The sequence below is a fragment of the Rhizobacter sp. SG703 genome, assembly GCF_012275445.1.
GTDB lineage: Bacteria > Pseudomonadota > Gammaproteobacteria > Burkholderiales > Burkholderiaceae_C > Rhizobacter.
This window is the reverse complement of the sequence record NZ_JAAZQK010000012.1, coordinates 57,358-230,068: the sequence shown is the minus strand read 5'-3', so window position 1 is coordinate 230,068 and position 172,711 is coordinate 57,358. Positions and strand designations below refer to the sequence as shown.

The 172,711-nt window shown below is 69.6% G+C and carries 163 protein-coding genes, 1 pseudogene and 1 riboswitch (1 of these 165 cut by a window edge); of the genes and pseudogenes, 80 read left to right on the top strand and 84 right to left on the bottom strand.

Annotation, left to right across the window (positions count from 1 at the left end):
- Positions 1 to 207: 207 nt before the first annotated feature.
- The 3 genes from FHT26_RS24345 to FHT26_RS24335 form a co-directional block, all read right to left on the bottom strand.
- On the bottom strand, positions 208 to 1,179 hold the full coding sequence (locus tag FHT26_RS24345) for a thymidylate synthase (protein WP_168562677.1): 972 nt from the start codon (positions 1,177 to 1,179) through the stop codon (positions 208 to 210).
- 118 nt (positions 1,180 to 1,297) lie between these two features.
- The gene (locus FHT26_RS24340; protein ID WP_168562676.1) at positions 1,298 to 1,957 is read right to left on the bottom strand and encodes a YiaD family glycine zipper/OmpA-like lipoprotein; all 660 of its coding nucleotides are present in this window, start codon (positions 1,955 to 1,957) and stop codon (positions 1,298 to 1,300) included.
- 117 nt (positions 1,958 to 2,074) lie between these two features.
- Positions 2,075 to 3,856, bottom strand: coding sequence for an ABC transporter transmembrane domain-containing protein (locus FHT26_RS24335; protein WP_168562675.1), 1,782 nt, complete (start codon positions 3,854 to 3,856; stop codon positions 2,075 to 2,077).
- A gap of 158 nt (positions 3,857 to 4,014) precedes the next feature.
- On the opposite strand from FHT26_RS24335, the gene FHT26_RS24330 reads away from it, so the two are divergent.
- The 4 genes from FHT26_RS24330 (at position 4,015) to FHT26_RS24315 (ending at position 9,193) form a co-directional block, all read left to right on the top strand.
- On the top strand, positions 4,015 to 4,503 hold the full coding sequence (locus FHT26_RS24330) for a MarR family winged helix-turn-helix transcriptional regulator (RefSeq protein ID WP_168562674.1): 489 nt from the start codon (positions 4,015 to 4,017) through the stop codon (positions 4,501 to 4,503).
- Between the two features lie 117 nt (positions 4,504 to 4,620).
- Positions 4,621 to 6,138, top strand: coding sequence for an efflux transporter outer membrane subunit (locus tag FHT26_RS24325; RefSeq protein WP_168562673.1), 1,518 nt, complete (start codon positions 4,621 to 4,623; stop codon positions 6,136 to 6,138).
- A gap of 49 nt (positions 6,139 to 6,187) precedes the next feature.
- Positions 6,188 to 7,537: an HlyD/EmrA/EmrK family protein gene (locus tag FHT26_RS24320; protein ID WP_168562672.1), complete on the top strand. Its 1,350-nt coding sequence runs from the start codon at positions 6,188 to 6,190 to the stop codon at positions 7,535 to 7,537.
- A gap of 42 nt (positions 7,538 to 7,579) precedes the next feature.
- Positions 7,580 to 9,193 (top strand): DHA2 family efflux MFS transporter permease subunit, encoded by a 1,614-nt coding sequence (locus tag FHT26_RS24315; RefSeq protein ID WP_168562671.1) that lies wholly within the window; start codon positions 7,580 to 7,582, stop codon positions 9,191 to 9,193.
- On the opposite strand, the gene FHT26_RS24310 is transcribed toward FHT26_RS24315, so the two are convergent.
- Positions 9,187 to 9,336, bottom strand: coding sequence for a hypothetical protein (locus FHT26_RS24310; protein ID WP_168562670.1), 150 nt, complete (start codon positions 9,334 to 9,336; stop codon positions 9,187 to 9,189). The genes FHT26_RS24315 and FHT26_RS24310 overlap by 7 nt on opposite strands.
- Positions 9,337 to 9,584: 248 nt before the next feature.
- Between FHT26_RS24310 and FHT26_RS24305 the strand changes: the two genes are divergently transcribed.
- The 3 genes from FHT26_RS24305 (at position 9,585) to alkB (ending at position 11,929) form a co-directional block, all read left to right on the top strand.
- The gene (locus tag FHT26_RS24305; protein ID WP_168562669.1) at positions 9,585 to 10,016 is read left to right on the top strand and encodes a hypothetical protein; all 432 of its coding nucleotides are present in this window, start codon (positions 9,585 to 9,587) and stop codon (positions 10,014 to 10,016) included.
- A 100-nt stretch (positions 10,017 to 10,116) separates the two neighbouring features.
- Positions 10,117 to 11,262, top strand: a complete 1,146-nt coding sequence (locus FHT26_RS24300) for a hypothetical protein (RefSeq protein ID WP_168562668.1) — start codon at positions 10,117 to 10,119, stop codon at positions 11,260 to 11,262.
- Positions 11,263 to 11,272: 10 nt separating this feature from the next.
- A complete protein-coding gene (gene alkB, locus FHT26_RS24295; RefSeq protein WP_168562667.1) occupies positions 11,273 to 11,929 on the top strand; it encodes a DNA oxidative demethylase AlkB in 657 nt (218 codons plus the stop codon).
- Here alkB and FHT26_RS30565 read toward each other — a convergent pair.
- The 4 genes from FHT26_RS30565 to FHT26_RS24275 all read right to left on the bottom strand — a co-directional run bounded on the left by FHT26_RS30565 (position 11,910) and on the right by FHT26_RS24275 (position 15,986).
- The gene (locus tag FHT26_RS30565) at positions 11,910 to 12,647 is read right to left on the bottom strand and encodes a 4'-phosphopantetheinyl transferase superfamily protein (RefSeq protein WP_168562666.1); all 738 of its coding nucleotides are present in this window, start codon (positions 12,645 to 12,647) and stop codon (positions 11,910 to 11,912) included. The genes alkB and FHT26_RS30565 overlap by 20 nt on opposite strands.
- Positions 12,614 to 13,975: a pseudouridine synthase gene (locus FHT26_RS24285; RefSeq protein ID WP_168562665.1), complete on the bottom strand. Its 1,362-nt coding sequence runs from the start codon at positions 13,973 to 13,975 to the stop codon at positions 12,614 to 12,616. The genes FHT26_RS30565 and FHT26_RS24285 overlap by 34 nt, the downstream gene beginning before the upstream one ends.
- 53 nt (positions 13,976 to 14,028) lie before the next feature.
- Positions 14,029 to 14,895: an alpha/beta hydrolase gene (locus tag FHT26_RS24280; RefSeq protein ID WP_168562664.1), complete on the bottom strand. Its 867-nt coding sequence runs from the start codon at positions 14,893 to 14,895 to the stop codon at positions 14,029 to 14,031.
- Between the two features lie 98 nt (positions 14,896 to 14,993).
- Positions 14,994 to 15,986, bottom strand: coding sequence for a LysR family transcriptional regulator (locus FHT26_RS24275; RefSeq protein WP_168562663.1), 993 nt, complete (start codon positions 15,984 to 15,986; stop codon positions 14,994 to 14,996).
- A gap of 144 nt (positions 15,987 to 16,130) precedes the next feature.
- Here FHT26_RS24275 and FHT26_RS24270 point away from each other — a divergent pair, with 144 nt between their 5' ends.
- The 8 genes from FHT26_RS24270 to FHT26_RS24235 all read left to right on the top strand — a co-directional run bounded on the left by FHT26_RS24270 (position 16,131) and on the right by FHT26_RS24235 (position 25,788).
- Positions 16,131 to 17,309 (top strand): efflux RND transporter periplasmic adaptor subunit, encoded by a 1,179-nt coding sequence (locus FHT26_RS24270; protein WP_168562662.1) that lies wholly within the window; start codon positions 16,131 to 16,133, stop codon positions 17,307 to 17,309.
- Between the two features lie 32 nt (positions 17,310 to 17,341).
- Positions 17,342 to 20,530: an efflux RND transporter permease subunit gene (locus FHT26_RS24265; RefSeq protein WP_168562661.1), complete on the top strand. Its 3,189-nt coding sequence runs from the start codon at positions 17,342 to 17,344 to the stop codon at positions 20,528 to 20,530.
- 14 nt (positions 20,531 to 20,544) lie between these two features.
- A complete protein-coding gene (locus tag FHT26_RS24260; RefSeq protein ID WP_168562660.1) occupies positions 20,545 to 21,984 on the top strand; it encodes an efflux transporter outer membrane subunit in 1,440 nt (479 codons plus the stop codon).
- 137 nt (positions 21,985 to 22,121) lie between these two features.
- Positions 22,122 to 22,391 (top strand): BufA1 family periplasmic bufferin-type metallophore, encoded by a 270-nt coding sequence (locus tag FHT26_RS24255; protein WP_168562659.1) that lies wholly within the window; start codon positions 22,122 to 22,124, stop codon positions 22,389 to 22,391.
- Positions 22,392 to 22,398: 7 nt separating this feature from the next.
- A complete protein-coding gene (locus tag FHT26_RS24250; RefSeq protein WP_168562658.1) occupies positions 22,399 to 23,316 on the top strand; it encodes an MbnB/TglH/ChrH family RiPP precursor modification enzyme in 918 nt (305 codons plus the stop codon).
- Positions 23,313 to 24,092, top strand: a complete 780-nt coding sequence (locus FHT26_RS24245; RefSeq protein WP_168562657.1) for an HvfC/BufC N-terminal domain-containing protein — start codon at positions 23,313 to 23,315, stop codon at positions 24,090 to 24,092. Before FHT26_RS24250 ends, FHT26_RS24245 begins: the two co-directional genes overlap by 4 nt.
- A 60-nt stretch (positions 24,093 to 24,152) precedes the next feature.
- Positions 24,153 to 24,620: a DoxX family protein gene (locus tag FHT26_RS24240; RefSeq protein ID WP_168562656.1), complete on the top strand. Its 468-nt coding sequence runs from the start codon at positions 24,153 to 24,155 to the stop codon at positions 24,618 to 24,620.
- Positions 24,621 to 24,684: 64 nt separating this feature from the next.
- Positions 24,685 to 25,788: an NAD(P)/FAD-dependent oxidoreductase gene (locus tag FHT26_RS24235; protein WP_168562655.1), complete on the top strand. Its 1,104-nt coding sequence runs from the start codon at positions 24,685 to 24,687 to the stop codon at positions 25,786 to 25,788.
- Here the strand turns inward: FHT26_RS24235 and tolA are convergent.
- The 19 genes from tolA to FHT26_RS24140 all read right to left on the bottom strand — a co-directional run bounded on the left by tolA (position 25,750) and on the right by FHT26_RS24140 (position 42,345).
- Positions 25,750 to 26,604 (bottom strand): cell envelope integrity protein TolA, encoded by an 855-nt coding sequence (tolA, locus tag FHT26_RS24230; RefSeq protein WP_168562654.1) that lies wholly within the window; start codon positions 26,602 to 26,604, stop codon positions 25,750 to 25,752. The two genes, FHT26_RS24235 and tolA, sit on opposite strands and share 39 nt — an antisense overlap.
- A gap of 7 nt (positions 26,605 to 26,611) precedes the next feature.
- Positions 26,612 to 27,037, bottom strand: coding sequence for a protein TolR (tolR, locus tag FHT26_RS24225; RefSeq protein ID WP_168562653.1), 426 nt, complete (start codon positions 27,035 to 27,037; stop codon positions 26,612 to 26,614).
- A 1-nt stretch (position 27,038) separates the two neighbouring features.
- The gene (gene tolQ / locus FHT26_RS24220) at positions 27,039 to 27,758 is read right to left on the bottom strand and encodes a protein TolQ (protein ID WP_168562652.1); all 720 of its coding nucleotides are present in this window, start codon (positions 27,756 to 27,758) and stop codon (positions 27,039 to 27,041) included.
- Entirely contained in the window at positions 27,755 to 28,165 is a 411-nt protein-coding gene (gene ybgC / locus FHT26_RS24215; RefSeq protein ID WP_168562651.1) for a tol-pal system-associated acyl-CoA thioesterase, read from the bottom strand. The genes tolQ and ybgC overlap by 4 nt, the downstream gene beginning before the upstream one ends.
- A 61-nt stretch (positions 28,166 to 28,226) precedes the next feature.
- Positions 28,227 to 28,625, bottom strand: coding sequence for a TssQ family T6SS-associated lipoprotein (locus FHT26_RS24210; protein WP_168562650.1), 399 nt, complete (start codon positions 28,623 to 28,625; stop codon positions 28,227 to 28,229).
- Entirely contained in the window at positions 28,622 to 30,310 is a 1,689-nt protein-coding gene (locus FHT26_RS24205) for a serine/threonine-protein kinase (RefSeq protein WP_246868082.1), read from the bottom strand. Before FHT26_RS24205 ends, FHT26_RS24210 begins: the two co-directional genes overlap by 4 nt.
- Before the next feature lie 141 nt (positions 30,311 to 30,451).
- On the bottom strand, positions 30,452 to 31,678 hold the full coding sequence (locus FHT26_RS24200) for a pyridoxal phosphate-dependent aminotransferase (RefSeq protein ID WP_168562649.1): 1,227 nt from the start codon (positions 31,676 to 31,678) through the stop codon (positions 30,452 to 30,454).
- A gap of 26 nt (positions 31,679 to 31,704) precedes the next feature.
- Positions 31,705 to 32,235, bottom strand: coding sequence for a transcription antitermination factor NusB (gene nusB / locus FHT26_RS24195; RefSeq protein ID WP_490362808.1), 531 nt, complete (start codon positions 32,233 to 32,235; stop codon positions 31,705 to 31,707).
- Entirely contained in the window at positions 32,232 to 32,696 is a 465-nt protein-coding gene (gene ribH / locus FHT26_RS24190; protein WP_168562648.1) for a 6,7-dimethyl-8-ribityllumazine synthase, read from the bottom strand. Before ribH ends, nusB begins: the two co-directional genes overlap by 4 nt.
- Positions 32,697 to 32,716: 20 nt before the next feature.
- Entirely contained in the window at positions 32,717 to 33,814 is a 1,098-nt protein-coding gene (ribBA, locus tag FHT26_RS24185; RefSeq protein ID WP_168562647.1) for a bifunctional 3,4-dihydroxy-2-butanone-4-phosphate synthase/GTP cyclohydrolase II, read from the bottom strand.
- 106 nt (positions 33,815 to 33,920) lie between these two features.
- The gene (locus tag FHT26_RS24180; protein WP_168562646.1) at positions 33,921 to 34,535 is read right to left on the bottom strand and encodes a riboflavin synthase; all 615 of its coding nucleotides are present in this window, start codon (positions 34,533 to 34,535) and stop codon (positions 33,921 to 33,923) included.
- Between the two features lie 17 nt (positions 34,536 to 34,552).
- Positions 34,553 to 35,638 (bottom strand): bifunctional diaminohydroxyphosphoribosylaminopyrimidine deaminase/5-amino-6-(5-phosphoribosylamino)uracil reductase RibD, encoded by a 1,086-nt coding sequence (gene ribD, locus FHT26_RS24175; protein WP_168562686.1) that lies wholly within the window; start codon positions 35,636 to 35,638, stop codon positions 34,553 to 34,555.
- 83 nt (positions 35,639 to 35,721) lie between these two features.
- A complete protein-coding gene (locus FHT26_RS24170; protein ID WP_168562645.1) occupies positions 35,722 to 36,795 on the bottom strand; it encodes a hypothetical protein in 1,074 nt (357 codons plus the stop codon).
- Entirely contained in the window at positions 36,795 to 38,072 is a 1,278-nt protein-coding gene (locus tag FHT26_RS24165; RefSeq protein WP_168562644.1) for a hypothetical protein, read from the bottom strand. Before FHT26_RS24165 ends, FHT26_RS24170 begins: the two co-directional genes overlap by 1 nt.
- The gene (locus FHT26_RS24160; protein ID WP_168562643.1) at positions 38,069 to 38,746 is read right to left on the bottom strand and encodes a PulJ/GspJ family protein; all 678 of its coding nucleotides are present in this window, start codon (positions 38,744 to 38,746) and stop codon (positions 38,069 to 38,071) included. Before FHT26_RS24160 ends, FHT26_RS24165 begins: the two co-directional genes overlap by 4 nt.
- Positions 38,747 to 38,755: 9 nt before the next feature.
- Positions 38,756 to 39,313, bottom strand: a complete 558-nt coding sequence (locus FHT26_RS24155; RefSeq protein ID WP_168562685.1) for a GspH/FimT family pseudopilin — start codon at positions 39,311 to 39,313, stop codon at positions 38,756 to 38,758.
- Between the two features lie 158 nt (positions 39,314 to 39,471).
- Positions 39,472 to 39,915: a transcriptional regulator NrdR gene (gene nrdR, locus FHT26_RS24150; protein WP_047590070.1), complete on the bottom strand. Its 444-nt coding sequence runs from the start codon at positions 39,913 to 39,915 to the stop codon at positions 39,472 to 39,474.
- A gap of 20 nt (positions 39,916 to 39,935) precedes the next feature.
- Complete coding sequence (glyA, locus tag FHT26_RS24145; RefSeq protein WP_168562642.1) at positions 39,936 to 41,186, bottom strand: serine hydroxymethyltransferase; 1,251 nt, start codon at positions 41,184 to 41,186, stop codon at positions 39,936 to 39,938.
- A 64-nt stretch (positions 41,187 to 41,250) separates the two neighbouring features.
- Positions 41,251 to 41,402, bottom strand: a riboswitch (ZMP/ZTP riboswitch).
- 25 nt (positions 41,403 to 41,427) lie between these two features.
- A complete protein-coding gene (locus tag FHT26_RS24140) occupies positions 41,428 to 42,345 on the bottom strand; it encodes a lytic transglycosylase domain-containing protein (RefSeq protein WP_168562641.1) in 918 nt (305 codons plus the stop codon).
- 268 nt (positions 42,346 to 42,613) lie between these two features.
- Between FHT26_RS24140 and FHT26_RS24135 the strand changes: the two genes are divergently transcribed.
- Positions 42,614 to 44,170, top strand: coding sequence for a UbiD family decarboxylase (locus FHT26_RS24135; protein WP_168562640.1), 1,557 nt, complete (start codon positions 42,614 to 42,616; stop codon positions 44,168 to 44,170).
- Positions 44,171 to 44,409: 239 nt separating this feature from the next.
- Here FHT26_RS24135 and FHT26_RS24130 read toward each other — a convergent pair whose 3' ends face one another.
- Positions 44,410 to 45,219, bottom strand: a complete 810-nt coding sequence (locus FHT26_RS24130; protein WP_168562639.1) for a YdcF family protein — start codon at positions 45,217 to 45,219, stop codon at positions 44,410 to 44,412.
- 215 nt (positions 45,220 to 45,434) lie between these two features.
- Between FHT26_RS24130 and msrA the strand changes: the two genes are divergently transcribed.
- Positions 45,435 to 45,983, top strand: coding sequence for a peptide-methionine (S)-S-oxide reductase MsrA (gene msrA / locus FHT26_RS24125; RefSeq protein ID WP_168562638.1), 549 nt, complete (start codon positions 45,435 to 45,437; stop codon positions 45,981 to 45,983).
- Positions 45,984 to 46,033: 50 nt separating this feature from the next.
- Complete coding sequence (locus FHT26_RS24120; RefSeq protein WP_168562637.1) at positions 46,034 to 49,060, top strand: PAS domain-containing hybrid sensor histidine kinase/response regulator; 3,027 nt, start codon at positions 46,034 to 46,036, stop codon at positions 49,058 to 49,060.
- 13 nt (positions 49,061 to 49,073) lie between these two features.
- Here FHT26_RS24120 and pdxH read toward each other — a convergent pair whose 3' ends face one another.
- The gene (gene pdxH / locus FHT26_RS24115; RefSeq protein ID WP_168562636.1) at positions 49,074 to 49,709 is read right to left on the bottom strand and encodes a pyridoxamine 5'-phosphate oxidase; all 636 of its coding nucleotides are present in this window, start codon (positions 49,707 to 49,709) and stop codon (positions 49,074 to 49,076) included.
- 176 nt (positions 49,710 to 49,885) lie between these two features.
- Between pdxH and FHT26_RS24110 the strand changes: the two genes are divergently transcribed.
- On the top strand, positions 49,886 to 50,518 hold the full coding sequence (locus FHT26_RS24110; protein ID WP_168562635.1) for a nucleotidyltransferase family protein: 633 nt from the start codon (positions 49,886 to 49,888) through the stop codon (positions 50,516 to 50,518).
- Positions 50,519 to 50,602: 84 nt separating this feature from the next.
- Here the strand turns inward: FHT26_RS24110 and FHT26_RS24105 are convergent, their stop codons facing one another.
- Complete coding sequence (locus FHT26_RS24105) at positions 50,603 to 51,235, bottom strand: gamma-glutamylcyclotransferase (protein WP_168562634.1); 633 nt, start codon at positions 51,233 to 51,235, stop codon at positions 50,603 to 50,605.
- Between the two features lie 43 nt (positions 51,236 to 51,278).
- Between FHT26_RS24105 and FHT26_RS24100 the strand changes: the two genes are divergently transcribed.
- From FHT26_RS24100 to eda, 5 genes are all read left to right on the top strand, one after another.
- Complete coding sequence (locus FHT26_RS24100) at positions 51,279 to 51,767, top strand: OmpA family protein (RefSeq protein WP_168562633.1); 489 nt, start codon at positions 51,279 to 51,281, stop codon at positions 51,765 to 51,767.
- 143 nt (positions 51,768 to 51,910) lie between these two features.
- Positions 51,911 to 52,447, top strand: a complete 537-nt coding sequence (locus FHT26_RS24095) for a pyridoxamine 5'-phosphate oxidase family protein (protein WP_168562632.1) — start codon at positions 51,911 to 51,913, stop codon at positions 52,445 to 52,447.
- A 2-nt stretch (positions 52,448 to 52,449) separates the two neighbouring features.
- Entirely contained in the window at positions 52,450 to 54,525 is a 2,076-nt protein-coding gene (locus FHT26_RS30560) for an AsmA family protein (RefSeq protein ID WP_168562631.1), read from the top strand.
- A gap of 87 nt (positions 54,526 to 54,612) precedes the next feature.
- Complete coding sequence (edd, locus tag FHT26_RS24085) at positions 54,613 to 56,430, top strand: phosphogluconate dehydratase (RefSeq protein ID WP_168562630.1); 1,818 nt, start codon at positions 54,613 to 54,615, stop codon at positions 56,428 to 56,430.
- Between the two features lie 42 nt (positions 56,431 to 56,472).
- Positions 56,473 to 57,096, top strand: a complete 624-nt coding sequence (eda, locus tag FHT26_RS24080; RefSeq protein WP_168562629.1) for a bifunctional 4-hydroxy-2-oxoglutarate aldolase/2-dehydro-3-deoxy-phosphogluconate aldolase — start codon at positions 56,473 to 56,475, stop codon at positions 57,094 to 57,096.
- Here the strand turns inward: eda and FHT26_RS24075 are convergent, their stop codons facing one another.
- The 4 genes from FHT26_RS24075 to FHT26_RS24060 form a co-directional block, all read right to left on the bottom strand.
- Complete coding sequence (locus FHT26_RS24075; RefSeq protein ID WP_168562628.1) at positions 57,097 to 58,797, bottom strand: alkaline phosphatase D family protein; 1,701 nt, start codon at positions 58,795 to 58,797, stop codon at positions 57,097 to 57,099.
- A 67-nt stretch (positions 58,798 to 58,864) separates the two neighbouring features.
- Positions 58,865 to 60,160 carry an MFS transporter gene (locus tag FHT26_RS24070; RefSeq protein ID WP_490362809.1) on the bottom strand — a complete coding sequence of 432 codons (1,296 nt, stop codon included), beginning with the start codon at positions 60,158 to 60,160 and terminating at the stop codon, positions 58,865 to 58,867.
- A gap of 26 nt (positions 60,161 to 60,186) precedes the next feature.
- Entirely contained in the window at positions 60,187 to 60,576 is a 390-nt protein-coding gene (gene gloA, locus FHT26_RS24065; RefSeq protein ID WP_168562626.1) for a lactoylglutathione lyase, read from the bottom strand.
- A gap of 20 nt (positions 60,577 to 60,596) precedes the next feature.
- The gene (locus FHT26_RS24060; protein ID WP_168562625.1) at positions 60,597 to 61,148 is read right to left on the bottom strand and encodes a PaaI family thioesterase; all 552 of its coding nucleotides are present in this window, start codon (positions 61,146 to 61,148) and stop codon (positions 60,597 to 60,599) included.
- Positions 61,149 to 61,217: 69 nt separating this feature from the next.
- Between FHT26_RS24060 and FHT26_RS24055 the strand changes: the two genes are divergently transcribed.
- Positions 61,218 to 61,673: a MarR family winged helix-turn-helix transcriptional regulator gene (locus FHT26_RS24055; protein ID WP_168562624.1), complete on the top strand. Its 456-nt coding sequence runs from the start codon at positions 61,218 to 61,220 to the stop codon at positions 61,671 to 61,673.
- A 32-nt stretch (positions 61,674 to 61,705) separates the two neighbouring features.
- Here FHT26_RS24055 and FHT26_RS24050 read toward each other — a convergent pair whose 3' ends face one another.
- From FHT26_RS24050 to FHT26_RS24025, 6 genes are all read right to left on the bottom strand, one after another.
- A complete protein-coding gene (locus FHT26_RS24050) occupies positions 61,706 to 62,197 on the bottom strand; it encodes a GFA family protein (protein WP_168562623.1) in 492 nt (163 codons plus the stop codon).
- On the bottom strand, positions 62,194 to 62,979 hold the full coding sequence (locus FHT26_RS24045) for an SDR family NAD(P)-dependent oxidoreductase (protein ID WP_168562622.1): 786 nt from the start codon (positions 62,977 to 62,979) through the stop codon (positions 62,194 to 62,196). The genes FHT26_RS24050 and FHT26_RS24045 overlap by 4 nt, the downstream gene beginning before the upstream one ends.
- A 34-nt stretch (positions 62,980 to 63,013) precedes the next feature.
- Positions 63,014 to 63,949: an MBL fold metallo-hydrolase gene (locus FHT26_RS24040; protein WP_168562621.1), complete on the bottom strand. Its 936-nt coding sequence runs from the start codon at positions 63,947 to 63,949 to the stop codon at positions 63,014 to 63,016.
- A 63-nt stretch (positions 63,950 to 64,012) separates the two neighbouring features.
- Positions 64,013 to 66,229: a xanthine dehydrogenase family protein molybdopterin-binding subunit gene (locus FHT26_RS24035; protein ID WP_168562620.1), complete on the bottom strand. Its 2,217-nt coding sequence runs from the start codon at positions 66,227 to 66,229 to the stop codon at positions 64,013 to 64,015.
- A gap of 29 nt (positions 66,230 to 66,258) precedes the next feature.
- On the bottom strand, positions 66,259 to 67,248 hold the full coding sequence (locus tag FHT26_RS24030) for an FAD binding domain-containing protein (RefSeq protein WP_168562619.1): 990 nt from the start codon (positions 67,246 to 67,248) through the stop codon (positions 66,259 to 66,261).
- 11 nt (positions 67,249 to 67,259) lie between these two features.
- On the bottom strand, positions 67,260 to 67,976 hold the full coding sequence (locus tag FHT26_RS24025) for a 2Fe-2S iron-sulfur cluster-binding protein (RefSeq protein WP_168562618.1): 717 nt from the start codon (positions 67,974 to 67,976) through the stop codon (positions 67,260 to 67,262).
- A 151-nt stretch (positions 67,977 to 68,127) separates the two neighbouring features.
- Here FHT26_RS24025 and FHT26_RS24020 point away from each other — a divergent pair, with 151 nt between their 5' ends.
- Positions 68,128 to 68,637 carry a DUF4142 domain-containing protein gene (locus FHT26_RS24020; RefSeq protein ID WP_168562617.1) on the top strand — a complete coding sequence of 170 codons (510 nt, stop codon included), beginning with the start codon at positions 68,128 to 68,130 and terminating at the stop codon, positions 68,635 to 68,637.
- A gap of 16 nt (positions 68,638 to 68,653) precedes the next feature.
- Here the strand turns inward: FHT26_RS24020 and FHT26_RS24015 are convergent, their stop codons facing one another.
- Together FHT26_RS24015 and FHT26_RS24010 are read right to left on the bottom strand one after the other, a co-directional pair.
- Positions 68,654 to 69,226 carry a YceI family protein gene (locus FHT26_RS24015; RefSeq protein WP_168562616.1) on the bottom strand — a complete coding sequence of 191 codons (573 nt, stop codon included), beginning with the start codon at positions 69,224 to 69,226 and terminating at the stop codon, positions 68,654 to 68,656.
- A gap of 112 nt (positions 69,227 to 69,338) precedes the next feature.
- Positions 69,339 to 70,241: a LysR family transcriptional regulator gene (locus FHT26_RS24010; protein ID WP_168562615.1), complete on the bottom strand. Its 903-nt coding sequence runs from the start codon at positions 70,239 to 70,241 to the stop codon at positions 69,339 to 69,341.
- A 126-nt stretch (positions 70,242 to 70,367) separates the two neighbouring features.
- Here FHT26_RS24010 and FHT26_RS24005 point away from each other — a divergent pair, with 126 nt between their 5' ends.
- The 4 genes from FHT26_RS24005 (at position 70,368) to FHT26_RS23990 (ending at position 73,476) form a co-directional block, all read left to right on the top strand.
- Complete coding sequence (locus tag FHT26_RS24005; RefSeq protein ID WP_168562614.1) at positions 70,368 to 71,348, top strand: Bug family tripartite tricarboxylate transporter substrate binding protein; 981 nt, start codon at positions 70,368 to 70,370, stop codon at positions 71,346 to 71,348.
- A gap of 20 nt (positions 71,349 to 71,368) precedes the next feature.
- Positions 71,369 to 72,067: an RraA family protein gene (locus FHT26_RS24000; RefSeq protein ID WP_168562613.1), complete on the top strand. Its 699-nt coding sequence runs from the start codon at positions 71,369 to 71,371 to the stop codon at positions 72,065 to 72,067.
- On the top strand, positions 72,064 to 72,987 hold the full coding sequence (locus FHT26_RS23995) for an NAD(P)-dependent oxidoreductase (protein ID WP_168562612.1): 924 nt from the start codon (positions 72,064 to 72,066) through the stop codon (positions 72,985 to 72,987). The genes FHT26_RS24000 and FHT26_RS23995 overlap by 4 nt, the downstream gene beginning before the upstream one ends.
- A 240-nt stretch (positions 72,988 to 73,227) precedes the next feature.
- Entirely contained in the window at positions 73,228 to 73,476 is a 249-nt protein-coding gene (locus FHT26_RS23990) for a GlsB/YeaQ/YmgE family stress response membrane protein (protein ID WP_168562611.1), read from the top strand.
- A gap of 93 nt (positions 73,477 to 73,569) precedes the next feature.
- Here the strand turns inward: FHT26_RS23990 and FHT26_RS23985 are convergent, their stop codons facing one another.
- Complete coding sequence (locus FHT26_RS23985) at positions 73,570 to 73,794, bottom strand: hypothetical protein (RefSeq protein WP_168562610.1); 225 nt, start codon at positions 73,792 to 73,794, stop codon at positions 73,570 to 73,572.
- A 184-nt stretch (positions 73,795 to 73,978) separates the two neighbouring features.
- Between FHT26_RS23985 and FHT26_RS23980 the strand changes: the two genes are divergently transcribed.
- On the top strand, positions 73,979 to 74,452 hold the full coding sequence (locus tag FHT26_RS23980; protein WP_168562609.1) for an MGMT family protein: 474 nt from the start codon (positions 73,979 to 73,981) through the stop codon (positions 74,450 to 74,452).
- 41 nt (positions 74,453 to 74,493) lie between these two features.
- A complete protein-coding gene (locus tag FHT26_RS23975; protein ID WP_168562608.1) occupies positions 74,494 to 75,063 on the top strand; it encodes a dihydrofolate reductase family protein in 570 nt (189 codons plus the stop codon).
- 86 nt (positions 75,064 to 75,149) lie between these two features.
- On the opposite strand, the pseudogene FHT26_RS23970 reads toward FHT26_RS23975, so the two are convergent.
- The 3 genes and pseudogenes from FHT26_RS23970 to FHT26_RS23960 all read right to left on the bottom strand — a co-directional run bounded on the left by FHT26_RS23970 (position 75,150) and on the right by FHT26_RS23960 (position 79,053).
- Positions 75,150 to 75,711: pseudogene (locus FHT26_RS23970) on the bottom strand (LysR family transcriptional regulator).
- Positions 75,708 to 78,332 carry a PAS-domain containing protein gene (locus tag FHT26_RS23965; protein ID WP_349238214.1) on the bottom strand — a complete coding sequence of 875 codons (2,625 nt, stop codon included), beginning with the start codon at positions 78,330 to 78,332 and terminating at the stop codon, positions 75,708 to 75,710. Before FHT26_RS23965 ends, FHT26_RS23970 begins: the two are co-directional and overlap by 4 nt.
- Complete coding sequence (locus tag FHT26_RS23960) at positions 78,325 to 79,053, bottom strand: response regulator (RefSeq protein ID WP_168562607.1); 729 nt, start codon at positions 79,051 to 79,053, stop codon at positions 78,325 to 78,327. Before FHT26_RS23960 ends, FHT26_RS23965 begins: the two co-directional genes overlap by 8 nt.
- A gap of 122 nt (positions 79,054 to 79,175) precedes the next feature.
- Between FHT26_RS23960 and FHT26_RS23955 the strand changes: the two genes are divergently transcribed.
- Complete coding sequence (locus tag FHT26_RS23955) at positions 79,176 to 79,406, top strand: addiction module protein (RefSeq protein ID WP_168562606.1); 231 nt, start codon at positions 79,176 to 79,178, stop codon at positions 79,404 to 79,406.
- 36 nt (positions 79,407 to 79,442) lie between these two features.
- Here FHT26_RS23955 and FHT26_RS23950 read toward each other — a convergent pair whose 3' ends face one another.
- From FHT26_RS23950 to FHT26_RS23935, 4 genes are read right to left on the bottom strand one after another with little or no spacing between them, the layout of a single operon-like run.
- Positions 79,443 to 81,083, bottom strand: a complete 1,641-nt coding sequence (locus FHT26_RS23950) for an alpha-glucosidase (RefSeq protein ID WP_168562605.1) — start codon at positions 81,081 to 81,083, stop codon at positions 79,443 to 79,445.
- Between the two features lie 8 nt (positions 81,084 to 81,091).
- Positions 81,092 to 81,931 carry a carbohydrate ABC transporter permease gene (locus FHT26_RS23945; RefSeq protein ID WP_168562604.1) on the bottom strand — a complete coding sequence of 280 codons (840 nt, stop codon included), beginning with the start codon at positions 81,929 to 81,931 and terminating at the stop codon, positions 81,092 to 81,094.
- Positions 81,931 to 82,851: a carbohydrate ABC transporter permease gene (locus FHT26_RS23940; RefSeq protein WP_168562603.1), complete on the bottom strand. Its 921-nt coding sequence runs from the start codon at positions 82,849 to 82,851 to the stop codon at positions 81,931 to 81,933. The genes FHT26_RS23945 and FHT26_RS23940 overlap by 1 nt, the downstream gene beginning before the upstream one ends.
- A gap of 1 nt (position 82,852) precedes the next feature.
- Positions 82,853 to 84,133 (bottom strand): ABC transporter substrate-binding protein, encoded by a 1,281-nt coding sequence (locus tag FHT26_RS23935; protein ID WP_168562602.1) that lies wholly within the window; start codon positions 84,131 to 84,133, stop codon positions 82,853 to 82,855.
- A 133-nt stretch (positions 84,134 to 84,266) separates the two neighbouring features.
- Between FHT26_RS23935 and FHT26_RS23930 the strand changes: the two genes are divergently transcribed.
- Together FHT26_RS23930 and FHT26_RS23925 are read left to right on the top strand one after the other, a co-directional pair.
- Complete coding sequence (locus FHT26_RS23930) at positions 84,267 to 85,082, top strand: AraC family transcriptional regulator (RefSeq protein WP_168562601.1); 816 nt, start codon at positions 84,267 to 84,269, stop codon at positions 85,080 to 85,082.
- Between the two features lie 66 nt (positions 85,083 to 85,148).
- Positions 85,149 to 85,970 (top strand): methyltransferase domain-containing protein, encoded by an 822-nt coding sequence (locus FHT26_RS23925; RefSeq protein ID WP_168562600.1) that lies wholly within the window; start codon positions 85,149 to 85,151, stop codon positions 85,968 to 85,970.
- Here FHT26_RS23925 and FHT26_RS23920 read toward each other — a convergent pair.
- Both FHT26_RS23920 and denD read right to left on the bottom strand, forming a co-directional pair.
- Entirely contained in the window at positions 85,945 to 86,697 is a 753-nt protein-coding gene (locus FHT26_RS23920; RefSeq protein ID WP_168562599.1) for an SDR family NAD(P)-dependent oxidoreductase, read from the bottom strand. The genes FHT26_RS23925 and FHT26_RS23920 overlap by 26 nt on opposite strands.
- Entirely contained in the window at positions 86,694 to 87,713 is a 1,020-nt protein-coding gene (denD, locus tag FHT26_RS23915) for a D-erythronate dehydrogenase (RefSeq protein WP_168562598.1), read from the bottom strand. Before denD ends, FHT26_RS23920 begins: the two co-directional genes overlap by 4 nt.
- A gap of 192 nt (positions 87,714 to 87,905) precedes the next feature.
- Here denD and FHT26_RS23910 point away from each other — a divergent pair, with 192 nt between their 5' ends.
- The 4 genes from FHT26_RS23910 to FHT26_RS23895 are packed head-to-tail and all read left to right on the top strand — an operon-like array spanning position 87,906 to position 92,130.
- Complete coding sequence (locus FHT26_RS23910) at positions 87,906 to 88,979, top strand: ABC transporter ATP-binding protein (RefSeq protein WP_168562597.1); 1,074 nt, start codon at positions 87,906 to 87,908, stop codon at positions 88,977 to 88,979.
- Positions 88,980 to 89,029: 50 nt separating this feature from the next.
- Positions 89,030 to 90,346, top strand: coding sequence for an ABC transporter substrate-binding protein (locus FHT26_RS23905; protein ID WP_168562596.1), 1,317 nt, complete (start codon positions 89,030 to 89,032; stop codon positions 90,344 to 90,346).
- Positions 90,347 to 90,403: 57 nt separating this feature from the next.
- The gene (locus FHT26_RS23900; RefSeq protein WP_168562683.1) at positions 90,404 to 91,255 is read left to right on the top strand and encodes a carbohydrate ABC transporter permease; all 852 of its coding nucleotides are present in this window, start codon (positions 90,404 to 90,406) and stop codon (positions 91,253 to 91,255) included.
- Entirely contained in the window at positions 91,252 to 92,130 is an 879-nt protein-coding gene (locus tag FHT26_RS23895) for a carbohydrate ABC transporter permease (protein WP_168562595.1), read from the top strand. The genes FHT26_RS23900 and FHT26_RS23895 overlap by 4 nt, the downstream gene beginning before the upstream one ends.
- A 49-nt stretch (positions 92,131 to 92,179) precedes the next feature.
- On the opposite strand, the gene FHT26_RS23890 is transcribed toward FHT26_RS23895, so the two are convergent.
- The gene (locus FHT26_RS23890; protein WP_168562594.1) at positions 92,180 to 93,457 is read right to left on the bottom strand and encodes a leucine-rich repeat domain-containing protein; all 1,278 of its coding nucleotides are present in this window, start codon (positions 93,455 to 93,457) and stop codon (positions 92,180 to 92,182) included.
- Positions 93,458 to 93,801: 344 nt separating this feature from the next.
- Between FHT26_RS23890 and FHT26_RS23885 the strand changes: the two genes are divergently transcribed.
- Both FHT26_RS23885 and FHT26_RS23880 read left to right on the top strand, forming a co-directional pair.
- Positions 93,802 to 94,155 carry a type II toxin-antitoxin system RelE/ParE family toxin gene (locus FHT26_RS23885; protein ID WP_168562593.1) on the top strand — a complete coding sequence of 118 codons (354 nt, stop codon included), beginning with the start codon at positions 93,802 to 93,804 and terminating at the stop codon, positions 94,153 to 94,155.
- Entirely contained in the window at positions 94,152 to 94,430 is a 279-nt protein-coding gene (locus FHT26_RS23880) for a helix-turn-helix domain-containing protein (RefSeq protein ID WP_168562592.1), read from the top strand. The genes FHT26_RS23885 and FHT26_RS23880 overlap by 4 nt, the downstream gene beginning before the upstream one ends.
- 67 nt (positions 94,431 to 94,497) lie before the next feature.
- On the opposite strand, the gene FHT26_RS23875 is transcribed toward FHT26_RS23880, so the two are convergent.
- Both FHT26_RS23875 and FHT26_RS23870 read right to left on the bottom strand, forming a co-directional pair.
- Complete coding sequence (locus FHT26_RS23875; protein WP_168562591.1) at positions 94,498 to 95,901, bottom strand: leucine-rich repeat domain-containing protein; 1,404 nt, start codon at positions 95,899 to 95,901, stop codon at positions 94,498 to 94,500.
- 123 nt (positions 95,902 to 96,024) lie between these two features.
- Positions 96,025 to 97,383 carry a TAXI family TRAP transporter solute-binding subunit gene (locus FHT26_RS23870; protein ID WP_168562590.1) on the bottom strand — a complete coding sequence of 453 codons (1,359 nt, stop codon included), beginning with the start codon at positions 97,381 to 97,383 and terminating at the stop codon, positions 96,025 to 96,027.
- Positions 97,384 to 97,492: 109 nt separating this feature from the next.
- Here FHT26_RS23870 and FHT26_RS23865 point away from each other — a divergent pair, with 109 nt between their 5' ends.
- From FHT26_RS23865 to FHT26_RS23845, 5 genes are all read left to right on the top strand, one after another.
- Positions 97,493 to 98,218 (top strand): response regulator, encoded by a 726-nt coding sequence (locus tag FHT26_RS23865; protein ID WP_168562589.1) that lies wholly within the window; start codon positions 97,493 to 97,495, stop codon positions 98,216 to 98,218.
- On the top strand, positions 98,215 to 99,549 hold the full coding sequence (locus FHT26_RS23860) for an ATP-binding protein (RefSeq protein WP_168562588.1): 1,335 nt from the start codon (positions 98,215 to 98,217) through the stop codon (positions 99,547 to 99,549). Before FHT26_RS23865 ends, FHT26_RS23860 begins: the two co-directional genes overlap by 4 nt.
- A gap of 486 nt (positions 99,550 to 100,035) precedes the next feature.
- Positions 100,036 to 100,533, top strand: coding sequence for a DUF4241 domain-containing protein (locus tag FHT26_RS23855; protein WP_168562587.1), 498 nt, complete (start codon positions 100,036 to 100,038; stop codon positions 100,531 to 100,533).
- A gap of 94 nt (positions 100,534 to 100,627) precedes the next feature.
- Entirely contained in the window at positions 100,628 to 101,605 is a 978-nt protein-coding gene (locus FHT26_RS23850; protein ID WP_168562586.1) for an IS5 family transposase, read from the top strand.
- Positions 101,586 to 101,963, top strand: a complete 378-nt coding sequence (locus FHT26_RS23845; protein ID WP_168562585.1) for a DUF2283 domain-containing protein — start codon at positions 101,586 to 101,588, stop codon at positions 101,961 to 101,963. Before FHT26_RS23850 ends, FHT26_RS23845 begins: the two co-directional genes overlap by 20 nt.
- A gap of 843 nt (positions 101,964 to 102,806) precedes the next feature.
- On the opposite strand, the gene FHT26_RS23840 is transcribed toward FHT26_RS23845, so the two are convergent.
- The 4 genes from FHT26_RS23840 to FHT26_RS23825 are packed head-to-tail and all read right to left on the bottom strand — an operon-like array spanning position 102,807 to position 106,913.
- A complete protein-coding gene (locus tag FHT26_RS23840) occupies positions 102,807 to 103,835 on the bottom strand; it encodes a VWA domain-containing protein (RefSeq protein ID WP_168562584.1) in 1,029 nt (342 codons plus the stop codon).
- The gene (locus FHT26_RS23835; RefSeq protein WP_168562583.1) at positions 103,832 to 104,809 is read right to left on the bottom strand and encodes a DUF58 domain-containing protein; all 978 of its coding nucleotides are present in this window, start codon (positions 104,807 to 104,809) and stop codon (positions 103,832 to 103,834) included. The genes FHT26_RS23840 and FHT26_RS23835 overlap by 4 nt, the downstream gene beginning before the upstream one ends.
- Positions 104,809 to 105,816 carry an AAA family ATPase gene (locus FHT26_RS23830; protein WP_168562582.1) on the bottom strand — a complete coding sequence of 336 codons (1,008 nt, stop codon included), beginning with the start codon at positions 105,814 to 105,816 and terminating at the stop codon, positions 104,809 to 104,811. Before FHT26_RS23830 ends, FHT26_RS23835 begins: the two co-directional genes overlap by 1 nt.
- 32 nt (positions 105,817 to 105,848) lie before the next feature.
- The gene (locus FHT26_RS23825; RefSeq protein ID WP_168562581.1) at positions 105,849 to 106,913 is read right to left on the bottom strand and encodes a S1C family serine protease; all 1,065 of its coding nucleotides are present in this window, start codon (positions 106,911 to 106,913) and stop codon (positions 105,849 to 105,851) included.
- A gap of 142 nt (positions 106,914 to 107,055) precedes the next feature.
- On the opposite strand from FHT26_RS23825, the gene FHT26_RS23820 reads away from it, so the two are divergent.
- The 8 genes from FHT26_RS23820 to FHT26_RS23785 all read left to right on the top strand — a co-directional run bounded on the left by FHT26_RS23820 (position 107,056) and on the right by FHT26_RS23785 (position 115,723).
- Positions 107,056 to 107,883: a TatD family hydrolase gene (locus tag FHT26_RS23820; protein ID WP_168562580.1), complete on the top strand. Its 828-nt coding sequence runs from the start codon at positions 107,056 to 107,058 to the stop codon at positions 107,881 to 107,883.
- Positions 107,880 to 108,422 (top strand): DNA-deoxyinosine glycosylase, encoded by a 543-nt coding sequence (locus FHT26_RS23815; RefSeq protein WP_168562579.1) that lies wholly within the window; start codon positions 107,880 to 107,882, stop codon positions 108,420 to 108,422. Before FHT26_RS23820 ends, FHT26_RS23815 begins: the two co-directional genes overlap by 4 nt.
- 13 nt (positions 108,423 to 108,435) lie before the next feature.
- The gene (locus tag FHT26_RS23810; RefSeq protein ID WP_210427563.1) at positions 108,436 to 109,206 is read left to right on the top strand and encodes a spermine/spermidine synthase domain-containing protein; all 771 of its coding nucleotides are present in this window, start codon (positions 108,436 to 108,438) and stop codon (positions 109,204 to 109,206) included.
- Complete coding sequence (locus tag FHT26_RS23805; protein WP_168562578.1) at positions 109,203 to 111,011, top strand: GspE/PulE family protein; 1,809 nt, start codon at positions 109,203 to 109,205, stop codon at positions 111,009 to 111,011. Before FHT26_RS23810 ends, FHT26_RS23805 begins: the two co-directional genes overlap by 4 nt.
- Before the next feature lie 138 nt (positions 111,012 to 111,149).
- Positions 111,150 to 111,611: a tripartite tricarboxylate transporter TctB family protein gene (locus tag FHT26_RS23800; protein ID WP_168562577.1), complete on the top strand. Its 462-nt coding sequence runs from the start codon at positions 111,150 to 111,152 to the stop codon at positions 111,609 to 111,611.
- A 13-nt stretch (positions 111,612 to 111,624) separates the two neighbouring features.
- Complete coding sequence (locus FHT26_RS23795) at positions 111,625 to 113,130, top strand: tripartite tricarboxylate transporter permease (RefSeq protein ID WP_168562576.1); 1,506 nt, start codon at positions 111,625 to 111,627, stop codon at positions 113,128 to 113,130.
- 94 nt (positions 113,131 to 113,224) lie between these two features.
- Entirely contained in the window at positions 113,225 to 114,850 is a 1,626-nt protein-coding gene (locus tag FHT26_RS23790) for a gamma-glutamyltransferase family protein (protein WP_168562575.1), read from the top strand.
- Positions 114,851 to 115,111: 261 nt separating this feature from the next.
- Complete coding sequence (locus tag FHT26_RS23785; protein ID WP_168562574.1) at positions 115,112 to 115,723, top strand: transglutaminase-like cysteine peptidase; 612 nt, start codon at positions 115,112 to 115,114, stop codon at positions 115,721 to 115,723.
- Here the strand turns inward: FHT26_RS23785 and FHT26_RS23780 are convergent.
- On the bottom strand, positions 115,681 to 116,361 hold the full coding sequence (locus tag FHT26_RS23780) for a GNAT family N-acetyltransferase (protein WP_168562573.1): 681 nt from the start codon (positions 116,359 to 116,361) through the stop codon (positions 115,681 to 115,683). The genes FHT26_RS23785 and FHT26_RS23780 overlap by 43 nt on opposite strands.
- Before the next feature lie 159 nt (positions 116,362 to 116,520).
- Here FHT26_RS23780 and FHT26_RS23775 point away from each other — a divergent pair, with 159 nt between their 5' ends.
- Positions 116,521 to 118,302 carry a DUF885 domain-containing protein gene (locus FHT26_RS23775; protein WP_168562572.1) on the top strand — a complete coding sequence of 594 codons (1,782 nt, stop codon included), beginning with the start codon at positions 116,521 to 116,523 and terminating at the stop codon, positions 118,300 to 118,302.
- A 27-nt stretch (positions 118,303 to 118,329) separates the two neighbouring features.
- On the opposite strand, the gene FHT26_RS23770 is transcribed toward FHT26_RS23775, so the two are convergent.
- Together FHT26_RS23770 and FHT26_RS23765 are read right to left on the bottom strand one after the other, a co-directional pair.
- Complete coding sequence (locus tag FHT26_RS23770; RefSeq protein ID WP_168562571.1) at positions 118,330 to 119,139, bottom strand: transglutaminase family protein; 810 nt, start codon at positions 119,137 to 119,139, stop codon at positions 118,330 to 118,332.
- A gap of 140 nt (positions 119,140 to 119,279) precedes the next feature.
- Positions 119,280 to 121,694, bottom strand: a complete 2,415-nt coding sequence (locus FHT26_RS23765) for a DUF3857 domain-containing protein (RefSeq protein WP_168562570.1) — start codon at positions 121,692 to 121,694, stop codon at positions 119,280 to 119,282.
- Positions 121,695 to 121,984: 290 nt separating this feature from the next.
- Between FHT26_RS23765 and FHT26_RS23760 the strand changes: the two genes are divergently transcribed.
- Together FHT26_RS23760 and FHT26_RS23755 are read left to right on the top strand one after the other, a co-directional pair.
- Complete coding sequence (locus FHT26_RS23760) at positions 121,985 to 123,532, top strand: methyl-accepting chemotaxis protein (protein WP_168562569.1); 1,548 nt, start codon at positions 121,985 to 121,987, stop codon at positions 123,530 to 123,532.
- Between the two features lie 36 nt (positions 123,533 to 123,568).
- The gene (locus FHT26_RS23755) at positions 123,569 to 124,489 is read left to right on the top strand and encodes a DMT family transporter (RefSeq protein ID WP_168562568.1); all 921 of its coding nucleotides are present in this window, start codon (positions 123,569 to 123,571) and stop codon (positions 124,487 to 124,489) included.
- Positions 124,490 to 124,576: 87 nt separating this feature from the next.
- Here FHT26_RS23755 and FHT26_RS23750 read toward each other — a convergent pair whose 3' ends face one another.
- Positions 124,577 to 124,801 (bottom strand): hypothetical protein, encoded by a 225-nt coding sequence (locus FHT26_RS23750; RefSeq protein WP_047504444.1) that lies wholly within the window; start codon positions 124,799 to 124,801, stop codon positions 124,577 to 124,579.
- Positions 124,802 to 125,005: 204 nt separating this feature from the next.
- Here FHT26_RS23750 and FHT26_RS23745 point away from each other — a divergent pair, with 204 nt between their 5' ends.
- The gene (locus tag FHT26_RS23745; protein ID WP_168562567.1) at positions 125,006 to 125,698 is read left to right on the top strand and encodes a DUF6781 family protein; all 693 of its coding nucleotides are present in this window, start codon (positions 125,006 to 125,008) and stop codon (positions 125,696 to 125,698) included.
- 3 nt (positions 125,699 to 125,701) lie between these two features.
- Here the strand turns inward: FHT26_RS23745 and FHT26_RS23740 are convergent, their stop codons facing one another.
- Positions 125,702 to 127,288, bottom strand: a complete 1,587-nt coding sequence (locus FHT26_RS23740) for a discoidin domain-containing protein (RefSeq protein WP_168562566.1) — start codon at positions 127,286 to 127,288, stop codon at positions 125,702 to 125,704.
- A gap of 192 nt (positions 127,289 to 127,480) precedes the next feature.
- Between FHT26_RS23740 and FHT26_RS23735 the strand changes: the two genes are divergently transcribed.
- From FHT26_RS23735 to FHT26_RS23705, 7 genes are all read left to right on the top strand, one after another.
- A complete protein-coding gene (locus FHT26_RS23735; protein WP_168562565.1) occupies positions 127,481 to 128,188 on the top strand; it encodes a FadR/GntR family transcriptional regulator in 708 nt (235 codons plus the stop codon).
- Positions 128,188 to 128,823, top strand: coding sequence for a TRAP transporter small permease (locus FHT26_RS23730; protein ID WP_168562564.1), 636 nt, complete (start codon positions 128,188 to 128,190; stop codon positions 128,821 to 128,823). The genes FHT26_RS23735 and FHT26_RS23730 overlap by 1 nt, the downstream gene beginning before the upstream one ends.
- A 5-nt stretch (positions 128,824 to 128,828) precedes the next feature.
- Positions 128,829 to 130,220: a TRAP transporter large permease subunit gene (locus tag FHT26_RS23725; protein ID WP_168562681.1), complete on the top strand. Its 1,392-nt coding sequence runs from the start codon at positions 128,829 to 128,831 to the stop codon at positions 130,218 to 130,220.
- A 55-nt stretch (positions 130,221 to 130,275) separates the two neighbouring features.
- Positions 130,276 to 131,262 carry a tripartite tricarboxylate transporter substrate binding protein gene (locus FHT26_RS23720; RefSeq protein ID WP_168562563.1) on the top strand — a complete coding sequence of 329 codons (987 nt, stop codon included), beginning with the start codon at positions 130,276 to 130,278 and terminating at the stop codon, positions 131,260 to 131,262.
- 7 nt (positions 131,263 to 131,269) lie between these two features.
- The gene (locus FHT26_RS23715; protein ID WP_168562562.1) at positions 131,270 to 132,262 is read left to right on the top strand and encodes a sialic acid TRAP transporter substrate-binding protein SiaP; all 993 of its coding nucleotides are present in this window, start codon (positions 131,270 to 131,272) and stop codon (positions 132,260 to 132,262) included.
- Positions 132,263 to 132,323: 61 nt separating this feature from the next.
- Positions 132,324 to 133,106, top strand: coding sequence for an SDR family oxidoreductase (locus FHT26_RS23710; RefSeq protein ID WP_168562561.1), 783 nt, complete (start codon positions 132,324 to 132,326; stop codon positions 133,104 to 133,106).
- 130 nt (positions 133,107 to 133,236) lie between these two features.
- Positions 133,237 to 134,157, top strand: a complete 921-nt coding sequence (locus FHT26_RS23705) for a hypothetical protein (RefSeq protein ID WP_168562560.1) — start codon at positions 133,237 to 133,239, stop codon at positions 134,155 to 134,157.
- 16 nt (positions 134,158 to 134,173) lie between these two features.
- Here FHT26_RS23705 and FHT26_RS23700 read toward each other — a convergent pair whose 3' ends face one another.
- Complete coding sequence (locus tag FHT26_RS23700) at positions 134,174 to 134,377, bottom strand: hypothetical protein (protein ID WP_168562559.1); 204 nt, start codon at positions 134,375 to 134,377, stop codon at positions 134,174 to 134,176.
- A 153-nt stretch (positions 134,378 to 134,530) separates the two neighbouring features.
- Here FHT26_RS23700 and FHT26_RS23695 point away from each other — a divergent pair, with 153 nt between their 5' ends.
- Together FHT26_RS23695 and FHT26_RS23690 are read left to right on the top strand one after the other, a co-directional pair.
- Positions 134,531 to 135,073, top strand: coding sequence for a pyridoxamine 5'-phosphate oxidase family protein (locus FHT26_RS23695; protein ID WP_168562558.1), 543 nt, complete (start codon positions 134,531 to 134,533; stop codon positions 135,071 to 135,073).
- Positions 135,074 to 135,191: 118 nt separating this feature from the next.
- The gene (locus FHT26_RS23690) at positions 135,192 to 137,003 is read left to right on the top strand and encodes a glycosyl hydrolase (protein WP_168562557.1); all 1,812 of its coding nucleotides are present in this window, start codon (positions 135,192 to 135,194) and stop codon (positions 137,001 to 137,003) included.
- 1 nt (position 137,004) lies between these two features.
- Here the strand turns inward: FHT26_RS23690 and FHT26_RS23685 are convergent, their stop codons facing one another.
- Positions 137,005 to 137,928, bottom strand: coding sequence for an AraC family transcriptional regulator (locus FHT26_RS23685; RefSeq protein ID WP_168562556.1), 924 nt, complete (start codon positions 137,926 to 137,928; stop codon positions 137,005 to 137,007).
- A gap of 142 nt (positions 137,929 to 138,070) precedes the next feature.
- On the opposite strand from FHT26_RS23685, the gene FHT26_RS23680 reads away from it, so the two are divergent.
- Positions 138,071 to 138,367, top strand: a complete 297-nt coding sequence (locus FHT26_RS23680) for a hypothetical protein (protein ID WP_168562555.1) — start codon at positions 138,071 to 138,073, stop codon at positions 138,365 to 138,367.
- A 21-nt stretch (positions 138,368 to 138,388) separates the two neighbouring features.
- On the opposite strand, the gene FHT26_RS23675 is transcribed toward FHT26_RS23680, so the two are convergent.
- From FHT26_RS23675 to FHT26_RS23665, 3 genes are all read right to left on the bottom strand, one after another.
- Positions 138,389 to 140,737 (bottom strand): hybrid sensor histidine kinase/response regulator, encoded by a 2,349-nt coding sequence (locus tag FHT26_RS23675; RefSeq protein WP_168562554.1) that lies wholly within the window; start codon positions 140,735 to 140,737, stop codon positions 138,389 to 138,391.
- Positions 140,734 to 141,660, bottom strand: coding sequence for a DMT family transporter (locus FHT26_RS23670; RefSeq protein WP_168562553.1), 927 nt, complete (start codon positions 141,658 to 141,660; stop codon positions 140,734 to 140,736). The genes FHT26_RS23675 and FHT26_RS23670 overlap by 4 nt, the downstream gene beginning before the upstream one ends.
- Positions 141,661 to 141,733: 73 nt before the next feature.
- On the bottom strand, positions 141,734 to 142,042 hold the full coding sequence (locus tag FHT26_RS23665; protein WP_168562552.1) for a putative signal transducing protein: 309 nt from the start codon (positions 142,040 to 142,042) through the stop codon (positions 141,734 to 141,736).
- A gap of 61 nt (positions 142,043 to 142,103) precedes the next feature.
- On the opposite strand from FHT26_RS23665, the gene FHT26_RS23660 reads away from it, so the two are divergent.
- On the top strand, positions 142,104 to 143,114 hold the full coding sequence (locus tag FHT26_RS23660) for a quinone oxidoreductase family protein (RefSeq protein WP_168562551.1): 1,011 nt from the start codon (positions 142,104 to 142,106) through the stop codon (positions 143,112 to 143,114).
- A gap of 37 nt (positions 143,115 to 143,151) precedes the next feature.
- Here the strand turns inward: FHT26_RS23660 and FHT26_RS23655 are convergent, their stop codons facing one another.
- Positions 143,152 to 143,826, bottom strand: a complete 675-nt coding sequence (locus tag FHT26_RS23655; protein ID WP_168562550.1) for a hypothetical protein — start codon at positions 143,824 to 143,826, stop codon at positions 143,152 to 143,154.
- Positions 143,827 to 144,212: 386 nt separating this feature from the next.
- Here FHT26_RS23655 and modA point away from each other — a divergent pair, with 386 nt between their 5' ends.
- From modA to FHT26_RS23635, 4 genes are read left to right on the top strand one after another with little or no spacing between them, the layout of a single operon-like run.
- Positions 144,213 to 144,962, top strand: a complete 750-nt coding sequence (gene modA, locus FHT26_RS23650) for a molybdate ABC transporter substrate-binding protein (protein WP_168562549.1) — start codon at positions 144,213 to 144,215, stop codon at positions 144,960 to 144,962.
- On the top strand, positions 144,959 to 145,636 hold the full coding sequence (gene modB, locus FHT26_RS23645; RefSeq protein WP_168562548.1) for a molybdate ABC transporter permease subunit: 678 nt from the start codon (positions 144,959 to 144,961) through the stop codon (positions 145,634 to 145,636). The genes modA and modB overlap by 4 nt, the downstream gene beginning before the upstream one ends.
- Entirely contained in the window at positions 145,633 to 146,298 is a 666-nt protein-coding gene (locus tag FHT26_RS23640; protein WP_168562547.1) for an ATP-binding cassette domain-containing protein, read from the top strand. The genes modB and FHT26_RS23640 overlap by 4 nt, the downstream gene beginning before the upstream one ends.
- Complete coding sequence (locus tag FHT26_RS23635) at positions 146,291 to 147,106, top strand: TOBE domain-containing protein (protein WP_349238213.1); 816 nt, start codon at positions 146,291 to 146,293, stop codon at positions 147,104 to 147,106. Before FHT26_RS23640 ends, FHT26_RS23635 begins: the two co-directional genes overlap by 8 nt.
- Positions 147,107 to 147,131: 25 nt before the next feature.
- On the opposite strand, the gene FHT26_RS23630 is transcribed toward FHT26_RS23635, so the two are convergent.
- The gene (locus FHT26_RS23630) at positions 147,132 to 147,902 is read right to left on the bottom strand and encodes an SDR family oxidoreductase (protein ID WP_168562545.1); all 771 of its coding nucleotides are present in this window, start codon (positions 147,900 to 147,902) and stop codon (positions 147,132 to 147,134) included.
- Between the two features lie 136 nt (positions 147,903 to 148,038).
- Between FHT26_RS23630 and FHT26_RS23625 the strand changes: the two genes are divergently transcribed.
- Positions 148,039 to 148,674 carry a CGNR zinc finger domain-containing protein gene (locus FHT26_RS23625; RefSeq protein ID WP_168562544.1) on the top strand — a complete coding sequence of 212 codons (636 nt, stop codon included), beginning with the start codon at positions 148,039 to 148,041 and terminating at the stop codon, positions 148,672 to 148,674.
- A gap of 83 nt (positions 148,675 to 148,757) precedes the next feature.
- Positions 148,758 to 149,618 (top strand): alpha/beta fold hydrolase, encoded by an 861-nt coding sequence (locus tag FHT26_RS23620; protein WP_168562543.1) that lies wholly within the window; start codon positions 148,758 to 148,760, stop codon positions 149,616 to 149,618.
- A 44-nt stretch (positions 149,619 to 149,662) separates the two neighbouring features.
- On the opposite strand, the gene lspA is transcribed toward FHT26_RS23620, so the two are convergent.
- From lspA to FHT26_RS23605, 3 genes are all read right to left on the bottom strand, one after another.
- On the bottom strand, positions 149,663 to 150,154 hold the full coding sequence (gene lspA / locus FHT26_RS23615) for a signal peptidase II (protein ID WP_168562542.1): 492 nt from the start codon (positions 150,152 to 150,154) through the stop codon (positions 149,663 to 149,665).
- Between the two features lie 40 nt (positions 150,155 to 150,194).
- Positions 150,195 to 153,062 (bottom strand): isoleucine--tRNA ligase, encoded by a 2,868-nt coding sequence (ileS, locus tag FHT26_RS23610; protein WP_168562541.1) that lies wholly within the window; start codon positions 153,060 to 153,062, stop codon positions 150,195 to 150,197.
- A 100-nt stretch (positions 153,063 to 153,162) separates the two neighbouring features.
- Positions 153,163 to 154,158, bottom strand: a complete 996-nt coding sequence (locus FHT26_RS23605) for a bifunctional riboflavin kinase/FAD synthetase (protein WP_056816348.1) — start codon at positions 154,156 to 154,158, stop codon at positions 153,163 to 153,165.
- Positions 154,159 to 154,352: 194 nt separating this feature from the next.
- Here FHT26_RS23605 and FHT26_RS23600 point away from each other — a divergent pair, with 194 nt between their 5' ends.
- Positions 154,353 to 155,453 (top strand): hypothetical protein, encoded by a 1,101-nt coding sequence (locus FHT26_RS23600; RefSeq protein ID WP_168562540.1) that lies wholly within the window; start codon positions 154,353 to 154,355, stop codon positions 155,451 to 155,453.
- Positions 155,454 to 155,457: 4 nt separating this feature from the next.
- Here the strand turns inward: FHT26_RS23600 and FHT26_RS23595 are convergent, their stop codons facing one another.
- The 3 genes from FHT26_RS23595 to FHT26_RS23585 are packed head-to-tail and all read right to left on the bottom strand — an operon-like array spanning position 155,458 to position 158,480.
- Positions 155,458 to 156,162, bottom strand: coding sequence for a pseudouridine synthase (locus FHT26_RS23595; RefSeq protein ID WP_168562539.1), 705 nt, complete (start codon positions 156,160 to 156,162; stop codon positions 155,458 to 155,460).
- Positions 156,163 to 156,177: 15 nt separating this feature from the next.
- The gene (locus FHT26_RS23590) at positions 156,178 to 157,503 is read right to left on the bottom strand and encodes a twin-arginine translocation pathway signal (protein ID WP_168562538.1); all 1,326 of its coding nucleotides are present in this window, start codon (positions 157,501 to 157,503) and stop codon (positions 156,178 to 156,180) included.
- On the bottom strand, positions 157,500 to 158,480 hold the full coding sequence (locus tag FHT26_RS23585) for a P1 family peptidase (RefSeq protein WP_168562537.1): 981 nt from the start codon (positions 158,478 to 158,480) through the stop codon (positions 157,500 to 157,502). Before FHT26_RS23585 ends, FHT26_RS23590 begins: the two co-directional genes overlap by 4 nt.
- A gap of 559 nt (positions 158,481 to 159,039) precedes the next feature.
- On the opposite strand from FHT26_RS23585, the gene FHT26_RS23580 reads away from it, so the two are divergent.
- Positions 159,040 to 160,962, top strand: a complete 1,923-nt coding sequence (locus FHT26_RS23580) for a hypothetical protein (RefSeq protein ID WP_168562482.1) — start codon at positions 159,040 to 159,042, stop codon at positions 160,960 to 160,962.
- A 3-nt stretch (positions 160,963 to 160,965) separates the two neighbouring features.
- Entirely contained in the window at positions 160,966 to 162,951 is a 1,986-nt protein-coding gene (locus tag FHT26_RS23575) for a right-handed parallel beta-helix repeat-containing protein (protein ID WP_168562481.1), read from the top strand.
- Between the two features lie 16 nt (positions 162,952 to 162,967).
- Here the strand turns inward: FHT26_RS23575 and FHT26_RS23570 are convergent, their stop codons facing one another.
- On the bottom strand, positions 162,968 to 164,122 hold the full coding sequence (locus FHT26_RS23570) for an acyl-CoA dehydrogenase family protein (RefSeq protein ID WP_168562536.1): 1,155 nt from the start codon (positions 164,120 to 164,122) through the stop codon (positions 162,968 to 162,970).
- An 88-nt stretch (positions 164,123 to 164,210) separates the two neighbouring features.
- The gene (locus FHT26_RS23565) at positions 164,211 to 165,389 is read right to left on the bottom strand and encodes an acyl-CoA dehydrogenase family protein (protein WP_168562535.1); all 1,179 of its coding nucleotides are present in this window, start codon (positions 165,387 to 165,389) and stop codon (positions 164,211 to 164,213) included.
- A gap of 89 nt (positions 165,390 to 165,478) precedes the next feature.
- On the opposite strand from FHT26_RS23565, the gene FHT26_RS23560 reads away from it, so the two are divergent.
- Positions 165,479 to 166,651 carry an MFS transporter gene (locus FHT26_RS23560; RefSeq protein ID WP_168562534.1) on the top strand — a complete coding sequence of 391 codons (1,173 nt, stop codon included), beginning with the start codon at positions 165,479 to 165,481 and terminating at the stop codon, positions 166,649 to 166,651.
- Between the two features lie 3 nt (positions 166,652 to 166,654).
- Here FHT26_RS23560 and FHT26_RS23555 read toward each other — a convergent pair whose 3' ends face one another.
- Together FHT26_RS23555 and FHT26_RS23550 are read right to left on the bottom strand one after the other, a co-directional pair.
- Positions 166,655 to 167,305, bottom strand: a complete 651-nt coding sequence (locus FHT26_RS23555) for a retropepsin-like aspartic protease family protein (RefSeq protein ID WP_210427559.1) — start codon at positions 167,303 to 167,305, stop codon at positions 166,655 to 166,657.
- Entirely contained in the window at positions 167,305 to 167,793 is a 489-nt protein-coding gene (locus FHT26_RS23550; protein WP_168562533.1) for a YajQ family cyclic di-GMP-binding protein, read from the bottom strand. The genes FHT26_RS23555 and FHT26_RS23550 overlap by 1 nt, the downstream gene beginning before the upstream one ends.
- Positions 167,794 to 167,832: 39 nt before the next feature.
- Between FHT26_RS23550 and murB the strand changes: the two genes are divergently transcribed.
- A complete protein-coding gene (gene murB / locus FHT26_RS23545) occupies positions 167,833 to 168,849 on the top strand; it encodes a UDP-N-acetylmuramate dehydrogenase (protein WP_168562532.1) in 1,017 nt (338 codons plus the stop codon).
- Positions 168,850 to 168,865: 16 nt separating this feature from the next.
- On the opposite strand, the gene FHT26_RS23540 is transcribed toward murB, so the two are convergent.
- From FHT26_RS23540 to FHT26_RS23530, 3 genes are all read right to left on the bottom strand, one after another.
- Positions 168,866 to 169,573 (bottom strand): hypothetical protein, encoded by a 708-nt coding sequence (locus tag FHT26_RS23540; RefSeq protein ID WP_168562531.1) that lies wholly within the window; start codon positions 169,571 to 169,573, stop codon positions 168,866 to 168,868.
- A gap of 72 nt (positions 169,574 to 169,645) precedes the next feature.
- A complete protein-coding gene (locus FHT26_RS23535) occupies positions 169,646 to 172,369 on the bottom strand; it encodes a winged helix-turn-helix domain-containing protein (RefSeq protein ID WP_168562530.1) in 2,724 nt (907 codons plus the stop codon).
- Between the two features lie 33 nt (positions 172,370 to 172,402).
- Positions 172,403 to 172,711: the 3' portion of a fumarate hydratase gene (locus FHT26_RS23530; protein ID WP_168562529.1), read on the bottom strand. 1,215 nt of this gene lie beyond the right edge of the window; only the last 309 of its 1,524 coding nucleotides appear in the window; the start codon falls outside the window, past its right edge — the gene reads right to left on this strand; its stop codon occupies positions 172,403 to 172,405.

Below are 172,711 nucleotides of genomic sequence, written 5' to 3'. Positions count from 1 at the left end.
TCGGCCACGCCGTACAGCGTCACGTTGGTGGTGGATTGTTGTGCGTCTTGCGCGTTGGCAGCGGCCGATGCGGCCAATGCAACCGCGGTCACGGCCAAGGTGGTGAACTTCATTCGAGTTTTCTCCGAGGGGGTAAAAGGCCCGCATCGTAGAAACCCACGCCGGACAGGAACCTGTCAGGCAGATGACGTGTTTGTCAGTTTCGGATCAGACCGCCATCGGCGCCGTCAACGGCGCATGGTGCTCATACCCCACCAGCGCGAAGTCCGACGGCTCGACCTTCTCGAGCCACTCCGGCTCGTAGCGCCCGGTCTTCGCGAAATCCGGAATGCGGTCCGACAACTGCAAGCGTGGCGATGCGAACGGCGTGCGCGTCAGCTGCTCGCGCAGCATGTCGACGTGCGTCTCGTAGATGTGCGCATCGCCGATGAAGTAGGTGAACCAGCGCGGCGTGTAGCCAGTGAGCCGCCCGACCAGGTGCAACAGCGCCGCGCCCTCGGTCAGGTTGAACGGCGTGCCCAGGCCGACGTCGTTGCTGCGGATGTACAGGCACAGCGAGATCTCGCGCTTTTCCTGGCTGACCAGGAACTGGTACAGCAGGTGGCAGGGCGGCAGCGCCATCTCGTCGAGCTGCGCCCAGTTCCAGCCGTGGAACAGGATGCGCCGGCTGCCGGGGTCCTTGATGATGGTGTCGAGGCACTGGCGCAGCTGGTCGATCGCCTTGTACAGCAGCACGCGCTCGGCCTCGCCGTCGTCGAACACTGCGGTGAACTGGTAGCCGCGCGCGATCGCGTCGTCGATCTGCGCGGTCTGCGTCGCGTCGATCACCTTGTAGGCCGGCCAGTTGCGCCATTGGACGCCGTACACCGGGCCGAGGTCGTCGGCGCCCAGGCGGTAGGGGTTGGCCAGCCACTGCGCGTTGTCGTTCGCATTCTGGTCCCAGACCTTGCAGCCCAGGTCGCGGAACTCCGCCGCATTGCGGCTGCCGCGCAGGAAGCCCACCAGTTCGCCGACCGCCGACTTGAACGCGAGCTTCTTCGTCGTCACCGCCGGAAAGCCCTGCTGCAGGTCGAAGCGCAGCGTCGCGCCGGGGATGCTCAGCGTGCGCACGCCGGTGCGGTTGTCCTGCCAGCTGCCGTGGTCGAAGATGCTCTGGACGAGGTCGAGGTACTGTTTCATGGAAAGTATTGTGCCCCCCAGTCGCTACGCTCCTGCCCCCGAGGGGCGCCTCCCAGCGGCCCGGCAAAGCCGGTTCCGCGGGAGTTGCTTGGTGGGCGCGTCGCTGCGCTTGCGCTGGTCAGCCCTGCCCAGGCTCGCGCAGGAAGAGCTCGACGCGGCGGTTCTTCGCGCGGCCGGCCTCGGTGCTGTTGTCGGCCACCGGCTCACGCTCGCCGTGGCCGGCGGTCTCGATGCGGCTCGCGGCCACACCGCGCGTGCTCAGGTAGTCGCGCACGCTGTGGGCGCGCTCCAGCGACAGCGGGTTGTTGATCGCGTCGGAGCCGGTGTTGTCGGTGTGGCCGACGATGCTCAGGCGCACGTTCGGGTCGTTCTTCAGGCTCTCGGCGAACGGGTCGAGCACGGCGCGCAGCTCGGGCTTGATCGTGGCGCTGCCGGTCGAGAACGACACATCGTTCGGCACGTTCAGCTTCAGCTGGTTGTCGGCGGTGCGGGTCACCTCGACGCCGGTGCCCTTGGTCGCCTGCTCCATCTGGGCGCGGCGTTCTTCCTGGCGCTTCGACCAGATGTTGCCGGCCACGGCGCCGAGCGCGCCGCCGATCACCGCACCGGTGCCGGCCTTGCCGCCGGTCACCTTGCCGAGCACGGCGCCGGCTGCGGCGCCTGCACCGGCGCCGATGGCCGTGCCCTTCTGGGTCTCGCTCATGTTCTGGCAGCCGGCCAGCAGCACGGCCGTGGCGCTGAGCACCAGCGCAGCCGATCGGAAGTTGAGGATGTTCATGGTCTTCTCCTGAAAAAATCTCGCGCGCGAGCGGATCGCGAGTATCGGTCGCGCATGTTGCAGGTGTCTGTCGGCCGTCGGTAACAGTTGATGTCGGCGTGCGCTGACAGGCGTGGGTCAGAGATCGAACTGCAGCGCAGCCAGCCGTGCATAGAGCCCGCCGGCCGCCGCCAGTTCCGCATGCGTGCCGGTTTCGACGATGCGCCCGTGCTCCATCACGACGATGCGGTCGGCGCGCTGCACCGTGGCCAGCCGGTGCGCGATGACGAGCGTCGTGCGGTCCTTCATCGCCGATTCGAGCGCGGCCTGCACCATGCGCTCGCTTTCGGCGTCGAGCGCGCTGGTGGCCTCGTCGAGCAGCAGCAGCGGCGGGTTCTTCAGCATCGCCCGCGCGATGCTGATGCGCTGCCGCTGGCCGCCCGACAGCCGCACGCCGCGCTCGCCGAGGAAGGTCTGGTAGCCCTCGGGCAGCGCGCTGATGAAGTCGTGCGCGAAAGCGGCGCGCGCGGCGGCGATGACTTCGTCGTCGCTGGCGTCGGGCCGGCCGTAGCGGATGTTCTCGAGCGCATTGGCCGAGAAGATCACGCTGTCCTGCGGCACGATGCCGATGCGCTGGCGCAGCGCCTGCAGCGCGGTGTCGCGCACGCTGACGCCATCGACCGCGATCCGGCCCTCGGCCACGTCGTAGAAGCGCAGCAGCAGCTGGAACACCGTGCTCTTGCCGGCACCGCTCGGCCCGACCAGCGCGACCGTCTCGCCCGGCCGCACCTGCAGCGTGAAATCGGCCAGCGCCGCATGCAGCGGCCGCGACGGGTAACGGAAGCTGACGCCGTCGAGCGCCACCGCCGAGCCGCCGCGCGTCGCCGGCAGCGCCAGCGGCTGCGCCGGCGAGCCGATCGGCGAGCGCGTGGCCAGCAACTCCATCAGCCGCTCGGTGGCGCCGGCGGCGCGCAGCAGGTCGCCGTACACCTCGGCCAGCACCGCGACCGAGCTGACGAGGATGATCACGTAGACCACCGTCTGCCCCAGGTGGCCGGCACTGATCTGCCCGGCGATCACCGCCTGCGTGCCCTGGTACAGGCCCCACAGCAGCGCGCCGAAGGTGGCGGTGATGATGAAGGCGACCAGGCCCGAGCGCACGCGCGTGCGGCGCACCGCGGTCGCGAAGGCGTTCTCGGTCGAATCGCTGAAGCGCCGCGCCTCGCGGGCTTCCTGCGTGTAGCTTTGCACCACCGGCACCGCGTTCAGCACCTCGGCGGCGATCGCGCTCGAATCGGCGACGCGGTCCTGGCTGGCGCGCGACAGCTTGCGCACGCGCCGCCCGAAGTACAGCGACGGCAGCACCACGATCACCAGGATGCCGAGCACCTGCGTCATCACCAGCGGGTTCGTGATGATCAGCATCAGCATCGCGCCCAGGCCCATCACCGTGTTGCGCAGGCCCATGCTGAGGCTGGAGCCGACGACGGTCTGCACCAGCGTGGTGTCGGTGGTGAGGCGCGACAGCACCTCGCCGGTCTGCGTGGTCTCGAAGAACTCCGGGCTCTGCTCGATCACGTGGGCGTAGACGGCGCTGCGCAGGTCGGCCGTGACCCGCTCGCCGAGCCAGGTCACCATGTAGAAGCGCGCCGCCGAGAACACGCCGAGCGCCGCGCCGACGCCGAACAGCGCGAAGAAGTGGCCGCGCAGCGCCAGCAGCCGCTGGCCGGGGTCGGCGGCCACCAGCCCCTGGTCGATCAGCGATTTCAGCGCGGCGGGGAACACCAGCGTAGCCACCGCGGCCATCACCAGGAAAACGACCGCCAGCCCGATGCGTCCCCAGTACGGCCGCAGGAAAGGCATCAACCCGCTGAGGGATCGGACGTCGCGGCCGGGCGCCGGGGTGGGGGAGGTGGGCATGGGAGGGGGGCCGGAGAGGCAGGTGTGGCAAAAAACCGCCACGCACTGTAGCCCAACACCGGCCGACCGTGGCCAGGGCAAAGGCGGCCTTGACAATGACTGCCTAAGCAAATAAAGTCCAGGCATCGAGATAGCCAACGGACTCCCATCCGACCGCCATGAGCCGCAGCCCCGTCCCCGCCGATTTCTACAACCGCGACGCGTACTGCGCCGAGGAGAGCGTGGGCTACCTGATGAAGCGGATCATGCTGTCGATCAGCAGCCAGGTCGACCTGAAGCTCGGCGCGCACGGGCTGACCAGTGCGCAGTGGGGCCCGCTGTTCAAGGTGTTCCATTCGGGCCAGGGCAAGGCGACGGTCGCCGAGCTGGCGCGCTGGCTGCAGTCCGATGCCGGCGCGACCACGCGCCTGCTGGACCGGCTGGAACGCAAGGGCCTGTGCAAGCGGGTGCGCAGCACCGAAGACCGCCGCGTCGTCCAGATCGAACTGACGCCGGAAGGCGAGGCCTCGATCGCCGAGGTGCCTGCCGTGCTGGCCGAGGTGCTCAACGCCCATCTGGCGGGTTTCTCGAAGACCGAATGGCAGGCGCTGAAGATTTACCTGCAGCGCATGCTGGCCAACGGAGAGGCATTGCGCGACGAGACCTGAGGTCCGCCGCGCCAGCCCCCAAGACAAACGAAAAGTTGAACGAGGTGGACCATGTCGTCCCAATGCTTGCCTGAGCAAATACAGCCGAAACAATCATCTGACAGAAAGTCTGGTCTCATGTCCGCGATTCCTTCCCTGCAGACCCTGCGCAACCACCGCGAGCTGCCGGCGCTGACCGCGCTGGTGGTGGCGCTGGCCTCCACGCTGGTGCTGACCTTGGCTGGTTGCGCCAGCACCAACGGCATTGCGCCGAGTGCGAAGCTGGTCGAGCCGGCCGCGGTCGGCCTGGCCGATGCCGCTGGCGCCTCCGGATCGAGCGAGGCCGCGGTCAACGCCAGCTGGTGGCAATCGTTCGGCGACAGCTCGCTGAACGGCCTCGTCGACAAGGCGCTGACCGGCAGCCCGAACCTGCGGGTGGCGCAGGCCCGCATCACGCGGGCCCAGGCGGCGATCGACAACGTCGCCGCGGCCGATGGGCTGCAGGTCACCGGCCAGTTCGACGCGACGCGCCAGCGCTTCACCGAGACCGGCCTGGTGCCGCCTCCGATCGGCGGCACGATGCAGACCACGGCCACGTTGCAGGCCGCGGCATCGTGGGAGTTCGATTTCTTCGGCCGCAACCGCGCTGCACTGGCCGCCGCTGTCGGCAGCCAGCGGGCGCAAGAGGCCGAACTGCAGGCCGCGCGCGTGCTGCTGGCCGCCAACGTGTCGCGCAACTACGTGCAGCTGGCGCGCCTGCTCGAGCAGCGCGACGTCGCCACCCGTTCGCTGCAGCAGCGCGACGACATCCTGTCGCTGATCCGCCAGCGCGTGCAGGCCGGGCTCGACACCACCGTCGAGTTGCGCCAGGGCGAGGGCGCGTTGCCCGAGACCCGCCAGCAGGTCGAAGCACTGGACGAGCAGATCGCGCTGACCCGCCATGCGCTGGCGGCGCTGACGGCGCAGGCACCGAACGCGCTCGACACGCTGAGCCCGCGCCTGCAGCCGGTGCAGGCGGTGCCGCTGCCGGCCAACGTGCCGGCCGACCTGCTGGGCCGACGTGCCGACATCAGCGCCGCGCGCTGGCGTGTCGAAGCCGCGACCAGCGACGTCAAGTCGGCGCGCGCGCAGTTCTACCCCAACGTCAGCCTGACCGGCTTCGCCGGCTTCTCCAGCATCGGCCTCGACAACCTGCTGAAGTCCGACAGCCAGCAGTACGGCATCGGCCCGGCGATCCGCCTGCCGATCTTCGACGGCGGCCGGCTGCGCGCCAACCTGCGCGGCAAGTCGGCCGACCTCGATGCCGCGATCGAAAGCTACAACGCCGCGGTGCTCGATGCGGTGCGCGACGTGGCCGACCAGATCAGCTCGCTGCAGTCGATCGAGCGCCAGCAGAAGGAACAGGCCAGTGCGCAGGTGTCGGCCGAAGCGGCCTACGACATCGCGACGCAGCGCTACAAGGCCGGTCTCGGCACCTACCTGGTGGTGCTGAACGCCGAATCGACGGTGCTGGCGCAGCGCCGCCTGGGCACCGACCTGAAGGCGCGCGCGCTGGACACGCAGGTGTCGCTGATCCGCTCGCTGGGCGGCGGGTATGTCGCCACCAGCGCAGCCACCGCGGCCGCGCCGGTGCGCAGCACGCAAGCCGCGCTCTGATCCCGACACGCTTCCATACGAACACAGCAAGACCTCCGGAGAACCTTTCATGACCTCCCCGCAAGACAACACCGCTCCCGCCACCCCCGCCGGCAACCCGACCCGCAAGAAGGCGCTGACCGCCGTCGCCGCCGCCGTCGCGCTGGTCGGCGTGGCCTACGGCGCCTACTACGCGCTGGTGCTGAACCACTACGAGTCGACCGACAACGCCTACGTGCAGGGCAACGTCGTGCAGCTGACGCCGCAGGTCGGCGGCACCGTGCTCGCGATCAACGCCGACGACACCGACTTCGTGAAGGCCGGTCAGCCGCTGGTGAAGCTCGACCAGGCCGATGCGCAGGTCGCGCTCGACCAGGCCGAAGCCCAGCTCGCGCAGACGGTGCGCGAGGTGCGCACGCTGTTCGCGAACAACTCGACGCTGAAGGCGCAGATCGCGCTGCGCGAGGCCGACCTGGCCCGTGCGCAGGCCGACCTGGTCCGCGCGCAGGATGACGTGAACCGCCGTGCACCGCTGGTTGCCAGCGGCGCCGTCGGCAAGGAAGAGTTCAACCACGCGAATGCGCAGCTCGCCGCGTCGAAGAGCGCGGTTGCCGCTGCGCAGTCGGCCTCGCTGGCCGCGCGCGAGCAGCTGACGTCGAACCAGGCGCTGACCGACAACACTTCGGTCGAAGAGCACCCGAACGTGCAGCGCGCCGCGGCCCGCGTGCGCGAGTCGTACCTGGCGCTGCGCCGCGCCGACCTGCTGGCCCCGGTCGACGGCTACGTCGCCAAGCGCAGCGTGCAGGTCGGCCAGCGCGTGCAGGCCGGTGCGCCGCTGATGTCGGTTATCGCGCTGAACCAGCTGTGGGTCGATGCCAACTTCAAGGAAAGCCAGCTGAAGAACCTGCGCATCGGCCAGCCGGTCACGCTGCAGGCCGACGTGTACGGCAAGAAGGTCGAATACCGCGGCAAGATCGAAGGCCTGGGGGCCGGCACCGGCTCGGCGTTCTCGCTGCTGCCGGCGCAGAACGCCACCGGCAACTGGATCAAGGTGGTGCAGCGCGTGCCGGTGCGGGTCGCGCTCGACCCGAAGGAACTCGCCGAGCACCCGCTGCGCGTGGGCCTGTCGATGGACGCGAAGGTCGACGTCAGCAACACCGACGGCAAGATGCTGGCTGATGCACAGCGCAGCTCGGCCGTCGCGCAGACGGCGGTCTTCGACCTCGTCAACCAGGCGGCCGATGGCGAAGTGCGCAAGATCATCGCCAGCAACCTCGGCCATGCGCTGAAGGCCGACACCAAGGTGGCGCGCCGCAGCGAGGTGGCGGCGCCGGCCGCAGCCGCGGCCAGCGGCGGCGAGACGGTCGCGTCGTCGGCCGTCGCTGCTGCCGCGGTGAAGCTGACGCCGGTCAAGCAGTAAGCCTCGGACGCCAGCAGCAGACAGACCCGCGGAGCCTTTTCCATGTCATCCACCACCGTCGATGCGGTGTCCGGCGCCGACGCGCCGGCACCTGCGCCCGCCCCGGTCGCGCCGCCGCGTCCGGTGGCCCATCCGCCGCTGACCGGCAGCCAGCTGATCCTCGGCACGATCGCGCTGTCGCTCGCCACGTTCATGAACGTGCTCGACAGCTCGATCGCCAACGTGTCCATCCCGGCCATCGCCGGCGACATGGGCGTCAGCCCGAACCAGGGCACCTGGGTCATCACGTCGTTCGGCGTCGCCAATGCGATCTCGGTACCGCTGACCGGCTGGTTCACCCGCCGCTTCGGTCCGGTGCGGCTGTTCATGGCCAGCATCCTGCTGTTCGTGTTCTCGTCGTGGCTGTGCGGCCTGGCGCCGAACATCGAGACGCTGATCGCGTTCCGCGTGCTGCAGGGCCTGGTGGCCGGCCCGATGATCCCGCTGTCGCAGACGCTGCTGCTCGCGAGCTACCCGGCCGCGAAGGCCGGCACCGCGATGGCCATGTGGGCAATGACGGTGCTGGTCGCGCCGGTGGTCGGCCCGCTGCTGGGCGGCTGGATCACCGACAACATCTCGTGGCCGTGGATCTTCTACATCAACATCCCGGTCGGCATCCTCGCGGCGATGTTCACCTGGTCGATCTACCGCACCCGCGACGCGCTGCCGCAGAAGGTGCCGCTCGACTACGTCGGCCTGGGCCTGCTGGTACTGTGGGTCGGCGCGCTGCAGGTGATGGTCGACAAGGGCAAGGAACTCGACTGGTTCCAGTCCGGCCAGATCATCACGCTGGGCGTCGTCGCGGTCGTCGGCTTCCTGTTCTTCCTCGCGTGGGAGCTGACCGAGAAGAACCCGATCGTCGACCTGCGACTGTTCGCCCGCCGCAACTTCTGGCTGGCCACGGTGGCGCTGTCGGTGGGCTACGGGGTGTTCTTCGGCAACGTGGTGCTGATGCCGCTGTGGCTGCAGCAGTACATGGGCTACACCGCCACCTGGGCCGGCATCGCACTGGCGCCGGTGGGCATCCTCGCGATCCTGCTGTCGCCATGGGTCGGCAAGAACATCGGCAAGATCGATCCGCGGCGCCTGGGCACGGTGGCCTTCCTCGGCTTCGCGCTGGTGCTGTGGATGCGCTCGCACTTCAACACCCAGGCCGACTTCAACACCATCCTGGTGCCGACGATCCTGCAGGGCGCGGCGATGGCGTTCTTCTTCATCCCGCTGCAGGCGATCATCTTCTCGGGCCTGCAGCCGCAGCAGATGGCGGCCGCGGCCGGACTGAGCAACTTCGTGCGGATCACCGCCGGCGCGGTCGGTACGTCGATCTTCACGACGGCCTGGGAGAACCGCGCAGTGCTGCACCATGCGCAGATCGCCGAGAGCGTGAACGGCAACAGCAGCACCGCGGTGCAGACGCTGTCGAACCTCGGCGCGGCCGGCTACAGCCCCGACCAGGCGCTGGCCACCGTGAACCGGCTGGTCGACCAGCAGGCCTACACGATGGCGGCGACCGACCTGTTCTACCTGTCGTCAGCGCTGTTCATCCTGCTGATCGGGCTGGTGTGGCTGACCCGGCCGAAGAAGGGTGGGGCCGGCGGCGGGGGCGGGGCTCACTGAGGTGGCTCGGACGGCGGCTCGCCGCCGTTCGCGATGCCGATCGTCGGGCAGAAATGCTCCAGGAAGCGTTGGGCCGACGCCCTTTGCGGGGTGATGCTGTAGCCGGCGAAGTACCCGTTGACGGTGGTGGGTTCGGAAGGCATCGCCGCGCCGGGGTGCGATGTGCGGATGGAGTTCGATACAGGAGACATGGTTTTTCCGGTCAGGTGGCCATGGAGTCGAAGCCCTGGTCGGGCCGCTTGCTGAGTAACGCCTCCGCGTCATCGGTTCACCCGCCGATGGCAGACATGTGACCCCCACCCCGGCTGCTCGTTTGCATCAGCGCATGGAACTGAACGCCCGCCGCAGTTACTGACGCAAGCCTTCACAGCGCGAGTGGTACGTGAGCGCCTTGCAGATCCTCCTGGACGAATTCGCCCGCCGCATCGGCAGCTCCCCTTTCGATGTGGTGGCCGACCAGGCGCGCTTCGTCTGCAACGACCGGTTCACGGTCGACCTGTTCCTCGACGCGCGCTGCGAATGCATCCGCATCGGCACGCAGGTCGGCCAGTCGCTGGTCGCCGCACCGGCGCACGACGGCTACTGGCATTGCGTGTCCCGCGCCCAGCGCGAAGATCCGCGTTTTGAAGTCGGCTGGAACGCCTACACCGGCGAGATGCTCAGCATGTCGGCCATGCCGGTGACGGGCCTCGACATCGAGGTCTTCATGGTCTGGGTCGAGCGCTTCCTCGACCGCTCGACCGAAGTGGCCGATGCGTGGCTGGCCGCAGAGAACCCGCCTTCCGGCGGCCTGCCGATGGCCGAGTGCCGCAGCTTCGCCTGAGTCCGCGCTGCCCTCCCCGACGGACAGAAAAGCAGGCCGCAGGCGCGCCTGTCCGGCTCGTCCGAGGCTACGATGCCGCGTTCACAGCCCTGGAGATCCGATGAACCTGCCCCACAGCGCTGCGCGCCTCGTTCCGGTCGCCGCCGCGCTGGCGCTCGCGGCCTGCGCCAACGTGCCGAACCCGTTCGGTGGCGGCGCGGCCCCGGCGCCCGCGGGATCGGAAGCGCCGGCCGCCGCACCCGCCGTGCCGGCGACGCTGCCCGAGGTGCCCACCGCCGCGCCGGCCGCGCGCACCGCGGTGCTGAACAGCACGTATGCGATCGACGGCGCGATCATGCCGGTCATGCGCGGCCAGCAGCTGACCGAGACCCGCGCCGACATGCGCCGCAATGACAGCGTGCTGAGCTTCGACAACCGGTTGTTGCGCAGCTTCGCCGGCGAGACGCGCTCGTCCGACATCACCAGGCTCGACCGCAAGCTGGTGTGGACGCAGAACGTGTCGAAGAAGACCTACACCGAATGCCCGCTGACCGGCTGCCCGCGACCGGCACAGCCGCAGCCCGACCGGCCGAAGCAACCCGAGCAGCCCGACAAGCCGTCCGAGCCCTCGTGCCCGCTGGTGCTGAAGAAGAACGAGCTGAAGGTGCTGGCCACCGGCGAGCGCAAGGCGATCGGCGCGTTCAACAGCGAGCGCTTCCAGCTCAACTGGGTGATGGAGCTGGAGGATCCGCAGGGCCGGCGCAACAGCAACCGGGTGCAGCTCGACCTGTGGACCACGCCCGAGGTCGGCGCGGTGAAGGAAGTGCAGGCGATCACGCAGGCCTTCCAGGCGCGCCATGCGGCCGCGGTTTCGGCCAGTGGCGAGCACCCGCTCGGCAAGTACCTGCCGAAGGAGGTGATGGGTTCGATGGGCGCGCTGCTGCGCCAGATGGGCGGTGCCAACGCGAAGACGACCGCCGCCTGGGGCAACGAGTTGAAGAAGGTGCGTGGCTACCCGATGGCGATGACGCTCGCGTGGACGGCCGACGGCACGGCCTGCGGCGACGATGCGTCGGCCGCGCGCGGCAACACCTCGGCGCCGAGTGTCGGCAGCCTGCTGGGCGGGCTGCTCGGCGACGGCAAGGCGGCTGGCGGCAGTGCCGGCGGCCCGCTGCTGCGCTACACCTCCGAGGTGAAGACGCTGGACGTGAAGGCGGTCAGCGACGGCTGGTTCATGCCGGACGCCGGCTTCCAGCGGACACCGTGACCGGCTTGCAGTGACGGGAGACCTGTTCGATCCGATCGACGACGGCCCGCCGTCGCAGGAGCCGATCGCCGACGGCGCGGTGCTGCTGCGCCGGCTCGCGCTGCCGCGGGCTTCCCAGCTGCTGGCCGACCTGCAGCCGGTGCTGGCGGCCGCGCCATGGAGGCACCTGGTGACGCCGGGTGGCAAGCGCATGTCGGTCGCGATGACCAACACCGGGCCGCTCGGCTGGGTGTCCGACCGGCGCGGCTACCGTTACCAGGCGAGCGATCCGCTGAGCGGCGCGCCGTGGCCGGCGATGCCGCGCAGCTTCCGCGAGCTGGCGGTGCATGCGGCCGCGTGCGCCGGCTACGACGGCTTCGAGCCGGACGCCAACCTGATCAACCTGTACGTGCCGGGCACGCGCTTGTCGCTGCACCAGGACCGCGACGAAGCGGACTACGGCGCGCCGATCGTCTCGGTGTCGCTCGGCCTGCCGGCGGTCTTCCTGTTCGGAGGCACGCAGCGGCAGCAGCCGGTGAAGCGGCTGCGGCTTGCGCATGGCGACGTGGTCGTGTGGGGCGGCGCCGCGCGGCTGGCCTTCCATGGGGTGATGCCGCTGGCCGACGGCGAGCACCCGGCCACTGGGTGCTCGCGGATCAACCTGACGTTCAGGCGGGCGGGGCGCTGAGCGGGCCGCCGTTGCCGACGGCAATGGCCAGTGCGGTGTCGGCGTGCTCGGGCAGCGAATGCAGCTGCAGCCGGTGATGCGCGCCGCCGTGCGCGACGTGCACCTCTGCCTGTTCCGGCAAGAGCCCTGCATCCACCGCATCCGGCGGGATCGACAGCCCGCTGCCGATCGCCTTCAGGCAGGCCTCCTTGCGCGTCCAGCCGCGCATGAAGGCCAGGTCGCGCAGCTCCGGCGGCGTGGCCAGCAACTCGCGCTGCTCGGCCGCGGTGAAATTGCGCCCGGCCAGCGCGATTGCGTCGCGCATCGGGCGCAGCACTTCCACGTCGACGCCGATCTCGGTGCCCGCCGGCGCGTCCGGCGCCACCGCGATCACCGCGACGTCGTCGCTGTGGCTCATGTTGAAGACGCACACCGCCGGCGCCTGCAAAAAGGGCTTGCCGAACGGTCCGGCGCCGAACACCAGCGCCGCGGCCGGCAGCCCGGTCTGCTGCGCCAGGATCGCCCGCAGCGCGACATGCGACGCCAGGTGCCGGCGCCGAAGGCCTTCGAACGCGAAGCGCTTGCCGCGCGCGATCTCGTCGGCCGACAGCGTGGCGAGCGCTGCGGCATCGGGCATCTCGTCCAGCCGCAGCCACCACAGCCGCAGCCCGGGCGGCGCCGCCAGCTCGGTGTACGGCAGCGGGTTCAGAACGCCTCGTCCGGCCGCAGGTAGCGCCACTGCCCGGTCGGCAGGTCGCCGAGCATCACGCGGCCGATGCGCACGCGCTTCAGCCCCAGCACCTCCAATCCGACCGCCTCGCACATGCGGCGGATCTGGCGCTTCTTTCCCTCGCGCAGCACGAAGCGCAGCTGGTCCTCGTTGACCCACTCGACCTGGGCCTCGCGCAGCGGCTCGCCGTCGAGCTCGAGGCCGTGTCTCAGCAGCGCGAGCTCGCTGTCGGGCAGCGGCGTGCCGTCGGCCCGCTGCACGCGCACCAGGTATTCCTTCTCGATCTCGCTGTTCTCGCCGATCAGCTGCTTCGCGACGCGGCCGTCCTGCGTCAGCACCAGCAGGCCGACCGAGTCGATGTCGAGCCGCCCGGCCGGCGCGAGGCCGCGCAGATGGGTGTGCAGGAAGCGCACGCCGGAGTTGTCGTCGTGCCATTGGTTCTCGGGCTTCACCAGCACGTAGGCGGGTTCGTAGCCGTCTTCGGCCTGGCCGCTCACGTAGCCGACCGGCTTGTTGATCAGCACCGTGACGCGCTGCGCCTGCTGGTGGCGAGCCTGGGCATCGACGGTGATGCGCTGGCCGGGCATCACGCGAGACCCGAGCTCCTTGACGACCTCGCCGTCGACGCGCACCCAGCCCTTCGGGATCCATTCGTCGGCCTCGCGGCGCGATGCGATGCCGAGTTCGCTCATGCGCTTGGACAGGCGCAGGCTGCCGGGCTGCTCGGCGTGGTAGACCGGCTCGTCGTCGTCGCGCTCGAAGCGCTCGGCGCGGCGCTGCGGGGCAGGGCGGCTGTTGCCGAAGGCGGTGTTGCGCGGGGGAGCGTCGCGGTGCCCCGCGTCGCGCGGACCGGCATTGCGGGGGGGCGGGTTGCGAGGGTTCGGGTTGCGCGAGGAGGTGTCGCGCGGCCCGAACGGCCCGGCGGGCTGCGACGGGCGGCCGAACGCGGTGTTGGGGCCGCCCCGCTGCGCGCCGGGTTCAGCGCGGCGCGCCGGCGGCAGCGGGTCGCGGCGCGGGCGCTGCATCTGGGCTTCGTCGCGTCGCGTCGCGACCGGGCCGGTGGGGCGCGGCTTGTTGTCGCCGGTCGGGCGACCGGGCGGCTTGCCACGCGACATCGGCGGCGGTTCGCCGCGGCGCGTGAACTCGGCCGGTGGCTGGTCGCCGAAACGCTGTCGCAGCTGCTCCTGGTAGCGCGCCTCGCGCTCGGCGCGATCGGCCTGGGCCTGCGCCAGCGTCGGCCGCTTCTTCACGCCGGACCCGGCACCGCGCAGCGGCGCACGCGCCGGCTTGTCGGGGGCGGCTTTGCCCGCGGCTTTCTTCAGTTTCAGCGTGGCCATGGTGGTTCCAGATCGGGAATCCCCGATTGGAACATGCGGGGCCGGCCCCGAGTTCAGGCCGGCAGCCCGAACAGCTCGCTCAAGGCCTGCCGCAAGGGCGCCTCGCCGACCGCATGCGTGTCGTGGTGCGAGCCGCCCGGCACCAGCACGAAGCGCTTGGCCGACACCGCCGCGTCGTACAGCGCACGGCCGAGCGCATGCGGGATCAGCCGGTCGTCGTCGCCATGCACCACCAGCACCGGGGCACGCACCGCGCCGATCTTCTGGGCCGCGTCGAAGCGCTGCGTGATGAAGCGGCGCACCGCCGACCAGCCGCGGCTGAAGCTCGCGACCACGTCGAGGAGCGACGTGAAACTGCTCTCGATGATCAACCCGGCCGCATCGTCGACCTCGGACGCCAGGTGGATCGCGATCGCACCGCCCAGCGAGTGGCCGAAGATGTAGCGCGCAGCGCCCGGCTGCCGGGCGGCGAGCCATCGCCACGCGGCGTGGGCGTCTTCGTAGGCACTGGCTTCCGACGGCAGCTCGCCGCCGCTCTTGCCGAAGCCGCGGTAGTCGACCGCCAGCACCGAGAAGCCCATGCGCTGCAGCCTGCGCAGGCGTTCGGCGCTGCAGCTCACCTCGTGCTGCGCACCGTGCAGGTACAGCATCAGCGGCGCCTGCGCATCGGCATGCGGATGCCACAGCCCGTGCAGCCGCACCGCCTGGCCGGTGAGCGCGGAGTCGAAACCGATCCACACCTCGTGCATGTCGGTCAGCCGGCGCAACGCCCGAGCCTGCGACCAGCGGTTGCGCTTCTGCGGCCGGAAAATCCACTTGCGCTGCTGCGTGTCGATCAGCCGGTCGCCGGCGACCGCGGCGAACGCGGTCAGCGCGGCGGCAGGCCAGCCGGCACGGGTGAGGGCATACGGAAGCTGCATGGCCGGATCTTCGGCCGCGGCGCCCTTCGCTTGAATCCCCGGATCACGCTCCCGCGTTCAGGTGGGGCGCAGTTCTCGAAGCGCCCGGTGCGCGATGTTCAGTGCGCGTGCGCTTCGATCAGCTGCATCGTCTTGTTGGGCAGCTTGATGGCGCTCTTCTCGCGCTCGGCACGCGCCTCGTGGCACATCTTCATGCCGGTGTGGTGCTCCAGGATCTCGGCCACCCAGTCGACGAACACCCGCACCTTCGACGACAGGTGGCGGTTCGACGGGTACACCACGTGGAACGGGATCTCGTCCGACAGCCAGTCGCACATCAGCAGCTCCAGCACGCCGCAGCTCGGGTACTGGCGGAACATGTAGGTCGGCAGCCGGCCGATGCCCAGGCCCGCCAGGCAGGCGTCGACGTAGGCGTTGGAATCGTTCAGTGTCAGCGGGCTGTCCACCGGCAGCAGCAGCCGCTCGCCGTTGCGCACGAACTCCCAGTCGAACACCTGGCCGGTGCGCAGCGAGAAATAGTTCAGGCAGGTGTGCTTCTTCAGGTCGAGCGGGTGCTGCGGGCGGCCGTGGCGCGCCAGGTAACCGGGGGTCGCGCAGGTCACCAGGTTCATCGTGCCGACGCGGCGCACCACCACCGACGGGTCCGACACCTCGCCGACCCGCAGCGCGCAGTCGATGCCTTCGCTCAGCATGTTCAGCGGCCGGTCGCTGCAGCCCAGCTCCAGCTCGATGTCGGGGTAGCGCTCGAAGAACGACGGCAGCAGCGGGATCAGCAGCCGGCTCGCCACCGCGGTGCTCACGTCCACCCGCAGCTTGCCGCGCGGCGAGGCCTGGCTGGACGAGAACGACTCCTCGGCGTCGCGAAGGTCTTCGAGGATGCGCACGCAGCGCTCGTAATAGGCGGCACCGTCCGCGGTGACCGACACCTTGCGCGTCGTCCGGTGCAGCAGGCGCACCTTCAGGTGGCCCTCCAGTTCGGCGACGCTGGCCGACAGCGTGGCTTTCGGCATGTTCAGCAGCTCCGCCGCACTGGTGAAGCCACCGGTGTTGACGACGCCGACGAAGGCTTGCATGGCTTTGATGGTGTCCATTGTCTTGAATCCTGAACAGTCAATCCGCGAAACGCTACTTTATAACTGATTCACAGACTAATACATTCCATGGTGCAACGCAGCATCGGGTTATTCCGGTGACTGTCGACTATTCGTCTCTGCTTTTTCCAGGATGACCCCCCAATGAACCTCCGACCCACCCCCCTGATGTTGTCGACCATGGCGCTGACGCTCGTGTCGGCTGCCCTGCTGTCCCTGGCCGGCTGCTCGCGCGGCGGTGAAGCGATGGCCGCCACGGCCGGCGGCCCGCCGCCGGCCCCGCCGGTGAGCGTCGCCGTCGTCGTGTCGCGCAACGTCGTCGAGCAGCAGGATTTCTCCGGCCGCATCGAGGCCATCGAATCGGCGCAGATCCGCGCTCGCGTGCCCGGCACGATCGACGCGGTGCAGTTCAAGCCCGGCGCGCTGGTCAAGAAGGGCGACGTGCTGTTCCAGATCGATCCACGCACGTACCAGGCTGAAGTGGCCCGCCTCGAAGCGGCGGTCGCCAGTTCGAAGGCCAAGGCCGACCTCGGCCGCACCGAGCTCGAGCGCTCGAAGAAGCTGATGGCCGACAACGCGATCGCGCAGCGCGATTTCGACGAACGCGCCGCCAGCGCCCGCCAGCTCGAAGCCGGTGCGCAGGCCGACCAGGCCGCGCTCGCGGTGGCCCGGCTGAACCTCGAATACGCGGTGGTCCGTGCACCGTTCGCCGGCCGCATCGGCAAGGCCGAGGTCACGGTCGGCAACCTGGTCGACAGCAGCGTCGTGCTGACCTCGCTGGTCTCGATCAACCCGGTCTACGTGAGCTTCGACGGCGATGAATCCACCTTCCTGAGCATCGGCGGCGCCGCCCGCGAAGGTGGCAAGGGCGTCAAGGTGCGCACCGGGCTGACCAACGAAAGCGGCTTCCCGCACGAAGGCCGGCTCGACTTCATCGACAACCGTGTCGATCCCGCCTCCGGCACGGTGCGCATGCGCGCGGTGCTCGAGAACAAGGACGGCGCGCTGATCCCGGGGCTGTTCGCCCGCGTGCAGGTCGGTGCCGACATCGGCGCCCCGGCCGCGCTGCTGATCAACGACACCGCGATCGGCACCGACCAGAACCGCAAGTACGTCTACGTCGTCAACGCCGAGAACAAGGCCGAGTACCGCGTCGTGCAACTCGGTCCGCTGGTCGACGGGCTGCGCGTCGCGCGTGCCGGGCTGAAGCCGGGCGAGCGCATCGTCGTCAACGGCCTGCAGCGCGTGCGCCCTGGTGCGCCGGTCGCGCCTGAAGTCGTCGCGATGTCGGCCGATGCGGCCAGCGCACCGGCTCGCCAATAAGCGGCCTGCCAGAAAGAACATCGAAAGACCCCATGCGATTTTCAAAATTCTTCGTGGACAGGCCGATCTTCGCGGCCGTGTTGTCCATCCTGTTGTTCCTGGCCGGGTTGATCGCGATCTTCCGGCTGCCGATCTCGGAATACCCCGAGGTCGTGCCGCCGTCGGTCGTCGTCAGCACGCGCTTCCCGGGTGCCAACCCGACCGTGATCGCGCAGACCGTCGCCGCGCCTCTTGAAGAGGCCATCAACGGCACCGAGAACATGCTGTACATGGCCTCGCAGGCCACCGGCGACGGCGGCATGAACCTGACCGTCACCTTCAAGGTCGGCACCAACGTCGAGCAGGCCGAGACGCAGGTGCAGAACCGCGTGCAGCGTGCCCTGGCGCGGCTGCCCGAGGAAGTGCGGCAGATCGGCGTGACCACGGTCAAGAGCTCGCCCAACATCACGATGGTGGTGCACTTGCTCTCGCCGAACTCGCGCTACGACGAGGTCTACCTGCGCAACTACGCGGTGCTCAACATCAAGGACCGGCTGGCCCGTGTGGCCGGCATGGGCCAGGTGCAGGTGTTCGGTGCCGGCGACTATTCGATGCGCGTCTGGCTCGACCCGCAGAAGATCGCCGCGCGCGGCCTGACCGCGCCCGACGTGGTGGCCGCGATCCGCGAGCAGAACGTGCAGGTGGCCGCCGGCGTGGTCGGCGCTTCGCCCGCGAAAGACGCGCCGTTCCAGCTGTCGGTCAACACGCAGGGCCGCCTGAGCACCGAAGAGGAATTCGGCGACATCATCATCAAGACCGGCAGCCTCACCGCCAGCGGCGGCGTGATCCGCCTGCGCGACGTGGCCCGCCTCGAGCTGGGTGCGTCCACCTACTCGCTGCGCTCGCTGCTGAACAACAAGCCGGCGGTCGCGCTCGGCCTGTTCGAGGCGCCGCAGTCGAACGCGCTGCAGATCTCGACCGACGTGCGCGCGCTGATGGAAGACCTGAAGAAGGACTTCCCGCAGGACCTCGAATACGCCATCGTCTACGACCCGACGCAGTTCGTGCGCGACTCGATCGAGGCGGTGATCCACACGCTGCTCGAGGCGATCGCGCTGGTGGTGCTGGTGGTGATCGTGTTCCTGCAGACCTGGCGCGCGTCGCTGATCCCGCTGCTGGCCGTGCCGGTGTCGGTGATCGGCACGATGGCGGTGCTGCTGGGCTTCGGCTTCTCGATCAACACGCTGTCGCTGTTCGGGCTGGTGCTGGCCATCGGCATCGTGGTCGACGATGCGATCGTGGTGGTCGAGAACGTCGAGCGCAACATCGCCAACGGCTTGAATCCGCGCGAAGCGACCATCCAGGCGATGAAGGAGGTCTCCGGGCCCATCATCGCGATCGCGCTGGTGCTGTGCGCGGTGTTCGTGCCGATCGCGTTCGTCTCCGGGCTGACCGGCCAGTTCTACCGCCAGTTCGCGCTGACCATCGCGATCTCGACCGTGATCTCGGCCTTCAACTCGCTGACGCTGTCGCCGGCGCTGGCCGCCGTGCTGCTGAAGCCGCACGGTGCCCCGAAAGACCGGCTGGCGCGTGCGATGGACTGGGCTTTCGGCGGCTTCTTCCGCGTGTTCAACCGATTCTTCGACCGCTCGTCGCACGGCTACACCGGCGGCGTCAAGCGCGTGCTGGCGCACAAGGGCGCGACGCTGGTCGTCTACGTGCTGCTGATCGTCGGCGCGGTGTTCATGTTCCGCATCGTGCCGTCGGGGTTCGTTCCGGCGCAGGACAAGCAGTACCTGGTCGGCTTCGCCCAGCTGCCTGATGCGGCCTCGCTCGACCGCACCGAAAGCGTGATCCGCCGCATGTCGGAGATCGCCCAGTCGGTGCCGGGCGTCAAGAGCTCGGTGGCCTTCCCGGGCCTGTCGATCCACGGCTTCATGAACGCGCCGAACTCCGGCATCGTGTTCTACACGCTCGACGATTTCGACAAGCGCAAGACCGCCAACCTGTCCAGCGGCGCGATCGCGGCCGAAGTGAACAAGCGCCTGGGCGCGATCCAGGACGCCTTCATCATGGTGTTCCCGCCGCCGCCGGTGAACGGCCTCGGCACCATCGGCGGCTTCAAGCTGTACGTCGAAGACCGCGCCAACCTCGGCCCCGATGCGCTGTACCAGGCGGTGCAGGCGCTGCAGATGAAGGCATGGCAGACGCCACAGCTGGCGGGCGTGTTCTCGGGCTACCAGATCAACGTGCCGCAGCTGAAGGCCGACGTCGACCGCACCAAGGCCAAGCAGTTGGGCGTGCCGCTGTCGGACATCTTCGACACGATGCAGATCAACCTCGGTTCGCTCTACATCAACGACTTCAACAAGTTCGGCCGCACGTACCAGGTGATCGCGCAGGCCGACGCACCGTTCCGCTCCGACGCCGCGGCGATCGGGCAGTTCAAGGTGCGCAATGCAGCGAACGAGATGGTGCCGCTGGGCAGCCTGGTCAACGTCAGCAACACCTACGGGCCGGACCGCGTCGAGCGCTACAACTCGTACATGGCGGCCGACTTCAACGGCGGTGCAGCGCCGGGCGTGTCGTCGGGGCAGGCGCAGGACATCATGGCCAAGCTGGCGGCCGAGACGCTGCCGCGCGGCATCAACTTCGAATGGACCGACCTGACGTATCAGGAGATCCTGGCCGGCAACACGCTGGTGATCGTGTTCCCGCTGTGCGTGCTGCTGGTGTTCCTGGTGCTGGCCGCGCAGTACGAAAGCTGGACGCTGCCGCTGGCGGTGATCCTGATCGTGCCGGCGTCGATCCTGTGCGCGCTGCTGGGCGTCTACCTGACCAAGGGCGACAACAACATCTTCACGCAGATCGCGTTGTTCGTGCTGGTGGGGCTGGCGTCGAAGAACGCGATCCTGATCGTCGAGTTCGCCCGTGACCTGGAGCACCAGGGCAAGGGCATCGTCGAAGCGGCGCTCGAAGCCTGCCACCTGCGCCTGCGCCCGATCCTGATGACGTCGATCGCGTTCATCATGGGCGTGCTGCCGCTGGTGTTCTCGTCGGGCGCCGGTTCCGAGATGCGCCATGCGATGGGCGTCGCGGTGTTCGCCGGCATGCTGGGCGTGACGCTGTTCGGCCTGTTCCTGACCCCGTTGTTCTACGTGCTGCTGCGCAAGCTCGCGGTGGCGATCGAAAGGCGCTCCGGCGCTGCCGCTGCGCCGCTGGCACACGACGCGACGCACTGAGCGACGACAAGACCATGACACACACTTTGTTCAAGACTTCCGCGCTGTTCACGGCGCTGGTGCTGGCGGGTTGCTCGCTGGCCCCGACGGTGCCGCAGCCCGATGTGGGCGTGCCGTCGGCCTACAAGGAAATGACGGCCGTCGAAGGCAGCTGGAAGGCGGCGGCGCCGTCCGAGGCTCAGCAGCGCGGCGCCTGGTGGGCGACCTTCGGCGATGCGAAGCTGGATGCGCTCGAGGAGCAGGCCGCGAAGGCGAACCCGACGCTCGCGTCGGCCGCTGCCCGCGTCAAGGCGGCCCGTGCCGCGCTCGGCAGCGCCGAGGCCGACCGCTGGCCGCAGCTCGGCCTGAACGCCGGCGCGACGCGCAGCCGTTCGGCGCCGGCGCAGGCCGGCGTGCCGGCCGGCACGCCGGTGTCGCCGGCCACCGTCTACACCGCCGGGCTGGGCGCGAGCTACGAGGTCGACCTGTTCCAGCGGGTCGGCAACGGCGTCAACGCCGCGAAGGCCGATGCCGAGCAGGTCGAGGCCAGCTACCGCTCGGTGCTGCTCGCGTTGCAGGCCGACGTGGCGCAGACGTATTTCGCGCTGCGGGCACTCGATGCCGAAGCGGCCCAGCTCGATGCGACGCTCGCGCTGCGCACCGAGAACGTGCGCCTGATCGGCAAGCGATTCCAGGCCGGCGACGTGGCCGAGCTCGACGTGGCGCGCTCGCGCACCGAACTGTCGACGCTGCAGGCCGAAGTGGTCGCGCTGCGCGGCAGCCGGGCGCGGATCGAGCATTCGCTCGCGCTGCTGCTCGGCCAGGCGCCGGCCGGCTTCAGCTTCGAGAACCAGCCGCTCGCGATGGACGCCAGCGTGCCGGTGGTGCCGCCCGGCCTGCCGTCGGCATTGCTGGAGCGCCGGCCCGACGTGACGGCCGCGCAGCGCAGCATGGCGGCGGCGACGGCGCGGGTCGGCGTCGCGAAGTCGGCGCTGTTCCCGGCGCTCGCGCTGACGGCCAACGGCGGCTATGCATCGACCGAGCTCAGCGAGCTGTTCAAGACCAACGCCCAGTCTTGGCTGACCAGCCTGGTGTTCTCGCTGCCGATCATCGACGGCGGGCGCAACAAGGCCGCGGTCAGGCGAGCCGAAGCGCAGCTCGAAGGCGCGGTGGCCGACTACCGCCAGTCGGTGCTGCTGGCCTTTGCCGACGTCGAGGACAACCTGTCCGGCCTGCGCGCGGTGCGCGAGCAGGTGAGCTTCACCGACGAGGCGGTGGCCTCGGCACGCCGCGCGGCCGAACTCGCCGACAAGCGCTACCGTGCCGGCGAGGACAGCTACCTGCAGCTGCTCGAAGCGCAACGCGACCTGCTGACCATCGAGCGCCAGGCGGTGAAGCTGCGTGGCACCTGGGCCACGACGACGGTCGGGCTGATCCGCTCGCTGGGCGGCGGCTGGGAAACCACCACCCGGTAACTCCGTGACGAAATGCCCTCCGACGCGGGCATGATGTCGGTGGATGTAAGGGGACCCGCCCGAGTTCGACTCAGGCGGGTCGTTTCATCTTTTCATCGATGGCGACCCCATCCCTGAACCACCGCAAGGAGAACCCCATGAACAACCGCCTGATCGCTTCTTCCGCCCTCGCTTCCCTGCTGGCCCTGGGCCTGATGGGCCAGGCCAACGCCGCCGACGAGAAGGCGAAGGAAAAGTGCTTCGGCATCGCGAAGGCCGGCCAGAACGACTGCGCCAACCTGTCGGGTTCGCATTCGTGCGCCGGCCAGTCGAAGGTCGACGCGGGCGCCGACGAATGGAAGTACGTCGCCAAGGGCACCTGCAAGAGCATGGGCGGCAAGACCGCCGACGAAGCCAAGAAGAAGTGAGCGCGCGTTGAGCGTCGCCGCGAGGCCGCTCGCCGACCCGTGGGTCGGCATCGGCCTGCGCCAGCCTCACTACGCCGAGCTGCTCGAGCGCCCGCAGGCGGCGCCGGCGCTCGGCTTCGTCGAGGTGCATTCCGAGAATTTCTTCGCCGATGGCGGCGCCGCGGTCGCGGTGCTGCACGAGGCGCGCTCGCACTGGGACGTGAGCCTGCATGGCGTCGGGCTGTCGCTCGGCTCGGCCTGCGGGCTCGACCCGTGGCACCTGGACCGGCTGGCCCGGCTGGTCGAGCGCATCGACCCGGTGAGGGTGTCCGACCACGCGAGCTTCGCGCGTGCTCCCGCCGCGGCGAACGGTCCCGCCGTGCTGCACGCCAACGACCTGCTGCCGCTCGCGTTCACGCACGAGGCGCTCGACGTGATGGTGCGCAACGTGACGCAGGTGCAGGAGCGTCTGCGCCGGCCGATCCTGGTCGAGAACCTGTCGGCCTACCTGGCGTGGCGCGACCGCGAGATGGGCGAAACCGAGTTCTTCAGCCAGTTGACGCGCCGCACCGGCTGCGGCCTGCTGCTGGACGTCAACAACCTGGTGGTGAACGGCCTGAACCGGGCGCGCGACGGCCGCGGTGACGGTGATGGGGACGGCGACCGCGACGCGGTGCGCGAGGCCTGCGACTGGATCGATGCGATCGACGCGGCGAGCGTCGGCGAGATCCACCTGGCCGGTTACCTCGCACTGCCCGACATCGTGATCGACGACCACGGCAGCCGCGTGCACGCGCCGGTGTGGCAGGTGTTCGCGCATGCCATCCGCAGGCTGGGACCACGACCGACGCTGGTCGAATGGGACACCGACGTGCCGCCGCTGGCCGTGCTGCTCGACGAAGCGGCGCAGGCCGGCCGCGTGATCGCCGAGGCGAGCGTCCGATGAACGAACTGGACCGCCAGCAGGCCTTGTTGCGCAGCCTGTGGGCGCGCGACGATGGCGCGTCGCTGGCCGGCGCGGTCGGCGAGCAGGGCGCCCGGCTGCTGCGCGGCTGGCAGGCGTACCAGGCGAACGGCGGCGCGTCGGCGGAGCGCGCGCTGGCGCAGCGTTGTCCGACCGTGCAGGCCTTGCTGGGCGAGGCGTCGTTCGCCGCGTTGTCGCGGGCCTTCTGGCATGCGCAGCCGCCGCAACGTGGCGACCTGGCCGAGTTCGGCGACAAGCTGCCGGCGTTCATCGAAGCGAGCGAGCAGCTCGCCGATGTGCCGTACCTGGCCGATTGCGCGCGGCTCGATGGCCTGGTGGCGCGCTGCGAACAGGCGGCCGATGGGGTTTGCGACACCGCGAGCCTGGCCTTGCTGGCCGAGGTCGATCCGGCCGCGTTGTCGCTGGTGCTCGTCCCGGCGGTGGCCTTGCTCTCCAGCGCCTGGCCGGTGGCGAGCCTGTGGCTGGCGCATCGCCCTGGCGACGACGCGGCCGCTCGCCTCGATGCGGCCCGTGCAGCGCTGGCCGAAGGGCGCGGCGAGCACGCGCTGGTGTGGCGCGATGGCTGGCGCGCGCGCGTGCAGGCGGTCGGCGAGGCCGATGCGCGCTGGACGCAGGCGCTGCTCGACGGGCGGCCGCTGTCGGAGGCATCGGACCGCGCCGGGGGAGGGTTTGCGTTCGAACCATGGCTGCTGCAGGCCGTGCAGCACGGATGGCTGGCCGCCGCCCGTCGCCGTTGAATCGGCGAAAGAAACGCCGCATTCCGCCGACCAATGCGCATCGAACCGAAAGAGACCCCCATGAACCTGACCCTCGTGCCGACCCTGTGGCGCCGCTTCGTCGCGGTGCTCGAAGCGCTGCAGCCGGTCGCGCAGCTGGCGGCGCGCCTGTACGTCGCACACGCCTTCTTCCTGTCCGGCCTGACGAAGATCCGCGACTGGGACACCACGCTGGCCCTCTTCAGCGACGAATACCACGTGCCCTTGCTGCCGCCCGGGCTGGCCGCGGTGATGGGCACCGGCGGCGAGCTGGTGCTGCCGGTGCTGCTGGCGCTCGGGCTGGCCGGGCGCTTCGCGGCGCTCGGGCTGTCGGTGATGAACGTCGTCGCGGTGCTGAGCCTGGCCGAGATTGCACCGGCCGCGCTGCAGCAGCACCAGTTCTGGGGCAGCCTGCTGATCGGGCTCGCGCTGTGGGGGCCAGGGCTGCTGTCGCTCGACCGGTTGATCAGTGCGCGCTGGGGCGGTCGGCAGGGGTTGGCGGCGCACTGACGGCCGCGGACAGCGGGCGGGGCACAATGCGGGATTGCACCCCGCATCGCTTGCCCTCCCTTCGATGAAGCATCTCGTTCTGCTGGGCGCCGGGCCCGCCCACCTCCAGGTGTTGCGCGAGTTCGCGGCGCAGGCGTTGCCCGCGACGCAGGTCACGCTGGTGGCGCCGTCGCTGCGCCCGATGTCGCAGGCGGCGCTGCCCGGCTGGATCGCCGGCCGCCGCAGCCTCGATGACAGCGTGACGCCGCTGGCGCCGCTCGCGCAGCAGGCGCGGGCGACGCTGGTGGAAGGCGAGGTGGCATCGCTCGACGCCGCCGGCCGCCGCATCGTGCTGGTCGGCGGGCAGGTCATCGAGTACGACGCGCTGAGCCTGGACACCGCACCGGCGATGGACCGCGACGCGATCTCCGGCGCGGGCGAACATGCCCTTTTCATGCAGCCCACCGAGCAGTTCGTGCGCCTGTGGGAGGCGCTGCTCGCGCTCGCGCAGCAGCGCACGCTGAGCGTGGTGGTGATCGGCTCGGGCATTGCCGGCGTCGAACTGTCGCTCGCGGTTCAGCGCCGCCTCGGCAAGCGAGCCCGCGTCGCGCTGGTCACGCATGGCGGCCCGCCGCTGCCCGACTTCCCGTCGTCGGCCCAGGGCCGCATGCACCGCATCCTGAAGCGCCGCAACGTCACCTTGTTCGAAGAGCAGGGCGTGGCCATCGGTGCGCGCCAGGTGATGGTCGGCGACGGCATGCGGCTGGTCTGCGACGCCCCGCTGCTGGCCTTGCCGGGCCGCGCGCCGGCATGGGTCGACGCCAGCGGGCTGCAGCTCGACCCCGAAGGCGGCGCGGTGGCGGTCGGCCCGACGCTGCAGAGCGCATCGCACCCCGAGGTGTTCCGCGGCGACGACGATCCCGCGACGCTCGCGACCAACCTGCGCCGCTTCGTCGCCGGTGGCGCGCTGGTCACCGCGAAGACCGGCGGGCCGGCGCTGCGCTGGGTCGACTGCGGCGACGGCGATGCGCTGGTCAGCTGGGGCGCGTGGTCGTTCGAGGGCCGCTTCGTCGCATGGCTGCTGCGCCGGCACGACCGCCGCCGGGCAGGCGCGCCGCAGCAGCTGCCGGCGGCGTCGCTGGTGGCGGCCTCAGAAGTCGAGCGGCCGGAAAACGAGGGTCATCGGTGACGGCACGCGGCCGTTCTCGTCGGGCGGCAACCGGTTGGTCCTGTCGATCGCGCGCAGCACCGTCTCGTCCCATTCCTTGCTGGCGCTGGGCTTCGTGACGCGCTTGCTGAGGATGGTGCCGTCGGGTCCGGTGCGCACCTCGACCTCGACCTGCGGATTGCCGTCGATGGTCGTGATCAGCAGGATGTTCGGCCGGATCGCGCTGACGATCTTGCCGCGGTAGCTCGCGGTCGGCGCCGCATCGTGCGCGGCAGTGCCGGTGCTGGTCGCCGCACCGGTGGCGCCGGCCTGGCCGAGGATGCGCTCCAGCTGCTTCTTGCGCTGGTCTTCGGTCTGCGCAGTCTGCCGTTCCAGTTCCTTCTTCTTGCGGTCGGCCTCGGCCTTGTCGGCCAGGCGCTTCGCGTCCTGGGCCTTCTTCTCCTCGACCTTCTTCTCCTCCGCTTCCTTGTCCTGCTGGGCCTTCAGCTCCTTCTTCTTCGCTTTTTCCTTCTCGATCGCGATCTGCGGATCGGGCGCGGGGGCAGGGGGCGGCGGCGGGGTTTCGACCTTCGGCTCGGGCGCGGGTTTCGGCGCCGGCGGCGGCGGCGCGGGGGGCGGCTCGACCGCGCGCGGCGCAGCCACCTGCGGCACCGCCGACCACAGCTCGGCCGAGGCCGCCACCGGTTCGCTCGACTGCCAGTTGACGCCGAAGGCCAGCGCGGTGATCAGCAGCACGTGCGCGCCGGCCGCGAATGCGAAGCCGGCACCGACGCTGTCTTCGGTGTCGGGCCGCAGCGGGTCGCGCTCGCGGAAATGCAGCAGGGTGCCGGTGCTCATCGGTGCGTCAGGTCCCGGTGTTCTTCACCGACAGCCCGACGCGCAGCACGCCGGCGCGCTGCAGCGTGTCCATCACGCGCACCACCGCTTCGTACTTGACCTGGCGGTCGGCCGAGATCACGACCGGCGACTGCGCGTTGCCGCCCTGCGCCTCCTTGACGGTGGCAGCCAGCGCGGAGAGCTTCAACGGCGACGGCTCCTTGCCGTCGACGCGCAGCTTCAGGCTCTCGTCCTTGCCGACCACGACCTCGATCACGTGCTCGGGCTGCTGCTTGCTCTTGCCGACGGTCGGCAGGTCGACCACGCCGGTGGTGATCAACGGTGCGCTGACCATGAAGATGATCAGCAGCACCAGCATCACGTCGATGAACGGCACCATGTTCATCTCGGAGATCGTGCGGCGGCGCGTGCCGCGGCCGGCGACGGCGGGCATCTCAGCGCACCCCGGCCGGACCGGCGGCCCCGGTGGGACCCGCGGGCATCGGCTGCGTCGCGTTGCGCTGCAGGATGTTGGAGAACTCCTCGATGAAGGTCTCCAGCTGGATCGCGATGCGGTCGATGTCGCGCGCGAAGCGGTTGTAGGCGATGACCGCCGGGATCGCCGCGAACAGGCCGATCGCGGTGGCGACCAGCGCTTCGGCGATGCCGGGCGCGACGGTCGCGAGCGTCACCTGCTGCAGGTTCGACAGCCCGACGAAGGCGTGCATGATCCCCCACACCGTGCCGAACAGCCCGACGTACGGCGAGACCGAGCCGACCGATGCGAGGAAGGACAGGTTGGACTCGACCGCGTCGAGCTCGCGCTGGAAGCTCGCCCGCATCGCGCGGCGCGACCCGTCGAGCAGCGCACCGCCGTCGACCACGCGGCGCTCGCGCAGCTTCATGAACTCGCGCATGCCCGACGCGAAGATGCGCTCCAGCGGCGCGCTGTGCGCCTTCTGCGATGCGGCGTTGAACAGGTCGTTCAGGTTCTTGCCGGCCCAGAACTCGCGCTCGAAGTCGTCGTTCATCGTGCGCACCCGGCGCAGGCCGAACAGCTTGCCGAAGATCACCGTCCAGCTGCCGAGCGACACGAGCAGCAGCCCGGCCATCACGAGCTGGACCACGAAGCTGGCATGCAGGACGAGGCTGATGATGGAAAAGTCTTGGTTCATGCGATGGCGTCGAGGATGTCGTTGGGAATGCGGCGCGGCTTGAAGGTTCCGGTGTCCACGCAACCGATGCGGATCTCGCCCTCGGCCAGGGTCTGTCCGCCGCGGCGGGCTTCCTGCACGAGCCGGAGGCTGGCACGCCCCGATTCGACCACACGCACGCTGACCTCGATCTGGTCGTCGAGCCGGGCCGGGCTCAGGTAGCGCACACGGGTGTCGGCGACGACGAACATCGCGCCGCCTTCGGCACGCATGCGCTCCTGCTGGAAGCCGAGCGAACGCAGCCATTCGGTGCGGGCACGCTCGAAGAACTTCAGGTAGTTGGCGTAGAACACCACGCCGCCGGCGTCGGTGTCTTCCCAGTAGATGCGCAGCAGGTGGATGAAGGCGGGGGCGTCGGTGAACGTCATGGGCGCGAACGGCAAGCCACAAGGGGCTGCCCGCGAGCAAACGCGCGCGGTGCGGCGCCGATTATGGCTGCACGCGCTTGTAGACCGGCCCCCAGACGGGGTGGCCTTGTTCCGACTTGTTCAGCGCGAAGGCCGGGTCCGCCTGGCGCGCGGCGCGGAAGGCCGCTTCGCAGTCGCTGGTGCGGTTGCTGGTGCAGTAGATGAACGCCAGCTGCTTGTGGGCGGCGGCGCGGTCGCGCGGCGACACCAGGCCGGTGGTCAACGCAAGGTTCAGCTGCTTCTCGGCCTCGGGGTACTGGCCGTCTTCATAGGCGCGGATGCCGCCCTGCAACGCGCGCTCGGCGGGCCGCGAGGTCACGTCGAGCAGGCCGACCGGCGGCGGCGCCATCTGCGCGCAGCCGGCCGCCAACAGCACGCCGGCGAGGGCGGGAACCAGCGTGGCAACAGGAAGCAGTCTCATGATCCGAATCGGTATTTGAGGTTGACCGGCTGGCCCGGCACGACATTGACCGTCGAACTGTAAGGCGGAAAGTCGTCGTTGCGAATGGTCACCACATGGCGGCCTTCGGCCAGCGTCAGTTCGTTCAGCGGCGGTGCGGTGCCGACCGACTTGCCGTCGACCTCGACCTGACCCCACGGGCTGATCGCCAGGCGCACGACGCCGGTGGCGACGACGACCGGCGCGGCCGCGGCAGCCCGTTCACGGGCCTCCCGGGCGCGACGTTCCTTCAGCGTTTCCTTCGGCGGCAGCGGCTTGCGGCTGGTGTCGGCACCGGAGGCGGCGGCCAGCACCGGTTCGGGCGTCGTGGCGGCGGCCACCGGCAGCGCGGCTGCGGCGACGACCAGCGGAGCCGAGGCGCCGGCCGACGGCGTGGCCGGGACGCCGGAGGCCGGGGACTCGGGCGTGCTGGCGCCGGGCGCCGGCTGCGAGGCGGCCGTGGCCACCGGTTCGGACGCTGCGGCCGACGCCGGCACCAGCGCCGGCGCCACGGCGACGACCACCGCCGAAGCGGCCGGCGGTGCCGAGGCCGTCAGTTCGCCCGAGCGCGGCGACATCAGCGTCCACCACGCGGCGGCGGCGATGCCGATGCCGGCCGCCACGACCAGGCCCCAGGCCAGGCGGTGGCGCCCGGCAGGCTGCGAGCCGGCGTCGTCGGCGCCGTCGCCGTCCTGCGGATGTTCTTCGAGCCAGTGGCGCAGTTCGCGCGACAGCGCGCGGGCCGAGCGGTAGCGGTCGTCGGGGTTCTTCTCCATCGCCCGCGCGGCGATCTCGGACAAGGCCTTCGGCACGTTGGCGTCGACCTGGTGCGCGGTCGGCGGGTTGTACTCGGCGACGGCGCGGGTGATCTCGGCCAGCGAGCTGCCGCGGAACGGCCGCACGTCGGCCAGCAGTTCGTAGAGCACGACGCCGAGCGAGAACACGTCGCAGCGCCGGTCGACCGGCTCCTGGCGCACCTGCTCGGGCGACATGTAGTACGGCGAGCCGCCGACGATGTCTTCGCCGTTCGAATCGTGCTGGTGCGCGATGCGGGCGATGCCGAAGTCGAGCACGCGCGGCTGCGTGCGCCCGACCATGAAGATGTTGGCCGGCTTGATGTCGCGGTGCACGACGCCCTTCGAATGGGCGTAGGCGAGGGCGTCGGCGACGCGGCGCACGATCAGCGCGGCCTGGTGCGGCGTCGGCCGCCAGCCTTCGAGGCGCAGCTGACGCAGGTCGCGGCCCTTCAGCAGTTCCATCGCGATGTAGGCGCCCTGCTCGCTGGCGCCGGCATCGAACACCGTGACGATGTGCGGGTGGCTCAGGCCGCCGGCGGCGCGCGCTTCGTTCAGGAACAGCGCATTGAACGAATCGCGCTGCTCGGCCGAGATCTCGAGGTTCAGGGTCTTGATCGCGATCAGGCGCGACAGCAGCGGGTCGTGCGCCGCATACACCACGCCGAGGCCGCCTTCGCCGATGCGGTACTTGAGCGCGTAGCGGCCGATGTGGCCGATGGTCGGCATCTGGTCGGCACCACCCATCGGCGGGTTGGTCGCGAACGTGGCCGACGGTTGCGCCGGCAGCCCGAGGTCGGTGTCGCCCCACTTCGGCGCACCGGGCGTCGAGCTGGCAAGGTCGGGGGAAGGATCAGGAACAGGGCCGGGCATGAGGCGGGTTGGGTTCATGGCACGTGGGTCCACCACCACCGCAGCTTAGTGCAAGCGCATCGGACCCTGGCAGTAAAAAACCCCGCGTTCCGTGCATTCGTAACATGCGCTTGCGAAAGTCGACAGGATGGTGCAGGGGGTTCAACGCTGAATCGACACCGCAAGCGACAGCGATTTCGGCTGGGGCGCCGACAGCAGTTTTTGCAGCCGTTGCACCGCGTCGTGCAGGTGCTCCATCGAACTCGCATACGACAGCCGGATGTAGCGAGCGGCTGCATGGGGCCCGAAATCGCGGCCCGGCGTGATCGCCACCTGCGCCTCGCGCATCAGCCGGAAGCAGAAGTCCCAGCTGCTGTCGGCATGCGCCGAGCAATCGGCCCAGGCATAGAACGCACCATCGGGCAGCACCGGCACGCGCAGGCCCATCGCCTCGAGCGCCGGCACCAGGAAGTCGCGGCGCGCGCGGAACTCGCCGCGGCGGCGTTCGAATTCGGCGATCGACGCCGGCTCGAAGCAGGCCAGCGCGGCCTGCTGCGCAATCGACGACGGGCAGATGTAGAGGTTCTGCGCCAGCCGCTCGACCGGCGCGACGAGTTCCGGCGGCAGCACCAGCCAGCCGAGCCGCCAGCCGGTCATGCTGAAGTATTTCGAAAAGCTGTTGACCGAGATCACGTCGTCGCCATGCGCCAGCGCGGTGCGGCCGAACGCATCGTCGAAGCTCAGCCCGAGGTAGATCTCGTCGACCATCGTGAAGCCGCCGCGCTCGCGCACCGCCTGCACGATGCGGCCCATCTCGTCGAATGCGATCGAGGTGCCGGTCGGGTTCGACGGCGATGCGAGCAGCACGCCTCGGGTGGCGCTCGTCCAGGCCGCTTGCACGGTGGCCGCGTCGGGCTGGAAGCGGTGCTCGGGCGAGGCCGGCAGCAGGCGGGCGACACCGTCGGCGGCCGCGACGAAATGGCGGTTGCACGGGTAGCTGGGGTCGGGCATCAGCACCTCGTCGCCGCGCTCGACCAGCGCCAGGCAGGCGAGTTGCAGCGCGGCCGACGCGCCGGCGGTGATCACGATGCGCTCGGGCGCGATGTCGACCAGGAAGCGCTCGGCATACCAGCGGCTCAGCCGCTCGCGCAGCGCCGGCAGCCCGGTGGCCTGCGTGTACTGCGTGCTGCCGCGTTCGAGGCAGTCGCGCGCGGCCTGCTGCACCAGCGGCGGCGCGGTGAAATCGGGCTCACCGATGTTCAGGAAGATCATCGGCCGGCCACCCTGAGCCGGGTCGCAGGCCGCGGTGCGCGACAGCTCGACCGCCGCCTTCGCACACTCCATCACGTAGAACGGTTCGATGTGGTCGAGGCGGGTGGCGAGCTTCATCGCGCGATCGTCGCTTCGGCGCCGCGTCAGCGGCGCTGGGCCCGGAAGGCTGCGACCTCGACCGGCCGCAGGTCGAGCGCCGCCTTGTCGAGCACGCCGTTCACGTACTTGTGGCCGTCGGTGCCGCCGAAGCTCTTGGCCAGCTCGACCGCTTCGTTGATCGCGACCTTGTACGGGATGTCGATGCAGTGCTTCAGCTCGTAGGCGCCGATCATCAGCACGCCGTGCTCGATCGGCGACAGGTCGGTGGTCTTGCGGTCGACGTGGCGGGCCAGCACCGCATCGATGTCGGCGGCCTCGGCGATGCAGCCGTGCAGCAGTGCGTCGAAGTGCGCCGCATCGGCCTTGTCGAAGCCCTCCTGCTCGCGCATGTGGGCATCGACCACGCCGACGTCGGCGCCGGACAGCAGCCACTCGTACAGGCCTTGCAGCGCGGCTTCGCGCGAACGGCGGCGCGACGACTTGGGCTGCGGCTTGCCGCCCTTGGCGCCACCTTTGCCGGCGGGCTTGCCGGGCACCGGTGCGGCCGCGGGGGTCTTCGGATCGTTCTCGCTCACGACAGGTCTTCCAGCAGGTTGGCCATCTCGACGGCGACGCGCGCGGCGTCGCGGCCTTTCTCTTCGACGCGGGCCCAGGCCTGGGCTTCGTCCTCGACGGTCAGGATGGCATTGGCGATCGGGATCTCGTGGTCGAGCGCAATGCGCGTGACGCCGGCGCCGCTCTCGTTGGACACGAGCTCGAAGTGGTAGGTCTCGCCGCGGATGATGCAGCCGAGCGCGACCAGCGCGTCGTAGCGGTCGCTCGCGCCCATCGCGTTGAGTGCCAGCGGCACCTCGAGCGCCCCCGGCACCGTCACGTGCTTGATGTGCTTGGCGGCGACGCCCAGCACGCCAAGCTCGGCGATGCAGGCGTCGGCCAGCGCCTGCGTCAGCTTGTCGTTGAAGCGGGCCTGCACGATGCCGATGCGCAGGTCGGTGCCGTCCAGGTCGGCCGCCTGGCCCTTGTCTGCTGCTTGCATGTCAATCCAGTCGGTGTCGTTCAGTGTTCGGGGGCAACGAAGCCGGTGACCTCGAGGCCGTAGCCGGTCATGCTCGGCATGCGGCGCGGGCTGCCCAGCAGCTTCATCTTCGTGACGCCCAGCTCGCGCAGGATCTGGGCGCCGATGCCGTAGGTGCGCAGGTCCATCTGGGCGCGCGCGCGCGCCGGGGCCGCGGGTGTTTCCTGCCAGTGCGACAGCATCGATTGCACGTCGTCGCCGCAGTTCAGCAGCACCGCGACGCCGCGCTCGGCGGCCTGCAGCGTCGCGAGCGCCTTGTGCAGCGGCCACGAATGGCTGCAGGCGCCGGTGTCGAGCAGGTCCATCACCGACAGCGGTTCGTGCACGCGCACCAGCACTTCGTCGGCGGTGCCGATGCTGCCGTGGCTCAGCGCCAGGTGCAGTCCGCCGGTGCGGTCGCGGAATGCGGTGCAGTCGAACTCGCCCTGCGCAGTGGTCAGAGCGCGGCGGCCGATGCGCTCGATCAGGCTTTCGTTGCGGCTGCGGTAGCCGATCAGGTCGGCGATGGTGCCGATCTTCAGGCCGTGTTCCTTCGCGAAGACCTCCAGGTCGGGCAGCCGCGCCATCGTGCCGTCGTCCTTCATGATCTCGCAGATCACCGACGTCGGGCTCAGGCCGGCCATCGCCGCCAGGTCGCAGCCGGCTTCGGTGTGGCCGGCGCGCATCAGCACGCCGCCGTCCTGCGCCTGCAGCGGGAAGATGTGGCCGGGCTGCACCAGGTCGGCCGCTTGGGCGTCGCGGGCGACGGCGGCCTGCACGGTGCGGGCGCGGTCGGCCGCCGAGATGCCGGTCGAGACGCCGGTGGCGGCTTCGATCGACACGGTGAACGCTGTGCCGTGCCGGGTGCCGTTGCGCGTGGCCATCGGCGGCAGCTGCAGCCGTTCGCAGCGCTCGCGCGGCAGGGTCAGGCAGATCAGGCCGCGGCCGAAGCGCGCCATGAAGTTGATCGCCTCGGGCGTCACATGGTCGGCCGCGAGCACCAGGTCGCCTTCGTTTTCGCGGTCTTCCTCGTCGACGAGGATGACCATGCGGCCGGCGGCGAGCTCGGCGATCAGTTCAGGAACAGGGGAGATCGGCATCCACGGATTGTAGGCGGGTGAAGTCAAGCAACTCCCCAGGATCCGGCTTTGCCGGGCCGAGGGGAGGCGCCCTCTCGATGGGCAGGAGCGGAGCGACGTGGGGGCTCTATTTCCCCAGCATGCGCTCGACGTAGCGGGCGATCAGGTCGATCTCGAGGTTGACCGCCGAGCCGGCCGCCAGCGTGCCCAATGTCGTGTTCTCGATCGTGTGCGGGATCAGGTTGATGCTGAACTCGCAACCGTCGGCCCGGTCGTCGACGCGGTTCACCGTCAGGCTGACGCCGTTGACCGCGACCGAGCCCTTGTAGGCGAGGAAGCGGCCGATGTGGGCCGAGGCCAGCACCCGCAGCTCCCACGATTCGCCGACCGGCGCGAAATGCGTCACGCGGCCGATGCCGTCGACATGCCCGCTGACCAGGTGGCCGCCCAGCCGGTCGTGCGCCCGCAGCGCCTTTTCGAGGTTGACCGGGCCGGGTTGCGACAGGCCGGCGGTCTTGTCCAGGCTTTCGGCCGAGATGTCGATCGTGAAGCGGCTCGCGGCAGCGTCGAAGGTGGTGACCGTCATGCAGGCGCCATTCAGCGAGATGCTGTCGCCGAGCTGCACGTCGTCGAGGTAGTGGTCGGGAGCCTGCAGCGTCAGTTGCAGGCCGTGGGAGGCGTCGGCGCCCAGCGGGCGGACGGAGTCGATGCGGCCGAGGCCGGAGATGATGCCGGTGAACATGGATCGGATTCTCGCAGTCAGAAGCTTTCCCGCGCCGGCGGGCGGGCGATCACCCGCAGGTCGTCGCCGATGCGGTCGACCGCATGGAAGCGCAGCGCGGCGGCGTCGTCAAGCCGCTCCAGCGGGCCGAAGGCGGCCAGCGCGCGGCCGGCGCCGAGCAGCTTCGGCGCGAGGTACACCAGGTATTCGTCGACCAGGCCCTCGCGCACGAACGAGCCGTTCAGCTTGTGGCCGGCCTCCACATGCAGCTCGTTGATGCCGCGCTGCGCCAGGTCGACCAGCACGGCGGGCAGGTCGACCTTGCCCGCCGGACCGGGCCGCAGGATCACCTCGGCCCCGGCGGCCGCCAGCGCGTCGATGCGGGCCGCCTCGGGCGCCGCGGCATACACCAGCACCTGGCCGGGCGCGTCGAGGATGCGGGCGGTGGGCGGCATGTCGAGCCGCGAATCGATCACCACGCGCAACGGTTGCTTCGCGGTCTCGACCAGCCGCACGTCGAGCCGCGGGTTGTCGTCGATCACGGTGCCGACGCCAGTCAGCACCGCGCCGGCCCGCTTGCGCCAGGCGTGGCCATCGGTGCGCGCGGCTTCGCCGGTGATCCATTGGCTGACGCCGTTGTCCAGCGCGGTGCGGCCGTCGAGCGAGGTCGCGGCCTTCAGGCGCACCCACGGCCGCCCACGCACCATGCGCGAGAAGAAGCCGATGTTCAGCTCGCGTGCCGCATCGCCGAGCAGGCCGGCTTCCACCTGAACGCCCTGCGCCCGCAGCCGCGCCAGGCCCTGGCCGGCCACCAGCGGGTTGGGGTCGGTGACGGCGGAGACGACGCGGCCGATGCCGGCCGCCAGCAGCGCGTCGCAGCAGGGCGGCGTGCGGCCGTGGTGCGAGCACGGCTCCAGCGTGACGTACGCGGTCGCGCCCCGGGTTGCGTGGCCGCGGGCGGCCGCATCGCGCAGCGCCATCACCTCGGCATGCGGCCCGCCGGCCTGCTGCGTGTGGCCGCGGCCGATGACCTGGCCGTGGGTGTCGACGATCACGCAGCCGACGCGCGGGTTCGGCTCGGTCAGCCCGACGGCCTGCGCGGCCAGTGCGAGCGCCTCGCGCATCGCGGCGTGGTCGGCGGGCGTGAATGCCGAAGCATTCGATGGGAACGGCGAGGCGGTGGGCTCGGAGGCGGACATCGGGCGGGTCAGGGCTGGTGTTGCACGGTGCGCTGCAATGCGTCATTGTGCGTCCCCGCGGCGCCGCTCTCCGGGCAGGGCTGGTCGCCGCGGACCAGCAGGTAGTTCTGCTGGGACAGCGCGCCCTGCACCGCGGTGTAGCGTGCGGGGTGCTCGTCGTTGCGGTCGACCGCGCCGCTGCCGTCGAGGTCGGCGCTGTAGCGGCACACGCGCCGTTGGTCGGTGCGCGTGCCCACCGTCCAGCCGACGGGTTCGATCTCGACGCGGCCGGACCAGCCGGCCGCCGGCGGGTCGGTGACCGCGCAGCCGTAGCGCACGAAGCGCGCGTCGGCGTCGACGACGGCCTGGGTCGCGCAGCCGACGGTGCGCGGGGGCGTGCCGTCCAGCGTCAGCACGATGCGCAGCGGCAGCAACGCGTCGCCTGGCGTCGACGGGTCCGGCGGCGCGCTCGCCGAGAAGCGCAGGTGGCCGCTCAGCACGCTGCCGGCGGCGGCGTCGCAGGCGCCTGCGGTGTTGGTGCAGCGCGAGACGAGGCGGCCATCGCCGTCGTCGAACACCCAGGCCGTCGCGCCCGGCTCGCCGGGCTGCCAGCGGCTGCGGCCCGGAGCGATCGAAACGGCTTCGAACGGGATGCCGACGGCGCGGGCGTGCGGCCGGGCGATCGCGATGTCCTGCGGGGCCAGGCCGAGCACCGCGTCGTACACCGGCGACGGGCCCGGCATGCGCGTGCCAAGCTGCAGGCGGCGTGCATCGCCCGCGCTGCCGCGCCAGTCGACGGCGACGTTGACGTCGCGCAGCGCCAACGCGTCGCCCGCCTCCGTGGCGACGAGCGTGAACGGCGGTGGCGCCGTTCCGGCCGGCGACGACGCGGCCGGATCGCGCAGGCGATCGAAGGCCCGCCGGGCCAGCTGCAGGGCATCGAGCCGCTGTCGTGCCGCGGTGCGCGCCTGGCGCAGTGCCTGCAGCTCGGTGAGCAGCGATGCCGACAGCAGCGACACGATCAGCATCGCGACCAGCGCTTCGAGCAGCGCGGCGCCGGTGTCCGCCCGACGGGCGGGTCGCGTGATGCGGGGGGCACGCATCAGAAGTCCCGCCAGCTGCCGGGCATGCGGGCAAAGGTGCCGCAGCACAGGCGCAGGCGCTCGACGACGTTGGCGTCGTGCTCTATCCGGCTCGGGCCGGTGAGCAGCAGGTCGTTCTCGGCCAACAGCGCGCCATGGATCTCGGCACCGCCGTCGTCGCGCCACTCGGCCGAGCGCAGGTACAGCACGCCGTGGATCCGCACCGGGGCGCGCAGGTGCACTGCGCCGTCGACGACCAGCAGCACCGGTCGCTCGGCGGAGCCGAGTTCGGTGGCACTGTCGAGGTGCAGGCCGCCGTCGAGCCAGACGAGCGATGGGGCGCCCGGGGCCGACAGCTGCTGCGCGAGCGCCTGGTCGCACGGCGACGCACAGGAGAGGGGCCGTGCCGCCGGCTGGGCCCGCCACGCGGCTCGGTTCATCCGGAACGTGCTCGCGAAGAACTGCTCGGCATCGAGCGAGGCCAGCGCGGCATCGTCGCCGACGATGGTCGACCGCGCAGGCGCCCCGGGCGGGCCGATCAGCGTGGCGTCGCCGGGGTCGACGTCGGTGCCGCTGTGCAACGTGAGCCCGCCGCTCGCGATGCCGTGGTGGACCGCGGTCGCTCCGTCGCGCAGCCGCAGCGTGCCGCGCACCGTGATGGCCGCGACCGGCTGCACGTCGATCGCGGGGAGGCGGGCCACGTCGACCCAGGCCCGCGCGACGTGCATTCCGCCTGGAACGCCCGCTTCTCGTGGCCGCAGGCAGGCCGCGATCGCGCCGCTGCAGCCGGTCGACTCGATCATGGCGACGCCCGACGCGGCGCCACCCAGGCGCAGCGCGAAAGCTTGGCGGACCGGTGCGGGCTCCGAGGTCGAGACGGAGGCGCCGGGCAGCGGACACCGGCAGGTCCAGGCGCCGTCGCCGAGGGCACAGCTCGGCATCGCGGCCGCACCCTGGTAGCGCTCGCGGAAGGTCGACCCGCTGGGCGCCGGTTTGCAGGCGTCGTCGACCGGGCGGTCGTCGTTGAGCCGCGCCAGGGCCCAGGCGAGGCCGGATTCCGCCGCTTCGGCAGACTGCGCCGCACGCACGCGGTTGCCAGACGCTTGCAGCTCGAGCCAGGCCACCCGTGAGGCATAGGCCGCGGTGAGGGCCAGCGCCGTCGCGACCGCCAGCACCACGGCGAGCGTCGTGATGCCGCGCTGGTGCGATGGTCTGGTCGGCGGGCAAAGCGCGTTCACTGGCGTACCTTCGTGCTGCGCACGCCGGCATTCGCCCTTGGCGCGGCGCGGCGCGCTCATGCCGGGCACCCGCCGACCAACGCGTCGTTGCGCACGCGCGCGTCGATGTCGGCCTCGCGCAGCACGCCGCCGTCGGCGGTGCTGCCGGGGACCGCCTGCGCCTCCAGCCGGATCCGCACGCGGCGCTGCAACTGGTAGGGGCAGGTCGCGGCACCGGTGGTGGCCGCGGCATCGCAGCGGCGGCTGCAGAAGTCCTGCAGTGCGAGCGACCGGCGGTCGGGAATGAACTCCAGCCGTGTCACGCGCATCGACGACGCATCGCTGAGCGCCTGCCAGCTGCCGTCGCCAAACGCCATCTCGACCACGCCCTGGCGCAACCGGTAGCCGAAGCGGCTGGCCACTGCGCCCGGCTCGGCGGTGAGTGCGTAGTCCACGCTCAGGCTGCTGTCATCCGGCGACAGCGCGATGGCCGGGTCGGGCGCACTGGCCGCCGGCGCTGCGCCGGCCGGCAGGCCGTGGCCGGCACGGGCGAGGTCGCGCGAGATCAGCTCGGCGATCGCCTGGAGATCGTGCGTCAGTCGAAGGTCGGCCAGTTGCCGGCGGGTGTCGTGCAGCTGGAAACCCAGCAGCCCGAGCGCCAGCACGACGACCGCCAAGCCGACCGCGATGCCCGTCATCAACTCGACGAGCGTGAAGCCGCACTCGTGCCGCGGCAGGTGGTGAACCGAGCTCATCGCCGGACCTCAGCAGGCGCGGTAGCCGGACATGGTGCCGAGCGGCGAGCAGCTGCGCACGCGGCCCAGCACGTTCACCACATGCTGGATCGCGAGCCCCGAGGCACCGGCCAGCCGCAGCGTCGCGGCCGGCGTGCTGGTGCCGTGCTGCGCATCGAAGCTGATCGTCGCGACATTCGCCTGCAGGCTGAGGCGGTCCTGCGGCTGCAGTGCGACGCTGCGGAGGGCTTGCCCGTCGCCATCGCAGTCTGCCGGCCCTTGCGGTGTGCAGCGGCACGCATCGATCGCTCCGACATAGACGACGTAACAGTTCGACGGTGTCGTTGATGCCGGGGTGGCGCCACGAAAGCCGATCCGCACACTCTGGTTGCGGTTGATGGCTTCACTGCGGGCGAGCCGCAGATCGGCCGCGAGTTCGTGGGCCGCGCCGTCGAGCCGCCGCGCTTCCATCCAGCGCCGCAAGCTGGGGACTGCGGCCAGCGCGAGCACGGCGCACACCGCGACGCAGGCCATCAACTCGATGAGCGTGAAACCCCCGGCCGTCTGCGGCCTCGCATGCTGGAACATGACCGATCCCCCTGATGAATGGACGCGGACTTTAGGAAGTGCCGCGCCATCAGCCACTCCCCCGATGGGGGGAGAGGCGGCTCAAATCACCCTCGGACGTACCGGTACGTGAGGGGGTTTTGGAGGGTTTCGCGAGATTTCAGTTGCTGTGTACCGGTTCAGATATCCCTGATCAGCTGCCTGAACTCGTCGACGTCTTCGAAGCTGCGGTAGACCGATGCGAAGCGCACATAGGCGACCTTGTCGATGCGCTTGAGCTCGCGCATCACCAGTTCGCCGAGCCGCGTCGACGGCACTTCCTTGGCGCCGCTGTTGAGCAGCTTGTCCTGGATGCGCTCCATCGCCGCGTCGATCTGCTCGACGCTGACCGGCCGCTTGCGCAGCGCCAGCGTCATCGACGCGCGGATCTTCGACGCGTCGAAATCGGCGCGCGTGCCGTCCTTCTTGACGACCGACGGCAGCGCGATCTCGGCGCGTTCGTAGGTCGTGAAGCGCTTGTCGCAACTCTGGCAACGGCGGCGCCTGCGCACCACGTCGCCTTCATCGGACTCGCGCGTCTCGACGACCTGCGTTTCCTCGTGACTGCAGAAAGGACAGCGCACGGCTCAGCAGCAGGAGGTCATCAACGGTACACCGGGAAGTCGCGCGTCAGCGCGGCGACCTTGGCCTTCACCGCCTCGATGACCGATTCGTCGTGCGGCTTGTCGAGCACATCGGCGATCAGGTGGGCGGTGGCGCGCGCCTGGTCTTCCTTGAAGCCGCGGGTCGTGAAGGCCGGGCTGCCCAGGCGGATGCCGCTGGTCACCATCGGCTTCTGCGGATCGTTCGGGATGCCGTTCTTGTTGCAGGTCATGTGGGCCCGGCCCAGCAGCGCCTCGGCTTCCTTGCCGGTCAGGTTCTTCGGGCGCAGGTCGACCAGCATCACGTGGCTTTCGGTGCGGCCGCTGACGATGCGCAGCCCGCGCTCGATCAAGGTCTCGGCCAGCACGACGGCGTTCTTCGCGACTTGCTGCTGGTAGGTCTTGAACTCGGGAGCCAGCGCTTCCTTGAAGGCCACCGCCTTGCCGGCAATCACGTGCATCAGCGGGCCGCCCTGGATGCCGGGGAAGATCGCGCTGTTGATCTTCTTCGCGATGGCCTCGTCGTTCATCAGGATGATGCCGCCGCGCGGGCCGCGCAGGCTCTTGTGCGTGGTCGAGGTGACGACGTCGGCATGCGGCACCGGGTTCGGGTAGACGCCGGCAGCGATCAGCCCGGCGTAGTGCGCCATGTCGACCATGAAGATCGCGCCGACCGCTTTCGCGACCTTCGCGAAGCGCTCGAAGTCGATGCGCAGGCTGTAGGCCGATGCGCCTGCGATGATCAGCTTCGGCTTGTGCTCGTGCGCCAGCCGCTCCATCGCGTCGTAGTCGATCTCTTCCTTCGCGTTCAGGCCGTAGCTGACGACCTTGAACCACTTGCCGCTCATGTTCAGCGACATGCCGTGCGTCAGGTGGCCGCCTTCGGCCAGGCTCATGCCCATGATGGTGTCGCCGGGCTGCAGCAGGCCGAAGAACACCGCCTGGTTGGCCTGCGAGCCGGAGTTGGCCTGCACGTTGGCGTGCGCGGCGCCGAACAGCTGCTTCACGCGGTCGATCGCGAGCTGCTCGACGATGTCGACGTACTCGCAGCCGCCGTAGTAGCGCTTGCCGGGATAGCCCTCGGCGTACTTGTTGGTCAGCTGGCTGCCCTGCGCCGCCATCACGGCCGGCGAGGCGTAGTTTTCCGAGGCGATCAACTCGATGTGATCTTCCTGGCGCTGGTTCTCGCTCTGGATCGCGGCGAACAGCTCGGGGTCCACCTGGGCGACGGTGGATTGGGTGCGGTCGAACATGGCTGGCAGTCCTCTTCAACAGAAGACCCCGGGGCGGATCATGCGAGGCGGACTCACATGGCCACAGGGCTGCCCAGGCGAACGGCTGAACCGGTGCCGGAAACCCGGAACCGGCTGCGCTTCCCGGTGGTTCACCACCTCAGGCCCGCGGACTTCACGTTGACCTTCAGGTCGAGCGTGACGCCCGGTGCCCCATCGCCAGTTGCGCAGCCCGCGGAGTGTACCGCGGCAACCTGCGGCCTCAGCGCAGCGAGGCCACCTGACGCGCGCCGCCTTGAGGGGCCAGCGAGACCGGCGTCGGCTCGATGACGGCCGGCTCGGCCTGCAGCGGCGCGCCGGGCAGCGCGACCGGCGTCGGCACGACCAGCGGCGCGAACACCGGCACCGACTTGCCGTCGGCCACCATGCGCAGGTGCTCGCGCTCGGCCAGCACCTTGCCGGCGTAGCCGCCATCGTCGTTCAGGTTGGCGGCGCCGACGTAGAAACGCAATCCGGCTTCGACACCGCCGGCGCGCGCGATGCATTCCTTCAGCACCTGCGCGCCGACCCGCAGGTTCGTCACCGGGTCGAAGGCCGCATGGTTGCCGCCGAAGGCTTCGTACTTGTCGTCGTGCACACGGGTCATCACCTGCATCAGCCCCTGGGCGCCGACCGAACTCTGCGCGAACGGGTTGAAGCTGGATTCGATGGCCATGATCGCGAGGATCAGCGTGGGGTCGAGCCCGGACTTGCCGCCGACGGTCCAGGCTTCTTTCACCAGCCGGCTGACCGGCTCGGGCGCGACGCGGTAGCGCCGCGAGATCCACAGCGCGACGGCTGCCTGCTGCTTGGTCAGGTCGCGCGGATCGGCCGCGGTTGCGCGGCTGACGGCATCGGGCTCGCCCAGGTCGGCCAGCGCCAGCGCGGTGCCTTCGACGCGGGCATCGTGGCGCGCCCGCAGCCAGTCGAGCGCGCGGCTCTCGGCGGCATGGCGCAGGTCGGCGCGGCCACCGACGAACAGCACGATCGCGACGATCACCAGCCCCAGCAGGGCCAGGCCGTTGTGGCTCACTTCCAGCAGGCCGTGGCCCACGTCACGCAGAAAGACCGCGCTCGACCGAGCGGCGGCGTCGCGGGCGTCCTGAAATCCCGCGATCCATTGTTGAAGCGCTGTCGTCATGTCACTCCTTTTCAGTCCGTCTGACGCCTCCACCCACCGCGGCACGGAGGTCCGAGGGTGCGAGAGGTGACGGTGATAATCGACCGCAGATCGACTCCGGGAGACGCCGGAACCGCTCCGTCGGTTTGCTCGTCGGCAGCGTGATCCCCGCAGCCACCTCCTGTGGAATGCGGGTTTACCCTGGTCGGTTCTCAGGGTGTCGCGAATTCTAGGAACTTGATTCATAACCAGTCAAGGATAAGGATGTCAGTCTTCATAACTAAAACACATGAAATACCGTGACCTGAGGGACTTCATCGCGGGGCTGGAACGGGCGGGCGAGCTCAAACGCATCGCCGAACCAGTCTCCGCGCGGCTCGAAATGACAGCGATCAGCGACTCCGTGCTGCGTGCCGGCGGTCCGGCGCTGTGGTTCGAACGCCCCGCCGGTTACAAAATTTCGGCCTTGACGAATCTGTTCGGAACGCCTCGGCGCGTGGCCCAGGGCATGGGCGCCACCGAGGTGAGCGAGCTGCGCGACGTGGGTCGCGTGCTGGCGAGCCTGAAGGAACCGGAGCCGCCGAAGGGATTGAAAGACGCCGGCCGCTTGTTACAGATGGTGAAGGCGCTGTGGGACATGAAGCCGTCCGCCGTGCGCTCGGCGCCGTGCCAGCAAGAGGTCCTGCGAGGCAGCGAGGTCGATCTCGGCGAGCTGCCGGTGCAGACCTGCTGGCCCCTGGATGCGGGCCCCCTGATCACGTGGGGGCTGGTGATCACGCGCGGCCCGCAAGCGTCGCCGACCGCCCGCCGTCGCCAGAACCTCGGCATCTACCGCCAGCAGGTGATCGGCCGCAACGAGGTCATCATGCGTTGGCTCGCCCACCGCGGCGGGGCGCTCGACTTCCGCGACTTCGCGCTCGCCAACCCGGGCCGGCCGTTCCCGATCGCGGTGGCGCTCGGGGCCGATCCGGCGACCATCCTCGGTGCCGTCACGCCGGTGCCCGACAGCCTGTCCGAGTACCAGTTCGCCGGCCTGTTGCGCGGCAGCCGCACCGAAGTGGTCGACACCGCGGTCGGCGAGTCCGGCTGGATGCTGCAGGCGCCGGCCAGTGCCGAGATCGTGCTCGAAGGCCACATCCCGGTGGTGCCGACCGGGTTCACCGGCACCAGCGAGCATGGCGTGCCGCTGAAGGAAGTCGGCGGCTACCTGCATGCGCTGGAGGGGCCGTTCGGCGACCACACCGGCTATTACAACGAACAGGACTGGTTCCCGGTGTTCCGCATCGACCGCCTGACGCGCCGGCGCGACCCGATCTACCACTCCACCTACACCGGCAAGCCGCCGGACGAGCCGGCGGTGCTGGGCGTCGCGTTGAACGAGGTGTTCGTCCCGATCCTCCAGAAGCAGTTTCCGGAGATCGTCGACTTCTACCTGCCGCCCGAAGGCTGCAGCTACCGGATGGCGATCGTCAGTATCCGCAAGAGCTATCCCGGTCATGCGAAGCGGCTGATGTTCGGCATCTGGAGCTTCCTGCGCCAGTTCATGTACACGAAGTTCATCGTCGTGACCGACGACGACGTCGACATCCGCAACTGGCAGGAGGTGATCTGGGCGATCACGACCCGCATGGACCCGGTGCGCGACACGACGCTGGTCGAGAACACGCCGATCGACTACCTCGATTTCGCGTCGCCGGTCAGCGGGCTGGGCGGCAAGATGGGGCTGGACGCCACCAACAAGTGGCCCGGCGAGACCGCGCGCGAATGGGGGCGCAGCATCCGCATGGACGCCGAGGTCGAGCAGAAGGTGGCGCAGATCGTCGCCGGCGTGATGGCGGCGCGCTGACGCCGACCTCGATGCCGGCGGTTACCAATTCGGCGCAGATTTCTCGAACGCGTCCTTGAATCGGGTCCGACCGTCGTCTAAGTTTGATGGGCCTGCATGCAGGCATCCTCACCGGCGCAGTCCCTGCGCACCAGGAGCCCTGGACCCACTTCCTCCGGAGCCCCGAAATGGCAACGTCAGTTGCCCGCCCCTCCCACCGCAAGGTCGGGAGGGGTTTCGATTTCCGGACGGCTGTTTCTTCAAGCGCGGATCAGCGACCCCAGCAACTCGTGCAGCGCGTTGCGCACGTTCGTGAAGCCGCGCGCCGTCGGCACCCATTCGAGCGATTTCGTGTCGACGCGGGTGGCCAGGCCCATCGGCGCCGGCTGGATCTTCATGGTGCCGCGTGCCGCGTCTTCGAACATCGCCACCGAGCGCGGCATGTGCCAGCCGTGCGTCACCAGCACGATCTGGGTGATGCCGGCCGGCTTCAGCAGTGCGACGCTGCGGGCGGCGTTCTCGCGGGTGTCCTTCGATTGGTCCTCGACCCACTTCAGCGGGTGAGCGAAATCCTGCGCCGCGATGCGCGCCGCGGTCTGCGCCTCCGGCTGGCCGTCGGGCTGGGCCCAGCCCAGGCCGCCGCTGAAGGCGACCGGCAGGCCGGTCTCGCGGCCGAGCCACACGCCGTAGCGCAGCCGTTCCAGCGAGAACGAATTGAGGTTGGCCACGCCATATTCCGGCGCCAGCGCCTCCTGCCCGCCGCCGAGCACGACGATCGCGATCGGCTGCCGGGCCTGCGCCGCAGCCTTCAGCTCGGCGACCTGCTCGCGGGTCAGCGCCGGCGGCACCTTCAGCGCCACCTGGTTCAGGAACTGCGCGGTGCCGCTGCAGGCGCTGAACCACAAGCCCAGCGTGGCCAGCAGGATCACCAGCCAGCCGAGGCCGCGGCGCGGCAGGATCAAGCGCGCGCCGATCAGCACCAGCAGCAGCAGCGGCACCGGCGGCAGCACGAGCGCGCTCAGGATGGGCTTCCAGGATTCGATGCCGAGCAGGGTCAGCAGGCTGTTCATGCGCTGGTTCCGGGTGCAAAAAAGGACAAGGGACCGGCGCAGGCGCCAGCGTGGCGGCTGGATTGTGCCGACGAGTCAGCGCTCACAGGCGTGAATCGTTCACGCTTGCCCGGTCACGCTGGCATCGTTGTCAGGTTGGGGGCGGCCACGCGACAGAGCGCTCCTGCCTTGCAAACTGCGCGGGCGCAGTCATCTGGGCTGTCCAAGGAGATGTCATGAACACCACTTCCATCCAAACCATCACGCTGGGCGGCGGCTGCTTCTGGTGCGTCGAGGCGGTCTACGAGCGGGTGCTGGGCGTCACCGGCGTCGAGTCCGGCTACAGCAACGGCCGGGTGCGCAATCCGAGCTACGAGCAGGTGTGCAGCGGCGACACCGGCGCGGTGGAGGTGGTGCGCGTCAGCTTCGACCCGGCGCAGATCACGCTGCGCGAGGTGCTGGAGATCTTCTTCGTCGTGCACGACCCGACGACGCTGAACCGCCAGGGCAACGACGTCGGCACGCAGTACCGTTCAGGGATCTACTTCGAATCGCCGGAGCAGGAGCGCGTCGCCCGCGAGGTGATCGCCGAGATGACCGCGAGCGGCACCTACCGCAGCCCGGTGGTCACCGAGGTGCTGCCGCTGGCCGACTACTCGCGCGCCGAGGACTACCACCAGCACTACTTCGCGCAACACCCGGGGCAAGGCTACTGCGCGTTCGTCGTCGCACCGAAGGTCGAGAAGTTCCGCAAGACCTTCGCGTCGAAAGTGCGGCCGGGGTAGCCCGCACGCGGGTCCGCGGGTGAGGGGCTGTCAGTACACTCGCCCCCACCATGGACACCTTGTGGCTTTCCTCGCCGGCCCCGGCGCTGCGGCTCTGGGCCGATGGCCGCTGGAAGGTGAACCCCGCCGCGGCGCAGTGGGCGTCCGACCACGGCATCGTCGACGCCGGCTGGCAGGCGCTCGCACGTGAGCTGGTGGCGATGCTGCGCCACCCGATGCCCAGCGGGCGCGGCCGGGTGGCGTTCCCCGGCTCGGCGCTCGAGCTCGACTGGACCTCGGTCTGGCTCGACAGCGGCTGGCTCGCCTGGCTGGTGCTGCCGTCCGTCGAGGCGGCCCGGCTCGAACTGATCGAGCAGTTCGGCCGCACCGGCGCCTGGGAGCGCGACCTGCGCACCGGCGAGGGCCGCTGGGACCTCCACATGTTCCGCCTGTGCGGCTTCGACCCGGCCGGCGGCGTGCCGACCTTCGAGCAGGCCAGCGAGCGCGTGCACCCCGACGACCGCGACCGCTTCCGCCGCGAGCATGCGCGGTTCGGCGAAGCGCCGGGCCGCTACGAGACCTGGTTCCGGCTGGTGCTGCCCGACGGCCAGGTCAAGGAGTTCCACTCGCTGTGCGAGGTGCACCCCGGGCCGCAGGGCCGGCCGGTGCGCATGACCGGCATCCTGCTCGACGACACCGAGGGCACGACGCGCCTGCGCGAGGTCGAGGCGATCACGACCAAGTTGAACCGCGCGGTCACGCTGGCGTCGGTGTCGGTGTGGCGCGTCGACCTGGCGACCCAGCGCATCTACTTCAACGACTGGGGCTACCAGGTGATGGGCATCGCGCGCCCGCCCGACGGCCTGACGCTCGAGTACATGCGCTCGACCATCCATCCCGACGACCGCGGCGCGGTGCTGCGCGCCGCCGACGAGGCCATCGCGACGCACCGCGTCGTCGACGTCGAGGCGCGCTACCTGAACCACGACGGCAGCTACCGGCACCTGCTGACGCGTCGCGTCGCCGAACGCGACGACAAGGGGCGGGCGATCGCGCTGTCCGGCGTTTCGCTCGACCGCAGCGCGCAGATCGCCGAGCGCGAACAGGCGCAGGCCTTCGCGCGCCGCATCGACATGGTCACCAACGCCGCGGGCGTCGGCATCTGGACGGTCGACATCGAGGCGCGGCAGGGCGAGTGGAACGAGCAGATGTTCCGCATCTACGGATTGCCCCCGCAGGACGGCGTGCCGAGCGAGGAACGCTGGATGCAGGAACTGGTGCACCCGGACGATCGTGCGGCGATGCAGACGCACGGCGAGATCGCCGAGCGCGGCATGCCGCAGGGGCTGCAGTCGGAGTTCCGCATCCGCCGCGCCGACGATGGCGAGGTGCGCTGGGTCTCCGCCTGGTCGCGGCGCGAGCGCGTCAACGGCCGGCTGATGGCCTTCGGCGTGAACATCGACATCACCGAGCTGCACAGCGCCCGCGCGCAGCTGCGGCGCGTGCAGGAGCGCACGATGATCGCCGCCGAATCGGCCGGCATCGGCACCTGGGAGCGCGACCTGCGCACGCAGGTGTCGCAATGGGACGCGCAGATGTTCCGGCTGCGCGGCCACCGCCCCGACGGGCCGCTCGGCGCCAACGAGCTGCGCGACGGCTCGCGCCACCCCGACGACGTGGCGGAGCTGCAGCGCAAGATGGACGAGGCGGCGCGCGACGGCAGCGTGCTCGAGCACGAGTTCCGCGTGGTGTGGCCCGATGGTTCGGTGCGCTGGCTGGCCACGCGCGGCCATGTGCAGCACGACGCGCAGGGTCGTCCGGAACGGCTGCTGGGCGTCAACTGGGACGTCACCGAACGCAAGCGGGCCGAGCAGGCGCTGCAGGACAAGGCGGCGGCCGAGCAGGCCAGCCGCGCGAAGAGCGAGTTCCTGGCGCGCATGAGCCACGAGCTGCGCACGCCGCTCAATGCGGTGCTCGGCTTCGCGCAGCTGTTGTCCGCCGATGCCGGCGATCCGCTGAGCGCGGCCCAGGGCGAGCGCGTCGAGCGCATCCGCTCGGCTGGGCAGCACTTGCTGGCGCTGATCGACGACGTGCTCGACCTCGCGTCGATCGAGTCGAGCAGCATGCCGCTCGCCCACGAGGCCGTGCCGCTGCAGGCTGCGCTGCAGGACGTGCTGCAGTGGACCCGGCTGCAGGCCGACGACGCGGGTGTCGGCGTGCAGGCCGAGCCCACCGCCGCCCGGGTGCTGGGTGATCCGCGGCGCGTGCGGCAGGTGCTCGCCAACCTGATGAGCAACGCCATCAAGTACAACCGCGCCGGCGGCAGCGTGTGGCTGGGCGTGGAACCCACGGCCTGGCAGGGTGCGCCGGCGTGGGCGATCACGGTGCGCGACAACGGCCGCGGGATGTCGGCGGCGCAGCGGCGCCACCTGTTCGAGCCGTTCAACCGGCTCGGCGCGGAGCGCGAGGCGATCCAGGGCACCGGCATCGGTCTGGCCATCGTGCGCCACCTGGTCAAGCTGATGCACGGCGACATCGGCGTCGACAGCGAGCCGGGCCGCGGCAGCGAGTTCCGGGTCGTGCTGCCGGCCGCCGAGGGGTCTGCGCCGGTGTCGGCCTTGTCGGCATCGGCAGCGCAGACCGTGCCGGCGGCGCTGCACGACGCGCCGGCGCAGACGACGCCGGCCGCGCCGCTGCGGCTGCTCTACATCGAGGACAACCCGGTCAACGTGCTGCTCGTGCAGGAACTGCTCGCGCGCCACGGCCGCGTCGAACTGGCCGTGGCGGTCGACGGCGTGTCGGGCGTCCGCCTCGCGCAGCGCTCGCGGCCCGACCTGGTGCTGGTCGACATGCAACTGCCCGACATCGACGGCGCCGAGGTGCTTCGCCGCCTGCGTGCCGACCCCGATCTGGCCCGCACGACGATCGTCGCGTTGTCGGCCAACGCAATGCCCGAAGACGTGTCGCGTGCCCGCAAGGCCGGCTTCGACGACTACTGGACCAAGCCGATCGACTTCAAGGCTTTCCTGTCCGCGCTGGACCGCCTGGCGCAGCAGCGCGGCGGCGAGAACAGCGGCCTCGCGCCGGCCGTGCGCTGATCAGGGCCGCCGATCAGGGCGCCAGGCGTTCGCGCCGCCAGCCGCCGTCGGCCTGCCGGTAGCGCAGCCGATCGTGCAGGCGCGACTTGCGGCCCTGCCAGAATTCCCAGGTGTCGGGCACGAGCCGGAAACCGCCCCAGTGCGGTGGGCGCGGCGGGCTCAGCGCGAAACGCGCGGCGGCCTTTGCGGCATTGGCCACCAGCACCGCGCGCGAACCGATCACCTCGCTCTGCGGCGACGCCCACGCGCCGAGCCGCGAATCGAGCGGGCGCGACTGGAAGTACGCATCCGACTCCGCGTCGCTGGTGCGCTCGACGCGGCCCTCGATGCGCACGACGCGCTCCAGCTCGACCCAGTGGAACTGCAGCGCGGCCCACGGGTGGCCGGCCAGTTCGCGGCCCTTGCGGCTGTCGTAGTTCGTGTACCAGACCAGGCCGCGCGCATCGAAGCCCTTGACCAGCACGATGCGCGTCGACGGCCGCTGGTCGGGACCGACCGTCGCGAGCGTCATCGCGTTCGGCTCGGGCACCTGCGCATCGAGCGCCTGCTGGAACCACAGCCCGAACTGTTCGAGCGGGTCGCTGCGCGAGGCGGTCTCGTCGAGTTCGGCGCGTTCGTAACTTTTACGGAGGTCGGCAATGTCGGGCATGCTGGCAGTATGTCGCAGAGAAAAAGATATCGCAGGGAACAGAGCACCCTGCGGGGAATGCCTTAAGTGAACGCCCCACTAGTCGGCGAAAGCAAACGATTCCATTCTTGCTGCCATGGGCTTGCGTGCAGTGATGCGCCGGCTGCCATGACCAACAAGAATGAAGGGATGGCCACATGAAGGCGCGGCCGGCGATCGTCGTGCTCGCCGCGGGACTGGGTTCCCGCTTCGGCGGCACGCAGCACAAGCTCACGCAGAGCCTCGGTGCGTCCAGCGTCCTCGGGACGACGCTGCGGCATGCGCTTGCGACGCACCTGCCGGTGATCGTCGTCGCCACCGAGCTGCTGGCCGAGGAGGCCGCCTCGCACGTCGCGACGCGCGACATCGTGCTGCTGCCCGCCGTCGGATCGGGCGCACCGGTCAATGCGCAGCGCCTGGGCATGGGGTTCTCGATCGCGTCCGGCGTCGCGGCCTGCTCCGATGCGTCGGGCTGGCTGGTGCTGCCGGGCGACATGCCGATGGTGATGCCGTCGACGCTGGTCGCGGTCGCGCAGCAGCTGGAGCACCATCCGGTCAGCTATGCGCAGTACAAGGGCCGCCGCGGCCACCCGGTGGGCTTTGCGGCCGAGCTGTACACCGAGCTGGTGATGCTGACCGGCGATGAAGGTGCGCGCCGGCTAGTGGCGCGCTATCCGGCGCAGGCGGTCGATGTCGACGATTCGGGCGTGCTGATGGATGTCGACAACGAGGGCGACCTCGATCGCGTGCGGGCAGCGTACACCCCCGCATTGTTCGGCGACTCCCGCTGATGACGGCCCCTCGGTCGGCGAGTACACCGACCGATCCCCCGAGGGGATGCAGGCCGGCTTGGGGCGGCCCGGCGCTCGGCCTGCCTAGCCTGTCACCAGCGCGTGGTGCTCCACCAGCGCGACGAGGCGCTCGATGCCATGATCGCGGATGCCGCACTGCCGCAGCGAGCGGGCGGTCTCCATCAGGTAGTCGAGCGTCGTGCCGTAGCGCCCGCAGGCGCTGCGCAGCACGCCCAGCAGGTGCTCGTCGCTCAGCGCGCCGGTGTAGTTCGGGCTGCTGCGGCTGAGCGTGAAGCCGAGTGCGGTCACCGCGCCCAGCGGCGTGCGGCACGGCAGCCAGCGGGCATCGTAGACGCCGGTCGGCATCTCGCGCGCCCACAGCCTCGGCAACTCGTCGTCGACGCGCTCGCGTTCGATGCGGTAGACCATGCCGCGGCACGAGCCGCCGGCCACCAGCGCGAACACCAACCCCGGGCATTCGGGCGTGCCCCGGTTGATGCGCGAACGCATCTCGAGCGCGCGGTGCCAGCCGTGGACCTGCGCCGGCCGCTGCTCGGCGGCCTCGAACTCGGGGCGCCAGATCAGCGACGCATAGCCGAAGATCCACAGGTCGTCGCGACCGCCCCAGCCGGCATGCACCTCGGCCAGCAGTTTCGCGGGGTCGCGCACCGGCAGCAGCGCGGTGTCGATGACGGCGTCGGAAGCGATGTCGGGCATGACCGCCACTCTAGAATGAATTTTCTTCAGACGGGAGCCGGCGATGAGCGACCAGGACGATGACGTGCAGAAATATGCGCTGTGGGCGGTGGCCTTGGTGGTGCTGCTGGTGCTGGCGGGCGTGATCGGCCTGGCCGCCTCGCGCGTGCTGCACGTGCCGCGGGCAGTGGGCTCGGCCGCGACGGCCGGCGCCACGGCCACGCCCGCCGCAGCCGCCGCGACACCGGCGGTCGAGCGCATCTACTTCGAGGTCGGCCAGGACAGCCTGCCGGCCGATGCCACCGACGTGCTGAACCGCGTCGCCGAGGCGATCCGCTCGACGGGCGGCAGCGTGCTGATCTCCGGCTTCCACGATGCGAGCGGCGATGCGGCCGCCAACGCCGAGCTCGCGAAGCGGCGTGCACAGCGCGTGCAGCATGCGCTGGAGGCGAACGGCGTCACTGCCGAGCACCTGCAGCTCAGCAAGCCGGCGTTGACCACCGGCGACGGCGACCCGCAAGCGGCGCGCCGCGTCGAGCTGCGCCTGCAGTAGCGCGACCCGACCCGCGGCGCGGCGGCGGGTAGGACATCGCGCACATCCCGTGGCGGCCCTCGCCGATAGGGCCTGCGCGCGCGGCGACCTAATCTCGTGCGAATCCGTTCAGCCGAACGAATCCGTCCAGCAGGAGCCGCGTCATGAAGGTCCAACCGCAACGCCATGAGAACCTGAAGAAGATCGTCGACCTGGTCGAGGGCATCGACATCGCGATGCTGACGACGCAGGCGCCCGATGGCCGGCTGCTCGGCCGCCCGATGGCCGCGCTCGAGGTCGATGCCGATGGCAGCTTCTGGTTCTTCACCAGCGAGCGCTCGGCCAAGGTGCACCAGCTCGACCGGGTCAACCTCGCGTTCACCGACGAAGACGATGCAACCTATGTGTCGATCAGTGGACAGGCTGCCATCGTCAACGACCGCGCCCGCATCGACGCGCTGTGGACCGCTGCCGCGAAGCCGTGGTTCCCGCAAGGCAAGGACGACCCCGACCTGGTGCTGCTGCGGGTCGACACCGACATCGCCGAATACTGGGACGCGAACAGCAGCAAGATGATCCGTCTGCTGGCGATGGCCGCGTCGGTCCTTGGCGGCAAGCCGGTCGGCCTCGGCGACCACGAGGTCGTCAACAACCCGGCGCGACCGCCGCTGGCACACCAGCGCTCGTTGATCGGCGAGTGACCGTGGCGCGGCGTTCGGCGTGGGTGTGGGGCCCGCTCGGCGCGGCGGGCGCCGTGCTCGTCGGCGCCATCGTCTGCGAAGCGCTGGGGTGGCCTTTCCTCGTCGGCCCGGCGCAGCGGATGCTGGCCGACACGCTGAAGCGCGAGGTTCGCCTGAGCGACGCGCCCGACAAGGGGCGCATCCACCTGCTGGGCGGTTTGCGCATCGACGTGCCGGTGCTCGAGATCGGCAGTACAGGGTGGAGCCGCGATCCGTTTTTCCTGCGGGCCGAGAATGCCCAGCTGCGGGTCGCCTACGCAGCGCTGTGGCGTGCCCACCGGGGCGATGCGCTGGACATCAAGCGACTGCATGCGGACCGCCTCGTCGTGCATGCCGAGCGCCGCGACGATGGGCTCGCATCGTGGCAGTTCGGCGATCCGAAGGCGCAGCGGCAGAAGGGCACTCGATTGCCGCGCGTGCGTTCGCTGTCGGTGAACGACGGCGAGCTGACCGTCGTCGATGCGCCGTTGAAGGCCGACATCCGCGCGCAGGTGCGGCTGGCTGAAAACGCCGCGGCGTCCGACGCCCTGCCGGACGCCGCCCAGGACGGTGCGCCGGAGGCATCGGCCGCCTCGGCCCCTGTGCCGGACCGCGCCGCATCGACACCGCTGCGAGGCCTCGTCGTTCGGGCAAAAGGCACCTATGGAGGCTTCCCGGTCGAAGGCCGCCTGCGTTCGATCGGCATCACGCCGCTGCTGGTCAGCGACGACGACGCGCCGCCGGTGCCGGTCGCGCTGCGGATCGACGCCGGTCGCGCCAGCCTGCGCTTTCGCGGCACCGTGACCGACGTGCTGAAGCTCGAAGGCATGACCGGCCGCGTGCGCGTTGCCGGCCCGTCGCTGTCGGCGGTCGGCGATCCGCTCGGCGTCACGCTGCCGACCACCGGCCCGTTCGCGATCGATGGCCGCGTCGCGAAGCGCGGCGACGTGTGGAACGTGCTGGTCGACGATGCGACCGTCGGCAACAGCAAGCTCAACGCGGCGCTGACCTACGACCTGCGCCCGAAGGTGCCGCTGCTGTCGGGTCGCGTCGCGGGGCCGCGGCTGCTGCTGGCCGACCTGCTGCCCAGCATCGGCGTCGGGCCGGCCCCGGTGCCCGCGGTGGCCCCCGAGCAGAAGCCGCCGAAGCGCCCCGGCGACCGCGTGCTGCCGAACCGGGCCTTCGACCTGCCGTCGCTGAGCGCGATGGACGCGAACGTCACGATGGCCTTCGACCGCGCCGAACTCGGCCGCATCTTCGCGTTGCCGCTGCAGCCGTTGCGCGCGCACCTGACCTTGAACGACGGCAAGCTCGCGATCAACGACCTGGTGGCGCGCACCGCCGACGGCAACCTGGCCGGTGCGGTGTCGCTGGACGGCAAGCCGAAGCTCGCGCTGTGGGACAGCGACCTGCGCTGGAGCGGCGTGCGGCTGGAGCGATGGCTGAACCAGGGCCGGCCCGCCGACAAGCCGCCGTACGTCACCGGCCGGCTGATCGGCCAGGCCAGGCTGAAGGGCGAAGGCCGCTCGACCGCCGAAATTCTCGGCAGCCTGGAGGGCACCGTCGTCACCCGCATCGTCGAAGGCAAGGTGTCGCACCTGGCGATGGAGGGCGCGGGGCTCGACCTGGCACAGGCGCTCGGCGTGATGGCCAAGGGCGACGAACTGCTGACGATCGACTGCGCGCTGGTCGACCTGCAGGCGAAGAAGGGCGTGCTGCGGCCGCGCGCGATGGTGGTCGACACCAAGGATTCGACGGTCTGGGCCGATGGCACGCTGTCGCTCGCCGACGAGCAGATGGACCTGCGCGCGGTCGTCACGCCGAAGGACTTCAGCCCGCTCGCGCTGCGCACGCCGCTGCGCGTGCAAGGCACGTTCAGCGACCCGAAGATCTCGCTCGAGAAGGCGCCGCTCGCGCGCAAGGTCGGCGCCAGCGTGCTGCTCGGCCTGCTGAACCCGCTGGCGGCGCTGATCCCGCTGGTCGACCCCGGCGAACGCCAGCCGAGCGGCGAGGGCTGCAACGCCTTGCTGGAACGGGCGAAGCAGCATGCCCAACCGTGAGGCCGCCGGTCGCCTTGATTTGACGCTGTAACTTGGTTACGCGATACTCCAAGGCCTGGTTACGACGCCGGCCGCGAGGTGCCGCCCATGAAACAAGCCCTGCAGGAAGTCACCCACCGCATCCGCGAGCGCAGCGCGCCGACGCGCACCGCCTACCTGGCCCGCATCGACAAGCTCGCGATGCGCCAGCGCGGTTCCGACCGCATGGGCTGCGCCAACGTCGCGCACGCCTTCGCCGCGCTGCCGGCGAACGACAAGTTCAAGGTGGTGGCGCAGCGCTCGCCGCACCTGGGCATCGTCACCTCGTACAACGACATGCTGTCGGCGCACCAGCCCTACGAGCGCTTCCCCGACATCATCCGCGACGAAGCGCATCGCCACGGCGCGACGGTGCAGGTGGCCGGCGGCGTGCCGGCGATGTGCGACGGCGTCACGCAGGGCCTGCCCGGCATGGAGCTCAGCCTGTTCTCGCGCGACACCATCGCGATGGGCGCCGCGGTCGCGCTGACGCATGACGTGTTCGATGCCGCGCTGCTGCTCGGCGTGTGCGACAAGATCGTGCCGGGCCTGCTGATCGGCGCGCTGCATTTCGGGCACCTGCCGTGCGTGTTCGTGCCGGCCGGGCCGATGGGCACCGGGCTGTCGAACACCGAGAAATCGAAGGTGCGCGAGAAGTACGCGCAGGGACTGGTCGGCCGCGACCAGCTGCTCGAAGCCGAATCGGCCGCGTACCACGGCGCCGGCACCTGTACCTTCTACGGCACCGCCAACAGCAACCAGATGCTGCTCGAGGCGATGGGGCTGCACGTGCCCGGCGCGGCCTTCGTGCACCCGCATGCGCAACTGCGCGAGGCGCTGACGCGCGAGGCGGTGCGCGCGGCACTCGCGATCACGCAGGGCAACGGGCGCTTCACGCCGATCGGCCGGATGGTCGACGAGCGGGTGATCGTCAACGCGATGGTCGCACTGCTGGCCACCGGCGGCTCGACCAACCACCTGATCCACTGGGTCGCGGTGGCGCGCGCCGCCGGCATCCTGATCGACTGGACCGATTTCTCCGAGCTGTCGCAGGCCACGCCGCTGCTGGCGCGCGTCTACCCGAACGGCAGTGCCGACGTGAACCAGTTCCAGGCGGCAGGCGGCCCGGGCTTCGTGATCCGCGAGCTGCTCGATGCGGGCTACATGCATGCCGACGTCGCCGCGGTGGCCGAAGGCGGCATCGCGGCCTACGGCAAGCTGCCTCAAGGCGACGGAGAACGGCTGAGCTGGTCGGCGCTGCCGGCGCAGAGCAACGACGACAGCGTGGTGCGCACCGCCGCTGCGCCGTTCAGCCCGTCGGGCGGCCTGAAGCTGCTGACCGGCAACCTCGGCCGCGCGGTGATCAAGATCTCGGCCGTGCCTGAAGACCGGCACATCGTCGAGGCGCCGGCGCTGGTCTTCAATGCGCAGGAAGAGCTGCTGGCGGCGTTCAAGGCCGGCGAGCTGGAGCGCGATTTCGTCGCGGTCGTGCGCTTCCAGGGGCCGCGCGCCAACGGCATGCCCGAGCTGCACAAGCTGACCCCGCCGCTCGCGGTGGCGCAGGGCAAGGGCTTCATGGTGGCGCTGGTCACCGACGGCCGCATGAGCGGTGCGTCGGGCAAGGTGCCGGCGGCGATCCACGTCAGCCCCGAGGTGCTGGGCGGCGGGCCGCTCGGCAAGGTGCGCAACGGCGACATCATCCGGCTCGATGCGGTCGCCGGCACGCTGCAGGCGCTGGTGCCCGACGCAGAATGGGCGGCCCGCGACGTCGCGCAGATCGATGCGCATCAGCAGGAGGCCAATGCCCACGACCTGGGCCGAGAGCTGTTCGGCGGCATGCGCCGCAACGTGCTGAGCGCCGAGCAGGGCGCGGTCACCTGGCTCTGAACCGGCCCTGGACCTTTCACACATCCGAAAAGAGAACCCCGCATGAACACGCTCGAACTGGCCGGCCACGGCCCGGTGATCCCGGTGATCGTCATCAACCAGCTGGCCGACGCGGTGCCGATGGCGCGCGCGCTGGTGGAAGGCGGCGTCAAGGTGCTCGAAGTGACGCTGCGCACGCCGGTGGCGCTACAGTGCATGGAAGCGATCGCGAAGGAGGTGCCCGAAGCCATCCTCGGCGCCGGCACGGTGCGCAGCGTGGCGGACGCGAAGGCCGCGCTGAACGCCGGCTGCCAATTCGCGGTGAGCCCCGGCTACACCAGCGAGATCGGGCGCGCCTGCCGCGAGATGGGGCTGCCGCTGCTGCCCGGCACGGCCACCGGCAGCGAGGTGATGCAGGCCAACGCCGACGGCTACTTCTTCCTGAAGTTCTTCCCGGCGATGCAGGCCGGCGGCATCCCGATGCTGAAGGCGCTGGCCGGGCCGTTCACCGACGTGGTGTTCTGCCCGACTGGCGGCATCACGCTGGAAACCGCGCCGCAGTTCCTCGCGCTGCCGAACGTCAAGGTGTGCGGCGGCTCGTGGCTGACGCCGGCGGATGCGGTGAAGGCGAAGGACTGGGGGCGCATCACCGCGCTGGCGAAGGAAGCCAGCGCGCTGCGCGCCTGATCAGACCTCGACCAGCTTGCGGTTCGCCGCCCCCGGCAGCGTGCGCAGGCTGCGCCCGGTGCTTGCGGTGTACTCGCGCTTCAGGATCGTGTCGACGAACACCCAGTCGGCACGCGCTTCGCTCGCCGTCAGGTTCAGCACCATGTAGCCGCGCAGGCTGGTCTGCGCGTACTGCAGCGGGTCGATCAGCTGCGTCAGCGCGGCGGCGAACGCGGTCGGCTCCTCGGCCGTGAAGATGGTCTCGAAGCCCGGCGAGGTCACCGACGAGGTCGCGAACTCCACGCCGATCCGGTTGCCCGACAGGTCCTTCAGGTCGCTGGCCCAGGCGTTGTGCGTGTCGCCGGCCAGCGAGATCAGGTTCTTGTCGAGCGTGCGCGCCGTCGCGAGCACCGTCTCGCGTGCGGCCGCATAGCCGTCCCACGCATCCAGGTTGTACGGGATCGCCGGCTGCGCCAGGATCGCCTGCTCGGTCGGCGTCAAGGTGGCCGGCGCGGTGGCCGCCTTGGTCGCGATGGCGCCATACGCGGCCACGCTGATCTGCTGCGTGACGATCGGCGCCGGCACGTTCATGCGCGCCATCAGCACCTGCTGGCCCAGCACCTGCCAGGTCGCGGTCGAGGCCTGCAGCTTCGATTGCAGCCAGGCCGTCTGCGTCGTTCCCATCAGCTGGCGCGCCGGGTTGCCGACCGCGTCGGTGAAACCCTTCGCATCGAAACCCGACGCGGTGATGTAGTTCGCATAGCTCAGCTGCTGGTCGCGGCCGACCTGGCGCGTGTCGAGCATGTGCAGCGACAGCAGCGTGCCGAAATCGAACGAGCGGTAGATCTGGTCCGGCTTGCTCGCATCGGGCTGGCGCAGCGGGATCCACTCCAGGTACGCCTGGATGGCCGCCGCGCGGCGTGCGGCGAAGCTGCCTTCGGTGGCAGGGTCGTGGTTCTCGGCGCCGCCGGTCCAGGTGTCGTTGGCCACCTCGTGGTCGTCCCACACCGCGATCATCGGCATCGCGGCGTGCAGCGCCTGCAGGTCGGCATCGGTGCGGTATTGCGCGTAGCGGCGCCGGTAGTCGGCGAGCGTCAGCGTCTCGTTCGCCGGATCGGGAACGCGCTGCAGCGCGGCGGCATCGCCGGTCGCATAGCCTGTGCTGTCGTATTCGTAGATGTAGTCGCCCAGGTGCAGCGCGGCGTCGACATCGTTCCGCTTGGCAGCCTCCGCATAGACGTTGAAGTAGCCGGCCGGGTAGTTCGAGCACGAGAACACCGCGAGCCGCACCTGCGACACGGCGCCCACCGGCAGCGTCTTCGTGCGGCCGGTGGCCGAGCGCTTGCTGCCGATGCTGAAGCGGTAGTGGTAGACGGTGTTCGCGGCGAGCCCGGTGACATCGACCTGGGCGGTGTAGTCCCGCGCCGCGCTGGTGCTGACGCTGCCCGATTTGACGATGTTCGCGAACTGGGGATCGCTGGCCAGCTCCCAGCTCAGCTGCAGCGTGGCATCGGCCGATGGCGTCGCGCGAGTCCACAGGATCACGCGGTCGCTCAGCGGGTCGCCACTGGCGACGCCGTGCTTGAACTCGATGCCGGCGCCAGCCTCGGCGGGACCCTCATCGCCGCCGCCGCAGCCCGCGAGGCCCAGGCCGCCACCGACGGCAACGGTGCCGAGGGCGACATCGCGGATGAACTGGCGGCGTGAGGTGTCGATGGTCATGAACAGCTTCCGCAAGGGTGGCGAGGCCGCCACTCTAGAAGCCGTTGATGATCGGATCGTGACGCTTCTATGCGGCTTTCAGCACGCTGTTCGACGTCGCCTGGCGCCGGATCAGCAGCACCGACACCGCCGCCACCAGGCAGGCCGCGCCGGCCGCGAACAGCGCCGGGTTGTAGGTGAGCAGCAGCGTGCGGGTCAGCCCCGCGCCATAGGCTGCCACCGCGGCGCCCAGCTGGTGCGATGCGAACACCCAGCCGAAGACCATGCCGGCGCGCTCCTTGCCGAACTCCTGCGCGGCCAGCTTCACGGTGGGCGGCACGGTCGCGATCCAGTCCAGCCCGTAGAACATCGCGAAGGTCGCGAGGCCGTACAGCGTGAACGTGGAGTACGGCAGCCAGAACAGCGACAGCCCGCGCAGCCCGTAGTACCAGAACAGCAGCTTGCGGTTGTCGTAGCGGTCGGACAGGTAGCCCGACAGCGTGGTGCCGACCAGGTCGAACGCGCCCATCATCGACAGCACCGACGCTGCCGGCACCGCCGACAGCCCGTTGTCGCTGCACAGCGAGATGAAGTGCGTCTGCAGCAGGCCGTTGGTGCTGAGCCCGCAGATGAAGAAGCTCAGCGCGAGGATCCAGAACGTGCGGTTGCGCGACGCCTCGCGCAGCACCTTGAACGGGCCGAGGAAGTTCAGCGGCGTGGCGGCCGGCACCGGCGGCAGCGCGGTGCCTTCGGGCTCGCCGAGCGACAGCAGCCCGAGCTCGCTCGGGTGGTTGCGCATGAACAAGCTGACCAGCGTCACGACGACCACGCAGGCGATGAAGATCGGGATCACCGCATAGCGCCAGCCGTGGTGCTCGATGATCCAGGCCGCCAGCGGCAGGAAGATCAGCTGCCCGGTCGCGGTGCTCGCGGCGAACAGGCCGACCACCAGCCCGCGGTGCGCGGTGAACCAGCGGCTCGCGACCATCGCGCCCAGCACCAGCGCGGTCAGCCCGGTGCCGCAGCCGAGCACCAGCCCCCACAGCAGGAACAGCTGCCACAGCTGCGTGACGCCGGTGGCCAGCACCATCGCCGCGGCGATGAAGCTGGCGGCCGCCACCATGATGCGCGGCAGGCCGAAGCGCGCGATGAAGATCGCGGCGAACGGCCCGAGCAGGCCGAACAGCGCGAAGCGCACCGCGAACACCGACGACAGCTGGTCGGTCGTCCAGCCGAACTCCTTGGCCAGCGGCTGCAGCATCGCGCCGGGCAGGCCGAGCGCGGCCGAGGTGGTCAGCATCGCGAAGAAGGTGACCGCGGCGATCACCCACGCATAGTGGATGCCGCGGCGGCCAAGGGAGGCGGAGATCTGTCGGGACAGCAGCATGGGGTTGGGTCCTGGGCGTGGGCTCAGTCGAAGCGGCGTTCGATCAGTTCGACCTTGTAGCTGTCCGGATCGGTGATGAAGGCGATCACGGTCGTGCCGCCCTTGACCGGGCCCGCTTCGCGCGTGACGTTGCCGCCGCCGGCACGGATGCGTTCGCAGGCGGCGGCCGCGTCGGGCACCGCGATCGCGATGTGGCCGTAGGCGGTGCCGAGCTCGTACGAGCTGACGCCGTGGTTGTAGGTCAGCTCCAGCTCGGCATGCTCCGGGTTCGGGCCGTAGCCGAGGAAGGCGAGCGAGTAGTGCTGCGACGGGTTCTCGGACTGGCGCAGCAGCGTCATGCCCATGATGTTCGTGTAGAAGTCGATCGAGCGCTGCAGGTCGCCGACGCGCAGCATGGTGTGGAGGAGTCGCATGGTGGAGGTCCGATGAGGTGTCAGGAAGCGTCGAAGGACGCGTCAAAGAGAAAGCAGGTCGTGGACGCGTGCGCGTACAGCTTGCCGTCGGGCCCGACCAGGCGGCCCTCGGCGGTGGCCATGCGGCCGCCGACGTGGATCACGCTGCCGATGGCGCGCAGCACCGGCACGCGCTGCGTGACGGCACGCACGTAGTTGATCTTGAGTTCGGCCGTCGTGTAGGCCCTGCCGGCGGCGAGCGTGGTGTGCACCGCGCAGCCGACGCACGAATCGAGCAGCGTCGCGATCCAGCCGCCGTGCACCGTGCCGAGCGGGTTGTAGTGGCGCAGCAGCGGCGTGCCCTGGAACACCGCGCGGCCGTGCGTCATCTCGATCGGAAGGAAGTCCATCGTCTCGCCGATCGGCGGCGGCGGCAGGCGGCCGTCGAAGATGGCCTCGAAGAACTCGAGCCCGCTCAGCCCGGCGGCTTGAGCCGGACTGGCGACCCCGGGCGGCAGCAGGCGTGCACGGCGGGCTGCCGCCTCGGTTTCCCACCGGGACTGCACGGCAGCGGCATCGACAGGTGTGTCCATGGTCGGTCGCGCCGCGGGGCAGTCGCGAAGAGTTGTATCTGCAATGATTGTAGCTACAATCATCAAGTCATGCCAAGCCGCCTGAAATCCGAAGCGAAACCGTCGACGCCCAGCGGCTGCAGCAGCCTGAAGCTGCGGCAGCTGTCACGCCGCGTCAGCCAGCACTTCGACCGCATCGTCACCGACGCCGGGCTGAAGACCACGCAGTACTCGCTGCTGTCGCAGGTGGTCGGCCTCGGGCCGCTGAAGCCGGGCGCGCTCGCTGCCCACATGGAAATGGATGCGTCGACGCTGACGCGCAACCTGCAGCCGCTGGTCGCCCAGGGCTGGGTCACGGTCGGACCGGGCGAAGACGGCCGCAGCCGCGTCGTCGAAGCCACCGCGGCCGGCCGCGTCAAGCGCGACGAGGCGCGGCGCGAATGGAGGCGGGCGCAGCTGGCGTTCAACGAGCGGCTGGGCGACGATCGGGTGATGCGGCTGCACGCGCTGATCGACGAATGCCTGGAGGCGATGAACGAGGCTTGATCCCGTTCATCAGCTCATCCATCCAGCCAGCGTCAGGGCGCCTGCCGCGTCGCCTCGGCGCCCGGAACCACGTCGTCGCCATACGCCGCCTTCCAGCGCTCGATCAGTTTCACATGCTCGTCGAGCCGCGTGCCCGGCAGCCCGTCGTCGACCTCCCAGTTCGCCACCTTGCTTTCGACCGCGAAATGCGACACCGGCGTGATCGCCGACGGATCGTCGAGGCTGCCGACCGAGAGGTCCATGTTCTGCGACCCTTCGTACGCGAAGCTCAGCGGCGTGCCGCAGTGGCCGCAGAAGCCGCGCAGCGCGAACTTCGACGACGCGTAGGTGGTCGGCTGCTCTGTCAGCCATTCGACCTGGTCGCGCTTCAGGTTCAGGAACGGCACGCGCGTGTTGCCGAAGGCCAGCTGGCACATGCGGCAGTGGCAGTAGTAGCCCTCGCGCTTGTCGGGTGAGGCCCGGTAGCGGATGCGGCCGCACAGGCAGCCGCCTTCCAGGCCGGTGGACGCTGGCGCGGTGCTCATGTCGCCACCGTGTAGTTCAGCGTCAGCCGCCCGCCGTCGACGTAGACGATCTCGCCGGTCATGTAGCTCGCCGCGCTGCTCAGCAGGAAGGCCGCCACGTCGGCGATCTCGCCGGGCTCGCCGAGCCGCTTCATCGGCGTGCGGCTCATGATGCGCGCGCGTGCCTCCTCGCTGCCCAGCACAGCGTTCTTCGCGAGCTCGGTCGCGATGGTGCCCGGCGCCACCGCGTTGACGCGGATGCCGTGGTCGGCCAGCGACAGCGCCATCACCCGCGTCAGCTGGTTGATGCCGCCCTTGCTCGCGTTGTAGCTGGCGATGCTCGGGATCGCCATCACGCTGTTGACCGAGCTCATGTTGACGATCGCGCCGCCGCCGGTCTTCACCATCGCGCGCGCGACCGCCTGGCCGACCAGGAACGAGCCCTTCAGGTTGATGTCGATCACCGCGTCCCAGTCGGCTTCGGTGATCTCGAGGAAATCGGCGGCCTTGAAGATGCCGGCGTTGTTGACCAGCCCGTCGACGCGGCCGAACGCGGCGAGCGTGCCGGCCAGCGCGGCGTCGACCTCGGCCTTCTTCGAGACGTCGCAGTGCAGGTAGGTGGCGCGCTGGCCTTCGGCGGCGAGCGTCGCCGCGAGCGCCGCGCCGCGCGTGTCGTCGACGTCCCACAGCGCCACCGCGGCGCCGTCGCGCGCGAGCCGCTGCGCGCAGGCCGCGCCGATGCCTTGCGACGCGCCGGTGATCACGATGACCTGCCCCTGCAGGTTGAACTGGACCGGTTTCATGGAGGCTCCCGAAAGCGAACGAGTTTAGGACCCTTCAGCGGTCGAGCCAAATCCCGATGCCCTGCGCGTTCAGCTCCAGGTCCATCGCGAGCAGCGCCATCGCGTCGTCGCGCGGCACGGTGCTGCCGAGCTGCTGCAGCCGGGCCCAGTACAGGTCCGCCAACCCGGTCATCAGCGCCGCATGGCGGGCCGGTGCCGGCAGCGGGCGCAGCCGCTCGCCGAGCGCGACGATCTCGTCGACCTGCGCCAGCATCATCTCGCCGAGCCGCGGCACGTTCTCGACGCAGCCGTAGTGCGTCAAGTACAGGCGCTCGGGGTGGAAGCCGAGCATGCGCCGCACCGACTGCTTCAGCGCGTCGGGCTCGAACTGCACCGGCGTCGTGGTCGGCAGCAGCCACGGGCCTTGCGCGGTGTCGAACTCGCGGTAGCTCAGCCCGAAGGTGTCGCCGGTGAAGAAGCCGCGGCTGCGCTCGTCCCACAGGCAATGGTGGTGGCGGGCGTGGCCCGGCGTGTCGATCAGCAGCAGCGGCCGGCCAGCCAGCTCGACGATCATGCCGTCGTGGCTGTTGACGACCCGCTCGGCGGGCACCGGCACCACCTCGCCGTAGGCTCGCGTCACCTCCTGCGCGCCGTACACCGCGCGCGCGCCGTTCAGCAGCGCGAGCGGCTCGATCATGTGGCGCGCGCCGCGCGGGTGGGCCAGCAGCTTCGCCGAGGGCAGTTCGCGCATCAGCGCGCCGGCACCACCGGCGTGGTCCAGGTGCACGTGCGTGACGATGACCCAGTCGACGTCGGCTCGCTGCAGGCCCGCCGCGTCGACCGCCGCCAGCAGCCGCGGCAGCGAATGCGTGGTGCCGGTGTCGACGAAGGCGCCGCGGCCGTTCTCGACCACCAGGTAGCAGGCATCGAAGGCCGGTCGGTGGAAGCCGGTGTCGATGACGTGGATGCCGAAGGGCGCGGTGGTGGCCATTCGCCGATCGTAGCCGGGATGCCCGTCCGGCTTGTGCCGGACGAACCCGGATGAGCACCCGGGCTACAGCAGCTTGTCGAGCGTGATCGGCAACTCGCGCACCCGCTTTCCCGTGGCATGGAACACCGCATTCGCGATCGCGGCGCCGACGCCGGTGATGCCGATCTCGCCGATGCCTTTCGCGCCCAGCGGGTTCACATGCGGGTCGTCCTCCGGCACCACCAGCGTCTCGATGCTGCCGATGTCGGCATTCACCGGCACGTGGTAATCGGCCAGGTTGGCGTTGACGAAGCGGCCGTTGCGCGGATCGCGCCAGGTCTCTTCCATCAGCGCCAGGCCGACGCCCCAGACGATGCCGCCCATCAGCTGGCTGTGGCCGGTCTTCTCGTTCAGCAGCCGGCCGATGCCGTAGGCGCCGACGATGCGTGGCACGCGGATCACGCGCAGCTCGGTGTCGACGCGCACCTCGGCGAACACCGTGCCGAACGCATGCATCGAGAACTGCTCGCGCTCCGCGCCGGGCTTCGATTCGCTGCGCGCCTCCAGCGGCTGCCCGCCGTGGCGTGCCAGCACCGCGGCCACCGGCTCGCCGCGCGACGCATCGCCCTGCGGCCGCAACCAGCCGTCGCTGACGACCACCGCCTGCGGGCCATGCCCGTGCAGCGGCGACGCGGCATCGGCCACCGCCAGCGCGACCAGTCGTGCGCGCACCGCCTCGCAGGCCTGCTTCACTGCCGGCGCGACGCTGGCGGCGGTCTGCGAGCCGCCCGACACCGGCGCCTTCGGCATCGCCGAATCGCCGAGCTCGAAATGCACGCGGTTCGCCGGCAGCCCCAGCGCATCGGCTGCCACCTGGGTCATGATCGTGTAGGTGCCGGTGCCCAGGTCCTGCGAGCCCGATTGCACCAGCGCCGAGCCGTCGGGCATCAACCGGGCCACCGCCTCGGCGGCGCTGCGATTGGTCGGATACGTGGCGGTGCCGACACCCCAGCCGACCTGCCAGCGGCCGTCGCGCATCGACTGCGGCCGCGGGTCGCGGCGCGCCCAGCCGAAGCGCTCGGCGCCGAGGCGGCAGCATTCGCGCAGCGATTTGCTGGAGAACGGCAGCTTCTTGTGCAGGTCGGTGTCGGCATGGTTGCGCAGGCGCATCTCCAGCGGATCGATGCCGACCCGGTACGACAGCTCGTCGATCGCGCTGTCGAGCGCGAAGGTGCCGGTCGCCTCGCCGGGCGCTCGGGTGAAGGTGGGCGTGGCGACGTTCAGCTTCACCAGCCGCTGCGTCGTCGCGACGTTCGCGCAGGCGTACAGCATGCGGGTGCACAGCGTCGACGGCTCGACCCAGTCCTCGAGCATCGAGGTTTCGCTGACCACTTCGTGGCGCAGCGCCGTCAGCGCGCCGGCCGCATCGGCCGCGGCCGACAGTGCCTGCTCGGTGCGCGGCCGGTTGCCGATCGAGCCGAACATCTGCGGCCGCTCCAGCACCAGCCGCACCGGCCGGCCGACCTGGCGCGCGGCCATCGCGGCCAGCACCACGTGCGTCCAGGTCGAGCCCTTGCAGCCGAAGCCGCCGCCGACGTAAGGGCAGATCACCTGCACCTGCTCGGGCGAGATGCCCAGCGTCTTGGCGACGGTGTCGCGGTCGCCGCTGACGTATTGCGTCGCGTCGTACAGCACCAGCTTCTCGCCGCTCCACGCGGCGAGCGTCGCATGCGGCTCCATCGGGTTGTGGTGCTCGACCGGCGTGGTGTACAGCGCCGACACCACCTGGCTGGCCGCCTGCAGGCCGGCCGCCAGGTCGCCGCGCGAGGTGTCGGGCTTCTGCTGCTGCACCTCCTTCGGCGCATACGCCTGGGCCCGCGCCGAGGCGAGGTCGAGCACCGCATCGGGCTGCGGCGCGTAGGTGATGACGAGCTGGCGCGCGGCCTCGCGGCATTGCTCCAGCGTCTCGGCCACCACCAGCGCGACCGGCTGGCCGTTGTAGTGCACCTGGTCGTCCTGCAGCAGCGTCAGCACGCGGCCGGCCGGCGGTTTCACCGCGGCCTTGCCGCCTTTCGGCAGCCGCATCGCGTTCTCGTGCGTCATCACCATCAGCACGCCGGGCACGCCGAGCGCGGCCCGGCTGTCGATGCGCTGCACGCGCGCGCTCGGCACGGTGCTCAGCACCATCTGCGCATGCACCATGCGCGGCAGCGTGAACTCGGCGGCGTAGCGGGCCTGCCCGCTCACCTTCAGCGGACCGTCGGTGCGGTCCAGCGGTTGTCCGGTCAACAGGCGGTCCATGGGATCCTTTCGTGTTCTGTCGATGCCGATCAGGCGGTGCCGGCGTGCGCCTGCGCCAGCGCGCGCGCCACCGCGCGGCGGGCCAGCTCGATCTTGAAGTCGTTGTGACCGAAGCCGCGCGCGCCGTCGAGCAGCAGGCGCGTCGCGTCGGCGACCGATGCGTCCGACAGCGGCCGGCCGACCAGCGCCTGCTCGGCCGCCAGCACGCGCCACGGCTTGTGCGCGACGCCGCCGAGCGCCAGCGCCGCATCGGCGACCGCGCCGTCGCGCTCGTCGAGCGCCGCCGCCACCGACACCAGCGCGAACGCATAGCTCGCGCGGTCGCGCAGCTTCAGGTAGGCATGGCGCTGCGCGAAGCGCGAGGCCGGCAGGTCGACCGACAGGATCAGTTCGCCCGGCTGCAGCACGGTGTCGAGCTCGGGCCGGGCCGCCGGCAGCCGGTGGAATTCCGTCATCGGGATCGTGCGCTCGCCCTGCGCGCCGCGCACCCGCACGCTGGCGCGCAACGCGGCCAGCGCGACGCACATGTCCGACGGGTGCGTCGCGATGCAGGCCTCGCTGGTACCGAGGATCGCGTGCATGCGGTTGAAGCCGCCGATCGCCGCGCAGCCGCTGCCGGGCTCGCGCTTGTTGCAGGCGCCGAAGCCGGTGTCGGTGAAGTACGAGCAGCGCGTGCGCTGCATCAGGTTGCCGCCGACGGTCGCCATGTTGCGCAGTTGCGCCGACGCGCCCGACAGCAGCGCCCGCGCGAGCAGCGGGTAGCGTTCGCGAACCAGCCGGTGGTTCGCGGCATCGCTGTTCGGCACGCCGGCACCGAGGCGCAGGCCGCCGTCCGGCAGCTGCGCGATCTCGCGGCCGGGCAGCCGCGTCACGTCGAGCAGCCGCATCGGCCGCGCGACGCCGCCCTTCATCAGGTCGAGCAGGTTGGTGCCGCCGCCGATGAAGGCGGTGCCCGGTTGCTGCGCGAGGCGGATCGCTTCGTCGACCGACGCCGGCCGCTGGTAGTCGATGTTGTCCATCGCGGGGCTCCTCAGGCGATCGGGCGGATCGCGGCGACGACGCGCACCGCCTTCACGATGTTCGGGTACGCACCGCAGCGGCACAGATTGCCGCTCATGCGCTCGCGGATCTCGTCGTCATCCAGCGCGGCCGGCTGGCGCAGGTCGGCGGTGATCGCACTGGCCTGGCCGTCGCGCGCCTCCTGCACCAGCGCGACGGCCGAGCAGATCTGCCCGGGGGTGCAGTAGCCGCACTGGAAGGCGTCGTGCTCGATGAACGCCGCCTGCATCGCATGCAGAGCGCCCGGCCGGCCGAGGCCTTCGATGGTGGTGATCGCACGGTCTTCCTGCATCACCGCGAGCGTCAGGCAGCTGTTGATGCGGCGGCCGTCGACCAGCACGGTGCAGGCGCCGCACTGGCCGCGGTCGCAGCCCTTCTTGGTGCCGTACAGCGCAAGGTGCTCGCGCAGCGCGTCGAGCAGCGTGACGCGCGCCTCGACCAGCAGCTCATGGCGGGCGCCGTTGACGGTCAGCGTGATGCGCCGCGGTGGTGGCGCGGGGCGCGGTGGGGGTGGCAGCGGTGGTGCTGCGGTGGTCGGTGCCGCGGCGGCCGGCGTGCCGGGCAGTGCGGTGGCCAGCGCACCGGTCGCGGCGCCGGCCGACTTCAGGAAACCGCGACGGGTCGGAGCCGGCAGCGCGGGGTGAGGGTGGCGGGCGGCGCGGTCGGCGTCGTCGAGAGGATCTGACATGCGGCGGGCTCCTGCGGCTGGCGATGCCGACGCACGGCAAACGACGTGCCGTGCACTGCAGTCCGCGTCCTACGCCCAACTCGGAGCCGGCCGACAGTCGCGGCCTGCCGCGATCGCCAGACTGAAGTTTTTCCGCACTGAAAGGCCCACGATGAAACTCAACGCACGACTCTCGACCCTGTTGATCCTCGGCGCGCTCGGCAGCGTCGCGGCCACTGCCGCGCATGCACGCTCGGACGCCGCGTTCATGAAGGAAGCCGCCCAGGCCGGCAACGCCGAGGTGGAGGCCAGCAAGCGAGCGCAGACGAAGGCGCAACGCGCCGACGTCAAGGACTTCGCGCAGAAGATGATCGACGACCACACGAAGGTCGGCGACGAACTGAAGGCGCTGGCCGCCAGCAAGAAGGTCGACCTGCCGGACGGCCCGTCGATCACGCAGAAGGGCGAGCTGACGATGATCGACGTCGGCGACGACAAGAAATTCGACGAGCGCTACGTGAAGGCCTTCGGCGTGAAGGCCCACGAAGATACCGTGAAGCTGTTCCAGCAGGCGGCCAGCGAGGCGAAGGACGCCGACGTGAAGGCCTTCGCGCAGAAGACGCTGCCGGGGCTGCAGCACCACCTGGAGATGGCGCGCTCGCTGCAGAACGCGAAGCCCTGACGGGACGGTCGCCGGGTCACTGCCCGGCGATCGCCTCGACCTGGATGCGCAGCGTGACGTCCATGTTGAACTTGTAGTCCTTGCCGACATCCATGCCGAATTCGTCGCGCCGGATCGTCGTGACGGCGTCGGCACCGCACATCTCGCGCTTCAGCATCGGGTGCGGCATGCAGCGCAGCCAGTTCAGCTTCAGCGTGACCGGCTTCGTCACGCCGTGCATCGTCAGCTCGCCGGTCACTTCGGTGGGCACGCCGTCGACCGGCTTGTCGAAGCGGCCGCGGTAGACCACCGTCGGGTGCTTCCTGACGTCGAACAGGTCCTTGCCCTGGGCCCACTTGTTCAACGCGTCCTGGCCGTAGTCGATGCTGGCCGGCAGCACGGTGACGTCGAGGTCGCCGGTGCCGGTCGCCTTGTCGTAGTGCACCGTGCCGCTGCTCTTGTTGAACTTGCCGCGCCACACCGAGATGCCCAGGTGGTCGGCCTCGAAGCTCGGGTAGGTGTGGTCGGGGTCGATCTTGTAGGTGACCGGGGCGGCGTGCGCTGCGGTGGCGGTCAGCAGGCCGGCGATGGCGAACAGGGCGAGGCGCATGGAGGTTCTCCTGAGAGGGGTTGAGGTGAACGGCACCGCGATTCTCGGTGCCTTCATTCCCACGACGAACCAACCGCGCGCGAATCGACATGCGGGGCCGTCGACACGCCGCTCATTCGGCGACCACGGGGGGCGCGGCGGACTGCTCGAACAACTGCAGCAGCCTGCGCGCCGCCGGTGACAGGAAGCTGTTGGCCCGGTAGGTGACGACGAGCCGCCGCCGCATCGCGGCGCCCTTGACCGGCACTTCCTTCAAGCCCGGGATGCGTGCCCTGCCTTCGAGGTGGTGGCGCGAGATGAAGCTCAGCAGGCCGGTCTGCACGATGAGCGTCGGCAGCATCAGCAGCATCGTGGTCTCCACCTGCACGCGCGGACGCGGCAGCCCCTGGCGGTCGAACGCATGGTCGAGCCAGTCGCGCGTCGGGGCCCCGGGGGGCTGGAGCGCCCACGAATGGTCGGCCAGGTTCCTGAGCGTCATGGCGGAGCGGAAGACCGGATGCCTCGCACTCGCCGCCACGACGATCATGTCTTCGGCCAGCGCGTTGGAGACCCAGCCGTCCTCGGCGGCACTCTCGGTGCCCACCATCAGGTCCAGCTCGCCGGCCCGCAACTGCGGCTTCAGGCTGTCGATCAGCCCGACCACCGTGCGCAGCGTCACGTCGGGCGCCTCCCGCAGCAGCTGCCGGGCCACCGCGGGCAGCAGGAACTGGGCCGCGGTCGGCACGATGCCGATCCGCACATGGCCGCTCAGGCCGGCGCCGATCGACTGCAGCTCGCGTTTCGCGTCCTCCACGTCGAAGCGCATGCGCTGCGCCCACTTCAGCAGCACCTTGCCGGCCTCGGTCAGCCGGATGCCTCGCCCCGACCGTTCGAACAGCGCCGCCCCGCAGTCGGCCTCCAGCCGCCGGACGCTGCTCGTCAGCGCGGGCTGCGTGCGGTGCAGCCGCGCCGAAGCGCGCCCCAGGTGCTGCAGTTCGGCGATGGTCTCGAAGTAGCGCAGGTCCCGCAGGTCCATTGCAAAAGCTCCATCTATGGGTCTGAAGAAAGTATTGATTGGACTGTACGCCGCGCCGTGCCAATACTTGCCGCCAGACCCGACGCCCGTCATCGACGAAGCGCACGAGGCACCCACGGAGACAACATGCACCTGACCCGACGCGTCACCCTCGCGCTCGTTGCGGCCACCCTCGGCGGCGGCGCGTTTTCCCCGGCCTGGTCCCAGGCCTGGCCGGCCAAGCCGATCCGGATCGTCGTGCCGTTCCCGCCCGGCGGCGGCACGGACATCATCGCCCGCGAGACGAGCCAGCGGGTCGCGAAGGCCACCGGCTGGACCTTCGTGATCGACAACAAGCCGGGCGCCGGCGGCAACCTCGGCGTCGATTCGGTGGCCAAGTCGCCGGCGGACGGCTACACGATCGTGCTCGGCCAGTCGAGCAACCTGGCGATCAACCCGACGCTGTACGCCCGGCTTCCCTACGACCCGCAGAAGGACCTGGCGCCGATCGTGCTGCTGGCCAACGCGCCGCTGGTGATGGTCACCGGCCTGCCGATGCCGTACAAGACGCTGGCCGATGCGGTGAGCGCCGCCAAGGCCAGGCCGGGGCTGTTGAACTTCGCGTCGCCCGGCAACGGCACCGTCGCGCACCTGACGAGCGAGATGTTCCAGAAGGCCGCGGGCGTGAAGACGCAGCACGTGCCGTACAAGGGCGCGTCGCAGGCGATGACCGACGTCATCGGCGGCAACGTGGACTTCTACATGGCCTCCGTTCCGACGCTGCTGCCCCACATCCGGCAGGGCAAGGTGCGCGCGCTGGCCGTCACGTCGGTCCGGCGCGTCGACGACCTGCCGGAAGTCCCGACGATCAACGAGTCCGGCTACAAGGGCTTCGACGCAGTGACCTGGTTCGGCCTGCTGGCACCTGCCGGCACGCCCCGCGACGTGATCGCGAAGCTGAATGCCGAGTTCAACAAGGCGCTGAAGCAGCCCGAACTCGCGAAGCGGCTGGGCGACGAAGGCGCCGACCCGGCGGGCGGCACGCCGGAGCAGTTCGCTGCGCTGATCAGGGACGAGATCCCGCGCTGGGGCCGGGTCGTCAAGGACTCCGGCGCCAAGGTCGATTGACTGTTTTCAAGGAGATTCGCATGAGTCCAGCTGCTGCAGGGCCCGACGTGATCCGGGACTTCGAACGCGTGAACGCCGACGTCGTCGCGCAGGCCGCCCGGTTCCCGTCGTCCATCCTGGCCGATGTGGCGGGGCGCCGCGGCGCCCTGCACGGGCGCATCGCGCCGCTCGCCCCGTCGATGCGCTTCGCCGGCCCGGCGCTCACGGTCGAGGTGCGTCCTGGCGACAACCTGATGATCCACGCCGCACTGGCGGTGGCGAAGCCGGGCGACGTGATCGTCGTCGACGGCAAGGGTGACCTGGGCAGCGCGTTGATGGGCGAGATCATGAGCCAGCAGGCGGCCGCGCTCGGCGTGGCCGCCGTCGTGATCGACGGCGCGGTGCGCGACAGCGAGGCCATCCGCGAACTCGGCTTTCCGATGTTCGCGGCCGGACTCAACCCGAACGGCCCGACCAAGGGTGTCGCGGGCCGGCTGAATCATCCGATCTCGGTCGGCGGCGTGACGGTGAAGCCCGGCGACCTGGTGGTCGGCGATGCCGACGGCGTGACGGTGGTCGAGCGCGAGAAGGCCGCGGCGATGCTGCCGCTGGCGGCCGAGAAGGTCGCGGCCGAAACGAAGCGCATCGCCGACATCCGCAGCCGCAAGGCGCTGCGCCCCGGCTGGCTCGACGCTGCACTGCGCGCGGCCGGCGTGATCGGCGAAGGGGAATCGTTGTGAGCGCCAGCAAGCCTGTCGTCCTCGTCACCGGCGCCGACCTTGCCGCTGCGGCGCTGGCGCTGCTGGGCGACCACGAGGTGATCTATGCCGGCAAGGCGCCGACCGACGACGACATCGTCGCGCTGTGCCGGCACCACGACCCGGTCGCGATCATCGTGCGCTACGGCAAGGTGAGCGCCGCCGCGATGGCCGCGGCGCCGAGCCTGAAGGTGATCTCCAAGCACGGCAGCGGCACCGACACGATCGACAAGGCGGCCGCGGCAGCGCGCGGCATCGAGGTCGTCGCCGCGGCGGGCGCGAATGCGGCGGCGGTGGCCGAGCATGCGATGGCGCTGCTGCTGGCCTGTGCGAAGTCGGTGGTGACGCTCGATGCGCGCATGCACGCGGGCCATTGGGACAAGGCGACGCACAAGAGCGTCGAACTCGAAGGACGCACGCTGGGCCTCGTCGGCCTCGGGGCGATCGGCTTGCGCGTCGCGCGCATCGCCGATGCGATGGGCATGCGCGTGCTCGGCTTCGATCCGTATGCGAAGGACCTGCCGGCCCATGTCGAGCGCGTGGACCTCGAGGCGATCTGGCGCGGGTCCGACGCGATCTCGCTGCACTGCCCGCTGACGGCCGACAACGCGAAGCTGATCGATGCGCGGACGCTGGCCGCGTGCAGGCAGGGCGTGATCGTCGTCAACACCGCCCGCGGTGGCCTGATCGACGAGCCAGCCTTGCTCGACGCGGTGCGCAGCGGGCAGGTCGCGAGCGCCGGCCTCGACAGTTTCGCCGTCGAGCCGATGACGGCACCGCATCCCTTCCACGGCGAACCCCGCATCACGCTCAGCCCGCACATCGGCGGCGTGACGGCGGAGGCCTACGTGAAGATGGGCGAGGGCGCGGTGAAGAACGCGCTGGCCGTGCTCAATCGCTGAAAAACAACGCAGGCCGTCGCGCCTGTCGATGCCCTGGGCCATGCCCGCACCGCCGTCCACACGACGGTGTCGCTGCTGCCCTCCGGCAGGCCGGACCCGCGCAAGGATCCGACCGGTGCTTTCTCATTGGCCACCTACCCGTCGCCGGAGGACCTCCAGCACAGGCCTGTGCGTTCGCGGGCTTGTGGCATGCTCGGTCTGGCAGGATCTTCAACATCGTCACACGAGAGAGCCAACACCATGGGCATCATCGGCACCATCCTCGTCGGGTTGATCGTCGGCGCGGTCGCGCGCTTCCTGCTGCCAGGCGAGCAGAAGATGGGCTGGATCCTGACCTGCCTGCTGGGCATCGCCGGCTCGATGATCGCCGGCTTCGTCGGTCAGGCCATAGGTTGGTATTCGGTGGGGCAGCCGGCCGGATGGATCGCCTCGGTCATCGGCGCCATCGTTCTGCTGTTCGTCGTCGGCAAGCTCAAGGGCAGCAGCTGACCGCGTTCGCGGTTCGGCCAGCGATCAACCTGCCGTCGGCGGCTTCCCGTCGGGTGTCGATCGAGCGATGGGCCGGGCATCGCTGCGGTGAGCTTACCAATGCGCCGGCTCTTGCTCCGCGTCGGCGCGCTCATCGCCCAGGGCCGCACCCACTGCGATGCCGATGCCAGCGCCGACGGCGAGGCCGATGCCAATACCCAGGGCCAGGTGGCCAAGCGCAACGCCAAAGCCGGCGCCAGTGGCCAAGCCAATGGCCGTGCCCCACGCGACGCCAAGGCCAAGGTAGCGTTCACGGATCTCGCTCTGCTTTTCGTCCACAGTGCTTCTCCTCGATGCCAAACATTGAAACCGAGCTGCGAACCGATGCCTGCCGGGAGGCGTCGGCTCGACCGACATAGCCTACCCGAATGTGGCCATCAGCCGATGTTCACGAAGGATCGGTTTCGGTTAGGCTGAACACCGTTGGAGGCGCATAGCCTCTTGTGAGCAGCAAGGAGCCCGCATGCACATGCTCCAAGACGAAATCGTCGCCATACCACCCGATCGACAGAAGGCCTTCGGCGGGGCGCGAACGATGCTTCTTCCCAGCCCGCGCACCGTGGCGCTGCAGCTGCTGAAGGTCCCGCGCGGCAAGCTCGTGACCATGGAGGTGCTGCGTCGGGAATTGGCCCGCCTCCATGGTGTAGAGACCGTCTGCCCGTTTCAGACAAAACAGGCCCTGCGCGCGATCGCAGGCAACCCGGAAGGCGTCGCCTTCTGGCGCCTCGTTGCATCAAATGGCGAGCTGTTGAAATACCTGCCTGGCGGCATCGAAAGACAGGCCGCGCAACTGGCAGAAGAGCATGTTCCGTTGGAGCCCGGCGGAAGCGGGCAGAGGGTCCGGAATCTCAAAGCATCTCTGCACACATTCACATCGAATGACCAGGTCGCTGCGGAGGGCAACAACGGAGTCCAAGCGGCGACATCGGTCAAGTGATGTCGCTTCAGGTCGACCATTCTTCGGTGCGGGAAACTCGAATGTCTGTATCGGTGCTGTTCATGTCCATGTCGCTCGACGGATACATCGCAGGTCCGAACGACGAACCAGGCAACCCCGGCGGCGATGGCTTCATGCGGCTGCACGAGTGGTTCGGGGATTTCTCCCGGCCGGCCGGGGCGCTCGGAGACTTGTGGGACGAGTGGAACCCGCCGGGTGCGATCGTCGTTGGCCGGCGCACCGTGGAGCAAGTCGATCACTGGGGCGGGGACAATCAAGGGGTCCCGATCTTCGTGCCCAGTCACCGGCCACCAGATCCTTCGGTAGCGAACTATCCGCTGGTGACGTACGTGCTCGACGGGATTGAGAGCGCGATGGCGCAGGCCAAGGCCGTCGCCGGCGACGGCATCGTGCTGGTGCACGGCGCATATACGGCTCAGCGGGCGCTCGAAGCGGGGGTGCTGGACGAGTTGCAGATCCACCAGATCCCGGTGTTGTTCGGCGGTGGCCGGCGAATGTTCGAGGTTTTGCCGTCGCGAGTCGAACTGGAGATCGTCCGGGTGATCGACACGCCCGAGGCAACGCACATCCGCTATCGCGTTCGCCGCTGAGCGGTGGCGACGCCTGATCCCCTGGATGAGCCACAACGTTGAGCGGTGTCACGAACCCCGGACTGGCTTCCGGGCTACATGCTCGATCAGCACCGCACGTGTCTGGGCACCGCACCCGCATCGCGCACGCCGAGCAGCAGCCTGCGCCGCGCCCAGTCGTCATCCAGCGCGACCTGACGCAGGTCCATCGTGCGCAGGTGCGGCAGGATCGCATCGCGCGGCAGCACGCCGACGCCGAGGCGGCGGCCACCATGCGGCACATCGCGTCGAAGCTGCGCACGCGGATGCGCAGCCGCAGCTGGCGGCCCAGCGCCTGCGCCTCGGTGTGCAGCCGGCGCGCCAGCGAGGTGCCTTCGGAGAGGCTCACGAAATCGCAATCGAGCAGGTCCTCGAAACGCAGGCTGCGCCGCCGCGCCAGCGCATGGCCGCGCGGCACCACCAGCACCAGCCGGTCCTCGCGGCAGTTCATCGTGTGCAGCCCGTGCGTCGGCGTGCGGTCGGCGAAGAGGCCGCTTCCAGGTCGGTGATGCGCTTGCTGGCCGCGCCGACCGCCAGGTGCGCCAGCGCCGCGCCCTGGCTGATGCTGCCGCTGCGCGCGACCAGGCTGAACAGCTGCAGCGAGACCAGGTCGAGCCGGTGCAAGTTCATGCGAGCAGCGCCTCCAGGCTCTTGCGCGTGAACGGCTTCGGCAGGAAGGCGGCCGCGGCCGGCCAGTCGCTGCGCTGCGCATGCACCTCGGGCGGCAGGCCCGAGCTCAGCACGACGCGCTGCTGCGGCCAGTCGCGCGCGATGCGGTGCCACAGCGCGACGCCGTCGCCGCCGGCGCCCAGCATCACGTCGGACACCAGCAGGTCGAACGGCCCGTGCGCCGCCATGCAGGCCAGCGCATCCTGCTCGGACGCCACCGCCGAGACCGTTGCGCCCAGGTCGTCGAACAGCGCGGCGGCGGTGGCCCGCACGCTGTCGTCGTCCTCGACCAGCAGCACGCGCGCCGTCGCGCTGCCCACGCGCGCCGGCAGCCGCGGCGCCGGGGCCGGTGCGCCGGCCGGCGAGGCCGGCAGCCACAGCTCGGCCGTGGTGCCGCGGCCTTCGCTGCTGCGCAGCACCAGGCGGCCACCGCACTGCCGCATGAAGCCGTCGACGATCGCCAGCCCGAGGCCGCTGCCCTGGCCGGGCGCCTTGGTGGTGAAGAAGGGTTCGGCGACGCGCGCCTGCACCTCGGCCGGCATGCCGTGGCCGGTGTCGTGCACGCGGACCACGACGGCCTTGCCGGGCGGCGCGGTGGCGTCATCGTGTTCGACCTGCGCGACCGACAGCGCCAGCGTGCCGCCGCCCGGCATCGCGGCGGCGCTGTTCAGCGCGAGGTTCAGCAGCGCGTTCTCCAGCTGGCCGCGGTCGGCCTGCACCGACAGCGCCTCGGCGTCGCCCTCGTCGATCCGCACCTCGATCGCCGGCCCGACGCTGTACTCGATCAGGTCCAGCATCTCGGCCAGCATGTCGGCCACGACCACCGATTCGACCTCCAGCGGCTGGCGCCGCGCGAACACCAGCAGCCGGCGCGACAGCCCGGCCGCCGATTCGGCCGCCTTGTGCGCGCGGGCGGCCAGCGCGGCGAGCGCCGCCAGCCGCTCGTCGCCGAGCAGCCGATGGCGCAGCAGCTCCAGGTTGCCGAGGATCGCGCTCAGGAAGTTGTTGAAGTCGTGCGCGACGCCGCCGGTCAGCTGGCCCAGCACCTCCATGCGCTGCGCCTGCCGCAGCTGCGCCTCCATCGCGCGGCGCGCGCTCAGGTCGCGGCACACGGCGACCCAGCCGCCGTCGGGCATCGGGTGGCTCAGGATCTCCAGCACGCCGCCGGCCGGCAGGTGCAGTTCGGCCGACGCGGCGATGCGGTGGCGGCCGAGTCGCGCCGCGGTGTCGGCCGCGACGGCGCGCCAGGTGGCGCCGGCCGGCAGCGCCGCGTTCAGCTCGCCGATCGGCACGCCGCGGCGCAGCACGCCGGGCGCGAACGGCAGCAGGCGCTCGAACTTCTGGTTCCAGACGACCAGCGCACCGCTCGCGTCGTAGACCGACAGCCCGTCGTTCATGCCGTGGAACACGCTCTCCAGCAGGCGGCCCTGCACATGCAGGCCCTGCGACAGCCGCTGCTTCTCGAGCAGGTGGTCGCGGAACACCTGGAAGGCGCGCGCCAGCTCGCCGATCTCGTCCGGGCGCGCGATGGCGGCGCTCGGCTGCGCGACGTCGTCGCCGCCGGCCAGCCGCGTCATCGTGCGCGTCATCGACTGCAGGTCGCGCAGCACGCGCTGCACGTACAACGCGCCGGCCAGTGCCGTCAGCACCGAGGCCGCGCTGACCAGCACCAGCGCCGATGCGCCCGAGCTGACCGTGCCGCGCACCGTGTCGCGCCGCTCGGTCGACACCTTGCGCAACTCGGCCACGTAGGCGCTGGCGCGGGCGCCGAGCTGCGTCGAATGGCTGCGCATCAGCTGCACCACAGTGCCCAGCTGGCGCTCGGTGCGCAGCTGGCGGCGGCGCAGCTGGAACGCGCCGTCGTCGCCGAAGCCCAGCGCCTGCAGCGCGGCAGCCAGCGCCGGCAGCCGCCGGTCCTCGCCGGCCTGCTGCGCGAACACCCACAGCGCCTCGACGTCGGCCTCGCTGCGGCCCAGCATCGTGTCCTCGTCGGCCAGCTCGGCGGCCACCAGCGTGCTCCAGATCGACTGCAGGCTGGGCCCGTCGCGCTGCACCCGCACGCGGTTGCGGAACAGCTGGTCGCCGAGCGCATCGAGCGTGTCGCGCTGGCTGCGCAGCTGGGCCTGCTGACGGCGGCGCTCGCTCGACAGCGCGAGCAGGCTGGTCAGGTCGCGGTCGATGCCGTCGAGCATCGCGCTCGCCTCGAGCCGGCTGTCGGCCTGCGCCGGCAGCGTGCCCGACAGCCGCCGGATCTCGCCGAGCAGCACCCGCACCAGCTGGCTGTCATTGCGGCTGGGCGATTGCAGGTCGCTGTCGGCGATGCTCGGCGCGACGGCGGCCAGCTGCGACACCTTCTCGGCCAGCTCCAGCACGCGCGCGATCTCGGGCATCACGCCGGCCTCGAAGTCGTCGAGCGCGCGCTGGTTGTGGCGCATGCCGGCGATGCCGGTGACCGCCAGCACGATGGTCAGCAGCAGCAGCGCGAGGAAGGTGGCGAGCAGCCGGGTGCGGATCGCGAAACGGGCCGGGACCTCGGCCGCGCCGAAGGCCGCGGGCACGGCCGCCTGGGCCACATCAGCCACGCGTCACCGGCACGCCGAACACATAGCCCTGGCCGCGCTCGGTGCGGATGTAGGCCGGCTGGCGCGGATTGGGCTCGATCTTTCGGCGCAACCGCAGGATCAGCACGTCGACGCTGCGGTCGTAGGCGTCGGCCCCGGTGCCGCGGAACTGCGACAGCAGCTCGTCGCGCGCCCACACGCGGCCGGCTTGCGTGACCATCGCGGCGAGCAACGCGAACTCGCCGCGCGTCACCTCGCAGGGCTCGCCGCTGGCGCGTGCCAGCGTGCGGGCGGTGCGGTCGAGCACCCAGTCGCCGAAGCGGTAGCGTTCGTGCACCGGGTCGTCGGGACGGGCCGCGGGCTGCGACAGCTCGGTCGAGCGGCGCAGGCTGGCGCGCACGCGCGCCAGCAGCTCGCGCCCGGAGATCGGCTTGACGAGGAAGTCGTCGGCGGCAAGTTCGAGGCCGAGCACGCGGTCGGCCTCGTCGCCCTTGCCGCTCATCATGATGATCGGTACGGTGGAGCTGCGCCGCAGCTCGCGCGCGATCGCGAGGCCGTCTTCGCCGCGCAGCTTCAGGTCGAGCATCACCAGCGAATGCGGCTGCTCGCGCAGCGCGCGCTGCATCGCGGCGCCGGTCTGCACCGCGGTGGCCTGCAGGCCGCCGTCGGTGAGCACCGCGCCGATCCAGTCGAGCACGTCGGGCTCGTCGTCGAGGACCAGGATGCGGTGGGGGGCGGGCATCGTGGGACTATACGAAAGCAGGGTGGCGCGGGCCCTCGGGACTGTCCCTCGAAGCAAGGACCGTGGACAAGGCCTGGACCGATGGCTCGGCTCAGTATCATGACAGCCACAGGCGGTGCCTTATGTCGGACCTGGTTGAAGAGCTTGCCCAGCGCGGTCTGGCACTGTCACCGGAAGACCGCGCTCGCCTGGCCGAAAGGCTGCTCGATTCCCTCCAGGATCCGGCACTGGCGAAGATTGAAGCAGCCTGGGACGAAGAGATCGAGCGTCGAGTGGCGGTCTACGAACGAGGCGAGGTCGAGACCTTCGAAGCCACCGACGTGTTTGCCGAGGCGAGACGCATCGCGCCGTGACCGAAGTCCGGTTCACCGGCCGGGGGCGGTTGCAGCTCATTTCGTCTTCTGCACGACCCGCGCGAATGCCGCGCTGCATGGCGCCAACCGGGCCTGCCCGCCTTCCACCCGCGCATCCATCGAACGCTCGGTGACCGCCACCGCGGCCCGATCGATCCGGTAGTCCGCCGCTTCGCCCGACAGGTTGAACAGGCACAAGAGCGTTTCGTCCGGCGTCACGCGCTCGAAGGCCAGCACCTGGTCGGTCGGCGCGAGCAACTGCAGCGACCCGTGTCGCAGCGCGGGTTCGTGGCGGTGCCAACCGAGCCAGTCCACGTAGAACGCATGCAGCGAATGCGGGTCGCCGACCTGTTCGCGCACCGCCAGCGGCAGGTGCTCGTCGGCGATCGGCAGCCAGGGGGTGCCGGTCGTGAAGCCGGCGCCGGGCGCGCGCGTCCACGGCATCGGCGTGCGGCAGCCGTCGCGGCCCATCTTCTGCGGCCACATCGTGATGCCGAACGGGTCGCGCAGCTGCTCGAATGGCACGTCGACCTCGGTCAAGCCGAGCTCCTCGCCCTGGTACACGCACTTGCCGCCGGGCAGCGACAGCAGCAGCGCTGCGGCCAGCTCGGCACGCTGGCGCGCGGTGCCGCCCCAGGCCGACCAGCGCGATGCCACCCGCTCCACATCGTGGTTGCCGACCGACCAGCACACCCGCGAGCGGCTCGCGTCGCGCAGGTACTCCTCGAGCACGCCGGCCAGGTGGCGCGCCGAGCAGTCGCGCTCCAGCAGCCGGAACACATAGGCCATCTGCAGCCGCCGGTCGCCCTCGGTGTACTCGGCCAGTGTCTTGTACTGCTGGTCGTCGCCGATCTCGCCGAGCAGCACCGCGCCCGGGAAGCCGTCGCACAGCGCGCGCAGCCGCTCGATGAAGACCAGGTTCTCGGGCTGCGTCTTGTCGTGCAGGTGGCGTTGCCATGCATACGGATTGCTGCGGTGCGCCGCACCTGCGAACCGGCCAGCCGGTTGCGGCGGGTTGTTGCGCAGCTGCCGGTCGTGGGTGTAGAAGTTGACGGTGTCGAGCCGGAAGCCGTCGACGCCGCGCACCAGCCAGAAGCGCGCCACCTCCAGCAGCGCGTCCTGCACCGCCGGGGTGTGGAAGTTCAGGTCCGGCTGGCTGGCCAGGAAGTTGTGCAGGTAGTACTGCTCGCGCCGCGTGTCCCACTGCCACGCCGAACCGCCGAAGATGCTCAGCCAGTTGTTCGGCGGCGTGCCGTCGGGCTTCGCGTCGGCCCACACATACCAGTCGGCCTGCAGGTTGCTGCGGTCGGCGCGGCTCGCGGCGAACCAAGGGTGCTGGTCGGAGCTGTGGCTGAGCACCAGGTCGATCATCACGCGCAGCTCCAGCGAATGCGCGCACTCCACCAGCGTCTCGAACGCGCGCATCGTGCCGAACATCGGGTCCACGTCGAGGTAGTCCGACACGTCGTAGCCGAAGTCGCGCATCGGGCTGCGGAAGAACGGCGCGATCCACACCGCGTCGACGCCCAGCCCCTTCAGGTAGGGCAGCCGCGCGGTGATGCCGTCGAGGTCGCCGATGCCGTCGCCGTTGCTGTCCTGGAAGCTGCGCGGGTAGACCTCGTAGATGACGGCATGGCGCCACCAGCCGGTGTCCTGTCTCAGGCGAGCGTGGTTCATGGTCCGGTTCATCCCTTGACGGCGCCGGCGGTGAGGCCGGACACGATGTAGCGCTGGAAGGCCAGCACCAGTGCGACCAGCGGCAGCGTGACGATCACCGAGGCGGCCATCAGGTTGCCCCACGGCAGCTCGTAGCTGCTCGCGCCCGAGATCAGCGCAATGGCCACCGGCACCGTGCGCTCGGTCGACGACAGCGTGAAGCTGAGCGCGAACAGGAACTCGTTCCACGCACCGATGAAGGCCAGCAGCCCGGTCGCCACCAGCGCCGGCCACAGCATCGGCAGGAAGACGCGGAAGATCATCGTGAACACGCCCGCGCCGTCCATCAGCGCGGCCTCTTCCACTTCCTTCGGCAGGTCGCGCATGAAGGTGGTCAGCACCCACACGGTGAAGGGCAGCGTGAACAGCAGGTCCGACAGCATCAGCGCCGCCAGGCTGTCGTACAGGCCGAGCGCGCTGACCAGCTCGAACAGCCCCGCCAGCACCGCGACGTGCGGGAACATCGAGACGCCGAGGATGGTCAGCATCAGCGCCTGCCGGCCGCGGAAGCGCACCCGCCCGAGCGCCCAGGCCGCCAGCAGCGCGAGGACCAGCGACAGCGCGACGACGGCGCCGGCCACCAGCGTCGAATTCAGCAGGTTGGTGCCGAACGGCTGGTCGCGGAACAGCGCCAGGTAGTTGCCGATCACCGCGCGGCTCGGCCAGAACTGCGCGCTGAACAGGTCGCTGCCCTGCTTGAACGAGGTGGCGACCGCATACGCGAGCGGGAACAGCGAGACGAAGACGACCAGCAGCGACGCGCCGCGGCGCAGCGCGGTGGCGATCGGCGTTTGGCGCGAGGCCCGCATCAGTCGAGCTCCCGCATCCGCGAGCGCGTGGCCAGCAGCCAGGCGAGCGTGACGACCGCGATGGTCGCGAACAGCAGCGTCGCCGCGGCCGAGCCGGCGCCGATCTTCTGGAAATCGATCAGCTGCTCGCGCACGTAGACCGACATGCTGCGGGTCGCGCGGCTGTTGGAGGTCATCACGTAGATCACGTCGAACACGCGCAGCGCGTCGAGCCCGCGGAACACCATCGCGACCAGCATCGCCGGCAGGATCAGCGGCAGCGTGATGTGCGTGAAGATCGTCCATGGCGATGCGCCGTCGATCTGCGCCGCCTCGTGGCAGTCGCGCGGCACCATCTGCAGCGCGGCCAGCGTCAGCAGCGCCATGAAGGGCGTGGTCTTCCAGACGTCGACCATCACGATGGTGACGAAGGACAGCGACGGGTCGGCCGTCCAGGCGAGCGGCTCGCTCGCGAGGCCAGCGGCCACCAGCGCGGTGTTGAGGATGCCGAACTGGTCGTGCAGCATCCAGGTCCACATCCTGGCCGACACCACGGTCGGGATCGCCCACGGCACCAGCACCGCGGCGCGCAGCAGCGTGCGCAGCCGCGACGGGTGGTTCAGCAGCAGCGCGATGCCCAGCCCGAGCAGCGTCTCCAGCAGCACCGAGCTGGCGGCGAACAGCAGCGTGTTGCCGACCGAGGCCCACCATTCGGGGTCGAACAGCACGCCGCCGTCGCCGAAGCGTGGGCCGAGGTAGTTGTCGAGCCCGACGAAGCGGTGCGTGCCGAGCGCCGACAGCTTCGCGTCGGTCAGGCTGAAGAAGACCGTGCGCGCGAGCGGCCAGCCGGCCACCGCCGCCAGCACCGCGAGCGTCGGCAGCACCAGCCACCAAGCCTGCACGCGCCGCGCGCGCTGCAGGCCGGTGCCCTGCGGTGTCATGTCAGTTCCATTTGTCGGCAGGGGCGAGCTTGTTCAGCTGCCTGTCGAGGTCGGCCACCGCCTGCGGCGCCTTTGCCTTGCCGGACAGCACGTCGTGGGCCGCATTCCAGAACAGGTTGCTGACCTGGTTGTACTGCGCGGCGGTCACCGTCGACGGGCGGCTCACCGCGGCCGCGAAGGTGCTGGCGAGTTCGGCCATGAAGGGGTTGGCCGCCATCACGTCGGCGTCCTGGTAGAGGGCCGGCAGCGTCGGGTTGTACGAGGCCTTGATCGCGCGGTCCTTCTGCACCGCGGCGCTGACCAGGTAGTTCACCAGGTCGGCGGCGACCGCGGCGTTCTTCGAATACTTCGACACCGACAGCTGCCAGCCGCCGAGCGTCGCGGCGCTGCGGCCGCCTGACGATCCGCTGCCGCCGGCCGGCAGCGGCATCACGCCGACCTTGCCGGCGATCTGGCTGTCGGGCTTGTGCGCCAGCGCCCAGACGTAGGGCCAGTTGCGCAGGAACACCGCATTGCCCGACTGGAACACGCCACGGCTGTCTTCCTCGGCGTAGTTCAGCACCGCCTTCGGCGTGATCGTGCCGACCCAGCCCGCAGCGGTCTGCAGCGCCTTGATCGCGTTGGCGTTGTTGACCGAGACCTTGCCGTTCGGCTCGACGATCGCGCCGCCGCCGAAGCTCGCAAGCCATTCGGTCGCGTTGCAGCTCAGGCCTTCATAGGCGCGGCCCTGCCAGACGAAACCCCACATCTTCGGGTTGCCGGCGGCGCGTTCGCCGTCCTGGATCTTCTTCGCCGCGGCGGCCAGCGCATCCCAGGTGGTGGGCGGCGCGACCTTGTACTTCGCCAGCAGGTCCTTGCGGTAGAACAGCAGCCCGGCGTCGGTGAACCACGGCATCGCGACCAGCTTGTCGCCGACGGTGTTGTTCGCGACGATGGCCGGGAAGTGCGCCTTCTCGGCGCCCTTCGTGAAGGGCTTCAGGTCGATCAGGTGGTTGGCGAGCAGGCCGGGCCAGACGACGTCGATCTGGTAGATGTCGATCTTGTCGGAGCCGCTGCCGAGGATCTGCTGGTACAGCGCGAGGCGTTCGTTCGAATCGTTGGGTGCGTTGATGACTTGCACCTCGTGGCCGGTCTTCTGCGCCCAGGCATCGGATTCTTCCTTGCAGAGCTGGAACTCGAGCCCGACGGCGCCGCACGAGATCTTCAGCGTGACGGCGTGGGCGCCGAACGCGCCCAGGCAGAGGGTCGCGGCCAGCGCGGCGGCGCGGAGGGTGGCTTGCATCGTGTTTCTCCTGGTGTCGGGGCCGTCGACTGCAGCCCGCGGCGCGGATTGGAGGCGCCGGGCGTTAACCCGGTATGTCGCGATCCGGCGGCGCCGTTCACGATTGAAAAATCGGCAGCGGCACAATCGGCCGATGGCTTCCTCTCCATCGAATCCGGGCTCGCGCGTCAGTGCCTCGCCGTGGGAAGGCGTGCACGGCACCGCGATGGACAGCGACCGCCACTACGCCCGCCACTGGCATGCGACCTACGGCGTCGGCCTGATGGAGCGCGGCGCGCAGCGCTCGGCCAGCGGGCGCGGGCAGGTCGATGCCCAGGCGGGCGACGTGATCACGACCAACCCCGGCGAGGTGCACGACGGCAAGCCGCTGGGCGCGGCGTCGCGGCGCTGGCGCATGGTGTACCTGAGCCCGGCGGCGCTGGCCCGCTTCGCCGGCACCGGTGACGACTTCGCGGTGACGCAGCCGGTGATCGCCGATTCGCCGCTGCGAGCCGGGCTGCTGCAGTTGTTCGCGCGGCTCGATGCGTGGGAGCAGCGGCGCATGGAGCCGTTGGGCTGCGAGGAGGCGCTGGTGCGCGTCTGCGGGGCGCTGGTCGAACGGCACGGCAGCCGCGTGGCGCCGCGCGAGATGGGCGGCGAGCTCGGCCGCGTGCGCGAGCGCCTGGCCGACGAGTTGCAGAACCCGCCGACGCTGGACGAGTTGGCCGCGATGGTCGGCGCCAGCAAATACCAGCTGCTGCGCCGCTTCGAGAAGGCCTGCGGGCTGCCGCCGCATGCGTGGCTGCAGCAGCAGCGGGCCGAGCGGGCGCGCGGGTTGATCCGGCGCGGCCTGGCGCTGGCCGAGGTGGCGGCCGAATGCGGCTTCTCCGACCAGAGCCACATGACGCGGGTGTTCACGCGGCAGTACGGCTTCACGCCCGGCGCCTGGCGGGCCGCTGGGCCGCAATAACGTTCAAGACGGGGCCGGCGCGGGCCGGGAGACTGCGGGCATCGCCACCTCTCCCTGTCCACCGCCATGTCCTATGTCCACGGCTACCAGCTGCAGGAAACCGAGCGCCTGACCGACCAGGCGCGCACCCTCGTCGACCTGCTGCACGGCGACACGCACTTTCCGGCCGGCAGCCGGGTGCTCGAAGCCGGCTGCGGCGTCGGCGCGCAGACGGTGACGCTGGCGCGGCGCAGCCCGCTGGCGCGCTTCACCGCCTTCGACATCTCGAACGATTCGCTGGCCGAGGCACGGCGGCGGATCGAGCAGGCCCGGCTCGCCAACGTGGAACTGCTGTGGGCCGACCTGGCCGACCTGCCGTTCGCGCCGGCCTCGTTCGACCATGTGTTCGTGTGCTTCGTGCTGGAGCACCTCGCCCAGCCGGGCGCGGTGCTGGCGACGCTGGGCCGATTGCTGAAGCCGGGCGGCAGCATCACGGTGATCGAGGGCGACCACGGCACGGTCTGCTTCCACCCGGAGAGCGACGCGGCGCGGGCGGCCATCGCCTGCCAGGTCGAGCTGCAGCGGCGTGCGGGCGGCAATGCGCTGATCGGCCGCACGCTGCAGCCGCTGTTGCGCGATGCGGGCTTTGCCGACGTGCGGGTCAGTCCGCGCATGGTCTATGCCGACGCGAGCCGGCCGTCGTGGGTCGACGGGTTCACGCGCAAGACCTTCAACGCGATGATCGAGGGCGTCAGGGCGCCGGCGCTCGCCGCGGGGTTGGCGACGGCGGAGGGTTTCGACGCGGGCCTGCGCGACCTGCAGCGCACGGCCGAGGCCGACGGGGTGTTCTGCTACACCTTCTTCAAGGCGGTGGGCCGCAGGCTCAATACGTCGACCGACCCCCGGTGAGGTCGAACACCGCGCCGGTGCTGAACGAGCATTCCTCGGACGACAGCCAGGCGATCATCGCCGCCGCCTCGTCGACCGCCAGGAAGCGCCCCATCGGGATCTTCGCCAGCATGAAGTCGATGTGCGCCTGCGTCATCGTCTCGAAGATCGCGGTCTTCGCGGCGGCCGGCGTCACCGCATTGACGATCACGCCCTTCGTCGCCAGCTCCTTCGCGAGCGACTTCGTCAGTGCGATCAGCCCGGCCTTCGACGCGCTGTAGTGCGAGGCGTTCGGGTTGCCCTCCTTGCCGGCCACCGACGCGATGTTGACGATGCGCCCGTAGCCGCGCTCGATCATGTGCGGCACCAGCGCGCGGCAGGTCAGGTAGGGCGCGACCAGGTTGACCTCGATCACGCGGCGCCACACCTCGGGCGCCAGCTCCCAGGTCGTGCCGTTGCCGCCGGTGATGCCGGCGTTGTTGATCAGGATGTCGACCTGGCCCCATTGCGAGATGGCTGCATCAGCAGCCCGTCGCACGGCCGTGTCGTCGCTCAGCTCGACCACCAGCGCCGCCACCGGCCCGAGCGCCTGCAAGGCCTCGCGCGAGCGCGCCAGCAGCGCCTCGTCGATGTCCCAGACGATCACCTTCGCACCCGAACGGAGCAGTCGCTGCGCGGTCGCGTAGCCGATGCCCTGCGCGCCACCGGTGACGATCGCGACCCGACCGTCGAGGTCGATGCGGTTCATCGTGCCAGTCCCTTCAGCGCCGCGGCGCCGTCCGGCGCGGCCTCGCAGTCGGCGATGTACTGCCGGACGATGTCGGTGAAGCTGCCGTCGGGCTTCAGGCCGAGCCGGGCCGCGCGCGCGGCATCGGCCGCCTTCGGCCAGTTGGCGACGATGCCGGCGATGCGCTCGTCGCTTTCGAAGCGCACCCGCTCGCGCACCGCGCGGCCGGCCACTTCTTCCAGCGCGTCCAGCATCTGGCCGACGCAGACGTTCAGCGCCGGCAGGTTCATCGCGAGCCGGCCGTGGAAGGCCTCGCGGCTCGCCTCGTACACCGCGATCAGCCCCTCGACGGTGCGCGCCGGCGAGGCCACCGGGTGGCAGACGTTCGCCGACACCGGGCACACCGCCTCGTCGCCGGCCAGCGGCTCGCGGATGATCCCCGAGAAGAACGACGAGGCCGCGCCGTTCGGCCGCCCCGGGCGCACCGTCACCGTCATCAACCGGGCCGCGCGGCCGTCGATGAAGCCCTTGCGGCTGTAGTCGGCCAGCAGGTATTCGCACATGAGCTTGTGCGTGCCGTACGAGGTCTGCGGTGCCGGCAGCGTGTCGTCGGCGACGCGCGGCGGCAGCGGCACCGCGGCATCCGGGCCGAACACCGCGACCGAGCTGGAGAACACCAGCCGCGGCACCGGCGCGCCGTGCTGCACGGTCGCGCGCAGCGCGTCGAACAGCGCCCGCGTGCTGTCGAGGTTGGAGCGCAGGCCGAGCTCGAAATCGGCCTCGCATTCGCCCGACACTGCCGACGCGAGGTGGAACACGCCGTCGAACGGCTCGTCGCGCAGCGCAGCGCATTGCGCCAGCAGCGCGCCGGTGCGCGCCTTCACGCGCGGGTCGGCCAGCAGCTCGGCGCGCGGCGCGACCTGGTCGGCCAGCACCAGGGTCTCGATGCGGCGCCCGGCCAGCGTGCCGCGCGCGAGCAGCGCCTGCGCGAGCCGCGTTCCCACGAAGCCGGCGCCGCCGGTGATCAGCAGTTTCATCGCATGCCTCCCGCCGGGCAGCCCGCCCGGCGCAACCCATCATGCGCGCACAGCCCGGGCAAACGCGAGGAGGGGCAGCGCCGATTGACACGCCCGTGGGGTCGTCATACAACCCGCGTGCCCCGTCGCACGCCGATGGGCCAGCGCTGTCCCGATGCCCGGGATCGCCACCACCTTGCAGGGGTACGACGCATGGCCAGTGTGAGCATCCGGTCGGTGAAGAAGCGCTTCGGCGCGGTGCAGATCCTGCACGGCGTGGACATCGAGATCGCCGATGGCGCCTTCACCGTGCTGGTCGGGCCGTCGGGCTGCGGCAAGTCGACGCTGCTGCGCATGATCGCCGGGCTGGAGGAGATCTCCGACGGCGAGATCCGCATCGGCGAGCGCCGCGTCAACGAGCTGCCGCCGAAGCAGCGCGACATCGCGATGGTGTTCCAGAACTACGCGCTGTACCCGCACATGACGGTGCGCGACAACATGGCCTTCTCGCTGATGCTGGCGAAGCAGGACAAGGCGGTGGCCGACCCGAAGGTGGCGCGCGCGGCCGAGATCCTCGGCCTCACCGCCTTGCTGGACCGCTACCCGCGCCAGCTGTCGGGCGGGCAGCGCCAGCGGGTCGCGATGGGGCGCGCGATCGTGCGCGACCCGCAGGTCTTCCTGTTCGACGAGCCGCTGTCCAACCTCGACGCGAAGCTGCGCGTCGCGATGCGCAGCGAGATCAAGGAGCTGCACCAGCGGCTGAAGACGACGTCGATCTACGTCACCCACGACCAGATCGAGGCGATGACGATGGCCGACCAGATCGTCGTGATGCGCGACGGCCGCATCGAGCAGACCGGCGGCCCGCTCGACCTGTACGACCGGCCGGCCAACACCTTCGTGGCCGGCTTCATCGGCTCGCCGTCGATGAACTTCCTGCCCGGCACGCTGCGCCGCCGCGCCGGCACGCTGCAGGTGGAGCTGGCCGACGGCACGCAGATGAACGCACCGACCGGCGCGAACGGCGACGACGGCCAGCCGGTGATCCTCGGCACGCGGCCGGAGCACCTGTCGCTGCGCGACAGCGGCGGCATCCCGTCGCAGGTGGTGGTGGTCGAGCCGACCGGCGCCGACACCTTCGTCGCCTGCCGCCACCAGGGCACCGAGGTGTCGGTGGTGTTCCACGAGCGGCACCGCTTCGAGCCCGGCGCGACCATCCACCTGCAGCCCGACCTCGGCCGCGCGCACCTGTTCGACGCCGGCAGCGGCAAGCGGCTGGCGGCCTGATTTCCCACGGTGCCGTCAGCGCGCCGCTTCACAACTTGAAGGAGACAACGATGACCGAGTTCAATCGCCGCAAGTTTCTGGAAGGTACCGCGGGCATCGCGACGCTGGGTACCGGCGCGCTGTGGACGCCCGACGCCGGTGCGCAGACGCTCGCGTACAAGCCGGAGAAGGGCGCCAAGCTGCGCGTGCTGCGCTGGAGCCGCTTCGTGCAGGGCGACATCGATGCCTACATGGCCAACGTGAAGCGCTTCACCGAGAAGACCGGCATCGAGGTGCGCGTCGACAACGAAGGCTGGGAAGACGTGCGGCCGAAGGCGGCCGTCGCGGCCAACACCGGCGCCGGGCCCGACATCATCCTGTCGACCAACGACGACGCGAACCTGTACCCCGACAAGCTGCTCGACGTGACCGACCTGTGCGAGTACCTCGGCAAGAAGTACGGCGGCTGGTACCCGGCCTGCGAGGCCTTCCTGCGGCCCGATGGCAGGAAGTGGATCGGTGTCCCGCTCGGGGCGACCGGCTCGCTGGTGGTGTACCGCGAGAGCCAGATGAAGGCTGCGGGCTTCGACAGCTTCCCGAAGGACACCGACGGCTTCCTGAAGCTCTACAAGGCGCTGGCCGCCAAGGGCACGCCGGGCGGCATGGCGCTGGGCAACGCGACCGGCGACAGTTCCTGGTGCCACTGGCTGCTGTGGGCGTTCGGCGGCGCGCTGGTCGACAAGGACAACAAGGTCGTCGTCGACAGCCCGGCCACGCTGAAGGCGCTGGAGTACGCGAAGGAGCTGTATTCGAGCTTCGTGCCGGGCACGCTCTCGTGGCTGGACCCGAACAACAACAAGGCCTTCCTCGACGGGCAGATCAGCATCACCAACAACGGCATCTCGATCTACTACGCGGCGAAGAACTCGCCCGACCCGAAGTTGAAGGAGATGGCGGCCGACATCAACCACGCCGCCTTCCCGGTGGGGCCGGTGGGCGTGCCGACCGAGAACCACCTGTTCTTCAACCAGATGATCTTCAAGTACACGAAGTACCCGCAGGCGGCCAAGGAGTTCATGCGCTTCATGATGGAGCAGGAGCAGTTCGACCCGTGGCTGCAGGGGGCCGGCGGCTACATCGCGCAGCCGCTGCGCGCCTACGAGAAGAACGCGGTGTGGACGGTCGACCCGAAGCACACGCCGTATCGCGACAGCGTGAAGAACCTGCGCCCGGCGGGTTACGCGGGCAAGCTGGGCTACGCGTCGGCCGGGGCGCTCGCGGACTTCATCGTGCCGAACATGGTGGCCGAGGCCGCCAGCGGCTCGAAGACGCCGAAGGAGGCGATGGAGCGGGCGCAGAAGCGCGCCGAGCGCTACTACAAAGTCTGAGCCGTGAAGCTTCTCGAGCGCCTGCAGAACAGCCGCAACGCCCTCGGCCTGGCCTTCATGCTGCCGGCCGCGGTGCTGTTGCTGGTGTTCCTGACCTACCCGCTGGGCCTGGGCACGTGGCTGGGCTTCACCGACGCGAAGATCGGCCGCGGCGGCTCATGGATCGGCCTCGAGAACTTCGAGTTCCTGGTGGGCGACAGCGTCGCGCGGCTGGCGCTGTTCAACACGCTGTTCTACACGGTGATCGCGAGCATCCTGAAGTTCGTGCTCGGGCTCTGGCTCGCGGTGCTGCTGAACAAGAACCTGCCGTTCAAGTCGTTCTTCCGCGCGGTGGTGCTGCTGCCGTGGATCGTGCCGACGGCGCTGTCGGCGATCGCGTTCTGGTGGATCTACGACGCGCAGTTCTCGGTGGTGAGCTGGGTGCTGATGAAGCTCGGCTGGATCGACCGGTATGTCGATTTCCTCGGCGACCCGTGGAATGCGCGCTTCTCGACCATCGCCGCCAACGTGTGGCGCGGCGTGCCCTTCGTCGCGATCTCGCTGCTGGCGGGGCTGCAGACGATCTCGCCGTCGTACTACGAAGCGTCGGCGATCGACGGCGCGACGCCGTGGCAGCAGTTCCGGCACGTGACGCTGCCGCTGCTGTCGCCGATCATCGCGGTGGTGATGACCTTCTCGGTGCTGTTCACCTTCACCGACTTCCAGCTGATCTACGTGCTGACGCGCGGCGGACCGCTGAACTCGACGCACCTGATGGCGACGCTCGCGTTCCAGCGTGCGATTCCTGGTGGGGCGCTGGGCGAGGGCGCGGCGCTCGCGACGTTGATGGTGCCGTTCCTGCTGGCGGCCATCATGTTCAGCTACTTCGGGTTGCAGCGGCGGGCGTGGCAGCAAGGGGGCGACAAATGAGCGTCGCGCAAGACAAGCCCGATTCGCAAGGGATGGACTACCTGCAGACGCTGCCGCGGCGCTGGGTGACGGTCTACATCCCGCTCGGCATCTTCGTGTTCGTGCTGCTGTTCCCGTTCTACTGGATGGTGGTCACGTCGTTCAAGCCGAACGAGGAGCTGCTGGCGCGCACCGGCAACCCGTTCTGGATCGTCAGGCCGACGCTGACGCATTTCCACAAGCTGCTGTTCGAGACGGCCTACCCGGAGTGGTTGTGGAACACGGTGCTGGTGTCGGTGACGTCGACGATCCTGTCGCTGGTGGCATCGGTGCTGGCGGCCTACGCGATCGAGCGGCTGCGTTTCCAGGGTGCGAAGCCGGCGGGGGCGGCGATCTTCCTGGCGTACCTGGTGCCGCCGTCGATCCTGTTCATTCCGCTGGCGGCGATCATCTTCCAGCTCGGGCTGTTCGACACCCGCATGGCGCTGATCCTGTCGTACCCGACCTTCCTGATCCCGTTCAGCACCTGGCTGCTGATGGGCTACTTCCGGTCGATCCCGTACGAGCTGGAAGAGTGCGCGCTGATCGACGGCGCGAGCCGCTGGCAGATCCTGGTGAAGATCGTGCTGCCGCTGGCGGTGCCGGGGCTGATCTCGGCCGGCATCTTCGCGTTCACGCTGTCATGGAACGAGTTCATCTACGCGCTGACGTTCATTTCTTCATCGGAGATGAAGACGGTGCCTGTCGGGGTGATCACCGAGTTGGTGGAAGGCGACGTCTACCACTGGGGGTCGCTGATGGCGGGCGCCTTGCTCGGGTCGCTGCCGGTGGCGTTCATCTACTCGTTTTTTGTCGAGCACTATGTGTCGGGGATGACGGGTTCGGTGAAGGAATAGCGGCCGCTGCCTGCCGCTCCGCACGGATCGAAGGCGTTCGAAGGGCGTCTCACAGCAATCCGCGCATCGCAATGATGGGGAGCCCGGGGCCGTTCAGCGTGCGGCCGAGCTCTTCGACGCGGGCCAGCTGCGGCGAATCGTGTTTCTCGAGCATCCGCTCGGTTTCGTGATGCTGCTTTGAAAGGCGCATCACCTTTTCTTCCACGAGGGACCTGCATTGTTGCCAGACAGGGTTTTTCTTGGTCGCCTTGGTGACAAGCTTTTGATCGTGAGGTTGAAGCGGGAACCCGGCCAGGCCCAGCCGCCAGATATCCGCCAGCGCTTCGGCACTCGCTTTCTTCTTCCTGTCGGAGATTCCCTTTGCCGCGGTCCCGGGCTCGCATTGCAGGTGGCGGAGCAAGCGCCTTGCGTGGGCGCTGCTGCGAGCCGAATCGGCCGCTTGGCGTGCTTCCTTGGTGACACTCAGCAATCCGCGCAGGATCCACGCGGCGCGCTGCGGGCCACTGCTCGGCAGGTGAGAAGCGATGACGCGCATCAAATTCTCCGGCAACGGAAATCCGTCCTGCGTGGGCTTGAATTCCAATGCGCTGGCCGCTGCGCGAAGAGCTGCTGGCGAGGCAAACAAATACTGTCGCCGGCGTAATTCAGAGATGTTGAGAGCTGGGGAGACACTGGGGTTGGCGCTGAGACTGTCGCGCAGATTGACCATCTGACGATCTGCGGTACGGCCAAGATTGGCAATGGTCTCATTCCATGTTCTGGTCCCCAGGACTCCCAAGAAATCGACTCTTTCCAGAAGGGTGCGCTCGTCGATCAGTTGAGTAAGCAAGCGACACGCCTCGCCGTAGGACTTGCCCCCTTGGTGTGCAAATTCCTCCTTGCGGGCGTACAGAATCAGTTGGCGCAACCGCGGGATGGGGAGTTCAGATTTGGCGTAGTGCGTGGGGTCGAGCGCGTTCTTCGAAGGCGGGCTGGCGAGCAGATACTTCAGCAGGAGCAGGACCTGCTTGCGGCAGTCGAGGAAGATCTGGACACGTTCCAGTGATCGGTTGAGTCTCAATCCTTGCGCCAGGCGCTTTGCATGCTCGACGGTGGTCTTCGAGACCACGATTTCCAGGCACGTCAGCGATGTGTTTCCGGGCAGTCCCTGCTCCAGCGCCAGTAGCCAGCCAGGCTTGCATTCGGGCCGGACAATTTCCAGTCCGGTCAGGTGATGCATGTCGGGCAATGCCTCGACGAGCCGTTCGAGCGCCTCGTGACTGATCTCGCATCCGCAGAGTGTGAGCGTGACGGCACTCCGGCGATTCTTCAGCACGTCGATCAGCAAGGCGGTGTATCTGTCGGAGATGCGTTCTCCGTAAAAGGAGATGTGATGTTGTTTCGCCAACGTATCTCGTGTTGGCAGAGCAGGGCGCCGCAGGCTCGCGAGGTCGTTTTCCCGTTCCGTGCTCGAACGCGCTATCAACATGCTCCGCCGCTTGTTGTGTGTTCTTCTCATCTGCTCCACTCGCCGCTGTTGCCGATGCTCATGCTTCCTGCCGGTTGGGTGTTCCGGCATGAGTGACGCATTGCGCCGTGCGGTTCCCGACACCGATGAAACGCAGCTCGCGCGGCCTCGAGACGCGGCTTGCAGTAGTGTACGTTTTGAGGTACAAATAGTGCCGGTGAAACATGGTCAAGGAAACCACTCAAAAGACGCCTTTGGCCTTCTACCGCAGCGCTGGCGGTGCGGAGCCGGTGCGCGAGTGGCTCAAAGCCCTGGACCTGCAGGACCGTGCTGCAGTGGGCCAGGATCTGATGCGTGCGCAGTGGCGTTGGCCGGTGGGTATGCCCCTGTGCCGGGCGATGGGGCAGGGTTTGTGGGAAATCCGCACGCAGCTGCCGAGCCAGCGTATCGCGCGGGTACTGATCTGCCAGGAGGAAGGCGTGTTGGTGGCGTTGCACGCATTCATCAAGAAGACGCAGAAGACGCCCGACGATGAGCTTGCATTGGCGCGCAGGCGTCACAAGGAGTTGAAGTCATGAGCAAGAAACACGTCGGATCGAGCCTCGACGATTTCCTGAAGGAAGAAGGCCTGTTCGAGGAGACGCAGGCATTGGCCATCAAGGAGGTGGTGGTGTGGCAGCTCACCGAAGCGATGGAGCAGCAGTCCCTCAGCAAGGCGCGCCTGGCGGTCTTGCTGAAGACCAGCCGTTCGCAGGTCGACAGGTTGCTCGATCCAACCCGTGACGTGACCCTGTCGACGCTGCAGCGCGCGGCCGCGCTGCTGGGTCGCAAGGTGCAGATCGAGCTTGTTTGAGGGTGGAGCTCTCCTCAGCGAGGCGCAGATCGAACTTGTCCAGCGCTGTGCGAACAGGTCATCAGGACTACATGGTCGGCGAAGGCGTGGGGGTGCGTGTGCGAGGCGAATTGGAATCTGATTCAAGGATGAACCACACAAGGGCGACGACGCCGGCCGACACCGCTACAGCGCAAATGAAGGAGAGGACTGCAATGGCGGTGCTGGTGATGCACTGTCTGGCTGCTGCGAGGCACTCCGTTCTGTTTCTGGGGCGTTCCGTCGGGCAGAAGCGCAAACGGTTCTCGCGACCTTGATGGCGCAGTGCCTGTTGCCGTCCGGCTTCTTGTCGTTTGCGCACCAGCTTCTTCTCCACCTTCATCAGGTATCTGAGCAGCGCGACAACCGATCCAATTTCATCGGCGGTGAATTCGGTCTTGGAGGCGTCGTGCGCGATTTCCTTAATGAATTCGCACAGATGCGGATTGACGATCGAACCCATTTGCTTGATTTCATCGTCAGCAAGTTCGAGCGCTGCCCGCTGAAGCAGTCTCAGCGCTCTCCCGTCGATCGTTTTCGACAGACAACTCGTCGCAGCGTTGTAAGCGGCCTTCGTCGTGCGCAGCAGGCCGCTGAACTCACGTCGCTCTCTGCTGATGCGCTGCCCGACAATGGTGCCCAGGTGCCCAGCTACATCTGCCGGAAAGATGATGCGGCGATCTCGTTCGTTCGCCTCCTGCGTGTCCTTGTCCTCGGTGCTGAACAACGCTTTCGTTGTGGCGGCCAAGACTTCTGGAGATCGCATCTTTGCCCGACTGGATGCTCTTGCGCTGTTTGCAAAATGTTCATTTCTGTAGGCGCCGTTCATGACGCCATCGACGGCATAGTGGCGCACCTTGGTGCCGCGATTTGTCAGGACTGCGATGCTCTGCAGCGCGTCATGGCCGACCAGGAAGACGTCGAGAACCGCGTGGATCGAATCGGGAGGGTTCTTGCAGTCGGTGACGGAAATCTGCGGCGATTCCAGATTGCCGAGATGGTCCCGTCGGCTCGCGGAGAACGCCTCGAGCGGGATCGCCAGAAAGTGAAGCATCGGGAATACATCCCGTGAAGTCTTCCCGTGGATGCGCAGGTGTTTGATCGACTCGCTGCCTCGGATGTGCACGGCGAGAGACCTTGCGGTCTCGGGAGAGATCGAATCGAGCGTGAGGTCCAGCGTGTGAAGCGACGCATTCGTCGCGAGGCCGCTTCCGAGCGATTCCAGGGCCGCAGGCGTGAGGCGCTGCAGCACGTCCGGGCCAATCTGCAATTCCGCAAGCTGATGCAGCGAGGGCAGAGCCCGCCCGATGGCATCCAGGTCGGCGTTCGTGAAAGCGTCCGTCGACGTCAGATTCAGGATCAATGCCCCGCGGCTCTTCTTCCAATCGTCGATCAGGCCCTGGACTTGTGATGGCTGGTCGCTGTCACTGTTGTCGCCGACGTCGATGATCACATCGCTCGGAACAAGAGTTACTCGATCAAGACGATGGGGGGTGCTCCCGATGCTCATTCTTCATGCCGGTTGTTGTACTGGCATGAGTGACGCATTGAGCAGGGAGGTTCCCGGGCCACGAAATCAACCCGTCGGATCCCGCTCCGCCGAATCCAGCCGCCGCCGCACCATGTTGATGTGGCTGCGCAGCGAGTACAGCTCGTCCGCATAGCTCAGCGGCACCGTCACGTTGCCGACCCTCGATTCGATCTTGTCCAGCTCCGAGCGCAATTCATCGTTCGGCCGCACGCCCTGCCCATCCTCCACCGCGCGCAGCTGCCCGTACCACCGGAAGATCCGCGAGCGGATGCGGAACTGGTACAGCGGCGGCACCACGCGCGACAGCGGGATCAGGATCGCGACGATCGACACCAGCACCACCCACATGCGGTCGATCAGGTTGGCCAGCCAGAACGGCAGGTAGCGCTGCAGCAGCGGTGCCCCGCTCGTGTAGAAGCGCTGCGCCTCGGGCGCCAGCGGGCGCTCGGTGCCGCGTGCGTTCGGAAAATCGCCCTTGCGCTGGAACCAGCCGGCCGGGCCGTGGATCTTCGCCGCCGCCTGCACGAACAGCTGGATCAGCGCCGGATGCAGGTCGTCTCGCGCCACCAGCGTCGCGGTCGGCGCAATCAGCCGCACGTCGTTCGACGGCACGTCGCCGGCCAGGTCGACCACGCCGCGCGGCAGCGTCACCGGAGTCAGGAACGCGAAGCGCCTGGAGTACGCATCGGCCTGCGCGAAGTCGAACAGCTTCACGCCGGGCGTCTGCAGCAGCATCTGCACCATCAGCGCCTCGGGCGCCGACGCGAACACGATCGCGTCGATGTCGCCCGCCAGGAACTTCACGACCGCGTCGGTCTGCTCTTCGCGCGACAGCGTCATCGACGTGGGGTCGATGTGGTTGGCATCGAGCAGCTTGCGCATCAGGTTCGGCGCGCCGCTGCCGCGCGCGCCGGCATCCACCTTCCAGCCCTGCAGCTGCGCCAGGCTGGTCAGCGGCGTTCCCTTCAGCAGCCGCTGCGCCGAGTCCTCGCGGTAGAACAGCCACACCGGCTCGAAGAACAGGCTGCCCAGCGAGTTCAGGTCTTCGTCGGCCAACGCATTCGCCGCGGCGTTCTTGCGCGACTCGCCGGCACCGCCTTGCGTGAACGCGATGTCGACGCCGGAGGCCGGGTCGCGCAGCAGCTTCAGGTTCTCGGCCGCGCCGTGCGTGGTGCGCAGTTCCACCTGGATGCCGTAGCCCTTCAGGTACTCGGCATAGCGCTTGCCGAATTCGGCATACGCCCCCTGGTCGACCCCGGTGGCCAGCACCACCTTGCGCGGCGGTGTCGGGTCGAGGAACCAGTAGGCGACCACCAGCAGCACCAGGGTCAGGAAGACGAACGGGCCGGCGGTGGCCAGCACATCGCGGAACGACAGCAGCGTGTTGCGAAGGACTTTGGGCATGATGCCTTGGGGCAAGCGAACGGGTTTCATGGGCAGCCGGAACAATAGCGCCTGAATCGGCTCCCTGCGGGCGCGGTATGCTTTTTGTTGTGACCGACCTGGACCCGTGATGCGACTGCTGCTGGTGGAAGACGACCCGATGATCGGCGAGAGCCTGCGCCACGCACTGCGGCTCGAAGGCTTCGCCGTCGACTGGGTGCGCGACGCGGCCGCCGCCGACGGCACGCTGGCCAGCGAACGCTTCGACCTGGTGCTGCTCGACCTCGGCCTGCCGCCGGGGCGCGCGCCCGCTGCGACGGCGACCCCCGACGCCGGCGGACTCGGCGTGCTGCGTGCCTTGCGCGCCCGCCACGACAGCACGCCGGTGATCGTGCTGACGGCGCGCGATGGCGTCGGCGACCGGGTCGCCGGGCTGGACGCCGGTGCCGACGACTACCTCGTCAAGCCCTTCGAGCTCGACGAGCTCAGCGCCCGCATGCGGGCCGTGCTGCGCCGCCACAGCGGCCGGGCGCAGCCACTGCTGAGCCACGGCGGCGTCACGCTCGACCCGGCCACCCGCCAGGTGACGCGCGACGGCCTGCCGGTGCTGCTGTCGGCGCGCGAGTTCGCAGTGCTCGAGGCCCTGATGCAGCGACCCGGCGCGCTGTTGTCGCGCGCCCAGCTCGAAGACCGGCTGTACGGCTGGGGCGAAGAGATCGAGAGCAACGCCGTGTCGGTCTACATCCACCAGCTGCGGCGCAAGCTGGGCGCCGACTTCATCCAGAACATGCGCGGCGTCGGCTACTACGTCGGCACGCCGGGCGGCCCGGCCGCGCCGCAGGCGGGCGCCGCTTGAAGTCGATCCGCCTGCGCCTGCTGCTGGCGCTGCTCGCGATGCTGGTGGTGGCCGCCGCGGTGATGGGCGCGATCACCTACCGCAGCGTGCTCAGCGAGACCGAGGCGCTGTTCGACTACCAGCTGCGCCAGATGGCGCTGTCGCTGCGCGACCAGGGCGAGATCCCGCCGGAGCAGATGAATGCGCTGGCCGACGAGCAGTTCGATTTCGTCGTGCAGATCTGGAGCGTCGACGGCCGCCGCATCTACGCGACCCGCGACCATCCCGACCTGCCCACGCGCGTGCTGCTCGGGCTGGCCACCGTGCAGGCCGGTGCCGACGGCGCGGGGCCGGCCTGGCGCACCTTCAGCGTGGCCACCGGTTCTCGCGTGATCCAGGTGGCGCAGCCGGCGCAGATCCGCAAGCGGCTGGCGGCCGGCGCGGCGCTGCGCAGCGTGGCGCCGCTGCTGCTGCTGGCGCCGGTGATGGCGCTGGCGATGGGCTGGATCGCCGCGCTCACGCTGCGCCCGTTGCGCCGCGTGGCGGCGCAGCTGCGCGAACGCGGCGAACAGCTGCTGGAGCCGCTGCCGCAGCACGGGCTGCCGGACGAGGTGGCGCCGCTGGTCGGCGCGTTGAACGGGTTGCTGCAGCGGCTGGGCCAGTCGCTGGACACGCAGCGCGCCTTCGTATCGGACGCGGCGCACGAGCTGCGCTCGCCGCTGACGGCGCTGAAGCTGCAGCTGGAACTGCTGAAGCGCGCACCCGACGACGCACAGCGCCGGCAGGCGATCGACGCGCTGGGCCATGGCATCGACCGCTCGGCGCGGCTGGTCGAGCAGCTGCTGATGCTGGCGCGCACCGAGCCGGGCGCGGCGCCGGCGGCCACCGAGCCGCTGGACCTGGCCGAGGTGGTGCGGCAGGTGCTGGCCGACACCGCGCCGTTCGCGCTGTCGCGCGGCACCGAGTTCGCGCTGTTCGCCGACGAGCCGGTGACGGTGCAGGGCGAGCGCGGTGCGCTGTCGGTGCTGGTGCGCAACCTGGCGGACAACGCGGTGCGCTATTCGCCGCCCGGCTCGCGCGTCGAGCTGCGCGTGGCGCGGGAGGAGGGCGCTGCGATCCTGCAGGTCGACGACGCCGGCCCTGGCATCCCGGCCGATGAACGCGAGCGGGTGTTCGACCGCTTCTACCGGCGTGCCGAGCACGAGGAATCGGGCACCGGGCTCGGGCTCGCGATCGTGCGCGGTGTCGCGCAGCAGCATGGGGCGCACGTCACGCTCGGCGAGTCGCCGCTGGGTGGATTGCGCGCGACGGTGCAGTTCATGCCGGACGCCGCGGCGTTGCTCTCGCACTGACTATCTCTTTTCCAGATTGAGCTATTCGAAAGTTGTATGGCTGAGGCGATTCAAGGTGGCCACAATGCAGCCTCTCGCGAAACCCTGCGCCGCTATGCCTTGTCAATCCTACCGAATAGTGACGTCGTGGCCATACGACGAATCCCTGTCTCGCATTGAATTGAGTCGTCGGCCAAGTTACGCTGCCTGTGTCCGGTGTGGTCGCAGACACGCGCGGCGCGATGAGCGGTGAAGGCCACATTGTCTTCAGACAAGCCGCCACGAAGGTCTGGAAGAGGGAGGAGTTGATGAAGATTCATTTGCGGTTTGCGCCTGTGCTGTCGACGTCTGCGGACGTGCCTGCGCGCAGTGGTCAGCCGTTCCGTGCCTTGGCCAATCCGGCTGCCTGACGCGCGGTAGCCATACCTTTCACCTCTGTCACCCAAAAGGCCCAACTATTTTCAAGCATTTCAACAGTACATCTACCGACCATGAGGCACGTAAGTGATGAGTGAAAAAAACTTTGAAAATGTTGGTCACATTGAGGTGAGGCAGACAATATCGTTGTCCGATACAAGCTATTTTTATGATGAGCCCATCCTTGTTGATACGGGACCCGGGAAATATGCTGTCAGCGTTGAGTATGCATTTCCCGAAGGGCACAGGCATGTGGCTGCTCTGAGAGCATTGGTTGCTGAGACTGATCAATTCAGCCGTGGTGCCAAACTGGGCAACATTCAAGTGGATTTTGCTCAAATTGGGATTTGCGACCGGGATGTGATAGAGGCAGCCTTTGATTCTCTCGGCGACGATGGAATGAGTCAGTACTACGACCTACTGAACACAACGACTCCCGTGTCATGGATTTACTTGCCTGGTTCCGCCGCCATGTGTGTTGTTCGGCCGGGTTATGGCGATGGTTCGTATCCCGTTTACGAGCTTCGTGCTGTAGATGGCGCTCTGGTTGGGGTGGAACTCGAATTCATCATCGTCGCCGACAGTTGAATTCGAAGGGTGCCTAGGGAAATGCTGATCAATTTCCCGCCACCCGGCACGCCGCGTGCAAGCTTGAAGGCATCGAACTGAAGGGCAGAGAACGATGAGCCAACGCAGCTTTGCGAGCGCCGAACACGCGATGAAGAAGAAACAGACGCGGCGCGAGAAGTTCCTGGGCGAGATGGAGCGGATCGTGCCGTGGGCGAGGCTGATGGCGGTGGTCGAGCCGCTGTACCCGACGAGCGGGCGGGTCGGGCGACAGCCCACGGGGCTGGCCAAGATGCTGCGGATGTATTGCCTGCAGCAGTGGTACGGGCTGGCGGACGAAGCGCTGGAAGATGCGCTGTACGACAGCCAGGCGCTGCGGGACTTCGTGGGGATCGACCTGTCGCGCGAGTCGGTGCCGGACGCCACGACGTTGCTGAAGTTCAGGCGGCTGCTCAACGACAACAACCTGACGAAGGCGCTGTTCGACGAGATCAACGCGCACCTGGGCGAGAAGGGCCTGCTGATGCGCGCGGGCACGATCGTGGACGCGACGATCATCGCTGCGCCGAGTTCGACCAAGAACGAGGACAAGGCGCGCGATGCGGACATGCACCAGACGAAGAAGGGCAACCAGTGGCACTTCGGAATGAAGGCGCACATCGGCGTGGACGCCGACTCGGGGCTGGTGCACTCGATGGTGGGAACGGCAGCCAACGTCAACGACGTGACGCAGGCCGGCGCGCTGCTGCACGGGCAGGAGGTCGACGCATTCGGTGATGCTGGCTACCGCGGGGTCCAGGCCGAGGCCAAGGGGCCGCACTGGCACGTGGCGATGCAGCCGGGCAAGCGCCGCAAACTGGACCTCACGCACGAGTGGGCGCGCATGCTCAACGAAGTCGAACGGATCAAGGCGAGCGTGCGGGCGAAGGTCGAGCATCCGTTCCACGTGATCAAGAACCTGTTCCGGCACAAGAAGGTTCGCTACAAGGGCTTGGCCAAGAACGAGGCGCAGCTGTTCAGCCTGTTCGGACTGGCCAACATCGTCTTGGCCAAGCAGCGATTGCTGGACCTCGATGCCCGAGATGCGTCTTGAGCGCGAGCAGCGGCTTCGAAAGAGGCCTCGAACCGCCTTCTGCAGGTCTGTCGCGGCCTTCCAGCGCGACGCGCCCCGTGGTTATCCAATTGCTGATCATCGACTTGGTCGAAATCAGCCATTGATCAGCGAATCCTTAAGAGATATCCAAATGACTCAGCAGAAAATCGCACTTCGCGTCAGTGACGACGATCAGGATATGGCCTACCTTATCTTGCCTGGACATCCGGGCGTGGGGACGAAGAAGGCTGCTGCCAAGCAAGTCCGATTGTCGGATTTGCTTCCCTATGTTGGAGCCGACATATACCTTGATCTCGATGTGGATGGGCAGCTAATCGGCATTGAGATACTGGTCTAGCCGCAAAGGATGCACCTCCCCAGGATTTCTCAAATAAAACCGACCGGTAGTCGTGCTGAACAGCAGATTTGCAAGGCGTTGGTCCGTTCGGATCTCGCATTGCAGGACGGCAGCTATGGCCGATTGGCGAACGCTCTTGACTCTGCGAACGTGAACGTTGCTGGCGCCTATATCCTCAACTGGATGCCTGAGCAAGCCGGGGACATCTATGCCGTCCTGGTCTCCGAAAATAGAAGTTGTGACTGGTAGGGAGGGCGAAGTTCTGCTGGATAGAGAAGAGCTTGAGAAATACGAAGGCAAGTGTTCGAAGCTTCAAAAGCTGAAGATAGTTGTCGCCCGATATCTGGTGACATCCAGATCATCAAAGCTGTCTCATTGAAGCATTGCAAATTGGGCCCGGAGAACTGACTGTGAATCTTCTACTTAAGCAATTCTTCTCCGAGAAGGCCATGCCATATGTGCGAGGACTCATTGTCGAAGCGGTCAGTGAGCAAAGGATGATTCCGGCGAGGTTCACAAGCGATTTGAATTCAATCGTTTCGAAGTGACGCTCGACTTCGAGAGCAAGTCGGTGCTGATCGAGGATGTCCTCCAATCAGGCCCAAGCGGAGAATTGCGCGTTGAATTGGATGAGTTCCTTTCCCTTTTGACGTGTGAGTAGTGCAGAGGCACGCATCGTGAAAAGCTTGGATCGGTCCGGCCTTGCTGCGCAACTCCGTTCGCGCTGAGCTTGTCGAAACGCCAGCGCAGCGCACCGGCTTCGACAGGCTCAGCCCGAACGGCTTGCCGGCACGGACCCTTCGACAGGCTCAGGGCGAACGGAGTTGCCCTGTCACGGCGTGATCACATCACCCGCCCGAACCACCACACCGACAGCGTCGCCGCCACCAGCACCAGCAGCGCGCCGAGCGCCGCGAACAGGCTGCTGACCTCGGTCTCCTTCTTCTCGACCATCAACCGCGAGCTGAGGCTCTGGTAGACCTTCTTGAGGTCGACGGCGGTGCCGGCGTAGAAGTACTCGGCGCGCGTCAGGTTGGCGATGTTCTTCAGCGTCTCCTCGTCCAGCCGCACCCGCATCGACCAGCCTTCGAAGCCGATCGTCTCGCCCTCCTTGGTGCCGATGCCGACCGAATACACCTTCACGCCGCGGTCGGCCGCCATCTTCGCGGCGTCCAGCGGGTCGGGCCCGGTGGTGCGCTGGCCGTCGGTCAGCAGGATCACCGCGGCCGACGCGTACGACCCTGGCGCGACCGGCACGAAATCCTGCTTCGGTTTGTCGCCCGGGCCGAGCGGCATGTTGCGCTGGCCGGTGATCTGCGACAGGTCGATGCCGGCCTCCGGAAAGATGGTCGCGAGCGACAGCACGATGCCGCTGCCGATCGCGGTGCCGCGCTGCAGCTGGAAGCGGTCGATGGCGGCGACCACGTCGTCGCGGCTCTGCGTCGGCGGCTGCACCACCGCGGCGGTGCCGGCGAACGACACCACGCCGACGCGCACGCTGCGCGGCAGGTCGATCAGGAACGACTTGGCGGCCTCCTGCGCGGCGGTCAGGCGATCGGGCTGCACGTCGGTGGCCCGCATGCTGCCGGACACATCCATCGCGAGGATGATGGTCTCCTGCTGCAGCGGCAGCGTCACCACCGCCATCGGCCGCGCGGTCGCGATCAGCAGCGAGCCGAGCGCCACCAGCAGCAGCGCCGACGGCACGTGGCGGCGCCAGCCGGGGCCGCCGCCCTGCGCCTGCTTCACGACCGCCAGGCTCGCGAAGCGCAGCGTCGATCTCTTGCGCTTGTGCAGCAGCCACAAGTACAGCACCACCAGCAGCGGAACGGCCAGCAGCATCCACAGCAGGTGAGGCCACACGAAGGTCATGCCGCACTCCTCGCGCCCAGCGGGCGCAGGTGCGTCGCCATGCCGCCGCCGTGCGACGCCCGTGCGCGCTGCCGGCGCAGCTCGACGAAGCGCAGCAGCGCCTCGCCCAGGTCGTCGCCGGTGGTCAGCTCCAGCGTGTCGACGCCGGCGCGCGCGAAGGCGGCGTGCAGTTCGTCCTCGCGCGCCTCGGCGATGCGCGCGAAGCGCTCGCGGAAGCCCGGGTCGTGGGTGTCGACCAGCAACTGCTCGCCGGTCTCGGCATCCTGCAGCGTGACCAGGCCCAGGTCGGGCAGGTCGAGCTCCATCTCGTCGTACAGCCGCACCGCGAGCACCTCGTGGCGCTGCGCGAGGCGCGCCATCGCGTCGGCCCAGCCGGGTGCGCTGATGAAGTCGGAGACGACGAACACCATCGAGCGCCGCGGGATCATCGTCGCGGCGCGCTGCAGCAGGTCGCCGAGCCGCGTCTCGGCCTGCGCGGCGGCCTGCGGCGCCGCATGCGCGCGCAGCCGCTGCAGCAGGTTCAGCACATGGCCGCGGCCGGTGCGCGGCGGCAGCACCGCATCGACCTCGCTGCCGTAGAACACCGCACCGACCCGGTTGCCGTTGCGCGTCAGCAGCCGCGCCAGCACGGTGACGAACTCGGCCGACACGCTGCGCTTGCTGCGCTGTGCGCCGAAATCGATGCTGCCGCTCAGGTCCAGCAGGAACCAGGCGCTCATCTCGCGGTCTTCGGTGAACTCGCGCACATGCGGCACCTGCAGCCGCGCGGTGACATTCCAGTCGATGTGGCGCACGTCGTCGTGGTGCTGGTACTCGCGCAGGTCGGCCAGGTCGAGCCCGGTGCCGCGCCACAGCGTGCGGTAGTCGCCCTGCAGCAGGCCGTCGAGCCGGCGGATCACGGTCCACTCCAGCCGGCGCAGCACCGCGTCGGCCGTCGCAGCGGTCGCCGCCTCGACCTGGTCAGTCCCGTTCATCAGCGCCCCGCTTCTTCCGCGCGGTGCGCCATCGGCTTGTCGGGCTTGGGCACCTTCTGCACGATCTTGTGGACGATCTGGTCGGCGCTCAGCCCGTCGGCCAGCGCCTCGTAGCTCAGCACCAGGCGGTGGCGCAGCACGTCGGGCACCAGGTCGAGCACGTCGTCGGGCAGCGCATAGCTGCGCCCTCGCAGCAACGCCATCGCACGCGCGCCTTCGATCAGGCCGATGGTCGCGCGCGGGCTGGCGCCGAAGCTGATGAACTTGCCGAGCTCCGGCAGGCCGTAGCGCGCCGGGGTGCGGGTCGCGCTGACCAGCCGCACCGCGTACTGCATCAGCGCCGGGTCGACGTACACGCTGCGGCAGCGGTGCTGCAGCTCGGCCAGCTGCTCGGTGCTCGCGACCGGGCTCACCTGCACCGGGTCGCCGGTGACGCGCTCGACGATCACGAACTCTTCTTCCTCGCTCGGATAGCCGACCAGCACCTTCATCATGAAGCGGTCGACCTGCGCCTCCGGCAGCGGGTAGGTGCCTTCGGTCTCGATCGGGTTCTGCGTCGCCATCACCAGGAAGGGCGACGGCACCTTGTGCGTCTCGCCGGCGATCGTCACCTGGCGTTCCTGCATCACTTCCAGCAGCGCGCTCTGCACCTTGGCCGGCGCGCGGTTGATCTCGTCGGCCAGCAGCAGGTTCGCGAACACCGGGCCGAGCGAGGTCGCGAACTCGCCGGTCTTCTGGTTGTAGATGCGCGTGCCCACCAGGTCGGCCGGCACCAGGTCGGGCGTGAACTGGATGCGCTTGAAGCTGCCGCGCAGCGTGGTCGCGAGCGTCTTGACGGTGATCGTCTTCGCGAGGCCCGGCACGCCTTCGACGAGCAGGTGGCCCTGCGCCAGCATCGCGACCATCACGCGCTCGAGGAACTTGTCCTGCCCGACGACGACGCGCTTGATCTCGTACAGCAGCCGCTCCATCAGCGTGGCGGTGCTGGTGCTGTCGGGCTGGTCCATGAAGGCTCCGGTGAAGGGGAATGGCAGAGGTGTCAGAACGGCGGCATGCCGGCCGCGTTCGCCGCGCTGTCGATCGGCACCGCGAAGCCGATGCCGATGAAGGTGCGGTGCTCGGTCGGGTTCAGGATCGCGGTGACGATGCCGACCACCGATCCGTCCATCGTCACCAGCGGGCCGCCGGAGTTGCCGGGGTTGGCGGCGGCATCGAACTGGATCAGGTTGTTCAGCAGGCGCTGGCCCTGCGGCGAGCGGAAGTCGCGCTTCAGGCCGGAGATCACGCCGCCGGAGACCGACGGTCCGATGCCGAACGGGTAGCCGACCGCGATCACCTGGTCGCCGGCCTGCAGGTCGGAGGCGGAGCGCATCGTCGCGGCCTGCAGGTCGTCGGGGATGCTCTTGGCGCGCAACACCGCCAGGTCGTGCTCGGGCTCGACGCCGACCACCGTCGCCTCCGACTCGAAGCCGTCGGCAAAGGTCACGCGCAGCTTCTTCGAGCCTTGCACCACGTGCAGGTTGGTCAGGATGGTGCCGTTGTCGATGATCACGACGCCGGAGCCGGTGGACGTGGACAGGTGCGGCTCGCCGGGCTCGGGCGTGTCGGACGCCGTCTGCTTCTTGCGGTCGCCGGGCACCGGCCTGGCGGCCTTCGGCAGCGGCACCGGCTTGGGGCGTTTCGCATCCGGCTTGACGTCGGCCTGCGCGGCGTCGGGTTCGTCGCCATCGGTGCCGACCACGCGCACCACCGACGGCGCGATGATCTCGTAGGCCTTCGCGTAGGCGGACGGCAGCGGCTCCTTCTCGAGCGAATGGCGCACCGCCGCATCGATGTCGGCCTGGGTCAGCGCGCGAGCGGCGGGGTTGACGGCTTGCCAGGCGACGACGCCGCCGAGCACCAGGATCGCGCCCGAAAGACCCCACAGCATGCGTTCGTGGCGGCCGAACCACTGGCGCCAGCGGCCCGGCGGGCGGGCGGTCGCCGCGGCGGCGGGCGGCGTGTCGGCTGGCGTCGCGCCCGGTGCCGGCGGTGTGTCGGGCGCTGCCGAGACGGCACCGACGGGTGCCCGCCGAGAACGGCTGTAGAGCGGAGCCTGTCTCATGCCTGCCTCCTGCGATGGCAGTCGGCACAGGGAGATACAAAACTGTGCCGAACGCTGACGATGCCGTCACCGTAACACGGAGTCGACCGCCGTGCACGTGCCGAGGTACTACTTCACGTGGCGGGCAAGGCATCATCGCGGGATGCGCTGGATCGACTCCCATTGCCACCTCGACGCCCCTGAATTCGATGCCGACCGCGATGCCGTGGTGCAGCGCGCCCGGGCGGCCGGGGTCACCCAGCAGGTGCTGCCGGCGGTGATGGTCGGCAATTTCGAGACGGTGCGGGCGCTCGCGCACCAGCATGGGCTGGCGTACGCACTGGGCATCCACCCGCTGTGCGTCGATGCGGCCGACGACGGCGACCTGGCGAGGCTGCGCGCCGCGCTGGCGCAGCACATCGGCGACCCGCGGCTGGTGGCGGTCGGCGAGATCGGGCTGGACCACTTCGTGCCCGGTCTCGACCAGGCGCGCGGCGAGCATTTCTTTGCCGAGCAGCTGAAGCTGGCCCGCGAGTTCGGCCTGCCGGTGATCGTGCACGTGCGGCGCTCGGCCGATTCGCTGCTGAAGCACCTGCGGCGCGTCGAGGTGCGCGGCATCGCCCATGCCTTCAACGGCAGCGCGCAGCAGGCCGAGGTGTTCGTCGAGCTGGGGTTCAAGCTCGGTTTCGGCGGCGCGATGACCTTCGACCGCGCGCTGCAGATCCGCCGGCTGGCGCAGACGCTGCCGGCCGGCTGCCTGGTGCTGGAAACCGATTCGCCCGACATCCCGCCGCACTGGCTGTACCGCACCGCCGAGGAGCGCGCCGCCGGGGCCACGTCGCGCAACGAGCCGGCCGAGCTGGCACGCATTGCCGAGGTGCTGGCCGGGCTGCGCGGCATGCCGTTGCACGAGGTATCGCAACTGACACGCGACAACACGCATGCCGCGCTGCCGCGGCTCGCGGCTCTGGCAGACTGGCCCGCTGGATGAAGAACACCGCGACGATCGCCGCAGCCGCGACACCCGCCGACACGCCCGGCCTGCTGCAGGGTCTGCCGCCGGTGATCGGCCCGCGCACGCGGCTGGTGGTGCTCGGCAGCTTTCCGGGCGTCGCGTCGCTGCAGGCCGGCCAGTACTACGCCCACCCGCGCAACCACTTCTGGCCGATCCTGTCGGCGCTGTGGAACGAAGACCTGCGCGCACTGCCCTACGTCGAGCGCATCGACCGCCTGCGCGAGCACGGCCTCGGGCTCTGGGACGTCTATGCCCACTGCCGCCGCGAGGGCAGCCTCGACAGCGCGATCGAGGATGCACAGTACAACGACCTGGCCGGACTGAAGCACCTCGCGCCCGGCCTGCAGGGCATCGCCCACAATGGCGGCGAATCGGCGCGCGCGATGCGGTTCACCGCGACACTCGGGGTGACGGTGACGCGCCTGCCGTCGACCAGCCCGGCCAACGCCTCCTGGAGCTTCGAGCGCAAGCTCGCCGCCTGGCGGGCCGCCTTCGAAGCCCACGGAATTGCCTGAACCCCTGCCCCTGATGCCTGCCCGCCCGACCCCCGAACCCGAACTCGTCCCCGCCACCCTCTCCGAGGCCGACGGCGTGCGCTACCTGCACCTGGGCACGCCCTGGGTGCAGGGCGCGATGCGCGTGCGCAAACCGAACGTGATCGAGCTCGACTACGTGCAGCGCATGATGGTCTGGCTGCTGCTGATCGACCCCGAGGCGCTGGGCGAAGGCCATGCGGTGCAGCTCGGCCTGGGGGCCGCGGCGATCACGCGCTTCACGCGGCGCCTGGGCATGCGGACCACCGCCGTCGAGCTGAACCCGACCGTCATCACCGCCTGCCGGCTGTGGTTCAAGCTGCCCGAGGACGACGACCGGCTGCAGGTGCTGAACCAGGACGCCGGGCGGTGGGTGGCCGACCCGGCGAACGCCGGCAGCGTGCAGGTGCTGTGCGTCGACCTGTACGACCACGACGCCGCCAGCCCGGTGCTCGACGACGACGCGTTCTACCAGGCCTGCCACCGCGTGCTGGCCGACGGCGGCGTGATGACCGTCAACCTGTTCGGCCGCGACGCGAGCTACGAGCAGAGCGCCGCGCGCATCGCCGGCGCGTTCGGCGCGGCGGCGGTGTGGAGCATGCGCCCCACGCGCGAGGGCAACACCGTCGTCGTCGGCATGAAGGGGCTGGGACTTCCGTCCCGTGAAGTGCTGGCCGCGCGTGCCGACAACATCGAGAACCGTTGCGACCTGCCGGCGCGCAAGTGGCTGCGGATGATCCGAAACCCGAACGAGACGACCCCATGACCGCAGCGGCATCCACCAGACACCCGAAGGGCGACAAGGCCGCCGCGTCGTCCCACCCGCGCGGCCGGCTCGAGTGGCGGCGCCTGCTGCACTGGCTGCTCGAAGACGGGCTGATCAGCCGGGAAGACCATGACCGCGTCGAGAAGCGCTTCGCCGCCGGCGACAGCGTGCAGCACCCGCTGGTGCGGCTGGGCAGCGCCGGGCTGTCGAACCCGTCCGGCAAGCCGTTCGACACCGAGCTGCTCACCGAATGGCTGGCCGGCCGCATCGGCATGCCCTACATGCGCATCGATCCGCTGAAGGTCGACGTCGGCCGCGTCGGCGACGTGATGTCCATCAGCTACGCCGAGCGCCGCCGCGCGTTGCCGCTGCTGTTCGGCGCGCAGGACGTGACGGTGGCCACCAGCGAGCCGTTCGACATCGCGTGGGCGCCGGAGATCGAGGCCCACACGCGCAAGGCCTTGCGGCTGGTGCTGGTGAACCCGGTCGACGTGGCGCAGTACACCACCGAGTTCTACACGCTGTCGCGCTCGGTGCGCGCGGCCGCGAAGAACGGCGAGAGCACGGCGGCGGCGAGCTTCGAGCAGCTGGTGGAGCTCGGTCGCAGCAACAAGCAGCTCGATGCCAACGACCAAGGCGTGGTGCAGGTGGTCGACTGGCTGTGGCAGTACGCCTTCGACCAGCGCGCGAGCGACATCCACCTCGAGCCGCGCCGCGAACTGAGCCTGATCCGCTTCCGCATCGACGGCGTGATGCACACCGTCTACCAGCTGCCGCCCGGCGTGATGAACGCGATGATCGCGCGCGTGAAGCTGCTCGGCCGCATGGACGTGATCGAGAAGCGCCGCCCGCTCGACGGCCGCATCAAGACCCGCAACCCGAACGGCGACGAGGTGGAAATGCGGCTGTCGACGCTGCCCACCGCCTTCGGCGAGAAGATGGTGATGCGGATCTTCGACCCCGACACCACTGTCAAGTCGCTCGACGCGCTCGGCTTCGGCAGCCACGATGCGCAGCGCTGGGAAGGGCTCGTGGCGCGGCCGCACGGCATCATCCTGGTGACCGGGCCGACCGGTTCGGGCAAGACGACCACGCTGTACTCCACGCTGAAGCGGCTGGCCACCGACGAGGTCAACGTCTGCTCGATCGAAGACCCGATCGAGATGATCCAGCCCACCTTCAACCAGACGCAGGTGCAGCCGGCGCTCGACCTCGGCTTCGCCGAAGGCGTGCGGGCGCTGATGCGGCAGGACCCGGACATCATCATGGTCGGCGAGATCCGCGACCTCGAGACGGCCGAGATGGCGATCCAGGCCGCGCTGACCGGCCACCTGGTGTTCAGCACGCTGCACACCAACGACTCCGCCTCGGCGGTGACGCGGCTGGTCGACCTGGGCGTGCCGCCGTACCTGATCGGCGCCACCGTGATCGGCGTGCTGGCGCAGCGCCTGGTGCGCGCGCTGTGCGTGAGCTGCAAGCAGCCCGACGAAGCGATGACGGCCGAGTCGATGAACGAGGTCATCAAGCCGTGGCGCATCAACGGCAAGGCGCGGCCGTACAAGCCGGTGGGCTGCCTCGAATGCCGCATGACCGGCTTCCGCGGCCGCGCGGGCCTGTACGAGCTGCTGACGCTGAACGACGCGTCGCAGGCGGCGATCCACCCGGTGCCCGACGCGTCGAAGCTGCGCCAGCTGTCGCTGGCCGACGGGCTGCGGCCGCTGCGGCTGGCCGGCATCATGAAGGTGGCCGAGGGCATCACCACGGTCGACGAGGTGCTGCGCTCGACGCCGGCCTGGGACACCTGAGCGGACGACACGGTGACGACACCTCAGGACACAGTGCGCTACGTGTAAACCACACACGGGGCCTGGAGTGGCCTGCCTAGAATCAGCCGCAAGCTGTAACAGACAGCGTCAGTCCAAGCAGAACACGAGGAGCTATCCGTGAAGATCAAGAGCCAACGGGACTTCTGGTCCGGTTTGATGTTCGTCGTCGTCGGCGTGGTCTTCGCCGTCGGCGCGACCAACTACAGCATGGGGACCTCGGCGCGGCCGGGCCCCGGCTACTTCCCGCTGATCCTCAGCATCCTGATGGCACTGCTGGGCAGCTTCGTGCTGTTCAAGTCGCTGACGATCGAAGTCGAAGGCGGCGACCCGATCGGCGCCATCGCCTGGCGGCCGCTGCTGGTGATCGTCGCGTCGATCACGGTGTTCGGCGCCGCGCTGCCGCGCCTGGGCCTGGTGATCACGGTGCCGATCCTGATCCTGATGACCAGCCTCGCCGGCGATGAATTCAAGTGGAAGGGCGTCCTCGCGACGGCCGTCGTGCTCACCGTGGGTTCGTGGGCGATCTTTGTGCTCGGGCTGAAGCTGGTCATCCCGATGTGGCCCTGGTTCGTGGGCTGAGAAGGAAAACACCATGGACTTGTTGGGAAACCTCGCCCTCGGCTTCGGCGTCGCCTTCACGGCGCAGAACCTGATGTATGCGTTCTTCGGTTCGGTGCTGGGCACGCTGATCGGCGTGCTGCCCGGCCTCGGCCCGGTGGCCACCATCGCGATGCTGCTGCCGTCGATCTACTCGCTCGACGCGACGCCGGCGCTGATCATGCTGGCCGGCATCTACTACGGCGCGCAGTACGGCGGCTCGACCACCGCGATCCTGATCAACGTGCCGGGCGAATCGAGCTCGGTCGTGACCGCGATCGACGGCTACCAGATGGCCCGCCAGGGCCGTGCCGGTGCGGCACTCGCCGCGGCCGGCCTGGGGTCGTTCTTCGCCGGCTGCGTCGGCACGGTCATCATCGCGGCCTTTGCGCCGCCGCTGACCGAGCTGGCCTTCAAGTTCGGCCCGCAGGAGTACTTCTCGCTGATGGTGCTGGGCCTGATCGGCGCGGTGGTGCTGGCCTCGGGTTCGCTGATCAAGGCGATCGCGATGATCATCCTCGGCCTGCTGCTCGCGCAGATCAACACCGACGTGATCTCGGGCACCGCGCGCTACAGCTTCGACATTCCCGAACTGACCGACGGCATCGGCTTCGTCGTGATCGCGATGGGCGTGTTCGGCTTCGGCGAGATCATCGCCAACCTGGGCATGCCGGCCGAGCACCGCGAGGTGTTCACGAAGAGCGTGAAGGGCCTGTGGCCGACCAAGCAGGACTTCAAGGAAGCCTGGCCGGCGGTGCTGCGCGGCACCGCGCTGGGCTCGTTGCTGGGCGTGCTGCCCGGTGGCGGTGCGCTGCTGGCCTCGTTCGCCGCGTACACGGTCGAGAAGAAGGTGGCCGGCGCGAGCGGCCGCTTCGGCAAGGGCGACATCCGCGGCGTGGCGGGCCCCGAATCGGCCAACAACGCCGGCGCGCAGACCTCGTTCATCCCGATGCTGACGCTGGGCATCCCGCCGAACGCGGTGATGGCGCTGATGGTGGGCGCGATGACGATCAAGGGCATCCAGCCCGGTCCGCAGGTCATGACCAGCAACCCGCAGCTGTTCTGGGGCCTGATCGCATCGATGTGGGTCGGCAACGCGATGCTGGTGATCCTGAACCTGCCGCTGATCGGCATCTGGATCAAGCTGCTGACGGTGCCTTACCGCTTCCTGTTCCCGGCGATCACGCTGTTCTGCTGCATCGGCGTGTACACGCTGAACAACAACACCTTCGACGTCTACATGACGGCGGCGTTCGCGGTTGTCGGCTATGTGTTCTACAAGCTGAGCTGCGAGCCGGCGCCGCTGCTGCTGGGCTTCATCCTCGGGCCGATGATGGAAGAGAACCTGCGCCGCGCGTTGCTGTTGTCGCGCGGCGACTGGGGCACGTTCTTCGTGCGGCCGCTGTCGGCCGGGCTGCTGGCCGCCGCGGCGCTGATGATCGTGATCGTGCTGCTGCCGTCGATCAAGAGCAAGCGCGAAGAGGCCTTTCAAGAGGAATAGCCCGCTTCCAGTCAAAACACAGGCCGCCTCGAGCGGCCTGTTTCTTTTGGCGCGCGGCGGGCATCATCCGCGCATCACTTTCGAGGCACTGCACATGAGCACAGGGAATCACTTCGACTGGAGCGCCGGCTACACCAGCCAGCGCCTGCCGGTGTTCGGCCGCAACGTGGTGTCGACCTCGCACCCGCTGGGCGCGCAGGCCGGGCTGCGGATGCTGCTGAAGGGCGGCAATGCGGTCGATGCGGCGATTGCCGCGGCCGCCGCAATGACGATCGTCGAGCCGGTCAGCAACGGGCTCGGCTCCGACGCGTTCTGCATCCTGTGGGACGGGCAGGCGCTGCACGGGCTGAACGCCAGCGGGCGCGCGCCGGGCGCGTGGACGCCCGGCTACTTCCGCGCCAAGTACGGCGCCGATGCGAAGACGCCGCCGGTGCGCGGCTGGGACAGCGCGACGGTGCCCGGCGCGGTGGCCGGCTGGGTGGCGCTGAGCGAGCGCTTCGGCAAGCTGCCGTTCGCCGACCTGCTGGAGCCGGCGATCGAGATCGCCGAGCGCGGCTACGCCGTGCCGACCGTCGTGCAGCAGAAGTGGTCGGCCGCGGTGCCGCTGCTGCAGCAGCAGCCCGGCTTCGCCGAGACCTTCATGCCGCGCGGCCGCGCGCCGAACCTGGGCGAGCTGTTCCGCTTCCCGGGCGCCGCGAGATCGCTGCGCCTGATTGCGCAGACGCGCGGCGCCGCGTACTACGGCGGCGAGATCGCCGAGGCCGCGGCGCGCCATGCGAAGGCGCATGGCGGCGCGATCCGCGTCGAGGATTTCGCGGCCTACCGCCCGGAGTGGGTCGACCCGATCGGCAAGGCCTACCGCGGGCACGTGCTGCACGAGATCCCGCCGAACGGGCAGGGCATCGCGGCGTTGATCGCGCTGGGCATCCTGTCGAACTTCGACGTCGAGCGGCTGGCGGTCGACGGTGTCGACTCGCAGCACCTGCAGATCGAGGCGATGAAGCTGGCGTTCGCCGACACCTACCGCTTCGTCGCCGAGCCGGGCAGCATGGAGGTGACGGCCGCGCAGATGCTGGACGACGCCTACCTCGCGTCGCGCGCGAAGCTGATCGACATGAAGCGTGCGCAGGATTTCGGCGCCGGCAACCCGGTGAAGGGCGGCACCATCTACCTGAGCGCGGCCGACGAGAGCGGCATGATGGTCAGCTTCATCCAGAGCAACTTCATGGGCTTCGGCTCGGGCGTGGTGGTGCCGGAGTACGGGCTGTCGATGCAGAACCGCGGGCACGGCTTCAACCTGGTCGACGGCAGCGCCAACCAGGTGGCGCCAGGCAAGCGGCCGTTCCACACCATCATCCCGGCCTTCCTGACGCGCGACGGCCAAGCGCAGATGAGCTTCGGCGTGATGGGTGCCAACATGCAGCCGCAAGGCCACCTGCAGACGCTGGTGCGCATGCTCGATTACCGCCAGCACCCGCAGGCGGCCTGCGACGCGCCGCGCTGGCGCTTCAACCAGGGGGTGGAGATCAACGTCGAGCGCGCGATGGACCCGGCGACGGTGCAGGGCCTCGTCGAGCGCGGCCACCGCGTCGAGGTCATCAACGACTCGTACCAGGATTTCGGCGCGGGCCAGTTCATCTGGCGGCTGGGCGATCCGGGCAGCGAAGGGTACGTGGCCGCGAGCGACGCGCGGCGGGACGGGCAGGCGGTGGTGTGCTGACCGCGAGCACATCGACGACCCGCTCACCTCCTCAACATTGAGGAAACGGCTTGCGCCGTCCCGGCGCAAGCTTCGGGCCAGCAGTTCACCGCGCCCGTTCGTTCGGGCCATGACGTGGAGCCCGACATGGGAAGGATCGCGTCGAGCGTGCCCCACCGGGCGCGTTTGGCCAGGATGCGCCACTGCGTGTCCGCGCTGCCGGCGATTTGTCTGACAGTTCTGCAGGGGGTGTCCTCGTTGGGCCGGCATGGTCTCGCCCCGATGGCATCGAAGCACCTTCTTGTTGCATGGCTGTGCGGGCTGTTCACCTTCGGCGCTTCGCCGTCGACCGCGGCCGGACCTTCCGATCCGGCGGACGCCCCCGTGCTGCTCGCATCGCTCAACGTGTCCGTCAACCACCGCATCGTGTACGACGGCGAGCCGCGGCGCCGCGATCCGGCCGTGCCCTGGGCCTTGCCCGCCGAGCTGCGCGAGCGCGGCAGCGGCGACTGCGTCGACTACGCGACGGCGAAGTACTTCAGCCTGGTCGCCGCCGGGCTGCCACCCGCGCAACTGCGCATCGCCTACGTCGAGGCGCAAGCCGGCGGGCCGGACGGGCCCCGGCAGCGTCACATGGTGCTGGCCTGGCTGCCGCCGGACGATGCCGACGGCGATCCGCTGATCCTCGACAACCTGGTCGATGCGGTGCGCCCGCTGTCGCGGCGGCCCGACCTGCGCGTGCTGATCAGCTTCAACACCGACGGCATCTGGCCCGGCCTGGCGCGCGGCCGGCCGGCACGCGACGCGCGGCGCATCACCGCCTGGGCGCGCGTGCTCGACCGCCTGGCCGCCTACGACCTCGACAGCACCCGCACCACCACCGGATCGAGGTGATCGCGGAAGCCCATGCGCAGGTACAGCGCATGCGCCGCCTCGTTGCTGCACATCACGTGCAGGAAGGGCGTCTCGCGGCGCATCAGCTGGCGCCGCGCGAGCTTGTTCATCAGCTTGCGCGCGAGGCCGCGCCCCTGGAATTCCGGGTGCGTGCAGACGCCGCTGACCTCGCGAAACGTGCCGGCCGTCGAGCGCTCGCCGGCCATCGCGATCAACCGGCCGTCGTCGACGACACCGAAGTAGTCGCCGAGTTCGAGGGTGCGCGGCCCGAACGGCCCGGGCCGGGTCAGCGTCGCCAGCTCGACGGCCTGCTGCGCATGCTCGGGGCCCAGCCGGGTCGCCTCGGGCAGCAGGTCGTCCGGCATCGCATCGCTGCGCCAGACCATGCGGTGCATCGTCGCCTCGGCAACCAGTTGCCAGTCGCGTGGCACCGGGCCGCGCCAGTCGGCGATGTAGAAGTGCTCGCCGATCGGGCAATGCGGCGCGAGGCCGTCGAAGTCGGGGTGGTCGAGGTCCGCGAAGGCGAAGATCGGCGACAGGCCGGGCGCATAGCGGCGCGCGCGCGCCGAGCCCGTCGAGAAGCGCAGCTGCGGGCCGCTCAGGGCCTTCCAGAAGACGTTGTCGAGGTGTGATTCCATCGACGGACGATACGACAGTCGCGCGGCTGGCGTGTGGGACAGGGCGCTGCTGACACGCGACTGAAGACTACTGACAGTTTCGTGCAGCGGTCGCACGTATCCTGCTGCGCTTGCCCTGCACCTCCGTGCGCCCTCTCACCGCTGCAAGGACACCTCGCCATGATCCTGAATCGAACCTTGTGGGTCGCCGCCCTCAGCGGCGTGCTGGCCCTGTTCCAACCGCCCGTCGAGGCCGCACCCGCCGATCCGGCGGCGGCGCTCGCGACGCTCGCAGGCCAGTACTACGACGAGCAGGCCCGGCGCGATCCGGTCTACACCGCGACGCTGGCCGGCGACAACCGCTTCGACGACCAGCTGCCGTTGACCATCGCGTCACGCGAGCGGCAGCAGCGCTTCGCGATGTACCACCTCCTCGAGCGGCGGCTCGCGGCGATCGACCGGTCGCAGCTCTCGCCCGCCGACCAGCTGACGCACGACCTGCTGGCGCGCGAGCTGCGCACCCGCATCGGCTTCGAGGCCTTCGACGACCACCTGTTGCCGCTGCAGCAGCTCGATTCGATCCCGGTGCTGCTGGCGACCTTCGGCAGCGGCCAGGGCGAGCAGCCGCTGAAGACCGTTGCGCAGTACGACGCCTACCTGAAGCGCATCGCGCGCCTGCCGGCCTGGGTCGACCAGGCGATCGCCAACATGCGCGAAGGCATGCGCCGCGGCATCGTGCAGCCGAAGGCGGTGGTGGTGGCGACGCTGAAGCCGTTGCGCCCGCTCGGGGATGCAACGCTCGCGACGAATGCCTTCTACGCACCGATCCGCAACCTGCCGGCGTCGTTCGGCGACGCGGATCGCCGCCGGCTGACTGCCGCCTACCGCGATGCGGTGACGCGCCGGGTGGCGCCGGCGATGCGCAAGCTGACCGCCTTCGTCGAAAGCGACTACCTGGCCGCAGCTCGCAGCAGCGACGGCTGGGGCGCACTGCCGAACGGCGCCGCCTGGTACCGCCAGTGGGTGCGCGACCAGACCACCACCGACCTCGGCCCCGACGAGATCCACGCGATGGGGCTGGCCGAGGTGGCGCGCATCCAGGGCGAACTGGCCAAGGTGGCGCCGCAGCTCGGCTACGACGGCGACCCGAAGGGCCTGCTCGGCTGGGTGCGCACCAACCCGAGCTTCCTGCCGTATCGCAGCGAGGCCGAGATCCTGCAAGCCTACCGCGCCATCAACGAACGCGTGAAGGCCAGCCTGCCGCAGCTGTTCGGCCGCGTGCCGAAGGCACCGCTGGAGATCCGGCCCGAGCCCGAGTTGACGAAGGCGTCGGCGTCCGACCACTACTCGCTGCCGGCCGAAGACGGCTCGCGCCCCGGCATCTTCTGGGCTGTGATCGACGACCCCGCCGCCTACGACAAGACGATCATGACCGCGCTGTTCCTGCACGAAGGCCAGCCGGGGCATCATTTCCAGATGGGCCTGCTGCAGGAACTGACGCTGCCCGAATTCCGCAAGCGGACCTGGATCAACGCATTCGGCGAAGGCTGGGGGCTGTATGCCGAGACGCTGGGCCGCGAGATGGGGCTGTACGACGATCCGACTGCCTGGGTCGGCGAACTGCGGCTCGAGATCGCACGCGCCGCGCGCCTGGTCGTCGACACCGGCCTGCATGCCAAGGGCTGGAGCCGCGAGCAGGCGATGGCGTACTGGCAGGCCAACGTCGGCGCGTCGCCCGACCAGGCCCGCAACCAGATCGAGCGCTACATGGCGTGGCCGGCCCAGGCGCTGGGCTACAAGATCGGCTCGCTGAAGATCCAGGCGTTGCGCGAGCGGGCGCAGCAGGCGCTGGGCGAGCGCTTCAGCATGCCGGCCTTCCACGACGCGGTGCTGGCCGAGGGCGGGCTGCCGCTGTCGGTGCTGGACGCGCAGATCGACCGCTGGATCGCCAGCCGGCGCTGAGCGCGGCATGCCGGACCACGGCGCGGCTCAGCGCGCGCGGTCGCGCCGGGCGACCTGCGCCGCCGGCGTGCCCGGCGGCGCGGGCAGCACCGCGATGCGCCGCGGATCGTTCAGCCGAAGCAGCTCGGCCAGCGCGGCGCGGCGCGGCGCCTGGCCGGGCAGGCGGGACAGGTGCTCCAGCAACAGCTGCGCCGCCAGCACGACGGACTCGTGGCGCGTGAGCGGGCGCAGCGCCGAGACCGGCATCAGGCCGCGCGGCGGCACCGGCTCGATCGTCAGCTCGCCGGTCGTCGGTTCGAGCGCGCGCACCACGCCGGCGTCGTCGCGGTAGAGCACGCCGAGCTGTTGCGGCGCAGTCGCGAGGCTGACGTCCAGCCCGAGCCGCTGGCCGACGATCGCGAACAGCATCGCCATCGACACGCAGTTGCCGCGCCGCGTGACGAGGTGGGTCGCGAGCAGCTTGGTCGCCATGGCCTGGCAGGCCGGGTCGTCGGCGGCGCGCAGCCACGGGCGGTTGCCGTTCCACTCGCCGGCGCGGTAGAGGTAGGCATGCAAGGCCTCGAAGCGCTCGTGGCGGGTCGGTGCCGGCGGCAGCATCTCGAGCACGTCGGTGACGATGGTGTCGAGCCGGCGCCGCACGGCGGCCACGTCGATGCGCGGCTCGACCCGCTTGTCGATGTCGAGCTTGACGTCGGCCAGGTCGATGTCGGCATCGGGCTGCTGCAGCATCGCCTCGATCGCCTGCAGGTCGGGATCCGGCTGCGGGCGCAGCTCGGCGTGGGACAGCATCGCGGCCGACAACAGCCAGCCCGCGAAGAGAGGAAGAAGCTTCGACATCGTGTGCACCCCGCTTTTGAACGCTGGTGCGCACGCTGCTGCGTGCGCGTTGTAGGGCCAGCGGGGTGGACGCTAGTCAGCGACCTTGCAGCAAATGTGGGGAGATGACGGAGGTCGCCCGGAGATTTGTGCGCGCTCGGTCAACGAGGCTGACGATCAGTTGCGCCTGGCGACTCGGCGAGCGGCGACGTCTCTGCAGGTGCGACCGCCGTCGGCAGGCCCAGGCGGGCCGCGCTCAGCGCGAGACGCCCGGCATCGCCGGTGCGCACCGCCGACCAGGCCAGCCACTGCCCTTTCCAGTGGTGCCGCCAGGCATTCGAAATCATGAGGGCGCACCAAGCCAGCCCGATGTTCCACAGGCCGAGCGGCTGGTAGAGGTTCCAGATCGTCACGGCGATGACGCCGCACAGCAGCAGCGCTCCCCACCACAACATGCTGCCGACTGCGAGCAATCGCCAGTTCGGCAGTACCGCGGCCGGCATGTCGGTGCCGGTGCGCTGGATGTCGCGCTGGGTGTCGTGGACCACCACGGCACCTGCACTTGCGAGCAGCATGCACACTAGCAGCGCCAGCAAGCCGCCGACGATCCCGGTCCGTGTCGCCGGCGATGCGCCGGCGGCCGGCTTGCGCTGGTTCAGCCGGTAGCCCACGTGGTCGCGCGCTTCTTCGAGGTGCGCGATATAGGCCGCCAACCGGGCCGGCGGCACATGGTCGGCGAGGCTGCGGTAGTGGTACTTCATCAGCAGCGTGCGCCGGCTCGCGTCGACGCCCGTGTCGGCGCTGAACTCGAATGCCGGGTCGTTCACCTCGGTGTGTTCGGTCTTCAGCGCCCAGGGGTCGGGCAGCAGCGCGGTCAGGGACACCGTCACGTTCTTCGGATGGTCGATGCGAAGCGGCGCGCTGCGCACGGTGTCGTCCGGCCTCGCGATCGACGAGCGGATGTCAGGCACGCGCAGGTAGACCGGCGGGTTCGCGCTGCCGCTCTCCTTGGCCACCAGCGTCGACAGGCGGTAGTGCTCGTGCGTCACCAGCTGGTTGCCGGCTTCGTCGTCCTCGAAGCTGAACGGCTTCGCAACGCTCAGGCCCGGGTACGAGCGCAGGTAGAAGTTCAGGTAGTCCGACTGCAGGTCGGACAGGCTGTCGTTGCGCAGCGTGTCGCGCATCTCGTCGGCCTTCTCGCCCTGGTAGGTGCTGGTGATGTCGAGCGTCGGCGATTTGTCGAACCCGAGCGAGGCGTCGATCACCATCGCGATGTCGTGCGACCGGCGCGTGGCCGGTGCGGCGGGCATCGTCTCGAGGGACGTCGACCGGCCGTCCAGCAGCAGGGCCTGGCCGAAGTCGGCCTGCGCGATGTGATCGATGCGCCCCTGCTGCAGCGAGCGAGTCGGGTCGACCCACACCACCCGGTCGCCGACCTGCGCGCGCAGGATCACGTGGTTGAAGACGCCGGGCGAAGGCAGGCGGTCGCCGATGTGGTCGCGCAGCCGCGTATGCACCAGCGCCGGATCGGCCGGCACGCCGAGCGCGCGCAGCATCGTCACGGCCAGCAGCACCTTGTCCTTGCAATCCCCGTAGCGGCGCGCGAGCACGGTCTCGGGCGGCCGCGGTGCGTGGGATCCCGGACCCACCTCGACGCCGAGGTAGCGGATCTGCGACTGCACGAAGGCCAGCGTCGCGAGCAGGCGCTGCTCCGGCGACGGCGCCGATCCGGCGATGCGGTCGATCTCGGTGCGCAGCGGCCCGGCGGCCGGCGGACGCGCCCGATACAGCGGCTCGGCCCAGCGCGCCACCGCAGCCCAGTCGGCGTACTCGCTCCAGTCGACCGATGCGTAGGCGTCGTACCAGCGCGGGGTGTCCTTCTGCTGCGGCAGCGGGTCGACGTCGGTGGCCCGCCAGACCTGGTCGGTCCAGTCGCCCCGGCGTTCGACGCGCGGCGTCGGCGCGCCCTCTGTGCTGCGCCAGCGGATCGCACGCGTCGACGGAGCCAGCAGGCGGTGGTGCATCGCATGCACCGGCACCGACCATTGCAGGTCCATGCGGCCGAAGGCACGCCCACCGAACACCGGGTTGTCGCCGGCGCGGCTGTAGGCGTAGTCGATGACGTCGCCGGGGCGGATGTCGTCCAGCACGATGTCGACCGTCTTGCTGCCGTCGTAGATGCGGTATTCGAGGTCGGACTCGCGCTGCAGCACCTTGATCTGCGCCGAGGGCAGGCGGTCCTGGATGCGGCCATCGCGGTGCACGTTCAGCGTGTGCAGCGTCAACGTTTCATGGGACGGATCGAACTCGATGGCCAGGTGCGATTCCGACTCGACGCCGCGCAGGTTCAACGCCCGGCTGGCGACGCGTCGGTAGGTGCTGCGACCGCCGGGTTCGAGGCGTGTCTGCTGGTCGACCAGCAGGTAGTGCACGCCCTGGTTGCCCTTGCCGACAGCCGGCCTGGCCTGCTCGTCCAGGGTCTGCAGCTCGACCCAGGCCGGCGCCGGCCCACGGCGGTAGTCGGTGGCGTGGCTGCCGGTGGCCACCGACAGGATCATGCCGGCGATCAACGCCATGGCCGCCCGGGCCCGTCCTGCGCGGACGCGGCGTCCCTTCTCCCGATGCATCGTGTTGTCCTTGTTGCGTTGATGCGCCCTCCGTGGCGCCGCGGCGGATGCTAGCAAGCAGCCGGCCCGGACCCGCCGAGGGCGTCGCGCTGCAGGCCCGTGTGCCGACTTCTGCTCAAGACATCGGGAAAACCCTCAAGTTTTGCCTCGACTTGTCCGATAGCCGGGCATTCCCTTGCCGCCGCAGGCGGATTGCCGACGGCAGCCCCTTCGTGCGGTGCAGTTTCGAGGACTTTTCCATGACGTTGTTCTTCTCGCGCATGCGCCTGGCCCCGCGGCTGGCGCTGGCCTTCGGCCTGGTGATGCTGGTGACTTCGCTGGCGGCCGGCATCGGCATCTGGCGCCTGGACCGCCTGCAGGACATCGCCAACGACCTGGGCGGCGCATCGTCGCAGCGCGCGCTGCTGGCGCGCGAACTGCACTCGATCGTCGTGCTGAGCTCGGCCCGTGCCGAGACGCTGCTGCAGATCGACGATGCCGACTTCGCGGCCCGCATCAACGCCGACCGCAAGCTGACCTCGGCGCGCTCCGAGGTGGTGCGCAAGACGCTCGAAGACCTCGTCGACAACGATCGCACGAAGCAGCTGTTCAGCGTCATCGACGAGGCCGGCGGCAAGTTCCGCGGCGTGCGCGACGAGCTGGTCAAGCGCAAGGCGGCCGGCGAGAAGGTGGCCGGCGACGACATCGCCGGCAAGCTGCGCCCGGCGGCCGATGCCTATGCGAAGGCGGTCGACGACCTCGCGGCCTACCAGGCGCAGCGCGTCGAGGAGGCGCGTGCCGCGGCCGCGCGCAGCGAGCGCGAAGGCATCGCGATGCTGTCGACCGGCATCGCGGCCGGCATGCTGGTGAGCCTGGGCTGCGCCTGGGCGCTGTCGCGCTCGATCGTGGTGCCGCTGGCGGGCGCCTCGCGGATGGCCGAGCGTGTTGCCGCCGGCGACCTGAGCATGGCGCCGCCGTCCACCGGTTCCCACGACGAGGTGCAGGCGCTGGTCTCCGACCTGGGCGCGATGCAGGGCAAGCTGGCCGAGCTGGTGGCGAGCGTGCAGAACGTCAGCGAATCCATCACGATGGCCAGCACCGAGATCGCGGCCGGCAACCTCGACCTGTCGGCGCGCACCGAGCAGACCGCGTCGAACCTGCAGCAGACCGCATCGAGCGTCGAGCAGCTGACCGCCACCGTGCGGCAGAGCGCCGATGCGGCGAAGCAGGCGAACCAGCTGGCGCTGTCGGCCTCCGGCGTGGCCACGCGCGGCGGCGAGGTGGTCGCCGATGTGGTGCAGACGATGCAGGCCATCGCCGGTTCGTCGAAGAAGATCGGCGACATCATCGGCGTGATCGACGGCATCGCGTTCCAGACCAACATCCTGGCGCTGAACGCGGCGGTCGAAGCGGCGCGTGCCGGCGAGCAGGGCCGCGGCTTCGCGGTGGTGGCCGGCGAGGTGCGCAGCCTGGCGCAGCGTTCGGCGCAGGCCGCGCGTGAGATCAAGAGCCTGATCGGCGACAGCGTCGGCAAGGTCGAGTCGGGAACGCGACTGGTCGAAGAGGCCGGCACGACGATGCGCGAGATCGTCAGCTCGGTGCGCCGCGTGACCGACATCATCGGCGAGATCAGCAGCGCGGCCGGCGAGCAGAGCGACGGCATCGGCCAGGTCAACCAGGCGATCGCCCAGCTCGATCACATGACGCAACAGAACGCGGCGCTGGTCGAGGAATCGACCGCGGCGACGCAAAGCCTGAAGGACCAGGCGACGATGCTGTCGCGCGCGGTCGGAAGCTTCAAGCTGTAGGCCGGATCGCCATCCGGGCTACGTAGAATGGCCTCGATGAGCAGTGCTTCGCAGGTCCCCGCGACAGAGATTTCCGCCCCTTCCCGTCACTGGCCGGGCCTGCTGCTGGCCACGCTCGGTGCGATCGCGTTCTCCGGCAAGGCCATCATCGTCAAGCTGGCCTACCGGCACGACGTCGACGCGGTGACGCTGATCATGTACCGCATGCTGTTCGCGCTGCCGTTGTTCCTGCTGCTGTCGTGGTGGGCAGGGCGTGGCAAGCCGGCGTTGACGCGCCGCGACTGGATCGTCGTGCTGGGCCTCGGCTTCAGCGGCTATTACCTCGCGAGCTTCCTCGACTTCGCCGGGCTGCAGTACATCAGCGCGAGCCTCGAGCGGCTGATCCTCTACCTGAACCCGACGCTGGTGCTGTTCCTCGGCGTCGTGCTGTTCCGCAAGACGGTGAACCGCCGCCAGCTGATGGCGCTCGGCGTCAGCTATGCCGGCGTGCTGCTGGTGTTCGGGCACGAGATCCAGCTGGTCGGCTCGCACGTGGTGCTCGGCGCCGCGCTGGTGTTCGGCAGCGCGGTGAGCTATGCGCTGTACCTGGCGTTCAGTGGCGAAGAGGTCAAGCGGCTGGGCGCGCTGCGGCTCACGGGTCTCGCGACCACGGTGGCCTGCGTGCTCTGCATCGGGCAGTTCGTGGTGCTGCGGCCGATGGCGGCGGCGGTGGTGGCGCCCGAGGTGATCTGGCTGTCGGTGCTGAACGCGACGCTGTGCACCTTCGCGCCGGTGCTGATGGTGATGATGGCCATCGAGCGCATCGGCGCGACGATGGCGGCCCAGACCGGAATGGTCGGGCCGCTGTCGACGATCCTGATGGGCGTGCTGATCCTCGGCGAGCCGTTCACCGGCTGGGTCGCCGCCGGCACGGTCCTCGTACTGGCAGGGATCTGGCTGTTAGCCCGGGCTCGTTAGCGGAAGCGGGCCGAGCGCCGGGCCCCCAAGCCGGCCCGCATCCCCTCGGGGGATCGGTCGGTGTATTCGCCGACCGAGGGGCAGACATTACGCCTCGTCGGCTTCCTTGCACGATGGCGCGCAGACGAACTGGGTCTTGCCCAGCAGCTTGCGCGACTTCAGCGAAGTGCGCGCGCGGTGCTTGCCGCACAGGAAGCACGACATCGTCGCGGCGCTGAACACGCCGGCAGACGCAAACGGAGAGCCAGGGGCCTTGGTGCGATAACGCAGGCCTTCGGCATCGATCGAGTTCTTGACTTGGTCTTTGGCCATGGATCAGGGGGTTGCGGGCGCGGGTCGCGCACCCGGAGGGAAAGGGCGCGGATCGCGGGCCCCACAGAGGGCCCGCGACCGCGCGGGTCCGACATTATCAGGGCTGGCGAGGTTTCCTTCCTGAAAACAGTTGGATACCCTTGCCACGGCGCCGGATTCCACCGGACGGCCACATCACCGAGCATCCATCACCAGGAGAAGCGAATGAGCAAGTCAGGGATCGACCAGGACGCACTGATCGCCATGTTCTCTCAAGCCAGTGCCCGCCAGGGCGAGGCGCTGCGCAAGGCGGTCGGCGAGGCGACGCTGAAGGCGCTGCAGGGCCGCGAACTGACGCTGCAGAACATCCGCGGCGTCGTGAAGACGGTGACCAAGGCCGCGTCCACCGGGCTGGCCGACAACCCGTCGCCGGCAATCGACCCCGAGGCGCTGCTCGGCAAGGCCTTTGCCGGCATGGACGGCGCGCTGCTGCAGGCGGTCGAAGCGCACCGCAAGGCGCTGCAGCAGTTCGTCGACCAGGGCGTCGGCCTGCAGGAAAAGCAGCTGAAGGGCGCGCTGGCCGACCTGGAGAAGATGGAGGACACCTTCTTCGCGACCGTCAGCAAGGCGGCCGGCTCGGCCACCGAGCCGCTGCAGGGCGCCTGGAGCCAGGTGCTCGAGACGATGAAGCTGAAGGGCACCGACACCGGCGCGCAGGCTTCCAGCGCGGTCGAGCAGCTGGTGTCGCAGGCGCAATCGGCGATCCGCGACAGCCGCGCGCTCGGGCTGAAGACGGCGCAGGCGCTGCTGGACAGCTACTCGGCGCTGGTCAGCGGCGTGCTGATCGGCATGGCCGAGGGGCTGCAGCAGGGCGGCGAGGCCGCTGAGGCGCCGGCCGCGAAGACCCGGCGCCGTTGAACCTCAATGCACGGACAACTCGGTGATGCTGTTCCACTGGCTCGCCGTGCTGCCGTGCCCGGTGATGCGCACGTAGCGCGCCGTCACGTCGGTGATGTCGTAGTACTCCTCCGCGGTCGTCTGGCCGCTGGAGATGCCGCGCCAGCGCGTCGTCCAGCCGTTGCCATCGGGTGACGTCGCGATGTCGAAGCGCGCGCTGCGCTGGTCGCCCAGGTAGAAGGCGACGCCGACCTTCTGGATCGCGCGGCCCGAGCCGAGGTCCAGCGTGATCGCCTGGCCGTCGCCCTCGGCACTCCAGCGCGTCGCGAGGCTGTTGTCGATCGCGTTGGCCGCCGGGTTGCCGGCCTGCGCGCTGGTCGCGCTGACCGCCGCCACCGGCAGCGCCGCCAGCCCCGGGTCGACACGCCGCCAGCGCTGCATCGCCTCCAGCAGGTAGTAGTCGCCCCAGGCCGTGCCTTGGTTGTAGAGCGTGTTGCCGGCATGGTGGTTGTAGGCGCTCTGCAGCAGCAGCGCCTGGCTGTTCGACGGCAAGCCGAGGGTCGCGAACCACGGCGCCGACAGCAGCGCATTCAACGCCGTGCGCGCCGCGTTGCGGTAGGTCGTCGCGCGGGCGCTGTCGGTCTCCAGCAATGACAGCTCGATCAGTCCCGACGCCGCGATCGCCGCGGCCGAGGTGTCGCGCGGCGCGTTCGGGATCGCCGGGTCGTCGAAGTCCCAGTACGGCACCGCGTCGGCCGGCAGGTGCGCGAGGTACCAGTCGGCCATCTTGCGCGCGGTGTCGCGGAAAGTCGTCTCGCCGGTGAAGCGGTACGCCATCGTGAAGCCGTGGATGCCCCAGGCCTGGCCGCGCGCCCAGGTCGAGCTGTCGCTGTAGCCCTGCACCGTGGTGCGCGATTTCACCGCGCCGGTCACCGGGTCGTAGGTGACCAGGTGGTAGCTGCTTCCGTCGGCGCGCACGTGGTTGTCGCGCGTCTTCAGCGCGTGGCTGCGCGCCCGGTCGTAGAGCGCCGTCGAGCCGCCGTGCCGGCTGGCCCAGAACAGCAGCTCCAGGTTCATCATGTTGTCCATGATCACCTGGAAGTTCGCGTTGTCGCCGATCGAGCCCCACGAGCGCACCGCGCCCACCGTGCCGTTGTAGCGCTGGCTCAGCGAGTTCGCCGCGGTCAACGCCACCTGCCGGTAGCTGTCGACGCCGGTCAGCCGGTACGCATTGCCGAACGGCGTGAACACCATGAAGCCGACATCGTGCGTGCCGGTGTTGGTGTCCTGGCCTTCCATGCCGTTCTGCCAGGTCTGTGCCTGCGTGCTCCAGCCGTCGGCCGAGAACTGGCCATGCAGCAGCCACAGGTTGGCGGCGAAGAAGCCGCTGGTCCATTCGCCGGCGCCGGCATAGGTCCAGGCCTGCGCGGCGTCGCTGGTCGTGACCTTCGGGTACGAGGTCTTGTTGCTGCGCTGTGCGACCGCGCCGTCCTGCTGCACCGCGACGGCCCAGCCGTTGCGGATCTTCAGGTCCAGCGCGTCCTCGGCCTTCGCGGCAGCATGGGCGGCCAGCGCGCACGCCGCCGCCGCGAGCATCGATCTCGGGGTCATGTCGTCTCCTTCATTGTTCTGGTCGAGGAATTGGACAAGTGGTCAGGCCAATTGGCAACAACGCGGGCGTCAGGGAGTTCCCTGTCAGGGCCAACCCCTCTTGGATCGAGGGGGCGGCTCCCGGAAGATCAACTGGCCTGACCAATTGCGGCCCTTCGGTCGCCACGCCCCGCCCGCCAGGCTCCCGCCGCCATGCCCATCCAGACCATCGAGAGCCGCCGGCTGTACCGGCAGATCGCCGACCAGCTGAGCCGCCTCATCGACAAGGGCGAGTTCCGCGTCGGTGCACGGCTGCCGTCGGAGCGCGACCTGTCGGAGCAGCTCGGGGTGAGCCGGCCGTCGGTGCGCGAGGCGCTGATCGCGCTGGAGGTCGAAGGCCTGGTCGAGGTGCGCGGCGGGGCTGGCGTGTTCGTCTGCGCGCGCAAGCCGGTCAACGCGTCGCACCGCGCCGAGGTGAGCCAGCCGGGCCCGTTCGACCTGATCCGCGCGCGCTGGATCATCGAATCCGAAGCCGCCGCGCTGGCCGCGACCCATGCCACGCCGGAACACCTCCAGCGCCTGAAGAGCGCGCTGCACGACATGCAGCGCCATGCGACGCATGCGCCGGAGGCGGTGGCGGCCGACGAGCGCTTCCACCTGTGCCTGGCCGAGGCCAGCGGCAACAGCGCGCTGCTGATGGTGGTGCAGCAGCTGTGGGAGGCGCGCACCGGCCCGCTGTACACGCAGATGGAGTCGCACTTCTCCGGCGAGGCGGTGTGGAAGCAGGCCGTCGAAGAGCATGGCGAGCTGCTGCAGGCGGTGGCCGGGCGCGACCCGCGCGCGGCGCGCGAAGCGATGCGCAAGCACATGAAGAACGCCGAGGTGCGCTTCGCCTCGGGCTGGAAGCCGGGAGAGCACTGATGCCGCCTGCCGTCGTCGACCCCTTGCTGCAGGCGCCGCCGTCTACCGTTGCGCAGGAGGCGGCGCACTTCGACATCCACGATGCCGATGTCGACCTGCGCGCCTACCGCGCCGAAGACTGGCTCGCGTTCGTGCTGTTCGCGCTGCTCGGCGCGACGGTCTTCTACCAGTTCTTCACCCGCTATGCGCTGAACGATTCGGCCTCGTGGACCGAGGAGATCGCGCGCTATTTCCTGGTCGCGATCGTCTTCATCGGCGCGGCGATCGGCGTGCGCAAGAACAACCACATCCAGGTCGACTACCTGTACCGCGTGCTGCCCGCGAAGCCGATGCGCTTGGTGGCCACCGTAGTCGACGTGGTCCGCATCGCCTTCCTCGGCACCTGCGCGGTGCTGACCTGGCAGTTGATCGGGCGCATCGGCGCGAGCCGCATGGCGGTCGTCGACCTGCCGATGGGGCTGGTGTATGGCGCGGTGCTGCTCGGCTTCGCGGCGATGACCTGGCGCGCGATCGGCGTGGCGCGCGCGAACTGGCGGCGTGGTGCGTCGGTGCTCGAACGGCCCGAGCTGGCGGATGGGGGATCGGAGCTGAGCCCGGCGCCGGACCGCTCCAAGCCGGGCGAGGGGTCGTCATGACCGCGGTGTTCAAGCTCGTCTTCCTCGCGTTCATGGGTGCCGGCGTGCCGGTCGCGATCGCGATGGCCGCGGCGGTGCTGCTGTTCGTGCTGCTGAGCGGCAACGCGCCGCCGTTCGTCGTGATCCACCGCATGGTCGGCGGCATCGACAGCTTCCCGCTGCTGGCCGTGCCGTTCTTCATCCTGGCCGGCAACCTGATGAACGTGGCCGGCATCACGACGCGCATCTACAACTTCTCGCTCGCGCTGGTGGGCTGGCTGCGCGGCGGCCTGGCGCACGTCAACATCGTCGGCTCGGTGATCTTCGCCGGCATGAGCGGCACCGCGATCGCCGATGCGGCCGGCCTCGGCACCATCGAGATCAAGGCGATGAAGGACCACGGCTACAGCACCGAGTTCGCGGTCGGCGTGACGGCCGCATCGGCGACGCTCGGGCCGATCATCCCGCCGTCGCTGCCGTTCGTGATCTACGCGATGTTCGCCAACGTGTCGGTCGGCCAGCTGTTCCTCGCCGGCATCGTGCCCGGCGCGGTGATGGCGCTGCTGATGATGCTGACGGTGGCCTGGTTCGCGCGCCGCAACGGCTGGGGCCGCGACACCCGGCCCGAATGGCGCCGCATCGCGAAGGCGCTGGCCGAGCTGGCGGTGGTGGTGGCGTTCCCGGTCGTGCTGTGGGCACTGTCGGGCACCGGCGTCAACATGCAGCTGGCCTGCGCGCTCGCGCTGGCGGCGCTGCTGGTGGCCGACCGCTTCTTCCGCTTCGATGCGGTGCTGCCGATCATGACGCCGGTGCTGCTGATCGGCGGCATGACGAGCGGCCTGTTCACCGCCACCGAAGGCGCGATCGCCGCCTGCGTGTGGGCGCTGTTCCTCGGGCTGGTCTGGTACCGCACGCTCAGCCTGAAGACGCTGGTCAAGGCGTGCATGGACACGGTGGAGACCTCGTCGACGGTGCTGTTCATCGTCGCGGCGGCGTCGATCTTCGGCTGGATGCTCACCGCCACCCGCACCACCGAGCTGATCGCGCAATGGGTGCTCACCTTCGCGACCGAGCCGTGGCAGTTCCTGCTGCTGGCGAATGCGCTGATGCTGTTCGTCGGCTGCTTCCTGGAGCCGACCGCGGCGATCACCATCCTCGTGCCGATCCTGCTGCCGATCGTGCAGCACCTGGGCATCGACCCGGTGCACTTCGGGCTGGTGATGGTGCTGAACCTGATGATCGGGCTGCTGCACCCGCCGATGGGCCTGGTGCTGTTCGTGCTGGCGCGCGTGGCCCGGCTGTCGGTCGAGCGCACGACGATGGCGATCCTGCCGTGGCTGGTGCCGCTGCTCGGCTCGCTGGCGCTGGTGACCTTCGTGCCGGCGGTCTCGCTGTGGCTGCCGCGGCTGCTGTCCTGACGATGTGCTTTTCCCGATCCCTGACGACACCGACAATTGAACGGAGACAACGACGATGATTCGCTTCGACGCTGCGCGGCATGCCCTGCTGTTGGCCGCCGCCTGCCTGCTGCCCCTGGCCGGAATCGCGGCCTTCACCGCGTCCAACGCCCGGGCCGCCGACTACCCCACGCGCCCGATCGAACTGCTGGTGCCCTACCAGCCCGGCGGCGGCACCGATGCGCTCGCGCGCGCCTTCGCCGAAGCCTCGCGCAAGCACCTGCCGGCGTCGATGTACGTCAGCAACAAGCCCGGTGCCAGCGGCGCCATCGGCTGGGGCTACGTGATCAACAGCAAGCCCGACGGCTACACGCTTGCGGTGATGACGGTCGAGATCGCGACGCTGCCGCACCTCGGCCTTGCGAAGTTCACGCACGAAGACTTCATCCCGATCGCACAGCTCAACGCCGACCCGGCTGCGATCACGGTGCGCGCCGATGCGCCGTGGAACACCTACGAGGAATTCATCGCCGCCGCGAAGAAGGGCGACCTGCGTGTCGGCAACTCGGGCGTCGGCTCGATCTGGCACCTGGCCGCGGCGGCGCTCGAAGACCGCACCGGCGCGAAGTTCCTGCACGTGCCCTACCAGGGTGCCGGGCCGGCGGTGCTGGCGCTGATGGGCTCGCAGATCGACGCGGTGTCGGTCAGCCCGGCCGAGGTCACGACCTACGTGCAGGCCGGCAAGCTGAAGACGCTGGCGGTGATGGCCGACCAGCGCGTGAAGGGTTTCGAGAAGGTGCCGACGCTGAAGGAGCGCGGCGTCGACCTGAGCATCGGCACCTGGCGCGGGCTGGGCGTGGCCAAGGGCACGCCGCAGGACGTCGTCGACGTGCTGCGCGCCGCCACGCAGAAGACCGCCGCCGAGCCGAGCCTGCGCGAGGCGATGGACAAGCTGAACCTCGGCTATGCGTATGCCGATGCGGCGGCCTTCAAGACCGTGATCGCGCGCGACCACGAGACCTTCAAGGTGTTGATCCCGAAGCTGAACCTGAACAAGCCATGAGGAGACGATGATGATGTTGACCACCGTCCTGAAGCAGGTCGCCGTTGCTGGGGCCGTCGCCGTGCTGGCGCTGTGCGGCACCGCCACGCTGGCGCAGACCAAGCTGAAGTGGGCCCACGTCTACGAGACCAGCGAGCCGTACCACAAGCAGGCGCTGTGGGCCGCTGAAGAGATCAAGAAGCGCAGCAACGGCAAGTACCTGATCGACGTGTTCCCGGCGTCGACGCTCGGCAAGGAGACCGACATCAACCAGGGGCTGACGCTCGGCACGGTGGACATCATCTACACCGGCATGGCCTTCGCCGGGCGCGCGTACCCGCCGCTGTCGATCGCGTCGGGGCCGTTCATCTTCCGCGACCATGCGCACTGGCAGAGCTTTCGCGACAGCGCCATCTTCAAGGAGCTGGCCGCGGGCTACGAGGCCAAGAGCGGCGGCAACCACATCGTCGGCTACACCTACTACGGCCAGCGCCACCTCACCGCCAACAAGCAGGTGCTGAAGCCGGAGGACATGAAGGGCATGAAGCTGCGCGTGCCGGATGCGCCGCTGTTCATGATGTTCCCGCGCGCGGTGGGCGCGAACCCGACGCCGATCGCCTTCGCCGAGGTCTACCTCGCGCTGCAGAACGGCACGGTCGACGCGCAGGAGAACCCGCTGCCGACCATCGAGGCGAAGAAGTTCTACGAGGTGCAGAAGTACACGATGCTGACCGGGCACATCACCGAATCGCTGGTGACCATCGTGTCCGGCACCACCTGGGGCACGCTGCCGGCGGCCGACCGCAAGCTGTTCGAGCAGGTGCTGTGGGAGGCGTCGACCCGCGCGAGCAACGACATCGTCGAAGCGGAGACGCGGCTGCTGACCGAGTTCGAGAAGGCCGGCCGCACGATCGTGAAGGTCGACCGCAAGCCGTTCATGCAGGCGGTGCAGAAGGCAGTGACGGCGCCCGATGCGCCGTGGTCGAAGGAGTTGTATGACCGGGTCGAGGCGCTGAAGTAGCGAGTTCGCCGAGAATCCGCCGATGCAGCCCGGATGCCGATCCGGGACGAAAGGAACGCAGATGGATCTCGGAATCGAAGGCAAGTGGGCGCTGGTGTGTGCCGCCAGCAAGGGCCTGGGCAAGGGCTGCGCGCAGGCGCTGGTGCGAGAGGGCGTCAACGTGGTGATCACCGCGCGCGGTGCCGACGCGCTTGAGGCCACGGCTGCCGAGCTGCGTGCATTGAAGCGCGGCGAGGTGCGCACGGTGGCGGGCGACATCACGACCGCCGCCGGCCGCGAGGCGGCGCTGGCGGCGTGTCCGCAGGTCGACATCCTGGTCAACAACGCCGGCGGCCCGCCGCCCGGCGATTTCCGCCAATGGGGCCGCGATGACTGGATCCAGGCGCTGGACGCCAACATGCTGACGCCGATCGAGCTGATCAAGGCGACGGTCGACGCGATGGCGGCCCGCGGCTACGGGCGCGTGGTCAACATCACCTCGGGCGCGGTGAAGGCGCCGATCGGCGTGCTGGGGCTGTCGAACGGCGCGCGCAGCGGGCTGACCGGCTTCGTCGCCGGCCTGGCGCGCAGCAACATCGCCGCGAAGAACGTGACGATCAACGGCCTGCTGCCGGGCGCGTTCGACACCGACCGGCTGCGAACCACGGTGCGCGCCGGCGCGCAGAAGGCCGGCCAGGACGTCGATGCCGCCTGGGACCTGCGCCGCAAGACGATCCCGGCCCAGCGCTTCGGCACGCCCGACGAGTTCGGCGCGTTCTGCGCCTTCCTGTGCAGCGTGCAGGCGGGGTACCTGACGGGGCAGAACATCCTGCTGGATGGCGGGTCGTACGCGGGGACGTTCTAGGCGGAAAAATGTACTGCGCGTGGAACGATGGGGCGGCTGGGGTGACATACCGGGCGTTACTCGGGTGAGGGCTCGGCGGTGAGGCTGAGGTGGCGCCTGGGGTGTTGTCACAGACCTCGCAAAGGCCATCATGGGTGCTTCCAATATTCGCCACGACCCTCGTCGCAATCCTCTGCGTGTTTCACAGCAGGGCAGCGAAGCTGTCGATTACAAGAACATACGGGTGTGGAATGGCCCTCCACGGGTCACAGCTGAAATTGCGGCTAACCGTGGGCGTGCTCGTCCTTGCACGCCCCAACGGTCGAGCGTCGGCAAATCGGGCTCGGGCGCCGGACGCGGGTCGCATCTCTTCAAGGTCCCGTCGTTCGTATCCATCTATGGCAATCAAAGCTTGAGTCAGGACGCCGACGAACTCCTGAGCGAACTCCGTTCCATTCAGGATTACTACGACAACAAGCGTCGCGACGCACCGATCGGGACGACCACGCCTGAGGTCCAATCCGAGGACTGGACGCGCATCGGGGACCTTGTCAACGCCTTGACAGCTTGCTCGGAGTTCGCCAAGTTTTCGCCGGTGTTGAGCAATCCCATTGGAGCCCTGCAACCGCTGCTGGGTCAGCCGGGGCAGGCGCGATACGGCGCATGGACGGCGGTGTGTCGAAACCTCAAGAACCTGGGTCGACCGAATCCCGCTCGATCGACGCCGCGTGGGGCGAGCGCGGGCGCAGCGACCCCGCTTGCACCGCAGATGCCTGCGACGACATGCCTGGCAGCCAAGCGAGGCATGACGGCGCTGCGCGATCGGTACGACGCGCGTGTGCTGCAGCCGGGAGCGAACCGTCAACTTGCACAAAATGAAGTCAACGAGCTTTACCAGCACGTCAGCCACATCATGAGCAACCAAGATTCTGGTCGACATTTCCCGACGTCCCAAGAGTGGGGACGGTTGAACGACTTGTGGTACCGCTTGAATCAGCGTCCGGTTTCCGCAGAAGCGGTGCGGATCGCCTGGGTGTGGGTCAAGGACGCCTTGCCCGCCACCAGCACGTGACGCGACGGACCTGAGGTCACCCCTCGCCAAGCGTCGGCGCCTGCGTCAGCTCCGCATCCACATTCATCAACACGCTGGCCAGCGACAGCGCGCGCCACAGGTGGGGTGGCATCGCCATGATGGCTTCGGGTGACTTGGCGCTGGCGACCCAGGCGCCGATCTCGGCATGTTGCTCGATCGTCAGCAGGTGCCGACGGCGCATGTCGTCCAGGGTTTCCATCGAGGGCCTCTCCATGTCACGAGACGCGAGGCTGCGCCTGATGCATGGATCATCGCATGAGGCCTTCGCCAGCGAGCCATGCCGGACGCGGCTTACGCCGACACGGCATGCGGCCCGGCTGACGTCGCGATGACGCCGCGGGAAGATGAAGCCATGGACTCCATCAACCAGCAACAACCCGAGCAGAACCGCCAGGACCTGCAAGCCGGCGACGCCGTCGCCCGCATCCGCGAGGTCGTCGACCGGAACGCGTCGTGCTTCTTCTGCACCGCAAGCCGCCTGGGTGGCGCGATCGCCGCGCGGCCGATGAGCGTGCAGCAGGCCGACGAGCGCGGCCACCTGTGGTTCCTCAGCGCGAGCGACAGCCACAAGAACGCCGAGATCGCCGTCGACCCTGCAGTCACGCTGTATTTCCAGGCGTCGAAGCATTCCGACTTCCTTCACCTGCGCGGCCGCGCCAGCGTCTCGACCGACAAGGCGAAGATCAAGGCACTGTGGTCCGCGCCGCTGAAGACCTGGTTCACCGGCGGTGTCGACGACCCGCGCATCACCGTCATCGAGTTCGCGCCGACCGACGGCTACTACTGGGACAACAAGCACGGCGATGCGGTCGCCGGCCTGAAGATCCTGCTCGGCGCCGCGATCGGCAAGACGCTGGACGACTCCATCGAAGGCCGCATCCGCCTGCCGAGCTGACAGCTACACACCTGCTCACATCCCCGCCGTTGCCAGTTGGAACCAGTTCCATAACACTGCGCTCCGCAGGCGATGACCTGCCAACAAAAGGGGACGGACGATGCGCAGGATTCACTCGATGTGGAAGGCCGCCGGCGTGGCCGCGGCGATCAGCCTGATCGGCACGCTGGCCGCTTGCGGCGGCTCTGAAGGCGACCGTGCGAGCGGCACCGCGGAGGCGCCGACAGCCGCTGTGCCGACCGAAGCGGCGGCTGCCTTTTCGCCATCGTCCGACACCACGCTGCCGCTGCAGGCCGAGCGCTACGTGCTCGCCAACACCGGCACCAACCAATGCCTCGAAGCCGCGCCCGACAACGTCGACGGCGCGCGCTTTCGCTTCGCCGATTGCAACAGCGGCACGGCCCAGGCCTTCGGTGTGAGCCTGGATGCTGCAGGCCGCTACAAATTGTTGGCCGCCAGCGGCCGTGCGATGGATGTCGCCGGTGCCTCGGGGGCCGACGGCGCGACCGTGCAGCAGTGGACGGACAACGGCACCAATGCACAGCGCTTCGCGTTCAAGCGGCTCGGCGGCAACCGCTTCGCGCTGGTGAACTCGGGCAGCGGCAAATGCGTTGCGCCGTCGAGCAGCACCGGGCTGCAGCAGCTCGCCTGCAAGGACGAGCCGGCGCAGTCGTTCACCGTGCACCCTGTCGCCGGCGGCGGCAAGGCCGGGCCGGCAGTGGGTCGCTATTCGGTGCGCTCGGTGCATTCGCAGCTGTGCATCGGCATCGAAGGCGCGAGCACCGCCGACGGCGCCCGCCCCTTGCAGGCCGCGTGCGCGAGCGATGACGCCCAGCGCTTCGACATCGCCTCGGCCGGCGGCGGCGCCTGGCGCCTGACCAACGTGCGCAGCGGCAAGTCGATCAGCGTCGCCGCATCGTCCACCGCCAATGGCGCAGCGGTGCAGCAACTGACCGACACCGCCGCCGCGAACCAACGCTACACCGCGACCGCCGTCGGCGACGCCTTCGAGCTGAAGGCCGGCCACAGCGGCAAGTGCCTCGACGTGCGCGACTTCAGCAATGCCGTCGGCGGCGTGGTGCACCAGTGGGACTGCACCCGCAACGACAACCAGCAATGGCGCCTGGTGCCCGATGGCGGCACGACGACGCCGTCGAACCCGGTCGGCAAGAGCGCCAAGCGCGGCATCGCGTACGACGTGGCCACGACCGGCGACCTGAACGCGCTGTCGCCCGGCGTGTCCTGGTGGTACAACTGGTCGCCGCGGCCGAAGCTGACGCCGCCGGCCGGCACCGACTTCGTGCCGATGCTGTGGAACTTCAGCTTCAACGATGCCGAGATCGAAGCGCTGCTGAAGGCCAACCCGCGGTACACCTACCTGCTGGTGCTGAACGAGCCGAACCTGTGGGGCCAGGCGACGATGTCGCCGGCCGACGCCGCGGCGGCCTGGCCGCGCGTCGAGGCACTGGCCGCGAAGATCGGCGTGAAGATCGTCGGCCCGCAGATCACCTGGGGCAACCTGGCCGGTTTCGAGGACCCCGTCGTCTGGATGGATGCCTTCTACGCCGCCTACCGGGCCGCCAACGGCCAGCGCGCGCCGCGCATCGACATGCTGGCCTTCCACTGGTACGACTACGGCCTGGGGGCCCAGCTCGATCGCCTGACGAAGTATGGCAAGCCGTTCTGGGTCACCGAGTTCGCGAACTGGCACAACGGCGACGGCTCGGCGCAGATCGACAGCGTCGCGAAGCAGAAGGCGCAGATGAGCGAGATGGTCGGCGTGCTGGAGAACCGGGCCGATGTCGTGCGCTACGCCTGGTTCACCGGCCGCTGGAGCAACGACGTGCACTTCTCGAGCCTGCTCGGCGCCGACGGCCAGCTCACCGAACTGGGCAGGTACTACCTGTCGCTGCCCTACAAGCAGCCCTGAACTAGAGCCCCTGGGCCGCCGGCGCGACGCCGGTCGACACGTCGCGCACCGGCGGCTGCCCGTACAGCCGCGCGTACTCGCGGCTGAACTGCGACGGGCTCTGGTAGCCCACGCGGTGACCGGCCGTCGCGACGCCCAGCCGCTCGACCACCATCAGCCGGCGCGCCTCGTGCAGGCGCAACTGCTTCTGGTACTGCATCGGCGTCAGCGCCGTCACCGCCTTGAAGTTGTGGTGCAGCGACGATTCGCTCATGCCGACATGCGAGGCCAGGTCCTCGATGCGCAGCGGCTCGGCGAAATGTCGGCGCAGCCAGTCGACCGCCTTGCCGACGCGGTGGCTGCGGCTGTCGGCCGACGCGATCGCGAGCAACCGCCCGCCGTCGGGGCCGGTCAGCAGGCGGTACAGGATCTCTTCTTCGACGAGGGGGGCGAGCGCCGCGATGTCGTGCGGGCTGTCGAGCAGGCGCAGCAGGCGGATCACCGCATCGAGCAGCTCCGGCGGCGCGCGGTTCACGGTGACGCCGCGCAGGCCGTCACCGGCCGCCGCAGCCTGCGGCGCGCGCACGCGGCGCAGCAGTTCGGTCAGCCGCACGCCGTCGATCGCCATGCCGAGTCCGAGGCTGGGCGATGCCGCGCTCGCCACCGTCACGCGCGACACGATCGGCAGGTCGACCGAGGTCACCAGGTAGTCGCCGACGCCGTAGCGGTAGTCGTCGTTGCCGAGCGTCAGGATCTTCTCGCCCTGCGCCAGCAGCGCGAAGCACGGCCATTGCGCGGCATGGTGCGGCTGCGACGGCGTGGAGCAGCGACCGAAGAACAGGCTGCCGATGGCGGTGCTCGCCTGGCCGTCGGCGGGCGCGTGGCGGGCGATCAGCGCGGCGATTTCGGCGTAGCGGTCGGCGTGGAGGTCGGGGGTCAAGGCCATGCCGGCGATCTTGCCCGAGGCGAGACACGGTGCCGCGTCGCGACCGCGCGATTTGCAGGATCGTGCATGAGTTCTGGAGGATCCGGCTAACGGGCCGGCGCAAGGCTGCAGGATGATGCGAGCCGTCTCACCGGAGGAAGCCATGACCGAAGCGATCGAAATCACCACCTTCAAGCTCGCCAACTGCACCTGCGACGACTTCATCGATGCCAACGTCGAGATCGACGACTGGCTCAAGCGGCAGGCGGGTTTCCGCTCGCGCCGGCTCGCGCAATGGAACGACGGCACCGTCGTCGACATGCTGATCTGGGATTCGGCCGCGCACGGCCGCGTCGCGATGGCGCGGCTGATGAACGAGATGGGCCACTCGCGCGTGCACGCGATGATCGACCAGCCGACGGTGTCGTGGAGCGTGGCGCCGGTGCGGCACCGGATCTGACGCGATGCATCCGGCCGCGGCTCACTCCGCCCGCTGCACCGCCCGCGCCTTCAACCGCCGCTCGATCGCCGCCACCAGTTGCTCCTGCGTGAACGGCTTCGCGACGTAGTCGTCCATGCCGGCGGCGAGGCAGGCCTCGACGTCGCCCTTCATCGCATTCGCGGTCAGCGCGACGATCGGCAGCCGGGCGCTGCCGCTGACCCCTTCGGCGCGCTCGATCTCGCGCAGCCGCGCGGTCGCCTCGAAGCCGTCGACCACCGGCATCAGGCAGTCCATCAGCACCACGTCGAAGGCGTGGCTGCGGGCCGCGTCGATCGCAGCCTGGCCGTCGGACACCACCTGCACGTCGTAGCCGGCCAGCCGCAGCATCTGGGCCGCCACCTCCTGGTTCACCAGGTGGTCCTCGGCCAGCAGCACGCGCGCACTGCGCACCGGGCCCGGTGCGGGCAGCGGTGGCGGCAAGACCGCGTCGGGCACCGGCTGCGCCTCGTGCGCCAGCAGGTCGATCAGCGCGCGCCGCAGCTCCTGCTTGCGCACCGGCTTCGACAGCCAGCGCTCGATGCCCAGCCGCGTCAGGCTGATGGTCGGCATGTCCAGCCCCTGCGAGCTCAGCATCACCAGCTTCAGCCCGTCGAGCCGGCGGTTCGCACGGATGCGCTGCGTCAGCGTCAGGCCGTCCATGTCGGGCATGTGTACGTCGAGGATCGCCAGGTCGTGCACCACCGGCCGCTTGCTCATCAGCTCCAGCGCATGCTCGCCGCTGCTGGCGGTGTCGACCCGCAGCCCCCAGGCCGTCAGCTGGTGGCGCAGGATGTCGAGGTTGGTGCTGTTGTCGTCGACCACCAGCACCTGCAGCCCGTGCAGTGTCGAGGCCTCGCGGTCGGTCAGCATCGTCGCGTTGTCGGGCACCAGCCGCATCGGCAGCGAGAACCAGAAGCGCGAGCCTTCGCCGCGCGTGCTCTGCAGCTGCAGCTTGCCGCCCATCATCGCGACCAGCTGGCTCGAGATCGTCAGGCCCAGGCCGGTGCCGCCGTGGCGCCGGGTGCGCGAGCTGTCGGCCTGCGTGAAGGCGTCGAACACCCGCGCCTGGTCGGCCGTCGAGATGCCCGGGCCCGAATCCGACACCGCGAACTCCAGCAGCGCCGCATGGTTGTGCGCCGCGCTGCTCGCCGGCAGCTTCACCACCGAGATCATCACGTGCCCGCGCTCGGTGAACTTGACGGCGTTGCCCATCAGGTTCATCAGCACCTGGCGCAGCCGCGCCGCATCGCCGTAGGCCCGCACCGGCAGGTCGGGGCCCATCTGGCAGATCACCTCCAGCCCCTTCGCATGCGCCTGCACCGCGAGCAGCTCGGCGACGTCGTAGGCGACCTCGCAGGGGTTGAACGGCAGCGATTCGACCTCGAACTTGCCGGCCTCGATCTTCGAGAAATCGAGGATGTCGTTGATCACGCCCAGCAGCGCCTGGCCCGAGCGGTGCGCGCTGTCGGCGAAGCGGCGCTGCTGGTCGTTCAGCGTCGTGCCCATCAGCAGCTCGGTCATGCCGAGCACGCCGTTCATCGGCGTGCGGATCTCGTGGCTCATGTTCGCGAGGAACTGCGACTTCGCCTGGCTCGCCGCTTCGGCCGCGTCCTTCGCGGCCTGCAGCTCGGTCAGGTGCCGGGCCTTGTCGGCCGATGCCATCTCCATGCGCCGGCGGATCAGGAAGCCGTAGACCAGCATGCCGAGCGTGATCGCGGTGACGACGATGGCGCTCGCGAATTCGAGCCAGCGGTAGCGGCCGACCGACTGCCCCAGCGCATCGAACTGCGCCTTCTGGAGGGTGCGCGAGATGCGGCCGACGCCGCGCAGGTCTTCCTGCAGCCGCGCATAGCTGCGGTCGACCTCGACCATCGCGCGCGACGCGGCGTCGAGCCGCTGCTCGGCGAAACGCTGCAGCGTGGTTTCGGATTGCTCGACCATGCGCTGCACCGTGGCGCCGGCCGATTGCAGCCCTTGCACCATCAGCTCGCGTTCGCCATCGATCGGGTGGCCTTCGAAGCGCTGCAGGGTGGTCGCGAGCGACTGCTTGAAACGCTCGTGCGCCGCATGCAGCCGCTGGCGCTCGGTGTCGACCTGGCCGGACGCGAAGATGTCGTTGGCCGGGGTGTCGACCTCGCCGGCCAGGCGGCGCAGTTCGCCCAGCGCCTCGAAGCGGGCGGCCCAGCTGCGGTCGGCGGCCAGCGAATCGCCGAAGCGGTCGTTGACCTTGACGCCGAGGAACTGGTCGAGCCCGATCACCAGCAGGATCAGCAGCGCAGCGGCACCGTACAGCAGCTGCCACGAGGGCTTGCGGGCGGGGGGAGCTGCGTCGGAACCGGAAGCTGTCATGGTGTCCTGCGGGGCGCTGCGCGGGATGTTACGACGATCCCCGCGGCGATCAACCCGAACGCGGCGATGTGGTACCACTGCGGGCCCACCCCCAGCATCGCGGCCGACATCAGCGCCGCGAACACCGGTGTCAGATTGGCGAAGAACGCCGCGATCGCCGGCCCGACCGCGGCGACGCCTGCTCCCCAGCAGAAGTAGGCGACGATCGACGGGCCGATCGCCACGTAGGCCAGCGCCGCGTAGACCGGGCCGGACCACAGCACCGGCTGCCCGGTGAGCGCGTGCTCGGCCCCCGCACCGGCACTGGCCCACAGTGCGCCGAAGCCCACCTGCGCGAGCAGGAACTCGGCGCCGCTCCAGGCCGGCCGCTCGGGGGCGCGCATCGAGGCCGGCGGGCGCGCCAGCATCCAGCTGTAGACCGCCCACAGCGCGGTGGCCAGCAGCATCAGCAGGTCGCCGGGCACCAGGTGCAGCTGCAGCAGCGTCGACGGGCGGCCGTGCGACAGCACCAGCGCGACGCCCAGCAGCGACAGCGCGGCGCCGGCCGCCTGGCGCCGCGTCGGCTGCTCGCCGTAGGCCAGCGCGCCGATGGCCAGCATGAACAGCGGCGAACTGGCGGCGATCAGCGTGACGTTGATCGGCGTCGACGTGCTGACCGCCATGTACTGCAGCGCGTTGTAGCTGCCGACGCCCACCAGGCTCAGCGGGGCCAGGTAGCGCCAGCGCGCGGCGAGGTCGCGCGGCCGCGTCCACAGCCGCCAAGCGAGCGGCAGCAGCAGCACGAAGGCCAGCGACCAGCGCAGCGCATTCAACGCGAGCGGCGGCACGCTGCCGACCATCAGCCGGCCGACCACCGCGTTGCCGGCCCACAGCACCGGTGGCAGCGTGAGCATCAGGATGATGCGAGGGTGCAGCGCCGTCATGACGACACCCTCGCGCTGCGCGCGTTCCCGCCGAGCGGGAGCGAACCCGCCTTCGGGCCGCCGTGCGGCCGGTTCATGCGGAAGGCATCGCGGCGCCGCAGTTCCAGCACTGCTCGAACGGGCCGTCGATCACTTCATGGCATTGCGGGCAGGCCCACAGCTGGCGGCGCGGATGCTGCAGCTCGTTCAGCCGCACGATGGCGAGTGCATGGTCGGCCTCGTCGTCGACCCACAGCTCGGGCAGCGTCTCGCTGGGCGGCACGCCGCCCGACAGGCTGCTGGCGAATGCGCGCTGCACGGTCGTGGGAATGCCCGTCTGCGTGAGCATGTCGGCCCACAACTGGGCGAGGGCGAGGTTGGGTGCGGTGGTGAGGCGTTTCAAGACCGGAGGCGGGCAGGGTCGCGGGAGTGCTGGCACGATAACGCATCCACTGGAGGAACCCATGCCTGTCACCGCCCACTCTGCACACGTTGCACACGCCGTCCGCCTCGACCGGGCCGGCGGGCCCGAGACCCTGGCGCTGTCGGAGGTCGCGGTCGCCGAACCCGGCGCCGGCGAGATCCGCATCCGCCACCATGCGATCGGCATCAACTACATCGACGTCTACCACCGCAGCGGCGCCTACCCGCTGCCCGCGCCGTTCGGCATCGGCGTCGAAGCGGCCGGCGTGGTCGAGGCCGTGGGCGAGGGCGTGTCGCACCTGCGGGTGGGCGACCGCGCGGCCTACGTCAGCCAGCCGCCCGGCGCCTATGCGACGCTGCGGGTGATGCCGGCGAAGTGCGTCGTGAAGCTGCCCGACGCGATCGGCTTCGACGAAGGCGCGGCGATGATGCTGAAGGGCTTCACGACGCAGTACCTGCTGCGCCGCACGCTGCCGCAGGGCGGCCTCGCGGCGGGCGACTTCGTGCTGTTCCATGCGGCGGCCGGCGGCGTCGGGCTGATCGCCTGCCAGTGGGCGCGCGCGCTCGGGCTGCAGCTGATCGGCACTGCGAGCACCGACGAGAAATGCGCCGCCGCGAAGGCGCACGGCGCGGCCTTCACGATCAACTACGCCCGCGACGATTTCGCGGCCCGGGTGCGCGAGATCACCGGCGGCAAGGGCGTGAAGGTGGTCTACGACGGCGTCGGCCGCGACACCTGGGACAAGTCGCTCGACTGCCTGCAGCCGTTCGGCCTGATGGCCAGCTACGGCAGCGCGTCGGGCAAGGTGCCGCCGTTCGACCTGGGCGTGCTGGGCGCGAAGGGCTCGCTGTTCCTGACGCGGCCCACCGTCTTCACGCACATCGCGACCCGCGAGTCGACGCAGGTCATGGCCGACGAACTGTTCGCGATGGTGACCAGCGGGCAGGTGAAGATCCCGGTGGAGCACCGCTACGCGCTGACGGACGCGGCGCAGGCGCATGCCGACCTGGAGGCGCGCAAGACGGTCGGCGGGTCGGTGCTGGTGCCGTGACACGCGGCACGTCGCCGCCAACGGGCTGGGCGACAGTTCAAACCCAGGGCCGCGTTGCCACGCAATACATCAGCGAGGCCGACACGAGCACCGCCACCGCCGTGAAGAGCGCGGGGTCGCATATCGGCGAGCCTGCGTCGAAGTGAAGATGGGAGAGGCGTGCGCCGCCCAGGCAGCCGACGACGGCGATGGTGACGCGCAGCGTCAGCTGAAGCAGAACTTCACGCACGTCCCTCCTGCCCGGCGGGAACTGCGACGCGACGCGGTGGCTTGCTTCCGCCAGCGTCAGCCGGCGGCCATCGAGGACCTTGACGAGGATGCCGTGGGCGATGCCGATGTCAACCTGGATCGCCGGGGCGTGCGTCCATTCCGTCATGTCCCGCTTCTCCCGGCACTCCTTCAGCAGCAGGTTTCGGGACTGCATCAATGCGGCCACGCTGGTGGCCACCTTCTGCTGGGCCGGGGTCAGTTGCTTGATGGACAAGGCGGCCGCATGCATCTCCTCGCCATCGGGACCGTCGGGGTCGATCAACGGAATCTTGAACCTCTCCAGGATCACTTCATCGCCGTGCGCCATCCCGTGGTCCGCGAGCCAGTCGCGCCAGTGGCCGGCGGCACGGCCGGCAGACGACGAGCCGTGGTCCGGCGGGGACACCTGCCGGATCGACGTGTCGGGTCGGGGCTTTCGTTGCGTGATCCTCATGGCGCTCATGGCGACGTCCTTCCCTGTTGCAGTTGATCAAGAGCTTCTTCACAGCGCCGCATCAGGTCGTCCCCGGCGTCTGCGATGCGGCCGGGCGCCAGGCACGCCACGAACGCTTGCCGTGCGTCGTCGGGCTGCGCCAGCGCGACGACGCATTCGCCCAGGCGGTAGGCCGCCGCGGGCGAGGCGCGCGGGCCACGACGCGCATGCGGCCTCGTAGAGCGTCTCGAGTTCGACATTCCCGTCGGCGGGGCAGGTTGGCATGACGGACGGCGCGTGGATCGCCTGCTGAGTCGTCGCGCCGGCGGATTGGTTCCATCGGTGCGGCACCGGCCTTGCGGCGATGCGTCATGTACTGCGATACATTTCGGGTTCCTTCACGCCGTTGCACCTTCATGCGCCCCGCTGCCCGCCTGCTGATCGCGGCCGTCTCCGTCCTCGCCACCACCGCCCACGCCGCCGACCTGACGGTCTCCGCGGCCGCCAGCCTGACCAACGCCTTCAAGGAGCTGGCGCCCGCCTTCGAGGCGCGCAACCCCGGCATCCAGCTGCTGCTGAACTTCGCGGCCTCCGACGCGCTGCTGGCGCAGATCGCCAAGGGTGCGCCGGCCGACGTGTTCGCCTCGGCCGACCAGGAGACGATGGACCGCGCGCAGGCACAGCAGCTGATCGCCGCCGGCTCGCGCCGCAACTTCGCGAACAACGCGCTGGTGCTGATCGCGCCGGCCGACAGCAGGCTGGTGCTCGCCGCGCTGTCCGACCTGAAGCAGCCCGGCGTCAGGCGCATCGCGCTCGGCCAGCCGAGCGGCGTGCCGGCCGGCCGCTACGCGAAGGGCGCGCTGGAAGCCGCCCGCCTGTGGGGCGATGTCGAACCGAAGGCCGTCTACGCGCAGAACGTGCGCCAGGCGCTCGACTACGTGGCCCGCGGCGAGACCGAGGCCGGCTTCGTCTACGCCACCGATGCCGCGGTGCAGAAGGACAAGGTCAAGGTCGCGCTGGCCGTGCCGACCGGCACGCCGATCAGCTACCCGCTCGGCATCGTCGCCGGCGGTCCGAACCCTGCGGCGGCCAAGGCCTTCGTCGACTTCGTGCTGTCGCCCGCAGGCCAGGCGGTGCTGGCGCGCCACGGCTTCCAGCAGCCGTGAACGCCGCGCAGTCGGCGTGGATTCCGCTCGCGCTGTCGCTGAAGGTGGCCGGCTGGGCCACGCTGATCGACCTGGTGCTGGGCGTCGGCCTCGGGCTGCTGCTCGCGCGCGGGCGCTTTCCCGGGCGCGAGCTGCTCGACGCGGTGCTGACGCTGCCGATGGTGCTGCCGCCCACCGTGCTCGGCTACTACCTGCTGGTCCTGATCGGCAAGCGCGGCTGGTTCGGCGCGTGGCTGTACGAGCAGCTCGGCATCCAGCTGATCTTCACCTGGCAGGGCGCGGTGATCGCCGCCAGCGTCGTCTCATTGCCGCTGGTGCTGAAGGCGGCGCGCGCGGCCTTCGAAGGCGTCGATCCGCAGCTGGAGAACGCCGGCCGCGTGCTGGGGCTGTCGGAGGCGGCGGTGTTCTTCCGCGTGACGCTGCCGCTCGCCTGGCGCGGCATCCTGGCCGGGCTGCTGCTGTCGTTCGCGCGCTCGCTCGGCGAGTTCGGCGCGACGCTGATGGTCGCCGGCAGCATCCCCGGGCGCACGCAGACGCTGTCGGTCGCGGTCTACGAGGCGGTGCAGTCCGGGCAGGACGGCGTAGCCAACGTGCTGGTGCTGGTCACCTCGCTGACCTGCATCGTCGTGCTGCTGCTGGCGGGGCGGCTGTTGCGCGGGAGTGCCGTCCGATGAGCTTCGAGGTCGACATCCGCAAGACGGTCAGCAGCCCCGGGCGGCGCTTCGAGCTGCAGGTGCGCTTCACCGCGCAGGCCCGCCGCACGGTGATCTACGGCCCGTCGGGCGCCGGCAAGACGCTGACGCTGCAGGCGATCGCCGGGCTGCTGCGGCCCGATGCCGGGCGCATCGCGTTCAACGGCGAGATTCTGTTCGACAGCGGCGCGCACGTCGCGCTGCCGGCGCGGCAGCGGCGCTTCGGCTACCTGTTCCAGGATTACGCGCTGTTCCCGCAGCTGAACGTGCGGCAGAACGTCGCGTTCGGGCTGCACGGCGGCTGGCTGAACCCGCCGCGTGACGCGGGCGGCGACGCGGTCGAGCGCTGGCTCGCGGCGCTGGAGCTGCTGCCGGTGGCGGCGCAGCGGCCGCACCAGCTGTCGGGCGGGCAGCGCCAGCGCACCGCGCTCGCCCGCGCGCTGGTCGCCGCGCCGCGTGCGCTGCTGCTGGACGAGCCGTTCTCCGCGCTCGACCCGGGCTTGCGCGATCGCACGCGCGACGAGCTGGACCGTCTGCTGGCGCAGGTCGACATCCCGCTGCTGATGATCACGCACGACCCGGACGATCTGCAGCGCTTCGGCGAACAGGTGCTGCAGCTGCGCGATGGAGCGGTCGGTGGCTGAGCTGCCGGACGATGGCCTGACGCTCGACGCCGAGCTGACGCTGAACCTCGGCGGGCAGAGCCTGGCCGGCGCGCGGCGCATCGGGCTGCTGGTCGAGATCGCGCGGCTGGGCTCGATCACGCAGGCCGCGAAGGCGGCGGGCTTCAGCTACAAGGGCGCGTGGGACGCCGTCGAGCAGATGAGCAACCTGGCCGGCGAGCCGCTGCTGGAGCGCAGCGCCGGCGGGCAGGGCGGCGGCCGCACGCGGCTCACGCCGCGCGGCGAGCAGCTGCTGCGCAATGTCGTGCTGATCCAGCAGGAGCATGCACGCTTCGTCGACCGGCTGAACCGGCAGGCCGCCGGCCTGGCCGGCGACTACTCGCTGATGGAAGGGCTGGCGATGAGAACGAGCGCACGCAACCAGTTCGCCGGCACCGTGGTCGGGTTGCGCGCCGGTGCGGTCAACGACGAGGTCGAACTGGAGGCGATCGGCGGGCTGCGCATCGTCGCGAGCATCACGCACGAGAGCACGCTCGAACTCGGCCTCGCGGTCGGCGTGAAGGCCTTCGCGCTGGTCAAGGCCTCGTCGATCATCCTGATGGCCGGCATGCGCGGCGCGAAGCTGTCGGCGCGCAACCAGCTGAAGGGCGTGGTGTCGCGGGTCACGCCGGGGGCGGTGAACTGCGAGGTGGTGATGGCGTTGGCCGGCGGCGGGGCGGTGGCGGCCATCATCACGAACGACAGCGCGGCGGCGCTGGCGCTGGAGGTCGGCAGCACCGCGACCGCGGTGTTCAAGGCGTCGAGCGTGATCGTCGGCGTGGCGGCCTAGACACCGCCACGCGCGACCGGCCCGCTCACACCGAGCGGATCTCGCCGCCGTCGATGCGCAACACGGTGCCGGTCATCCAGCGTGCACCGGGCGACACGACGAACGCGATCAACCCGGCGATCTCGTCGGCTTCGCCGAAGCGGCGGATGCCGGCCTGCCGCAGCACCGCGGCCTTCGCATCGTCCAGCGCGATCCCGCTGGCCTCGGCCTGGCGCTCGATCATGCCGAGCCGCCGGCCGGTCATCACCGACCCGGGCGAGACGCTGTTGACCTGGATGCCGTCGGCGATGCCGCGCTCGGCGAAAGCCTTCGCCAGCGCCTCGATGCCGGCATTGATCGCACCGATCGCCGCCATCGAGGCCTTCGGCGCATCGGCCGCGTTGCCCGAGACGAACACCACCGCACCGCTGCTGGCGCGCAAGGCGTCCCACGCGCGCAGCGTCAGGCGCCTGGCGCCGTGAAACTTCAGCGCCATGCCGGCATCCCATTGCGCGTCGGTCATCGCGAACACATCCAGGCCCGGCACCGCGCCGGCCACGTGGACCACCGCGTCGATGCGGCCGTGGGCCTGCAGTGCTGCGGCGACCACCGCCTCGGCCGCATCCGGCTGCGCCAGGTCGACGGCCACCACCAGCGCCTGCGCGCCCGCCGCACGGACCTGCCGCGCGACGTCCTCCAGCTCGTGCTGGCGACGCGCCACCAGCACCACGCCGGCATGGTCCTTCGCCAGGCGCAAGGCCGTTGCCTTGCCGATGCCGGAACTCGCGCCGGTCACGATCGCGATCGAATTCGACACGCTTGTCTTCACCATCCAGTGCCCCCGTTCTGTAACCCGAGAAATGTTGAATGGCAGGTTACTTCATATAAGATAACCTGTCAAACGTAGAATCGAAGGTTATCAAGCAGGATGTGTTGAATCACGAGGCCGTGCCATGACCGATGCCCGCCCCCCCGCCATGTTCATTGCCGACGCGCTCGGCCTCGATTTCCTCAATTCGGCGGCCATGCCGCAGGACACGCCGGTGGAATGGCTGGGCTCGGGCGACGACCTGCTCGCATGGCTGCGGCAGGCGAAGCTGGTGCCGGCGCAGGTGCTCGACGAGGCCCGGGCCGGCGCCGGCCCGGGCGAGCTCGACGCCGTGGCAGCGCAGGCCCGGGCCCTGCGCGAATGGTTTCGCGGCTTCGTCCGCGAGCACCGGGGCCGGCCGCTTGACGCACAGGCGGTCGCGCAACTGGAGCCGCTGAACCGGCTGCTCGCCCGTGATGAAGGCTTCGGCCAGGTGGGCGCGGCACCGAGCGACGGGGACGGCGTCGCTGCAGGCCTGCAATGGATGCGGCTGCGGCGCTGGCGTTCGCCGGACGCGCTGCTGCAACCGATCGCCGAGGCGATGGCCGAGCTGCTGACCGGTGCGGATTTCAGCCAGGTCAAGGCCTGCGAAGGGCCGGCCTGCACGCTGCTGTTCCTCGATACCACGCGGGGCCACAAGCGCCGCTGGTGCAACATGGCCGTCTGTGGCAACCGCGCCAAGCAGGCCGCCCATCGAGAGCGTCTGGCCCAGCGGCCGTAACTTCATCAAATGCTTTTGACAGGTTACTTCATCGAAGTTAACCTGATTGAACGCATTTTTGCGGTTACCCGAAGGAGCTGGAGATGACGAACGTGAGCCATCGGCGCGTGAGCGTGGACGGATTGGATGTGGCCTGTCGCGAGGCCGGGCCGGCAGACGCGCCGGCGTTGTTGCTGCTGCACGGCTTTCCGAGTTCGAGCCACATGTTCCGGGACCTGATCCCGGCGCTGGCCGACCGCTACCGCGTGATCGCACCGGACCTGCCCGGCTTCGGCCAGACGGCGATGCCGCCTCGCGAACAGTTCGCGTACACCTTCGACAACCTGGCGAAGGTGATCGACGGCTTCACCGAGCAACTCGGGTTGACGCGCTACGCGATCTACGTGTTCGACTACGGATCGCCGGTCGGCCTGCGGCTGGCACTGAAGCATCCGGAGCGCATCACCGCGATCATCACGCAGAACGGCAATGCCTACGAAGAGGGGTTGAGCGACGGCTGGACGCCGATCCAGGCCTACTGGCGCGAGCCGAGTGCGGCGCACCGCGAGGCGCTGCGCGCCTTCCTGTCGCCCGAGTCGGTGCGCTGGCAGTACACCCACGGGGTTGCCGATGCGAGCCGGGTGTCGCCCGACGGTCACGCGCTGGACAACCACTACCTGGCGCGGCCCGGTGCGCACGAGGTGCAGCTCGACCTGTTCCGCGACTACGCGAGCAACGTCGCGCTCTACCCGCAGTTCCAGGCCTACTTCCGCCAGCACCAGCCGCCGCTGCTGGCGGTGTGGGGGCGCCACGATCCGTTCTTCCTGCCGGCGGGCGCCGAGGCGTTCAAGCGCGACATCCCCGCGGCGCAGGTGCAGTTCTTCGACACCGGGCACTTCGCGCTGGAGACGCATGCGGCGGAGATCGCCGACGCGATCCGCGGCTTCCTCGCGAAGCTCGGCTGACGGCGCAGGCCGTCTGCGTGGCGCGGCCGGCGCGGGGCCGGAACCTACTTGCCCTTGCGCACGCGCCGCAGCTCGTCGACGATCAGCAGGATCGCGCCGAGCGTGATCGCGCTGTCGGCGAGGTTGAACGACGGGAAGTACTTCTCGGCCCAGTGCACCTGGATGAAGTCGACGACGTAGCCGTGCATCAGCCGGTCGATCACGTTGCCGAGCGCGCCGCCGAGGATCAGCGCGAGCGCCCACGCGAACAGCCGTTGCCCGCCGTGGCTGCGCAGCATCCAGACGATGAACGCGGCGGCCACCGCGCCCAGCCCGACGAAGAACCAGCGCTGCCAGCCGGACGCGCCGGCCAGGAACGAGAACGCCGCGCCGGTGTTGTGCACCCGGACCACGTTGAAGAACGGCGTGACGTGCACGCTGTCGCCATACGCGAAGTTGGCGAGGATCAGCGACTTGGTCAGCTGGTCCAGCACGATGACGATCAGCGCGATGCCGAGCCAGGGGAGGAGGGAGGCGAAAGGTTTCTGAGAGGGCATGGTGTCAGTGATTGCGCAGGTCAACGGCTTCCGGCATCGTTCAGGCGACTGTACGCGCCTCACCCGACCCATACAGGTTGCTTGTGCACCTGCCGCAGATCGTCGGATGCTGCGCATCGCTGCCGACGTCGTCGCGGTAATGCCAGCAGCGCTCGCACTTGGTCGCAGCCGACGGCGTCACGGCAACAGCGAGCTCCGCGCCCGTGGCGATCCGCGCCTGCGACGTGATCGTCACGAAGCGCAGGTCGTCGCCGAGCGTTGCGAGCAGCGCATGGTCGTCGGCCGCCGCGGTGATCAGCAGCTCGGCCTGCAGCGACGAGCCGACCTGGCCCGCGCTGCGCAGCGCCTCGATCTCCTTGTTGGCCACGTCGCGGATCTCGCGCAGCCGCCCCCACTTCGCGAGCAGCGCCTCGTCGGCCCAGGCCGACGTGTCGCTGAAGGTCTCGATGAAGATCGATGCCGACTGCCCTGGCGCGAACAGCTTCCAGGCCTCTTCGGCGGTGAAGCTCAGGAACGGCGCCATCCAGCGCAGCATCGCGTGCGTCACGTGCCACAGCGCGGTCTGCGCGCTGCGCCGCGCCGCCGATTTCGGCGCGGTGGTGTACAGCCGGTCTTTCAGCACGTCGAGGTAGAACGCGCCCAGGTCCTCGCTGCAGAACACCTGGAGCTTGGCCACCACCGGGTGGAACTCGTAGACCTCGTAGTGCTTCAGCACCTCGGCCTGGAACTGCGCCGCGCGGGCCAGCGCATAGCGGTCGATCTCCAGCATCTCGCCCAGCGGCACGAGGTCGGTCGCCGGATCGAAATCGCTGGTGTTGGCCAGCATGAAGCGCAGCGTGTTGCGGATGCGGCGGTAGGCATCGACGACGCGCGCGAGGATCTTCTTGTCGATCGCGAGGTCGCCCGAGTAGTCGGTCGCGGCGCACCACAGGCGCAGGATCTCGGCGCCCATCTCCTGCACCGAATCCTGCAGCGAGATGAAGTTGCCCAGGCTCTTGCTCATCTTGCGGCCCTGGCCGTCGACCGTGAAGCCGTGCGTCAGCAGGCCGCGGTACGGCGCATGGCCTTCCATCGCGCTGGCGATCAGCAGCGACGAATGGAACCAGCCGCGGTGCTGGTCATGGCCTTCGAGGTACAGGTCGGCCTCGGGGCCGCCTTCGCCGCCCGGCCCGCCGGTGGTGCCGGGCTGGCTGCCGACCTTCTCGTTCAGCACGTGATGGAAGGTGGAGCCCGAGTCGAACCACACGTCGAGGATGTCGTTGCTCTTGATGTAGTCGCCGGCCTCGGCGCCGAGCACCTCGTCGACCGTCAGCTTCGACCAGGCCTCGACGCCGCCCTGCTGCACAACGTCGGCAGCGCGGTCGATCAGCGCCATCGTGTCCGGGTGCAGTTCGCCAGTCGCCTTGTGCAGGAAGAACGGCAGCGGTACGCCCCAGTTGCGCTGGCGGCTGATGCACCAGTCGGGCCGGTTCGCGATCATGTCGTGCAGCCGGGCCCGGCCGTTCTCCGGGTAGAAGCCGGTCTGGGCGATGGCTTCCAGCGCGGTCTGGCGCAGCGTCTTCGGCGCCTTGTCCTTCGTGAACACGCCGTCGCCTTCGTCCATGCGCACGAACCACTGCGCCGCGGCGCGGTAGATCACCGGCGTCTTGTGGCGCCAGCAGTGCGGATAGCTGTGCGTCAGCTTCGAGGTGGCGAGCAGCCGGCCGGCGTCGCGCAGCGCATCGATCACCAGCGGCACGGCCTTCCAGATGTGCTGGCCGCCGAACAGCGGCAGCGTCGCCTCGTAGACGCCGTTGCCCTGCACCGGGTTCAGGATGTCGTCGATCGCCAGGCCATGCTCGCGGCAGGAGTTGAAGTCGTCCACGCCGTAGGCCGGCGACGAATGCACGATGCCGGTGCCGTCCTCCGCGGTCGCGTAGTCGGCCAGGTACACCGGGCTCACGCGGTCGTAGCCCGGATCGACATGCGCCAGCGGATGGCGGAAGGTGATGCCGTCGAGGTTCTTGCCGAGCGTGGTCGCGATCACGCGGCCCTGCAGGCCGTAGCGCTCCAGGCACTTGTCGACCAGCGCCAGCGCCAGCAGCAGCAGGCCGCGCTCGGTGTCGACCAGCGCGTACTCCAGCGCCGGGTTCAGGTTCAGCGCCTGGTTGGCGGGGAGGGTCCACGCGGTGGTGGTCCAGATCACCGCGAAGGCGTCCTTGGCCAGCGACGGCAGGCCGAACGCGGCGGCCAGCTTCGCCGGCTCCGCCGCGAGGAAGGCGACGTCGACGGTCTGCGACTGCTTGTCGGCATATTCGATCTCGAACTCGGCCAGCGACGAATGGCAGTCGAAGCACCAGTAGACCGGCTTCAGCCCGCGGTAGACGAAGCCGCGCTCGATCAGCCGCTTCAGCACGCGGATCTCGTTGGCTTCATTGCCGAAGTCCATCGTGCGGTACGGGTGGTCCCAGTCGCCGAGCACGCCGACGCGCTTGAAGTCGGCCATCTGCTGCGCGATCTGTTCGCCGGCATAGGCGCGGCTCTTCGCCTGCACGTCGGCGCGTTCGAGGTTGCGGCCGAAGGTCTTCTCGATCTGGTTCTCGATCGGCAGGCCGTGGCAGTCCCAGCCCGGCGTGTAGCGCGCGTCGAAGCCGGCCAGCTGGCGCGCCTTGACGATCATGTCCTTCAGGATCTTGTTCGCCGCGTGGCCGACGTGCAGCGTGCCGTTGGCATACGGCGGGCCGTCGTGCAGCACGAAGCGCGGCCGGTTCACGCGGGCGTCGCGCAGCTGCTTGTAGATGCCCTGGTCGCTCCAGTCCTTGATCCAGCCCGGCTCGCGCTTCGGCAGGTCGCCGCGCATCGGGAACGGCGTGTCGGGCAGGTTCAGGGTGCTGCGGTAGTCGGTGGTGTCCGTTGTCTTGTCGGTCATGGCTTTGCGCGCCGCGCGGCGCGTCTCGAAGACAGGTGCCGGCGCCGGGCGCCGGGGCTCGCAGGTTTGATGCGAAGGGCGGGGGGGGGTGGGGCGAGCGTTAAATTCGATCGCGCGTGGTCTGGCGGCGTTGCGCGGCGTACGACGCGAGGCAGACCCGAGCGTCCTGCACGTCCTGCGCGATGGCCGCCGTCAGGGCGTCCAGCCCGTCGAAACGCGCTTCGTCGCGAAGTTTGTGCAGCAGTTCCACGCGGACGAGTTTACCGTAGGCCCCCTCGGCCCCGAGGCGCGCGGGCCAATCGAGGCAATGCACTTCGAGCAGCACCCGGCCGGCGTCTTCGACGGTCGGGCGCACGCCCAGGCTCGCGACGCCGTCCAGCGGCTGCTCGCCCAGGCCGTGGGTGCGCACCGCGTAGATGCCCATCGCGGCCGACTTCGCGTGGGCGAAGCGCAGGTTCAGCGTGCGAAAACCGAGCTCGCGGCCGAGCTTGCGACCGTGCACCACGTGGCCGCTGATGCTGTAGCTGCGGCCCAGCAGCGCTTCGACCTGCGCCATGTCGCCAGCGGCCAGCGCCTGGCGCACCGCCGAGCTCGACACCCGCAGCCCGTGCACCTCGTAGCTCTTCATGCGGGCGACGTCGAAGCCCTGGGCCGGGCCGGCGGCGTCGAGCATCGCGTAGTCGCCGCCGCGCCGGGCGCCGAAGCGGAAGTCGTCGCCGACCAGGATGTAGCGGGCGCCGAGGCCGCGCACCAGCATGTCGACGATGAAGGCCTCGGGCGACAGCGACGCGAGTGCCTGGTCGAAGCGCAGCACCACCACCTGGTCGATGCCGCAGCGTTCCAGTTCGGAGAGCTTGTCGCGCAGCGTCGCGATGCGCGCCGGCGCCAGCTCGGGCTTGCCGGCGGCGCGGGCGAAGTAGTCGCGCGGGTGCGGCTCGAAGGTCATCACGCACGACGGCAGGCCGCGGTGCTGGGCCTCGTTGCGCAGCAGCGCCAGCATGGCCTGGTGGCCGCGGTGGACGCCGTCGAAGTTGCCGATGGTGAGGGCGCAGGCATCGGCGATGCCGGGATGGTGGAAGCCGCTGAAGACGCGCATGGGGGAGGATTATCTGTCGGGTGGCGTTGAACCAAATGCCGACACCCGTTACTGAGGGGGCTGCACCGTCGAGGATGTATCGCATGAGTGGACCGAGGGCGGGCGACAAGCGCCCCCGCAAAAAGCAGCCCCCTCGAACCGGGGAGCCGAAGCAGGCAGCAAGTCCTGCGCGTGTGGAAAAGGGGAAGCACGCAGTGGCCAGGAGCCCCCAGGCCGCCCGCCGTCGTGCGCAGTCGGCGGCCGCGGCCCGCACGCTGGAAGACACGCTTCAGCCCAGCGTCGAGATCCAGCGGCAGATGCTTCAGATCCGCCCGGTGCCGATCGCGCCTGCCATTTCGCAGGCGGGTGCGATCCTTGCCGGGCGAGCGCAGCCGAGACGAGACCCCAGGGACCTGAAGCCATGGCGCGACAATGCCGAGGCGTACCTGCAAAGCGGCAACCTGCAGGGGTTGGCGCAGGCGATGGTGGACGGACAACTCGCGACCCTGACGTGCTTCTCGTCGGGGTGGACATCGCTGATCCACGCGTTGTGGCAGATCCCGGCATTGCAGCGCGTGCACCTGGTCAACGTGACGGTGTCGCCCGCCGCCGCCGTCGAATTCGGCCGGGCGCTGCAGGCAGGCCGCACGCTCAAGAAGCTCGGCCTCACGAGCTGCCATCATCAAGCGGGCGCCTTCAACGCGATGATGATGGCGCTGATGTCATACGGTGGCCTGGAGTCGCTGAAGATCGCCTTCGGCGAGCACGACAGCGTTGACCCGCAGACGATGCGGGCGGCGGCACTCTCGCTCGTCGCGCGCAACCCGGGTCTGCAGACGCTGACGCTGGCGGGCGGCTGGATCGACGAGCCGAGCTTCCTCCCTGATCTGGTTGCCGTCTTGAGCAAGCTTCCCCGGTTCAGGGAACTGGAGATCGCGTCTTGCCCGTGCCACCTCTTCGGCAGCTTGATGACCAGCCTCCTGCAATCCCGGGACCCCTGGCGTCTGCCGCAATTGACGCTGAAGCGGGCAGGCGGCGATCAGAACAAGTATTCCTTTGACGCCATCGCGAATCAGCTTGTCTTGTGCCCGATCAATCGATTGCGCATCAAGGCGGTCACGCTGTCCAACGACGGCATGAAGGGCTTGATCAACACCATGCTGACACAGTGGCGGTGCCGGACGCAGGTCGAGTTCGACCTGGTGAACCAGCTTGCCGATCTGGAATCCATGCGAGGGTTTCTGAAATTGGCGAATGAATCCGTCGCAAAGCGCATTGGGCTCTTGAGCTCCAACCAGCCGTCACAGCAACTCTGACGGTTCAGCGCTTGCGCTCCAGCATCTCCCGCTCCGCCGCGCTGACCCACCGCCACGCGCCGCTCGGCACGCCGGCCAGCGTCAGCTCGCCGAAGCTGCTGCGGTGCAGTGCCTCGACCCGGTTGCCCGCCGCGGCCACCATGCGCTTGACCTGGTGGTACTTGCCTTCGGTCAGCGTGAGCCGCAAGGTGTGGGTCCCGGTCGCTTCGCAGGCCGAGGCGCGCACCGGCGCGGGGTCGTCGTCGAGCACCACGCCGTCGAGCAGCTTCGCCACCTGGTCGGGCGTCACCTCGTGCTTCGCCGTCGCCTCGTACACCTTCGGCACATGGTGCTTCGGCGAAGTCAGTCGGTGGATCAGCGCGCCGTCGTCGGTCAGCAGCAGCAGCCCGGTGGTGTCTTCGTCGAGCCGGCCGACGGGCTGCACGCCGCGGTTGCGCAGCGGCGCCGGCAGCAGGTTCAGCACGCTCGGGTGGTGCTTGGGCTTCTGCGAGCACTCGTGGCCGCTCGGCTTGTGCAGCAGCACCAGCGCCTTTTCGTGGAAGCGCCACTCGCGGCCCTGCACCGTGAACACCAGGCCGTCGGTGTCGACCTCCTCGGCCGGCTCCTCGACCACCCGCCCTCCGACCGACACCAGCCCGTGCCACACCAGGCCGTCGCATTCGCGGCGCGTGCCGAAGCCCTGGGAAAACAACACCTGCGACAAGCGCATCGACAAATCTTTCGTTCAGGAATGGAGTTCGAGCAGCACGACGTGGCCGTCGGCACAAGGCCAGGCGCGGCCGACGATGCGCTCGCCGTTGAATTCTGCGGCCACCGCGCGGCCGGCCGTGTCGGTCACCTTGACCGCGGCCAGCGACAGGCCCGCGACGCCCGGCGGCAGCCCGGCGGGCGGGTGGCCGTCGAGCAGGACGCGGTCGCGCGGCACGCCGAAGTAGCCGCGCGGCCGGCTCAGCTGCACCAGCGCGAGCGCATCGCGGTCGGCCGCCGGGGCGGCATCCGCATCGGCATCGGCGTCCGCCAGCCGCATCGCGCGCAGGTGCACCAGCGACGACGAGCGTGCGAACGGCGAGCGGTAGACGTGCGTCGTGCCGTGCCCGGGCGCGTCGACGACGAACTCCAGCGGCGTGCGGCTGTCGGTGCTCAGCGGGCCCCAGGCGCCGTCGCGGCCGACGGTGCCGCGGTACAGCGGCGCGCCGACGCGCTCGCCGGTGGCCGGATCGGTGGCGTGCACCTCGACCGCGGCGCCGGCCAGCGGCAGGTTGTCGTGCACCGCGGCCTGCGGGTGCAGGCCGGAGACGGTGCCGGCCAGTTCGATCGCGCCGTCGGACGGCGTCGGCTGCAGCGTCGCCGGCGCGCGGCCGGTCAGGAAGCGCCACATCGCGTCGAACGCGGCCGGGCCGAACGAGGTCTCGCGGTGGTCGATGCCGGCGATCACGACGTTGTGCGCGCCGCGCAGGGCCGGGCTGTCGGCGCCGACGCCGGTCGGCCGGCCGGGCGCGCCGATCCACAGGCCGTCGGGCTGCGCGTATTTGTCGTTGGCGTCGGAGCGCACCGTCATCCAGCGCGGGCCCGGGGTCGTCTCGTCGCCATCGCCGTCGCCTGCGTTCAGCCGCTGCAGGAACGGCCCGGCGCCGTTGAATTCGTTGCCCGGCCGGAAGCCGGCATCGGCCCACACGCCGTGGTTCGGCGTGCCGCCGAGGATCGCGTGCGACACCTGCGCCGCGCCGCCGTTCGCGATGAAGTTGCGCACCGCGAAGCCGCCGCGCGAATTGGCGATCAGCACCACCTGCGCGACGCCGTGCCGGCGGCAGGCCTGCTCGACCGCGTCGGCCACGCAGCGCCGCGCGTCGTCGCTGGAACTGCGGCCCGGCTGCGCGATGCCGTCGTCGTCGCGGGCCAGCGGGCAGGGCATGTCGATCGCATGCAGCCGCTCGGGCGGCCACCCGTTGCTCTCGAAGCGCCAGACGGTGGTGAGCCACAGCGCGGCGGTGTCGCCGTTGCCGTGCAGGAAGACGATCGGCGGGAAGGTGTCGGCCGAGGTGTTGCTCATGCGGGCAGGCCCAGGTCGCGCGCGGCGGGGTAAGGCCCCCAGCCGGTGGCCGCCTCGATCGCACGCACGACGGCCCGGGCCACCGACTCGGCCGCCATCGTGCCCAGCAGCGTCGGGTGGGCGACGAGCCCGCTGGCGCCGGTGGCGAGCGCGAACACGGTGTCGCCGTCGCTCTGCGTGTGGACCGGGCTGATGCTTCGCGCGAGCCCGTCGTGCGCGGTCTGCGCGAGCTTGTTGGCCTGGGCCTTGGTCAGCACGGCATCGGTGCCGACCACGCCGATCGTCGTCGCGGCGCCGGGTTGCATGGACTGCGGCAGTTCGCCGCGCAGCAGCGCCTGCGTGCTGTCGAGCAACTCCAGGCCATCGGCGGTGCGGGCGCCGGCCAGCACGCGGCCGCTGCGCGGATCGACCGCATCGCCGAGCGCATTGACCGCGACCCACGCGCCGACCGTGATGCCGGCCACCGTGACGCTGGCGTGGCCGAACCCGCCGCGCATCGCGCGTTCGAGCCCGAACAGCTTGCCGACCAGCGCACCGGCGCCCGCGCCGACATTGCCTTCGGCGCACGGCGCGTCGCTCGCGGCCTCGCAGGCGGCGTAGCCGGCGGCTGCGTCGGGGCGGATGCGGCCGTCGCCGACCGACAAGTCGAACAGGATCGCCGCCGGCACGATCGGCACGCGGTGCGGGCCGACCGGGTAGCCGATGCCGCGCTCCTCGAGCCAGCGCATCACGCCGCCGGCGGCGTCGAGCCCGAACGCGCTGCCGCCGGCGAGCAGCACCGCGTGCACGTGTTCGACGGCATTCAGCGGCGACAGCAGGTCGGTCTCGCGCGTGCCGGGTGCTGCACCGCGCACGTCGACGCCACCCACTGCGCCCGCGGGCGCGAGCACGACGGTGCAGCCGGTGGGCCGGCGGCTGTCGGTGAAGTGGCCGACGCGCAGGCCGGCGACGGCGCTCAGGCCTGGTGTGGGGTGCATCGCGGGGAAGGGGGCGGGGACCGGCGATTATGAAACGGTTGGTGGAGCAGCGCTGACACACCCACTCAGTTGCAACAGTCTGCGCAGATTGGCCGGCCGCGACAGGTGGCGTGATACACCGTGCGCAGTCCCGATGAGATCGAAGAGACCGTGTGGGCTTGCCCTCTGCAAGAACCTGCCTGTCGCATTTGCTCTATCCGGACGCCTCAGGGCCGGAGAAGAAAAAAGCACATGGGCTCAAGCCCTGTCGGAGGAATCCATGGACTCGATGCGTCACGATGGTTCGTCAGCGAACACTCGGTTGGCCCTTCACGCAACTGCCAGGCGGCTGCATCGGTTGAGGCCGGCTTGGCGGCACGCCAGCCTGGTGCTGCTGGCTGCCACCACCTTGGTCGCCGGATGCGGCCCTTCGTCTGATGACGGCCCTGCACCGACACCCAGTTCCGGCTCGACACCGACACCGGCGCCAGCACCGGCACCGGCACCCGCACCCGCACCCGCACCCGCACCCGCACCCGCACCGACGCCCGCACCTGCGCCTGCACCGGCACCCACGCCCTTGCCCATCACGATCGCGCCGCTCGGATCGCCGCGCATCCTGATCTCCGATGCGCCGACACTGACCCGCCTGCGCGCCGCTCTGAGCAGCAACACGGCGTCGGCGACGCGCTTCAAGAACATGGTCGATTCGCAGATCGCCGGTGCCGACATCTATCTGTTCGGCCCCTGGCAGGCGGCGCTGTTGTCCCAGGTGACGGGCAAGGCGTCCTACTGCCAGTACGCAGTCGACCAGACCGAGAGTTTCGTGAAATCGGAAGAAGCGCTGATCAGCAGGAACGCGGCTGCGACGGTGGCCGGCGACAGCTACCTCGATGTCGGCGGCACGATCGGCAACATGGCGATGGTGTACGACTGGTGCCGCTCGCAGATGACGGCGAACCAGCGCACGCGCTGGGCCACCTACGGCAACCAGGCGGTCTGGAACGTGTGGAACCACACGCAGGCCAGATGGGGCAACACCGCCTACGCCTGGAGCGGCTGGTCGGTCGACAACCCATCGAACAACTACTACTACTCGTTCCTGCGCGCGACCATGCTGCTCGGTCTCGCCACGTACGGCGAAAACACGCAGGCCTCGACCTGGCTGGACAAGTTCCGCACCGAGAAGATCGCCAACCAGCTCGTGCCGACCTTCACCCGCGACCTGCAGGGCGGCGGCTCGCGCGAAGGCACCGGTTACGGCACGGCAATGAACGGCCTGTTCGACCTCTACCACCTGTGGGAAAAATCCACCGGCGAGCGCATCGCGGACGCGACGCCGCACACGCTCGCGTCGTTCGACAAGTTCATGCACGACATCGTGCCGACCCTGGACCGCATCTCGCCGACCGGCGACCATTCGCGCGACTCGACGGCCGCGCTGTTCGACTACCACCGCCAGTACCTCGAGGTGCTGTCGCGCCTGTACCCGTCTGACGTGATGGCGGGCGTCTCCAAGTCGCTGCTGGCGCAGTCGTCGGTGCCGCGCATGGCGAACGCCTTCGAGTACTGGGTCGACTACCTGTACGACCAATCCGACATCGCTGCACAGCCGCTGAGCCGCCTGCCCACCGCCCATTGGGGCAGCGGCACCGGCCAGTTCTCGATGCGTTCGGCCTGGTCCGGCGATGCCACCTATGCCAACCTGATCTGCGGCCCCTACACCGAGAGCCATGCCCACCACGACCAGGGCAGCTTCGTGATGTTCAAGGGCAACTGGCTCGCCTTCGATGAGAACATCGATTCGCACTCGGGCCTGGCCCAGTACGAGACGCCGCACAACCTGGTGCGCATCGAGCAGAACGGCAAGCTGGTGGAGCAGACCTACGACGCCAGCTGCGCGATGCAGGCGTTGGCCGACACGCCCGTCTACGCCTATGGCCTGGCGCGGGTCACGCCGATGTACGGCGGCAAGGCTGTGGTGGCGAAGGTGGAGCGCGAGTTTCTGTTCATCAAGCCCGCCACGCTCGTGATCCTCGACCGCGTGCAGACCACCGGCAGCGGCGTCAGCCGCATCTGGACGCTGAATCTGCCGGGCACGCCCACGCTCTCGGGCGACCGCATCACCGCGATGAGCGGCAGCAACCAGCTCGACGTGGTGCGCCTCGCTCCCACCGGGCTCGTGTCGCAGGCGATCTCGTGGCCCACGGTCGATGACGACATGAATGCCGGCTCGCGCGTCGACGTGGCCGATTCGAACGGCAACGTGTCGGTGTTTCTCAACGTGCTGGGCGCCGACCACGCCTTCACTGCCGCGACCCGCTCCGATGCGGCCGGCCAGACCGGGGCACAGGTCACGCTGGCCAACGGCAGCGTGGCAACCGCGCGCTTCAGCACCGACGGCACGGGTGGCACGCTGGAGATCCGCAACCAGGCAGGCACCGTCACCTTCAGCGGGGCGTTGCCGATGACCGTGCAAGCACCGCCCAGGCTGGCCAACTGAGCCATGCAAGGCCTTCGCGGAACGATACCGACGCTGAGCGGGCTGTTCGCCGCCGTGCTGTTGCTGGGCGCATGCGGCAGCGGCGCGTCGGATGACGCCCCCGCGCCATCGACGTCACCACCGATCGGCGCGCCTGCACCGGCGCCGGTGCCGAACCCCGCTCCCGCTCCCGCACCTGCACCTGCACCTGCACCTGCACCTGCACCTGCACCTGCACCCGCGGAGGCCTGCTTCTCCGACCCCATCGAGCCGATCTGGAACGAGAGCGGAGCCAGCGCGACACGCATCAAGAGCCCCGCGCCGCACATGCATTTCACGGCCGGCGCGCCGCTGCGCATCCTCGCCGATGCGCGCGATCCGAATGCCTACATGTGCCCACCCGGACACCCGCCCTACGTCTGCCCCGGAACCCGGGAGAACTTCTATGTCGACGGGCAACTGGTCGGCGCGGCCTTGCCGAGTGCCACTGATTTCAACCTCTGGGAGCTGCGCCTGCCCGCCGGCCTCTCGCAGGGCGTGCATGTGCTGACCGTCGGGCATGTGCCGTACGACCCGGCCACCGGCGCCGGCGGCAGGCAGGTCGACGGGCTGACCCCCATCACCATCCACGTCGATGCCCCGCCCGTGCACGGCGGCACGGTCACGCTGACGCAAGACCTGGTGCTGGGCGGCTCGGCCGACCTCGACTGGACGGACAAGACCGTCATCGGCAATGGCTTCAAGGTGCTTGCCGGCGCAGGCTACTCGGGCCGTGTGCACATCCAGAATGCGCATGTCAGCGGGCTGGGCAGCTTCAGTGCCCCGGGCATCGACGTCTCGACCACGGGCTCGGTGGCGATTCAAGACTCGGTCTTCGAGGCCACCGGGGCGATGCGCTTCAGCGCCCAAGGCAGTGGCACGATGACGGTGAAGAACAACGAGCTTCGCGCCAACAACCTGATCACCTATGTGTCCAGCGACCCGTCGGTGCCGGTCGTTCTCGAACTGGCCGGCAACACGTCCGGCGGCAAGGTCCTGCAGGGCAACCGCATCGGTGGCGGCATGCTGCTGGTGAGCGGCAATGGCTGGCAGATCGGCGGCCTGCTTGCAGGGCAGGGCAATGTCCTGATGGGGGTGAGGGCGGTGCTGCAGCTCTACGACTCGTCGAACGACACCGTGCAAGGCAACTACCTCCTGCACGACTACCACGGCGGGTTCAGCCAGGGCTTCAATCTCTGGTTGCAAGGCAGCTCCGGCAACGAGCTGGCCGAGCACAACGTGGTGCATGGCGGCTCGTGGCCGATCCAGAATTTCGGCGGCGAGTTCCGCTACAACCTGGCCATCGACAGCGGGCACGATTTCTGGCGCGGCTCGGCGAGCGGCACCAGGATCCACCACAACGTCTTCGCGCATGCCAGCGGCACCAACACCCAGTACGACGGCGCCATCATGGTCTACGGCGGCGAGAGCGGCCTCGACATCCACAACAACAGCTTCGATGCCGGTGGTTCGGCCGGCGCCTGCGACGCGCCGGTGTTCAACATCGGCGCGGGCTCGGTGTTCGCCTCCATCCGCAACAACCTGTTCACCGCGTTCAGCGAGGTGCCGGCCAGTTTCGGCAAGGCCCTGGTATCGACCGACGGCGGTGCCGTGACCAGCCCGCGGGTGGTCTCGGCAGACTACAACGGCTGGTTCAACCCGCTGGCGCCGGATTCGGCGCGCTATCTGCCCGGCATGGTGCAGAGCCCGGCGGGGGTGCACGATGTGCAGGCGAACCCCCGGCTGTCAGGCCAGGCCGAGGTGCCCTACCGGGTGTCGAAGGGCTGCGTCTGGCTGGGCCTGTACACGACAGGGCAGGTCCTGTCTCGCTACCGGCAGATCTACCGGCCGGCCGCGGGCAGCCCGCTCATCAACGCGGGCGACCCCGCCGATGGCGCCGGCACGGCGATCGGGGCGGTCGGTGCCGACGACAGCCACCCGATGGATCTGTTCGGCCGGGTCGTGCCCTAGGGCCTGTTGACAGGCCCTAGGCGAAGACGCCGGCGGTGTCCTGCATGCGGTCGGACACTTCGCCGAGCTGGTGCAGCGTGTCGCCGAAGCTCAGTTCCATCACCGTCAGCCGCTTGAAGTAGTGGCCGGCGATGTACTCGTCGGTGACGCCGATGCCGCCATGCAGCTGGATGCACTGCTGGCCGACGAAGCGCATCGAGACGCCCAGCTGGTACTTCGCCTGCGCCAGCGCGCGGCGGCGTGCCGCGGCCGGCTCGTTCATCTTCAGCGTCGCGAAGTAGCTCATCGAACGCGCCAGCTCGAGCTGCATCTTCACGTCGGCGATGCGGTGGCGCAGCGCCTGGAAGCTCGCGATCGCGACACCGAACTGCTTGCGGGTGTTCATGTACTCGACCGTCACCGCGACCAGCTGCTCCATCGCGCCGACCGCTTCGGCGCACAGCGCGGCGATGCCGATGTCGACCGCGAGCTCCAGTGCCGCGTGGCCGCCGCCGCCGGGCCCGCCCGCCGGCACCAGCAGCGTGGCCGGCGCATCGGCCAGCGACAGCTCGGCGGCGCGCGCGCCGTCGGCGCTGCCGTAGCCACGTGTCTTGACGCCCGCGGCACGGCGCTCGACGAGGAACAGCGCGATGCCCGCCGGGTCGTCGACCGCGCCCGACACGCGCGCCGGCACGATGAACGCGTCGGCCTGGTCGCCGGCCGGCACGACGCTCTTGGCGCCGCTCAACGTCCAGCCGTCGCCGGCCGCCTTGGCCGCGGTCTCGACGTGGGCGATGCGGTAGCGCGCACCGCGCTCCTGGTGCGCCAGCACGACCAGCGCGTCGCCGCCGGCGATCCTGCCGAGCCAGCCATCGATGGCCGGCTGAGATGCGCAGGCCGACAGCACGCCGCCGGCGACCAGCGCGCCTTGCGCATAGGGTTCCAGCACCAGGCCGCGGCCCAGTTCTTCCATCACCACCATCGCGTCGGTCGGTCCGAAGCCCATGCCGCCGTGCGCCTCGGGCACGAACAGCCCCGTCAACCCGAGGTCGGCGAGTTCGCGCCAAGCCTCGCGCGAGAAGCCGCCGGCCTGCACGATGCGCCTGCGCCGCTCGGCGTCGTAACCCTTGGCGACCCATTTGCGCACCGAGTCGCGCAGCATCTCTTGATCGTCGGAGAAGTCGAAGTCCATGGTGTGTCCTCAGCTGCCGCAGGGCCGCCCCAAGGCGGCTGAGCGCCCCCTCGGGGGGCAGGAATGAAATGACGTGGGGGCCAACATGTCACCCGAGAACCGTCTGAGCGACGATGTTGCGTTGCACTTCGTTGCTGCCGCCGTAGATCGTCGTCTTGCGCACGTTGAAGTAGGTCGCCGCCAGCGGCGCGCAGTACGCCGCGCCGACGTGGTCGCCCTGCCAGCCGGCTTCCATCGCGTCGTGGATGAAGGGCACGCTGTACGGCCCGGCCGCCAGCATCAGCAGCTCGGTCAGCCGCTGCTGGATCTCGCTGCCGCGGATCTTCAGCAGCCCGGCGACGTCGAGCGACTGCTTGCCAGAGGTTTCGGCGCTCAGCACCCGCAGCACCATCATCTCCAGCGCGACGATCTCGACCTCCAGCTTCGCGACCTCGTCGCGGAAGCGCATGTCGCCGTACACGTTCTCCGCCTTCGCGATGCGCTTCAGGCGCTCCAGCTCGCGCTTCGAGCGGTTCACGTCGGCGATGTTGGTGCGCTCGTGCGCCAGCAGGTACTTCGCGTAGGTCCAGCCCTTGTTCTCCTCGCCGACCAGGTTGTCCGCCGGCACCTCGACGTTGTCGAACCAGACCTCGTTGACCTCGTGCTCGCCGTCCATCGTGATGATCGGGCGCACCGTGATGCCGGGGCTCTTCATGTCGATCAGCAGGAAGCTGATGCCGGTCTGCGGCTTGCCGGAGCTGTCGGTGCGCACCAGGCAGAAGATCCAGTCGCCGTACTGGCCGAGCGTGGTCCAGGTCTTCTGGCCGTTGACGACGTAGTAGTCGCCGCGCCGCTCGGCGCGGCATTTCAGCGACGCCAGGTCGGAGCCCGAGCCGGGCTCGCTGTAGCCCTGGCTCCACCACACGTCGCCGCTCATGATGCCGGGCAGGTGGCGCCGCTGCTGCTCGGGCGAGCCGAAGGCCATGATCACCGGCGCCACCATCACCGGGCCGAACGGCACCACGCGCGGCGCGCCGGCCAGCGCGCATTCTTCTTCGAACAGGTGGCGCTGGATCGCGTTCCAGCCCGGGCCGCCGAACTGCTTCGGCCAGGCCCAGCCGTGCCAGCCCTGCCTGCCGAGGATCTTCGCCCAGCGCTGCAGATCGTCCTTCGACAGCCGCAGCGCGTTGTGCACCTTGTGGCTGATGTCCTTCGGCAGGTGCTCGGCCACCCAGCTGCGGATCTGCTGTCGGAAGGCCTGCTCTTCGGGCGTGAAGTTCAAATCCATCGTCGTGTCTCCTGTGCGCCGCGTTTTAGCACGCTCGTGCGCTGACGAACTGTCCCTGCAGCGACAGCGGGCCTACCGATAATCCCGCGGTGACTTCCTATCGATCCACCGTGGCCGCGCTGGCTGCCGGCCAGCTGGTGAGCTGGGCGGCGCTGTACTACGCATTCTCGTCGTTCGTGCTGCCGATGCAGCACGCCCTGGGGTGGAGCAAACCCGTGTTGATGGGCGCCTTCACGCTCGGTCTGGCCGTGTGGGGTGCGAGCAGCTATGCGGCCGGCGCCGCGATCGACCGCGGGCATGGGCGCGGCGTGATGACGCTCGGCGCGGTGTTCGCGGGGCTTGGTTTTTTGTCGTGGTCGCAGGTCGCGCAGCCGGCCAGGTTGTATGCAGCGTGGGCCTTGCTCGGCGCCGCGATGGCGATGACGCTGTACGAGCCGGCCTTCAACGTGCTGACGAAGCGCTTTCCCGAGCGCTACCGCGACGGCATCACGTCGCTGACGCTGGTCGGCGGCTTCGCGAGCACGCTGTCGTTTCCGGCGGCGGCCTGGCTGGTGAACGCCTGCGGCTGGCGTGTCGCGCTGGCGGTGATCGGCGGCGTGCTGCTGCTGGGCGTGGCACCGCTGCATGCGTGGGCACTCCGCGGCAGCGATCCGCCGCTCGCACCGCGCGGCGCGCACGACGAGGCCGACGATGCGACGCTGCACGAGGCGCTGCGCCACCGCGCCTTCTGGCTGTTGACGATCACCTTCACGCTGTATTCGTTCTCGGCGGCGGCGCTGTGGGCGCACGTGATGCCGATCTTCGCGGCCAAGGGACGCAGCGAGGTGCAGGCGCTGGCGGTGCTGACCTGGATCGGCCCGGCCCAGGTGGCCGGCCGGCTGGTGTTCCTCGCGTTCGGGCGCCGCGTCACGCCGCGCGGGCTGGGGCTGGCGGTGCTGGGCGGGCTGCCGCTGTCGTTCGCGATCTTCGCAGTGGCCGGGAACCTCGCCGCGCTGATCGCGTTCGCGGTGCTGTTCGGCATCGCCAACGGGCTGGTGACGATCGTGCGCGGCAACCTGGTGCCGGCGTACTTCGGACGGGCGCACGTGGGGCGCATCGGCGGCGCGATGTCTGCGATCGCGCTGCTGTCGCGGGCGGCCGCGCCGCTGCTGACGGCCTGGCTGCTGCTGGTGCTGCCGGGCTACCGCGAGCTGCTGCTGATGCTGGCGGGGATGGGGGTGGTCGCGCTGGCCAGCTTTGCGCTGGCCAAACCACCGGCGTGAGGGCTACGGCTTCTTGTCGAGCGTCATCGTGTCGTTGTCGCGTCGCATCTGGAAGCGCGCCAGGAAGCTGTTGCCGAGCAGCACCTGGCTCATCGAGGCGGGCAGCACGACGGCGTCGACGTTGTAGACCTGCACGTCGCCGACGCGCACCGAACTCAGCGTGATGCGGTAGGACGGCACCGACCCGTTCGCGGTGCTGACCATGCCGCGCTGGCCGTCGAGGTACTTCAGGCCGATCGCGTCGGCTTCGGACTGCGCGATGGTCACGGTGGTGGCACCGGTGTCGACGACGAACACCACCGCCTTCCCGTTGATCGAGCCCTGCGTGAAGAAGTGACCGCCCGGCCCGACCGGCAGCACGATGCGGCTGCCGCCGCCTTCGACCGGCGCCGCGCCGAGGCTGACCTGCACGCCGCCGAACCGCAGTTGCCGGCGCTCGCCGCCGATCTCGACGATCGCGTCGCCGCCCGCCATGCTGACCAGCTTGACGCCCTGCACGGTGCTGCCCACGGCCACCGTTCGCGGCGCGCCGTTGATCATCAGCAGCGCCTTGTCGGCGCCCAGCGTGCCGCTGAGCGAGACGGTCTGCGCCGACACACCGGCGGCGGTCAGCAGTCCGGCGGCCAGCGCGGCTGCGATCAGGCCGCGGAGCATCAGTCGCGGAAGTTGTCGAAGCTCAGCGGCGCGTCCGGCACTTCCTTGCGGATCAGTGCCATCGCCGCCTGCAGGTCATCGCGCTTGGCGCCGGTGACGCGCACCGTGTCGCCCTGGATCGCGGCCTGCACCTTCATCTTGCTTTGCTTGATCAGCGCCTGGATCTTCTTCGCGGTGTCGCTGTCGATGCCGTTCTTGACGGTGATCAACTGCTTGACCTTGTCGCCGCCGATCTTCTCGATCTTCGCGCTGCGGTCGAGGAAGCGGATGTCGACGCTGCGCTTGGTGAGCTTGGCCAGCAGGATGTCCATCACCTGGCCGATCTGGAAGTCGCTGTCGGCGTAGACCGTCAGTTCCTTGTCTTTCAATTCGACGCGGGCAGACGAGCCCTTGAAGTCGAAACGGGTGCCGATTTCCTTGGCAGTCTGGTCCACGGCATTGCGAACCTCGACGAGGTTGGGGTCGAGTACGGCATCGAAGCTGGGCATGGTCGGTCATTCCTCTTCCGGATCAGCGAAAATTCTCGCATGCAAATCGAGTCGGGCGTCAGCCTGAAACCCTACAACAGCTTCGGACTGCCGGCTGTCGCCCACACGTTGGTGCGCATCGCGGCCGATGCCGACGTGCGCCGCGTCGTCGACCACCCCCAGCTCGGCCGCGCCCCGAAGTTCGTGCTGGGCGGCGGCAGCAACATCGTGCTGACGCGCGACATGCCGCAGGTGGTCCTGAAGGTGGAGGTCAGGGGCCGTTCGCTGGTGCGCGAGACCGACAGCGCCTGGATCGTCGAGGCCGGCGCCGGCGAGAACTGGCACGAGTTCGTCGCGTGGACGCTGGCCCAGGGCTGGCCGGGCCTCGAGAACATGGCACTGATCCCCGGCACGGTGGGCGCGTCGCCGGTGCAGAACATCGGTGCCTACGGCATCGAGCTGAAAGACCGCTTCGAGTCGCTCGACGCGGTCGACCTGGTGACCGGCCGCAGCGTCACGCTGGCCAGCGGCATCTGCGCGTTCGGCTACCGCGACAGCGTCTTCAAGCATTCGCTGGCGGGCCGCAGCGTGATCACGCGGGTGCGCTTCCGGCTGCCCAAGCCGTGGCAGCCGGTGCTCGGCTACCTGGAACTCGAACGCAAGATGCACGAGACCGGCATCGGCGCGCCGACCCCGCAGCAGGTGTTCGACTGGGTCTGCGCGATCCGCCGCGCGAAGCTGCCCGATCCGGCGGTGGTCGGCAACGCCGGCAGCTTCTTCAAGAACCCGGTCGTGACGCCGGAGCAGTGCCGCGACATCATCGGCCGGGATCCGGAGATCGTGCACTACCCGATGCCCGACGGCAGCGTGAAGCTGGCGGCCGGCTGGATGATCGACGCCTGCGGCTGGAAGGGCAAGAGCATCGGCCGCGCCGGCGTCTACGAGAAGCAGGCGCTGGTGATCGTGAACCGCGGCGGCGCGATCGGCTCCGAGGTGGTCACGCTGGCACGCGCGATCCAGGAGAGCGTGTACGGGCGCTTCGGCATCCGGCTGGAGCCGGAGCCGGTGGTGGTGTGAGGGGGGGCGCCAGTCGTCAGATCCGCCCGCCTGCGCTCAGGAATTCCCAGGCCGCGATGTTCCGGTTGTTCGAGAGCACCGTGGCGATCCTGTCGCGCTGGTCAGGAGTCAGGGGCGTATCGCCAAGGTCCAGCTGGATCAAGGATGTGCTGTGCTCGATGGCTTTGATCGCCGCATCGACCAGCGCCAGGCTGAAGCTGCTGTCGGGGAACGACAGCGACTGCAGCTGGCAGGCCGGAGAAGTCAGCGCGTGCAGCAACTCCAGCATCCCGATTTCCGGCAAGTTGCCACCCAAGGTCAGCGACGAGAGGCACGGGCTCTTGCAGATCGCTTGACCCAGCAACTTCAGATACCCGTCCCGCCAGGGCAGGGCTAGATGGGCCGATGAAGTTTGCAGGTTGGTCGACAGCGCATCGCACAGGGCACGCACCCAATCCGTGTCGCCGGTCGGCTGGTCCTCGATGTGGATTTGCAGGTCGGACAGCGCGCCGGCGCGCGCTTTGTCGTGCGAGAACAGCCACGACAACACCGTCGAATCGACAGGCACCGCCCTGGCCACATGCAGTCGAAGACTGTTCAGGCGGCTGTTGCCTGCCACGGCGTTGGCGAGACGGCAGGCCTGCGCTTTGGTCTGGGGAACCGGCAGTTCCATTGCCGGGCCTTCGCTCGATAGGCCATTGGGAGTGACGAGGCGCGGCCGAGGCGTATCGAGGACACGTTTCATGATGGATGGAAAGGCGTTGAAGGGACACCTGCCTGAGTGCACCGTTGTCCTCCCACGGTTCCATCGCCGGGATCAGTTGACGCGTGACGCTTGCGCCTCGCCTGGCGTCGATTGCACGTCGCGCCAGCGCGCCGCCGCCTGGCCGCGCGTGTCGGCGCCGAGCTTGTCGAGGATGTTCGCGACGTGCCGCTTCACGGTGTGCGGGCTCAGCTCGAAGGCGCGCGCAATCACCTTGTTGCTGTCGCCGGCGGCCATGCGCGCCAGCACCTCGCGTTCGCGGGCGCTCAGGGATGCGAGCGGATCCGCCTGCGGTACGGCGGCCGGCTCGCGCGATGCGATGGCGGACGCGTTGTCCGCGCTCGGTGGCCGGTGCCCCCGCAGCCGCTCCGCGCCATCGAGCCAGTTCGCCAACGCGACCTGCGCCCCGGCGCTCAGCACCAGGCCGCCGTGCGCCAGCACCGCGAGGACGCGCGGACCGGCCAGCAACGCCGAGCCGATCCAGCCGTCCGTCGCGCAACGCGCCACCGCGGCCTCGACGAACGGCGCCGCGTCGCGCGGCCGGCCCAGCCGCACCAGCGCCGCGGCCAGCCGCAGCCGGCCTTCGGTCAGCAGCCCGTACCACTCGAGCGCATCGGGCGTCTGCAGCGCGGCCTGCCAGCCGGCGACCGCCTGCGGCCAGTCCTCGGCCAGCTCGGCTGACAACGCCGGCAGCGCCAGCTCGCGGGCGCGTTGTGCGATGCGGTTCGAGACCAGCAGGTCCGGTGCTCCCAGCGCGGCGACCAGCGCACGCGCGCGCTCGCCGTCGTCGGCGATCATCGCCAGCCGCAGCGCCTGGAACTGCGCGTGGCGGCGCAGCTTCTCGCGGCGCGCGCTCGGCGGTTCCTGGTCGGCGTCGGCCACCAGATGGGCCGCGGCCCGACGGGTCGCGTCGACGTCGCCGCGCAACGCGTGCAGCAGGCCGCGCGCCAGCGCCAGCATCGTGCCGACGTTGCGCGGGCTGCCAAGCCAGCGCGCTTCCTCCGTCGCGCGTTCCAGCCGCTCGGCCGCGCGCGCCGCGTCGCCCTGCCACAGCGCGGTCAGGCCGTGCAGCAGCCACGCGATCGCACTCATCGCGGTGGGCTGCTCGGGCGCCAGCCGCAGCGCGCGCTCGACGAACAAGGTCAGGGCCGGCGCGATGCCCGGCAGCGCCACGTCGCGCGGGTTCGGCGTCGCCTGGTACCACAGGCCGATGTCGGTGCAATCGGCCAGCAGCTCGTTGCGCCGCGCCATGTAGCCGGCGGAAGGTCCGACCGGTCCGTAGTCGCCGGCGTGCCACAGGCTGGCCGTCAGCGTCGTGACCTCGGCCTCGCGCGGCAGTGCCTGCGTGCGCAGCTCGGCGAGCAGGGCAGCCGCCTCGTCGCGCTTGTCGAGCTGGCACAGGCTCAGCGCGACATAGGCGCGCGCCAGCTGCGCCTGGTCGGCAAGGCCCTGCTGCTCGGCCAGCCGCAGCGCCTGCTGGAAATGCCCGGCCATCGCGGGGAACTCCCATCGCGTCCACGCCGCCAGCCCTTGCAGCAGCATCAGCGGCGCCGAACCTTCGCGCCACGCCGGCGGAAACTGCGCCAGCAGCCGCTGCGCCTGCGTCAGCCGGCCGTCGGTGAGCCAGCCGCGCGCGACGGCGTCCAGCGCCGCCTCGGCCGCCGCCCAGTCGCCCACGCGCTGCAGGTAGGCGATGCGGCGTGCGTCGTCGGGCTCGGTGTCGGCGGAGCGGTGCAGCAGTCCGGTCAGCGCCTCGGGCGATTCCTGGCGCAGCCGGTCTTCGAGGAAATCGCGGAACAGGTCGTGCAGGCGCAGCGTCAGCTGCGGCCCGTCGAGCACGGTGACGAACAGGCCGCGGCGCTCGATGTCGTCGAGCCAGCCGGCGGCCTGCGGGTCGCCGGTCAGCGCGGCGCAGCGGCCGGCCTGCAGCTCGGCCAGCACCGAGGTCTGCAGCAGGAAGCGGCGCAGCCCGTCCGGCATGTCGGCCAGCACCTCGCTCGCGAGGTAGTCGAACAGGTGGCGCTGGCCGAGCGCCGCCGGCGTGCGGTTGCCGGCGAGCGTGGCCGCATCGAGGCTCAGGCGGATGCCGGCCGGCCAGCCCTGCAGCCGCTCGATCAGCGATTGAACGAGTGACGCGCCGGCGCCGCGCTGTGCGGCGAGCGCGCGCACCTCGTCGTCGGCGAAGCCCAGCTCGGCCTGGCGCAGCTCCAGCAGCTCGCCCTGCGCGCGCAGCCGGGCCAGCGACAGCGGCGGGTCGGTGCGGCTCGCGAGCAGCACGGTCCATGGCGCGGGCAGGTGTTCCAGCAGCAGGTCGAGCAGCTCGAAGATGCGGGCATCGGCGATGCGGTGCGCATCGTCCAGCACGATCAGGCCCTGCCCTTGCCCTTGCGGCAGGTCGGCACCGCCCAGCGCGCTGAGCAGCTCGTCGGCGATGCGGCGCAGCCCGCGCGGCTGCGGGCCGAGCATCGACAAGGCCTGCGGCGAGATGCGCCACGGCAGGTCGAGCGGCTCCAGCGCGGCCGCCAGGCAGGCGACGAAGCGGGCCAGGTCGTCGTCATCGTCGGCGGCGATCCACGCGACCGCGGTGCCGCTGCAGGATGCGAGCAGCTGCCCCATCAGCGCCGTCTTGCCGAAGCCGGCCGGCGCGCTCAGCAGCATCAACCGTGCCTGGCCGATGGCGGCTGCCAGTTGCCGTTCGAGCTGGGGTCGCGCCAAGTGCTCGCCGCGCGGACGCGGCGGCTGGATCTTGGTCAACGCGAAGGGCGGGGCTTCCGACATGAGGCGAATCCCCGGATTGGCATCCGGGCTACGTCAGGCCACGGCCACCGGAATCTTGCCGATCTTCGCTTGCCATTCTTTCGGGCCGGTCTGGTGCACCGACGTGCCTTCGGAATCGACCGCCACCGTCACCGGCATGTCGTTGATCTCGAACTCGTAGATGGCCTCCATGCCCAGGTCGGCGAAGCCGACGACCTCGGCCTTGCGGATCGCCTTCGACACCAGGTAGGCCGCGCCGCCGACCGCCATCAGGTAGGCCGACTTGTGCTTCCTGATCGCGTCGATGCCGGCCGGGCCGCGCTCGGCCTTGCCGATCATGCCGATCAGCCCGGTCTCTGCGAG

What these genes read in the sequence shown, in the direction of transcription:
- FHT26_RS23605 (WP_056816348.1), bottom strand. Translation starts at nt 154,158, where the DNA reads ATGCGCGTCTTCAGCGGCTTCCACCATCCCGGCATCGCCGATGCCTGC.
- FHT26_RS23540 (WP_168562531.1), bottom strand. Translation starts at nt 169,573, where the DNA reads ATGAAACGTGTCCTCGATACGCCTCGGCCGCGCCTCGTCACTCCCAAT.
- FHT26_RS24155 (WP_168562685.1), bottom strand. Translation starts at nt 39,313, where the DNA reads ATGTTCCAGCATGCGAGGCCGCAGACGGCCGGGGGTTTCACGCTCATC.
- FHT26_RS23795 (WP_168562576.1), top strand. Translation starts at nt 111,625, where the DNA reads ATGGACTTGTTGGGAAACCTCGCCCTCGGCTTCGGCGTCGCCTTCACG.
- FHT26_RS24000 (WP_168562613.1), top strand. Translation starts at nt 71,369, where the DNA reads ATGAGTCCAGCTGCTGCAGGGCCCGACGTGATCCGGGACTTCGAACGC.
- FHT26_RS23535 (WP_168562530.1), bottom strand. Translation starts at nt 172,369, where the DNA reads ATGTCGGAAGCCCCGCCCTTCGCGTTGACCAAGATCCAGCCGCCGCGT.
- FHT26_RS23690 (WP_168562557.1), top strand. Translation starts at nt 135,192, where the DNA reads ATGTGGAAGGCCGCCGGCGTGGCCGCGGCGATCAGCCTGATCGGCACG.
- FHT26_RS23930 (WP_168562601.1), top strand. Translation starts at nt 84,267, where the DNA reads ATGGCTTCCTCTCCATCGAATCCGGGCTCGCGCGTCAGTGCCTCGCCG.
- FHT26_RS24130 (WP_168562639.1), bottom strand. Translation starts at nt 45,219, where the DNA reads ATGAACAGCCTGCTGACCCTGCTCGGCATCGAATCCTGGAAGCCCATC.
- FHT26_RS23850 (WP_168562586.1), top strand. Translation starts at nt 100,628, where the DNA reads ATGAGCCAACGCAGCTTTGCGAGCGCCGAACACGCGATGAAGAAGAAA.
- FHT26_RS23620 (WP_168562543.1), top strand. Translation starts at nt 148,758, where the DNA reads ATGACGAACGTGAGCCATCGGCGCGTGAGCGTGGACGGATTGGATGTG.
- FHT26_RS24210 (WP_168562650.1), bottom strand. Translation starts at nt 28,625, where the DNA reads ATGAGACTGCTTCCTGTTGCCACGCTGGTTCCCGCCCTCGCCGGCGTG.
- FHT26_RS23745 (WP_168562567.1), top strand. Translation starts at nt 125,006, where the DNA reads ATGAGCAAGTCAGGGATCGACCAGGACGCACTGATCGCCATGTTCTCT.
- ribD (WP_168562686.1), bottom strand. Translation starts at nt 35,638, where the DNA reads ATGCGCGAGGCGCTCGCACTGGCCGCGCAGGCCGTCGGGCTGACCGAG.
- FHT26_RS23790 (WP_168562575.1), top strand. Translation starts at nt 113,225, where the DNA reads ATGAGCACAGGGAATCACTTCGACTGGAGCGCCGGCTACACCAGCCAG.
- FHT26_RS23810 (WP_210427563.1), top strand. Translation starts at nt 108,436, where the DNA reads ATGCCTGCCCGCCCGACCCCCGAACCCGAACTCGTCCCCGCCACCCTC.
- FHT26_RS24205 (WP_246868082.1), bottom strand. Translation starts at nt 30,310, where the DNA reads ATGCCCGGCCCTGTTCCTGATCCTTCCCCCGACCTTGCCAGCTCGACG.
- FHT26_RS23885 (WP_168562593.1), top strand. Translation starts at nt 93,802, where the DNA reads ATGGTCAAGGAAACCACTCAAAAGACGCCTTTGGCCTTCTACCGCAGC.
- FHT26_RS23655 (WP_168562550.1), bottom strand. Translation starts at nt 143,826, where the DNA reads ATGAGCGCCATGAGGATCACGCAACGAAAGCCCCGACCCGACACGTCG.
- FHT26_RS23895 (WP_168562595.1), top strand. Translation starts at nt 91,252, where the DNA reads ATGAGCGTCGCGCAAGACAAGCCCGATTCGCAAGGGATGGACTACCTG.
- FHT26_RS24340 (WP_168562676.1), bottom strand. Translation starts at nt 1,957, where the DNA reads ATGAACATCCTCAACTTCCGATCGGCTGCGCTGGTGCTCAGCGCCACG.
- FHT26_RS23740 (WP_168562566.1), bottom strand. Translation starts at nt 127,288, where the DNA reads ATGACCCCGAGATCGATGCTCGCGGCGGCGGCGTGCGCGCTGGCCGCC.
- FHT26_RS24310 (WP_168562670.1), bottom strand. Translation starts at nt 9,336, where the DNA reads ATGCCTTCCGAACCCACCACCGTCAACGGGTACTTCGCCGGCTACAGC.
- FHT26_RS24095 (WP_168562632.1), top strand. Translation starts at nt 51,911, where the DNA reads ATGAAGGTCCAACCGCAACGCCATGAGAACCTGAAGAAGATCGTCGAC.
- FHT26_RS23855 (WP_168562587.1), top strand. Translation starts at nt 100,036, where the DNA reads ATGAGTGAAAAAAACTTTGAAAATGTTGGTCACATTGAGGTGAGGCAG.
- FHT26_RS23825 (WP_168562581.1), bottom strand. Translation starts at nt 106,913, where the DNA reads ATGAGACAGGCTCCGCTCTACAGCCGTTCTCGGCGGGCACCCGTCGGT.
- FHT26_RS24035 (WP_168562620.1), bottom strand. Translation starts at nt 66,229, where the DNA reads ATGGACCGCCTGTTGACCGGACAACCGCTGGACCGCACCGACGGTCCG.
- FHT26_RS23710 (WP_168562561.1), top strand. Translation starts at nt 132,324, where the DNA reads ATGGATCTCGGAATCGAAGGCAAGTGGGCGCTGGTGTGTGCCGCCAGC.
- FHT26_RS23775 (WP_168562572.1), top strand. Translation starts at nt 116,521, where the DNA reads ATGATCCTGAATCGAACCTTGTGGGTCGCCGCCCTCAGCGGCGTGCTG.
- FHT26_RS24270 (WP_168562662.1), top strand. Translation starts at nt 16,131, where the DNA reads ATGAACCTCCGACCCACCCCCCTGATGTTGTCGACCATGGCGCTGACG.
- FHT26_RS23640 (WP_168562547.1), top strand. Translation starts at nt 145,633, where the DNA reads ATGAGCTTCGAGGTCGACATCCGCAAGACGGTCAGCAGCCCCGGGCGG.
- FHT26_RS23730 (WP_168562564.1), top strand. Translation starts at nt 128,188, where the DNA reads ATGCCGCCTGCCGTCGTCGACCCCTTGCTGCAGGCGCCGCCGTCTACC.
- FHT26_RS23925 (WP_168562600.1), top strand. Translation starts at nt 85,149, where the DNA reads ATGTCCTATGTCCACGGCTACCAGCTGCAGGAAACCGAGCGCCTGACC.
- FHT26_RS23835 (WP_168562583.1), bottom strand. Translation starts at nt 104,809, where the DNA reads ATGAACGGGACTGACCAGGTCGAGGCGGCGACCGCTGCGACGGCCGAC.
- FHT26_RS24320 (WP_168562672.1), top strand. Translation starts at nt 6,188, where the DNA reads ATGACCTCCCCGCAAGACAACACCGCTCCCGCCACCCCCGCCGGCAAC.
- FHT26_RS24060 (WP_168562625.1), bottom strand. Translation starts at nt 61,148, where the DNA reads ATGGACACACCTGTCGATGCCGCTGCCGTGCAGTCCCGGTGGGAAACC.
- FHT26_RS23685 (WP_168562556.1), bottom strand. Translation starts at nt 137,928, where the DNA reads ATGGCCTTGACCCCCGACCTCCACGCCGACCGCTACGCCGAAATCGCC.
- FHT26_RS24170 (WP_168562645.1), bottom strand. Translation starts at nt 36,795, where the DNA reads ATGCGTGCCCCCCGCATCACGCGACCCGCCCGTCGGGCGGACACCGGC.
- tolQ (WP_168562652.1), bottom strand. Translation starts at nt 27,758, where the DNA reads ATGAACCAAGACTTTTCCATCATCAGCCTCGTCCTGCATGCCAGCTTC.
- FHT26_RS23670 (WP_168562553.1), bottom strand. Translation starts at nt 141,660, where the DNA reads ATGACGGCGCTGCACCCTCGCATCATCCTGATGCTCACGCTGCCACCG.
- FHT26_RS23705 (WP_168562560.1), top strand. Translation starts at nt 133,237, where the DNA reads ATGGGTGCTTCCAATATTCGCCACGACCCTCGTCGCAATCCTCTGCGT.
- FHT26_RS23750 (WP_047504444.1), bottom strand. Translation starts at nt 124,801, where the DNA reads ATGGCCAAAGACCAAGTCAAGAACTCGATCGATGCCGAAGGCCTGCGT.
- FHT26_RS23585 (WP_168562537.1), bottom strand. Translation starts at nt 158,480, where the DNA reads ATGCACCCCACACCAGGCCTGAGCGCCGTCGCCGGCCTGCGCGTCGGC.
- FHT26_RS24120 (WP_168562637.1), top strand. Translation starts at nt 46,034, where the DNA reads ATGGACACCTTGTGGCTTTCCTCGCCGGCCCCGGCGCTGCGGCTCTGG.
- ybgC (WP_168562651.1), bottom strand. Translation starts at nt 28,165, where the DNA reads ATGACGTTCACCGACGCCCCCGCCTTCATCCACCTGCTGCGCATCTAC.
- FHT26_RS24025 (WP_168562618.1), bottom strand. Translation starts at nt 67,976, where the DNA reads ATGTCAGATCCTCTCGACGACGCCGACCGCGCCGCCCGCCACCCTCAC.
- FHT26_RS24280 (WP_168562664.1), bottom strand. Translation starts at nt 14,895, where the DNA reads ATGCAGCTTCCGTATGCCCTCACCCGTGCCGGCTGGCCTGCCGCCGCG.
- msrA (WP_168562638.1), top strand. Translation starts at nt 45,435, where the DNA reads ATGAACACCACTTCCATCCAAACCATCACGCTGGGCGGCGGCTGCTTC.
- gloA (WP_168562626.1), bottom strand. Translation starts at nt 60,576, where the DNA reads ATGCGACTCCTCCACACCATGCTGCGCGTCGGCGACCTGCAGCGCTCG.
- FHT26_RS23830 (WP_168562582.1), bottom strand. Translation starts at nt 105,816, where the DNA reads ATGGACCAGCCCGACAGCACCAGCACCGCCACGCTGATGGAGCGGCTG.
- FHT26_RS23695 (WP_168562558.1), top strand. Translation starts at nt 134,531, where the DNA reads ATGGACTCCATCAACCAGCAACAACCCGAGCAGAACCGCCAGGACCTG.
- FHT26_RS24160 (WP_168562643.1), bottom strand. Translation starts at nt 38,746, where the DNA reads ATGAGCTCGGTTCACCACCTGCCGCGGCACGAGTGCGGCTTCACGCTC.
- FHT26_RS23865 (WP_168562589.1), top strand. Translation starts at nt 97,493, where the DNA reads ATGCGACTGCTGCTGGTGGAAGACGACCCGATGATCGGCGAGAGCCTG.
- FHT26_RS24325 (WP_168562673.1), top strand. Translation starts at nt 4,621, where the DNA reads ATGTCCGCGATTCCTTCCCTGCAGACCCTGCGCAACCACCGCGAGCTG.
- FHT26_RS24040 (WP_168562621.1), bottom strand. Translation starts at nt 63,949, where the DNA reads ATGGCCACCACCGCGCCCTTCGGCATCCACGTCATCGACACCGGCTTC.
- FHT26_RS24055 (WP_168562624.1), top strand. Translation starts at nt 61,218, where the DNA reads ATGCCAAGCCGCCTGAAATCCGAAGCGAAACCGTCGACGCCCAGCGGC.
- FHT26_RS24260 (WP_168562660.1), top strand. Translation starts at nt 20,545, where the DNA reads ATGACACACACTTTGTTCAAGACTTCCGCGCTGTTCACGGCGCTGGTG.
- FHT26_RS23735 (WP_168562565.1), top strand. Translation starts at nt 127,481, where the DNA reads ATGCCCATCCAGACCATCGAGAGCCGCCGGCTGTACCGGCAGATCGCC.
- glyA (WP_168562642.1), bottom strand. Translation starts at nt 41,186, where the DNA reads ATGTTCGACCGCACCCAATCCACCGTCGCCCAGGTGGACCCCGAGCTG.
- FHT26_RS23950 (WP_168562605.1), bottom strand. Translation starts at nt 81,083, where the DNA reads ATGAACCACGCTCGCCTGAGACAGGACACCGGCTGGTGGCGCCATGCC.
- FHT26_RS24020 (WP_168562617.1), top strand. Translation starts at nt 68,128, where the DNA reads ATGAAACTCAACGCACGACTCTCGACCCTGTTGATCCTCGGCGCGCTC.
- FHT26_RS24005 (WP_168562614.1), top strand. Translation starts at nt 70,368, where the DNA reads ATGCACCTGACCCGACGCGTCACCCTCGCGCTCGTTGCGGCCACCCTC.
- FHT26_RS23715 (WP_168562562.1), top strand. Translation starts at nt 131,270, where the DNA reads ATGATGATGTTGACCACCGTCCTGAAGCAGGTCGCCGTTGCTGGGGCC.
- FHT26_RS23565 (WP_168562535.1), bottom strand. Translation starts at nt 165,389, where the DNA reads ATGGATTTGAACTTCACGCCCGAAGAGCAGGCCTTCCGACAGCAGATC.
- FHT26_RS23980 (WP_168562609.1), top strand. Translation starts at nt 73,979, where the DNA reads ATGCACATGCTCCAAGACGAAATCGTCGCCATACCACCCGATCGACAG.
- tolR (WP_168562653.1), bottom strand. Translation starts at nt 27,037, where the DNA reads ATGCCCGCCGTCGCCGGCCGCGGCACGCGCCGCCGCACGATCTCCGAG.
- FHT26_RS24140 (WP_168562641.1), bottom strand. Translation starts at nt 42,345, where the DNA reads ATGACGACAGCGCTTCAACAATGGATCGCGGGATTTCAGGACGCCCGC.
- FHT26_RS24235 (WP_168562655.1), top strand. Translation starts at nt 24,685, where the DNA reads ATGAAGCATCTCGTTCTGCTGGGCGCCGGGCCCGCCCACCTCCAGGTG.
- modA (WP_168562549.1), top strand. Translation starts at nt 144,213, where the DNA reads ATGCGCCCCGCTGCCCGCCTGCTGATCGCGGCCGTCTCCGTCCTCGCC.
- FHT26_RS23550 (WP_168562533.1), bottom strand. Translation starts at nt 167,793, where the DNA reads ATGCCCAGCTTCGATGCCGTACTCGACCCCAACCTCGTCGAGGTTCGC.
- FHT26_RS23700 (WP_168562559.1), bottom strand. Translation starts at nt 134,377, where the DNA reads ATGGAAACCCTGGACGACATGCGCCGTCGGCACCTGCTGACGATCGAG.
- ribH (WP_168562648.1), bottom strand. Translation starts at nt 32,696, where the DNA reads ATGCAAGCAGCAGACAAGGGCCAGGCGGCCGACCTGGACGGCACCGAC.
- FHT26_RS24050 (WP_168562623.1), bottom strand. Translation starts at nt 62,197, where the DNA reads ATGAGCACCGCGCCAGCGTCCACCGGCCTGGAAGGCGGCTGCCTGTGC.
- eda (WP_168562629.1), top strand. Translation starts at nt 56,473, where the DNA reads ATGAACACGCTCGAACTGGCCGGCCACGGCCCGGTGATCCCGGTGATC.
- FHT26_RS23920 (WP_168562599.1), bottom strand. Translation starts at nt 86,697, where the DNA reads ATGAACCGCATCGACCTCGACGGTCGGGTCGCGATCGTCACCGGTGGC.
- FHT26_RS24240 (WP_168562656.1), top strand. Translation starts at nt 24,153, where the DNA reads ATGAACCTGACCCTCGTGCCGACCCTGTGGCGCCGCTTCGTCGCGGTG.
- FHT26_RS23575 (WP_168562481.1), top strand. Translation starts at nt 160,966, where the DNA reads ATGCAAGGCCTTCGCGGAACGATACCGACGCTGAGCGGGCTGTTCGCC.
- FHT26_RS24285 (WP_168562665.1), bottom strand. Translation starts at nt 13,975, where the DNA reads ATGGCCACGCTGAAACTGAAGAAAGCCGCGGGCAAAGCCGCCCCCGAC.
- FHT26_RS24180 (WP_168562646.1), bottom strand. Translation starts at nt 34,535, where the DNA reads ATGTTCACCGGCATCATCTCCGGCCTCGGCCGCATCGACTCCGTCCGC.
- FHT26_RS24200 (WP_168562649.1), bottom strand. Translation starts at nt 31,678, where the DNA reads ATGAAGCTCGCCACCCGCCTCGACCACATCGAACCGTTCTACGTGATG.
- ribBA (WP_168562647.1), bottom strand. Translation starts at nt 33,814, where the DNA reads ATGCCGATCTCCCCTGTTCCTGAACTGATCGCCGAGCTCGCCGCCGGC.
- FHT26_RS24075 (WP_168562628.1), bottom strand. Translation starts at nt 58,797, where the DNA reads ATGACCATCGACACCTCACGCCGCCAGTTCATCCGCGATGTCGCCCTC.
- FHT26_RS24105 (WP_168562634.1), bottom strand. Translation starts at nt 51,235, where the DNA reads ATGCCCGACATCGCTTCCGACGCCGTCATCGACACCGCGCTGCTGCCG.
- FHT26_RS24045 (WP_168562622.1), bottom strand. Translation starts at nt 62,979, where the DNA reads ATGAAACCGGTCCAGTTCAACCTGCAGGGGCAGGTCATCGTGATCACC.
- FHT26_RS24330 (WP_168562674.1), top strand. Translation starts at nt 4,015, where the DNA reads ATGAGCCGCAGCCCCGTCCCCGCCGATTTCTACAACCGCGACGCGTAC.
- FHT26_RS23820 (WP_168562580.1), top strand. Translation starts at nt 107,056, where the DNA reads ATGCGCTGGATCGACTCCCATTGCCACCTCGACGCCCCTGAATTCGAT.
- FHT26_RS24110 (WP_168562635.1), top strand. Translation starts at nt 49,886, where the DNA reads ATGAAGGCGCGGCCGGCGATCGTCGTGCTCGCCGCGGGACTGGGTTCC.
- FHT26_RS24030 (WP_168562619.1), bottom strand. Translation starts at nt 67,248, where the DNA reads ATGGACAACATCGACTACCAGCGGCCGGCGTCGGTCGACGAAGCGATC.
- FHT26_RS24255 (WP_168562659.1), top strand. Translation starts at nt 22,122, where the DNA reads ATGAACAACCGCCTGATCGCTTCTTCCGCCCTCGCTTCCCTGCTGGCC.
- FHT26_RS23785 (WP_168562574.1), top strand. Translation starts at nt 115,112, where the DNA reads ATGGCATCGAAGCACCTTCTTGTTGCATGGCTGTGCGGGCTGTTCACC.
- FHT26_RS23990 (WP_168562611.1), top strand. Translation starts at nt 73,228, where the DNA reads ATGGGCATCATCGGCACCATCCTCGTCGGGTTGATCGTCGGCGCGGTC.
- FHT26_RS23570 (WP_168562536.1), bottom strand. Translation starts at nt 164,122, where the DNA reads ATGGACTTCGACTTCTCCGACGATCAAGAGATGCTGCGCGACTCGGTG.
- FHT26_RS24010 (WP_168562615.1), bottom strand. Translation starts at nt 70,241, where the DNA reads ATGGACCTGCGGGACCTGCGCTACTTCGAGACCATCGCCGAACTGCAG.
- FHT26_RS24135 (WP_168562640.1), top strand. Translation starts at nt 42,614, where the DNA reads ATGAAATACCGTGACCTGAGGGACTTCATCGCGGGGCTGGAACGGGCG.
- FHT26_RS23675 (WP_168562554.1), bottom strand. Translation starts at nt 140,737, where the DNA reads ATGACAGCTTCCGGTTCCGACGCAGCTCCCCCCGCCCGCAAGCCCTCG.
- FHT26_RS24100 (WP_168562633.1), top strand. Translation starts at nt 51,279, where the DNA reads ATGAGCGACCAGGACGATGACGTGCAGAAATATGCGCTGTGGGCGGTG.
- FHT26_RS23960 (WP_168562607.1), bottom strand. Translation starts at nt 79,053, where the DNA reads ATGCCCGCCCCCCACCGCATCCTGGTCCTCGACGACGAGCCCGACGTG.
- FHT26_RS23555 (WP_210427559.1), bottom strand. Translation starts at nt 167,305, where the DNA reads ATGCTCCGCGGCCTGATCGCAGCCGCGCTGGCCGCCGGACTGCTGACC.
- FHT26_RS23870 (WP_168562590.1), bottom strand. Translation starts at nt 97,383, where the DNA reads ATGCCCAAAGTCCTTCGCAACACGCTGCTGTCGTTCCGCGATGTGCTG.
- FHT26_RS23595 (WP_168562539.1), bottom strand. Translation starts at nt 156,162, where the DNA reads ATGCGCTTGTCGCAGGTGTTGTTTTCCCAGGGCTTCGGCACGCGCCGC.
- denD (WP_168562598.1), bottom strand. Translation starts at nt 87,713, where the DNA reads ATGAAACTGCTGATCACCGGCGGCGCCGGCTTCGTGGGAACGCGGCTC.
- FHT26_RS23680 (WP_168562555.1), top strand. Translation starts at nt 138,071, where the DNA reads ATGACCGAAGCGATCGAAATCACCACCTTCAAGCTCGCCAACTGCACC.
- tolA (WP_168562654.1), bottom strand. Translation starts at nt 26,604, where the DNA reads ATGAGCACCGGCACCCTGCTGCATTTCCGCGAGCGCGACCCGCTGCGG.
- FHT26_RS23815 (WP_168562579.1), top strand. Translation starts at nt 107,880, where the DNA reads ATGAAGAACACCGCGACGATCGCCGCAGCCGCGACACCCGCCGACACG.
- lspA (WP_168562542.1), bottom strand. Translation starts at nt 150,154, where the DNA reads ATGCCCTCTCAGAAACCTTTCGCCTCCCTCCTCCCCTGGCTCGGCATC.
- FHT26_RS23900 (WP_168562683.1), top strand. Translation starts at nt 90,404, where the DNA reads ATGCTGCCGGCCGCGGTGCTGTTGCTGGTGTTCCTGACCTACCCGCTG.
- FHT26_RS23880 (WP_168562592.1), top strand. Translation starts at nt 94,152, where the DNA reads ATGAGCAAGAAACACGTCGGATCGAGCCTCGACGATTTCCTGAAGGAA.
- FHT26_RS23590 (WP_168562538.1), bottom strand. Translation starts at nt 157,503, where the DNA reads ATGAGCAACACCTCGGCCGACACCTTCCCGCCGATCGTCTTCCTGCAC.
- FHT26_RS24345 (WP_168562677.1), bottom strand. Translation starts at nt 1,179, where the DNA reads ATGAAACAGTACCTCGACCTCGTCCAGAGCATCTTCGACCACGGCAGC.
- FHT26_RS23955 (WP_168562606.1), top strand. Translation starts at nt 79,176, where the DNA reads ATGTCGGACCTGGTTGAAGAGCTTGCCCAGCGCGGTCTGGCACTGTCA.
- FHT26_RS23840 (WP_168562584.1), bottom strand. Translation starts at nt 103,835, where the DNA reads ATGACCTTCGTGTGGCCTCACCTGCTGTGGATGCTGCTGGCCGTTCCG.
- FHT26_RS23755 (WP_168562568.1), top strand. Translation starts at nt 123,569, where the DNA reads ATGAGCAGTGCTTCGCAGGTCCCCGCGACAGAGATTTCCGCCCCTTCC.
- edd (WP_168562630.1), top strand. Translation starts at nt 54,613, where the DNA reads ATGAAACAAGCCCTGCAGGAAGTCACCCACCGCATCCGCGAGCGCAGC.
- FHT26_RS24335 (WP_168562675.1), bottom strand. Translation starts at nt 3,856, where the DNA reads ATGCCCACCTCCCCCACCCCGGCGCCCGGCCGCGACGTCCGATCCCTC.
- FHT26_RS23905 (WP_168562596.1), top strand. Translation starts at nt 89,030, where the DNA reads ATGACCGAGTTCAATCGCCGCAAGTTTCTGGAAGGTACCGCGGGCATC.
- FHT26_RS23805 (WP_168562578.1), top strand. Translation starts at nt 109,203, where the DNA reads ATGACCGCAGCGGCATCCACCAGACACCCGAAGGGCGACAAGGCCGCC.
- pdxH (WP_168562636.1), bottom strand. Translation starts at nt 49,709, where the DNA reads ATGCCCGACATTGCCGACCTCCGTAAAAGTTACGAACGCGCCGAACTC.
- FHT26_RS23935 (WP_168562602.1), bottom strand. Translation starts at nt 84,133, where the DNA reads ATGCAAGCCACCCTCCGCGCCGCCGCGCTGGCCGCGACCCTCTGCCTG.
- ileS (WP_168562541.1), bottom strand. Translation starts at nt 153,062, where the DNA reads ATGACCGACAAGACAACGGACACCACCGACTACCGCAGCACCCTGAAC.
- FHT26_RS23770 (WP_168562571.1), bottom strand. Translation starts at nt 119,139, where the DNA reads ATGTCGAAGCTTCTTCCTCTCTTCGCGGGCTGGCTGTTGTCGGCCGCG.
- murB (WP_168562532.1), top strand. Translation starts at nt 167,833, where the DNA reads ATGCAAATCGAGTCGGGCGTCAGCCTGAAACCCTACAACAGCTTCGGA.
- FHT26_RS24165 (WP_168562644.1), bottom strand. Translation starts at nt 38,072, where the DNA reads ATGAGCGCGCCGCGCCGCGCCAAGGGCGAATGCCGGCGTGCGCAGCAC.
- FHT26_RS24245 (WP_168562657.1), top strand. Translation starts at nt 23,313, where the DNA reads ATGAACGAACTGGACCGCCAGCAGGCCTTGTTGCGCAGCCTGTGGGCG.
- FHT26_RS23780 (WP_168562573.1), bottom strand. Translation starts at nt 116,361, where the DNA reads ATGGAATCACACCTCGACAACGTCTTCTGGAAGGCCCTGAGCGGCCCG.
- FHT26_RS23720 (WP_168562563.1), top strand. Translation starts at nt 130,276, where the DNA reads ATGATTCGCTTCGACGCTGCGCGGCATGCCCTGCTGTTGGCCGCCGCC.
- FHT26_RS24300 (WP_168562668.1), top strand. Translation starts at nt 10,117, where the DNA reads ATGAACCTGCCCCACAGCGCTGCGCGCCTCGTTCCGGTCGCCGCCGCG.
- FHT26_RS23945 (WP_168562604.1), bottom strand. Translation starts at nt 81,931, where the DNA reads ATGCGGGCCTCGCGCCAAACGCCGATCGCCACCGCGCTGCGCCGCGGC.
- FHT26_RS23975 (WP_168562608.1), top strand. Translation starts at nt 74,494, where the DNA reads ATGTCTGTATCGGTGCTGTTCATGTCCATGTCGCTCGACGGATACATC.
- FHT26_RS23765 (WP_168562570.1), bottom strand. Translation starts at nt 121,694, where the DNA reads ATGGCGTTGATCGCCGGCATGATCCTGTCGGTGGCCACCGGCAGCCAC.
- FHT26_RS24315 (WP_168562671.1), top strand. Translation starts at nt 7,580, where the DNA reads ATGTCATCCACCACCGTCGATGCGGTGTCCGGCGCCGACGCGCCGGCA.
- FHT26_RS24275 (WP_168562663.1), bottom strand. Translation starts at nt 15,986, where the DNA reads ATGGACACCATCAAAGCCATGCAAGCCTTCGTCGGCGTCGTCAACACC.
- FHT26_RS24015 (WP_168562616.1), bottom strand. Translation starts at nt 69,226, where the DNA reads ATGCGCCTCGCCCTGTTCGCCATCGCCGGCCTGCTGACCGCCACCGCA.
- FHT26_RS23845 (WP_168562585.1), top strand. Translation starts at nt 101,586, where the DNA reads ATGCCCGAGATGCGTCTTGAGCGCGAGCAGCGGCTTCGAAAGAGGCCT.
- FHT26_RS23760 (WP_168562569.1), top strand. Translation starts at nt 121,985, where the DNA reads ATGACGTTGTTCTTCTCGCGCATGCGCCTGGCCCCGCGGCTGGCGCTG.
- FHT26_RS23910 (WP_168562597.1), top strand. Translation starts at nt 87,906, where the DNA reads ATGGCCAGTGTGAGCATCCGGTCGGTGAAGAAGCGCTTCGGCGCGGTG.
- FHT26_RS23660 (WP_168562551.1), top strand. Translation starts at nt 142,104, where the DNA reads ATGCCTGTCACCGCCCACTCTGCACACGTTGCACACGCCGTCCGCCTC.
- FHT26_RS24265 (WP_168562661.1), top strand. Translation starts at nt 17,342, where the DNA reads ATGCGATTTTCAAAATTCTTCGTGGACAGGCCGATCTTCGCGGCCGTG.
- FHT26_RS23940 (WP_168562603.1), bottom strand. Translation starts at nt 82,851, where the DNA reads ATGACACCGCAGGGCACCGGCCTGCAGCGCGCGCGGCGCGTGCAGGCT.
- FHT26_RS23625 (WP_168562544.1), top strand. Translation starts at nt 148,039, where the DNA reads ATGACCGATGCCCGCCCCCCCGCCATGTTCATTGCCGACGCGCTCGGC.